188 protein-coding genes, 2 tRNA genes, 3 rRNA genes and 4 pseudogenes (2 of these 197 only partly in view) are annotated in these 230,686 nt (G+C 64.7%); 103 read left to right on the plus strand and 94 right to left on the minus strand.

Annotated features, from left to right (window positions below; translation table 11 throughout):
• A protein-coding gene (locus tag HWQ56_RS15430; RefSeq protein ID WP_176571058.1) for an FdhF/YdeP family oxidoreductase crosses the window boundary here: on the minus strand, nt 1–2,262 show its 5' portion. The gene continues 63 nt to the left of window position 1, outside the view; 2,262 of the gene's 2,325 nt are visible here — the first part of the coding sequence; its start codon is at nt 2,260–2,262; its stop codon lies off the left edge, out of view.
• A 203-nt stretch (nt 2,263–2,465) separates the two neighbouring features.
• Between HWQ56_RS15430 and moaA the strand changes: the two genes are divergently transcribed.
• From moaA to HWQ56_RS15465, 7 genes are all read left to right on the plus strand, one after another.
• Nucleotides 2,466–3,464 (plus strand): GTP 3',8-cyclase MoaA, encoded by a 999-nt coding sequence (moaA, locus tag HWQ56_RS15435; protein ID WP_158159195.1) that lies wholly within the window; start codon nt 2,466–2,468, stop codon nt 3,462–3,464.
• Between the two features lie 86 nt (nt 3,465–3,550).
• Nucleotides 3,551–4,435: a LysR family transcriptional regulator gene (locus tag HWQ56_RS15440; RefSeq protein ID WP_176571059.1), complete on the plus strand. Its 885-nt coding sequence runs from the start codon at nt 3,551–3,553 to the stop codon at nt 4,433–4,435.
• A gap of 281 nt (nt 4,436–4,716) precedes the next feature.
• A complete protein-coding gene (locus HWQ56_RS15445) occupies nt 4,717–5,736 on the plus strand; it encodes a FecCD family ABC transporter permease (protein WP_176571060.1) in 1,020 nt (339 codons plus the stop codon).
• Nucleotides 5,733–6,503 (plus strand): ABC transporter ATP-binding protein, encoded by a 771-nt coding sequence (locus HWQ56_RS15450; protein ID WP_158157814.1) that lies wholly within the window; start codon nt 5,733–5,735, stop codon nt 6,501–6,503. Before HWQ56_RS15445 ends, HWQ56_RS15450 begins: the two co-directional genes overlap by 4 nt.
• A 10-nt stretch (nt 6,504–6,513) precedes the next feature.
• Complete coding sequence (locus tag HWQ56_RS15455) at nt 6,514–8,637, plus strand: TonB-dependent receptor (protein WP_176571061.1); 2,124 nt, start codon at nt 6,514–6,516, stop codon at nt 8,635–8,637.
• Nucleotides 8,634–9,626, plus strand: coding sequence for an ABC transporter substrate-binding protein (locus HWQ56_RS15460; protein ID WP_245217760.1), 993 nt, complete (start codon nt 8,634–8,636; stop codon nt 9,624–9,626). Before HWQ56_RS15455 ends, HWQ56_RS15460 begins: the two co-directional genes overlap by 4 nt.
• A 182-nt stretch (nt 9,627–9,808) precedes the next feature.
• On the plus strand, nt 9,809–14,761 hold the full coding sequence (locus HWQ56_RS15465; protein ID WP_176571062.1) for a dermonecrotic toxin domain-containing protein: 4,953 nt from the start codon (nt 9,809–9,811) through the stop codon (nt 14,759–14,761).
• Between the two features lie 36 nt (nt 14,762–14,797).
• Here HWQ56_RS15465 and HWQ56_RS15470 read toward each other — a convergent pair whose 3' ends face one another.
• The 5 genes from HWQ56_RS15470 to HWQ56_RS15490 all read right to left on the minus strand — a co-directional run bounded on the left by HWQ56_RS15470 (nt 14,798) and on the right by HWQ56_RS15490 (nt 21,501).
• Nucleotides 14,798–17,899 (minus strand): error-prone DNA polymerase, encoded by a 3,102-nt coding sequence (locus HWQ56_RS15470; protein ID WP_199267148.1) that lies wholly within the window; start codon nt 17,897–17,899, stop codon nt 14,798–14,800.
• A complete protein-coding gene (locus HWQ56_RS15475) occupies nt 17,875–19,290 on the minus strand; it encodes a Y-family DNA polymerase (protein ID WP_158157923.1) in 1,416 nt (471 codons plus the stop codon). Before HWQ56_RS15475 ends, HWQ56_RS15470 begins: the two co-directional genes overlap by 25 nt.
• A 7-nt stretch (nt 19,291–19,297) precedes the next feature.
• On the minus strand, nt 19,298–19,909 hold the full coding sequence (imuA, locus tag HWQ56_RS15480) for a translesion DNA synthesis-associated protein ImuA (RefSeq protein ID WP_158157922.1): 612 nt from the start codon (nt 19,907–19,909) through the stop codon (nt 19,298–19,300).
• Nucleotides 19,909–20,523: a transcriptional repressor LexA gene (gene lexA, locus HWQ56_RS15485; RefSeq protein WP_158157921.1), complete on the minus strand. Its 615-nt coding sequence runs from the start codon at nt 20,521–20,523 to the stop codon at nt 19,909–19,911. Before lexA ends, imuA begins: the two co-directional genes overlap by 1 nt.
• A gap of 129 nt (nt 20,524–20,652) precedes the next feature.
• Nucleotides 20,653–21,501, minus strand: a complete 849-nt coding sequence (locus tag HWQ56_RS15490; protein WP_176571063.1) for an aldo/keto reductase family oxidoreductase — start codon at nt 21,499–21,501, stop codon at nt 20,653–20,655.
• Nucleotides 21,502–21,597: 96 nt separating this feature from the next.
• Between HWQ56_RS15490 and HWQ56_RS15495 the strand changes: the two genes are divergently transcribed.
• Both HWQ56_RS15495 and HWQ56_RS15500 read left to right on the plus strand, forming a co-directional pair.
• Entirely contained in the window at nt 21,598–22,500 is a 903-nt protein-coding gene (locus tag HWQ56_RS15495; protein WP_176571064.1) for a LysR family transcriptional regulator, read from the plus strand.
• Nucleotides 22,501–22,727: 227 nt separating this feature from the next.
• Nucleotides 22,728–23,891: pseudogene (locus HWQ56_RS15500) on the plus strand (IS3 family transposase).
• Nucleotides 23,892–23,894: 3 nt separating this feature from the next.
• Here HWQ56_RS15500 and HWQ56_RS15505 read toward each other — a convergent pair.
• The 11 genes from HWQ56_RS15505 to rutR all read right to left on the minus strand — a co-directional run bounded on the left by HWQ56_RS15505 (nt 23,895) and on the right by rutR (nt 41,324).
• The gene (locus HWQ56_RS15505; protein WP_176571065.1) at nt 23,895–24,713 is read right to left on the minus strand and encodes a hypothetical protein; all 819 of its coding nucleotides are present in this window, start codon (nt 24,711–24,713) and stop codon (nt 23,895–23,897) included.
• A gap of 83 nt (nt 24,714–24,796) precedes the next feature.
• Nucleotides 24,797–25,312, minus strand: a complete 516-nt coding sequence (locus HWQ56_RS15510) for a hypothetical protein (RefSeq protein WP_176571066.1) — start codon at nt 25,310–25,312, stop codon at nt 24,797–24,799.
• The gene (locus HWQ56_RS15515; protein ID WP_176571067.1) at nt 25,309–26,181 is read right to left on the minus strand and encodes a hypothetical protein; all 873 of its coding nucleotides are present in this window, start codon (nt 26,179–26,181) and stop codon (nt 25,309–25,311) included. The genes HWQ56_RS15510 and HWQ56_RS15515 overlap by 4 nt, the downstream gene beginning before the upstream one ends.
• An 82-nt stretch (nt 26,182–26,263) precedes the next feature.
• The gene (locus HWQ56_RS15520; RefSeq protein ID WP_176571068.1) at nt 26,264–26,494 is read right to left on the minus strand and encodes a hypothetical protein; all 231 of its coding nucleotides are present in this window, start codon (nt 26,492–26,494) and stop codon (nt 26,264–26,266) included.
• Nucleotides 26,495–26,894: 400 nt separating this feature from the next.
• Nucleotides 26,895–27,137, minus strand: coding sequence for a DUF7660 family protein (locus tag HWQ56_RS29465; RefSeq protein ID WP_425331908.1), 243 nt, complete (start codon nt 27,135–27,137; stop codon nt 26,895–26,897).
• Between the two features lie 516 nt (nt 27,138–27,653).
• The gene (locus HWQ56_RS15525) at nt 27,654–28,082 is read right to left on the minus strand and encodes a hypothetical protein (protein WP_176571069.1); all 429 of its coding nucleotides are present in this window, start codon (nt 28,080–28,082) and stop codon (nt 27,654–27,656) included.
• Nucleotides 28,083–28,861: 779 nt separating this feature from the next.
• Nucleotides 28,862–29,269, minus strand: coding sequence for a hypothetical protein (locus HWQ56_RS15530; protein ID WP_176571070.1), 408 nt, complete (start codon nt 29,267–29,269; stop codon nt 28,862–28,864).
• A gap of 9 nt (nt 29,270–29,278) precedes the next feature.
• A complete protein-coding gene (locus HWQ56_RS15535) occupies nt 29,279–29,557 on the minus strand; it encodes a hypothetical protein (protein WP_176571071.1) in 279 nt (92 codons plus the stop codon).
• A gap of 186 nt (nt 29,558–29,743) precedes the next feature.
• On the minus strand, nt 29,744–30,190 hold the full coding sequence (locus tag HWQ56_RS15540; protein WP_176571072.1) for a hypothetical protein: 447 nt from the start codon (nt 30,188–30,190) through the stop codon (nt 29,744–29,746).
• Nucleotides 30,191–30,200: 10 nt separating this feature from the next.
• Nucleotides 30,201–40,229, minus strand: a complete 10,029-nt coding sequence (locus HWQ56_RS15545) for a hemagglutinin repeat-containing protein (RefSeq protein ID WP_176571073.1) — start codon at nt 40,227–40,229, stop codon at nt 30,201–30,203.
• A 414-nt stretch (nt 40,230–40,643) separates the two neighbouring features.
• Complete coding sequence (rutR, locus tag HWQ56_RS15550; protein ID WP_233270981.1) at nt 40,644–41,324, minus strand: HTH-type transcriptional regulator RutR; 681 nt, start codon at nt 41,322–41,324, stop codon at nt 40,644–40,646.
• 235 nt (nt 41,325–41,559) lie between these two features.
• Between rutR and rutA the strand changes: the two genes are divergently transcribed.
• The 9 genes and pseudogenes from rutA (at nt 41,560) to HWQ56_RS15590 (ending at nt 49,065) form a co-directional block, all read left to right on the plus strand.
• Nucleotides 41,560–42,642, plus strand: a complete 1,083-nt coding sequence (gene rutA / locus HWQ56_RS15555; RefSeq protein ID WP_176571074.1) for a pyrimidine utilization protein A — start codon at nt 41,560–41,562, stop codon at nt 42,640–42,642.
• Entirely contained in the window at nt 42,642–43,376 is a 735-nt protein-coding gene (gene rutB, locus HWQ56_RS15560; protein WP_176571075.1) for a pyrimidine utilization protein B, read from the plus strand. Before rutA ends, rutB begins: the two co-directional genes overlap by 1 nt.
• Nucleotides 43,377–43,388: 12 nt before the next feature.
• Complete coding sequence (gene rutC, locus HWQ56_RS15565) at nt 43,389–43,778, plus strand: pyrimidine utilization protein C (RefSeq protein ID WP_158157898.1); 390 nt, start codon at nt 43,389–43,391, stop codon at nt 43,776–43,778.
• A gap of 7 nt (nt 43,779–43,785) precedes the next feature.
• Entirely contained in the window at nt 43,786–44,565 is a 780-nt protein-coding gene (gene rutD, locus HWQ56_RS15570) for a pyrimidine utilization protein D (protein ID WP_176571076.1), read from the plus strand.
• Between the two features lie 78 nt (nt 44,566–44,643).
• Nucleotides 44,644–45,663: a purine-nucleoside phosphorylase gene (locus HWQ56_RS15575; protein WP_176571077.1), complete on the plus strand. Its 1,020-nt coding sequence runs from the start codon at nt 44,644–44,646 to the stop codon at nt 45,661–45,663.
• 321 nt (nt 45,664–45,984) lie between these two features.
• Nucleotides 45,985–46,140 (plus strand): annotated as a pseudogene (locus HWQ56_RS29470) (cytosine permease); the annotation flags it as partial.
• Nucleotides 46,137–46,259 (plus strand): hypothetical protein, encoded by a 123-nt coding sequence (locus HWQ56_RS29260; RefSeq protein WP_280634410.1) that lies wholly within the window; start codon nt 46,137–46,139, stop codon nt 46,257–46,259. The pseudogene HWQ56_RS29470 and the gene HWQ56_RS29260, both read left to right, overlap by 4 nt.
• Nucleotides 46,256–47,497 (plus strand): cytosine deaminase, encoded by a 1,242-nt coding sequence (codA, locus tag HWQ56_RS15585; protein WP_176571078.1) that lies wholly within the window; start codon nt 46,256–46,258, stop codon nt 47,495–47,497. Before HWQ56_RS29260 ends, codA begins: the two co-directional genes overlap by 4 nt.
• Before the next feature lie 173 nt (nt 47,498–47,670).
• Nucleotides 47,671–49,065, plus strand: coding sequence for an MFS transporter (locus tag HWQ56_RS15590; RefSeq protein ID WP_245217761.1), 1,395 nt, complete (start codon nt 47,671–47,673; stop codon nt 49,063–49,065).
• Nucleotides 49,066–49,080: 15 nt separating this feature from the next.
• Here the strand turns inward: HWQ56_RS15590 and HWQ56_RS15595 are convergent, their stop codons facing one another.
• Together HWQ56_RS15595 and HWQ56_RS15600 are read right to left on the minus strand one after the other, a co-directional pair.
• Nucleotides 49,081–49,668 carry an NUDIX hydrolase gene (locus HWQ56_RS15595; RefSeq protein WP_158157894.1) on the minus strand — a complete coding sequence of 196 codons (588 nt, stop codon included), beginning with the start codon at nt 49,666–49,668 and terminating at the stop codon, nt 49,081–49,083.
• Nucleotides 49,669–49,705: 37 nt separating this feature from the next.
• Nucleotides 49,706–50,086: a MerR family transcriptional regulator gene (locus HWQ56_RS15600; RefSeq protein ID WP_176571079.1), complete on the minus strand. Its 381-nt coding sequence runs from the start codon at nt 50,084–50,086 to the stop codon at nt 49,706–49,708.
• A gap of 72 nt (nt 50,087–50,158) precedes the next feature.
• On the opposite strand from HWQ56_RS15600, the gene HWQ56_RS15605 reads away from it, so the two are divergent.
• On the plus strand, nt 50,159–50,596 hold the full coding sequence (locus HWQ56_RS15605; protein WP_158157892.1) for a hypothetical protein: 438 nt from the start codon (nt 50,159–50,161) through the stop codon (nt 50,594–50,596).
• A gap of 11 nt (nt 50,597–50,607) precedes the next feature.
• On the opposite strand, the gene HWQ56_RS15610 is transcribed toward HWQ56_RS15605, so the two are convergent.
• On the minus strand, nt 50,608–51,552 hold the full coding sequence (locus HWQ56_RS15610) for a LysR family transcriptional regulator (protein ID WP_158157891.1): 945 nt from the start codon (nt 51,550–51,552) through the stop codon (nt 50,608–50,610).
• Nucleotides 51,553–51,726: 174 nt separating this feature from the next.
• Between HWQ56_RS15610 and HWQ56_RS15615 the strand changes: the two genes are divergently transcribed.
• From HWQ56_RS15615 to HWQ56_RS15630, 4 genes are read left to right on the plus strand one after another with little or no spacing between them, the layout of a single operon-like run.
• Nucleotides 51,727–53,244 carry an efflux transporter outer membrane subunit gene (locus tag HWQ56_RS15615; protein ID WP_176571080.1) on the plus strand — a complete coding sequence of 506 codons (1,518 nt, stop codon included), beginning with the start codon at nt 51,727–51,729 and terminating at the stop codon, nt 53,242–53,244.
• Nucleotides 53,241–55,253, plus strand: coding sequence for an FUSC family protein (locus HWQ56_RS15620; RefSeq protein WP_176571081.1), 2,013 nt, complete (start codon nt 53,241–53,243; stop codon nt 55,251–55,253). Before HWQ56_RS15615 ends, HWQ56_RS15620 begins: the two co-directional genes overlap by 4 nt.
• A gap of 13 nt (nt 55,254–55,266) precedes the next feature.
• Nucleotides 55,267–55,467, plus strand: coding sequence for a DUF1656 domain-containing protein (locus tag HWQ56_RS15625; protein WP_158157888.1), 201 nt, complete (start codon nt 55,267–55,269; stop codon nt 55,465–55,467).
• 10 nt (nt 55,468–55,477) lie between these two features.
• Nucleotides 55,478–56,338, plus strand: coding sequence for an efflux RND transporter periplasmic adaptor subunit (locus HWQ56_RS15630; protein ID WP_158157887.1), 861 nt, complete (start codon nt 55,478–55,480; stop codon nt 56,336–56,338).
• A 44-nt stretch (nt 56,339–56,382) separates the two neighbouring features.
• Here the strand turns inward: HWQ56_RS15630 and HWQ56_RS15635 are convergent, their stop codons facing one another.
• The 5 genes from HWQ56_RS15635 to HWQ56_RS15655 all read right to left on the minus strand — a co-directional run bounded on the left by HWQ56_RS15635 (nt 56,383) and on the right by HWQ56_RS15655 (nt 63,281).
• Entirely contained in the window at nt 56,383–57,267 is an 885-nt protein-coding gene (locus HWQ56_RS15635) for a LysR family transcriptional regulator (RefSeq protein ID WP_158157886.1), read from the minus strand.
• A 45-nt stretch (nt 57,268–57,312) separates the two neighbouring features.
• A complete protein-coding gene (locus tag HWQ56_RS15640; RefSeq protein ID WP_158157885.1) occupies nt 57,313–57,549 on the minus strand; it encodes a DUF2790 domain-containing protein in 237 nt (78 codons plus the stop codon).
• A 288-nt stretch (nt 57,550–57,837) separates the two neighbouring features.
• Complete coding sequence (locus tag HWQ56_RS15645; RefSeq protein ID WP_176571082.1) at nt 57,838–60,231, minus strand: glucose/quinate/shikimate family membrane-bound PQQ-dependent dehydrogenase; 2,394 nt, start codon at nt 60,229–60,231, stop codon at nt 57,838–57,840.
• A 716-nt stretch (nt 60,232–60,947) separates the two neighbouring features.
• Nucleotides 60,948–62,084, minus strand: a complete 1,137-nt coding sequence (locus tag HWQ56_RS15650; protein WP_176571083.1) for a glycerate kinase — start codon at nt 62,082–62,084, stop codon at nt 60,948–60,950.
• 93 nt (nt 62,085–62,177) lie between these two features.
• A complete protein-coding gene (locus tag HWQ56_RS15655) occupies nt 62,178–63,281 on the minus strand; it encodes a sugar diacid recognition domain-containing protein (protein ID WP_158158883.1) in 1,104 nt (367 codons plus the stop codon).
• A 154-nt stretch (nt 63,282–63,435) separates the two neighbouring features.
• Between HWQ56_RS15655 and HWQ56_RS15660 the strand changes: the two genes are divergently transcribed.
• Together HWQ56_RS15660 and HWQ56_RS15665 are read left to right on the plus strand one after the other, a co-directional pair.
• Complete coding sequence (locus tag HWQ56_RS15660) at nt 63,436–64,743, plus strand: MFS transporter (protein ID WP_176571084.1); 1,308 nt, start codon at nt 63,436–63,438, stop codon at nt 64,741–64,743.
• A gap of 97 nt (nt 64,744–64,840) precedes the next feature.
• Nucleotides 64,841–65,842, plus strand: coding sequence for an aldo/keto reductase (locus HWQ56_RS15665; RefSeq protein WP_158158887.1), 1,002 nt, complete (start codon nt 64,841–64,843; stop codon nt 65,840–65,842).
• Between the two features lie 48 nt (nt 65,843–65,890).
• Here the strand turns inward: HWQ56_RS15665 and HWQ56_RS15670 are convergent, their stop codons facing one another.
• A complete protein-coding gene (locus HWQ56_RS15670; protein WP_176571085.1) occupies nt 65,891–66,292 on the minus strand; it encodes a hypothetical protein in 402 nt (133 codons plus the stop codon).
• 242 nt (nt 66,293–66,534) lie between these two features.
• Here HWQ56_RS15670 and HWQ56_RS15675 point away from each other — a divergent pair, with 242 nt between their 5' ends.
• A complete protein-coding gene (locus tag HWQ56_RS15675; protein ID WP_245217763.1) occupies nt 66,535–68,688 on the plus strand; it encodes a TonB-dependent siderophore receptor in 2,154 nt (717 codons plus the stop codon).
• Between the two features lie 48 nt (nt 68,689–68,736).
• Here the strand turns inward: HWQ56_RS15675 and HWQ56_RS15680 are convergent, their stop codons facing one another.
• From HWQ56_RS15680 to HWQ56_RS15695, 4 genes are all read right to left on the minus strand, one after another.
• Nucleotides 68,737–69,756, minus strand: coding sequence for a branched-chain amino acid aminotransferase (locus HWQ56_RS15680; protein ID WP_158158892.1), 1,020 nt, complete (start codon nt 69,754–69,756; stop codon nt 68,737–68,739).
• Nucleotides 69,757–69,854: 98 nt separating this feature from the next.
• On the minus strand, nt 69,855–70,610 hold the full coding sequence (locus HWQ56_RS15685) for a class II aldolase/adducin family protein (protein ID WP_176571086.1): 756 nt from the start codon (nt 70,608–70,610) through the stop codon (nt 69,855–69,857).
• 131 nt (nt 70,611–70,741) lie between these two features.
• Nucleotides 70,742–72,061, minus strand: a complete 1,320-nt coding sequence (locus tag HWQ56_RS15690; protein WP_158158896.1) for an LLM class flavin-dependent oxidoreductase — start codon at nt 72,059–72,061, stop codon at nt 70,742–70,744.
• Between the two features lie 18 nt (nt 72,062–72,079).
• Complete coding sequence (locus HWQ56_RS15695) at nt 72,080–73,039, minus strand: ABC transporter substrate-binding protein (protein WP_158158898.1); 960 nt, start codon at nt 73,037–73,039, stop codon at nt 72,080–72,082.
• A gap of 259 nt (nt 73,040–73,298) precedes the next feature.
• Here HWQ56_RS15695 and HWQ56_RS15700 point away from each other — a divergent pair, with 259 nt between their 5' ends.
• Nucleotides 73,299–74,495: a hypothetical protein gene (locus tag HWQ56_RS15700; protein WP_158158900.1), complete on the plus strand. Its 1,197-nt coding sequence runs from the start codon at nt 73,299–73,301 to the stop codon at nt 74,493–74,495.
• Nucleotides 74,496–74,541: 46 nt separating this feature from the next.
• On the plus strand, nt 74,542–75,162 hold the full coding sequence (locus tag HWQ56_RS15705) for a histidine phosphatase family protein (RefSeq protein WP_158158902.1): 621 nt from the start codon (nt 74,542–74,544) through the stop codon (nt 75,160–75,162).
• Nucleotides 75,163–75,647: 485 nt separating this feature from the next.
• Here HWQ56_RS15705 and otnI read toward each other — a convergent pair whose 3' ends face one another.
• The 6 genes from otnI to HWQ56_RS15735 all read right to left on the minus strand — a co-directional run bounded on the left by otnI (nt 75,648) and on the right by HWQ56_RS15735 (nt 81,829).
• A complete protein-coding gene (gene otnI / locus HWQ56_RS15710) occupies nt 75,648–76,439 on the minus strand; it encodes a 2-oxo-tetronate isomerase (protein ID WP_158158244.1) in 792 nt (263 codons plus the stop codon).
• Nucleotides 76,440–76,461: 22 nt separating this feature from the next.
• Nucleotides 76,462–77,919: a GntT/GntP/DsdX family permease gene (locus HWQ56_RS15715; RefSeq protein WP_176571087.1), complete on the minus strand. Its 1,458-nt coding sequence runs from the start codon at nt 77,917–77,919 to the stop codon at nt 76,462–76,464.
• A 90-nt stretch (nt 77,920–78,009) separates the two neighbouring features.
• Nucleotides 78,010–78,648 (minus strand): 3-oxo-tetronate 4-phosphate decarboxylase, encoded by a 639-nt coding sequence (otnC, locus tag HWQ56_RS15720; protein ID WP_158158246.1) that lies wholly within the window; start codon nt 78,646–78,648, stop codon nt 78,010–78,012.
• Nucleotides 78,645–79,937: a 3-oxo-tetronate kinase gene (gene otnK, locus HWQ56_RS15725; RefSeq protein WP_176571088.1), complete on the minus strand. Its 1,293-nt coding sequence runs from the start codon at nt 79,935–79,937 to the stop codon at nt 78,645–78,647. The genes otnC and otnK overlap by 4 nt, the downstream gene beginning before the upstream one ends.
• Before the next feature lie 7 nt (nt 79,938–79,944).
• Nucleotides 79,945–80,850, minus strand: coding sequence for an L-threonate dehydrogenase (gene ltnD, locus HWQ56_RS15730; protein ID WP_176571089.1), 906 nt, complete (start codon nt 80,848–80,850; stop codon nt 79,945–79,947).
• Nucleotides 80,851–81,028: 178 nt separating this feature from the next.
• Nucleotides 81,029–81,829 (minus strand): DeoR/GlpR family DNA-binding transcription regulator, encoded by an 801-nt coding sequence (locus HWQ56_RS15735; RefSeq protein WP_176571090.1) that lies wholly within the window; start codon nt 81,827–81,829, stop codon nt 81,029–81,031.
• 36 nt (nt 81,830–81,865) lie between these two features.
• On the opposite strand from HWQ56_RS15735, the gene HWQ56_RS29265 reads away from it, so the two are divergent.
• Both HWQ56_RS29265 and lpxO read left to right on the plus strand, forming a co-directional pair.
• Nucleotides 81,866–81,997: a hypothetical protein gene (locus tag HWQ56_RS29265; protein ID WP_280634411.1), complete on the plus strand. Its 132-nt coding sequence runs from the start codon at nt 81,866–81,868 to the stop codon at nt 81,995–81,997.
• A 144-nt stretch (nt 81,998–82,141) separates the two neighbouring features.
• Nucleotides 82,142–83,041, plus strand: coding sequence for a lipid A hydroxylase LpxO (gene lpxO / locus HWQ56_RS15740; protein WP_158158250.1), 900 nt, complete (start codon nt 82,142–82,144; stop codon nt 83,039–83,041).
• Between the two features lie 74 nt (nt 83,042–83,115).
• Here lpxO and HWQ56_RS15745 read toward each other — a convergent pair whose 3' ends face one another.
• Nucleotides 83,116–84,333, minus strand: coding sequence for a multidrug effflux MFS transporter (locus tag HWQ56_RS15745; RefSeq protein WP_176571091.1), 1,218 nt, complete (start codon nt 84,331–84,333; stop codon nt 83,116–83,118).
• A 284-nt stretch (nt 84,334–84,617) separates the two neighbouring features.
• On the minus strand, nt 84,618–84,902 hold the full coding sequence (locus tag HWQ56_RS15750; RefSeq protein WP_158159248.1) for a DUF2790 domain-containing protein: 285 nt from the start codon (nt 84,900–84,902) through the stop codon (nt 84,618–84,620).
• A 201-nt stretch (nt 84,903–85,103) separates the two neighbouring features.
• Here HWQ56_RS15750 and HWQ56_RS15755 point away from each other — a divergent pair, with 201 nt between their 5' ends.
• Together HWQ56_RS15755 and HWQ56_RS15760 are read left to right on the plus strand one after the other, a co-directional pair.
• Entirely contained in the window at nt 85,104–85,844 is a 741-nt protein-coding gene (locus HWQ56_RS15755; RefSeq protein ID WP_176571092.1) for a response regulator, read from the plus strand.
• Complete coding sequence (locus tag HWQ56_RS15760; RefSeq protein ID WP_158159246.1) at nt 85,841–87,145, plus strand: ATP-binding protein; 1,305 nt, start codon at nt 85,841–85,843, stop codon at nt 87,143–87,145. Before HWQ56_RS15755 ends, HWQ56_RS15760 begins: the two co-directional genes overlap by 4 nt.
• Nucleotides 87,146–87,157: 12 nt before the next feature.
• Here HWQ56_RS15760 and HWQ56_RS15765 read toward each other — a convergent pair whose 3' ends face one another.
• From HWQ56_RS15765 to HWQ56_RS15780, 4 genes are all read right to left on the minus strand, one after another.
• On the minus strand, nt 87,158–87,682 hold the full coding sequence (locus HWQ56_RS15765; protein WP_209008682.1) for an ankyrin repeat domain-containing protein: 525 nt from the start codon (nt 87,680–87,682) through the stop codon (nt 87,158–87,160).
• A gap of 72 nt (nt 87,683–87,754) precedes the next feature.
• The gene (gene katB / locus HWQ56_RS15770) at nt 87,755–89,269 is read right to left on the minus strand and encodes a catalase KatB (RefSeq protein ID WP_233270977.1); all 1,515 of its coding nucleotides are present in this window, start codon (nt 89,267–89,269) and stop codon (nt 87,755–87,757) included.
• 245 nt (nt 89,270–89,514) lie between these two features.
• Nucleotides 89,515–91,137 carry an alpha,alpha-trehalase TreA gene (gene treA, locus HWQ56_RS15775; protein WP_176571093.1) on the minus strand — a complete coding sequence of 541 codons (1,623 nt, stop codon included), beginning with the start codon at nt 91,135–91,137 and terminating at the stop codon, nt 89,515–89,517.
• A 60-nt stretch (nt 91,138–91,197) separates the two neighbouring features.
• A complete protein-coding gene (locus tag HWQ56_RS15780) occupies nt 91,198–92,730 on the minus strand; it encodes an MFS transporter (RefSeq protein WP_176571094.1) in 1,533 nt (510 codons plus the stop codon).
• A gap of 103 nt (nt 92,731–92,833) precedes the next feature.
• Between HWQ56_RS15780 and HWQ56_RS15785 the strand changes: the two genes are divergently transcribed.
• On the plus strand, nt 92,834–93,727 hold the full coding sequence (locus HWQ56_RS15785; protein WP_176571095.1) for a LysR family transcriptional regulator: 894 nt from the start codon (nt 92,834–92,836) through the stop codon (nt 93,725–93,727).
• Between the two features lie 19 nt (nt 93,728–93,746).
• Here HWQ56_RS15785 and HWQ56_RS15790 read toward each other — a convergent pair whose 3' ends face one another.
• The gene (locus HWQ56_RS15790; protein ID WP_176571096.1) at nt 93,747–93,944 is read right to left on the minus strand and encodes a hypothetical protein; all 198 of its coding nucleotides are present in this window, start codon (nt 93,942–93,944) and stop codon (nt 93,747–93,749) included.
• 75 nt (nt 93,945–94,019) lie between these two features.
• Between HWQ56_RS15790 and HWQ56_RS15795 the strand changes: the two genes are divergently transcribed.
• On the plus strand, nt 94,020–94,574 hold the full coding sequence (locus HWQ56_RS15795; RefSeq protein WP_176571097.1) for a cysteine hydrolase family protein: 555 nt from the start codon (nt 94,020–94,022) through the stop codon (nt 94,572–94,574).
• Nucleotides 94,575–94,690: 116 nt separating this feature from the next.
• On the opposite strand, the gene katG is transcribed toward HWQ56_RS15795, so the two are convergent.
• Complete coding sequence (katG, locus tag HWQ56_RS15800; RefSeq protein ID WP_176571098.1) at nt 94,691–96,943, minus strand: catalase/peroxidase HPI; 2,253 nt, start codon at nt 96,941–96,943, stop codon at nt 94,691–94,693.
• A gap of 589 nt (nt 96,944–97,532) precedes the next feature.
• On the opposite strand from katG, the gene HWQ56_RS15805 reads away from it, so the two are divergent.
• The gene (locus HWQ56_RS15805) at nt 97,533–98,384 is read left to right on the plus strand and encodes a CAP domain-containing protein (protein WP_176571099.1); all 852 of its coding nucleotides are present in this window, start codon (nt 97,533–97,535) and stop codon (nt 98,382–98,384) included.
• Nucleotides 98,385–98,494: 110 nt separating this feature from the next.
• A complete protein-coding gene (locus HWQ56_RS15810) occupies nt 98,495–98,989 on the plus strand; it encodes an MgtC/SapB family protein (protein ID WP_176571100.1) in 495 nt (164 codons plus the stop codon).
• Between the two features lie 19 nt (nt 98,990–99,008).
• Here the strand turns inward: HWQ56_RS15810 and HWQ56_RS15815 are convergent, their stop codons facing one another.
• Nucleotides 99,009–100,139: a Gfo/Idh/MocA family protein gene (locus tag HWQ56_RS15815; protein WP_176571101.1), complete on the minus strand. Its 1,131-nt coding sequence runs from the start codon at nt 100,137–100,139 to the stop codon at nt 99,009–99,011.
• A gap of 411 nt (nt 100,140–100,550) precedes the next feature.
• On the opposite strand from HWQ56_RS15815, the gene HWQ56_RS15820 reads away from it, so the two are divergent.
• From HWQ56_RS15820 to HWQ56_RS15850, 8 genes and pseudogenes are all read left to right on the plus strand, one after another.
• Nucleotides 100,551–102,998 carry a TonB-dependent receptor plug domain-containing protein gene (locus HWQ56_RS15820; protein ID WP_176571102.1) on the plus strand — a complete coding sequence of 816 codons (2,448 nt, stop codon included), beginning with the start codon at nt 100,551–100,553 and terminating at the stop codon, nt 102,996–102,998.
• A 56-nt stretch (nt 102,999–103,054) separates the two neighbouring features.
• Nucleotides 103,055–104,677, plus strand: a complete 1,623-nt coding sequence (locus HWQ56_RS15825) for an ABC transporter substrate-binding protein (protein ID WP_158157566.1) — start codon at nt 103,055–103,057, stop codon at nt 104,675–104,677.
• Nucleotides 104,674–105,624 carry an ABC transporter permease gene (locus HWQ56_RS15830; RefSeq protein ID WP_158157565.1) on the plus strand — a complete coding sequence of 317 codons (951 nt, stop codon included), beginning with the start codon at nt 104,674–104,676 and terminating at the stop codon, nt 105,622–105,624. Before HWQ56_RS15825 ends, HWQ56_RS15830 begins: the two co-directional genes overlap by 4 nt.
• A 1-nt stretch (nt 105,625) precedes the next feature.
• Complete coding sequence (locus tag HWQ56_RS15835) at nt 105,626–106,519, plus strand: ABC transporter permease (RefSeq protein WP_158157564.1); 894 nt, start codon at nt 105,626–105,628, stop codon at nt 106,517–106,519.
• Nucleotides 106,516–107,301: pseudogene (locus tag HWQ56_RS29475) on the plus strand (ABC transporter ATP-binding protein); the annotation flags it as partial. The gene HWQ56_RS15835 and the pseudogene HWQ56_RS29475, both read left to right, overlap by 4 nt.
• 15 nt (nt 107,302–107,316) lie before the next feature.
• A complete protein-coding gene (locus HWQ56_RS29480; RefSeq protein ID WP_425331968.1) occupies nt 107,317–108,129 on the plus strand; it encodes an ABC transporter ATP-binding protein in 813 nt (270 codons plus the stop codon).
• Between the two features lie 529 nt (nt 108,130–108,658).
• Nucleotides 108,659–109,393 (plus strand): ABC transporter permease, encoded by a 735-nt coding sequence (locus tag HWQ56_RS15845; protein ID WP_176571104.1) that lies wholly within the window; start codon nt 108,659–108,661, stop codon nt 109,391–109,393.
• Nucleotides 109,393–110,094 carry an AAA family ATPase gene (locus HWQ56_RS15850; protein WP_176571105.1) on the plus strand — a complete coding sequence of 234 codons (702 nt, stop codon included), beginning with the start codon at nt 109,393–109,395 and terminating at the stop codon, nt 110,092–110,094. Before HWQ56_RS15845 ends, HWQ56_RS15850 begins: the two co-directional genes overlap by 1 nt.
• Before the next feature lie 56 nt (nt 110,095–110,150).
• Here HWQ56_RS15850 and dhbA read toward each other — a convergent pair whose 3' ends face one another.
• The 4 genes from dhbA to HWQ56_RS15870 are packed head-to-tail and all read right to left on the minus strand — an operon-like array spanning nt 110,151 to nt 114,350.
• Nucleotides 110,151–110,906 carry a 2,3-dihydro-2,3-dihydroxybenzoate dehydrogenase gene (gene dhbA, locus HWQ56_RS15855; RefSeq protein ID WP_158157560.1) on the minus strand — a complete coding sequence of 252 codons (756 nt, stop codon included), beginning with the start codon at nt 110,904–110,906 and terminating at the stop codon, nt 110,151–110,153.
• 49 nt (nt 110,907–110,955) lie between these two features.
• Nucleotides 110,956–111,822: an isochorismatase gene (locus HWQ56_RS15860; RefSeq protein ID WP_176571106.1), complete on the minus strand. Its 867-nt coding sequence runs from the start codon at nt 111,820–111,822 to the stop codon at nt 110,956–110,958.
• Nucleotides 111,823–111,831: 9 nt separating this feature from the next.
• Nucleotides 111,832–113,454, minus strand: a complete 1,623-nt coding sequence (locus HWQ56_RS15865) for a (2,3-dihydroxybenzoyl)adenylate synthase (RefSeq protein ID WP_176571107.1) — start codon at nt 113,452–113,454, stop codon at nt 111,832–111,834.
• Entirely contained in the window at nt 113,454–114,350 is an 897-nt protein-coding gene (locus HWQ56_RS15870) for an isochorismate synthase (RefSeq protein WP_245217764.1), read from the minus strand. Before HWQ56_RS15870 ends, HWQ56_RS15865 begins: the two co-directional genes overlap by 1 nt.
• Nucleotides 114,351–114,352: 2 nt before the next feature.
• Here HWQ56_RS15870 and HWQ56_RS29115 point away from each other — a divergent pair, with 2 nt between their 5' ends.
• Together HWQ56_RS29115 and fepB are read left to right on the plus strand one after the other, a co-directional pair.
• Nucleotides 114,353–114,661, plus strand: a complete 309-nt coding sequence (locus tag HWQ56_RS29115; protein WP_245217765.1) for a hypothetical protein — start codon at nt 114,353–114,355, stop codon at nt 114,659–114,661.
• A 359-nt stretch (nt 114,662–115,020) separates the two neighbouring features.
• Nucleotides 115,021–116,025, plus strand: a complete 1,005-nt coding sequence (gene fepB / locus HWQ56_RS15875; protein WP_176571108.1) for a Fe2+-enterobactin ABC transporter substrate-binding protein — start codon at nt 115,021–115,023, stop codon at nt 116,023–116,025.
• On the opposite strand, the gene entS is transcribed toward fepB, so the two are convergent.
• Nucleotides 115,995–117,236, minus strand: coding sequence for an enterobactin transporter EntS (gene entS / locus HWQ56_RS15880; RefSeq protein WP_176571109.1), 1,242 nt, complete (start codon nt 117,234–117,236; stop codon nt 115,995–115,997). The genes fepB and entS overlap by 31 nt on opposite strands.
• Before the next feature lie 164 nt (nt 117,237–117,400).
• Between entS and fepD the strand changes: the two genes are divergently transcribed.
• The 7 genes from fepD to HWQ56_RS15915 all read left to right on the plus strand — a co-directional run bounded on the left by fepD (nt 117,401) and on the right by HWQ56_RS15915 (nt 124,944).
• Nucleotides 117,401–118,387: a Fe(3+)-siderophore ABC transporter permease gene (gene fepD / locus HWQ56_RS15885; protein WP_176571110.1), complete on the plus strand. Its 987-nt coding sequence runs from the start codon at nt 117,401–117,403 to the stop codon at nt 118,385–118,387.
• Entirely contained in the window at nt 118,387–119,382 is a 996-nt protein-coding gene (gene fepG / locus HWQ56_RS15890) for an iron-enterobactin ABC transporter permease (RefSeq protein ID WP_158157553.1), read from the plus strand. The genes fepD and fepG overlap by 1 nt, the downstream gene beginning before the upstream one ends.
• Nucleotides 119,379–120,176 carry an ATP-binding cassette domain-containing protein gene (locus tag HWQ56_RS15895; protein WP_176571111.1) on the plus strand — a complete coding sequence of 266 codons (798 nt, stop codon included), beginning with the start codon at nt 119,379–119,381 and terminating at the stop codon, nt 120,174–120,176. The genes fepG and HWQ56_RS15895 overlap by 4 nt, the downstream gene beginning before the upstream one ends.
• 717 nt (nt 120,177–120,893) lie before the next feature.
• Entirely contained in the window at nt 120,894–121,796 is a 903-nt protein-coding gene (locus tag HWQ56_RS15900) for a sterol desaturase family protein (protein WP_176571112.1), read from the plus strand.
• Between the two features lie 108 nt (nt 121,797–121,904).
• On the plus strand, nt 121,905–122,687 hold the full coding sequence (locus HWQ56_RS15905) for an endonuclease/exonuclease/phosphatase family protein (RefSeq protein WP_176571113.1): 783 nt from the start codon (nt 121,905–121,907) through the stop codon (nt 122,685–122,687).
• Nucleotides 122,684–123,907, plus strand: coding sequence for a cardiolipin synthase ClsB (gene clsB / locus HWQ56_RS15910; protein ID WP_176571114.1), 1,224 nt, complete (start codon nt 122,684–122,686; stop codon nt 123,905–123,907). Before HWQ56_RS15905 ends, clsB begins: the two co-directional genes overlap by 4 nt.
• On the plus strand, nt 123,904–124,944 hold the full coding sequence (locus HWQ56_RS15915) for a lysylphosphatidylglycerol synthase domain-containing protein (protein WP_158159169.1): 1,041 nt from the start codon (nt 123,904–123,906) through the stop codon (nt 124,942–124,944). The genes clsB and HWQ56_RS15915 overlap by 4 nt, the downstream gene beginning before the upstream one ends.
• 23 nt (nt 124,945–124,967) lie before the next feature.
• On the opposite strand, the gene HWQ56_RS15920 is transcribed toward HWQ56_RS15915, so the two are convergent.
• The 4 genes from HWQ56_RS15920 to HWQ56_RS15935 form a co-directional block, all read right to left on the minus strand.
• Nucleotides 124,968–127,013, minus strand: coding sequence for a hybrid sensor histidine kinase/response regulator (locus HWQ56_RS15920; RefSeq protein WP_176571115.1), 2,046 nt, complete (start codon nt 127,011–127,013; stop codon nt 124,968–124,970).
• Nucleotides 127,014–127,090: 77 nt separating this feature from the next.
• Nucleotides 127,091–127,765: a response regulator gene (locus tag HWQ56_RS15925; protein ID WP_176571116.1), complete on the minus strand. Its 675-nt coding sequence runs from the start codon at nt 127,763–127,765 to the stop codon at nt 127,091–127,093.
• Entirely contained in the window at nt 127,765–129,147 is a 1,383-nt protein-coding gene (locus HWQ56_RS15930; protein WP_176571117.1) for an ATP-binding protein, read from the minus strand. The genes HWQ56_RS15925 and HWQ56_RS15930 overlap by 1 nt, the downstream gene beginning before the upstream one ends.
• 166 nt (nt 129,148–129,313) lie before the next feature.
• Entirely contained in the window at nt 129,314–130,366 is a 1,053-nt protein-coding gene (locus HWQ56_RS15935; RefSeq protein ID WP_176571118.1) for an NAD(P)-dependent alcohol dehydrogenase, read from the minus strand.
• A 180-nt stretch (nt 130,367–130,546) separates the two neighbouring features.
• Here HWQ56_RS15935 and HWQ56_RS15940 point away from each other — a divergent pair, with 180 nt between their 5' ends.
• Together HWQ56_RS15940 and HWQ56_RS15945 are read left to right on the plus strand one after the other, a co-directional pair.
• Entirely contained in the window at nt 130,547–131,449 is a 903-nt protein-coding gene (locus tag HWQ56_RS15940) for an AraC family transcriptional regulator (RefSeq protein WP_176571119.1), read from the plus strand.
• 116 nt (nt 131,450–131,565) lie between these two features.
• Nucleotides 131,566–132,345, plus strand: a complete 780-nt coding sequence (locus HWQ56_RS15945) for a CSS-motif domain-containing protein (RefSeq protein ID WP_176571120.1) — start codon at nt 131,566–131,568, stop codon at nt 132,343–132,345.
• A 31-nt stretch (nt 132,346–132,376) separates the two neighbouring features.
• Here the strand turns inward: HWQ56_RS15945 and hppD are convergent, their stop codons facing one another.
• Nucleotides 132,377–133,465, minus strand: a complete 1,089-nt coding sequence (gene hppD, locus HWQ56_RS15950) for a 4-hydroxyphenylpyruvate dioxygenase (protein ID WP_176571121.1) — start codon at nt 133,463–133,465, stop codon at nt 132,377–132,379.
• A 308-nt stretch (nt 133,466–133,773) separates the two neighbouring features.
• On the opposite strand from hppD, the gene HWQ56_RS15955 reads away from it, so the two are divergent.
• From HWQ56_RS15955 to HWQ56_RS15965, 3 genes are all read left to right on the plus strand, one after another.
• On the plus strand, nt 133,774–134,598 hold the full coding sequence (locus HWQ56_RS15955) for an HDOD domain-containing protein (RefSeq protein WP_176571122.1): 825 nt from the start codon (nt 133,774–133,776) through the stop codon (nt 134,596–134,598).
• Between the two features lie 154 nt (nt 134,599–134,752).
• Nucleotides 134,753–135,064, plus strand: a complete 312-nt coding sequence (locus HWQ56_RS15960; RefSeq protein WP_233270970.1) for an RcnB family protein — start codon at nt 134,753–134,755, stop codon at nt 135,062–135,064.
• A 334-nt stretch (nt 135,065–135,398) separates the two neighbouring features.
• On the plus strand, nt 135,399–136,328 hold the full coding sequence (locus HWQ56_RS15965) for an AEC family transporter (protein WP_176571123.1): 930 nt from the start codon (nt 135,399–135,401) through the stop codon (nt 136,326–136,328).
• Nucleotides 136,329–136,335: 7 nt separating this feature from the next.
• On the opposite strand, the gene HWQ56_RS15970 is transcribed toward HWQ56_RS15965, so the two are convergent.
• On the minus strand, nt 136,336–137,193 hold the full coding sequence (locus HWQ56_RS15970) for an SDR family oxidoreductase (protein ID WP_176571124.1): 858 nt from the start codon (nt 137,191–137,193) through the stop codon (nt 136,336–136,338).
• 86 nt (nt 137,194–137,279) lie between these two features.
• Here HWQ56_RS15970 and HWQ56_RS15975 point away from each other — a divergent pair, with 86 nt between their 5' ends.
• Nucleotides 137,280–137,678: a winged helix-turn-helix transcriptional regulator gene (locus HWQ56_RS15975; RefSeq protein ID WP_176571125.1), complete on the plus strand. Its 399-nt coding sequence runs from the start codon at nt 137,280–137,282 to the stop codon at nt 137,676–137,678.
• A gap of 52 nt (nt 137,679–137,730) precedes the next feature.
• Here HWQ56_RS15975 and HWQ56_RS15980 read toward each other — a convergent pair whose 3' ends face one another.
• The 8 genes from HWQ56_RS15980 to HWQ56_RS16015 all read right to left on the minus strand — a co-directional run bounded on the left by HWQ56_RS15980 (nt 137,731) and on the right by HWQ56_RS16015 (nt 146,069).
• On the minus strand, nt 137,731–138,321 hold the full coding sequence (locus tag HWQ56_RS15980; protein WP_176571126.1) for a PqiC family protein: 591 nt from the start codon (nt 138,319–138,321) through the stop codon (nt 137,731–137,733).
• A 5-nt stretch (nt 138,322–138,326) separates the two neighbouring features.
• Entirely contained in the window at nt 138,327–139,994 is a 1,668-nt protein-coding gene (locus tag HWQ56_RS15985; protein WP_158159189.1) for a PqiB family protein, read from the minus strand.
• Complete coding sequence (locus tag HWQ56_RS15990; RefSeq protein WP_176571127.1) at nt 139,987–140,601, minus strand: paraquat-inducible protein A; 615 nt, start codon at nt 140,599–140,601, stop codon at nt 139,987–139,989. The genes HWQ56_RS15985 and HWQ56_RS15990 overlap by 8 nt, the downstream gene beginning before the upstream one ends.
• On the minus strand, nt 140,598–141,206 hold the full coding sequence (locus HWQ56_RS15995) for a paraquat-inducible protein A (RefSeq protein WP_158159191.1): 609 nt from the start codon (nt 141,204–141,206) through the stop codon (nt 140,598–140,600). Before HWQ56_RS15995 ends, HWQ56_RS15990 begins: the two co-directional genes overlap by 4 nt.
• Before the next feature lie 180 nt (nt 141,207–141,386).
• A complete protein-coding gene (araH, locus tag HWQ56_RS16000) occupies nt 141,387–142,352 on the minus strand; it encodes an L-arabinose ABC transporter permease AraH (RefSeq protein WP_176571128.1) in 966 nt (321 codons plus the stop codon).
• Between the two features lie 21 nt (nt 142,353–142,373).
• On the minus strand, nt 142,374–143,903 hold the full coding sequence (araG, locus tag HWQ56_RS16005) for an L-arabinose ABC transporter ATP-binding protein AraG (protein ID WP_176571129.1): 1,530 nt from the start codon (nt 143,901–143,903) through the stop codon (nt 142,374–142,376).
• A gap of 152 nt (nt 143,904–144,055) precedes the next feature.
• Entirely contained in the window at nt 144,056–145,060 is a 1,005-nt protein-coding gene (locus tag HWQ56_RS16010; protein ID WP_158157939.1) for a substrate-binding domain-containing protein, read from the minus strand.
• Between the two features lie 130 nt (nt 145,061–145,190).
• Entirely contained in the window at nt 145,191–146,069 is an 879-nt protein-coding gene (locus tag HWQ56_RS16015) for an SMP-30/gluconolactonase/LRE family protein (RefSeq protein WP_176571130.1), read from the minus strand.
• 204 nt (nt 146,070–146,273) lie between these two features.
• Between HWQ56_RS16015 and HWQ56_RS16020 the strand changes: the two genes are divergently transcribed.
• Nucleotides 146,274–147,422: an aldose epimerase family protein gene (locus HWQ56_RS16020; protein ID WP_176571131.1), complete on the plus strand. Its 1,149-nt coding sequence runs from the start codon at nt 146,274–146,276 to the stop codon at nt 147,420–147,422.
• A gap of 88 nt (nt 147,423–147,510) precedes the next feature.
• Here the strand turns inward: HWQ56_RS16020 and mrdA are convergent, their stop codons facing one another.
• The 7 genes from mrdA to HWQ56_RS16055 all read right to left on the minus strand — a co-directional run bounded on the left by mrdA (nt 147,511) and on the right by HWQ56_RS16055 (nt 154,303).
• The gene (gene mrdA, locus HWQ56_RS16025) at nt 147,511–149,439 is read right to left on the minus strand and encodes a penicillin-binding protein 2 (protein WP_158157936.1); all 1,929 of its coding nucleotides are present in this window, start codon (nt 149,437–149,439) and stop codon (nt 147,511–147,513) included.
• 355 nt (nt 149,440–149,794) lie between these two features.
• Nucleotides 149,795–150,490 carry a GntR family transcriptional regulator gene (locus HWQ56_RS16030; RefSeq protein WP_176571132.1) on the minus strand — a complete coding sequence of 232 codons (696 nt, stop codon included), beginning with the start codon at nt 150,488–150,490 and terminating at the stop codon, nt 149,795–149,797.
• A 42-nt stretch (nt 150,491–150,532) separates the two neighbouring features.
• Complete coding sequence (locus tag HWQ56_RS16035) at nt 150,533–151,606, minus strand: AI-2E family transporter (protein ID WP_158157934.1); 1,074 nt, start codon at nt 151,604–151,606, stop codon at nt 150,533–150,535.
• 72 nt (nt 151,607–151,678) lie between these two features.
• Nucleotides 151,679–153,010, minus strand: coding sequence for an ATP-binding protein (locus tag HWQ56_RS16040; RefSeq protein ID WP_158157933.1), 1,332 nt, complete (start codon nt 153,008–153,010; stop codon nt 151,679–151,681).
• On the minus strand, nt 153,007–153,675 hold the full coding sequence (locus HWQ56_RS16045; RefSeq protein ID WP_158157932.1) for a response regulator transcription factor: 669 nt from the start codon (nt 153,673–153,675) through the stop codon (nt 153,007–153,009). Before HWQ56_RS16045 ends, HWQ56_RS16040 begins: the two co-directional genes overlap by 4 nt.
• Nucleotides 153,675–153,995, minus strand: a complete 321-nt coding sequence (locus HWQ56_RS16050) for a PepSY domain-containing protein (protein ID WP_158157931.1) — start codon at nt 153,993–153,995, stop codon at nt 153,675–153,677. The genes HWQ56_RS16045 and HWQ56_RS16050 overlap by 1 nt, the downstream gene beginning before the upstream one ends.
• Entirely contained in the window at nt 153,995–154,303 is a 309-nt protein-coding gene (locus tag HWQ56_RS16055) for a PepSY domain-containing protein (protein WP_176571133.1), read from the minus strand. Before HWQ56_RS16055 ends, HWQ56_RS16050 begins: the two co-directional genes overlap by 1 nt.
• A 298-nt stretch (nt 154,304–154,601) precedes the next feature.
• Between HWQ56_RS16055 and HWQ56_RS16060 the strand changes: the two genes are divergently transcribed.
• From HWQ56_RS16060 to HWQ56_RS29490, 4 genes and pseudogenes are all read left to right on the plus strand, one after another.
• Entirely contained in the window at nt 154,602–155,681 is a 1,080-nt protein-coding gene (locus HWQ56_RS16060) for a patatin-like phospholipase family protein (RefSeq protein WP_176571134.1), read from the plus strand.
• 50 nt (nt 155,682–155,731) lie between these two features.
• On the plus strand, nt 155,732–156,088 hold the full coding sequence (gene queD, locus HWQ56_RS16065; protein ID WP_158157928.1) for a 6-carboxytetrahydropterin synthase QueD: 357 nt from the start codon (nt 155,732–155,734) through the stop codon (nt 156,086–156,088).
• A gap of 240 nt (nt 156,089–156,328) precedes the next feature.
• Nucleotides 156,329–157,090: pseudogene (locus HWQ56_RS29485) on the plus strand (Tar ligand binding domain-containing protein); the annotation flags it as partial.
• Nucleotides 157,088–157,951, plus strand: coding sequence for a methyl-accepting chemotaxis protein (locus HWQ56_RS29490; RefSeq protein WP_425331969.1), 864 nt, complete (start codon nt 157,088–157,090; stop codon nt 157,949–157,951). The pseudogene HWQ56_RS29485 and the gene HWQ56_RS29490, both read left to right, overlap by 3 nt.
• A gap of 207 nt (nt 157,952–158,158) precedes the next feature.
• Here HWQ56_RS29490 and rrf read toward each other — a convergent pair.
• The 5 genes from rrf to HWQ56_RS16095 all read right to left on the minus strand — a co-directional run bounded on the left by rrf (nt 158,159) and on the right by HWQ56_RS16095 (nt 163,313).
• Nucleotides 158,159–158,274 (minus strand): 5S ribosomal RNA (rrf, locus tag HWQ56_RS16075).
• 140 nt (nt 158,275–158,414) lie between these two features.
• Nucleotides 158,415–161,305: ribosomal RNA gene (locus HWQ56_RS16080) — 23S ribosomal RNA — on the minus strand.
• Nucleotides 161,306–161,529: 224 nt separating this feature from the next.
• Nucleotides 161,530–161,605 (minus strand) — tRNA-Ala (locus HWQ56_RS16085).
• 10 nt (nt 161,606–161,615) lie between these two features.
• Nucleotides 161,616–161,692 (minus strand) — tRNA-Ile (locus tag HWQ56_RS16090).
• An 84-nt stretch (nt 161,693–161,776) separates the two neighbouring features.
• Nucleotides 161,777–163,313 (minus strand): 16S ribosomal RNA (locus HWQ56_RS16095).
• The 16S, 23S and 5S rRNA genes sit together here with 2 tRNA genes alongside, the layout of an rRNA operon.
• Nucleotides 163,314–163,841: 528 nt before the next feature.
• Here HWQ56_RS16095 and rhtA point away from each other — a divergent pair.
• The 4 genes from rhtA to HWQ56_RS16115 all read left to right on the plus strand — a co-directional run bounded on the left by rhtA (nt 163,842) and on the right by HWQ56_RS16115 (nt 166,663).
• Nucleotides 163,842–164,729 carry a threonine/homoserine exporter RhtA gene (rhtA, locus tag HWQ56_RS16100; RefSeq protein WP_158157629.1) on the plus strand — a complete coding sequence of 296 codons (888 nt, stop codon included), beginning with the start codon at nt 163,842–163,844 and terminating at the stop codon, nt 164,727–164,729.
• 179 nt (nt 164,730–164,908) lie between these two features.
• Nucleotides 164,909–165,190 (plus strand): hypothetical protein, encoded by a 282-nt coding sequence (locus HWQ56_RS16105; RefSeq protein WP_158157630.1) that lies wholly within the window; start codon nt 164,909–164,911, stop codon nt 165,188–165,190.
• Nucleotides 165,191–165,297: 107 nt separating this feature from the next.
• Nucleotides 165,298–166,035, plus strand: a complete 738-nt coding sequence (locus HWQ56_RS16110; protein ID WP_176571136.1) for an SDR family oxidoreductase — start codon at nt 165,298–165,300, stop codon at nt 166,033–166,035.
• Between the two features lie 31 nt (nt 166,036–166,066).
• Nucleotides 166,067–166,663, plus strand: a complete 597-nt coding sequence (locus HWQ56_RS16115) for a 2-hydroxychromene-2-carboxylate isomerase (RefSeq protein ID WP_176571137.1) — start codon at nt 166,067–166,069, stop codon at nt 166,661–166,663.
• 38 nt (nt 166,664–166,701) lie between these two features.
• Here HWQ56_RS16115 and HWQ56_RS16120 read toward each other — a convergent pair whose 3' ends face one another.
• Together HWQ56_RS16120 and HWQ56_RS16125 are read right to left on the minus strand one after the other, a co-directional pair.
• Complete coding sequence (locus tag HWQ56_RS16120) at nt 166,702–168,510, minus strand: aminopeptidase P family protein (RefSeq protein ID WP_176571138.1); 1,809 nt, start codon at nt 168,508–168,510, stop codon at nt 166,702–166,704.
• 112 nt (nt 168,511–168,622) lie between these two features.
• Entirely contained in the window at nt 168,623–169,567 is a 945-nt protein-coding gene (locus HWQ56_RS16125) for a LysR family transcriptional regulator (protein WP_176572416.1), read from the minus strand.
• Nucleotides 169,568–169,698: 131 nt separating this feature from the next.
• On the opposite strand from HWQ56_RS16125, the gene HWQ56_RS16130 reads away from it, so the two are divergent.
• The 9 genes from HWQ56_RS16130 (at nt 169,699) to HWQ56_RS16170 (ending at nt 179,242) form a co-directional block, all read left to right on the plus strand.
• The gene (locus HWQ56_RS16130) at nt 169,699–170,997 is read left to right on the plus strand and encodes an MFS transporter (RefSeq protein WP_176571139.1); all 1,299 of its coding nucleotides are present in this window, start codon (nt 169,699–169,701) and stop codon (nt 170,995–170,997) included.
• Nucleotides 170,998–171,022: 25 nt separating this feature from the next.
• Complete coding sequence (gene rhmD, locus HWQ56_RS16135) at nt 171,023–172,219, plus strand: L-rhamnonate dehydratase (RefSeq protein WP_176571140.1); 1,197 nt, start codon at nt 171,023–171,025, stop codon at nt 172,217–172,219.
• Nucleotides 172,216–173,016 carry an HpcH/HpaI aldolase family protein gene (locus tag HWQ56_RS16140; protein ID WP_176571141.1) on the plus strand — a complete coding sequence of 267 codons (801 nt, stop codon included), beginning with the start codon at nt 172,216–172,218 and terminating at the stop codon, nt 173,014–173,016. The genes rhmD and HWQ56_RS16140 overlap by 4 nt, the downstream gene beginning before the upstream one ends.
• A 16-nt stretch (nt 173,017–173,032) precedes the next feature.
• Nucleotides 173,033–174,466 (plus strand): aldehyde dehydrogenase, encoded by a 1,434-nt coding sequence (aldA, locus tag HWQ56_RS16145; protein WP_176571142.1) that lies wholly within the window; start codon nt 173,033–173,035, stop codon nt 174,464–174,466.
• 31 nt (nt 174,467–174,497) lie between these two features.
• A complete protein-coding gene (locus HWQ56_RS16150) occupies nt 174,498–175,349 on the plus strand; it encodes an amidohydrolase family protein (protein ID WP_245217766.1) in 852 nt (283 codons plus the stop codon).
• Between the two features lie 65 nt (nt 175,350–175,414).
• Nucleotides 175,415–176,473, plus strand: coding sequence for an L-rhamnose/proton symporter RhaT (gene rhaT, locus HWQ56_RS16155; protein ID WP_176571144.1), 1,059 nt, complete (start codon nt 175,415–175,417; stop codon nt 176,471–176,473).
• 11 nt (nt 176,474–176,484) lie between these two features.
• A complete protein-coding gene (lra1, locus tag HWQ56_RS16160; protein WP_176571145.1) occupies nt 176,485–177,255 on the plus strand; it encodes an L-rhamnose 1-dehydrogenase Lra1 in 771 nt (256 codons plus the stop codon).
• Between the two features lie 117 nt (nt 177,256–177,372).
• On the plus strand, nt 177,373–178,485 hold the full coding sequence (locus HWQ56_RS16165) for a DUF3182 family protein (protein ID WP_176571146.1): 1,113 nt from the start codon (nt 177,373–177,375) through the stop codon (nt 178,483–178,485).
• Nucleotides 178,472–179,242, plus strand: a complete 771-nt coding sequence (locus HWQ56_RS16170; RefSeq protein WP_158157643.1) for an alpha/beta hydrolase family protein — start codon at nt 178,472–178,474, stop codon at nt 179,240–179,242. The genes HWQ56_RS16165 and HWQ56_RS16170 overlap by 14 nt, the downstream gene beginning before the upstream one ends.
• Nucleotides 179,243–179,245: 3 nt before the next feature.
• On the opposite strand, the gene HWQ56_RS16175 is transcribed toward HWQ56_RS16170, so the two are convergent.
• Nucleotides 179,246–179,494: a hypothetical protein gene (locus HWQ56_RS16175; protein ID WP_158157644.1), complete on the minus strand. Its 249-nt coding sequence runs from the start codon at nt 179,492–179,494 to the stop codon at nt 179,246–179,248.
• Nucleotides 179,495–179,907: 413 nt separating this feature from the next.
• Here HWQ56_RS16175 and msuE point away from each other — a divergent pair, with 413 nt between their 5' ends.
• From msuE to HWQ56_RS16195, 4 genes are read left to right on the plus strand one after another with little or no spacing between them, the layout of a single operon-like run.
• Nucleotides 179,908–180,471 (plus strand): FMN reductase, encoded by a 564-nt coding sequence (gene msuE / locus HWQ56_RS16180; RefSeq protein WP_158158638.1) that lies wholly within the window; start codon nt 179,908–179,910, stop codon nt 180,469–180,471.
• A 9-nt stretch (nt 180,472–180,480) separates the two neighbouring features.
• Nucleotides 180,481–181,629, plus strand: a complete 1,149-nt coding sequence (gene ssuD / locus HWQ56_RS16185) for an FMNH2-dependent alkanesulfonate monooxygenase (protein WP_158158639.1) — start codon at nt 180,481–180,483, stop codon at nt 181,627–181,629.
• Nucleotides 181,626–182,798, plus strand: coding sequence for an acyl-CoA dehydrogenase family protein (locus HWQ56_RS16190; protein WP_158158640.1), 1,173 nt, complete (start codon nt 181,626–181,628; stop codon nt 182,796–182,798). The genes ssuD and HWQ56_RS16190 overlap by 4 nt, the downstream gene beginning before the upstream one ends.
• Nucleotides 182,799–182,807: 9 nt before the next feature.
• A complete protein-coding gene (locus HWQ56_RS16195; RefSeq protein WP_158158641.1) occupies nt 182,808–183,908 on the plus strand; it encodes a sigma-54 interaction domain-containing protein in 1,101 nt (366 codons plus the stop codon).
• A gap of 44 nt (nt 183,909–183,952) precedes the next feature.
• Here the strand turns inward: HWQ56_RS16195 and HWQ56_RS16200 are convergent, their stop codons facing one another.
• The 4 genes from HWQ56_RS16200 to HWQ56_RS16210 form a co-directional block, all read right to left on the minus strand.
• Nucleotides 183,953–184,339, minus strand: coding sequence for a glyoxalase superfamily protein (locus tag HWQ56_RS16200; RefSeq protein WP_158158642.1), 387 nt, complete (start codon nt 184,337–184,339; stop codon nt 183,953–183,955).
• Nucleotides 184,326–184,448, minus strand: a complete 123-nt coding sequence (locus tag HWQ56_RS29270) for a hypothetical protein (RefSeq protein WP_280634412.1) — start codon at nt 184,446–184,448, stop codon at nt 184,326–184,328. The genes HWQ56_RS16200 and HWQ56_RS29270 overlap by 14 nt, the downstream gene beginning before the upstream one ends.
• Nucleotides 184,445–185,323: a pirin family protein gene (locus HWQ56_RS16205; RefSeq protein ID WP_176571147.1), complete on the minus strand. Its 879-nt coding sequence runs from the start codon at nt 185,321–185,323 to the stop codon at nt 184,445–184,447. The genes HWQ56_RS29270 and HWQ56_RS16205 overlap by 4 nt, the downstream gene beginning before the upstream one ends.
• Before the next feature lie 306 nt (nt 185,324–185,629).
• Entirely contained in the window at nt 185,630–188,053 is a 2,424-nt protein-coding gene (locus HWQ56_RS16210) for a glucose/quinate/shikimate family membrane-bound PQQ-dependent dehydrogenase (protein WP_176571148.1), read from the minus strand.
• A gap of 392 nt (nt 188,054–188,445) precedes the next feature.
• On the opposite strand from HWQ56_RS16210, the gene HWQ56_RS29275 reads away from it, so the two are divergent.
• Nucleotides 188,446–188,577: a hypothetical protein gene (locus tag HWQ56_RS29275; protein WP_267903683.1), complete on the plus strand. Its 132-nt coding sequence runs from the start codon at nt 188,446–188,448 to the stop codon at nt 188,575–188,577.
• Between the two features lie 68 nt (nt 188,578–188,645).
• On the opposite strand, the gene HWQ56_RS16215 is transcribed toward HWQ56_RS29275, so the two are convergent.
• The 5 genes from HWQ56_RS16215 to HWQ56_RS16235 all read right to left on the minus strand — a co-directional run bounded on the left by HWQ56_RS16215 (nt 188,646) and on the right by HWQ56_RS16235 (nt 193,737).
• Nucleotides 188,646–188,900 carry a hypothetical protein gene (locus tag HWQ56_RS16215; RefSeq protein ID WP_176571149.1) on the minus strand — a complete coding sequence of 85 codons (255 nt, stop codon included), beginning with the start codon at nt 188,898–188,900 and terminating at the stop codon, nt 188,646–188,648.
• Nucleotides 188,901–189,017: 117 nt separating this feature from the next.
• Nucleotides 189,018–189,968 (minus strand): GlxA family transcriptional regulator, encoded by a 951-nt coding sequence (locus tag HWQ56_RS16220; protein WP_176571150.1) that lies wholly within the window; start codon nt 189,966–189,968, stop codon nt 189,018–189,020.
• Nucleotides 189,969–190,158: 190 nt separating this feature from the next.
• A complete protein-coding gene (ycaC, locus tag HWQ56_RS16225) occupies nt 190,159–190,791 on the minus strand; it encodes an isochorismate family cysteine hydrolase YcaC (RefSeq protein ID WP_158156775.1) in 633 nt (210 codons plus the stop codon).
• A gap of 35 nt (nt 190,792–190,826) precedes the next feature.
• On the minus strand, nt 190,827–192,665 hold the full coding sequence (locus HWQ56_RS16230) for an amidohydrolase (protein WP_158156777.1): 1,839 nt from the start codon (nt 192,663–192,665) through the stop codon (nt 190,827–190,829).
• A 169-nt stretch (nt 192,666–192,834) separates the two neighbouring features.
• On the minus strand, nt 192,835–193,737 hold the full coding sequence (locus HWQ56_RS16235; RefSeq protein ID WP_158156780.1) for a LysR family transcriptional regulator: 903 nt from the start codon (nt 193,735–193,737) through the stop codon (nt 192,835–192,837).
• 130 nt (nt 193,738–193,867) lie between these two features.
• Between HWQ56_RS16235 and HWQ56_RS16240 the strand changes: the two genes are divergently transcribed.
• The 5 genes from HWQ56_RS16240 (at nt 193,868) to HWQ56_RS16260 (ending at nt 199,920) form a co-directional block, all read left to right on the plus strand.
• The gene (locus tag HWQ56_RS16240; protein ID WP_176571151.1) at nt 193,868–195,766 is read left to right on the plus strand and encodes a hypothetical protein; all 1,899 of its coding nucleotides are present in this window, start codon (nt 193,868–193,870) and stop codon (nt 195,764–195,766) included.
• Nucleotides 195,767–196,076: 310 nt separating this feature from the next.
• Nucleotides 196,077–196,763: a 3-oxoacid CoA-transferase subunit A gene (locus HWQ56_RS16245; RefSeq protein WP_158156784.1), complete on the plus strand. Its 687-nt coding sequence runs from the start codon at nt 196,077–196,079 to the stop codon at nt 196,761–196,763.
• Nucleotides 196,764–196,771: 8 nt separating this feature from the next.
• Nucleotides 196,772–197,413 carry a 3-oxoacid CoA-transferase subunit B gene (locus HWQ56_RS16250; protein ID WP_158156786.1) on the plus strand — a complete coding sequence of 214 codons (642 nt, stop codon included), beginning with the start codon at nt 196,772–196,774 and terminating at the stop codon, nt 197,411–197,413.
• Between the two features lie 216 nt (nt 197,414–197,629).
• On the plus strand, nt 197,630–198,502 hold the full coding sequence (locus HWQ56_RS16255) for a glyoxalase (RefSeq protein WP_176571152.1): 873 nt from the start codon (nt 197,630–197,632) through the stop codon (nt 198,500–198,502).
• An 8-nt stretch (nt 198,503–198,510) separates the two neighbouring features.
• Nucleotides 198,511–199,920, plus strand: a complete 1,410-nt coding sequence (locus tag HWQ56_RS16260) for an alginate export family protein (protein WP_158156790.1) — start codon at nt 198,511–198,513, stop codon at nt 199,918–199,920.
• On the opposite strand, the gene HWQ56_RS16265 is transcribed toward HWQ56_RS16260, so the two are convergent.
• Nucleotides 199,910–200,473 carry a helix-turn-helix domain-containing protein gene (locus HWQ56_RS16265; protein ID WP_176571153.1) on the minus strand — a complete coding sequence of 188 codons (564 nt, stop codon included), beginning with the start codon at nt 200,471–200,473 and terminating at the stop codon, nt 199,910–199,912. The genes HWQ56_RS16260 and HWQ56_RS16265 overlap by 11 nt on opposite strands.
• 184 nt (nt 200,474–200,657) lie before the next feature.
• Here HWQ56_RS16265 and HWQ56_RS16270 point away from each other — a divergent pair, with 184 nt between their 5' ends.
• Complete coding sequence (locus HWQ56_RS16270) at nt 200,658–201,479, plus strand: alpha/beta fold hydrolase (protein ID WP_158156794.1); 822 nt, start codon at nt 200,658–200,660, stop codon at nt 201,477–201,479.
• 43 nt (nt 201,480–201,522) lie between these two features.
• On the opposite strand, the gene HWQ56_RS16275 is transcribed toward HWQ56_RS16270, so the two are convergent.
• Together HWQ56_RS16275 and HWQ56_RS16280 are read right to left on the minus strand one after the other, a co-directional pair.
• Nucleotides 201,523–206,994, minus strand: a complete 5,472-nt coding sequence (locus HWQ56_RS16275; RefSeq protein ID WP_176571154.1) for a trifunctional serine/threonine-protein kinase/ATP-binding protein/sensor histidine kinase — start codon at nt 206,992–206,994, stop codon at nt 201,523–201,525.
• Between the two features lie 24 nt (nt 206,995–207,018).
• Nucleotides 207,019–208,092 (minus strand): response regulator, encoded by a 1,074-nt coding sequence (locus tag HWQ56_RS16280; RefSeq protein ID WP_176571155.1) that lies wholly within the window; start codon nt 208,090–208,092, stop codon nt 207,019–207,021.
• A 221-nt stretch (nt 208,093–208,313) separates the two neighbouring features.
• On the opposite strand from HWQ56_RS16280, the gene HWQ56_RS16285 reads away from it, so the two are divergent.
• The 10 genes from HWQ56_RS16285 to HWQ56_RS16330 all read left to right on the plus strand — a co-directional run bounded on the left by HWQ56_RS16285 (nt 208,314) and on the right by HWQ56_RS16330 (nt 221,755).
• Nucleotides 208,314–210,722, plus strand: coding sequence for a DUF3772 domain-containing protein (locus HWQ56_RS16285; RefSeq protein ID WP_176571156.1), 2,409 nt, complete (start codon nt 208,314–208,316; stop codon nt 210,720–210,722).
• A 169-nt stretch (nt 210,723–210,891) separates the two neighbouring features.
• Complete coding sequence (locus HWQ56_RS16290; protein ID WP_176571157.1) at nt 210,892–211,812, plus strand: ABC transporter substrate-binding protein; 921 nt, start codon at nt 210,892–210,894, stop codon at nt 211,810–211,812.
• The gene (locus tag HWQ56_RS16295) at nt 211,809–212,945 is read left to right on the plus strand and encodes a phosphotransferase enzyme family protein (protein ID WP_176571158.1); all 1,137 of its coding nucleotides are present in this window, start codon (nt 211,809–211,811) and stop codon (nt 212,943–212,945) included. Before HWQ56_RS16290 ends, HWQ56_RS16295 begins: the two co-directional genes overlap by 4 nt.
• Nucleotides 212,942–213,811 (plus strand): sulfurtransferase, encoded by an 870-nt coding sequence (locus HWQ56_RS16300; protein WP_176571159.1) that lies wholly within the window; start codon nt 212,942–212,944, stop codon nt 213,809–213,811. Before HWQ56_RS16295 ends, HWQ56_RS16300 begins: the two co-directional genes overlap by 4 nt.
• 103 nt (nt 213,812–213,914) lie before the next feature.
• Nucleotides 213,915–216,065 (plus strand): TonB-dependent siderophore receptor, encoded by a 2,151-nt coding sequence (locus HWQ56_RS16305; protein ID WP_176571160.1) that lies wholly within the window; start codon nt 213,915–213,917, stop codon nt 216,063–216,065.
• 11 nt (nt 216,066–216,076) lie between these two features.
• Entirely contained in the window at nt 216,077–216,667 is a 591-nt protein-coding gene (pnuC, locus tag HWQ56_RS16310; protein WP_158158230.1) for a nicotinamide riboside transporter PnuC, read from the plus strand.
• 1 nt (nt 216,668) lies between these two features.
• Nucleotides 216,669–217,388 (plus strand): GntR family transcriptional regulator, encoded by a 720-nt coding sequence (locus HWQ56_RS16315; RefSeq protein WP_176571161.1) that lies wholly within the window; start codon nt 216,669–216,671, stop codon nt 217,386–217,388.
• Between the two features lie 181 nt (nt 217,389–217,569).
• Nucleotides 217,570–219,654, plus strand: a complete 2,085-nt coding sequence (locus HWQ56_RS16320) for a TonB-dependent siderophore receptor (RefSeq protein ID WP_425331970.1) — start codon at nt 217,570–217,572, stop codon at nt 219,652–219,654.
• A 96-nt stretch (nt 219,655–219,750) separates the two neighbouring features.
• The gene (locus tag HWQ56_RS16325; protein WP_176571163.1) at nt 219,751–220,749 is read left to right on the plus strand and encodes a nucleoside hydrolase; all 999 of its coding nucleotides are present in this window, start codon (nt 219,751–219,753) and stop codon (nt 220,747–220,749) included.
• 262 nt (nt 220,750–221,011) lie between these two features.
• Nucleotides 221,012–221,755 (plus strand): SDR family oxidoreductase, encoded by a 744-nt coding sequence (locus tag HWQ56_RS16330; RefSeq protein WP_176571164.1) that lies wholly within the window; start codon nt 221,012–221,014, stop codon nt 221,753–221,755.
• Nucleotides 221,756–221,779: 24 nt separating this feature from the next.
• Here HWQ56_RS16330 and HWQ56_RS16335 read toward each other — a convergent pair whose 3' ends face one another.
• Nucleotides 221,780–222,283, minus strand: coding sequence for a GNAT family N-acetyltransferase (locus HWQ56_RS16335; protein ID WP_158158225.1), 504 nt, complete (start codon nt 222,281–222,283; stop codon nt 221,780–221,782).
• Between the two features lie 410 nt (nt 222,284–222,693).
• Between HWQ56_RS16335 and HWQ56_RS16340 the strand changes: the two genes are divergently transcribed.
• The gene (locus HWQ56_RS16340) at nt 222,694–222,942 is read left to right on the plus strand and encodes a hypothetical protein (protein WP_176571165.1); all 249 of its coding nucleotides are present in this window, start codon (nt 222,694–222,696) and stop codon (nt 222,940–222,942) included.
• Between the two features lie 193 nt (nt 222,943–223,135).
• Here HWQ56_RS16340 and HWQ56_RS16345 read toward each other — a convergent pair whose 3' ends face one another.
• Nucleotides 223,136–224,530, minus strand: coding sequence for an FAD/NAD(P)-binding protein (locus HWQ56_RS16345; RefSeq protein WP_176571166.1), 1,395 nt, complete (start codon nt 224,528–224,530; stop codon nt 223,136–223,138).
• 59 nt (nt 224,531–224,589) lie between these two features.
• Complete coding sequence (locus tag HWQ56_RS16350) at nt 224,590–225,954, minus strand: LLM class flavin-dependent oxidoreductase (protein WP_158155674.1); 1,365 nt, start codon at nt 225,952–225,954, stop codon at nt 224,590–224,592.
• Nucleotides 225,955–226,272: 318 nt separating this feature from the next.
• Here HWQ56_RS16350 and hflK (HWQ56_RS16355) point away from each other — a divergent pair, with 318 nt between their 5' ends.
• The 4 genes from hflK (HWQ56_RS16355) to HWQ56_RS16370 all read left to right on the plus strand — a co-directional run.
• The gene (hflK, locus tag HWQ56_RS16355; RefSeq protein WP_176572417.1) at nt 226,273–228,207 is read left to right on the plus strand and encodes a protease modulator HflK; all 1,935 of its coding nucleotides are present in this window, start codon (nt 226,273–226,275) and stop codon (nt 228,205–228,207) included.
• A gap of 15 nt (nt 228,208–228,222) precedes the next feature.
• Nucleotides 228,223–229,257 (plus strand): protease modulator HflC, encoded by a 1,035-nt coding sequence (gene hflC, locus HWQ56_RS16360; protein WP_176571167.1) that lies wholly within the window; start codon nt 228,223–228,225, stop codon nt 229,255–229,257.
• Entirely contained in the window at nt 229,254–230,300 is a 1,047-nt protein-coding gene (gene hflK / locus HWQ56_RS16365; protein ID WP_176571168.1) for a protease modulator HflK, read from the plus strand. Before hflC ends, hflK (HWQ56_RS16365) begins: the two co-directional genes overlap by 4 nt.
• Before the next feature lie 68 nt (nt 230,301–230,368).
• Nucleotides 230,369–230,686 carry the 5' end (the start) of a cation-translocating P-type ATPase gene (locus tag HWQ56_RS16370; RefSeq protein ID WP_245217888.1) on the plus strand. It continues 1,554 nt past the right edge of the window, so 318 of the gene's 1,872 nt are visible here — the first part of the coding sequence; its start codon is at nt 230,369–230,371; its stop codon lies beyond the right edge, outside the window.

A 230,686-nucleotide genomic window follows, 5' to 3' on the forward strand; every position in this document is an offset into this window, starting at 1 on the left:
CTTGGAGGTCGGTGTGTAGGTGCGGTCACCGTAGCTTTCCAACGGCACCAACGGGTTGGTTTCCGGATAGTAGGCGGCTGCCTGGCCCTCGGGGATGTCGTAGGCAATCAAGGTGAAACCCTTGACCCGACGCTCGCGGTTGTCGTCCCACAGGGCTACCAGGTCGACCTTGTCACCCGGTTGCATGCCCAGCTTGCGGATATCGGCTTCACTGACGAACACGACGTCACGCATGCCATACACACCGCGGTAGCGGTCGTCCAGGCCGTACAGGGTGGTGTTGTACTGATCGTGGGAACGCATGGTCTGCAAGATCAGGTCCGGCGTGACGTTCATCTTGCGCACCCCGGCGTTCACCAGGTCGTCCGGCAGGATACTGGCGGTGAACTGGGCCTTGCCGCTGGCGGTTTTCCATACGCGCTGGGCAGCACTGTTGCCCAGGTGGAAACCGCCCGGGTGCTGCAGGCGCTCGTTGAAGTTGGCGAAGCCTGGCAGGGTGTCGGCGATCAGGTCGCGGATGCGGCTGTAGTCGCCGACCAACCAATGCCAGTCCACCGGGTGGTTGCCCAGGGTGGCGGCGGCCATGCCGGCGATGATCGCCGGTTCCGAGCGCAGGGCCGGCGAGCGCGGTTTCAGCTGGCCGTGGGAAATGTGCACCATGCTGAAGGTGTCTTCCACGGTGATGCCCTGGGGGCCATTGACCTGCACGTCGATCTCGGTGCGACCCAGGCACGGCAGAATCAGCGCATCACGCCCCGTGACCAGGTGGCTGCGGTTGAGCTTGGTGGCAATATGGACCGTCAGGTCGCATTTGCGCAGCGCCTCGTGGGTGCGCGGGGTATCCGGGGTGGCCTGGGCGAAGTTGCCACCCAGGGCGATGAACACCTTGGCCTCGCCGCGCTCCATGGCGCCGATGGCCTGCACGGCGTTGTGCCCCACTTCACGGGGCACAGTGAACTTGAAGCGTTGCTCGATGGCGTCCAGCAGGGCTTTCGAGGGTTTCTCGTCGATGCCCATGGTGCGGTCGCCTTGCACGTTACTGTGGCCACGTACCGGCGACAGGCCGGCACCTGGGCGGCCGACGTTGCCGCGCAACAGTTGTACGTTGATCACTTCCTGGATGGTCGGCACCGAGTGCTTGTGCTGAGTCAGGCCCATGGCCCAGCACATGATGACCCGTTCGGCCTTGCGGTACATGGCGGCAGCCATCTCGATATCGGCCAGGCTCAGGCCCGACTGCTCGATGATGTGCGGCCACGGCGTAGCGTCGACTTCGGCCAGGTAGGCGTCCATCCCGGTGGTGTGCTCCTGAATGAAAGCGTGGTCGAACACCGCCGGCTCGCCGCTGGCCTGGGCGTCGCGCTCCCATTGCAGCAGAAACTTGGCCATGCCGCGGAACAGCGCCATGTCGCCGCCCAGGGCCGGGCGCAGGTAGGCCGAACTGGTGGGCTTGGAGCCGTTGCCGAGCATTTCCAGCGGGTGCTGCGGGTGCTGGAAACGCTCCAGGCCACGCTCCTTGAGCGGGTTGATGCAGATCACCTGGGCGCCGCGCTCCACCGCTTCGCGCAACGGTTCAAGCATGCGCGGGTGGTTGGTGCCGGGGTTCTGGCCGATCACGAAGATGGCATCGGCGTGCTCCAGGTCGTGGAACACCACGGTCCCCTTGCCCACGCCCAGGGTCTCTTTCATGCTCACGCCACTGGCTTCGTGGCACATGTTCGAGCAGTCAGGGAAATTGTTGGTGCCAAAGGCACGCACGAACAGCTGGTACAGGAACGCGGCTTCGTTGCTGGCCCGGCCCGAGGTGTAGAACTCGGCCTGGTGCGGCGACTCCAGGGCGTTCAAGTGGCGAGCGATCAGCGCGTAGGCCTCTTCCCAGCTGGTTTCCACGTATTTGTCGGTAGCAGCGTCGTAACGCATGGGGTGGGTCAGGCGACCCTGGTACTCCAGCCAGTAATCGGTCTGCGCCGCCAGGGCCGACACCGAATGCTTGGCGAAGAACGCCGGGTTCACCAGGCGGCCAGTGGCTTCCCAGTTCACCGCCTTGGCGCCGTTCTCGCAGAACTTGACCATGCCGTTTTCCGGCGACTCGCCCCACGCGCACCCCGGGCAGTCGAAACCACCGTTCTGGTTGGTCTTGAGCATGGCGCGGATGTTGGTGAGTGCCTTCTTGCTGCCCAGCCAGCTGCGCGTCACCGCCACCAGGGCGCCCCAGCCAGCGGCGGCACCTTTATAGGGTTTATAGCGTTCGACCTGGGACATTGGGGCACTCCGTGAGGCAATGAATTCAGAATGTCAGGCTATGCCCGGGTCGCACAGGTGTCCAATCGCTATTAGTGACCGCATGATCGACGGGCTCTATCACTTGACGATAGACCCCATCGATCATTTATTCGCTCGAAGTAATTAGACCTGGCGCCCGTGGCGTTTTATTCTGGATACATAATTTGCCCAAAGAGGTGTACATGGCTGACCGGATGCTGATCGACGGCTTCGCCCGACGCGTCGACTATGTGCGCCTGTCGGTGACCGACCGCTGCGACTTCCGTTGCGTGTACTGCATGGCCGAGGACATGACGTTCCTGCCGCGCCAGCGCATCCTCAGCCTGGAAGAGATCGCCGAACTGGCTGAGCGCTTCGTTGCCCTGGGCACCCGCAAGATCCGTCTCACCGGTGGCGAGCCGCTGGTGCGGCAGGGCATCGTCGGGCTGTGCGAACGCATCGCTGCCCTGCCCGGCCTGCGTGAACTGTGCATGACCACCAACGGGTCGCAATTGGGCCACCTGGCCCAGCCGCTCAAGGATGCCGGGGTCAACCGCCTGAACATCAGCCTCGACAGCCTGGACCCGGCACGCTTTCGCGAGCTGACCCGCACCGGCGACCTGCACAAGGTCATCGAGGGAATCGATGCAGCCAACGCCGCCGGCTTTACCCACACCAAGCTCAACTGCGTGGTGATGAAGGGCCGCAACGACGACGAGATCAACGACCTGGTGGCGTTCGCCATCCACCGTGGCCTGGACATTTCCTTTATCGAAGAGATGCCGCTGGGGGTGATCAGCGAGCACAGCCGTGCCGGGGCGTTTTTCTCCAGCGCCCAGGTGCGTGAGGTCATCAGCCAGCGCTATACCTTGCTCGACTCCGCCGAATCCACCCAGGGCCCGTCGCGCTACTGGCGCCTGGCGGAAGCCCCGGCCATTCGCATCGGCTTCATCTCGCCCCACAGCCACAACTTCTGCGCCACCTGCAACCGCGTGCGCGTCACTGTCGAGGGCCGGCTGCTGCTGTGCCTGGGCAACGAGCACGCCGTGGACCTCAAGGCCGTGCTGCGTGCCCACCCGGGCCAACCTCAGAAGGTCGAACAGGCCATTGTCGACGCCATGAAGATCAAGCCCTACCGGCACGACTTTCAGCTCAATGATGACGTACAGGTGGTACGCTTCATGAACATGACCGGCGGCTGAACCGGTTGCTCACGGACGGTCCCACAGGGATAACAGCGCCTGGGCCTTAGCCGCCCACCCGCCCGACTGATCACCCGGTAATGCCCTTGGATATCAAACAACTCAAATTCCTCATCGCCCTCGACCAGACTCGCCACTTCGGCCAGGCTGCGGCGCGCTGCAACATCACCCAGCCGACCTTGTCCATGCGCCTGCGCAACCTGGAAGATGAACTCAACATCGTGCTGGTGAACCGTGGCCAGCGCTTCGAAGGCTTCACCCCGGCGGGCGAGCGGGTGCTGGCCTGGGCGCGTACGCTCATCGCCGCCCACGATGGCCTGTATGCCGAAGCAGCCGCGTGCCGTGGCCAACTGATCGGCGACTTGCGCCTGGGCATGGTGCCCCTGAGCAGTTTCAACACCACCCAGTTTATCCAGGCCCTGGCCAAGGACTTTCCGGAGCTGGGGTTCAGTGTGTCGACCATGACCAGCGACGATATTGTCGCCGCCTTGGCCAACAACCAGGTGGACCTGGGCATCTGTTACCTGGACCAGGTCAACGCCAGCCATTTCGAATTTTTCGAACTGTCGTCCACGCGCATCGGCGTGCTCTATGACACGCGCTTCTTCACCTTCGACAACCCGCAGATCAGCTGGGAGGCCGCCGCCGAGCTACCGCTGGGGATGATCCTCAACGGTATGCACTTTCGCAAATCGGTGGACCTGAGCTTTCGCAGCCGCGGGCTGACCCCGCGGCCGGTGCTGGAAAGCGATTCCACCTTTCAGCTGATCCAGGCCGTGCAGGCAGGGTTCTGCTGTGCGGTGATGCCGCTGGAGGGGGGGTTCGAAGGATTGAGCGAGCACATGGGCGTGCTGGAGCTGCCGGATGCCGAGGTGCTGGCGCCGCTGGGGCTGATCATGCGCCGCACGGAACCGCGGTCGGCAGTCGCGGAGAAGTGCTTTGCCCGCGCCCGGCAGTTGTTGAAGGGCTGACGGACGTGGGTGGCTGCCGCATTGTTGCTTGCAACGGAATATATCATTGCGTTCTGTTCGCTGGTTCATGATCTGACCCGCTGATACATTGCCGGCCGTCGAGGTTACCAACTGCTCGACGCCCCGCGTTGGGCCATGCCACCTGCTCCCCCTGGGTGAACATGGCCCTTTTTTGTGACTGAAGCGGGTGGCCTTCCATGAAGATTGCAATGTACGACCTAGTCCATTCCCCCTGACCGCTATATACTTTTTGTTACACCGCCACCACCCGACCCTTCCCGATGCCCCGAGCTACCCCGCTCTACCCTGCGGCTTTCAGCCTGCTTGCCGTGATTGTCGCCAGCCTGGTGGCCTTGACCATCGGCCGTTATCCGGTACCTCTTTCGCAACTGATATCCTTCTTCGGCGCCTGGACCGGGCTTTCATCTTTGCCCGAGGATCAGTACACCCTGCTGCACAGCGTAGTCTTCGACAGCCGCCTGCCACGCGTTGTCGCCGGGGCCCTGGTAGGCGCCGGGCTGTCGGTGTCGGGCGCGGCGTACCAGGCGGTGTTTCGCAACCCGCTGGTGTCGCCGGGGCTGCTGGGGGTGCTGAGCGGTTGTGCTTTCGGTGCCGCCGTGGGCATCGTCGCCGACCTCCATGGCCTGTGGATTCCCCTGCTGGCCTGCGCCACCGGGCTGGTGGCCGTGGCGGTGGGCGTGACCATCGGCAACCTGTTCGGCATGACCTCGATCCTGATGCTGGTATTGGGCGGCATCGTAGCCAACGCCCTGTTCACCTCGCTGCTGTCCATCACCCAGTACGTGGCCGACCCGCAGAGCCAACTGCCCACTATCGTCTATTGGCTGCTGGGCAGCCTCAGCGCCGTGGACCAGCACGCGCTGGCGTTCACCGCGCCGGTGCTGGTGCTGGCCATCGGCGTGCTGTGCCTGCTGGGCAGGGCCATCGACGCCTTGTCATTGAGTGACGATGAAGCCCTGAGCCTGGGCGTACCGGTGCGGGGCATCCGCTATGGGATGATCGTGCTGGCCACGCTGATCAGCGCACTGACGGTCAGCCTGGCCGGCATGGTCGGCTGGGTCGGTCTGCTGGTCCCGCACCTGGCGCGCTTGCTGGTGGGGCCGGGCAATACCCGGCTGCTACCCGTGAGTGCCGGCCTGGGTGCGTGCTTCCTGCTGGCCGCCGACGCCCTGGCGCGCAGCCTGGGCGCCGGGGAGGTCCCCCTGGGGGTCGTCACCGAACTGCTCGGCGCGCTGGCCTTCGTGCTGGTGCTACACCGTGTGCGCCGGGGTTGGCTATGAACCCACCGCTGTTGCAGGCCGAAGGCCTGGGGTACCGCCTGGGCGCACGCACGCTGTTCGAGAACGTCAGCCTGAGCATCGCCCCTGGTGACTGCATCGCGCTGCTGGGCGCCAACGGCGCCGGCAAGAGTACGCTGATGAAAGTGCTGCTGGGGTTGCTCAAGCCTGGCAGCGGCCAAGTACAAATCAACGGTCAGCCCTTGCAGCGCCTGGACCGGCGCAGCATCGCCCGGCAATTGGCCTACGTGCCCCAGAGCCATGTGCCCAGTTTTCCCTACACCGTGGGCCAGATCGTCACCCAGGGCCGCCTGCCCATCACCGGCCTGGGCCGCGCGCCCGCTGCCGCCGATCTCGACGCCGTGGGCCGGGCGCTGCAGGCCATGGGCATCGAACACCTGGCCGCGCGCACCTACACCGAACTGTCGGGCGGCGAACGGCAGTTGGTGCTGATCGCCCGGGCACTGGTGCAGGAAGCGCGGTTGATCCTGTTGGACGAGCCCGTGACCGGCCTGGACTTCGGCCATCAGTTGCGCCTGCTCGAGCGCCTGCAACAGCTGGCCGCCCGCGGCCTGGCCATTCTCACCACCAGCCACCGTCCCGAACAGGCACTGGCCGGCGCCAACCGCGCCTGGGTGCTGCATGAGGGGCGCCTGATCGCCGACGGCCCGCCGCATCAGGTCATCGACGCCGCGCTGATGCAGCGCTTGTACGGCGTGCCCGTGCGCCAGATCGACAGCGACCACCACCGATTTTTCGTTCCCCTGTGAGAGTGACTGCATGAAGCATCTCCCCTATGCCCCGCTGCTGCTGGCGGCCGCTGTCAACCTGGCCCACGCCGCCGACAGCACCCCGATTCAACTGGGCGCGGTCAACGTCACCGGCAGCCAGGAAACCCAGGCCGAAGAGGATGCCCGCGCGGCCCGCGAGAAAAGTGCCAACCTTGGCCCACTGGGTGAACGACGCCTGCTGGACACCCCCTACTCGATCAACGTGGTGCCCCACGACCTGATCCAGGACCAACAGCTCAAAAGCGTCAAGGACATCCTGCGCTACCTGCCCTCGGTGCAGGGCGACGGCGCGCGCCCCCAGAGCCGCGGCCTGCAGGGCAGCGTGGTGCAGAACAGCCGCCTGGACGGCCTCAACGTGGTCTCGACCACCGATTACCCCGCCGAGCAGTTCGACGACGTGCAGGTCCTCAATGGCCTGGCGGGCTCGCTGTACGGCCCGGCGAACCCGGCAGGCACCTTCAACTTCATTTCCAAGCGCCCCACCGACGAGCGCCTGAACCGCGTCACCGTGGGCGTGGGCACAGGCCTGAGCTGGCTGAAAGCCGCTGACCTCAGCGGCCCCTTCGACCCCGACGGCAAGATCAAGTACCGCCTCAACCTGCTCGACGAGCAAGGCCACAGTTACAGCCCCGGCAGCACGTTGCGCCGGCAACTGGTGAGCCTGGCCCTGGACTTCCAGGTCAGCGACGACACGGTGGTGCAGACCCATTTCAGCCACTACAACTACCTGGCCAAGGGCCTGCCGGGCAAGTTCGCCCTGGCCACCAATGCCAGTTTCCCCGGCGCCCTGGACCCAACTCGGCACAACCTGGGGCAGAATTACGCCGGCGACAACGACACCACCGACACCGCCAGCGTGCACATCAAGCATGACTTCAACGGCAACTGGAAACTGGACGTGGGCCTGCTGCGCCAGATCGCCGACCGCGAATCCACTGCCGTCACCAACACCCTGGCCGCCACCAGCGGCACCTATACCAGCACCGTGGCCACCGCCACCGCCAGCCGTTTCACCATCAACAGCTACCTGGCCAACCTCAACGGCACCGAATGGACCGGTTCGGTGCGCCATGACCTGACCCTCGGCTTCAGCGGGTTCGACTGGAAGAACTACAACCCCGTCGACGGCGCCACCCAGACCCTGGGCACTGCCAGCCTCAACGACCCGGTCAATTTCAACGAACCGGACTACCCCGACTTCACCGACCGCTACCACTCGGCCACTGCCACCCAGCGCTCGTTCATCGTCGGCGACACCCTGACCTTCACCCCGCAGTGGAGCCTGATGGTGACGGGCAGCCAAAGCCTGATGTCGGTGCGCAACTACGGCAAGACTGGCGCCACCAGCAGCGGCTCCGACGACCACGGCCTGAGCGGTGCCGGCAGCCTGATGTACAAACCGGTCGACAACCTGACCCTGTACGTCACCTATGCCGACAGCCTGCAGCAGGGTGACACCGCCCCCACTGGCACCACCAACGCCAACACTATCCTGGCCCCGTACCGCAGCCGCCAGTGGGAAATCGGCGGCAAGCTGGCCCTGGAGGGCGTCAACCTGTCCCTAGCGGCCTTCCAGATCAAGCGGCCCTACGCGTTTACCCAGACCAACCTGGACTACGCCGTGGCTGGCGAGCAGCGCAACCGTGGCCTCGAATTCATGGCCGACGGCAAGGTCGGCAGCAACGTCCGCCTGTTCGGCGGCATCACCTGGCTGGACCCCAAGGTGCTCGACACCGGCAGCGCGGCCACCAGCGACACGCGCATCGTGGGCCTGTCGCGCTACACCGCCAGCCTGCTCACCGAATACCAGGTGCCCCAGGTGCCCGGCCTGGCGGTGAACGTCAACGCCCGTTACGTGGGCCCGCGCCCCACTGACAACACCGACAGCCACTGGGTGTCCAGCTACGAAACCTTCGACCTGGGCGCCAGCTTCACCACTCGCCTGATGCAGCGCAACACCGTGTACCGCCTGGAGGTCACCAACCTGACCAACGAACGCTACTGGACCAACATCGTGCCCGGTGGCCTGAACGGCTACAGTGCGGCGGGCAACGCCAGCGCCCAGCTGGGTGCGCCGCGCATGCTGCAGGCGTCGATCCAGGTGGACCTGTGAGGCTGCGCGGCCTGTGGCTGGCCATGGGCCTGGTCAGCGCCACGGCCCTGGCCGGCCAGGTGGTGGATGACAAGGGCCGCACGGTGACGGTGCCTGACCACCCACGGCACATCGCCGACGCCTGGTTCGCCCACCATGCCTTGCTGATGACCCTGGGCGCCGGCGACCGTATCGTCGCCACCGTCAACCATGCCGGGCGCCAGCCCTGGATGTTCGCCGTACAGCCATCGCTCAACCAGGCGCTGACGGTGGACGGTACCGCCTTCAATGTCGAAAGCCTGCTGGCGGCCAAGGTCGACCTGGTCTTTGCCAGCACCGGCGACCGGCACGCGCTGGCCTATGAACAAGCCGGTATCCCGGTGGTGTACATGGGTTTCGATGACCTGCCCGGGCTCAAGCGCTCGCTGCTGACCAGCGCCCAGGCGCTGGGCAGCCCCCAGGCACTGGCACGGGCGCAGGCCTATGACCGCTATTTGGACCAAAAAGTCGAAACCATCACCCAGCGCCTGCGCGCGCTGCCGGCGCAACAGCGCCCGCGCGTGTTGCACATTGCCTCGCTCAAGCCGTTGAAGGTCGATGGTGCCGGCACCCTGATCGATGACTGGATTGGCCTGGCCGGCGGGCGCAATGCCGCCGCGGGCCTGAAGGGCAACCTGCAGGTGGTCAACGCCGAGCAGATCCTGGCCTGGCAACCCGACGTCATCCTGTTGGCCGCCGACGCCGGTTCGCTCGACCAGGTGCCCCTGCTGCGGCAAGTGCCCGCCGTGGTCAACGGGCACGTGCTGCGCAACCCGGCCGGCGTCTTTCCCTGGGACCGTTATGGCACCGAGATCGCCCTGCAATTGCCGTGGGCGGCCAAGGCATTGCACCCCGATTTATTTCAGGATGTGCAGATGGGGCCGCTGACCCAGGCGTTCTACCAACGTTTTTTCGACTACCCGCTCACCGCGGCCCAGGCAACGAGGATCCTGGCAGGCGAAAAGCCCTGATCGCCCCGCGCGGCGGCACATATATGCCGCACCGCCCTGTCAGGCATGGCATCCAATACCGAGGATAAAGCAGCGGCTGGCGCTGCTTCCCCGGCCATGGAGGCCATTGTCATGACTGCAACCCACCGCACCCTTCCCCCGCCCACCTGGACATTGTCGACCCCAGCCTGCTGGAGACCGCCGTGGACAACGGCAACGAGGCGCTCGCAGCCTTGCTTGCCCTGTTCGACGCTGCGCCACGGCCACCGGCCGACGGCTGGGACAGCTACTGGAACCACCGGGCAACCGGTACCCCACTGTCGCGCCGCATGGCTGCCACGCAGCACTACCTGCGCCTGCTGCACGCACATCTGGACTGGGAGTGGGCCCAGACCCGCCTGCCCTCCCAGCCTCTGGCCCAGGCCCGGCAACTACTCGACGGCGACAGCACGGCGCTTACCGTCAATCGCATCGCTGCGGTCGATGCCAATGGCCAGCACCACCCGCTGCACGGCGCGCTGGTCATCAGCCACGACACGGGCGCCACCGGCCCCCTGCTGTTCAACCCCGCCGCGCAACCGGCGTTGGCGTACTTCAGCGATCGCAACGCCCTGGACGCCTGGCTCATGCGCCACGCCCACGACCTGTGGCAGGGGCTCGCGGAAGTGGCCCTGGTCACCTGGATGCCCCAACGTTCCGTGCAGGAAGCCATCAGCGGCACGCTGCCAGCGCTGCAGCCAGCAGCCGATGCCTTGAACGTCACTGCCAGGCTGCGACCGCTGCCGACACCGTCGCACCCACCGGCCGATGACGTGGACCTGCACTGGGCGCCTGGCTTCGGACACTTTCCCGCGCACTTGCCTGCCGCCGAGCGTGAAGCCATGATCCAGTTGCACCTGGACGCCTATGAAACCCTGCTGGGCGAGCACTATATCGGCGACGACAGTGTACCGGCGGCCCGTGCCTTGAAGGCTCACCTGGAGCGCCGCCTCGACGCACAGAACCGTGCCCAGGCAGCGACCGCCTCGTTGCTGAACGTGAAGACACCACACGCCTTGCTGCAACTGGACCAGCAGCTGCACTACCGCACGCTGCAGCAGGCCCACCGGGACGCCTTGCACGCCGAAGGCGATATCCAGCTGGCGCTGGGGCAACTTACCGGCCCGGAACGCCAAGTGCTGAGCGACGCCTTGGCGGGCACCGGCGACGCCTGCGCTACCCTGACGCTGGAGGGGCCGAGCGGCGGCGAAACAGCGTTGCCCGGCGTGGTAGTGATCGCCCCGCCTGCGCCCGCTAGCCTGCTGCTGTACTGGCCAGGCCTGGCTGGAGGGCTGCAGCGCTTCGCCAGCCTGGCCACCCTTGAACAGGCATTGCTGCGCGGCGAGGCACCGGGTACGCGGGTGGCGCTTGCGCCTTTCACCGGTGACCTGGTAGCCCATAGCCTCGACGGCCTTCGCCTGCACATCGCCAAGGGGGCCCAGGCCCTGTTGCAGCGCTACCCGCGTGCCGACGATGCCCAGGCCCAGGAGCTGGGTCACTGGTGCGAAGCCAGCAGCTACCGCCTGCAGGTGCCCCGCCACGATGCCCGCGACAGTGCCAGCGCCTATATTCTCAAGCACCACCGCAGCCGGGCCCTGCGTGGCAGGCTGCCGGGCTGGCTGGACACCCTGCCGGTGGCCGAGCGCAAGCGCTGGCGCGAGCTGATCGAACGCTACCTGGACGCCAGCGAGCGTGCCCAGGCTCTGCACGAACGGGAAGTCCCCGACCGTGACCGGTTCTCCCGGGCCAAGGTGCAGGCCCGGTTGCGTGACGATTTCCAGGTCAGCGGTAGCCTGCAGGTCAGCCTGGACCTGCCCGTGGAGGTCATCCACAGCCGCCGCCCGCTGCCCACCCTGAACAACACGCCCCGTTTCGAGGAGGTGCTGACCCCCAGCGAAGCGCGCATCACCCTCAGCCTGGAAGCCTTGAGCCTGCTGAACATCGACGACCGGGTCGCCGAGCAACTCGATTACCGGCGCGTCACCGTGCAGGGCGGCACCGAAGCCGAGCGCGCTACCGTTACCGCCGGCCTGACCAAGGCCTACCTGACGCGCCTGGTGCGTGAACTCGACCTGGCCAGTGCCTATGCGCAGTGCCTCACCCAGGCGTATGTGGGCAGCCATGACGAACCCGTATTCGAGCGTGAATATCGCCGTGAATGCCTGAGCGAACCCATACGCCTGATGCTGCACTTGCAAAGCCTGATCGCCGCGCGCACCAGCCGCCTGGACAGCACCGGCCAGGCCCTGTTCGAACGCGCCATCGACCTGTGCGCGACGACCCCCGTGCAACTGGTCAGCCTGTACCTGGCGCCCCACGCGGATACCCAACAGCGCAAGGCCGCCGTGGGTGGGGCGGTGTTCATCGTCGACCCCCAGTCCGGCCAGACCCTGCTGTACCTGGCCGACTACCCTCAGCACAAGGCCCTGCGCGCGTTCCCCAGCCTTGAGGCGGCGCGCCAGGCGCTGTTCGCCGGCTTGCTTGACCCACACTTCATCGACTACCTGGCCCAGCGCGTGACCGTCGGGCAGAAGGACGCCCACGTCGCCCGGCTGTTGCGGGCCTACCAGGATGGCGATGACCAGGTGCTGCTCCCATTCAAGCCCGTCACCGACCGGTCCCTGACACACCACCTGCTGCTTCAGCAAATGGCTCATTGGCTGCGCGCCAACCGCGAGACCTCGCGCACCAACCACCAGGTAGAGGTGCAGACTTTCCTGGGCAATATCCACAATGCCTTGCTCTATACCCGCATGGCCTTGGGGATGATGCCGCTGGTAGGCACCCTCATCCAGGGTTACGACAGCCTCAGCGCGGTACGCGGCGCACTGCTGGCCTTTCACCAGGGCAACGATCGAGAAGGCCGCCAGCAGGTGCAGGCGGTGCTCGAAGCACTGATGGACGCACTCATGAGCCTGACCCCCGGCGCCCACGCCACCTTGCCCAAGCCCAGGCCCGGGCAGTTGCTGGCCCACGCGCGGCGCCTGCGCCCTGCGCCCCTGCGCCGGCCCGGCAGCCCAGGCCCGGCACAGCCCAGCCCCTTCGCCGGATACGAATACCAGGGCGAATTGAATTTCGCCGCCACCTTGCCCGGCGGCCACGGCCGCTATCGCCAGCTGTATCGCCTGCCTCAGGGCGACTTCATCCTTCGCGACGGCCAGCCATACCAGGTGCAATGGGATGAGGCCGCCCACACCTGGCGCCTGGCCGGTACCGCCACCCGCACTTACCGCCAGCCCATCACCCTGGATGCCCAGGGCCGTTGGGACAGTCACGGCGCCGTCACTGGCAAGCTGCTGGACGGCGGCCTGGCCGGCGGCTCACCCCGGGACGACGCGCGACGCCTGGCGAACCTGCAGCGTCGCTATGACGAACAGGTTGACCAGGTCAATGCCCTGCCCGGGTTCGACAGCAACGCGGTGACCCAGCATGTAACCACTGAAGAAGGATTCGTCGCCGCGCGGCTTATCCATACCAACCTGATCGCCGGCCATCGCGGCCTGGAGGAGATGTTGCGCCAGATCAAGGGGCTGTGCCGCGACCGCACCCAACGCAGCATGCACAACGACCTGCAGCGCGACGCCAACACCTCGGTCAGCAACTGGCTACAGAACCTGCTGCACCTGGAAAAAGCGCGGCTGGACCGCTTGATCAACGAAGTTCGCGTGGCCGCCGAAACCCTGGTCAACATTCCCGGGCGCAAGGACCTGCTGGTTCGGGTCCGCACGACCCAGCGGCGCATGCTCGAACTGCAGGACAGCATCGCCGGGCACATGGCCGAACTGGCCGACTGGTCCCGTCGCGAGCAGTCCATCGCCACGACCATGATCGGTGAGCATCAGAAAACCCTCGATATCCTCAACCACCCGTTTTATCGCTACCGGCGCATCGACAACCTGCTGGACCTGACCCATGACATCGTCGATGAAAGCGTCGAGGGCTGGGACCACCTGGTGCGCCTGTCGCGGCTGCGCGAACGTTTCCACCGCGCGGTGCGCAACCATGACGACCTGCAGGACTTGCTGTCGCCTGCCAAGCAACGTCAGATCTTCACCACCTGCCTGAACCATGTGGTCGAATACCAGGACTTCATCGCAGCCAGCAGCGTGCTGCATCCCCAGTACTACGACCTGTCGCTGTACCCCCGTGCCATGGCCGCCCTGGACACCATCATCGAAGCGTACCGCGCCGAGCTGGCGCGCCTGGACCGAGTCGCCGACGTGGCACCGCCGCGGCCCAGTCCGAGCAAACCCACCCGGCCCGCGCCGCGGGCACCCGCGCGCCGCGCCTTCGAAACCCCAGACCACCTGCACTATGTCGCCGAAGAAGTGAACGACACTGCGACCTTGTCCCGCTATACGCTGCAGCCCAATGAGCGCCTGTATACCCTGGACGGCGCCAACAACACCAAGGAGCACTGGGCCATCGGCGCCGACGGCCGCGGCCGCCACCTGAACCCGGCTCCCCAGCGTGCGACCCAGGGCCGCGACCTGCAGCGCGAACTGAGCCAGGCCCAGGCCCTGCTGCAAGGCATCGACGGGCAGATCCAGACGGCCGAAGGCTATATCAACTACAGCCCCCGCAACCTGGAACACACCTACCAGGCCCTGGCCCGACGGCTGCGCGACCAGGCTGGCAAGCTCACCGAACTGGCCCCCCAGGAACCTTGCATCGAAGCGCTGACCCGCAAAGCCATCGAGCTCGAGGCGGCCGGGCAACGCCGCCGGCTGCAAACCACCCTGGCGTGGTCAGCCCCTCAAGCCGGTGACCTGGACTACCTGCTGACCCACGGGCGGGTGGACATCGTCGACAACGGCCGCCTGCCCGGCCATGCCGACGCCGTTGATTTCGTCGTCGAATACGAGATCCGCGATCTCGGCCAGCAGCCGCCCAAAGCGTTGTGGTTTGCCCATTTCCACTACCCGCTGGGCGCCACCCGCTTTGAAAGCTACACCGTGGCGCACCTGAAGCTGGCCCGCCAACGTGGCCTTGGGCGGCAGTGGCAGGCCGCCCAAGGCAATGAAGCGCAGATCCACCGGGGCCCCATCGGACGGCTCCAGGCCGAGCAGCACTTCAAACCCTTGTTCAGCAGCGCCGCCCACCCACGGCGACCTTGATGCCCCGCCGCGCCGGGCGCCCTGCCCGGCGCGGCTTCAACGAAAGTCGCGGCTGCGGGTGTCCAGGCCGTCCAGCAGCCCGCTGAGGTCGGTGAGCTTGCCGGCGATCACGTGGCGTACGCCGCTCTCGCACTCCAGCCGGCCGTGCACCTGCATCAGCTGCGAGCCCACCAAGGCCTTGCGCTGGCGCTGGGCCAGGTCGTTCCAGACCACCACGTTGATCATGCCGAACTCGTCTTCCAGGGTGACGAAAATCACCCCGCTGGCGGTCTGCGGGCGCTGACGTCCCGTGACCAGACCGCTGACGCTGACAGGGCGGCCATGCTCGACGTTCATCAAGTCCTGGGAGCTGCGACAGCGCAAACGTGCCAACTGCGGGCGCAGCAAGGTCAGCGGGTGGGGCCCCAGGGTGGTGCCGACCGTGGCGTAGTCAGCTACCAGGTTCTCGCCGACGCTGGGCACCGGCAGCGCCACCGGGGTGTCGCGCCGGTTTGGCAGGTCGGCGAACAACGGCAGTTGCGCCTCGACGCTGGCCACTTCCCAACGCGCACGAAAACGGTCGCCGGCCAGCCCTTGCAGCGCATCGGCATCGGCCAGCAAGGCGCGGGCGCGGTTGTCCAGGCCAGCGCGCAGGCACAGGTCGCTGACATCGCTGAACGGCTGCTGAGCGCGCACCTGCTCAATACGCAGGGCGTCTTCCTGACGAAAACCGCGGATCATCCGCAACCCCAGGCGAATGGCTGGCTGCGCTTCCCCGCTCGGTTCCAGGGTGCAGTCCCAATCGCTGTGGCGCACGTCCACGGCACGGGTCTGCAACTGGTGACGGCGGGCGTCCTGCAACAGCTGGTCGGGGCTGTAGAAGCCCATGGGCCAGCTGTTGATCAGCGCGCAGGTAAAGGCCGCCGGCTCGTGGCACTTGAACCAGCAACTGGCGTAGGTCAACAGTGCGAAGCTGGCTGCGTGGGACTCGGGGAAGCCGTAGCTGCCAAAGCCCTTGATCTGCTCGAAGATCTTCTGCGCGAAAGCCTCGCTGTAACCATTGCGCAGCATGCCCTGGGTCAGGCGCACCTGATGCGGTTCCAAGCCGCCATGGCGCTTCCAGGCGGCCATGGAACGGCGCAACTGGTCGGCCTCGCCGGGGCTGTAGTCGGCGGCGACGATGGCCAGTTCCATCACCTGCTCCTGGAACAGCGGCACGCCCAGGGTCCGCTCGAAGACCTTCTTCAGTGCTTCAGAGGGGTAGTCCACGACCTCCTTGCCGGCGCGTCGGCGCAGGTAGGGATGAACCATGTCGCCCTGGATGGGCCCCGGCCGCACGATGGCCACCTGAATCACCAGGTCGTAGAACGTGCGCGGGCGCAGCCGTGGCAACATGGCCATCTGCGCCCGCGACTCGATCTGGAACACGCCCACGGTGTCGGCCCGGCTGATCATGGCGTAGGTGCGCTCGCACTCGGCCGGGATGCTTGCCAGGGTCAGCTCGCGGCCGCTGTAGCGGTACAGCAATTGGAAACTGCGCCGCAGGGCACTGAGCATGCCCAGGGCCAGCACGTCGACCTTGAGCAGGCCCACCGCGTCCAGGTCGTCCTTGTCCCACTGGATGATGGTGCGGTCGGCCATGGCGGCATTCTCCACCGGCACCAGGGTGTCCAGCGGGTGCTCGCTGATGACGAAGCCGCCCGGGTGCTGGGACAGGTGGCGCGGAAAGCCCATCAGTTCGCTGGTCAATGCCAGCACCCGACGCAACACCGGGCTGGCGGCGTCGAAGCCGGCCTCGTCGAGGCGGTCCACGGGGGGCACGCGGTCGCTGTAGCGGCCCACGCAGTCAGCCAGGGCGTTGACCTGGTCCGGCGGCAGGCCCAGGGCCTTGGCCACGTCGCGAATGGCGCCGGCACCACGGTAGCTGCTGGCCACTGCCGTGAGGGCGGCGCGGCGCCGGCCATAACGGTTGAACACGTACTGCAGTACTTCTTCGCGACGGTCGTGCTCGAAGTCGACGTCAATGTCCGGTGGCTCGTTGCGCTCCTTGGAAATGAAGCGTTCGAACAGCATGTTCATGCGCGCCGGGTCCAGCTCGGTGATGCCCAGGGCAAAACACACCACCGAGTTGGCCGCCGAGCCGCGGCCCTGGCAGAGAATCTGCCGTTCGCGGGCAAAGCGCACGATGTCGTGCACGGTGAGAAAATAACTCTCGTAACCCAGCTCGATGATCAGCGCCAGCTCCTTGTCGATCTGCGCACGAGCCTGGGGCGTCGGCCCCTCGGGCCAGCGCCAGCGCATGCCGCGCTCGGTCAGCTCGCGCAGCCACTGACCGGCGGTATGCCCCTCTGGAACCAGCTCGCGGGGGTACTGGTACTTGAGCTGGCCCAGGTCGAAGGTGCAACGCCGGGCAATATAGACCGTCTCGTCCAACAAGGCCTGGGGATAGAGTTCCGCGAGTGTTTCCAGGGGCCGCAGGTGCCGCTCGCCATTGGCGAACAGGTGCTGCCCGGCCTCGGCCACGGTGCAGTGGTGGCGGATGGCGGTCATGGTGTCCTGCAGCGCCCGGCGCCCGCGGGCGTGCATGTGCACGTCGCCACTGGCCACGGCCGGCAGCTTCAACTGCGCGGCCAGGGCCAGCAGTTCCTGCAGGCGCCGGGCGTCATCGGGGCCGCGGTGCAGTTGCACGCTCAGCCACAGGCGCTCGCCGAACACCCCGCGCAACCAGTGGCCCGGCGCCAGGTCACGGGGGTTGTCGGGCAGCCACAGGGCCAGCAGGCCGTCCAGCGGCACCTGGCCGAAGTCTTCGCGCAGCACCTGGTACTCGCCCTTGGCGGCACGGCGTCGGGCCAGGGTGATCAATTGACAGAGGCTCTGGTAACCGGCCAGGCTTTCCACCAGCAAGACCACCTTGGGGCCGTTGTCGATGCGCATTTCACTGCCCACGATCAGCGGCAGCCCACAGGCCTTGGCGGCCTGCCAGGCGCGCACGATACCGGCCAAGGTGCACTCGTCGGTGATGGCCAGCGCCTGGTAGCCATGGCGCTTGGCACGCTCGCACAGTTCTTGCGCGCTGGAGGCACCGCGCTGGAAACTGAAGTTGGACAGGCAGTGCAGTTCGGCGTAGCCCAGGCTCATGCGAACCAGCCCTGGAGCCATAGGCGGCCCTGCTCGCCCACGGCTTCGTACGCCCAGGCACGTTGGCCGCTGGCAGTCTCCACCAGGTAATAGTCACGGCGCACATCGCCACCGTCCCACCACCCCGACTCGATGCGTTCGGGCCCGGCCAGTACACGAATGTCGCAATCGGTCCAGGCCTGGGGCTCGGCCAGCAACCAGCCGGGGCGTGCCGGGCACTCGCCCACGGCCATCGCCTTGGGCAAGGCCTGGGGCACCCAGGCGCGTTCCGGGCGATGGTCGGCGCGCGCCGCCAGGCCGCTGACGGCGTCATCGCCAAGGCGTGCCCGCAAGCGTTCGCGCACCTGCTCCCAAGCCTGGGACTGCTGCGGGCGGGCGTCGAACAGGGCCTGGTGGCTGGGCACGAAACGCGGCAGGTCACGGGCCACCAGGCGCACGTTACGCACCGGGCGCTTGACCTGCACTGGCTCCAGGCGCCCGCGCGCCAGCTCAAAGAGCATGCCGGGGTCGCGCTCGGCGCCCAGCAGGCCCACCGGCACCAGGGTGTCTTCGCCTTCGGCGTGCTCCAGGTGCAGGGTGAAGCGCTGCACGCCACTGTCGCGACCGCCCAGGTACGCGGCCAGGTCGTTGATCAGGCGGCGCAGGGGGAACAGCAAGGCCTGATGGGACTCCACGTCGAAATTCAGTTCGATGCGCTGCTCGAAAAAGTCCGGCGGGGTATAAAACGCCAGGGCCTGGGGGCGCAGGCCGTCGAGGGTATCCAGGTGCTGCAGGTCGCTGGCGGCAAAGCGCCGGGCCAGGGTATCGCGGGGCAAGGCCCGAACCTGGCCGAAACTGCGCAACCCCATGCGCGCGAACGCCGTGGCGGTGTCCCGGGGCAACCCCAGGCGTTCGATGGGCAAGGGCGCCAGGGCCGCCGGCAAGGCCGTGGTCTCCAGCACCGCCAGGCCGTCATGGACATTGGCCAACATGCGCGCGGCCACGGGGTTGGTGGCCAGGGTAATGCGGTGGCTGAAGCCCAGGGCCTTGAGCTCCTCGCGCAGCCGTGCCTCGAACGTCGGCCAGGGGCCGAACAGGCCCAGGCTCGACTGCACTTCCAGCAACAGGGCACGGGGGTAATGCAGGCTGACCTGGGAGCTGAAACGGTAGGCCCAGGCGGCGAGAAATTGCTGGCACTGATCGATGTCGGCCGGGTCGTGGGCCAGGGTGGCGAACGCTCGGCTCAGGGCATGGGCGGCGGTCAACGTCTGCCCGGGCCGCAGGCCCAACGCCTTGGCCGCCGGGTTGACGGCCTGCAGCACCCGGCGCTGGGCCGGGCCGCTGATCAGGGCCAGGGGCGCGTCGGGGTCTTCACGGCGGCGCCGGGCGCTGTCCAGCGCCAGCTGTGGAAACAGGATACAGGCCCAGAGCATGGCAACCTCAGGCGCTGAACGCCAAAGGCGTGGCCGGCACCAGGCCGCCGCGGCACTTGAGCACACGCAACTGCGCCGGGCGCAGGTCGATGGCAATGCGCAGGGCTGCTGGCGAGGGGTTGCTGGCCGCTTGCCGCGGTCGGCAGGCGAAGGCCAGGGTCTGGCCAGTCTCGGCGGCCACCTGCAAACGTCGCAAGGCGCGGTCATCGGCCTTGTCCGGCCAGCACAGCACCGCGGCGCAGCTGCCCGAGCGCAGGCACTGTTCGGCAGCCCACAAGGCTTCGGTGCCCTGGGCTTGGATGATCGCCAGTTGGCGCAGGTCGACCCCGGCCGCTTCCCAGGCCGCCGGGTACGGAATGAAAGGCGGCGCCACCAGCACGACGCGCTCGCCGGCCTGGCTCAGGCGTGCCAGGGTTGGCCACAGCAGGCGCAATTCGCCGCTGCCGGCGCCGGGCAAGAGAATTTCACTGAGGGCCGAAGGCGGCCAGCCACCGCTGGGCAAGGCCTGGTCCAGGGCGGCATGGCCCGTGGGCTGGGCGGCCGCTGGCCGAACCTGGGCACGGCCCTTCCACACCCGCCGCTCGTCGAGCAGGCCCTCGAGGCTGACCACCGCGCCCATCAGCGACGCACCAGGCCACAGAAAATGCCTTCGATCACCAGTTCCTGCTCGGCGTCGACGACAATGGGTGCATAGTCGGGGTTGCGCGGCATCAGCCTGACGCTGTCGCGGTTCAGCTCCAGGCGCTTGATGGTCACCTCGCCGTCCAGGCGGGCCACCACGATCTGGCCGTTGCGGGCATCGCGCTGGCGCTTCACGCCCACCAGGTCGCCGTCCAGGATACCGTCGCCGATCATCGAGTCACCGGCCACCTGCAGAAGAAAGTCCGGCGTGCGGGCAAACATCCGCGCATCGAACACCAGGTGGTCGTGCACGCCCACGTCCGGGTCGATGGGCCGCCCCGCCGCCACCCGACCCAGCACCGGAATCTCCAGCACTTCGGGGCGGCGCTGATGCCGCGCCAGGCGAATGCCCCGCGCCTGGTTGGGCGTGACGTCGATGAAACCGGCCTCGGTCAAGGCCACGATATGCTTGCGCGCCACACTGCGCGAGGCAAACCCGAAGGCCTCGCTGATTTCCGCCAGGCTCGGCGGCTGGCCGTGATCGGCAATGCGATCGCGGATGAAAGTGAGTATGGCGGCGCGTTTTGGGGATAGAGTAGTCATGGAGTACATTTGTACTCCAGGTGGATTGGCGGCGCAAGGTGAAAGCGGCGAGTGGTCGCGAGGAGCGTGTTTTTTAGGCGTAGGTCATTGATTCAAGAGGCGATTCAGGGTGCATGGCTTCGCCTTTCCCAATCTCCCTCACTCCCCCTCCAGCACCCTCACCACCTGCGCGGACAGCCCCACCTCCGCCGCGGCCAGATTCTCCCGCAAATGCCCCACCGATGAAGTCCCGGGTATCAGCAGAATATTCGCCGAACGTTGCAGCAACCACGCCAGCGCCACCTGCATGGGCGTGGCGCCCAGTTGCCGGGCCACTTCATCCAGCGTCGACGACTGCAACGGCGTGAACCCGCCCAGCGGGAAAAACGGCACATAAGCAATGCCATCCGCCGCCAACGCATCGATCAGCGCATCATCGTCACGGTGCACCAGGTTGTAATGGTTCTGCACGCACACCACCGGCGCTATCGCCCGCGCTTGGGCCACTTGCGTGGCCGACACATTGCTGACGCCCAGGTGGCGGATCAGGCCCTGTTGCTGCAGTTCGGCCAGGACCGTGAACGGCGCCTCGATAGACGCTTGGTCCGGCGCATGCAGCGTGCCCCAAGCCCGCATGTTCACCACTTCCAGTACATCCAGCCCCAGGTGGCGCAGGTTGCTGTGCACCGCGTCGATCAGTTCCTGTCGGCTGTCGGCCCGCAACCAGGCGCCGTCGTCACCACGGCGGGCGCCCACCTTGGTGACAATCACCACGTCCTGGGGGTACGGCGCCAGGGCTTCTCGGATCAACCGATTAGTCACATAAGGGCCATAAAAGTCGCTGGTGTCGATGTGGTCGACGCCTGCCTCAATGGCCGCACGCAACACTGCCAGCGCTCCGGCATGATCCTTCGGCGGCCCGAATACCTGCGGGCCGGCCAGTTGCATGGCGCCATAGCCCAAACGGTTGACGCTGCGGTGGCCCAAAGTGAAACGCAATGTGCTCATGGGTGAATCCTCGGTGGGTACGCCACTGACTATAGGCATTGACCGACTGTGTGAAAATACAGTGGAATCGGCACAGGCCGTACGGATGAGCGCACAATGAACAACGATCTGCAGGACCTGTTTGCCTTCCACGCCGTGGTCCAGGCCGGTGGCTTTCGTGAGGGCGCCCGTGCCAGCGGCAAGTCGGCGTCCAGCCTGAGCGACGCGGTGCGCCGTGCCGAGGCACGCCTTGGGGTGCGGCTGCTGAACCGCACCACCCGCAGCGTCGCCCCCACCGAGGCTGGAGCCCGGCTGCTGGAGCGCCTGGTACCTGCCCTCGCCGAGGTGCAGGCCGCCCTAGACGTGGTCAACGGCTTTCGCGAACGCCCCAGCGGCACCCTCAAGCTCAACGTGCCGCTAAGCGCCGCGCGGCTGGTGCTGCCGGGCATTCTTACGCCATTCCTCAAGGCCTTTCCCGAGATCAAGGTGGAGGTCATTGTCGAAGAAAGCTTCGTCGACATCCTCGCCGCCGGGTGTGACGCAGGCATCCGCTACGACGAGCGCCTGGAGCAGGATATGATTGCCGTGCCCATCGGCCCGCGTCGCCAACGCTTCGCCACCGCAGCGGCCCCGGCCTACCTGGACATCCATGGCCGCCCCACTCACCCACGCGAATTGCTGGACCATGCCTGCTTGCGCGGACAATTCAGCAGCGGCCTGATGCCGGCGTGGGCGTTCGAACGGGACGGCGAAGTGGTGCAGGTCGAGCCCACTGGGCCGTTGAAAGTACGCATCGGCGGCGCCGTCGACTTGGCGGTGGATGCCGCGGTGCAAGGCTTGGGGGTTATCCATCTGTTCGAAGACTGGCTTGAGCCGTACCTGGCCAGCGGCGCGCTGGAGCCCGTACTGGAGCCATGGTGGCAAACGTTCAGCGGGCCGTTTTTGTACTACCCGGGGCGCCGGCATTTGCCGGCGGCGTTGAAGGCATTCGTGGGGTTTGTGAGGGAGGGTTCGGGTTGAGGGGACGGCGGGAGACTCAAGGAATGTCCCCGCACGTCAGCCATTCAAACCGCAAGCAGAGATAAAATCACGTATCGGTATATCAAGAAAGCTGCTCTCTCCAGCGGAAAGAACATCTTGCAATGTGACGATGCCTTTTTCAAAGTCCAAAGAAACCTCAAAGTGTAGTGGTCTAATGAAACCGGACACCCATTTAGGCGAGAATGCTCGCCACAGAGAGGTGTCTGATGACCAAGCAACGTCGTACCTTTACCCCTGAGTTCAAGCGCGAGGCTGCGTGCCTGGTGCTCGATCAAGGCTACAGCCATACCGAGGCAGCCCGTTCGCTTGGGCTGGTTGAGTCGGCCTTGCGTCGCTGGGTGAACCAGCTCCAGCAAGAACGTGGCGGTGTCACCCCGACCAGCAAAGCGTTAACACCTGAGCAGCAAAAAATCCAAGAATTGGAAGCCCGAATCAATCGTCTGGAACGGGAGAAATCGATCCTAAAAAAGGCTACCGCGCTCTTGATGGCCGAGGAGCACGAGCGCTCGCGTTAGTCGATCAGCTTCGCTCCGAGGAGCCGGTTGATCTGTTGTGCTCGGTATTTGAAGTCACCAGATCTTGCTACTACGCATACTGTCGAAAACGCCGATCCCCTGATGCCGAACGGGTGATTTTGCGCAGCCGCGTGAACGAACTGTTTACTCAAAGCCGAAGCGCTGCGGGCAGTAGAAGCATCATGCTGATGATGAAAGAGGACGGCATGCAAAATCGGGCGATTCAAGGTACGTAAGTTGATGCGCGAGATGAACCTGATCAGCAAACAACCGGGCTCCCATGCCTACAAAAAGGCCACCGTGGAGCGACCTGATATACCGAACGTACTTGATCGAGAGTTCAGCGTGGCATCCCCCAACAAGGTCTGGTGCGGTGACATCACGTACGTTTGGGCCGAAGGTCGATGGCACTATCTGGCAGCGGTGATCGATCTGTATGCGCGCCGGGTCGTAGGCTGGGCGTTCTCAGTCAAGCCTGACGCTGACTTGGTGATCAAGGCATTGGATATGGCCTATGAGCAGCGTGGCCGGCCTCAGGATGTGCTATTTCACAGCGATCAGGGCAGCCAATACGGCAGTCGAAGTTTCCGCCAGAGACTATGGCGATACCGCTTCACACAGAGCATGAGTCGGCGCGGCAACTGCCACGACAACGCGCCGATGGAGCGGCTATTTCGTAGCCTGAAAACTGAATGGATACCGACGGTGGGCTACATGAGCGCCGTGTTGGCTAAACAAGATATTGGACGTTTCCTAATGGAGCGGTACAACTGGCGGCGACCACATCAGTTCAACGACGGCTTGGCGCCTGCCGTTGCCGAGGAAAAACTTAACGCAGTGTCCGGGATCAGTTGACCACTACAGTTTGGTTTCAATACCGCGCAAAGAATCACGCCTATTTGATGCCGTATTCGCGCGATCTATGGTCAGAGTGTCAGGCTTACCCGCGTCAATAGCGTCTTCGATGTGTGGTGCTGACTCAGGAAAGCGGCTTTTGCTGACTGTTACAACCTTTCCAACATCACTCCCAGCGGCACCTGCGCCTTTTGCACCTCCACTAACAACATCCGCTCCAACCGCTCTCGGCTCACCCCCCACGTAACGCTGCCAATCCGGATGGTAAGGATCAGCGTTCATCTCGTCCGTAATAGTGGTAAGACTAGTAGCTTTGGGAGCGTCCTCTATCGCTTTTGCGCTACCCAATTCACCTGGAGCCGCGCCCTGCGCAGACGCCTCACCCGCCCGAGCTTCCGCTATCGCCTTTGCACTACCCAACTCAACCTGAGCCGCGCTCTTCGCAGACGCCCCAGCTGCCCGAGCCTCCGCGAGCGCCTGCAAAACAGCCCGCACCCCGCCCTTCGCCGCGCTGGCCCCGGGCACGACCGCCAACAGCACATCCAAGCCTACGGTGCTGGTATCCACCCCACCAATGGCGTAACGCTCCAACGCGTGCCAGTGATCCGCATTCAGGTCCCCGTCGTTGGAGATAGCGCCTATCTCGCGAAGCTTTTTGGTCGCCACCGACTTGCCATACCACTGCACTGTATAACCTGTTAAATCACGGCCTTTGAGAGCTATATTCGATCTAGGCCATCCTTTAAACGTTAAATATCGAACTACCCCCTTAAGCAAGCCAAACCCCAGCCCATCAGTTTCAACTTCGACCTGTTTAAACAATGGAAAAATCCGTAATCATTGAACTGATTGGTCAACCACCACTTACGTTCAGCTCATGAAAAGATGCGGCCCAGCCACCACTCCTACCGAAGAGACCAGTCGTGTATCGACACCAACTTGATGATTTGTTCCGGCGCATCCTCCAAGGAAGCTCTATAGTCACTAACAAAGCTAATCCCCGTCAATATACCCCCATTCTTCCTTATAAGAAAATGATCATCCACATCATTAAATAAAATATCAAATTCCTTTTCTAAGCTTCGAAGATCACTCCCCACACCCACACCATTAAACCTCCCGCAATACCCTTCACCCACGGAAATCCTATAAAGCCTCCCGCTACCCTCAAAGTACAGCGAGACCACCTCATTCATAAACCGATACGATAGCAAAAACTCATTACCAAAACCGATTCTCCTCTGAATACCGACCCAAGACTTATTTTCAAGGAGAACATCACGAACTGGTACATCCGGACCATACCACTCAACCTTCCCCACTTTCTCGCTAACATTGGAAAATGACTCACCTAAAGAGAATCCTGCTGCTGCTATACCTGGTACAAGGTTAGAGTACAGATTAGGGAATAAGTTTTTCATAGATCATCCCCAGCTTTTCCCATTACCACCCTCATACCGCAGGCGATTTCCTTGGGTATCATAATATTTTTGATAATTCGTAATGGTACCCGGACTAAATCACGCGACGGATCGATTACCCGTATCTCAATGTTTTTATTTCCGACCTTCTCAGTACCAACAAGCTTATAGTACGGACTATCACCGTGGGTTCCGCCGCCCGGATGAAACTCTACCTCTTTTATAGTCGGGTGCCCCTCAACGTTAAAGACCTGAGCCCTACCTGAAGTACCTGCTAATGGTGCTTTCGGCGTAAGGCTCGCACCATCAAGCATTAGCGACTGTTTGATATCATCAATCGATTTACCCCACATGCTCGCCGGCGACTCAGCAATATTTCGAGGAATACCTGCTTGGGCTGCCAGATCGTCTCTCAGTCCAACGCGCGCAACGGCCGAAATAGCCGGCACTTCAGCTGAATCAATCGCTTTTGCACCTATCTCTACAACATCCGCTCCAACCGCTCTCGGCTCCCCACCCACGTAACGCTGCCAATCCGGATGGTACGCATCAGCGCTCATCTCGTCCGTTACAGCGGTAAGACTAGTAGCTTTGAGAGCTTCCTCTATCGCGTTTGCGCTACCCAATTCACCCGGAGCCGTGCTCTGCGCAGACGCCTCAGCTGCCCGAGCCTCCGCTACCGCCTTTGCACTACCCAACTCAACCTGAGCCGCGCTCTTCGCAGACGCCCCAACTGCCCGAACCTCCGCGAGCGCCTGCAAAACAGCCCGCACCCTGCCCTTCGCCGCGCTGGCCTCGGGCACGCCCGCCAACAGCACATCCAAGTCTACGGTGGTGGTATCCACCCCACCAGTGGCGTAACGCTCCAACTCGTGCCAGTGACCTGCATTCAGGTCCGCGTCGTTAGAGATAGCGCCTATCTCGCTTTTTCAAGCTGAGCATATTGAAAAACTACGCCTGGCGAATATCAGATAAAAAATCATAAAATTCTTTTTCTGTCATCTCAAACTCTGGCCCTTCGACCATTGCCATTAGTGACAACAACGCACTGCCTACAGCTTTTGTAAGAGAGAGGTTTGGATCTTGGTAAATATCAAGCGCCTCTTTTGATATTTTAAAAATATCAAATCCATCAGCAACTGCTCTTCTAAGTCTGTCAGCCACTATATCTTCCATGCTCATTGCTGCCCCCAACTCTTTAACTCCGCTCCGGTCGGAGGATAGTGCTGAGCATCAACCGGCTGCCCATTAATACTTTTCGGGTGGACACGGATTACTTCTCCTGCATGGTCATAGCTTTCCATCCATTGCCTCGTACTGCCCGTTCTAGGATCAAACTCCGCGGCGAAAGAAGCACCTCGAGTAGGTCCTTTTGTCCTTGCAGGAACCTCTTGTTTGTAGTAATGAATACGGCCATCAGGCAGTGTTCTAGTGACCGTTGCTGTCTCTTGAGCTTTTTGTAGTCCTGATAGTTTCGCTCTCAATGCAGCTTGGGCATTTGTGTGCCTTAGCTACAACTTCTCCCGTTGTAGCAGTAGCGTTTGCATCTCCACTAACAACATCCGCTCCAACCGCTCTCGCCTCACCACCCACTCGAGCGGCGAACGAAGAACCGAGACTGGTTCTGAGTGAAGCCTATGCAGAATAACCACTCATAAATTTTCGACGCACACAATATCTTTGCAAAAATACTCCACCCACGACTAGCAACATCAATATCGCCAGAGTTTATTACATACCTATCCATTGACCTAATCCAGGCTTCCATTGCAGCTAAAAACCTCTTTAAGCCCGCGTTCCCCCAATCATCGAAATTAAGTATCATCTCCTCTCTAAACTCTCCAAAGCGGATGGTAGCTTTTGGCCTGCGACTCCTATTTCTTTTGCACCAACTAAACTCTCACTTCAAGAAGTAAAATCTTACTATCAGAAAATCTAACCATATCATCTACAACTGATAGACACCCACCAGACTCAATCACACTAAGCCCGCAGCTTCCAAAATTCAAATACACTCCAATACAACCTTCTTCGACATCACTAATCCTGTACTCATATACCGACAAAATTTTCAACCCTAGATACCTACCCAACCCACTTAACGACTTAATCGGGTACGCAAAATCGTCATTTATCTCAGACAACTCCAGCAATTCCGGATCCGAATCCAACTTCAAAAACCTTGACACGCCCTCGCTAATTGTTAATGACACCCACCCAGAGTTAGAAACATTAAAAAACAATACCAAAAACTCACAAACCAAATTTCCAGTCATAAAGAATGAGCGAAATCTGACATCATGCAATACCTCATTGATCAGCACAGCTTTTCGCCTCCATATTAAAATTTAGACGACTTCTCTGGAATCAGCGTATCAAACTCGTACTTCCCATCTGGCAATACTCGCAGACTTACGGTGCTATTAGTTTTGATGCTGTACACATGAATGAGGTCATAATTTCCTCGCACAGTTGAGCTGGGGATCAATGGACTCACAGACGTAACGTTCTCTAAGGTTTCTTTAACCGTCGCTTTAGCCAACTCTACACCGGCCCTGCTTGTTTCATAGGGTAGCCGACCCTCACCAATTTTTGTTCCCAGTTTTTTGTTGAGGTTAGACGACTGTGCTGCAAAGAAGTCATCTACCTCTCCAAAACCAGGAACCTTCTGAATCCCTTTTGCACCTCCACTAACAACATCCGCTCCAACCGCTCTCGGCTCACCCCCCACGTAACGCTGCCAATCCGGATGGTAAGGATCAGCGTTCATCTCGTCCGTAATAGTGGTAAGACTAGTAGCTTTGGGAGCTTCCTCTATCGCTTTTGCGCTACCCAATTCACCCTGAGCCGCGCTCTGGGCAGACGCCTCACCCGCCCGAGCCTCCGCTATCGCGTGCTCACTACCCTGCTCACCCCGAGCCGCGCTCTGCGCAGACGCCTCAGCTGCCCGAGCCTCCGCTATCGCGTGCTCACTACCCTGCTCACCCCGAGCCGCGCTCTGCGCAGACGCCTCAGCCGCCCGAGCCTCCGCTATCGCTTGCTCACTACCCTGCTCACCCCGAGCCGCGCCCTGCGCAGACGCCTCACCCGCCCGAGCCTCCGCTACCGCCTTTGCACTACCCAACTCAACCTGAGCCGCGCTCTTCGCAGACGCCCCAGCCGCCCGAGCCTCCGCGAGCGCCTGCAAAACAGCCCGTACCCCGCCCTTCGCCGCGCTGGCCCCGGGCACGACCGCCAACAGCACATCCAAGTCTACGGTGCTGGTATCCACCCCACCAGTGGCGTAACGCTCCAACGCCTGCCATTGATCTGCATTCAGGTCCGCGTCGTTGGAGATAGCGCCTATCTCGCGAAGCTTTTTGGTCGCTACCGACTCGCCATACTGCTCGACCCACTTGTCGGGAACAACCCCTACGCCGCCGGGTGGGTCGTAGGTGGGGTGTTGGCCGAGTTGAGCCGATCATGCTCAGCCTAATCGGCACCCTGGAAAAGGGTGCAGATAGGGTGCAAAAACACCGGCGCGAGGCCGGTGTTGAGGGTGAGCAGTGTTCAAGAAAACTCTATTTTGCAATCTGACAGAGGGATCGAGCGGCCATCGGAAATAACAAATTGATCACCTTCGATTCGGGCCAGCAGCAAACCAAGGCCTTCTGCACCGGCTTCGATATCCTTTCTCCAGCCGTCAAAATCACCGTGATATACGACAGCATGAAAGAGCGGGCCATGTGTCGGAGTGATGCTGCATCCAGCCTCGTTGATCCCACCACTAGCTGCATTCGGCGGTTCAGCAAAACATGTTATATTTTTAAATTGCTTGCGAAATTTATTTTTCCCATCTTCAGAAAAATAAATAGCCTCTCTGGTGGTTGCACCATCCGTTCCAGGAACGACTCTAGCATCAAACCTTTCTAACTTCCCTCCTAAAACCTTTTCCAGTTCTTCTATATGGTTAGTCAAAATATCACCTCAATTTTTTACCGGTGCAATTACAAGCTTTAAGTTCTTCACGCCTGCATCATTAAACACTTGCGAATAGTGACTTGCTAGCTCTTGACTATTCGCATGATAAATAACGCCACCCTCGAAACCGGATGAATATTTCTTCGCCTGGCCCACCATTTTTGTCTGCTTAACAGCCGACCAAGGCTTTGAGCCCACTGGGCTAGTAGGGTTTCGAAGCGAGCTACCCCAGTCTTCTACAAACTTAGCTTCAACAGCCGTCCGCTGCCCATTAACAATAGTCACATTGTCCGCAACACCGTTAACACGCTGCCCATTGATAACAGTTGTATACTGACGTTCCGCACATGGAACACTACCATATAGATCTCGAAGACCACTCTCGCAACTTTGCACTTTATCAATTGCCCGCGTACCACTGACAACCACAGGACTAGTTGTTTCTGAGCAATCCCTGCGCCTTTTGCACCATCAACTTACCCAGGAAATGTGATCCTCATCTAAATAATATAGCCCCTCAAGCCTCCCTGAAATTTCAGGCAGCTCGAGAAGACATTCTGAAACATATGAGAAAGGAAGTCCGCTCCTTAGCTGTTGAGCTCTTGCAGAGTAGTCTGCCCAAGACGGCTCAACTATCCCATTCCAGAATGTAACAAAGGAGCCATCATCAAGTAGAATGACAGGCTTTAAGTACTCAACTTCCCCACCACCATCCCAGTACAGATAGCCTAAGTAACTAGAACCATCGCTCCCAACAAAACTAGCGCGAACGATTACTTGAGCGTCAGTACAAGTTTCCTTATCAAGGAGAGGGCGGACTGTTAGCTCATCTTCCGCAGATTCATCCATAGGAAAGTACCAAACGCCATAGCAAAAAAGATCATTAACACCCAAATCATATATCTGCTTATCATTCACGCTTGCATACCTATTTAATCAAGTGCTTGATCGAGTCAAACAATTCGGGCCGCCCTATATCGTCATAGGCTTTCTGCAACCCCGAGCTTATTTGCCCAGAAGTATACGTAGCCGGCTTACCACCTACCACGGGAGGCAAATACTTACTTATCGCTTTATGCATAGCATCAGGATTCACCTTTCCCGTATGAGAGTACTGGGTAATTAGAGTCGCTGGATGATCCAGCATGTCATTTTTCGTATACCCCAGCATCTTCCCCAAATATTGAGGCAAAGTGTGATGCGCTTGGAACCCTTTGTTTAATCCCTGAAGTTCTCGATAAGTAGGACTAATTACGTCAGGTACAATCTGGCCTGTCGCTTTTGCACTAGCAATCCTTTTCTCAGCCTCAACCAACTCCCGCAGGTTACCACCCGCCTTCGTCTTCAACCCAGCAGCAGTCTCCAAGTACAGCGTACCATCACTCCCCAAGACCTCAACACCACCGGTCTTGGTATTCAGCACCCTGCGATACCCCTCCGGCAGCAACGCCGTAGTAGGGAACCCAGCCCCCACGCCCGTACCTTCGCGATATCCGGCAGGCAGAACCGCCTGCTTGACAACCTGCGCCTCAACCTTGGCAGCAACCTCTGCCAACTTGCCGACTCGGTTCGCCGGAATCGCATCCAGCATCAAGCCGGCTTCATCCTTGGCCTTCACCGCCGCGCTCGCCGCCGCGTCACCCTGAAAGTCGTACAGCGCTTCCAGCACCTTGGTGGTATCGTGCTTCTCCCAATAGCTGTTCCACGCCTGGTCCGTCGATACCGCCGCGACCAGCCCGTTGGCAACGCCCGACGACACACTGCCGACCGTACCGAAAAAGTCGTTCGTCAGGCTGTTGGCCAGCGCCCAGTAGTTACCCGCCGTTTCGGTGATGGCCTCCTTGTAGCCCTGCGTCGTCCCTGTCAGCGAACCCGATACGGCCCTGTACCCATCCGCGGAGTAGTTGAGGTTTTTCTCGTAGAACCGGTAGTCCTCATTGCTGGCTACATCGAAGCCAGGGTTGAGGTACTCCGAATTGATCAGCTTGTCCTGGTATTGGTCGCCATGCAGCAGTTGGTAGGCCTGCACCAGCACAACAATTTCGCCCGGGGTGTACACCTTCTCCGGCGCGGCTGAAGGTAAACCGTTGACCAGCAGCGGGGTGTCGTAGGTGCTGCCCAGTGGCGCCAGGGCGATGCCCAGGTACTTCAGGGTGGTGCTGTCCGGGGCGTCTTCGTGGCGGGCAATCACCGCGTGCCAACCGGCGTCCACGTAGTACGCCAACGCCTTGGCCAAGCGGTCTTCAGCCTCGGCGTCGCTGATGTTGGCTGCCTGGGCCAACGCTGACGCCTGCGCTTTGAGCAGCGCGATTTCCTTGGGGTGCAGTTGGCGGTTGTAGTGATCTACGCTTGCGGCCACCTGGGCCCCGGTGATCTGGCCAGCCGTCGACTGCCCCGTAGCACCCGCGGCGCCAATCCCGACACCGGCGGCGATGACGGAAGCCAGGGAGTTGCGCTGGGTTTCATCGGTGATGCCACTGGCTTTCAGTGCATCGTCCACCAGCGGCATGAGAGTGGCCGACGCTGCGGCGCCTGTCGCACCGGCCAGCGGGTTGCCGCCGGACAGGCCCTGTAGCGCCCCGGCCAAGGTATGCATCAGCGTGCGGGCCGCACCTCCTTCAGACCAGGCGGCGCGGGTAGCGTCATCGATCGCGTAAAGCTCCTGCCGGTTGGCGTAGTCACCAATCGCCTTGTAGGTATCCGCCGCCGTGGTATTGGCCAGGATCCCAACACTCGTGGTGCCGCCGGCCCCGCCCAACGCCCCGGCGATCAGGCCGGTGGCCACGTCCGCCAGCAGCCGCTTGTCGCCGCCCAGCGACCAGTCGCTGGCATCCTTGATGGCGGCATTCGCCGCCGCCACTTCCTCAGGCGTGGAGGCTTTCTTGCTTTGTTCCTGTGCGTCCTTGCGCTTGGCCGCGGCCACGGTCTCGATTGCGCTCTGGCCCAGTTGCACCGTGCTCTGGATCAGGTCGATGCGTTCCTGCATCACCTTCAGGTCGGGGCGGTCCAGTTGTTCGTTGGCGCCTGCGGTGTCGCGGTTCAGGCCGACCAGGTCGTTGGCGCCTTCCGGGTTGCGGACGGTGATGGTGCCTTCGCTGATGGCGCTGCGGGTGTGGCTGGCATCGTTGTCAGTGAGCATCAGCGGCACGCTGCCGCCTACCCCGCCTTCACTGCCGTTGTAGGACAGGCTGATGCCGGCCGCAGAGCTTTTGACGTTGCTCTTGTTCTTGATGTCGCTGACGATCAGCCGGTCGGTGTCCAGGCGGTTCTTGTCCGGCGTGGCGTCGCTGGCGATGACCGCGCCATCCAGGCGGGTGGTGCCGCCGACGTGGATGTCGTAGCCGCCGGTGCCGGCGAACAGGCCGGTCTGATCGGTGACGGCGGCGTAGTCGGACTTGGTGTTGCTGGCCGCCAGGTTGCCGCTGGCAGTGACGGTGGAGCCGTAGCAGAACGGCGGCACGCAGATGCTGCCGCCAAAGCCGCCGCTGGTCTGCTTGTTCTTGCTGTCGGCTTCGTCCTGACGCGAGGCAATGTTGAGGTTGCCGCCGATGTCTGCCTTGACGGTGTCGGCACGCAGTTGGGCGCCGGCCAGGGTGGTGTCCTGGCCGCTCTGCAGGATCAGCGTGGAGGTGTCGACAGTGGTGTTGACTTGGGTCAGCTCACTGCCGGTGCCCAGGCCCTTCGCGGTCTGGGCCCCCAGGTCGAGAGTGAAGCCGTTTTGCGAGCCGATGTTGAAACTGGCGCCGATGGCCAGCTTGTTGTGGCTATCGTGATTGCTCCATTCCTGGGTGTTCTGCGCGCTTTCCAGGTTGATGTTGTTCTTGGCCATCAACAGCGTTTGCTGGGCCTTGAGCTGGCTACCGACGATGTCGATGTCACCGTTGGCGCCCGCCTGGTCGCCGGTGGCGATCACCGACAAGTTGGCGCCAGTAGTCAACGTAGAAGGCTTGGCGGTCTGGCTACTGTAGTCACTGGTGCTTTTACTGTGCGTGGCCGCCACTTCAAGGCCGATCTTGATGAGCGAGCCGCCACTGTTCGCCGGCCGCCCCTCGGACTCGTTTGCAGCTCCGGCGCTGGAGCTGCCGACGGCGTTGTACAGCGACAGTGCAGCCTGCGCCCCCTTGACCGCAGCCAAGCGCTTGTCGTCGGCCTGACGGGCTGCCTGCACGTCATTGCGGATACTTTTGACCGTATCGACGACCGTGCCACCGATCACGCGGCCCACCCCGACACGACTGGACGTGTCGACGCTGCTTTGCCTGGCGGTTTCCATGCCTGCAGCAATGCGCACATCGGCACCCGTCAGCGTCATGTCGCGGGTGCTGACCAGGTTGCTACCGACCACGCTCAGCGCGCGGCCCGCACTCAGGTTGACGTTGCCCGCGCTGGAACCGATGGTGCTGCCGGCCAGGGTGGTTCCACTGGCGTTGCCGATGTGCTTCTGCTGGCCGATGGACAGGTGAAGACTGCCCGCGATGTCGTCGAGCCCACCCATGTTGGCCGTTGCTATACCGGTGAGATCGCGGGTTTTCTCCTTGTGGTATTCGGTGCGCTTAAAGGTGTTTTCGGCGGCGTCGACGCTCAGGTCGCGGCCCGCCAGCACGTTGATGTCATCGGTGCTGACCAACGACGAACCTTGTACCGCTGCATCGCGCCCGGCGCTGATGTTGACGGTGTCGCCGGAGACCAGGCTGCCCACGGCAGTAGTCTGGGCTTCGTTGACCTTGTCCTTGACCTTGCTGGCTTTCAGGCCACCCCAGCTGCTTTTGCTGCTGCTGCTTTCATGGCGCGCGGTGGTGGTGTCCTGACCAGCGACGATGGCGACGTCGTTGACGGCCTGCAAGCGGACTTCGCCGGTGTCGGCCGACACTTCGCTGCCACGAATCAGCAGGTCCTGGCCGGCGACAGCGGTGGTGCCCTTGCCGCTGGTGACCAGGCTGCCGGCGTTGGTGGTGTTGAGCACTTCGTCCAGCTGGCTCTTCTTGCTGGTACGGGTTTTCTTGCTCATGTCGTACAGCGTGCCGGTGCTGTTCTCACCCGCCACCACGCTCAACTGCTGGCCGGCGTACAGGTAGGCCTGGTCACCGGCGCTGATCTTGCTGGCGGCCAGGGTCATGTCGTTGGTGGCCACAGCAACCACGTTGCCGCCTGCACTCAGTTCGCTGGCCTGCTGCTGGGTCTGGTTGTTTTCCCGGGTGACGCGCTTGTGCCCGCTTTTGCTGAAGGTGTGCAGGTCGTTGACGTCAACGGCCGAGTTCAGGTTGATGTCACGACTGGCACTGGCGGTCAGGTCCTTGTCGGCATGTGCCTGCCCCGCCACCGCGTTCAGGTCGCGGCCGGCGTCCAGCGAAAGGTTGCCGCCAGCGGTGACCGTCGACTTCAGGTTGTTCACGACGCTGGTGACACTGGAATCATGCCCCCCATTGTGAAACTCATGCTTCTCGCTGACGTCCTGCACCGCCACCAGGTTGATGTCCCGCGCAGCGTTCAGGTTGGCGTCGCCGCCAGCACTGATCGCCCCATGATTGGTGAGGTCCTGCCCGGCCGTGACGTTTACCGTCTGGCCCGCGGCGATGCGCGCGCCGGCATCGGTGAGGGTGCGCATGCCCGCGCCGTCGTTGACGGCGATGGCGGTGCGATCGTTGACGATGTCGCCCTTGAGGGTTTGCAGGCTGACCTGGCTGGCGCGGATGTCGCCGGCCAGGGCGTTGCGGATGCTGTCCTGGGCCAGCAGGCTGAGGCGCTCGTTGGCCTCGACCACGCCGCCGTTGTACAGGCTGCCGCCGGCGCTGGCGCTGAGGTCTTCGCTGGCGCGCAGGGTGCCGACGTTGACCAGGTCGCTGCCGGCCATGAGGCTCAGGTTGCGGCCCTGGATGAGGCTGCCGCCGTTGAGGTTGCGCTCGTCGGCCTGGGCCAGGTACAGCACCGGCACCAGCACGTTCTGGCCGTCGATGACGCGGTTTTCCAGCCACACGATGTCGTGGGTCAGGGCCGCCACCTGCTGGGCGCTCAGGCCCACGCCGACGCTCAGGTTCAGGGCGTCCTTGCTGGCCAGGGCGTTGTCCATCAGGTAGCGGTACTGGTCGTAGTCGCTGGTCAGGCTGGCGGCCAGGAAGCGCTGGCCGGTCTGGGCCACCACGGCGTCGCTGATCAGGCGGCTTTCGTAGCGCCCGTCGCCCAGGCGGCGGGCGGCTTCGTCGGCGCTGAAGCCCAGCTGGCCGAGCAGGTAGTCCGAGCTCATGAACCGGCTGGGGTCGGTGAGGTTCGGGTTGGTTTCGATCAGGTAGTGGCTTTGCGGGTTCTGGCTGGGGACGAACAGGCCGTATTCGCCCTGGGGCAGGCGGAAGCTGGTGGACGCGGTGGGGTCGACGGCGGCGAAAGGTACGCCCGTGAAGTCCACCGGGATGAAGCTGACGTGCACGGTGCCGTCGGTGTCGATGCGCTCCACACGCTGCACGTCCTTGGCCGCCACCGGGGTGGCGGCGCTGCGCTCGGGGCTGAGTTGCAGCACCACGGCGCCCACCTTCTGGGTGGCCTCGTTGTCCAGGGTGCCGGTCAGTTGCGCCAGGGTCTGCTCCAGCAGGGTGCCGTTCTGCACGCTCTGGGTGACGTTCAGGGTGGCAGTGCCACCGGACTGGATCGTGCTGGTGTAGTTATGGGTGCTGTCAGGTGTCCAGGTGGTGACGTCGCTCTGCTGCTGGAAGCGGCTGTCGCTGGAGCGGGCGATCAGTTCGTTGAAGCGGCTTTCGTCGAAGTGGCCGGCGGCGACCGCGGCGTTGAACGCGGGCACGTCGACGTACTGCATCTGGTCCCAGTAGCCGGTGCTGATGCGCTGGGGCGTGGCGATGACGATCACCTGGCTGCCGCTGCGCGAGGAGGCGCCCTGGTTGAGCAGGGTGTCGGCGTTGAGGGTCAGGTCGCCGTTGGCGGCCAGCAGGCTGTAGCGGTTCTGCACGTCGCTGGCGTTGAGGGTCATGTCGCTGCCGGCGATCAGCCGCGCCATGGGCGAGTCCAGCAGCACGCTTTCTTCAAGCGCCTTGGTGATGGTGATGCTGCCGCGCTTGAACGAGTCGTGGCCGCCGCAGTGCTGGCCACACTTCCATTCCAGGGTGCCGCTGACCACGGCCTGGGCCAGTTCGAACTGGGCCTTGGCGTTTTCGATGCTGACGGCGTTGAGGTCGATGCGCCCCAGGCTTTGCACGCTGCCGGAGAGGTTGCTGAAGGCACTGGCGCGGCCGCCGTCGTAGGCGGCGAAGCTGAGGTTGCCCTGGTTGTAGAGCTCGCCATAGGTGTTGCTGAAACGGTCGGCGCGCAGGGCCAGGTCGCCGCCGGCGAACAGCAGGGTATCGGCGTTGTTGCTGATGGTTTGCCGGGCGCTGAGGCTGACGTGGCCCTGACCGCCCAGGGTGCCGTCGTTGCTGATGCCGGTGGCACTGATGGTCAGGTCGTTGCCGGCGATCAGGCGGCCGGCGTTGGCCAGGTCGCCGGTCAGGGTCAGGGTGGTATTGCCGGCGCTGGTCAGGCGGCCGCCCACCTGGCTGAAGTCGCGGGCGTTGACGCGCAGGTGGCCCTGGCTGGACAGCAGGCCACGGTTGACCTGGTCGCCGGCCGCGAGCAGGGTCATGTCGAGGTCGCTGACCAGTTCGCCCGCGTTGTCCAAACTGCCGACGTTCAGGATGAGGCTGTCGGTGGTGGCCAGGCGGTCACCGGCCAGTACGGCCAGGGCGCCGCCGCTGGTGATGGCGAAGGTCCCGTCGAACTGGGCGCGGCCTACGCTGCTCGCCGTGCCCAGGTGCCAGTCGGAACGGCCGGTGCCGTTGATGCTGCCCGGGCCGCCATCGAGGCTGCCAGCCGTGAGGCTGAAGACGTCACTGTTGAATTTCAGGGTGCCGCTGTTGACCAGCGCGCCACCGATGGTGAACTGGCTGCGGGCGCCGCCCAGGCCACTGATGCGCCCGCTGTTGTCGAGGCTGGCGGCGTTGATGCTCAGGCCGCCAAGGGCCTCGATCAGGCCCTGGTTGCGCAGTTGCCCGCCCAGGTCGATGGCCAGGCTGGCGCCGCTGATTTCGCCGCCGTTGGCATTGTTGAGCTGCTGGCCGTCGAGGCTGAGCTTGCCCTTGGCGAACAGCGTGCCGGCGCGGTTGGTCAATTGCGCGACCTTGAGCTTGAGCGCGCCGACGATGCTGGAGAGCATGCCGGCGCGGCTGTCGTCGGCGCTGTTGTCCAGGTGGCCCGCGGTCACGTCCAGGCTGTCGGCCACCACGCTGCCGCCCTGGTTCTGCAAGGTGCCATCCGCCAGGTCGAGGGTCACGGCGCCGCCCTTGGCGTACAACAGGCCTTGCTGGTTGAGCACGGTTGCGGCAGTGATCTGCAGCCCCTCGGCGCCGGCGGTGATCTGCCCGCCCTGGCTGTTGTCCAGCTGGGTGCCGCTGATGTCGACGCGGTTGCCGCCGAGGCTGCCGTTGCGGTTGTCCAGCTGGGTGAAGCTGGTCAGCAACAGGCGTTGGTTGGCGGCATCGATGGTGCCGGTGGCATTGTTCAGCACGCCGTCGACGGTCAGGCGCACGGTGCCGCCGTTGCCGAGGATGGCGCCCTTGGCGCTGTTGTCCAGGGCATCAGTGGTGAGCGTGACGGCTTGGCCAGTGATGACGCCAGCGCGGTTGTCGAGCGTGGGAGCGCTAATCAGCAAGCTGCCATCGCCCTGGATACGACCACCGCTGTTGTCGAGGCTGGCCAGCGTCAGGGTGGCGCCGCCAATGCCCGTGGCAATGAGGCCGGCGTCACGGTTATCGAGCTTGCCGGCAGCGATATTCAGGGTATCGAACAGCAGGCTGCCACCACGGTTGTCGAGGCGGGCGGCCGGCGCATTGAGCACCAGGGCCTGGCCTTGCAGCTTGCCGCCGCGGTTGTCGACGGTGCTGGCGTGCAGGCTGAACAGGGTCTTGGCCAGGGCGCGGCCGGCCTGGTTGTTGAATTGCCTGGCCAGGCGCAGGTCGATGGCGCCCTGGCCCGCGCTGACCAGGCCATCGGCGCTGTTGTCCAGGCTGCCGGCGGTGACGCTGACGCTGTCCGCGCTCAGGGTGCCGGTGCGGTTATCCACGGCCCCGGCATTGATGCTCAGGGCCTGGCGGGCCTGGGCGCTGCCGTTCTGGTTGTTGAAGTCGCCGGTCAGGGCCAGGGCCAGGTCGCCCTGCGCGGCGCTGATCAGGCCGCCAGCGCTGTTGTCCAGGCTGTCGGCGGTGACGCTGATGGCGTCGCCCAGCAGCGTGCCGGCGCTGTTGCGCTGTTCACCGCCGCTGACGTCCAGGCGCGTCGCGGCCTGTACGGTGCCTTGGCGGTTGTCCAATAAAGCCGTCTTGACCTTGGCGCTGCCGACGCTGGCAGCCAGCACGCCACCGCGGTTATCCAACCGGCGGGCGTCCAGGTCGAGGGTGTCGGCCAGCAGGCTGCCGTCGCGGTTGTCGAAGTTAGCGGCTACTACCTTGAACTGGCCACCCACCACTTCCAGGCGCCCGGCGCGGTTGTCCAGGCTCGCCAGGCTGAGGTCGACATTCTGGCCCGCACCAAAGCGAATCAGGCCTCCCAGGTTGGCAATGGCCGGGGTGTTGAGGTTGAGGCTATTTTCCCCGCGCAGCCGCGCACCGCTGCCGGTGTTGGTGAGCTGGGCGGTGGTCAGGGTGACGTCGCGGCCCTGGATTACGCCGTTGTCGTTACCCAGGGTGTGGGTGGCGGTAGCGGCCAGGGTGCGGCTGGCGATCACGCTGGCGCTGTTGCTGATGTCGGCGGCTTGCAGGGTCACGTCGCCCTGGCTGTTGCGGCTGTTGTCGGCGTTGACGCCGGCTTCGATCACGCCGCGGTTGCTCAGCTGGCCGTCGGCGCTGAGGGTGACGCTGTCGCGGGCGCTGATGCTCTGCGCGTTGGTGAGGTCGGCGCGGCTGCGCAGCTCGGCGCGGGTACCGGCGTAGACCGGGCCCTGGGCGTCGATGCCCGAGGCCTTGGCTACCACGGCACCGTTGGCGCTGACGCTGGCCAGGGTCAGTTTGCCGTTGGCGTCGATCTGCACGTCCCCGGCGCTGGCCGCCAGGTCACCGGCCAGGCGCACGCCCACGCCTTTCTCGGTCCCCACCAGCTTCACCGCGCCCACGTACATGCCGCCCAAAGCGGCGCTATCGATGGCCAGTTCCGGCTTCTGCGAGCCATCGTCGGCGCGGGCCGTGGCCTGCAGGGTGTCGGCGTTGACGTCGTTGCGGCCAGCCACCACGGTGAGGTGCTTGGCGTACAGGCGAGCGTTGATCTGCGCTGTGCGGGTGATCAGTTCGAACTGGTCGATGTTGCCCGCGTCGAGGCCGGCGCCTTCGATGGCGATGTTACCGCCGTCGACCTGGAAGCGGTCCAGCCGGCCGCTGCCGTCGAGCACCGGCTTGCCGGTGGTCAGGGTCGCCCGTGGCGTGTTGATGAAGCCGCAGCCGTTGCAGGTGATGCCGTAGGGGTTGGCGACGATGACCCGGGCGGCCTGCCCCGCCACCTCGGTGTAGCCCTTGAGCTGGCTGCGGTTGTTGCCGGTGACCTCGTTGAGGATGGTGCTGGCGGCCTGGCCGTTGAGGTTGGCGTTCCCCAGCACGATGCCGCCCAGTTGCGTGGCCTGGGTGCGGCCGGTGGCGTTGTTGAGGATGACGCCCTGGCTACCGACGTTGTAGTCCTGGAACTGGTTATGGGACACCCCGCTGGCGTTGGGCGCAGCGATGTTGACCACCGGCACGCCATTGCCCGCCGTCCCCAGCGTGGTACCCGGGCCGCTGACCACGATGCCATCGGCCTGGGCCCACAGCGGCTGCCAGAACATGACGTTGGCCAGCAGGAAGGCCAGGGCGCGCTTGGGCATGCCCCAGAAACGGTCGCGGGGCGCGACAGCGGCCGAGGGCTGGCGGGCCAGGAAGGCAAGGTGACGGGCGTCCATGTCGGGTACTCGTTGCAGCGGGAATTAGAGGTAGAGGTTCAGGCAGAAGCGGTTTGGAAGCGACAGCCAGGGGCGCCATGAGGGGGGGCTGGAAGCAAACATCGATTCGATCCTTGAAGCGTCGGGGGGTGCTGGGGAGCGGCGATACTAGGGGGCCAGGGCGGGATCGTCAAACGCTCGACACAATCAAGACACAATCCGCTTAAACGCAGATAAAACCACAAAAATGCCTAAAAACCTCGGCAAACGTGCCGCCAAATTGATGGATCCAAACTTTGCTAGCGCAAGCTGTACCCCCTACAGATGTAGGGGCTGGCCCCGATGAACGGCAACACTCGTTACAACTTTCCTACAGATTTTGAGCATTGTAGGAAGCGCTTGGCGCGGCGATGCAGGGTTGCGAGCAGGAAGGGACTACGCAGCGGGCCTGGGTCGCAGCCCATTGAGGATCAGCCCCCGGACATTCTCCAGCACCTCCTGGAAAAATACCGGGTCACTCAGGCCCTTGCCCGTCACCGCCGCCACTTGGCTGGCGAAGTCAGCGTAGTGCTGGGTAGTGGCCCAGAGGGAGAAAATCAGGTGGTGGGGTTCGATCGCGGCTAGCTGCCCGGAGTCGATCCAGGCCTGGATCACCTGCACCTTGCTTTCCACCAGATCGCGCAGCGGCTCCTGCAACTCCTTGAGCAGCAACGGCGCACCCTGGACGATCTCCAGGCAGAACAGCCGCGACTCGGCGGGGTGGTCGCGGGACAGTTCCAGCTTGATGCGAATGTAGTCACCGATAGCCTGCAGCGGATCCTGTTCGGCGCTGAAACCACGCAACGGCCGCAACCATACCTCCAGCAATTGGCGCAACACGCTCAGGTACAGCTCGTCCTTGGTGCTGAAGTAATACAACAGGTTGGTCTTGGAGACGTCGGCCAGGCTGGCCACCTGGTCCAGGCTGGTGCCATGCACACCGAAACGCGAGAACAGCTGCAGGGCGGCGTCGAGAATGACCGTGCGCTTGCTCTCCACCAAGCGGTGGCGGCGCTTGAGGGTGGCGGCGCTAGGAGTGCGCCGGGCCTTGGCCGGGGCAGCGGGCTCTTTCTTCACAGGGGCGTCCTTTGACCGGCTGAACAACAGTCGCACTTTACCGCGCGCAACGCCCGTGGCAACCACCCCGCCCCGCCCCAACGCTGTGCGGCGTGCACAAACCAGGTGCTCCAGCACGGACCGTTTGGTCTGGTGCAAAAACCAAGCCGTTGACTGCAAAGAGGAAAATGAAGATGGCCTGGTTAGTGCTAGTGCCCTTGAGCCTTTTTCCCGCCCCGTGCAAGAGGATCGCCCCATGGACGTCGGAATCTTCATTCCCATCGGCAACAACGGCTGGCTGATTTCCACCACTGCGCCCCAGTACAAACCCACCTTCGAGCTGAACAAGACCATTGTGCAGAAAGCCGAGTACTACGGCTTCGATTTCGCCCTGTCGATGATCAAGTTGCGCGGCTTCGGCGGCCAGACCGAGTTCTGGGAACACAACCTGGAGTCCTTCACGCTGATGGCAGGACTGGCCGCGGTGACCTCTCGTATTCAACTGTTCGCCACCGCCGCCACCCTGACCCTGCCCCCGGCCATTGTCGCGCGCATGGCCAGCACCATCGACTCGATCTCCGGCGGGCGCTTTGGTGTCAACCTGGTGACCGGCTGGCAGAAGCCCGAATACGAGCAGATGGGCCTGTGGCCCGGCGACGCGTTCTTCCACACCCGCTACGCCTACCTGGCCGAATACGCCCAGGTACTGCGCGACCTGTGGAATACCGGGCGCAGCGACTTCAAGGGCGACTACTTCACCATGGACGACTGCCGGGTCAGCCCCACGCCGCAGGCCGACATGAAAGTGATCTGCGCCGGCCAGAGCGACGCCGGCATGGCGTTTTCATCACAGTACGCCGACTACAATTTCTGCTTCGGCAAAGGCGTGAACACCCCTACCGCTTTTGCCCCCACCGCTGAACGCCTGATCCAGGCGAACGCGAAAACCGGGCGAGCGGTCACCTCGTGCGTGCTGTTCATGGTCATCGCCGCCGACACGGACGAGCAAGCCCGCGAGCGCTGGGAGCTGTACAAGGCCGGCGCCGACCAGGAAGCCATTGCCTGGCTAGCCGACAAAGGCGCCGCCGACCAGAGCCCCGGCTCGAACATGCGCCAGATGGCCGACCCGACCTCAGCGGTGAACATCAACATGGGCACCCTGGTGGGGTCATGGGCGAGCGTGGCGAACATGCTCGATGAGGTGGCGTCGGTGCCCGGCACCCAGGGAGTGATGCTGACCTTCGATGACTTCGTGCAAGGGGTGGAGGACTTCGGCGAAAAGATTCAGCCGCTGATGACCAGCCGCCAGCACATCAACCTGCTCAAGGAAACCGCCTGATGAACGCCCCTGCCCCTTTCAGCGGCTACGCCCTGCCGGCCGACCCGCTACCTGCCCGTACCTTGCCGGCCCGCCCGGAAGCGTTGAGCCTGAAGGCCAGCGAGACCGCGCTGGTGGTCGTCGACATGCAGAACGCCTACGCCAGCGTGGGAGGTTACCTGGACCTGGCCGGGTTCGATGTGAGCAACACCGGCCCGGTCATCGCCAATATCCGCAAGGCCCTGGTCACGGCGCGCGCCGCCGGCATGCCGGTGGTGTTCTTCCAGAACGGCTGGGACGCCGAGTACATGGAAGCCGGCGGCCCAGGCTCACCCAACTGGCACAAGTCCAACGCCCTGAAAACCATGCGCCAGCGCCCCGAACTGCACGGCACGCTGCTGGCCAAGGGCGGCTGGGACTACCAGCTGGTGGACGAATTGCAACCGCTGCCTGGTGACCTGCTGGTGCCCAAGACCCGCTACAGCGGCTTCTTCAATACCCCCTTCGACAGCCTGATGCGCAGCCGCGGCATTCGCAACCTGGTGTTCACCGGCATCGCCACCAATGTGTGCGTGGAGTCCACCTTGCGCGACGGTTTCTTCCTGGAGTACTTCGGCGTGGTACTGGCCGATGCTACCCATCAGGCCGGCCCGGCCTTCGCCCAGCAGGCGGCATTGTTCAATATCGAGACGTTCTTCGGCTGGGTGTCCAGCGTCGAGGACTTCTGCACCACCTTCGCTACCGCCAGCGCCTGAGAGGAATTGCCCATGAGCAAGAAAGCCATTATTCCCGCCGGCACCGGCACGCCCATCGCACCCTTCGTACCGGGCTCCCTGGCCGATGGCATTTTGTATGTGTCGGGCACCCTACCCTTCGACAGAGATAACAACGTGGTGCATGTGGGCGATGCCGCCGCCCAGACGCGCCATGTGCTGGAGACTATCAAGGGCGTGGTGGAGACTGCCGGTGGCAGCCTCGACGATGTTACTTTCAACATGATCATGCTGCGCGACTGGGCGGACTACGCGGCCATCAACGCGGTGTACGCCGAATACTTCGCCGGTGAGAAACCGGCGCGGTATTGCATCCAGTGCGGGCTGGTGAAACCGGATGCGCTGATCGAGATCGCCAGCATCGCCCATGTCGGCCGAGGATAATCATATTATGTATTACGAATGGCTGGGTCGCAGCGACCCGCAAGCCCCCGTCCTGGTGCTCAGCTCCGGCCTTGGGGGCTCCGCACGCTTCTGGGGCCCGCAGATGACTGAGCTGGGCCAGCGTTTTCGCGTGCTGGTGTACGACCACGCCGGCAGCGGCCGCAGCCCGGCCACGCTGCCCGAGGGCTACAGCATCGCGACCATGGCCGCCGAACTGCTCGCCCTGCTTGACCGGCTGGAAGTGAGCCACTGCCACTTCATGGGCCACGCCCTGGGGGGGCTGGTGGGACTGGAGCTGGGGTTGCAGCGCCCGACGCTGGTGCGCAGCCAGGTACTGGTCAACGCCTGGAGCAGCCCTAACCCGCACAGCGCGCGATGCTTCGCGGTACGCAGGAATTTGCTCAACCACAGTGGCCCGGCAGCCTATGTGCAGGCCCAGGCGCTGTTCCTTTACCCCGCCGACTGGATCGCCGCCAACAGCGCCCAACTGGCCGAGGAGGATGCCCACGCCCTGGCGCATTTCCCGGAGCCGGCCAACCTGCTCAAGCGCATCGCCGCCTTGCAGGCGTTCAACGTCGACGCCCACTTGGCGCAGATCATGACGCCCACCTTGCTGCTGGCCAACCGTGACGACATGCTGGTGCCCTGGCAGCGGTCCCAGGTGCTGGCCGAGGGCTTGCCCAATGGCCGCCTGCACCTGCTCGAGTACGGCGGCCATGCGTCCAGCGTGAGCGACAGCGCCACCTTCAACCGCGTGGTGCTGGATTACCTGACCGCGCAGGCCTGACGCCTGCCCCGTGTCGCGAAACCGACGCGGCGCGTTGCTATAGTCCGGTGCCCCCCTGTGACCTGAGAAGGACCTTCCATGCGCCACTTGCTCGCCCCCCTCGCCGGCCTGGCCGTTGCCGCCGCCAGCTCGGTCGCCCTGGCCGCGCCGCTGCAACCCAAGGTAATGCTGATCACCCTGTTCGCCCCCGAGGCACAGCAGTGGATCGACCACCTGCAACTGACCGAGAAGGTGACGGTACCTGGCCTGTCCGCCGACTACCCCGACGTGCTGTGCAACGCCCAGCAGGTGTGCCTGATGACCACGGGCATGGGCCAGACCAACGCCGCGGCATCGACCCTGGCCCTGGCACTGTCCACCCAGTTCGACCTGCGCCAGACCTGGTTCGTGGTGGCGGGCATCGCCGGCATCAACCCTCACGAGGGCACACTCGGCACGCCAGCGTGGGCCCACTACCTGGTCGAATTTGGCACGCAGTGGGAACTGGATTCGCGGGATGCGCCCAAGGCGTGGCCCACCGGCTACCTGGGCATCAATACCCAGAACCCTGAACAGAAGCCCCCCCTGGACTACAAGACCGAGGTATTTGAACTCAACCCCGCGCTGCAGGCCAAGGCCTACGCGCTGTCACGCAACGTCGCGCTGACTGAAAGCCCGGCATCGTCCGCCTGGCGCCAGCACTACCCCTACCCGCCGGCCAACCAGCCGCCCGTGGTGACCCGCTGCGACACCCTGACTGGCAACACCTGGTACTCCGGCACCCGCCTGAGCGAACGCGCCGAAGCCTGGACCCGACTGCTCACCGACAACAAGGGCACCTACTGCACGACCCAGCAGGAAGACAACTCCACCTATGAAGCGCTGCTGCGCGCCAGCCGCCTGGGCCGGGTCGATATCCAGCGCCTGGCGGTGGTGCGCGCCGGCTCCGACTTCGACCGCCCCTACCCGGGTTACAGCGAGGTCGACAACCTGCTCAAGTACGCCGACCAGGGCGGCTTCGTGCCTGCGCTGGACAACCTCTACCGCGCGGGCAACGCCCTGGTGCAGGACATCATCACCCATTGGTCGCAATGGCAGGCAGGCGTGCCCGGTACCTGACCGCCCCCCCCTGTGGGACCGGGCGAAGCTCGGGAAACGGGTGGCGCGGTGGGCAGGGGTTTACGCGGTGTTGCCTTCCCGAGCTGACGCCCGGTCCCACAGGGGAAACGCGGTGCCTGGGCTGATGCAGTTCATCGCAATGGCCCGCAACTTGCTCCTTCAAGCCTACCCCCCAACCGCGCATGGAGCCAGACAATGAACTCAACCAGCGACTGCCCCCTGACCGACGCCCCCGGCGACGGCCGCAAAGGCTTGCTGTCCCTCACCCCAGTGCTCTTCTGCGTCACCTTCTTCACCGGCGCCATGTTCGCCGGCCGCAAGCTGGCGGGGCTGGCGGCGTATGCAGTGGGCGCGGTGGCGGCCTATAGTTCGCCGTGGGTCGCACCGCTGGTGGGCATCGCCGCCTTCGCCGCCAGTTATTGGATGATGCTGCACCTGAGCGGCCAGCGCCCCCCCCATTTGCAGGAGGAGCTGTGAGCCTGACCATTGAACCGCTCGACGAGCAACTGCTCGATGAGGCCTTTTTCCGCCTGAATGCTTCGGTGGCGCCGCGGGTTTGGCGCATGGCCGAGGCCCCGCTCAAGGAGCGACCATGAACATCATCAACGCCACCCTGCGCAAACGTCAGGGCCTGTTCACCGTGACGTGCGACGGCGCCACCATCGGCGCCATCACCCCCCAGGCCGCCCCGGTCGTCGCCCGCCCGGGTGACATCGACGCCAACGGGCAGTTGCTGATCGCGCCACTGGTAGAGCCCCATATTCACCTGGACGCCACCCTCACCGCGGGCGACCCGGAATGGAACATGAGTGGCACGCTGTTCGAAGGCATCGAGCGCTGGGGCCAACGCAAGGCGACCATTACCCACGAAGACACCAAACAGCGTGCCCACACCACCTTGCGCATGTTGGCCGAGCATGGCATCCAGCACGTGCGCACCCACATCGACGTCACCGACCCGACCCTGGCTGCGCTCAAGGCCATGCTCGAGGTGCGCGACGAGGCCCGCCACCTGGTCGACCTGCAGATCGTCGCCTTCCCGCAGGAGGGTATCGAGTCATTCGACAACGGCCGTGCACTGATGGAACAAGCCATCGACATGGGCGCCGACGTGGTAGGCGGTATCCCGCACTTCGAAAACACCCGGGAACAGGGGGTCAGTTCGATCACGTTCCTGATGGACCTGGCCGAGCGCACAGGCTGCCTGGTGGATGTGCACTGTGACGAGACCGACGACCCCCACTCGCGCTTTCTTGAAGTGCTGGCCGAACAAGCGCGGGTGCGCGGCATGGGCAGCCGCGTGACCGCCAGCCATACCACGGCGATGGGCTCCTACGACAACGCCTATTGCTCCAAGCTGTTCCGGCTGCTGAAGCAATCGGGCATCAATTTCGTCTCCTGCCCCACCGAGAGCATTCACCTGCAGGGCCGCTTCGATACCTTTCCCAAGCGCCGCGGCGTGACGCGCGTGGCCGAGCTGGACCGCGCCGGCCTGAACGTGTGCTTTGGCCAGGACTCGATCAAGGACCCCTGGTACCCGCTGGGCAACGGCAACATCCTGCGCGTGCTGGATGCCGGTTTGCACATCTGCCACATGATGGGCTTCGAAGACCTGGCGCGCAGCCTTGACCTGGTGACTGACAACGGCGCCCGCGCCTTGAACCTGGGCGAGCGTTATGGCGTTGAGGTGGGCCGGCCGGCGAACCTGGTAGTGCTGGATGCCGAAAGTGATTATGAAGCGGTGCGGCGCCAGGCCAAGGCGCGGGTGTCGATCCGCGGGGGGCACGTGCTGATGACGCGGGTGCCGGAGCGGGTAGTTTTCGAAGGGTGTTGAGGGACACCCGATTATCCAGGGGGGCGTAGTGCCTGTGTTGAGGCTTTCTCCAGTTGCCCACGGCCGTGGCAGGATGTTGTTGGCGCCCTTGAGATCGAGCGCCGCCCGCAAAACCCTGTTACAAAGCGCTTGCCACAGGCACACTACCCCCTGGCCACACAAGGAACCCCACAGTGCCCGCCGAACGTACCCCGCCCGCCACCTGGATCGCCCTCCTGGTCGCGGTGACTTTTTTCATGGAAAACCTCGATGCCACGGTGATCAGCACCGCGCTGCCACAGATCGCCGAGCAATTCGGCAAGGCCCCCGTGGACCTGAACATCGGCATCAGCGCCTATTTGCTGGCGGTGGCTATCTTCATTCCGCTGTCAGGCTGGGTCGCTGACCGGTTCGGCACCCGCCGGGTGTTTTCCCTGGCCATCAGCCTGTTCACCCTGGCATCGTTGTGGTGCGGCCTGAGCCAGAGCCTTGAGAGCTTCGTTGCCGCGCGCGTGCTGCAGGGCATTGGCGGCGCCATGATGGTGCCCGTGGGGCGCCTGGCCGTGCTGCGCACCACCGAGAAGAAAGACCTGGTCAAGATGATCGCCGTCATCACCTGGCCAGGTCTGGTGGCGCCTATCCTCGGCCCGCCCTTGGGTGGCCTGATCGTGACCCATGCGTCCTGGCCGTGGATTTTCTACGTCAACCTGCCCCTGGGCTTGATCGCCCTGGCCTGGGCCCTGTGGAGCGTGCCGAAAGGCACTGCTGAAACCGCGCGCCCCTTCGACAGCCTCGGCTTCCTGCTGCTGGCCGGTGCCTGCGCGGCATTGATGCTGGGCCTCGAGTGGCTGGGCAGTGGTGAACACCTGGGCACCGGCGTCGGTTTGCTGGTGGCGGGCGGGGTACTGGCGGCGCTCGCCATTCGCCATTGCCGTCGCCATCCAACGCCCTTGTTGCCGTTGGGTTCGGTGAGCATCGACACTTTCCGCGTCAGCATATTCGGCGGCTCGCTGTTTCGCGTCGCCATCAGCGCCCTGCCGTTCCTGCTGCCGCTGCTGTTCCAGGTAGGCTTCGGGTTTTCCCCGGTATACGCCGGCACCCTGGTGTTGGCCGTGTTCGCCGGCAACCTGGCGATGAAGCCCTTCACCACGGCGATCATGCGCCGCTACGGCTTCCGTCAGGTGCTGCTGGTCAACGGCCTGATCGGCGTGGCCTCGATCGCTGCCTGTGCGCTGTTCAGCGCCGAGACCCCCTGGCCGCTGGCTGCCCTGGTGCTGTTCATCGGCGGCCTGTCGCGCTCCATGCAGTTCACCTGCTACAACTCCATCGGCTTCGCGGACGTACCCAAGGACCGCATGAGCGAAGCCTCGACGCTGTTCAGCATGTTCTTCCAACTGGGCATGGGCGTGGGCGTGGCCGCCGCGGCGCTGCTGCTGCGCCTGTCGATGAGCGTCCAGCACCATGCGGCCCATGCCCAGCCCAGCGATTTTCGCGTGGCGTTCATCGGCATCGCGGTGCTGGGCCTGATGGCGCTGCTGGATGCGGTGAAACTGCCCCGCCAGGCCGGCGCCCAGGTGCTGCAGCGCTGAGGACGCGCTGGCGAATCAGCGACGGCTCGGCATGATGCGCAGTTCCAGGTACTGCAGCAGCATGATGGTCTTGCCGTCGTTGATCTGGCCATTGCTGACCATGGCCAGGGCTTCGTCGAAGCCCAGTTCCAGCACTTCTATGTCCTCCCCTTCGTGTTCCAGGCCGCCGCCTGCATTGACCCGGTCATGCGCCTCGTATTCACCGATGAAGAAGTGAATGCGCTCGGTGACCGCGCCGGGGCTCATGAAGGCGTCGAAGATCTTTTCCACCGCCTTGACCCGGTAGCCCGTCTCCTCCTCGGCTTCCAGGCGGATGCGCTCCTCGGGGCTGGCGTTGTCCAGCAGCCCGGCAGCGGTTTCGATCAGGTAGCCATCGCTGCCGTTGAGAAAGCACGGCAGGCGAAACTGGCGCACCAGCACCACGGTGCGCCTCGCCAGGTTGTACAGCAGGATGGTCGCGCCATTGCCACGGTCGTATACCTCGCGGTGCTGGGTTTGCCAGGTGCCATCGCGCCGCCGCAGGTCGAAGGTGTACTTGGTCAGCAGGTACCAGTTGTCCGAGAGCAGTACCTTGCCCGTGATGCGGAGGGGACTGTCAGCCATGGAGGGTCCTTTGCGGTGAGACATCGAAGGCGCAGGGTCACCCGCGCGTATGGCTGTCGTCAAGGCCCGGCGCCAGGGGGCACACCGCCTGGGCCCGCTCGCTCAACGCCCGGCGCAAGCCCTGCAACTGCGCGATGCGCTCGTCGATGGCGGCCAGCTTCTGCGCGAACACTGCCGCCAGCCGCTCGGCAGGCTCGTTGCTGCTCTGCCACAGCGCGGGGAGGTTCTCCCCCACCTCGGCCAGGCTGAAACCCAGTTGCTGCGCGGTGCGGATGTAATGCACCAATTGCACCGTATCCGGGTGGTAGTGCCGGTAGCCATTGGCTGCCCGGGTGGAACGAATCAACCCGCGCTCTTCATAGAAACGCAACGCGTCACAACTGACGCCCGCCGCCTTGGCCACTTGCCCGATCTTCATGATTTCTCCTTGACCCTGGACCCTGCACCAGGGTTTAGCCTGGCGACTCTATCATTCTGGAGCGTCACGAACATGGATACCCCTCGTTACCTGCGCCTGGTGCGCACCAGCGCCTGGTATGACCTGCTGGCCACCGGCGCCTTCATCACCCCCTGGAGCATGCACTGGGTGGTGAGCCAACTGGGGCAGGTCTCTACCCGGCTGGGCCTGGGTGCGCCCGCGCCGCTGCTTGACCCCGTGCACATGCTGCTCGCCAACCTGCTGGGCAGCGTAGTGGTGGTGTGGGCGCTGTTGCGGCTGTGCCACACCCGCCCGGAACAGGGCGCTTACGATGCCTTGGCGCGAGGCTTGTTCGCGGTGTGGCAGGTCGTCGCGGTGGCGAACGGCGCCAGTGCGCTGGTGCTGGGGTTTACCCTGATGGAAGCGGTATTCGGGGTCGCCCAGGGGTGGCCCTGGGTGGCTGGCAAACTCCTGGGTCGGGCGCCAAAGACGAACGTCTCACCGACCTGACAACGGGTGCTTCAACCCCGCGCCTCCACCTGTTCATTCAAATCACTCTCCTCTTCGGCCAGCGCCTGGGGCAACGAGGCCCGCAGGTGCTCGACCCAGGTGCGGATCTTGGCGTCCAGGTACAGGCGCGAGGGGTAGATGGCGTACAGGTTCAAGCGCTGCAGCCGGTAGCCCGGCAGCACGCGCTTGAGTTCGCCGTTGCGCAGGCCGTCGATGGCCGAGTAGCTGGGCAGCACGCCGATGCCCATGCCGCTGCGAATGGCCACGCGCATGGCATCGATGGCATTGACCTGAAACGGCGAGGCCCGCAGCGCAGCCACCACTGGGCCGTCGGGGCCCTCGAACTGCCAGCGGTTGTCCGGGTAGGCGACACTGCTCATCAGCAGGCATTCGTGGTCTTCCAGCTCTGCCGGGGTCTGCGGCGCGCCGCGACGTTCCAGGTAGCGCGGGGCAGCGCACAGCACGCTGTAGATGGTCCCCAGGCGCTGGGAGATGTAACCGGAGTCGGGTAACTGCGCCGCCAGCACGATGGACACGTCGAAACCCTCCTCGATCAGGTCCGGCACCCGGTTGCTCAGGTGCAAGTCGAAACTGACCTCGGGAAAACGTTCGCGGTAATCGGCCATTGCCTCGATCACGTAGTGCATGCCGATGCCGGCCATGGCGTGCACCTTGAGGCTGCCGGCAGCGTAGTCCTGGGTGGCCTGCGCTTCGGATTCGGCTTCGGCCACCGAAGCCAGGATGCTTTCACAGCGCTGGTAATAGCGCTTGCCCGCCTCGGTCATGGCGATACGGCGGGTGGTACGGTTGAGCAGCCGGGTGCGCAGGTGGGTTTCCAGGTTCGACACGGCCCGGGACAGGTTGGCGGTCGTGGTGTTCATCTGCTCCGCCGCCAGGGTGAAGCTGCCGGTCTGGGCCACGGCCACGAAGGCACGCATGTGTTGAAAAATGTTCATCGTCGCCTCGGCGGACAAGGGTGGCAGCGTGATGCCCTGGCAAGCGCCAGCAGCGCGATTATAAAATTAATTACAACAAACAATCATGTTTTGTTGCGTTTATTGCATCGGTCGGCACCCGGTAAAATCCGCTTTCATCCAGAACCAACGGGCCTACCAGGGGATTGACCAGCGGTGAAACGAATTTTCTCGACCTGTGCGTTACCCCTGGCGGTAGTGACAATCACGTTAACAATCAGCGGTTGCATCAGTACCCATGGGATAGGGCCTGCTAGCCAGCCCATGGCGGCCAACCACCTGCAGACCGATAGCGCCATTGCCCAGGCCAGCCTCGATGCCCAGTGGCCCGCCGAGCGCTGGTGGCAGGCCTATGGTGATGCCCAGTTGAACGCCTGGGTCGAGGATGCCCAGCGCAACAGCCCGACGCTGGCCGAGGCTGCTGCACGGGTACGCCAGGCCAAGGCGATGGCGGGCATCACCGAAGCCAATGAAGCGCCACAGCTCAATGCCAAGGCATCGATCACCCGGCACAAGTGGCCAACCGATAACTACTACGGCCCTGGCGAACTGGCCGACGTCACCAATTTCGACAACAACGCCGCCTTGGGCCTGAGCTACTCACTGGACCTGTGGGGCCGCGAGCAGAGCGCCACCGAGCAGGCCCTGGACGCCGCCCATGCCGCCGCCGCGCAAGGGCGCGCGGCGCAGCTCGAGCTGCAGGGCAACCTGGTGCGCAGCTACATTCAGCTGTCGGAACAGTATGCTCAGCGCGACATCCTGCAGGCACTGCTCAAGCAACAGCAGCAGATCCTGAACCTGGCGCAGAAACGTTTCGACCATGGCATCGGCACCCAACTGGAAGTCAGCCAGGCGCAAACCGCACTCCCGGAGACGCGCCGCCAGATCGACGGCCTGGACGAGGCCATCGCCCTCACCGGCAACCAGCTCGCCGCGCTGGCCGGCAAAGGGCCCGGCGCTGCCCACCGCTTGCAGCGCCCGGCCCTGGCCCTGGCAGCGCCCCTGGCCCTGCCCGCGCGCTTACCTGCGCAATTGCTGGGCCAGCGCCCAGACGTGGTGGCCAGCCGCTGGCGGGTCAACGCTCAGGCCCGAGGGATCGACGTGGCCCGCGCCGGCTTTTACCCCGACGTCGACCTGAGCGCCAGCCTGGGTTTCAGCGGCACCGGCGGCGGCGTGCTGGAATTTCTCACCGCCAACAAGCTCGGCGCCAGCGTAGGCCCAGCCCTGAGCCTGCCCATCTTCGACGGCGGCCGCCTGCGTGCCCAACTGGGCGAAGCCTCGGCCGGCTATGACGTGGCCGTGGCCCAGTACAACCAGACGCTGGTGCAAGCCCTCAAGGACATCAGTGACCAGCTGATTCGCCGTCGCTCCATGGACAGCCAGGCCGCCCTGGCCGACCAGGGCGTGGCCGCCGCCCAGCGCAGCTATGACATCGCCCGGGTAGCGTTCCAGCGTGGTCTGACCGCTTACCTGGATGTGTTGAATGCGCAAACCCAACTGTTCCGTGAACAGCAGGTTCAACAGCAGGTGCAGGCCGCGCGGTTGCAGACCCAAGCGTCCCTGGTGACTGCCCTGGGCGGCGGCGTGCGGGCCGGCAGCGACAGCCCCGACCCGACCCGCGCGCAGCCGGCCAAGCCCGGCCTTGCACTGTTGCGCAAGGGGCAGGCGCTATGAGCCTGGCTACCGAATGGCGCCCGGCCTTGCAGGCCTGGGCGCAACGCGATGGGGTAACCTGGGTTTATCTGGCCAAACTGCTGACGGCGGCTTTCCTCACCTACTGGATAGCGCTGCGACTGGAATTGCCCCAGCCGTCCACGGCCCTGGTCACGGTGTTCATCGTGATGCAGCCGCAAAGCGGCCCGGTGATCGCCAAGAGTGCCTGGCGCCTGTTGGGCACCTTGCTGGGCCTGGTGGTGGTGGTCACCCTGATCGCCCTGTTCGGCCAGCACAGCGATGTGTTTCTCGGCTGCCTGGCGCTGTGGGTAGGGCTGTGTTGCGGCTTGTCGGCGCGCTACCGCAACTTCCAGGCTTATGCCTTCGTGCTGACCGGCTACACCGCCGCGATCGTCGGCGTACCTGCCTTGACGCACCCCGAGGGCGTCTACCTGTCGGCGGTCTGGCGCGCGGTGGAGATCGGCCTGGCGGTAATCTGCAGTGGCGTGGTCTCGGCCGTGATTTTCCCCCAGAGCAGCCGCACCGCCCTGCGCGCGCTGCTGGGCAAACGCCTGGGCAGCTTTGCCGCCTTCGCCGCCGACAGCCTCCAGGGGCGCCTGCCCGAAGGTGCGTTTGCCCAGCACAACCGGCGCCTGGTGGCCGAGGCCGTGGGCCTGGAACACCTGCGCAGCGTGACCGTGTTCGAAGACCCGCTGACCCACCTGCGCAGTGGCCGCCTGAGCCGCCTGAACAGTGAGTTCATGCAGTGCACCACCCGCTTCAACGCGTTGTACCAGCAGCTTGAACGCCTGCGCCATGAAGCGCCCACTGCCTGGCACGACCTGCACCCGGCACTGGCCGGGTTGCTCCGGTTGCTGGAAGACTATCGTGACCAGCCTTTGGACGGCGCCAGCGCTGTGCCGCTAGTGGCGCGCCTGGAGGCGCTGCAGCACATGACGGCCCAGCGCCTGGCGCATTTGCCGGCCACCCTGCACCAGCAAGACCTGGATACTGCCGGCGAGTTGCTCATGGGCCTGCTGCACGAATTGCTCGACTACGCCCGCACCCACGCGTCCCTGGCCAGCCACCGCCACCCCCGCGAGCAATGGGCGGTGGGCTTCACCCCGCGCACCAACCTGTGGGTGTGCGCTGCTTCGGGCCTGCGCGGCTTCATCACGGTGGCGCTGGCGGCCAGCTTCTGGCTGGCCACGGCCTGGCCCAGCGGCGTCAGCCTGGTGATTTCCGCCGCCGCAGGCATCAGCCTCACTGCGTCCACGCCCAACCCCTGGCGCGCCGGCGTGCAGATGGGCATGGGTGTGATGCTCAGCAGCGTGGTGGGGTTTGTCGAATACTTCCTGGTGTACCCGCACATCGATGGCTTCGTGCTGCTGTGCTTCGTGCTCGCCCCGGCACTGCTGCTGGGCGGGTTCCTGACCACGCGCCTGTCGACCATGGGGATCGGCCTGGGCTACCTGATCACGTTCGCCTCCGGTGCGATCCCGGCCAACCTGACGGTCTATAACCCCACCGGTTTCATCAACGACTGTATCGCCAATATCATCGCCTTCGGGGTCTGCGCCATCGCCGGCGCGGTGGTGCTCCCCACCCACGCGCCCTGGGCATGGCGCCACTTGCAACAGGACCTGCGGCGCCAGGTAGGCTTTGCCGCCCACGGTCGCCTCAAACACCTGCGCCAGCGCTTCGAAAGCCGTAACCGCGACGTATTGCAACATGCCACGTCACTGGCCGCGGCGCGCCCGCCCGTGCAAGACAACCTGCTGCAATGGGCCCTCAGCGTTCAGGACGTGGGGCATGCCCTGGTGCGCCTGCGCGAACTGGGACAGGCCCCGGCGGCCGTGGCCGAGGCGCTGACACAGCTGTTCGAACGCCCCGCCGTGGCGCGCCGCCACGAAGCGCTCAAGGCGCTGGACGAGGCACTGGCGCAATCACCCTCGCAACCAGCGGCCGCGTACCTGCACTTCATCCGCAGCGCGCTGCTCAACCCTCGCTCGCCCTTGGCCCAGCTGTGACCCGGAGTCGCCCATGCCCCGCGAACTGATGTTCCTGGAACTCTACCTGCCCACGCTGCTGCTGTTGCTGGCCGTCGGCGCATTGCTGACCTGGTCGCTCGACCGGTTGCTGATCGCGCTGAACCTGTACCGGTTCTTCTGGCACGCCCCACTGGTGCGCCTGAGCCTGTTCATTTGCCTGTTCAGCGCCCTGGCGCTGACCGTTTACCGTTGAGATCGCCCCAATGAAAACATTCTTCAGCGTGGTGGCTACCCTGGTGGTAGTCGCTGCCGCCGCCCTGCTGGGGCACACCGTGTGGGATCATTACATGGCCCAGCCCTGGACCCGCGACGGGCGCGTGCGCGCCGACATCATCAACGTCGCGCCGGACGTCAGCGGCGTGGTGGTGGCCGTGCCGGTGCACGACAACCAGTTGGTGAAAAAAGGCGATGTGCTGATGCGCATCGACCCCGACCATTACCAGGCGGCCGTGGCCCAGGCCAAGGCGCTGGTGGCCTCACGCAAGGCGACCTGGCAGATGCGCGAAGTCAATGCCAAGCGCCGCGCTGACATGGACAGCCTGGTGGTGTCCAGGGAAAGCCGCGAAGACGCCGGCAACACCGCCAACGCTGCCCAGGCCGACTACCAGCAGGCCCAGGCCGAACTGGCTGCCGCCGAGCTGAACCTGAGCCGCACCCAAGTGCTGGCCACCACCGATGGCTACGTCACCAACCTCAATGTGCACCCTGGCGACTACGCCAAGGTGGGCGAGGCGAAAATGGCCGTGGTCGACCGGCATTCCTTCTGGGTGTATGGCTATTTCGAGGAGTCGAAGCTGCCCCGCGTCCATGTGGGTGACCCGGCCCGGCTGGAAATGATGAGTGGTGACGTGCTGCGGGGGCATGTGGAGAGTATTTCGCGCGGCATTTACGACCGGGACAACCCTGAAAGCCGCGAGCTGGTGGCCGACGTCAACCCTACGTTCAACTGGGTGCGGCTGGCCCAGCGGGTGCCCGTGCGCATTCACCTGGATGCGGTACCCCAGGGCACGGTGCTGGCGGCAGGGACCACCTGCACGGTGGTCATCGAGCCCGACCACGCTTGAGCGACCAACGTGGTGCCGGGTTGCCGGGCTTCGCCGAACCCGGTTCAGTCAGCGATCAGTTGCTCGAAGGCTTTCACCGCTTGGGCCACCGCTGGCAGCCGGTCGCGCTCGGCCAGCCAGGTCAGCACCAGGCGCTCTTCGCTGGGTAGGTCTTCGACCCGACGCTGGTGCAGGCCCGACTGCACCGTTTCGCCGGGCCACACCGGTAACAACGCCACCCCTGCCCCCGCCGCCGCCAACGCCAGCGCCGCGGCGATGTCCGAACACTCGAACGCCACCTCGGGCCGCAGCCCCGCCGCGGCGAAGGCCTGCTGCACGCGTTCGTAGAACCCGTGGCCCTGGCGCCGGCGCACCACGATCAGGGGCAAGCGGGCCAGTTCGGCCAGGGTGCATGTGCTGCCCTCGGGCAGCCGACCGGGCAAGGCTTCCACGGCCATCAGCGCCAAGGGTTGCAGGGCAACGGTATGCAAGAGAGGGTTGGTCACCGGCCACTGGCTCACGGCGAAGTCCAGCTGGCGGGCCTGGAGCATGTCCTCCAGGGCAGCGGGCTCAGCGTGGTAGACGGAAAAGAGAATTTGCGGCAGTTGCCGCTTGAGGTCGGCCATGACGCGCGCCACGCAACCGACCCCGGAAGTCACCGTGCCGATGCTGACCTTGCCACTGATGCCCTGGGCCAGTCCGCGCATTTCGGCATCGATTTCATCAGCCAGGCTGAGCAGCTCGCACGCGCGCCGGTACAGGTGCAGCCCCGCGTCGGTGACCAGCAGGCCGCGGCCCTGGCGCTCGAACAGTTGCACGCCGTAGTCGGCTTCCAGGCTCTTGAGGTGCTGGCTCAAAGGGGGCTGGGCGATGTGCAGTGCCTCGGAGGCAGCGGCGATGGATTTACGCTCGACAATGGTCTTGAAGTACAACAATTGGCGCAAATTCATGAAGAGCTCGGTCCAGGGGGTGTGGACCAAGGATAGCGGAACCGCTTAGTTGGAGCAGCCCTTGCCCATCACGCGGTACACCAGCGAATGACGCTGGCCTTGGCTGTCTTCGTAGACCATGGTGACCGGGACCACGGTGCACACGTCGGGGATGTCACCGGCGTCGATGACGCGGGCGATGTCGAGTTTCTGGCCGTAGGCATAGGTCTGGGCAGGCTCGGCGTGGGCGCTGGCGGCCGCGAAACCGAGGGCAAGGGCAGCGAAGGTCAGGGTGAGTCTCATGGCGTAGTCCTGTGGTGATTGAGTACCCACAGGTTAAGGACCTCGCGCGCGCGCAACCATGACCGAATTCGTCAGCACCCATACCGAAAACGTGTTCAACCGGCACCCGCACGGTTGGCTGGCGAATGAGGCGACTGAGTGTGTCAGCCAGTACGAGTTGCCCGCTTCCCGAGCTTCGCCCGGTCCCACAGGGTGACCAAGGCCCTGCAGAGGACCATTGTGGGACCGGACGCACGCTCGGAAAGCGGACAATGCGGTGTGCCTGATGCTGCGCATCAGGCCATCGCGTTACTTGGGCAGCGCGAACGCCATCACGTAGTCACCCTGCTTGGTGCCCAGCGAACCATGACCACCGGCGACCACCAGCACATACTGGCGTCCGTCTTTGCCGGTGTAGGTCATCGGCGTGGTCTGCGCGCCGGCCGGCAGGCGGGCTTCCCACAACTGTTTGCCGTTGCGCACGTCATAGGCACGCAGGTACTGGTCCAGGGTGGCGCTGAGGAAGGCCACGCCGCCCTTGGTCATGAAGGTGCCGCCCAATGCGGGCACGCCCATGGTCAGCGGCAGCGGTACCGGCGAGTTGTCGCGCACGGTGCCGTTCTTGTGCTTCCAGATCACCTGGTGGGTGGTCATGTCCACGGCTGCGACGTAGCCCCAGGCCGGCGCCTGGCACGGCAGGCCCATGGGCGACAGGAAGGCGTTCATGATCACGCCATAGGGCGCGCCCTTGTTGGCCTGGATGCCTTCGGTCTCGCTCTTGCGGGCGGGGCCGCCTTCTACGTCCGAGGCGGGTACCAGCTTGTCGACGAAGGCCATGTAGTTGGGGTTCACGAACATGATCTGGCGTTCTGGGTCGACCGACACACCGCCCCAGTCGAACACCCCGAAGTTACCTGGGTACACCAGCGACCCCTGCAGCGACGGCGGCGTGAACGCGCCGTCGTAGCGCAGTTGCTTGAAGTCGATGCGGCACAGCATCTGGTCGAACGGGGTCACGCCCCACATGTCACGCTCGGTCATCACCGGTGGCATGAAGTTGAGCTGCGACTTGGGCTGGGTAGGCGCCGTGTGGTCGCCGGTGACTGCGCCACCCGGTACGGGGACTTCGTCGATGGGCACGATCGGCTGGCCGTTGGTGCGGTCCAGTACGTAGACGCTGCCCTGCTTGGTGGACGCGATCACCGCCGGCTTGATGCCGTCGGCGGTCTTGATGTCCATCAGGCTGGGCTGGCCGCCCACGTCCATGTCCCACAGGTCATGATGGGTGAACTGGTAGGTCCAGCGCACGTGGCCGGTGGCGATGTCCAGGGCGGTGACGCCAGCGCTGTATTTCTCCGACGCCTCGGTGCGGTTGCCGCCCCACTGGTCGGGCATCTGGTTGCCCATGGGCAGGTACATCAGGCCCAGTTTCTCGTCGAAACTGATCAGCGACCACATGTTCGGCGAGTTGCGGGTGTAGTGCTGGCCCGGGGCGATAGGCGTGGTGTCATCGGGGTTACCGCTGTCCCAGTTCCATACCAGGTGGCCATCGTGCACGTCATAGGCACGCACCACACCCGAGGGTTCGTCAGTGGAGACGTTGTCGGTGACGTGGCCGCCAATGACCACCAGGTCCTTGGTCACGGCCGGTGGCGAGGTCGAGTAGTAGCCGCCGGCGGCGAAAGTCCCGATGTTGGCGCGCAGGTCGATCTGGCCCTTGTCGCCGAAGCCTTCGCAGACCTTGCCGGTGTCGGCGTCGAGGGCGATCAGGCGGGTGTCGGCGGTGGGCAGGAACAGCCGGCGTGGGCAGGCGTTCGCCGCGGCGGCCGGGCTCTGTCCGCTGGCGGCATAGGCCGCGTCATCGTGGTACGACACACCACGGCAGGTCATGTGCGCCCAGCCTTTGAAGTTGGCGGCGTTCTGGGTGCTGATCTGCGGGTCGTAGCGCCAGATTTCCTTGCCGGTGTCCGGGTCCAGGGCGATGACCTTGCTGTGCGGGGTGCACACGTAGAGCATGCCGTTGACCTTCAGCGGGGTGTTCTCCGCGGTAGTCTCGCCCGGGTCGTTAGGGCCGGGGATGTCGCCGGTGCGGTAGGTCCAGGCCGGTTGCAGCTTGTCGGCGTTGGCCGGGGTGATCTGCGCCAGCGGCGAATAGCGATCGCCGAAGGCGGTACGGCCATAGGCCTGCCAGTCGCCCTCGGGCATGGCCGGGGCGCCGCTGGCGGTACCGGCGGTGTCGCGGTCCAGTTGGCCTTGGATTTCACCTGGGTGGGTGAACTGGCTGGCGATGGCGGTGGCGCCTGCCAGGACCACGGCCACGCTCAGGGTGCCGGTGCCCAGGGCATAGGGCACGCCCGCCAGCAGCGGCCTGCGGAACCAGGGCAGTAACAGCACCAGGCCGAGCACGAACCACAAGGCCAGGCGTGGCACCAGTTGCCACCAGTCCAGGCCCACTTCCCACAGCGACCACAGGGTGCTGGCGAACAGCACCAGGGCGTACAGCGGCAACGCGGCGCGCCGGCCCGCCAACAGCAACGCGCCAGTCAGGGCGATGCCGAGGCCACTCAACAGGTAGTACAACGAGCCACCCAATGTGGCCAACTTGATACCGCCGGCCAACAGGGCCAGGCCCATCAGCAGCATCACCACGCCGAGCAGGCTCGGCAGCAGGCGACGCGGCGTGGAAGCACGGTCTGTGCTCATAGTGCGTTTTCTCCAGAATGATGAAAGGCGCGCGACGACCGCCCGGTCTATACCGAGTGCAGCGTTGCGACGGCTTAGGTTTTTTATGGTTCTTCACGAATTGCCAGGAAAGTTGGTGATGCTTACAAAGATCTTTAGTGAACAAACAAAGCGGACTAGGTGATCTCACAGGCATAACTGGCTCGAAACAGATGTGGGAGTGGGGGGGCGCCGAGCCCTTGCCCGGGAAGCGCCGTGCGGACGGCGCTCGATCACAACGGCGACACAACAACGTCGCCTGGAGCTTGGTAGCCCTGCTGCAATCTCGAGCCAGCAACTCCGATGAACAATCCTGTAGCCCCGGCTTGCAACCGCGTCAAGGCAGAAAGACGCATGTCTTGGGATTTCCTGCGCGTTTGAAACCGAGCGCCGCCCGCGCGGCGCTTCCCGGGCAAGGGCTCGGCGCCCCCCACTCCCACATCTGTTTCGGGCCAGTTATGCCTGTGAAATCGCCTAGTCCGCCTTGTTTGTCCACTGCGGATGGGTGGTGGTGCCACAACTTTCTCTACAGCCCGTGAAGAACCTTCTTTATAAGTACGAAGTCAGCGCAAGGTCTGACAGACACGCGACGCAAAAGGTCGATTGAAAGGCGTAACAGCACAGATACGATGTCATACCTGGGCGCGACATTGCATCGCACCAAGGTCTAATACATTTCGTTGACGGGGCTATGCCCTTCAGCAGTGACGCAGCGCCCACAGGCGGGCGATGTCACGGGCACGTTCGCGCAGCAACGGCGCCGCGTTCCGACAGGCATGTTCCAGGGTCATCGGGCCGCTGGCCAGGGCGAAGGCGGCGCTGACGCCGTGGTCGTACATCTGTTCGTAGCCGTCGCCCAGGGTGCCGGCGATGACCACCACTGGCACCTGGGCCGCGCGGGCCACGCGGGCCACGCCAAACGGTGTCTTGCCGCGCAGTGTCTGGGCGTCGAAACGCCCTTCGCCCGTGATCACCAGGTCGGCCCCCGCCACCGCCTCGGCCAGGCCCACCAGTTCAGCCACCACTTCCACGCCAGGGCGGAAGGTGGCGTTCAGGAAGGCCTTGGCGGCGAAGCCCATGCCCCCTGCCGCGCCAGCGCCCGGTGCTTCACGCAGGTCGCGGCCCAGCACCCCGGCGGCGTGATCGGCGAAGCGTCCCAGCGCGGCGTCCAGTTGCCGCACCTGTTCGGGGCTGGCGCCCTTCTGCGGGCCGAATACGTGGGAGGCGCCGTGGGGGCCGCACAAGGGGTTGTCGACATCGGCGGCCACCTCGAAAGTGACCTCGGCCAGGCGCGGGTCCAGGCCTTCGAGGTTGACGCTCTGGACCTGGGCCAGGGCCAACCCGCCCTTGGCCAGGGCCGCGCCGCTGGCGTCGCGCACGTCCAGGCCCAGGGCGCGGAGCATGCCGGTGCCGGCGTCGTTGGTGGCGCTGCCGCCAATGGCCAGGATGACCCGCCGCGCGCCAGCGTCCAGGGCCGCGCGAATCAGTTCGCCGGTGCCGAAGGTGCTGCTGGCGCAGGCGTCCCGCTGGGCCAGGGGCACCAATTGCAAGCCACTGGCTTCAGCCATTTCGATGATGGCCGTGGCGCTGTCGGCCAGCCAGCCCCAGCGTGCCTGCACCGCCGAACCCAGCGGGCCCTCGACGGTTTCCGTACGCAGTTCACCGTCACAGGCCGCCAGAATCGCCTCCATGGTGCCCTCGCCTCCATCGGCCATGGGGCATTGCAGCAACTGGGCCTGGGGCAGCGCCTGGGCCAGGCCTTCAGCGATGGCGACGGCGACGCCGGCGGCGCTGAGGCTATCCTTGAACGAGTCGGGGGCGATGACGATTTTCATGACGGTTACTCCAGTTTCTTGTACGGCCCATGCTGCCAGTTGCCCGGCCGCTCTGCGCCAGGCCCCTGCACAAGGCTGGCGGCGCTTTGTTGTTCATTTCGACAAATCGGCCGGCAGCAGTTGCACCCCCAGGTACAGGGTCAGCATGCCTTCCAGGCGGTTCGGGTCGATGCCGCTCAGTTCAGCGATGCGCTCCATGCGGTAGCGCAGGCTGTTGCGGTGGATACCCAGGGCATCGGCGCAGGCCTGGCTCTGGCCGTCGTGGTCGCACCAGGCACGCAAGGTGGTCAGCAACTGGCCGCCACTGTCCTTGGCCATGACCCGATGCAACGGCCCCAGCCATTCCTCCAGGCTGTCGTCCCCCCGGTGGCGCCAAAGCATGGCCGGCAGGCGCAGGCGCGCCAGGGTCAGGCAGCGCTGGCCGGGCAGAATGTCACGGCCGTAAGCCAGCACGTCGCGCACGCCGCGGTAGCCGCGGCGCAACGTGGCCAAGTCATCGGCCGGCTGCCCCAGCGCCACGCGCTCCACCGCCCAGCCCTGGGCGCCCAGCTTGTCCAGCAGACGCTGCTCATCCACTACGACGCTGGCGGGCCGGCACCACAGCAGCGAACCGGCGGCCGGGCTCAGGCACCAGCTGTCGGGGTAGCGGCCCGCGAGCCAGGCGGCCATGGCATCGCTACCCTGCGCCGCGTGCAGCTCGAACAGCCACGGCGTGCGCGACAGTTGAGGCTTCAGGCCCATTTGCCGGGCCTCGTCGAGCAACCGCGGCGAGTCGTCGCCGTCCAGCAGCAGCGCCAGCAGGTCGTCGCAGCGCTGGCGCCGCCAATGCTGTTCCACCTGCAAGCGGCGCTGGCCCACCAGCATCTCGGCGGTCATGCGCACCAGTTCGCCGAACGTGCGCAACTGCGCCGGGTCGCCGGTCAGGCCCAGCACGCCGATCAGCCGGCCATCGAGCAGCAGCGGGAGGTTTACCCCCGGCTGCACGCCCTTCAGGCACTGCGCGGCCTGGGCGTCGAGTTCCACCACCCGGCCGTTGGCCAATACCAGTTGGGCGCCTTCGTGGCGGGTGTTGATGCGTTCCGGCTCGCCACTGCCCAGAATCAGCCCCTGGCTGTCCATGACGTTGACGTTGCAGGGCAGAATGGCCATCGCGCGGTCGACAATGTCTTGCGCAAGGTCGTGATCGAGTTCAAACATGGTCTGGAGAAATCCTGATAAACGCGTCTGTAGAATTGCACAGCCGGGGCGCTCTATGCCTGTGCAAACACACAAAGACAGTGCCTGCTTCGTCACAGACACTCAAGGGTGGCTCACGATAGCCGCGAATAACATAAAAACAGAGAGAAATTGCATGTCTACCCCAACCGCCCTTGACCATGGCACTTCCAGCGTCAGGGACGCTGTGTACCGGCGCATCACCCTGCGCCTGATCCCCTTCATCTTCGTCTGTTACCTGTTCAACTACCTGGACCGCGTGAACGTCGGGTTCGCCAAGTTGCAGATGCTCGACGCGCTGAAGTTCAGCGAAACCATCTACGGCCTGGGTGCCGGTATTTTCTTCATCGGCTACGTGCTGTGCGGCCTGCCCAGCAACCTGGCGCTGACCCGCTTCGGCCCGCGGCGCTGGATCGCGGTGATGATGCTGGCCTGGGGAGGGTTGTCCACCTGCCTGCTGTTCGTCACCACGCCCATGGAATTCTACGTGCTGCGCCTGCTCACCGGCGCTGCCGAAGCGGGCTTCTTCCCCGGCATCGTGCTGTATCTCTCCCAGTGGTTTCCCAATGCCCGGCGTGGCCGCATCATGGCCTTGTTCATGTCGGCCATTCCCGTGTCCGGCCTGCTGGGCAGCCCGTTCTCCGGCTGGATCCTCAACCACTTCGCCGTGGGCCAGCACGGCCTGGCGGCGTGGCAGTGGATGTTTCTGATCCAGGGCATTCCGACCATGGTGCTGGGCGCGCTGGCCTATTTCCTGCTCAGCGACAGCTTCGCCAAGGCCACCTGGCTGACCAGCGAACAACGCCACGTGGTGGAAAGCGACCTGGCCGAGGACGCCCGCAACAAACCTGCGCAGCAGCGTGACAGCCTGGGCGCGGTGTTCGCCACGCCGCTGATCTGGGTGCTGGGGCTGATCTACTTCTGCATTCAGAGCGGCGTATACGCCATCAATTTCTGGCTGCCGTCGATCATCAAGAACCTGGGCTTCAGCGATGCCCTGGTGATCGGCTGGTTGAGCGCCATTCCTTACCTGCTGGCCGGTGTGTTCATGTTGCTGGTGGGCCGCTCGGCGGACCTGCGCAACGAACGCCGCTGGCACCTGGTGGTGCCGATGCTGATGGGCGCCGCGGGCCTGGTGATCGCCGTGAACTTCGCCGCCACCCCGGCCATCGCCATCGTCGGCCTGAGCATCGCCACCATGGGCGCCCTCACCGGCCTGCCGATGTTCTGGCCCCTGCCCACGGCGCGCCTGAGCGCGGGGGTGGCCGCGGGCGGGCTGGCGATCATCAACTCGGTAGGCCAGATGGCCGGGTTCCTGAGCCCCTACATCGTCGGCTTCATCAAGGACCAGACGGGCTCCACCGACGCGGCACTGTACGCACTGGCAGGGCTCATCGTGGTGGGTAGCGCGGTAGCCTGGAAGGTCGCCGGCAAACGCGCCTGACCTGGCCTGCCCTGGCCCTGATGGCGTAAAGAGCACTGGCGGCGCCGGGGCCACCCGGCGTACCTTTGAGGCTTTCCACCGCAAAGGGATGTCACCGATGATTTACCGTGCATTGGGCCACAGTGGCCTGAAGGTTTCCGCCCTGACCCTGGGCAGCATGATGTTCGGCGAGCAGACGGCCACCGAGGATGCCCTGCGCATCATCGACAAGGCCTGGGACCAGGGGATCAATTTCATCGACACCGCCGACGTCTACAACGGCGGGCGCAGCGAGGAAATCGTCGGCGAAGCCGTGGCCCGTCACCGCCATGACTGGATTGTCGCCACCAAGGTCGGCTTCGGTCCCGCCGACGGCGTGCCCAACCGCAGCGGCCTGAGCCGCAAGCATATCTTCAACGGCGTGGAAGCCAGCCTGACACGCCTGGGCACTGACTACATCGACCTGTACTACCTGCACCGCGATGACCTCACTACGCCGCTGGAGGTGACCGTGAGCGCCATCGGCGACCTGTTGCGCCAGGGCAAGATCCGCCACTGGGGCGTGTCCAACTTCCGCGGCTGGCGCCTGGCCGAAATCGTCAACGTGGCCCAGCGCCTGGGCGTGGACAAGCCGGTGGCCAGCCAGCCGCTGTACAACATCGTCAACCGCCAGGTCGAGACCGAGCAACTGACCGCCGCGGCCTACCACGGCCTGGGTGTGGTGCCCTTCAGCCCCCTGGCCCGCGGCGTGCTCAGCGGCAAGTACACGCCTGGCGCGGCCCCCGACGCCGGCAGCCGCGCGGGGCGCCAGGACAAGCGTATTCTGGAAACCGAGTGGCGCGACGAATCCCTGCACATCGCCCGGCAGATCCAGGCGTACACGGAGGACAAGGGCGTGGGCATCGTCGAGTTCGCCATCGCCTGGGTGCTCAACAACCCCCGCGTCAGCTCGGCCATCGTCGGGCCGCGTACCGAAGCGCAGTGGGACACCTACGGCGGTGCGCTGCAGGTGAGCATCACGGCTGAGGACGAGGCTTTCATCGACAGCCTGGTAGCGCCAGGGCACCCCTCGACACCGGGCTACAATGACCCGGGCCACTTCGTCAGCGGCCGCGCCTGACCCCCGCAGGCGCTGGAAAACCAGCGCCTGCAGCTAGCCAGGGCAGGTTCAGGTCAGGCATACCAGGGGCAGGGCCTGGCGCACGGCTTCCTGTTCCGAAGCCACGGCCAGGTGCGCGATGCCGAAGGCCTTGACCGCCATTTCCCCGCGCGCCCGAGCCTCGGCGCGCTGCTGCTCGTCAGGTTCGATGCTGATCATCGCCTTGCACACCGTGGCCAGCGGAATCTTGTTGTGCTTGAGCCAGACACCGCGCTGACGGCGGTCTTCGGTAGTTTCTTCCTGGCGCAACTGGTCGTAGATCAGCACGAAGGGCCGGCCATTCTCCACCAGCGCAGTGGTTTCCGTTTCCCACTGGCTGGCGTAACCAGGCGTCACCGCCTGTTCACGGAAATAAACCAGCGGAAAGCGGCTGACGTCATGTACGGCGAAGCGGGTCGTGTCGAGTGACATGTGGTTACTCCTTGGCGTGTGTCAACGGCAGGTTAGCCGTGCAACACGGCGCAGCGGAAGTGCAGAAGACGCACTTCATAAGTGCGCGAGGCGGCATTTACCCGAGCGGCGACAGCACTGAGAATGCGTCGCAACATCATCAGGCCATCACTTCGAAACGATGGCTCTGCTGAGCGCGCGCCCCTCGCCGGGCGCCCCGGCGTTCTCCTGCATTCTCCCACTCGCTGCTCAAGGAACCGAAGATGCGCATGTCCGCGCCCTGCCCCCACAGGCTTACCTCGCTGTCCGTTGCCCTGCTCGTCACCCTGGCGGTGCCCCTGCCCGCCAGGGCCGCCACCGCCAGTTCGACCGCGACCACCGTCGACCTGCCCAGCACCACCGTCGACGCCCAGAGCATCGCTGATTCGGCCACCACCGAAGACACCCGCGCCTACACCACCGGCCAGACGGCCGCCGCTACCCGCCTGCCGCTGTCGCTCAAGGAAACGCCACAAAGCGTGACCGTGGTCACCCGCCAGGCGATGGATGACCAGCAACTGGACTCGGTTGACCAGGTGGTGGCCCGCACCACCGGCCTGTCGACCCAGACCTACGACACCGGGCGAGCGTATTTCTATTCCCGCGGGTTTCAGATCGACAGTTTCCAGTTCGACGGCATCCCCACCGCCTTCACCCCCGGCACCAGCTTCCTGGACACCGCGCTGTATGACCGCGTGGAAGTGGTACGCGGCGCCACCGGGCTGCTGACCGGGGCCGGCAACCCATCGGCGTCCATCAACCTGGTGCGCAAGCACCCCACCCCCGACTTCTCCCTCAAGGCCAGCGTCAGCGGCGGTTCGTGGGACAATTACCGCGGCACCGTGGACCTTTCCACCCCGCTGAGCGCCGACGGCCGGGTGCGTGGGCGTTTCGTGGCGGTGGAAGAGATCGGCCACTCCTACCTGGACCGCTACCAGGCGAAAAAACAGGCGTACTACGGGGTGGTGGACGCCGACCTCACCGACGACACCACGCTGAGCGTGGGCTACGAAGACCAGGACAACACCCCCACGGGGGTGACGTGGGGCGGCATGCCGCTGTTCAACAGCGACGGCTCACGCGCGCACTACTCGCGCTCGGCCTCGCTGGCGGCGAAATGGAGCCGCTGGGACACGCGCCAGCAGACGGCCTTCGCCAACCTGGAACACCGCTTCGACAACGGCTGGAACGTACGGCTGGCGCTGGACCACAGCCAGACCACCAATGACGAGCGCCTGCTCTCCACCTTGGGTTATCTGGGCACAGGGCTCTACCCACTGGCCCTTGCCGAGAAGGACACCAACCGGCAGAACAGCGTCGACCTGATGGCGAGCGGCCCCTTCACCCTGCTGGGTCGCGAGCACGAGGCCGTCGTGGGCTACATGGACTCGCGGCGCAAGGAGCATGCCCTGGGCACCGGCTTCGTGTACCCCGGCGGTGTTCTGGAGGCCAACGGCGAATTCCCCATGCCCGACTTCGGCGCCGCCTCCTGGAGCGCGACCGACGCCCTGATCAAGCAGCGCGGGGCCTATGCGGCGTTGCGGCTGTCGGTGACTGACCCGTTGAAAGTGATAATCGGGGGCCGTGTGAGTGAATACGAAATCAGCCAGGACACCGCCGGCACCCTGTTCGACTACAAGACCCGCGGGCGCTTCACCCCCTATGCCGGGGTGATCTACGCCCTGAACGACACCTATTCGGCCTACGCCAGCTACACCGAGATCTTCAACCCGCAAAGCTACAGCGACAGCAGTGGCAAGATCCTGCAGCCGACCACCGGCAAGAACCGCGAGGTGGGCTTGAAGGCCAGTTACCTGGATGGTCGGGTCAATGCCTCGCTGTCGGTGTTCGATGTGCGCCTGGACAACGTCGCGCAGACCGACACCGGCAACTACGTGCCGGTCACCGGCGCGCAAGCCTACTATGCCGCCAATGGCACCAAGTCCCAGGGCTTCGACTTCGACCTGCAGGGTGAACTGGCCCAGGACTGGAACCTGATGTTCGGGTATTCGCACTACACCGCCAGCCAGGGCGATGGTTCACGGCTGAGCAGCGCCTTGCCACGCACCACGGCGAAACTGTTCACCACCTACCGGTTACCCGGGGCGCTGGACCGTTTGACGGTGGGCGGTGGTACGCGCTGGCAGAGCGGCTTCTACGAGGATGCGACCAGCGCATTGGGGACGGTGAAGGTAGAGCAAGGCGCCTACGCCCTGACGTCGTTGATGGCCCGCTACGACCTGACCGACCAGGTGCAACTGGGCTTCAACCTGGACAACCTGTTCGACAAGAAGTACTACAGCATGATCGGCTTCTACAACCAGGCGCTGTACGGCGACCCGCGCAACTTCACGGTGTCGGTGAGCTACAAGCTGTAACGGCCACGGGCGTGCGGGAGCTGGCTGGCCAGCTCCCGCCATCAGGCATCAGGCCTTGACGATCCAGCCCGCCGGGGCTTCGACATCGCCGAACTGGATGCCGGTCAGCTCGTTGTAGAGCTTGACGGTCACCGGGCCGACGCTTTCCAGGCTGTGGAACACGTGCAGCTTGTCGTTGTACTGGATACCGCCGATCGGCGAGATCACCGCGGCAGTGCCGCACGCGCCCGCTTCCTTGAACTGGTCCAGCTGGTCGACGAACACGTCGCCCTCGACCACTTTCAGGCCCAGGCGGCTTTCCGCCAATTCCATCAGCGACAGACGGGTGATGCCCGGCAGTACCGACGGCGATTTGGGCGTGACGAACTCGTTGTGCTCGGTGATGGCGAAGAAGTTGGCCGAACCGACCTCTTCGATCTTGGAGTGGGTGAGCGGGTCCAGGTAGATGCAGTCGGCGAAGTTGTGCTGCTTCGCGTCGGCGCCGGGCAGCAGGCTGGCGGCGTAGTTGCCACCGACCTTGGCTGCACCGGTACCCTGCGGCGCCGCGCGGTCGTAGGTGGAGATGGAGAAGTTGTGCGGCTTGAGGCCACCCTTGAAGTAGGCGCCAACCGGCACCGCGAACACCGAGAAGATGAACTCGGGGGCGGTACGCACGCCGATGTTGTCACCCACGCCGATCACGAACGGGCGCAGGTACAGCGCGCCACCGGTACCGTAGGGCGGAATGAATTTCTCGTTGGCACGAACCACCTGCTTGCAGGCCTCGATGAACATCTCGGTGGGCACGTGGGGCATCAGGAGGCGCGAGCAGCTGCGCTGCATGCGCGCGGCGTTCTGGTCAGGGCGGAACAGGTTGATCGACCCGTCCTTGCAACGGTAGGCCTTCAGGCCCTCGAAGCACTGCTGGCCGTAGTGAATCGCCGTCGAGCCTTCAGCAATGTGCAGGACGTTGTCTTCGGTCAGGGTGCCTTCCTGCCAGGCGCCGTCGCGCCATACCGACAGGAAGCGCAGATCTGTCTTGATGTAATCGAAACCCAGGTTGTCCCAATTTATGCCAGCGCCGCTCATGATGCCCTCTACAGATGATCGCAAGGATGCAATTCGTTGATCAGGCGACAAAGATACGGCGCCAGGGGGCTTGCGGCAAGCGCGGTTTGCCCTGGCTGTCACGAACAGTAGGACGCGCGCTGGCCCTCTATCAACGTCAGGGCAGCCGCCCAGGCCATGTCGATGATCCGCTCGACGCCATCACTGTCGAATTGGGCAGCGGTATGGGCGCAGACATCCGCCGAGGGGTAGACCAGCTTGCCACCCCCGGCCAGGGCCTGGACCTGCGCCTGGCAAGCCCGTTCCAGGAAATGGATCTCGTGGAACGCTTCGGCCACCGTGCCCCCGCCCACCAGCAAGCCGTGGTTGCGCAGGATCATGGCCCGGTGCGGGCCCAGGTCGGCGATCAGCCGCTGGCGTTCGTCCAGCGACAGGGCGATGCCTTCGTAGGTGTGGTACGCCAGCTTGCCGTAGAACTTCAACGCGTGCTGGCTGATGGGCAGCAACCCGTGTTCCTGGGCCGACACCGCGATACCGGCGGCGGTGTGGGTGTGGATCACGCAGGCCAGGTCCGGGCGGGCCATGTGGATGGCTGAATGAATCACGAAGCCTGCGGCGTTCACCGGGATGTGCGCGCACGCGGGGTCCACGGCCTGGCCGTGCTGGTCGATCAGCACCAGGTCGCTGGCGCGCATGTGGTCGAACAGCACGCCGTAGCGGTTGATCAGGAAATGATGCTCGGGGCCCGGCACGCGCAGCGTCAGGTGCGTGTCGATCAGGTCGGTCATGCGAAAATGGGCAATCATGCGGTACAGCGCAGCGAGGTCGCAGCGGGCTTGCCACTCGGTGTCGCTGCAGGTTGCGGGGCGCGTCATGGGCTTTCCTCCTGGCGGGTGCTCTGGGGGCACCTGGCGGCTTGATGATAGCCCGTACACGCTGAAGGGTTTTGCCCATTGACGACAGTGTTGAAGCGATATGCGCCGTGCAACGCCCCCCGTGTGAAGCGTCAGCGCAGGTTGCGAGGAATCGCCAGCCCCAGGTTTTCGCGCAACGTGGTGCCCGGGTATTCGCGGCGGTACACACCTTTTTCCTGCAACAGCGGCACCACCTCCTCGGTGAAGCGGCGGAACTGTGCGGGGTGGCCGATGTAAAGGTTGAAGCCATCCACCGCCCGCGCCTCGAACCATTCGGCCATGGTCGTAGCCACGGTCTCGGCGGTGCCGACGAACGCGCCGGGGCGCAACTGGCGCGACGCCTCCACGGCCTGACGCAAGGTCAGCCTGTCACTGACGGCGCGGTCGGTGATGCGCTTGGCCACGGTAAAGAAGCTGCTGCGCGCATGCTCCAGCGCCTGTGCCGGGAACGGCGCGTCAAGGTCGTACTGGCTGAAGTCATGCCAGCCGAAGGAGCGTCCGAACTCCAGTAGCGCCTGGTCAAAGCTATGGTCGGCCTGGTGGTACTGACGCTCCAGTTCGCGAGCCTGCTCGTCCGTGTCGCCGATAAATACCTCGGCCCCTGGCAATACCAGGACCTGCTCGGGGTCGCGGCCCTGACGCACGGCGCGCGCCTTGATTTCCCGGTAGAACTGCTGGCCCTGCTCCAGGTTCGGCGCGTGGGTGAAGATCACGTCGGCGATGGCCGCGCCCAGTTCCCTGCCCTGCTCCGAATCGCCGGCCTGGAAAATCACCGGCTGGCCCTGGGGCGAGCGCTGCAGGTTCAGCGGGCCCACCACCGAAAAGTGTTCACCCTTGTGGTTCAGCGCATGCAACTTGGCGGGATCGAAATAGCGCCCGGTAGCGCGGTCGCGCACGAAGGCGTCGTCTTCCCAGGACTGCCACAGCCCCTGCACCACCTGCACATGTTCCTTGGCCCGGCCATAACGGGTGTCGTAGTCATAATGTTCGTCGCGGCCGTAATTGCCCGCGGTGCCAGCGTCGCCGCTGGTGACCACGTTCCAGCCGGCGCGGCCCTTGCTGATCAGGTCCAGCGACGCCAGGCGCCGGGCCACGTTGAACGGCTCGTTGTAGGACGTGGTCAGGGTGCCCACCAGGCCGATGTGGCGGGTAGTGACGGCCACGGCCGAGAGCAGCGTCAGCGGCTCCAGGCGGTTGAGGTAATGGGGCGGCGAACCCGGGGTGATGAACTGGCTGTCGACAATGAACAGCAGATCGAACAGTGCCGCTTCGGCCTGCCGAGCGATGTCGATGTACCAGTCGATGTTGACGCTGGCGTCGCTGGGCAATTCGGGGTCCAGCCACAGGTTGTGGCGGCCGGGGCCGCCGACGCCCATGGTCAGGGCGCCCAGTTTCAGTTGGCGTGTGCTCATGGCGACGCTCCTTATCGGTTATGGCGCGGCCTGGGCCGTGGCGGGTTGCTGCACGGCAGCGTTGAAGGATGTGTCGAACAGGCTGGCCGCCGGGTAGGACTTGATCAGCCCCAGGCCGCTGAAGAAATCAATGGTCTTCTGGGCATCGGCGATACTCTGCGGCGTGACCGGCCCCAGGTCAGTCTTGGCTCGGCTGAACCAGGCACGGGCGATTTCACGGTCGGCGCGGGTTCGCTCGGCCCAGGCATCGGCATAGGCGTCATTGTGGGCGGGGTCGGTGACGGTCCATTCGCGGGCCTTTTTCAGGCGCTGGAGAAAGTCGGTGATGGCGGCGCGCTTGTCGTCCAGCGAGTGGTTGCTGGCTACCACGAAACTCTGCGCCGGGATCAGCCCCTGGGCCGAGGCGATCACCCGGCCGCCCTGGCGCTCCTGTTGGGTGACGTAGGGTTCCCAGGTGGCGATCACGTCCACCGAACCGCCGTCCAGGGCATGGGAAGCATCCAGGGCGCTGAGGTAGCGCACGTCCACCGAGTCCCGGGGTACGCCGGCCTTGTCCAGGGCAGTGAACAGCAACTGCTGGCTCCAGGAGCCTTTCCAGATTGCCACACGCTTGCCGCGAATGTCGGCGACGCTCTTGATCGGCGAATGCTTGCCGACCACGATGGCCACGCCGTCGAGGTTTTGCCGGGTGACGGCGATGACCTTGATGGGCGCGCCCAGGGCGCCCAGGAACAGCGGCGGCGCATCGCCCAGCAGGCCCAGGTCGAGGCTGCCGGCGTTCAACGCCTCGGCCACGGGAGAGCCGGCGGTGAACTGCTTCCACTCCAGGGTGTACGGCAGCCCGTCCAGGACCCCGGCGGCCTCCATCACGGCGCGGGTGTTGTAGCTCTGGTCGCCCACTGTCAGCGTCAGCGCCGACGCGCCAAGGCTGAGGGATGCGGCCAAGGTGGCGGCCGCCAGTTGCAGGAATCTACGCACAGCAATCTCCTGATAATCGGTTATATGCAAAGGCTTGCTAAAAACCATGCTGCATAAGCTAACAGCCCCAACTCAACACGTGAAATTCATTTTAGGCATAAGTTAATATGCATTTTCCGCAACTTATAGCGCGCCCGGCGTCCCGCTCCCGAGGGCAGCCCTGCGCTTGCAGGTCAGGTACACTGCACTGATCGCCCGGCACGGGCGGCTCCATCAACGTGCAGCGGCCATGTATGGCCAGGGACTTGCCTGACCCGTTATGCGAATCATCGAGAAGAACGGCGCCCTGGTGCGCACCCTGACCCCGGCCGAACAGGTACTGGTCGAAGGCTTTGTCCTGAACCAGCTCGACGGCCATCGCCTGTTGCAGGCCAACCAGTGGCTGATGAAACTACGCGGCGCCGGCCAGTGGCTGGCCTGCGACTGCCAGCCCGCTGCCCTGCCGGTCATGAACGTGACCCTCAACAGCAGCACCGGCACGCTGTTTCTGAAGAACAACCCGGGTACCGCCGAGCACGCGGCGCACTGCCCATTCATCAAGGATGCGCGCGAGCCTGGCAGTGCCAGCGAGCACGATGAGCCGCCCGCGGCCTGGCTGGCCCCGGATGTGCCCCTCAGGTTGATTGGCGAGTTTCGTTCTTCCGGCAGCGCGCCGGGTACCAGCAACGCCAGCGGCGTGGGCACCCGCAAGGAGCAGCATCGCCTGCTGTCGCTTCTGGTGACGTTCATCGAGGCCTCGGGCCTGAACGTGTACGCCACTGACCTGAAGAAAGACCTGACCCGCCAATTCGCCGAGTTGCGCAGCGTCGCCAGCCGCTACCCGCTGGTGGAGCGCGTACCCGCCAGTCATTACCTGGAAACGCGCATCGACATGAAACACATGATGATGCTCAAGGCACGGCTGAAGGAGTCCACGGCGTTCGGCAGCCAACGGCGCTACGGCCTGCTGCTGGACTGCGTCAACGAAGTGCGCACGCGCAAGGTCTTCAACGGCCGCAGCGACAACGGCTTCGACTTCCAGGGCTACCACTGGCTATGGGGCGGCGAGCGCACCAGCGGCCCATTGCTGGCCCTGGCGCTGTACTCGCCCACCACGGCGGGCAGCCAGTATTACGAGATGATCCACGTGGCCACGGTGCCGGTGCTGTCGCGGGCGCAGCTGTTTCCGGTGTTGCGCGAGGAAGAGCGCGAGCCGCTGAAGATGCTGGTGTCGCTGATCGACTGGATGGCTGGCAAAGGGGTGCGGGTGGTCATGCGCCGGCCGGTGATTGGCGGCGACGTGATGGATGAACTGGTGCTCAGTTCCAACCTGGATCGGGTGCTGTCGGTCTCGCTGATGAAACAGCCCCTGGGGCCGGAGCCCAGCAGCGACACCTTCAAACGCCTGGCCGACTTCAAGAGCCTGGACACCTTCAGCAAGTACGTGGCAGGGTTCTTCATGCGCGCGCGGGATTGAGAAGCCGTACGCCCTGCCCTGCACCCTGAACGCCACGGAGGTTTGCTTGCCTGCCCCTACCCTGCTGTTGATACGCCATGGCGAAACCGCCTGGAATGCCCAACGCCTGCTGCAAGGCCGGCGCGACATCGCACTGAACGATACCGGTCGCGGCCAGGCCGCCGAGTCCGGCCTGTGCCTCAAGGCCCTGCCCCTCGACCTGAGCACCTGGGACTTTGTCGCCAGCCCGCTGGCACGAACCCGCGAGACCATGGAAATCGTGCGCCGAGGCGCCGGCTTGCCAGCGGCCGACTACCGCCTGGACGAACGCCTGGTGGAGATTCATTTCGGTGAATGGGAAGGCTTGAGCTGGGAGCAGATCCGCGAGCAGGCGCCCGGGCACTACGAAGAACGCTGGGCCGACCCGTTGAACTATCCCGCCCCTGGTGGGGAAAATTACCCGATGGTGTTCGACCGGGTCGAGGCGGTGCTGCAAGGCCTGACCGGTGACACCGTGATCGTGGCCCACGCCGGCATTTTGCGCAGCGTGCTGGCGTTGCGCGGCGGCGTAGACCCGGCGCGGATTCCATTGATCGAGATTCCCCAGGACCGGGTGCTGGTGGTGCGTGGCGGTGGGTTCGCGTGGTTGCAGGCCAGCACCGCGTTGCACAACCAGACGGCGACATGACCTTCGCTTCCCACAACCCTGTGGGACCGGGCGAAGCTCGGGAAAAGCGCACCGCGCAGGGTCTGAAGGTTCGCGTCGCCCGCTTCCCGAGCTGGCGCCCGGTCCCACAGGGTTGGGCTGAGGGAGTGGCGTTTTCGCTGTGGGACCGGGCGAAGCTCGGGAAAAGCGCACCGCGCAGGGTCTGAAGAATCGCGTCGCCCGCTTCCCGAGCTGGCGCCCGGTCCCACAGGGTGAGCTGCGGGAATGGAGTTTTTCACTGTGGGACCGGGCGAAGCTCGGGAAAAGCGCACCGCGCAGGGTCTGAAGGTTCGCGTCGCCCGCTTCCCGAGCTGGCGCCCGGTCCCACAGGGTTGGGCTGCGGGAGTAGCGTTTTCGCTGTGGGACCGGGCGAAGCTCGGGAAAAGCGCACCGCGCAGGGCCTGGAGGTTCGCGTCGCCCGCTTCCCGAGCTGCGCCCGGTCCTGCCAAGTTACCTTGTCGCGGACCTTATGGCCGCTGCAACGCGCGCCAGCGACGCAGCCATTCCAGGCCTTCGCTGGTGTCGGCCTTGGGCCGGTATTCGCAGCCTACCCAGCCGTCATAGCCCAGTCCGTCGATCAACTGAAGCAGGTAGGGGAAGTTCACTTCGCCCACGTCAGGCTCGTTGCGGTCCGGTACCCCGGCGATCTGGATATGGCCGATGCCAGCCAGGTCACGGCGCAGCTTGACGGCCAGGTCGCCTTCGACGATCTGGCAGTGGTAGAAATCGAACTGCACCTTGAGGTTCGCCGCGCCCACTTCGCGGCAGATCGCGTGGGCCTGGTCCTGGCGGTTGAGGAAAAAGCCGGGCATATCACGGGTATTGATCGGCTCCAGCAGCACGGTGACCCCGGCCTTGGCCGCCTGGGCGGTGGCGAACGCCAGGTTTTCCAGGTACACCCCGTGGTGGCGGGCGCGGTCGGCTTCCGAAGGCAGCAAGCCAGCCATGACGTGCACCCGCGTGTTGCCCAGCACTGCGGCATAGTCCAGCGCGCGCTCGAAGCCGGCGCGGAACTCGGCCTCGCGGCCAGGCAAGCTGGCAGTGCCGCGCTCACCCTTGGCCCAGTCACCGGGCGGCGCGTTGAACAGCGCCTGTACCAGGCCGTTGTCATCCAGGCGCTGCTTCAGTTCGGCGGCGCTGTAGTCATAGGGGAACAGGTATTCCACGGCCTCGAACCCATCGGCGCTGGCGGCGGCGAAGCGGTCGAGGAAGTCATGTTGCGGGTACAGCATGCTGAGGTTGGCGGCAAAGCGAGGCATGTTAACTCCGGTATTCGACAGGTCAGACAAACGGCCACAGCAGCAGCGTCATGAAAAAGCCCAGGGTGCCCAGCACCGTTACCAGCACGGTCCAGGTGCGCAGGCCGTCGGCCACGTTCAGCCCGGCCAGCTTGGTGAACATCCAGTAGCCGGCGTCGTTGATGTGCGACATCGCCAGGCCGCCACCGCCCATGGCCAGGCACAGCAGGGCCAGATGGTTGGCGCTCAGGTTCAGGGTGGCGATCAACGGGCTGAGAATGCCGGCGGTGGTCACCAGCGCCACCGTGGTAGAGCCTTGCACAGCGCGCAACAGCAGCGTCAGGATGAAGCCCAGGGCCAACACCGGCAAGCCGGTATTGCGCAGCGCTTCGGACACTACCGCACCAATACCGGTGTCCACCAGTACTTTGCCGAATACGCCCCCGGCGCCGGCGATCAAAATCACCATGGCCACGCCTGGCAAGGCCGAGCCGATCACATCCGACACCTGGCTGCGGCTCCAGCCGCGGCGCGAGCCCAGCAACCAGGCACACAGCAGCGTGTCCAGCAGCAGCGCCACCAGGGGCGCGCCGAGCACGGTCATGACACTGCGCAGGCCCGACTCCAGCGGCAACAACGTCGTGGCCAGGGTGCCCATCAGAATCAGCAGAATCGGCAGCAGGATCAGGGCGATGATCAGGCCGAACCCGGGTGCCGGTGCAGCCGGCAGGCGCGCGGCCAGGCTGCTGGCGCTCTCCTCCAGGCCCAGGGTCTTGGCGTGCGCCGCCTCGCTGGTGTGGGTGTAGTCGCCCTTGGCCCAGGCCACCAGGTCGGCGTTGCTGACGTGCGGGCCATACACTTCGGCACGGATGTCATCGGTCATCGGGTACACCCGGCGCGTCATCCGTCCGGCGATGAAATAACCCAGCAGGCACAGCACGCCGACAATGGGCAAGCCAAACATCAGCACCCGGCCCAGGTCGGCCCCCAACTGCGCCGCGGCAGCCACGGCACCGGGGTGCGGGGGCAAAAACGCGTGCACCGACAGCAGCGCCGCGCACATGGGCAGGGCGAAGATCAGCAGCGGTTTGCGCGCCGCCCGGGCGACACCGTACGCCAGCGGCATGAGGATAATGACCCCCACCTCGAAAAACACCGGGATACCCACCATGAAACCCGCCACGGTCAGGGCCAGTGGCGTACGCCGGTTGCCGAACCGGGCAATCAGGGTCTTGGCCAAGGCTTCAGCCCCGCCCGACAGCTCGATGATCCGGCCGATCATGGCGCCTAACGCGATGATGATGGCGATGTGGCCCAAGGTCTTGCCCATGCCGCCTTCGATGGTGGCGACCAGGTCCTGGGCTTTTACCCCGGCAACCAGGGCAACGACGATGCTCACCAGCATCAGCGCCACGAACGGCTGGAACTTGAACTTGAGCACCAGCAGCAACAGCACGGCAATGCCGGCACCCGCGATGGTCATCAGCAACAGAGGGCTCATGGCCGGGCACTCCCATACGAACGGCAGAAGGAATCAGTCATTTTTCCGGTTTCCTGTTGTTATTGTTCGGGCAAGCGGTGGGCCGGCGCGCTACCAGCGCGCACCGAAGGTCACGCGCAATGCTTCAAGGGCCGCTGCGTCCAGTGCGTCGGGTTTGGGTTCGGTCATCAGCCACAGGCGGGCGGTCTCTTCCAGTTCTTCCAGGGCGTAGGCGGCCTTGGCCACCGACGCCTCCCAGATCACCGGCCCCAGGCGCTCGAGCATCACCCCGCGCACGCTGTTGGCCAGCAACGCCACCTGGTCGGCCACCAAGGGCGAGCCCGGCCGTTCGTAGGCGATCAACGGAATGGGCCCCACCTTCATCACTTGATAGGGGGTAATGGGGGGCAAGATACTGTCCGGGCGCCATACACCCGCCAAGGTCAATGCCACCAAATGCGTGGAATGGGTATGCACCACCCCGCCCACGCCCGGGTTGCGGTCGTAGACCTGGCGGTGCAGGGCCAGGGTCTTGGAGGGTTTGTCACCGGACACCCAGTCGCCCGCCAGGTTGACCTTGGCGATACGCGCCGGGTCCAGGCGGCCCAGGCAAGCGTCGGTGGGGGTGATCAGCCAGCCGTCGTCCAGGCGCGCGCTGATGTTGCCGGCGCTGCCCACCGTGTAGCCACGGCCGAACAGCAGCCGGCCGATGTCGCAGATTTCCTCGCGCAGTGCGCTTTCCTGGCTCATGCCGCGCCCCCCGCCAGTTGCTTCAGCGCTTTGGTGAAGAAGTCGCGGCCGCCGAAGTTGCCCGACTTGAGCGCCAGGGCCAGGGGCTCACCCTGGCTGCTGACGGTGGCGGGCACACCGGGGTCGATCTGCGCGCCGATCTGCAGCAGTTGCACGCCCAGGGCCTGGACCACGGCGCCGGAGGTTTCGCCGCCGGCCACCACGAAGCGGCGTACGCCCGCTTGCAGCAGGCCCTTGGCGATGTCACCCAATGCGTTTTCCACCAGGCTGCCGGCGCGCTCCACGCCCAACTGGGCCTGCACGGCCTTGACCTCGTCCGGCGAGCTGGTGGCGTAGATCAACACGGTTTGCCCGGCGTCACGGGCAAAGGCCAGGGCCTGCTCGACCACCGCCTCGCCAGCGGCCAGCGCCAGCGGGTCAATGCGCAAGGCCGGGCGCCCGGCTTCGAGCCAGGCAGCCACCTGGCCGTTAGTGGCCGCCGAGGCACTGCCGGCCAGCACCACGTCGCCGCCGCTGACAGTGGGCAGTTGCGCGGCGTCGCTGTCGCGCAGTTTGCCGGCGCGCCGGAAGTTCTCCGGCAAGCCCAGCGCCAGGCCCGAACCACCGGTCAACAGCGGCAGGTCGGCGCAGGCGGCCCCCAAGGTGTACAGATCAGCGTCCGACACGGCATCGGCGATGGCCATGCCGATACCCTCGGCGCGCAGTTGCGCGATACGCTGGCGCACCGTTTCCACGCCCTGGGCCACGGTGTCATAGCGCAGCAAGCCGACCTTGAGGGCGGTCTGTTCCTGCAGCACGCGCACCAGGTTGGCGTCGCCCATGGGCGTCAGGGGATGGTGCTGCATGCCCGATTCGTTCAGCAACTGGTCCTGGACGAACAGGTGGCCACGGAAAATCGTCCGGCCGTTTTCCGGGAACGCCGGGCAGGCCAGGGTGAAATCGCTGCCCAGTCGCGCCAGCAACGCTTCGCTGACCTGGCCGATATTGCCGGCGGCGGTAGAGTCGAAGGTAGAGCAGTACTTGAAGAAGATCTGCTCGCAGCCCCGCGCGCGCAACCATTCCAGGGCAGCCAGGGACTCTTGCACCGCGTCGGCGACCGGTACGGTGCGGGACTTGAGGGCAATGACGATGGCATCGGCGTCCAGGCCTGCGGCCAGGCGCTCATCGGGAATGCCGATGCTCTGCACCGTGCGCATGCCGCCGCGAACCAGCATGTTGGCCAGATCCGTGGCGCCGGTGAAATCGTCGGCGATGCAGCCCAGCAATGGGCGGTTCGGCGTTTGGCTCATGGTCGGCTTACTCCTGCTCGGGCTTGGCCGTGGGCAGTTCGATGCCCGGGAAGATCTTGATCACGGCCGAGTCGTCCTCGCGGCCGAAGCCGGCGCTGGAAGCCTGCATGAACATCTGGTGGGCAGTGGCCGACAGCGGCAGCGGGAATTTGCTGGCACGGGCGGTATCCAGCACCAGGCCCAGGTCCTTGACGAAGATGTCCACCGCCGACAGGGGCGTGTAGTCGGCCTTGAGAATGTGCGGCACGCGGTTTTCGAACATCCAGGAGTTGCCGGCGCTGTGGGTGATGACTTCGTACAGGGCATCGGCATCGACGCCTTCGCGCAAGCCCAGGGCCATGGCTTCGGCGCTGGCAGCGATGTGCACACCGGCCAGCAGCTGGTTGATGATCTTGACCTTGGAGCCCAGGCCATGGACATCGCCCAGGCGGTAGACCTTGCCCGCCATGCCCGCCAGCACGGCTTCAGCCTTGGCGTAGGACTCGGCGGGGCCAGAGGTCATCATGGTCATTTCGCCCGCGGCGGCCTTGGCCGCGCCACCGGAGATCGGCGCGTCGAGGTACAGCAGGTGCTGGGCGGCCAGGCGCTCGCCCAGTTCCACCGCGAAGGTCGGGGCCACGGTGGCGCAGCCGATCACCAGGCTGCCAGGACGCAGTGCGGCGACCGCGCCGTCATCGCCGAACAGCACGGTTTCGGTCTGCTCGGCGCTCACCACCACCGTGATGATCACGTCACACGCCGCGGCCATCGCCGCCGGGGTGGCGCAGGCAACCCCACCTTCGCTGGCGAATTGTTCGGTGACGGCGGCACGCACGTCACAGGCGTGTACCTTGAAACCGGCACGCAGCAGCGACCGGGCAATGCCCAGCCCCATGGCGCCAAGGCCGATGACACCGACGTTGTTGTTATTCATGGCAGTACTCCTGGGGTGAATGCGATGTCCCGATCATGCGCCGATGATCGGATGTTGTTAAGCGATTTCGCCATTTAACATTTTTTAACACGCACTTTGCAACAGGCACGACGAATCCTGCGCAATACCGCGCACGCGATGTTAAAAAACGTTAAATCCCCCGCGGCGTAGCCATGCTTCAAGCCAGCAGCAGGTCTACCCCCAGTTTGCGCACGCTCTCCACTGCCCCGGGCGCCAGGGCGGCGTCGCTGATGATGGTGTCGAACTGCTCAAGGCCGGCAATCTTGTACATACCGAAGCTGCCGTATTTGGAACTGCTGGCCACCAGTACCGACTGTGCAGCCGAATGGAGGGCGGCCTGTTTCACTTCCACCTTCAAGGCCGACGGTGTGGTCAGGCCACGCTGCAGGTCCCAGGCGCTAGTGGAAATGAAAGCGATGTCGGTGGCCAACTGGCGCAGGGTGGCCGCGGCCAGGCCGCCGACGCAGGAGCGGTTGGGGTGGTCCAGCAGGCCGCCGGTGTGGATCACGTCGATATGACGGGCCGCTTCAAGGGCGTGCACGATACCGAAGTCGTTGGTGACCACGGTCATGCCCGACAAGGCGATGATGTGCGGGACAATTTCCAGGGTGCTGGTACCGGCGTCCAGGTACAGGGTCATGTCCGCCTTGAGCAGGCCTGCAGCCAGGCGCGCCATGCCCTGCTTCTGCGGCAGTTCGAGCACGGCCTTGGACTCATGGCTGGGCTCGCTGTGCACCTGGCTGGCAATGCGTACCCCCCCGGTCACCGAGTAGGCACGGCCTTCCTGTTCGAGCAAGGCGATGTCACGGCGTACGGTCATGTGCGAGCAGTCGAACATCTCCATCAACTGGTGCACGCTGAGCACCTGGTGCTTGCGCAACTGACGCAGCATCAGCTCGCGGCGCTGTTCGGGGATCATCGGCGCGCCGGTGCTGGGCGTGGGGGACTCGGTAGGCATCGCAGCTCCAGGACGGGTACAGGACAGGCTGGCGTCATGATACTGATCCTGCCCGGCGGCTTCGACAAGAATATCGCCCGCCCGGGCAGGCAATGGCTGAGTTTGATTCGATCTTCCCCCCAGGCCGATTGCCCGCGCACTGACATGATCGAAGTCAAGGCAGGATGAATACAGCCCCACGACCTTCGCCTACTACTTCCCCCACCCTATCGATCGGTTATACTGGGCGACGCTTTCCTCGCCCTGATTTCGCCTTTTCCTACTTTATTGTGGCCAGGCTTCCGGTATTCGGTCCCCTCTAAACGATCCGTCATGAAATATATAATCCTTGCCCTGTTCATATGTTCCATTGTCTTCATTCATTTTCGCGGACGTGTGCGCCATAAGTTCACCCGCCAGTTGAGTGACCATTCCAGTTTCCTGGCCCCGATCAACGCGTTCCTCTACGTGTTCTCGCGCCTGCCGGCGCGCCCGTACCTGGATGTACGCGAGTTTCCCGACCTGAGCCCGCTGCAGGCGCATTGGGAGGAAATCCGCGAAGAAGGCGTGCGCCTGATGGAAATGGGCGAGATCAAGAAGTCTGCCGGCCACGACGACGTCGGCTTCAACTCCTTCTTCAAGACTGGCTGGAAGCGCTTCTACCTCAAGTGGTACGGCGACAGTCACCCTTCGGCCAGCGCCCTGTGCCCGCGGACCACCGAGCTGCTGGCCGGCATCGGCTCGGTCAAGGCGGCGATGTTCGCCGCCCTGCCCCCCGGCTCGCGGCTGGTGCGCCACCGCGACCCCTACGCCGGTTCGTACCGTTACCACCTGGGCCTGCAAACCCCCAACGACCCGGGCTGCTACATCAATGTGGACGGTGAAAACTACCACTGGCGCGACGGCGAACCGGTGATGTTCGATGAAACGTACATCCACTACGCCGAAAACACCACCGAGCACAACCGCATCATTTTGTTCTGCGACATCGAGCGGCCGCTTAAATATCGCTGGGCTAGCGCCTTCAATCGCTGGTTCAGCTACAAGGTCATGGCCGCTGCGGCGGCGCCGAACAACGAGGGCGACAAGACCGGGGGTATCAACCGACTGTTCAGCCGCCTCTATACCATTCGCGAACGCGGCAAGGCTTTGAAGAAACGCAACCGCACTCGTTATTACGCCGAACAATGGGCCGTCGTGGCGGTATTTGTCTTGCTCTTCATCTATCTTTAATTGCAACTAACGCAACAGTCTTTTCCCCATGACGGTTTAATAACATCAACGGGAATGACGTGAACTGGCTTTCCTCAAGTTGCAGGCTGAAGTTGGCGGCTGTCGGCACGGCGGGCCGCCATGCCCAGGCAGAAGCCGGTCAGGCCCAGCAACGCCGCGGCACTGAGCACTGCCGCCGCGGCGAACGCCGGGTCTTGGCCAAAGCCCACGGCCCAGGTGCATAGGGCGCCCACGGCCATCTGCCCGAACCCGTACAACCCGGCTGCCGAGCCCACCAGGTGCGCGTCCACGCTCAACGCGCGGCTCAAGGCCGCCGGGCTGGCCAAGCCCGCCCCCAGCGCGAACAGGCTGACCAGGCCGACGATCCAGGCCACCGAGCCCCACCCCGCCGTGACCACGGCCAGCAGGCACAGGGCGCTGAGGATGCTCAGCCAGGCCCCTGCCAACAACAGACGGTCCGCCGACACCGTGCGAATCAACCGCCGCGTCAATGCATTGCCTACCGACATGCCGATGATGAGCATGCCCAGGTATAACCCGACCTCGCTCAAGGGCCGGTGCAGTTCAGTACCGATGATGAAAGGCGCGGCGGCGATGAAGGCGTAGATGGCGGTGGTCATGCAGCCGCCGCCCACGGCGAAGCCCAGGAACACCGGCGAGCGCAGCAACAGCCCATAGTCACGGGCCAGGGCGCGCAGGCTGACCTGGCCGCTGGGGGTGGAGGTCTCCGGCAACAAGCGCCAGGTGCACAGCAGGGTGATCGCGCCCAAACTGGCCAATACCCAGAAGATCGCCCGCCAGCCCAGGTGTTCGCTGATCAGCGAGCCGATCAGGGGCGCAAAGCCGGGGCCCACCATCATCATCAGGTTGAGCAGCGCCAGGTCGCGCACGGCGTCTTCCAGCCCAGCGCGATCGCGAGCGATGGCCCGGCCGAGCGCCAGGCCGGCACAACCGCCCAATGCCTGCACCAGCCGTGCCAGCACCAGGGTATGAACGTCACCGGCAAACGCGGCGCACAACCCCGCCACCGTGTACAACGCCAGGCCCACCAGCAGCAGAGGCCGGCGGCCCAGGCCATCGGAGAGCGGCCCATAGGCCAACTGCCCGAACGCCAGGCCCAGGATGTACACACTGATGGTGCGCTGCATCGCGGCGCTGCCGACCCCCAACGCCTGGGCAGCGGCCGGCAGCGCCGGAACGAACATGTGCATGGCCAAGGTGCCGCTGATGGTGATCAGCACCAACAGCCAGAGGGGTGCACGCGGCTTGGCGGTGGACAACGAAACGGGCATATAGATAGCAGCCTAACAAGTAGGCCTACAACTATAGGGACCCGCCCTCCTCTTTGTCTACGTGTGCGCGTCGCTTGTCCTCGCCGTCGCGCAACAGGTCGTACAGCACGGTAGCCGGGCCCAGTATCGCAATCACGACCAGCGCGATCAGGCCTATAGTCGAATGGTTCATGGTCAATCCCTGCCAGGCTGGGTGATATCGCAAGAATCCTCCCAAGGGCGTTGGCCTGGCAACCGCTTTTACCGAGTCTTTACGCCCATTCGCCGGGTCGTTCAGCTGGGGTTCACTCGCCCAGGTTGCAGACCTCGGCCATGCGGCGGTAATCCAGTACATGCTCCTGGTGCTGCGAATCGAGGTACGTCATGTGCGCACCCACCACTTTGCAGGTCTGGGAAGCGTCGGCGTTGTCGGCCAGTACTTTCTGGATGTCCAGGTGCTGGCCATAGTGGTAGCTGTCATGGATAGTATCGGCCTGGGCGACGACGGCCCCGGTGCTGGCCAGGGCGAAGACGGCGATGGCGCTGATGGTGTTGATGTTCATGGTGATGCCCTCAAGCAATTCAATCATCGAAGTGGCCGCTGCAACTGCGTGGCCGTGACGCTATTGAATGCCGGGCGGGTATCTCCAATGTGTCACCCCGAGGCCTGAAAACGGTGGTTTTGCACCACTGTGTATCTGGGGCGCCGCAGATACACTGCAATACAAAGCGAGACGGGCAAACCTTCACCCGCTGGGTAGAATGCCTGCAACCGCCAGAGAGGAGCTGTCATGGAGCGTGTGGACCATATCCTGATCGTCGACGACGACCGCGAGATCCGTGAATTGGTGGGTAACTACCTGAAAAAGAATGGCCTGCGCACTACGGTGGCCGGTGATGGCCGGCAGATGCGCGCCGCCCTGGACGACACCCCGGTGGACCTGATCGTGCTGGACATCATGATGCCCGGCGACGATGGTCTGTTGCTGTGCCGGGAACTGCGTGCCGGCAAGCACAAGGCCATTCCGGTGCTGATGCTGACTGCCCGCAACGACGAAACCGACCGTATCGTCGGCCTCGAGATGGGCGCCGATGACTACCTGACCAAGCCCTTCGCCGCCCGCGAACTGCTGGCGCGCATCAACGCCGTGCTGCGCCGCACACGCATGCTGCCGCCCAACCTGCAGGTGACCGACAGTGGCCGGCTATTGGCGTTCGGCCAATGGCGGCTGGACACCAGCGCCCGCCACCTGCTGGACGGCCAGGACACCCTGGTGGCGCTGAGCGGTGCCGAATACCGCCTGCTGCGGGTGTTTCTCGACCATCCCCAGCGGGTGCTCAACCGCGACCAGTTGCTGAACCTGACCCAGGGACGCGATGCCGACCTGTTCGACCGTTCCATCGACCTGCTGGTAAGCCGCCTGCGCCAACGCCTGCTGGACGATGCCCGCGAGCCGGCGTACATCAAGACGGTACGCAGCGAAGGCTATGTGTTCTCGATGCCGGTGCAGGTTCTCGGGGCGCCAGCATGAAGACCTGGTTCCCGTGGCCGCGTACCCTGGCGTCGCGGCTGTCGCTGATTTTCCTGGCCGGCCTGGTCCTGGCTTATGGCTTGTCGTTCGGCGCGCAATACTGGGAGCGCTACCTGAGCTCCGAGTCGATGATGCACAAGACCATGGAGCGTGACGTCGCCACGGGCGTGGCCATCCTCGACCACCTGCCCGCCGACCAGCGCGGTGACTGGATTGCGCGCCTGGCGCGCCAGGTATACACGTTCGAGCTGGGCGACGGCGCACCGGGGCAACCGCTGCCCATCGCCGAGTTACCCCATGCGGGCCAGGCGATTCTCACCGGATTGAACAACAGCCACGGCCTGAATTTCACCCACACGGTGGACCCACGCGACCGTTTCCAGGCGCACCTGCGGCTGGACGACGGCACCCCGGTGACCATCGACGTGCACCCCTCCTCCATGCCCATTCCCCAATGGCTGCCCGTGATGTTGCTGATCCAGCTGGCCGTGGTATGGGGCTGCACCTGGGCCGCGGTGCGCATGGCCACCCGGCCCCTGACCCGCCTGGCCAGTGCCGCCGAAGCCCTGGACCCCAACAGCGCCGGCCAACGCCTGGACCTCAGCGGGCCCAGCGAAGTCACCCACGCGGCCTCGGCGTTCAACGCCATGCAGGACCGCATCGCCACCTACCTCAAGGAGCGCATGCAACTGCTGGGCGCCATCAGCCATGACCTGCAGACGCCGCTGACGCGCATGAAACTGCGCGCCGAGTTCATGGACGATGGCGTGGAAAAGGACAAGCTGTGGCATGACCTGAGCGAAATGGAGCACCTGGTGCGCGAAGGCATCGCCTATGCCCGCACCCTGCACGGTGCCACCGAGGCCAGTTGCCGTATCGACCTCGACGCCTTCCTGCAAAGCCTGGTGTTCGACTACCAGGACGTCAACCAGCCCGTCGCCCTGGCGGGCAACAGCCAGGCGCAAATAGACACCCGGCCCCAGGCATTGCGGCGCATTTTGTCGAACCTGGTGGACAATGCGCTGAAATTCGCCGGCGACGTCAGCCTGGGCAGTACCCGTGCCAGCGATGGCAGCGTCACCATCGAAGTGCTGGACCAGGGCCCGGGCATTGCCGAGGATGAACTGCAGGCCGTGTTCAAGCCGTTCTACCGCTTGGAGAACTCGCGCAACCGCTCCACCGGAGGCACCGGGTTGGGGTTGGCGATCGCGCAGCAACTGACCCTGGCCATCGGCGGCCAGCTGACGCTGCGCAACCGTGAAGGCGGCGGGTTGAGCGCGCGTTTGCAATTGCCGGGGTGATCGGCCGAGGCCTCACCGCGAGGGCGTTGGCCGGAACTGCCCTTGTGCCAGGCCTTGAACGTCATTGCCCAGGTCATCCTTGGCGTCCAGGTCGGCGCCCTTGGCCTTCAGCGCTTGCAGGATGTCCTGGCGATGGAACAGCGCCGCGTACATCGCCGCGGTCTGGCCGGCATGGTTGCGCTGGTCGGCGTTGCAGTCGGCGTTGACCAGGCGGTGGGCGATGCTCAGTTCGCCCTTGAAAATCGCTCCCATCAGCGCCGTATTGCCGTGGTTGTCCTGCACACAGGGGTTGGCCCCGGCGTGCAGCAGCTGTTCGACCGCCGCCTGCTGGCCGTGATAGGCGGCCAGGATCAAACCGGTGTAGCCCTTTTCGTCCTGGATATTCAGGTCGTAATGGGCCTCGATGAACGTCGCCAACCGTGGCTGGTCGCCTTCACGGGCGGCGTCGAAAAACAGTTCGCGGAGCTGCGTGCGCGGGTCGGCGCTGGCAGCGCCGGTGTACAGGGCCACCAACAAGCCCAACAGAAATAGTCTCACCTCATGAAGCCTCTCGAATCCAGCGTTACGGCAGGACCGGGCATCGCCCGGCCCTGCCAGGAGCCGCGTCAATCAGTCGGGCAACTGTGCAGCCAGGGCCTTGACGTTCGCCAGGTCACCCTTGGCCACCTTGGTCACCCCGGTGCCGTAGGCCGGATCCGCCTTGTACAGGTACGACAGCATGATCTGCTTGCTCTGGGTGTCGGTGTCAGCCAACGACTCGCCGAAGCTCTGGATCAGGTCCTGCTGCTCTTTCGGGCTGTAGGAACGGTACAACTCGCCGGTCTGCTTGAAGTTCTGTTCGCGCTGGATCTTCGCCTGCTGGGTGCTGCCGCTCAGGGCCAACTGGCTGTAGCGGGCGTCCGGATCCGCGGGGCGCGGGTTCAGGCGGCTGGGCTCGTAGTTCACGCCCGTGGTGGTATGGCCAGTGTTGAGCGCGCCGTCCTGGTTGCCATTGTTCACCGCCACCCGCGGCCGGTTGATCGGCAGGCTCAGGCCGTTGGCCCCCAGGCGGTACATCTGGGTGTCGGCGTAGGAAAACACCCGCCCCTGCAGCAGGCGATCTTCGGACGGTTCGATACCCGGCACCACGTTGGCAGGCGCCATGGCCACCTGTTCGGTTTCCTGGAAGTAGTTGTCGACGTTCTTGTTCAGGGTCATCTGGCCGATCTTCTGCTCCGGCACGTTGGGCCAGATCTTGGTGGCGTCCAGTGGGTCGAAGTCGAACCTGGCCAGTTCTTCAGGCTTGAGCACCTGGATGTACAGGTCCCATTTTGGGAACTCGCCCTTGTTGATGGCACCGACCAGGTCATGGGTGAGGTGCGCATAGTCCCTGGACTGCACCTGGGCGACCTGGGCCGGGTCGAGGTTCTTGATACCTTGCAGGCTTTTCCAGTGGAATTTGACGTAGTGCACTTCGCCCTTGGCGTTCACCAGCTTGTAGGCGTGCACACCGTTGCCGTCCATGAATCGGTAGCTGGCCGGCGTGCCTTCGTTGGAGTACAGCAGGGTCAGCGTGCGGGTCGCTTCCGGCACATGGGAGAAGAAGTCGAAACGGCGCGAATCATCGTCCAGGTTGGTCCGCGGGTCCGGCTTGAACGCGTGGACCATGTCCGGGAACTTGATGGCATCGCGGATGAAGAACGTCGGGAAGTTATTGCCCACCAGGTCCCAGTTGCCGTCGGCGGTGTAGAACTTGGTGGCGAAACCCCGCGGGTCACGCAGGGTTTCGGGCGAATGGTTGCCATGCACCACCGAGGAGAACCGCACGAACACCGGGGTATGCTCGCCCTGGCGGAACACAGTGGCCTTGCTCAGGTCGCTGATGTTGCTGGTGGCCACGAACTCGCCGTGGACCCCGGTGCCGCGGGCATGCACCACGCGCTCAGGGATGCGTTCGCGATCAAAGCGCTGGAGTTTTTGCAGCAGCTGCACGTCTTGCAGCAGGGCCGGGCCGTTGGCGCCAGCAGTCTGGGAGTTCTGGTTGTCGCCCACAGGGGCGCCGTTGTCGCGGGTCAGGGTAGCGGCGAATGCCGAGCTGCAGGCCAGCAGGCCACAGGCGACCAGGCTCAGGGCGTGGCCGGACAAGGTATTGATTTTCAAAGCTAATCCCTCATGGATTTTATGATGTGCTTGCCTTTTCAAGCCTAGAGAGGGTTAACCCTGAATCGTAAATTGAAAGGCCCTATGCCCTCGATTGAAATCTTTTCTGGCGCTTCGTAGCAGCGGTCCTGGCCGCGTCATGAACGCCGCGCGGTATCAGGTATACCGCAGGGAGTCCTGACGCGGCCAGGTCCGCTGCTACGAGGGGCGCAATGTTTAGACCATTACGTCTATTTACCGGCGGTGTAAGGCGTGGAGTATTTCTGCAACAGCTTCAGCGTCACGCCGTTGGTCCAGCCGAACCCGTCCTGCAGTTCGTACTCACCGCCGCCACCGCCCTCGCCCAGGCCCGACAGGTCATATTTCTCCACCAGCTTGTCCTGCACGCTGTAGAGGTTCTGGACCTGATGCAGGAAGCGGGTGCCGATCTGCGCGGCCAGGCCGGTTTCCTGGTAGCGGCTCAAGCCCTGCACGGCCACCCATTGCAGGGGCGCCCAGCCGTTGGGTTCGTCCCATTGCTGGCCGTTGCTGACCTGTGTAGTGGCCAGGCCGCCCGGGCGCAGCAGGCCGTTGCGCACCGCATCGGCGGTCGCCTTGGCATGCGCCTGGGAGGCCACGCCGGTGTACAGCGGGAATACCGCGGCAGCCGTCAGCGCCGGGCGTTGCTGACCTTGCCGCCAGTCGTAGTCCACGTAATAACCGCCAGCGCTGTTCCACAGGTGCGTCTCGATGGCGACCTGACGCTGTTGGGCGCGCTGGTCGAAGTTCTGCGTACAGGCACTGTCGGCCGCGGCCTGGCAGGCCTTGGCGATGGTTTTTTCCAGGTGGTACATCAGGCTGTTGAGGTCCACCGGCACAATCGAGGTGGTGCGAATACTGGTCAGGCTCTTGCTGTCGCCCAGCCAGCGGGAACTGAAGTCCCACCCGCTCTCGGCACCCGCGCGCAGGTCGCGCCACACCTCTTCCTTCGGCCGGGTGGGCACCTGCTCGGCGGTTTTGACGTCTTGCATCCAGGATTCCTGGCGCGGCGAAGCGCTGGCGTCCCAATACCGGTTGAAAAGGCTGCCGTCAGGCAGCTTGACCACATGGCGAATCGCCTGGCCAGCCTTGAGGGCCTGGGCGCCGTCCATCCAGTAGGCGTATTCCTTCTGCAATTGCGGCAGGTAGCGGCTATAGGCCTGGTCACCTTCGATACGCGCCTCCAGGTCCACCATGTAGGCAAAGAACGGTGGCTGCGAACGGCTCAGGTAGTAGGTGCGGTTGCCATTGGGGATGTGACCGTAGGTATCGATCATGTAGGCGAAGTTGTCGACCATCTGGCGAACCTGGGCCTTGTCGCCGCTTTGCTCCAGGCCGAGCATGGTGAAGTACGAGTCCCAGTAGTACATCTCACGGAACCGCCCTCCGGGGACCACATAGGGCTGGGGCAACGGCAGCAGGCTGCTGTACTGGGGGACCTGGCTGTAGCTGCGGCTCAACACCGGCCAGAGCTTGTCGATGTGTTCCTTGATGGGTGCCCCGGGTTTGGGCGCAGGGCTCTCGGCTTCGCCGGATTCGATGAAGTTGGCGGTGACGAACGCCTTGAGGTCAAAGTCCGAGCGCTCGCGTTGGGCCAGGTAATCGGCACGAATACGCGCCGGGTCACGCTTGGGCAAGGCGTCGACGAAGTGTTTCTGGTCGGTGAACACCTGGCCGCGCTGGACGGCTTCGAACAGCTCCGGGTAGGCCTGGTCGGGCGGCAGCGCCTGCAGGCTGGCGGGATCGCCCGCCCCCCACATGGCTGGCGGGTGGCTGGAACACGCCGCTACCAGCAGGGCGGCACAGGTCAGGCTGGTCAAGTGCAAAGGTCGCATGGCGGACTCCTTGTCGGGTCGGTGGCAACATGCAAGTGACCGCCAGCCTTTGCCGCGGGTTCAGTCGAATTCGGCTGCCAGGCCCGTCTGCTGTGCGGTCACCGGCCGTTCCGCGAGGAACAGCAGCACCACCGCTGCCGATGCCAAAGTGATCGCGATGAGGGCCCAGGTGACCTCGGCGAAGGCACTGGCGACAGCAGCGGCCAGCACTTCGCGCGGTGCCGCGCCCAGCAGCGCCCGGGCCTGGGTCATTTCCCCCGCGCCCAGGTATTGCGCGGCCTGCGCGACTTGATCCGCGGGCAAACATGGCAGCGCCAGGCCCAGCTGCCGAGCGATCAGACCACTGCTCAGCGCGGTGACTATCGCCAGGGCAATGCCCTCGCCCGCCACCCGCGTGGTACTGAAAATTCCCGTGGCCATGCCCGCACGCTCTTTGGGCACCACGCTCACCGACAGCCCGTCCATCAGGCCCCAAGGCAGGCCGGTGCCCACCCCGATCACCAGCATCGGTGCTACCCAGGCCAAGGGATGGGCCCCCGCGTCGATGCGCCCCAGCCACCACAAACCAAACGCTGCCACTACCAGGCCCAACGCGCAAATCACCCCGGCGGAGGCAAACCGTACCAGCCAGGCAGCCACGCTGGGCACCACCAGCATGGGCCCGCACAGGGCGAGCATGGCCAGGCCGGCGTCGACTTCACTACGGCCTTCGATGCCGACAAAGCGCAACGGCAGCGCCACCAGCAGCACCACGAAGCAATAGCAGGTGGCGATGGGCAGCAATTGCACGCCCAGGAACCGTGGGTAGCGCAACAGGGACAGGTCCAGCATTGGCCGCGCGGCGCGTTGCTGGCTAACCACGAAACCGGCCAGCAGCAGTGCCGCGGCCAACAGCTTGCCCCAGACGGCAGGGTTGGCCCAGCCATCAACCGGCACTTGCATGATCGCCCAGGTCAGCAGCCCCAGCGCGGCGCTGAACAGCACCGTGGCCACACCATCCACGCGCCCGGCAGCCGGATCGCGGGACTCGCGCAAGTGGCGTACACCCAGCACTAGTGCCAGGGCACCGATCAGTGCTGCAGTGACGAACACCGCGCGCCAGCCCAATTGACTGATCAGCCAACCGGATAAAATCGGGCCCAGGGCCAGCCCGACCCCGAAGCTGCTACCCAGGGCACTGTAGGCGCGGGTGCGGGCGTGACCGTCGAACAGTTCGGCCAGCGACGCCGAGCCACCGGCCAGTGCCGCCGCCGCGGCGACACCCTGCATGGCCCGCAGGGTATCCAGCCATAGCACGCTGGGGGCGATGCCCAGCGCCAGGGAAACGAGTACGTACAGGCCCACGCCCGTGACGAACAGGCGCTTGCGTCCATAGGTATCGGCCAGGGTACCGGCAGCCAGCAGCAGGCTGCCGAACGTCAGCATGAAGGCGTTGGTGATCCAGGCCAGGGCCAGGGGGCTGCCACCCAGGTCACGGCCAATGGCCGGGGTGGCGATGGCGCCAGCGGAAAAGCTCAACGGCAAGATAACGGCGGCCAGGCACACGGCCAGCAAACCGTAACGGGGAGCAGGAGCAGAGGTCATGAGCAACATCCTGTGGCCAGATTCGAGGCCATGAGGATAGGATGTCTCCTATCGCGGAAAAACAGGCCATGAGTCCCCTCTAAGCGGACAAAATGTCCATAAAGGAGTGTGCATGGAAAGCCTTAGCGGCCTGACCGCCTTCGTTCGCGCCGTAGAGCTGGGCAGCTTTGTCGGGGCGGCCCAACGTTTGCGGGTATCGCCCTCGGCCATTGGCAAGAGCGTGGCGCGGCTGGAGGAAAGCCTGGGGGTTCGCCTGCTCAACCGCAGCACCCGGCACCTGAGCCTGACCGAGGCCGGCGAGCTGTTCTATGCACGCGGCCGGCGCGTGGTGCAGGAACTGGAGGAAGCCCAGACCGAGCTGCTGGCCCAGCGCGAGGCTCCCCAGGGCCGGCTGCGCATCAGCTCACCGGCGCTGGGTTACCGCATGCTGGTGCCCATCCTGCCGGAATTCACCCGTCGCTACCCCAGGATCGAACTGGACCTGGACTTCAGTGACCGCATGGTCGACGTGATTGCCGAACGCATGGACGCGGTGATCCGCAGTGGCGATGTCGTCGACTCCCGGCTCAAGGCCCGCACGCTGGGGAGCTTCCGCCTGGTACTGGTAGGTGCACCCGCGTATTTCGCCGAGCATGGGACGCCCGGCACGCCTGAACAACTGCGCAACCATGCGTGCCTGTTCTACCGGTTTCACAGCAGTGGCCAGGTTCAGCCGTGGACGTTCGAGGGGCGCGAAGGGCTGCCGGCGCTGGAACTGCCCGGCACCCTCACCTTCAACAACATCGAAGCCTTGATCGGCGCCGCCATCAGCGGCCTGGGCATTGCCTACCTGCCGGACTTCGCCGTGGGCCAGTACCTGCGCGACGGGCAATTGCAGAGCATCCTCGATGACCGGCTGATGGCAGGTGGGACGTTCTCGCTGCTGTGGCCAGGCAGCCGCCAGCCGCTGCCCAAGCTGCGGGCGTTCGTGGACTTCCTGGCCGAACACCTGGTGCTGGGGCCGTGATGGGCCAGGCGTTGGCGGGTCAATGCTCCGCCGCTACCCGGCAGCCTTTGCGGTGGCGAATTTCTTCATCGGTGGGCCGGGTGCGGTCGAAGTGGAAGGTGCCGTCGGAGTAGATTTCCAGCCAGCCCCATTCACAGGTGGTTTCGTCCTGGCCGGGCTCAGGCGGCTTCGCCCACCAGGGCTCACGGCTGACGAGGGTGCGTGTGGCTGCGGTCATGGTCGGCTCCTGCGGCACGTGCAATCGGTAGACTCTCTGATGATAGACTCCGGCCTTTGGCAGAAGGAGCGTCCCATGTCTACCGGCCATGTCCACCCGGCAGCCTTGCTGATCATCGACATGCAAAATGGCATCAACCATCCACGCCTGGGCCGGCGCAACAACCCTGACGCCGAAACGCACCTGGCTGCCGTACTCGCCCATTGGCGCAACCGGGGCTATCCGGTGGTGCATGTGCGCCATGTGTCCCGGCAACCGGGTTCGGTATTCTGGCCGGGCCAGGCCGGCTGCGAGTTTCAGCCTGCTTTCACACCCCTGCCCGACGAGGCCGTGTTCGAGAAGAACGTGCCCGATGCCTTCGCGGCCAGCGGCCTGGAGCGCTGGCTGCATGCCCGGGGCATCGGCCGCCTGGTGATTGCCGGGGTCGTCACCAATAACTCGGTGGAGTCCACGGCGCGCAGCGCGGGTAACCTCGGTTTTTCCACGCAAGTGGTCGGCGACGCCTGCTACACCTTCGACAAGGTCGACCTCAACGGCCGGCACTGGCCTGCCGAAGCGGTGCACGCCTTATCGCTGAGCAACCTGGCCATGGACTACGCGACCATCATCGAGCACACCGCGCTGCTGTAGCAGCGGACCAAAGGTACATGCGGTGTGCCTGAAGCTGCGCGGTGCCCAGGACGCGGCCGGGTCCGCTGCTACGCGCTGTAGCAGCGGACCTGGCCGCGTCGAAGGGGCGTGCGGTGTCAGGCGAGGTCGAAGCGGTCCAGGTCCATGACTTTGGCCCAGGCAGCAACGAAGTCGGTGACGAACTTCTGTTGGCCATCGGCGCTGCCGTACACTTCCGAGAACGCCCTCAACTGCGCATGGGAACCAAATACCAGGTCTACCCGGGTGCCCGTCCATTTCACCGCCCCGCTCTTGCGGTCCCGTGCCTCGAAGGTGTCGGTGCCACCCCCGGTCGGCTTCCACTCTACCCCCATGTCCAGCAGGTTGACGAAGAAGTCGTTGGTCAAACTGCCTGGGCGGTCGGTGAATACCCCATGCTGGCTCTGCCCGACGTTGGCGCCCAGCACCCGCAAGCCACCCACCAGCACGGTCATTTCCGGCCCGGTGAGGGTCAGCAGTTGCGCCTTGTCCACCAAAAGCGCTTCGGCCGAGACGGTGTACTGGCCCTTGAGGTAATTGCGAAAGCCATCGGCGATGGGCTCCAGAAAACCGAAGGACTCGACGTCGGTCTGCTCCTGAGAGGCGTCGACCCGGCCGGGGGAGAACGGCACGTTGACGGTATGGCCGGCATTCTTGGCGGCCTGCTCGACCCCGGTGTTGCCGGCCAGCACGATCAGATCGGCCAGGGACACCTTGGCGCCCTGCTCGCTCCTGATGTTTTCCAGGGTCTGCAATACCTTGGCCAGCTGCGCCGGCTGGTTGGCTTCCCAGTCTTTCTGCGGGGCCAGGCGCAAGCGCCCGCCGTTGGCACCGCCACGCTTGTCCGAGCCACGGAACGTGGACGCCGCCGCCCACGCAGTGGAAATCAGTTCACCGATGCTCAAGCCCGAGGCCACTATCTTGGCCTTCAAGGCCGCCACGTCCTGGTCACTCAGGGGGGCGTGAACCGCCTGGGGCAGCGGGTCCTGCCAGAGCAGCTCTTCCGTCGGCGTTTCCGGGCCCAGGTAGCGGGCCAGCGGGCCCATGTCACGGTGGGTCAATTTGAACCAGGCACGGGCGAAGGCGTCGGCGAGCTGGTCAGGGTTGGCCAGGAACCGCCGGGCGATGGGTTCGTAGACAGGGTCGAAGCGCAAGGCCAGGTCCGAGGTCAGCATGCTCGGGGCGCGGCGTTTGGTCGGGTCATGGGCGTCGGGAATCTTGCCAGCCCCGGCACCGTTCTTCGGCGTCCATTGGTTGGCGCCCGCCGGGCTCTTGGTCAGTTCCCAGTCGAAGCCGAAGAGGTTTTCCAGGTATTCATTGCTCCATTGGGTAGGCGTGGAAGTCCAGGTCACCTCCAGGCCACTGGTGATGGTGTCGGGGCCCTTGCCGGTGCCAAAACGGTTGCGCCAGCCAAACCCCTGTTCCTCCAGGCCCGCGGCCTCCGGCTCGGCCCCTACATTGTCGGCCGGGCCTGCGCCATGGGTTTTGCCGAACGCGTGGCCACCGGCGATCAGGGCCACGGTTTCCTCATCGTTCATGGCCATGCGGCCGAAGGTTTCGCGGATGTCCAGGCCGGATTTGACGGGGTCGGGGTGGCCATCCGGCCCTTCCGGGTTGACGTAGATCAGGCCCATCTGCACCGCCGCCAAGGGGTTCTCCAGGTGGCGGCCATTGTCGGTGCGGCTGGTCTCGGTGCCGTGCAGGTCGGGCTCGGCCACCAGGGTACCGTCGCCAGGTGGCTGCGCCTTGAGCTGTTCGTTGCCGTAGCGCACGTCGCCGCCCAGCCAGGTTTTTTCCGAGCCCCAGTACACGTCTTCGTCCGGCTCCCATACGTCCGGGCGGCCGCCAGAGTAGCCGAAGGTCTTGAAGCCCATGGATTCCAGGGCGACGTTGCCGGTCAGCACGATAAGGTCGGCCCAGGAAATCTTGCGGCCGTATTTCTGCTTGACCGGCCAGATCAGCCGGCGGGCCTTGTCCAGGCTGACGTTGTCGGGCCAGCTGTTGAGCGGTGCGAAGCGCTGTTGGCCGGCCCCGGCGCCGCCCCGGCCATCGCCGGTGCGGTAGGTGCCGGCGCTGTGCCAGGCCATGCGAATGAACAGCGGGCCGTAGTGGCCGAAGTCGGCGGGCCACCAGTCTTGCGAGTGGGTCATGACGTCCAGCAGGTCTTTTTTCACCGCGGCGAAATCCAGGCTCTTGAATTCCTTGGCGTAGTCGAAGCCCTCGCCCATGGGGTCGGAGCGTTCGGAGTGCTGGTGCAGGATTTTCAGGTTCAGCTGGTTCGGCCACCAGTCACGGTTGGTGGTACCGCCGCCGGCGGCATGGTTGAACGGGCATTTCGATTCGGTTGCCATGATTGTTTACCTTATGGTTGGCTGCGTGCGGCTGCCACGGGCGCTGAAGGCACGAGGCAGCAGGGGCAATTTCAGCAACACAGGGGCGAGGCCCGCGGCGCCTTCAGCGGGTCGGCGAGGCCACGGGGCAATGGCGAATTGCAGCAATCAAGGTGCCTGGACCGCAATCCTCGGCAGGTTGGACAGGCATTGCCATCGTTATTATCTCCTTGTCAGGTTCCCACCTATCGACGCACGATGGCGGTAGAAACAGCCTAGCCGCCTCTTGCGCATAGGGCTAATAGCCGCCGTATTGGGCAGCGATAGAGCGAGACTTTCATCTTCACCAGGGAATTTCTTCGCCCCACTTCATTCAAACTCGAGATAACCGCGCTAAGCGTGCATTCGTGCACGGTTTGCAGATACCCTAGGGTCTGTATGAAATGTATTCCAGCGAAGGTCAGGCAAGGCGAAAACAGGCGAGGAAGCGGAGTTTACGTGTTGTAAATGAGCATTCCGAGCCTGTTTTCAACGCAGCATGGCCGAGTTGGGATGCATTTCGTACAGAGCCTAGCAACGTCCCTCAGTTGTCTGCCCCCTGGAGACCGCCATGCCCGCTTTGCCCCCCGTCCTGCGCCTGGCCGCCTGCTCCCTGGGCCTGACGTTGGCCGCCCATGCCGCCGCCAGTGACGAGTCGCCGTTGATCGACTCGATCAACCAGTTCCGTGGCCAGGTGCAGCGGTGCGACGGCCAGGCGTCCCATGAATTGCCGCCGCTCAACGTCGACCCGCGGCTGGTGCTGCCGGCCAGCGGCAGTGGCGACCTGCGCGACGCCATGGCACGCGCGGGCTACCCGATGGTCAGCGTGCAGGCCATCAGCCTGTCGGGCCCGCGGGATGCCCAGGCGGCCATGGCGGCCGTACAGGAAAGCTTCTGCAAGGTGGTGCTGGACCCGCAGTTCATCGACATCGGCGTCAGCCACCAGGGGCAGGACTGGCGCATCGTGGTGGCGCGGCCGCTGCTGCCCAGCAACCTGGGCAATGCCCAGGCCGAAGGCCAGAAGTTGCTGGCCCAGCTCAATACGGCACGCGCCCAGCCCCACACCTGCGGTGCCCAGGCGTTCAGCCCGGCGCCACCCTTGGCGTGGAATGCCACCTTGGCCCAGGTCGCCCAGGCCCATGCCCAGGACATGGCCAACCGCAATTATTTCGACCATCTGGACCACGACGGCCATACCCCGGGCGACCGCGCCGAACTGGCCGGCTACAACGCCCAGGCGCTGGGCGAGAACATCGCCGCCGGGCAGGACAGCGTGGCCAAGGTCGTGGCCGGCTGGCTGGCCAGCCCCGGGCATTGCGCCAACCTGATGAACCCGCAGTTCCGCGACCTGGGCGCGGCGTATGCCACCGACCCGAAAAGCGATGCGGGTATCTACTGGACCGGCATGTTCGGGGCGCAGTAGTCGCGCAGCATGTTCGCAACCCGTGGGTGACCTGGTCGATTGCACGCGCAACCGGGCACTCCGGTCGCCGCCCACGGTCCATCTTTCATTCCCCTGTAAAGGCCTTGAAGATGAACGCCTGGTGGCAAGAAGCCTGGTCCACGCTCCAAGAAGAATTTGCCGATATCACCGATGCCTCGCAGCTCACGCGGGTGGCCGTCCGGCTTTTGATGGCGGCGATACTGGGTGGGGTGCTGGGGTTCGAGCGCGAGCACAAGGGCAAGGCCGCCGGGGTGCGCACGCACATGCTGGTGTCGCTGGGTGCAGCGCTGTTCATTCTGGTGCCACAGATGGCTGGCGCCGACCCGGCGGCGATCAGTCGAGTGGTGCAGGGGCTGGTGGCCGGTATCGGCTTTCTGGGTGCCGGCACCATTCTCAAAGGCCATGCCGAAGACGTGCACCACGTGAAAGGGCTGACCACCGCGGCAGGGCTGTGGATGACGGCGGCCATCGGCGTGGCCGCCGGCATGGGCCGCGAGGCCACGGCGGTACTGAGTACGGTCCTGGCCTTGCTGGTGCTGGGGGTGATGCCGCTGATCGTCGAGCGGTTCGAGCGTGAAGGTTGAGTGCGTAGCGTGAATGGTACTACCGGCCCTTGGCCTGGACCGTTTCCACCTGCACCCACCGTTCCTCCCGCGCCGCCACCCGGATGGCGGCCGCCAACCGCTCTACCGCCAGGGCCTCGGCGAAGTCCGTGCCGGCCTGCCCCTGGCCCGCCACCGCCATGAGCAGTTCATGCACTTCCAGGGTCTTGAGTTCGTTGTAGCCCAGCTGGTGCCCCGGCGCTGGGCTGAAGGCCGCATAACCGGGCAGCGTCGGGCCGGCCAGGATACGCTCGAAGCCTTCGCGCCCGGCGCGACACAGGCGCAGTTCATTGAGCCGCTCCTGGTCGAACGACAAGGTGCCCAGGGTGCCGCTGATTTCAAAACTCAGGTGGTTCTTGTAGCCGTGCTTGAGCCAACTGCTGCTGAAGGTGCCCCGCGCGCCGTTGGCGAAGCGCAGCAGCGCCTGGGTGTGGTCATCGATGACGATGGCCTTGCGTTCGCTACTGCCCGCAGCGGCTGGCCGCTGGCCATGCACCGTCTGGCTATCGGCGCATACCGCCTGTACATCGCCGATCAGGAAGCGCGCCATGGCCAACAAATGGCTGCCCAGGTCGGCCAGCGCGCCGCCGGCATGGCTGGGCTCACAGCGCCATGACCAGGGCGCTGCAGGGTCGGCCATGAAGTCTTCGCAGAATTCGCCGTCGAAACTGATTATCTGTCCCAGTTCACCCCCGCGAATCATCTGCCGGGCCCGTTCGATGATCGGGTTGTGCTGGTAGTTGTACCCTACTCGCGTGACTACCCCCGCCGCTTGCGCCGCCCGGTGCATGTGCTCGGCCTGCTCCAGGCTCACGGCCAGGGGCTTTTCGCAATACACGGCCTTGCCCGCGGCCAAGGCCGCCATGGCCATGGGAAAATGCAGGTGGTTGGGGGTGGTGATCGCCACCAGGTGCACCGCCGGGTCGTCGATCAGCCGCTGCCAGTCGCTGTGGGCCGTGGTGAAGCCCCAGGCCCGTGCACATTCGGCGCCGCGCTGAGGGTCGGCGTCGGCCAGCGCCGCCAGGCGCAGGTTGACGGGCAGCTCGAACGCCGCGCTGACATTACGAAAGGCCAGGGCGTGGGCACGCCCCATGAAACCTGTGCCGATGAGCCCGATACCCAGTTCACGCATGAGAGTGCCTTTTGAATTGTTGTTTTGATTGCCTTAGTTATGGAATATAAATTCCAACAAGGCAATATCAGAACTAAATTTCTTTTTGGCACCCCGCCTCCGCCCCGCCCGCGACCACGGTCACGCCCCGCTGGCGCAGCCTGGTACAACGCCTCGTCAGCCGAGAAGCCACGTCGAGAGGGTCTGCGCGGGGCTGCAGGAAACAGAACATAACTTGACCGCATAATTAGATTTTTTTTAATGCATATTTTGAATGATATCATTATTCCAAAAAAGACTTTCCAATGCGTTTGTTATGAAAATACTATCAAACCCAGACGCCACCCTTGCCGTCCCAAACGATTGCCTTCAGGAAATGGAACCTGTACCCCCACCACGGGCCAGTGTCAGCTTTAATGGACAACGCCCGACATGCCGTACTCCCCTTTACCCAAGCAACCCAAGACGTTCCCGCTCTGCGCACTGAGCGTTTCCGTATGGCTGGCTACGGCCGCGCCCCTGGCCAATGCCGATACGACGACCGCCGACACGCAACTCAAGACCGTGACGGTGACCACCAGCGCCGAAGCCGCCCGGGCGCAACAGCGCACCCTGGTCGACAGTTCCACGCCTACCGATATCATCAGCAATGATGCACTGGTCAAGACTGGGCGTGCCGAGCTGTCCGAGGCCATCGCCAAGCTGTTGCCGTCCTTTACCTTTGGCAGCAATATCGCCGGTTTCAACTCCACTACCCGGCCGCTGAGCAACCGCGGCATGGGGCCGGAGTACACGCTGGTGCTGGTCAACGGCAAGCGGCGCCACCTGGGTGCGGCCATTCAACAAGGCTCCACCGACAACAGCGGCGCCAATGTCGTCGATATCGACATGATCCCCATCAGCGCCATCGACCACATCGAGGTGCTCAAGGATGCCGCCGCTGCGCGCTATGGCTCCGACGCCGTGGCCGGGGTGGTGAACATCATTCTCAAGTCCCAGGACGCGGGCGGCCATGTGGAAACCAGCTATGGCGAGCTGTTTTCCGGCGAAGGCGCGACCAAGAAGATCGCCGCCGACGAAGGTTTCAAGCTGGGCGACAACGGCGGTTTCCTGCACCTGTCCGCCGACGCCCGCAAACGTGGCTACGCCTCGTGGGACGGCAAGGCCGACAGCACCATCAAGGCTTACAACGACCCGGTGAAGGAAGCCAGCTGGGACCGGGTGGCGATCAAGAACGGCGACCCCGAGCTCAAGGCCTACAACGTGGGCTATAACGCCGAGCTGCCGCTCAATGACGTAACCCTGTACTCCTTCGGCACCTATGGCGAACGCAAGGCGGTGATCCAGAACTACTACCGCTTCCCCAATGGCACGGCTTCGGTACCGGAGATTTTCCCCGACGGTTACTACCCGGTGAACAACCTGCGCGACATCGACTACCAGTTCGTGTTCGGCGGCAAGGGTGACGTGGGCGGCTGGAATTATGACCTGAGCACCAGCTACGGCCGGGATACGCTGAAATACTCCAGCGAGCTCAACCTCAACCCGTCGCTGGGCGTGGACTCGCCCACCAGCTTCAACAACCTGGCCACCTTCCGGTCCGACCAGTGGGTGAACAACCTAGACTTCAGCCGCCGGTTCGAAAACCCCTTCAACCTGGGCGTGCCAGTGACCGTGTCCACCGGTATCGAGCACAAATGGGAGCGCTTCAGCACCTTCGCAGGCTCTGCGGACTCCTACGAAACCGGTACCTACAATGCCGCCAGTGGTGCCCAGGCCTCGGTCATCATCCGCCCCGAAGACGAAGTGGACCTGATCCGCAATACCTACGCCACCTACCTGGACCTGGGCTTTGACCTGACCAGCCGCTGGTACGCCGACGTGGCCGCGCGCCTGGAGCATTTCGACGACTACAACGGCAACAAGCTGGGCCTCAAATTCAACAGCCGCTACAAGCTGACCGACACCGTGGCGGTGCGCGGCACCGTCGGTACCGGCGTGCGCGCCCCGTCGCTGACCCAGACCGGTTACACCACCACCGACAGCCGCGTGAACACCGACGTCAACGGCAACGTGGTGCCCGCCACCACGCGCCTGACGCCGTCGGACAGCAGCCTGGCCCAGGCGCTGGGTGGCAGCGCGCTGAAGCCAGAGAAATCCCAGAACCTGGGGCTGGGCATCACCTGGCAACCGGCGCCGCGCACCAGCGTCACCGCCGATGCCTACCTGGTGGACATCCAGAACCGCATCGCACTCACCAGTGCCATCTATGACCACGGCGACGGCGTGGTCAACAGCATCCTGGCCGCCCAGGGCGTGACCGCCGGCACCTGGGTGGACTATTACACCAATGCCTTCGACACCCGCACCCGCGGCCTGGACGTGGTGGCCGACTACACGACACCGTTCGGCGCGTTCGGCGACGTGCGCTGGAGCGCGGCCTTCAACTACAACAAGACCACCATCACCGATGCCAAGGACACCCCGGCTTCGCTGGCCAATGCCGGCGTGACACTGGTAGGCCGCAACCGCGAAGGCGACCTGACCGACGCGCTGCCCAAGACCAAATGGATCCTGGGGGCCAACTGGAAGGTGGGCAACTGGAACACCAACCTGACCACCACCCGCTACGGCTCGGTGTCGACCCTGGCGGTGAACGAGAGCGGCGACCGCAGCTTCGGCGCCAAGTGGCTCACCGACCTGGACGTCAGCTACACCTTCTTCGACCACCTGACCGTAAGCCTGGGCGGCAGCAACATCTTCGACGTGCGCCCCGACAAGAATGCGGTGTACAGCAGCCTGGGCCTGGCCCCGTACGGTAACCCGCCGTTCTACCCCGGTGGCGGCTCCTGGTACACCAAGCTCGCCTACGACTTCTGACCCAGCGGCCGCATCGCCCCCACCGGCGTGCGGCCTTTTTGCATGAGGAACAGCCCTTGAAGCTACAACGAACCCTGGCCAGCGCGGCCATCCTCCTGGCCCTGGGCCTGGCGGGCTGCTCGCCCTCGCACCCCGACGCTCAGGCCGCCAACACCTTGAAGATCGCTTTCTTCGGCGACAACACGCAACTGGTCAGCCTCGACCCCTTCCAGGTCTACTGGCTGGAGCACCGGGTGGTGTTGCGCAACGTGGTCGAATCCCTCACCGACCAGGACCCGCAGACCGGTCAGATCATCCCTTGGCTGGCCGAGCGCTGGGACGTCAGCGCCGATGCCCGCGAATATACCTTCCACCTGCGCCAAGGCGTGACCTTCAGCAACGGCGAGGCCTTCGACGCCCAGGCCGTGAAAACCGCCTTCGACAGCGACAAGGCCTTCACGGCCGAGGTGCCCAGTGCCTTCGGCGCCACCTACCTGGCCGGCTACGACCACGCGGAAGTGATTGACCCGCATACCATCAAGCTGGTGCTGAGCACGCCCAACGCCGGCTTCCTGCAAGCCACGTCCACCACCAACCTGGCCATCCTGGCGCCGGCATCCTACCGCCACACCGCCAAGGAGCGCTCCCTGGGCGCGATCATCGGCACCGGGCCGTTCGTGCTCGACCATTACACCCCCGAGTCGGGCCTCAAGCTGGTCAAACGCAGCGGTTATGCCTGGGCGTCGGCCAACGTGCTGAACAAGGGCGAGTCCCACGTTGCCGCCGTCGAAGTGACCTACGTACCGGAAGAAAGTGTGCGCAATGGCCAGTTCCTGCAGGGCCAGGTGGACATCCTGTGGCCGCGCAACCCGTTCGCCGACGTCGACCTGAAATTGTTGCAAAGCAAAAAGGCCACCATCCAGAGCCGCTCGCTACCCGGCCCGGCCTGGAACCTGTATCCCAATACCCACGGCGACCGCATCCTCGCCGACGCCGACGTGCGCCTGGCCGTGCAGAAGGCCATCGACCGCAAGACCTACGCCAGCACCGTGTACAGCCCCGAGTTCCCCGTGGTGGATGGCGTCTATGACGTCACCACGCCGTACTTCCGCAGCCAGGGCGCCAAACTGGGCTATGACCCGCAGGGCGCCGCCGCGCTGCTGGACAAGGCCGGCTGGAAACTGGGGGCCGACGGCTACCGGCAGAAGGACGGCAAGCGCCTGAGCCTGTCATACAACGTGCCCACCAAGGAGACGGCGGGCGATGTGTTGATCCAGGACCAACTGCGCAAAGTGGGCATCGACCTGGCATTGAAGGTGCGCACCACCGCCGAATGGTTCACTGCCAACGCCGCGGGCAACTATGACCTGACGTTCTCCTACATGACCCGTGCCGACCCGATCGTACTGCAGACCATCCTCGACCCGCGCAGCGCCATCAGCCCGACCATGGCCACCAATACCTATCCGCCAGCGATCCTCAGCCACGCCGAAGGCCTGTTCGACGTCGGCCTGACCGCGACTGCCGCCGACCAGCGCGCCAAGGCCTACGGTGACCTGCAGGACTTCCTGATCGACCAGAGCGTGGCCATCCCGGTGTTCGAACGCGTGTGGCAGGCCGCCACGGCGCCGCGGGTGCACAACTTCCGCTGGAGCGCCGAAGGCTTCGCCTTCCTCAACGACATCGAGGTCAGCCCATGAGCCGCTACCTGCTGGGCCGCATAGGCCAGGCGCTGCTGGTGTTATGGGGCGCCTTCACCATCACCTACTTCATCCTCTACCTGCTGCCAGGCGACCCGTTGTCGATCATGCTCAACGCCTCGGGCATGGAGATCGACGCCCTGACGCCCGAGCAATTGGCCAAGGCCAAGGTTTACTACGGCCTGGACCAGGGCCTGTTGGTACGCTACGGGCACTTGCTGTGGGGCGTTCTGCACGGTGACCTGGGCCAGTCCCTGACCCTTAACCGGCCGGTGACGGCGATCCTCGCCGAGCGCCTGCCGCAGACCCTGGCCCTGGCCGCCAGCGCCATCGCCCTGTCGCTGGCGGGGGGTGTCGGGCTCGCCTACCTGGCGGCGTACGTTCGCTGGCAGCCGCTGAAGACCGCGCTGTCGCGCCTGCCGGCCCTGGGCTTCTCGGTGCCGGTGTTCTGGATGGGCCTGCTGCTGATCCAGGTGTTCGCCTTCAGCCTGGGCTGGTTCCCATCAACCGGCAGTGTCGGCGTGACGAGCCTGGTGCTGCCGGCGGTGACCCTGGCGATCCCCAGCGCCGCGGTCTATGCCCAGGTACTGCAGCGCGGCTTCCTGGATGTAGCCCGCGAGCCCTACATCCTCACCGCCCAGGCCAAGGGCCTGAGCCGTGGCCAGGTGCAGGCCCGCCACGGCTTTCGCAACGCAGCGCTGCCGCTGTTGACCCTGGTGGGCCTGCAAGTCGGCAACACGGTGTCCGGCGCCGTGCTGGTGGAGACCATCTTTGCCCGCAACGGCGTCGGCCGGCTGGTGCAGGAAGCCGTGCTGCGCCAGGACATTCCCGTGGTGCTGGGGGTGGTCACGGTGTCGGCCGCCGCTTTTGTGCTGGTCAACCTGTTGGTAGACCTGTTGTACCCCATTCTCGACCCGCGCATCAGCCACGCGCCCAAGGTGACCTGACATGACTGCCACCGATACCACCCTTGCCCCCGCTGACCTGCACCGCCCCCACTGGCAACCCCGTGGCCGGTTGCGGCGCACCCTGGACGTGGCGCTGCCCTTGCTGCGCCGCCCCGGGTTCGTGCTGGCCGTTGTGCTGGTGCTCGGCAGCCTGCTGGCGGCCCTGGCACCGTGGCTGTTCACCAGCGTCGACCCGTACGCCACCGTCCCTGTGGCCAAGCTGTTGCCACCGGGCGCTGGACACTGGTTCGGCACCGATGAGCTGGGCCGCGACCTGTACACCCGGGTGCTGTACGGGTCGCGCCTGTCCATCCTCGCCGCGCTGCTGGCGGTGGGCCTGGCGATGGTGTGCGGCCTGGGCCTGGGCGTGGTGGCCGGCTTCATCGGCGGGCGAGTGGACGCCGTGGTGATGCGCCTGATCGACGTGATGCTGGCGCTGCCCGGCCTGCTGCTGGCCCTGGCCATCGTCACCGCCATCGGCTTCGGTACTCTGCCGGTCGCCATCGCGGTGGGGGTGGGCATCATTCCCGGGTTTGCCCGCACCACCCGCGCTGAAGTGCTGCGGGTCAAGACCCTGCCCTATGTGGAAGCTGCCCGCCTGGGCGGCGCCAGCTGGCGCCGTACCCTGCTGCGCCACGTGCTGCCCAACGCCTGGGGGCCGGTGGCGGTATTGGCCACCCTGGACTTCGGCGCCGCCATCCTGGCCACCGCCGGCCTCAGCTTCCTGGGCTTCGGCGCCCAGCCACCCGCCGCGGAATGGGGCACCCTGATCGCCAACGGCCGCCAGTTCCTGATCACCGCCCCCTGGGTGTCGCTGCTCCCCGGCCTGGTGGTCGTACTGGTGGTGTTCAGCCTCAACCACATCGCCCGCACCCTTGAGGAAGTCCAATCATGAGCGCCCTGATCGACGTACGTGACCTGAGCGTGAGCTACCACACTGCTGGCCGCGTCAAGGAAGCCGTTCGGCAGCTGTCCTTCAGCCTGAACCAGGGCGAGACCCTGGCCATCGTCGGCGAGTCGGGCTCCGGCAAGACCACCCTGGCCAGCGCCCTGCTCGGCCTGCTGCCGGCCAGCGCGCGCATCAGCCGCGGCAGCCTGCGGGTAGCCGACACCGACATCAGCCACGCCAGTGAACGGGTCAAGCGCCAACTGCGCGGCCGAGTCATCGGCCTGGTGCCCCAGGACCCCATGGTCAGCCTCAACCCGACCCTGACCATCGGCCGGCAGATCGGTGAAAGCCTGATCCTGGCCCACGGCCGGCGGTACCCGGCGCTGGACGCCGACGTGCTCGACCTGTTGACCCAGGTCGGCCTGGACACCCCTGCCCTGCGCGCTCGCCAGTACCCCCATGAGCTGTCCGGTGGCATGCGTCAGCGGGTGCTGATCGCCATTGCCCTGGCCGGCAACCCCAAGGTAATCATCGCCGACGAACCCACCAGCGCCTTGGACGTGACCGTGCAGCGGCGCATCCTCGACCACCTGGAACAGCTGGTGCAGGCCCGGGGTATTTCACTGATCATCATTACCCACGACCTGGGCGTGGCCGCGGACCGCGCCGACCGCGTGCTGGTGATGAAAGACGGCCACCTGGTGGAGCAGGGTCCGGCGCGCCAGGTGCTCGGCGCCCCCAGCCAGGCCTACACCCGCGCACTGCTGGCAGCGGCCCCGGCCTTTGGCCAGGGCCAAGGCCCCGTGCCCCTGCCCTCTGGCGCCTCGCGGCCCTTGCTGAGCCTGGAAAACATCGGCAAGCGCTACCCCCTGCCTGCCCGCGGCGGCCACGTGCAGAGTTTCCGGGCACTGCAGGGCCTGAGCCTGAACGTGCACCCGGGGCAAACCGTGGCCATCGTCGGCGAGTCCGGCTCGGGCAAGAGCACCAGCCTGCGCATCGCCCTGGGCCTGGAAACCGCCAGCGAAGGCAAGGTGCGCTTCGACGGCCAGGACCTCACCCAGCTCACCTGGCAGCAATTTCGCCCCCTGCGTCAACGCATGCAACTGGTGCAGCAAAACCCGTTCGCGTCACTCAACCCGCGCTTCACCATTTTCGAAAGCGTGGTGGAACCCCTGGTGTCCTTCGGCCTGCTCAAGGGCGAACCCTTGCGCCAGGCGGCGCGGCAACTGATGGACCAGGTGCAACTGCCGGCCAGTTACCTGGACTGCCTGCCTCGCGAACTGTCCGGCGGCCAGCGCCAGCGCGTGGCCATTGCACGGGCCCTGGCGTTGAAACCGGACCTGTTGTTGCTGGACGAACCGGTGTCGGCGCTGGACGTATCGGTGCAGGCGCAGATCCTGGACCTGCTGCGCGGTTTGCAGGCTGATTTGGGCGTGGCGTATGTGCTGGTGTCCCACGACCTGGCGGTGGTCGCCAGCCTCGCCCATGAAGTGGTGGTGCTGCGGCGTGGCGAGGTGGTGGAGCAAGGGCCGGCGAGCCGGGTGCTGGGACGGCCGGCGGATCAGTATACGCGCGAGTTGCTGGAGGCGATCCCGGGGCGCGGGGTGTTGGTTTAGAAGACTCCGTGGGGAGGTCCGCCTCCCCTACAACCGGTCGAGAATCAATAAATGCCACTGTTTCCAAAAACGCGACCGCTCGTCAAAAAACAAAATGAAACATATCGACCCTATGCGACTGTTCATCTACCAACTAAGGAAATTTCCTACTTTATTATCAGAGCCCTCCTAAAGCTTTTTTACGATAAGACGGAAAAGCCTGCCACTAGTATTAAATTTCATATTTGACCTACGCGCACCTCGGAGTTGCCCGTAAGACGGGTACTACAATACGGTGATTCACCTCATTGAACCAATAGCCCCGCCCCCTCACCGCAGTTGACTTGCCCTACATTCGAAACTAAAGATATGCACCTAAGCGCTGGGGAGTAGGCTTAGTTCACTGGCCCCTCTTTGTGTTCAATTCAATACCCTCATCTGCTCCGCTTTATTTGCTTATTGCAAATCTGTGGCAGCGCCACAACTCCCCCTGGAATCCGTAAAAGCCAAAGATGAACCCCGACCGTTTGAAAACAATGGTGCCCTTTCCATGACCCCATCCCTACCACGACGCGTTGCATCCCTTACTTTGATTTTCGCCCTGGAGCAAATAAGAGAGCCCCTTTCACTCATATGGACCATCATTTCACCCGCGGCGCTTTTCTACCTTCTGTCCTATAACCGTCATTCCGCAGCACTGCTTGACTACACCGTGGCGACCGCCTGGTTCTACGCCTACATCGCCTCAAGCGTGGCCTTTTTCGGCTTCTGCTTCTACTTGATCGGCCGGAGGGAAAGTGGTTTCGTGCGGTCATTCATGCACACCCGCACCGCGAAAGCCGTGTTCCTTGCCAGCCATTTCATCAGCTACTCCCTCGTGTCGCTGTTGTACGCCTGCGCTTTCTATCTGATCACCAAGCCTGCATTCGGCCCCTATGACCTTCAAGAGGCGGTTTCCCTCACCCTTCGCTTTTACGTGTGCTTCCTGGGTTTCTGCACTCCGGCTTTGCTGCTTGCCAATGCCCGCTTGAAATTCCAGACCGCCAACACCTTGATTTCCGTGCTGCTGTTCTGCGGGATCATGACGGCACTGATGGGCACGCAAGCCGGGAGCCCGACCGTGCAGTGGTTCACCGCGCTGAATCCGTTTGTGGTGGCCAAACGGGTGATGGAAGCTTCCCAGGTTCCATTCGTGGCCCTGGGCTGCAGTGCGGCGCTGCTACTGGGGGCGGCGCTGGTCACGATAAAAACCTTCCGGACCAACCCCGTATGGAGCCGCTATTGATGATCAGCGCCAGGGACATCAGCCTTCGTTTCGCCCACAAGATCATTTTCGATCGCGCGAACATCGATATTGGTCGGCAACAGATAACCGGCATTATCGGGCCGAATGGCGCGGGGAAAACCACGTTCTTCGACCTGCTCTGCGCCATTCGCCAGCCGGACTCCGGTACGCTCGACGTCAACTGCGCGGCGCGCTCCTATCTGTCGCAGACATTGGGCATGCCAGCGAACCTGACGATGCGCGAGGTTTATGAGCTGGTGGCTGTGCTGTCCTGCAACCGTGCGGTTTCCATGCGCGACACGCTGGCGAAGTTCGAGCGCTGGGACCCGTTCCTTGCCGGCAAGTATGCCGCCACCTTGAAGAAACGCCCGGCCTACTGCAGCTACGGGGAGATCAGGTTCTTCTTCACGTTGTCGCTGCTGTCGCTACCCAACGAGTTGATTATCCTGGATGAGCCCACGGCAGGCGTGGACCCTGAGTCGAGGCATTACATCTGGTCGATGCTGCGCAAGGCAAGGGACGAGGGCGCGACGATTGTGGTGTCTTCCCACCACATCCATGAAATCACCGAACACTGCGATGTGTTCCATCTGATTCATCGGCGCAGGTTCCTGAAATTCAGCAGCGGGCAGGCGTTTCTCGACCATTTTGCTGAAGCCACCCTGGATGAAGCGTTCATCCAGGGTGCGCGAAGCGGGTAACGGTTGCAGCGGGCCCGGGGGAACGGCCGGGTCCGCTGCAGGGAGGGGTGACGAACTCAGGCGGCCAGGGTGGCGCCGCCGTCGACTACCAGGTCTTGCAGGGTGACATGGCTGGCCAGGTCCGAGGCCAGGAACAGCACCACGTTGGCGATTTCATCCGGCGTAGCGATCTTGCGCAGCGGGATGCCGAGCTTGTAGTGCTCCGGCAAGCCGGCGACCAGGCGGTCGAAACCCTGGGGGCCGCCGACCATGTCGCGCAGCATCGGGGTGTCCGTGGAACCCGGGGACACCAGGTTGCAGCGCACGCCATAGGCGGACAGCTCCAGGCCGATGCAATTGTTCAACGACACCATGGCCGCCTTGGACGCGCAATACGCCGCCATCTGCATGCGCGGCACGTGGGCGGCGTTGGAGGCGATGCTGACCACCGCCCCCTTGCCCTGGGCCTTGAACACCGGCACCAGTTGGCGGAACAGGTAGAACGGGCCCGATACGTTGACGTCGAAGCACGCTTGCCAGTCGGCGACCGACAGTTCGTCACTGTTGCCTAGGCGCAGCACGCCCGCGCCATTGACCAGCACGTCGATACGCGGGTGCTGGCCGAGGATTTCCTGGCAGACCTGCTCGACGGCGTTGGCGTCGGTAACGTCCAGTTGCACAGTCTTGAACGGGTACTCGGCTTCATTGAAGGCACGGTCGAACCCGAGCACTTCGGCACCCGCGGCCTGGAAGCGCAAAGCCACCTGCAAACCGATACCTTGCCCGGCACCGGTGACCCACACGCATTTGTTGCTGAAATCCAGCGTATTCATGAATAAAACTCGCCAAAGGCCGCCCTGCCCGGGCGGCTGAAAAAAGGGATCAGCGCTTGCTCGACAGCACGGCCAGCCAGCCAGCCAACGTTGGCTTGGCGGCCAGATCGGCGAAGCTGACGTCCAGGCCCTCACGCTGCCAGTTGCCGATCAGGGTCATGACCTGCACCGAGTCCAGGCCGAAATCCATCAGGTTGTCGTCCGGCTCAGGCTCGCCATCGTCGGCGTCCAGGAACGGCTGGACCTGGGCCAGCAGCCATGGCAGGTCCAACGGCGCTTTGGCAGAAGCGCCGATGATGGCCTGGTTGGCGATCACGTAGCCGCTGCGGGTGGCCACGTAGCGCAGGGCCATGCGGTGCTCTTCTTCGGAGAAGTCGGCCAAGGCGTCGCCAACGAAGAAGGGCTGAATGTCGCGCATGAAGGCTTCGGTGGCGCTGACCATGCAGCCGATATGGGCGTACACGCCGCACACGATCAGTTGGTCACGGCCGCCTTCCTTGATCATCTGCTCCAAAGGCGAACGGATGAAAGCGCTATAGCGCCATTTCACCAGCACGGTGTCCTGAGGCTCAGGGCGTAGCGGCGCCACCACTTGCTGCACCTGGCGGCTGGCGCTGGTCAGGCCCGGGCCCCACATGTCGTTGAGCAGGGCGCGGTCCTCGGGGCTCTGCTCCGACGGCTGGGCGGTGTACACCACCGGCACGCCGTGGGCATGGCACCAGGCACGCAACGCAACGATGTTGTCCACCAGTTGTTTGACCAGCGGGCTGCCTTCACCGTAGAAATCCAGGAAGTATTCCTGCATGTCGTGAATCAGCAGCACGGCGCGGGATGGGTCCAGGCGCCAGGACACCTTGTTGGCCGGGAAGCTGTCCGGGGTGGGCATGGGGTAGCTGGCGAGTTTCGGGATAGCCATGGAAAAGCCTTATGCGTGGGTGAAGGCAGTGCGCAGGGTGTCGCGCAGTTGCTTTTTGTTGATCTTGCCCACGGCCGTCAGCGGTAGCTCGGCCATGAACTGGAAGCGGTCGGGCAGCTTGTAGTCAGCCACGCCCTGGGCGCGCAGGTACTTGCGCAGGTCCGAGGGTTTCAGGGCTGCGTCGCTGGCGACCACACAGGCGCAGCTTTTCTCGCCCATCAATTCGTCAGGGATGGCCACCAGCGCCACGTGAGTGACGGCCGGGTGGTGCAGCAGCAGGTTCTCGACCTCTTCGGCGGCGATCTTTTCACCGCCGCGGTTGATCACGTCTTTGACCCGGCCCACCACTTTCAGGTAACCGTCGGCGTCCTGCTGAACCACGTCACCGGAGTAGTAGAACCCTTCGGCATCGAACACCTGGGCGTTCTGCTCGGGGGCCAGGTAGTAACCGCGGAACGTGTACGGGCCACGGGTAGCCAGCATGCCCGGTTCGCCCAGGGGCACCGCGCGGCCCTCTTCGTCCAGCACGCGAACTTCGTCGTCGGCGCTCATCGGGCAACCCTGGGTGGTGAACACCCGCTCGCTGTCGTCATCCAGGCGGGTGTAGTTGACCAGCCCCTCGGCCATGCCGAACACCTGTTGCAGGCGGCAGCCCAGTTCCTCGGGCACCCGGCGCGCCAAGGCCTCGGAGAAATTGGCACCGCCCACCTGCAGCACCTTGAGGCTGGCCAGGCGCTGGCGATGTTCAGGCGCGGCGCGCAGCCACAGGGCCACCGCCGGCGGCACCAGCGGCACCCAGTCGATGGCGTGGCGTTCGATCAGGGCGAAGCAGCTCAACGGCTCGGGGTCGGCGGCCATCACCACGCAGCCACCGGCGATGAACACACCCAGGGCACCGGGCGAGCTCATGGTGTAGTTGTGCGGCGCCGGCAACGCGCACAAAAAGCGCGTGGCCGGGGACAGGCCGCACAGTTCAACACTGCGGCGCAGGCTGTAGTAGTAATCGTTGTGGGTACGCGGAATCAATTTCGGCGTGCCGGTGCTGCCACCGGACAGCTGGAAGAACGCAACCTCGGCGCCCGCCGTCGGCGTGGTCTCGAAGGGCTCGTCGCGCGGTTGCAGACACGCCTGCAGGCTCAGCACGTTGGCCCCCGCCTCCCCCTCCAGCACCACGGTGGACAAGGCGGGGGCCACGTCGCGCAGTTCGGCCAGGAAGTGGTCGTTGGCGAATAGGCCATGGCGGCGGGAGGCGATCAGCAAGCGTGGCTGGATCTGCCGGGCATAGGCCAGCATCTCCTGGCGTTGGTGGCTGAACAGTGCGTTGACCGGGACCACGCCCAGTTTCAACAGGGCAAAGAAACTGACGTAGAACTCGGCGCTGTTGGGCAACTGCACCAACGCCGTGTCGTGGCGGCGCAGCCCAGCGGCCTGCAGGTGCGCGGCCAGGTGGTTGGACTGGCGGTCCAGTTCGGCGTAGCTCAGGGTACGTTCGCCACAGATGATCGCCGGGGCCTCGGGGCGGGCAACCACCTGCTGAGCGAGGATGTCAGTCATCGGCCGGTCGAGCCAGTAGCCCTGCGCGCGATAATGGGCGGCCAAGTCATCGGGCCAGGCAGTGAAAGCGATACTCATCAGGCACCTACCTTTGCGTCCAGGCCACAGGCGGCCAGCATGGTGCCGAGCTTGGCCTGGGTTTCCTTCCATTCCGATTCGGGGCACGAGGCCTCGACGATCCCGGCGCCGGCGAACAGGCGCAGACGGTCTTCGTGCACGGTGCCGCAACGGATGGTGACCACCCATTCGCCGTTGCCGTGGCTGTCGCACCAACCCACCATGCCGGCGAACAGGCCGCGGTCGGCGGGTTCGCAGAGGTCGATGAGTTTGCGCGCCAGTTGGGTCGGGGCACCGCACACTGCCGGCGTGGGGTGGATCTGGCAAGCCAGTTGCAGCACCGACGTCTCAGGGTCGCGCAGGGTGCCTTCCAGGGCGGTGGACAGGTGCCACATGGCGGCGGTGCTGAGCAGTGACGGGCCCGCTGGCACGTGCAGCTCGCGGCACACCGGTTCCAGCACGTGGCGGATGTCGTCGATCACCAGGCGGTGTTCGTACTGGTCTTTCTCGGACACGAGCAGGGCTTCGCCCACTTCCCGGTCTTCCACGGCGTCGGTACGGCGCTTGGCCGAGCCGGCCAAGGGGTTGGTGAACACCTGGTCGCCCTGTTTGCGCACCAACAGCTCGGGGCTGACCCCGATCAACTCACCGCCATCGGCCAGGGGCACGCGGAAGTGGTAGCCGGAACGGTTCTGCGCTGCCAGGTTGGCGAGGATCTGCTCGATGTCCGCAGCGTCGGCCAACTGCACTTCCAACTGCCGCGACAGCACAGCCTTGCGAATGCTGCTGGTGCGGAAATTGGCGATGGCCTGGGTGACGGCGGCCTTGAACCCGGCCTCATCGGGGATGCTGCGCTGGCCCCGCACCTGGGGCGGCTGTGGGGCTGGGCAGCCTGGGGCAGGACCGTGTCGCTCCATTCATGGTCGCGGGGCACATACAGGCACGAAGGCTGCCGGGTGTCGAACGGAATGGCACCCATCACGATGGGGTTGTCGATACCAGCCCGGCGCGCTTGCTCGAAGGCGGCGCCCACTTCGGCCAGGAACGTACTGGAACTGACGCCACCGTTACCGGCGGGGGTGGTGATGCGGCTGAAAATACCGCGGGCGCGCAGGGTGCGCTGGCCGCTGCGGAAAAGGAATTGAGCCGACTCGGCGCCGGTTTCAGCCGTGCGGTATCGCTCGTGTTCCTTTTGGTGTGTCGTCATGACGTCGCCTCATGTGAATGAATGAGAATTGCTATCAATTATGTTCAGGTTATGGATAGCGATTCCACTTGTCAACGAGGCCCTAATAGCAGGCAAAAGGCCACTCTGCGGCGCTTCAACGCCGGTACAGTCACTATCAATGTGCCACAGGGCAGCGGCGGGCCCCTTCACCACGGGGCGCGGCGCGGGAACAGCGCACCGGGAGGCGTCGACCAATACGCCGTGCTCGCCTTCGGAACCTCGCAGCGTTTCATGCGGCCATGCAGGGCTCAATGTAAATATGTATCATTAATGTTACCGGCTCGCACACACTTCTGCTTGCAGACGTACAGCCCATTGATAAAAATGGGAATTATTCTCTCTCAGGGACGTTACCTGCCATGACCCTCCGCCTGCCCTTTCCTTCCCTGCGCGCCACTTTGTGCGTGCTGGCCGCCTGCCTCCCCCTGTTGGCCCAGGCTGATGCTGGTTGGCCACGCACCGTCAGCGGTGAACACGGTAGCGCGGTGCTGGACCACGCCCCCAAGCGCATCGTCTCCACCAGCGTGACCCTCACCGGTGCGCTGCTGGCCATCGATGCACCGGTGGTCGCCAGCGGCGCCACTGTCCCCAACAACCGCGTCGCCGACGACCAGGGCTATTTGCGCCAATGGGGTGCTATCGCCAAGGCGCGGCAGGTGCAGCGCCTGTACATCGGTGAAGCCAATGCCGAGTCGGTGGCCATGGCCGCGCCCGACCTGATCCTGGTCAGCGCCACCGGCGGCGACTCGGCCATGGCGCTGTACGACCAGCTCTCGGCCATCGCCCCGACCCTGGTGGTCAACTACGACGACAAGAGCTGGCAACAGGTCGAACAACTGCTGGGCCAGGCCACCGGCCACGAAGCCCAGGCCGACGCCTTGGTCAAGGCCTTCACCGAACGCCAGGCCCAGGTGCGGAAGAGCCTGACCCTGCCGCCGCAACCGGTGTCGGCGTTCGTCTACAACCCGGCGGCACGCCAGGCCAATGTCTGGACCCGTGATTCGTCCCAGGGCCAGTTGCTGGAACAATTGGGCTTCCAACTGGCCAGCCCTTCGCCGGCCGTGGCCAGCAGCCAGACCATGGGCAAGCGCAAGGACATCATCCAGGCGGGCGGCGAGCACATGGCCGATGCCCTGACGGGCCAGACGTTCCTGATGTTCGCCGCCGAACCGGCCGACACCCAGGCTGTGCTGGGCAACACCTTGCTGGCCCACCTGCCGGCAGTGGGCAGCCAACGTGTGTATGCGCTGGGCGCCGACACCTTCCGCCTGGACTACTACAGCGCCAGCCACCTGCTGGACCGCCTGCAGGCACAGTTCGGAAAGGCCGGCACTCAGGCGCCGGCGGCCACCGCGTCGAACTGAACGTGACGCAGCTGGCGCATGGTCAGCGCCAGCACCAACCCCACCGCGACGGCCGCCAGGCCAAAGGCCATGGCGGCGGGTGCCGGCAACAACCATGAACCCAGGCCACCCAGCAAGGCAGCCCCCAGGGCGTCGCCGCTGACGTTCTGCGCGGTCCACAGGCCATTGACTCGCCCCAGCAAGTGGTCGGGGGTCTGGGCCTGGATCAGGGCGTACTGCAACAGCGCGTTTATCGCACTCAAGTAGCCGAAGCCAGCCAGGCACAGCAGCGCCAGCCAGAACGCCGGCATCACGCTGAACAGGGCGATGGCGGCGAAGGCCACCACGGCGCTGGCGATCATCCGCCGCCCAGGCCTCGGCGTGGCAGCCAGGCGCCCGCTGGTGATGGCGCCGATGGCCGCGCCCAGGGGCGTGGCGGCGTACATGAAGCCCAGTTGCGTGGCACTCAGGTGCCAATCGTTGCCCAGCGCCGGGTACAGCACGCGCACTGCGCTGGCCAGGGTGAGCAAACCGCCAATCAAGGCCACGGTGCCGACCACGCGGTTCTGGAACAGAAAGCCGACACCGGTTGCCAGCGCCCGTAGCGGATGCTCGCGGGGCACCGGCGGCGGTGGCAGGCTGGGCAAGCGCAACAACAGCAGCACGGTGACCAGCGTGCCCAGGGCGGCCAGGCCGTAATTCCAGGCCACGCCACCGAAGGCGATCAGCAGCCCGCCCAGCAACGGCGACAGGATCGACCCCAGGCGCACGGTGAGCATACTGATGGCGCCCGCTTGCACCATGTGCTCGCGGCCCACCAGGGCGGGCGTGGCGGCCAGCAGCGCGGTGACGCCGATGGCGCCGAAGAAACCGTCCCACAACGCCAGGCCATAGATGGCCAGCAACGACGGCTGCGGCATCAGGGCGTTGAGGCATAACCCGACAAAGGCAATGCCGCAGGTGGAACGCGCCAGCAGGATCAGCCGACGGCGCTCATGCCGGTCGGCCAGCACGCCGCCCAGCATCAGCCCGACGAACATGCCGGTGCCGGCCAAGGTCACCGCCAGCCCGACCTGGATCGGCGAATGGGTCAGGGCCTGGATCTGCACCGGCATGGCGATGGCCAGCAGGCCCAGGGAGATCAGCGAGATCAGCCGCGCGAGGAACACCGCGCGAAACGCAGGGTGGCTTTTGAGCAGGCTGAGGTTGATGAAAATGGATGGTCGAGCCATGGGTCCCTCGTGGCAGTGGGCGAAGCGCCACGATAGGCAAGCTACCTATCAGGCGGCCCGCATGATAGCATTCGCTAATCGAGTGCATAAAAGAATGCTTCGTATTTGTATCGTTACATAGCCAGGCGAGAAATGATGTTCGCACCCCCCCGGCGCTGCCAGCCATGAGCTTCCCGTTGCGGTTGATGATCACCGCCCTGGCCTTGTTGGCCGCCATTCTCGCCAGCCTGCAGGTGGGCGCCCATTTCGCCCCGCTGTCCCAGGTGCTGGATGCCCTGAGCGGCCAGTGCACCAGCGCCGATTGCACCATCATCACCGACGCGCGCCTGCCGCGCACACTGGCCGGCCTGTTGGCCGGCACGGCACTGGGGGTGGCCGGGGCACTGATGCAGACCCTCACCCGCAACCCGCTGGCCGACCCCGGTATCCTGGGCATCAATGCCGGCGCCAGCTTCGCCCTGGTGGTGGGCATGAGCTGGCTGGGGGTCAACGGCCCTGACCAATACGTGGTGTGCGCGGTGGTCGGCGCCCTGCTGGCGAACCTGCTGGTCACCCTCAGCGGCTTCACCGGCGGCGGGCGCATCAGCCCCATGCGCCTGACCCTGATGGGCGTGGCCCTGACCGCGGTACTGGAAGGCATCAGTTCGGGCATCACCCTGCTCAACCCGCTGGTGTTCGACCAGGTGCGTTACTGGCAGGCCGGGTCGCTGGATGTCCGCAACCTGGAACTGATCAAGGCTGCCGCCTGGCCTATCAGCCTGGGGGTGGTGTTGGCCCTGGCCCTGAACCGCTCGCTGGACAGCCTGGGCATGGGCCTGGACATGGCCGCCGCCCTGGGCACCCGGGTACTGCGCACGCAGCTGCTTGGCTTGCTCGCCATCACCTTGCTGTGCGGCTCGGCCACCGCCGCGGTCGGCCCCATTGCCTTCGTTGGCCTGATGATGCCCCATCTGGCCCGCTGGCTGGCCGGCCCCGGCCATGGGCGTCAATTGCCGTTCGTTCTGTTGCTGACCCCGGCCCTTCTGTTGTTCGCCGATAGCCTGGGGCGCGTGATCGCGGTCAGCGAAATGCGTGTGTCGGTGATGACCGCCTTCATCGGCGCGCCGGTGCTGATTCTCCTGGCACGGCGCCAGCGCCTGGGAGGCCAGTGATGACCGCCCAGCACGGGCACCGCCCGGTCCTGACTGCCGTTGTGCTCGCCGTACTGTGCCTGGCCCTGGGTACCTGGGCGCTGGCCAGCGGCAGCCTCACCCTGAGCCTGGGCCAGGTCATGGAGGCGCTGCGCGGCGCAGGTCCCCATGGCACGCAGCTGGTCGTGCTGCAATGGCGCCTGCCGCGGGTGGCCACCGCACTGGTGCTGGGCGCGGCGCTGGGGGTCAGCGGGGCGGTGTTCCAGTCACTGATGCGCAACCCGCTGGGCAGCCCGGACATCATGGGCTTCAACACCGGTGCCTACAGTGGCGTGCTGGTGGCGCTGGTGCTGTTTCACGGGGACACCCTGGGCACCGCCTCGGCGGCCCTGCTCGGCGGCCTGGTCACGGCGCTGGTGGTCTACCGTCTGGCCTGGTGCAACGGCATCAGCACCCTGCGCCTGATCATCGTCGCGCTGGGCGTGCGTGCCTTGCTGGTGTCCTTCAATACCTGGGTACTGGTCAATGGCTCGCTGGAGGCGACGTTATCGGCCGGGCTGTGGAATGCCGGCACCCTCAATGGCATGACCTGGGCCAAGGCCGTGCCCGCGCTGCTGTGCATTGCCGTGGCGCTGGTGGCCAGCCTGGCCTTGAGCTTGCGCCTGCGCTTGCTGGAGATGGGCGACGACACGGCCAGCGCCCTGGGCGTACCCGTGGAGCGCTCGCGGCTGCTGTTGCTGATGCTGGGCGTGGTGCTCACCGCTGCCGCCACCGCCATTGCCGGGCCCATCAGCTTCGTGGCCCTGGCCGCGCCGCAGATCGCCCGGCGCCTGAGCCCCAGCCAGCGTTTGGCGCTGCCCATGGCGGCGCTGACGGGCGCCCTGCTGCTGATGGCTGCCGACCTGGCCGCCCAGCGGCTGTTCCTGCCCTATCAACTGCACGTCGGGCTGATCACCGTCAGCCTGGGCGGGCTTTACCTGATTGGCCTTCTGATTCGGGAAACACGCAAGCGATGAGCGCCCTGCCTGAACCTTCGCGCCTGTGGGCCGAGCAATTGACCCTGGGCTACGACGACAAGATCGTCGCCCGCGACCTGTCGGTGCACATTCCCGACGGTGAGCTGACGGTGATCATCGGCCCCAATGCCTGCGGCAAATCGACCTTGCTGCGCACCCTCAGCCGGCTGTTGCAGCCCAGCGCCGGCCAGGTATGGCTGGACGGACAGGCCATCAGCCGCTACCCCACCAAGGAAGTGGCCCGGCGCCTGAGCCTGTTGCCGCAGAGCTCCACGGCGCCGGCCGACATTCTGGTGCGTGACCTGGTGGCGCGGGGGCGCTACCCCCACCAGGGCCTGTTCAGCCGCTGGCACGCCGATGACGAACGCGCCGTGCAGCACGCCATGACGGCCACCGGCGTCGCGCAACTGGCCGACAAACCCGTGGACACCCTGTCCGGCGGCCAGCGCCAGCGCGTATGGATCGCCATGGTGCTGGCACAGGAAACCCCGCTGGTGTTGATGGACGAGCCCACCACCTGGCTGGACATCGCCCACCAGATCGACTTGCTGGAACTGATGCGCGAGCTCAACCGCGACCGTGGCCACACCCTGGTGGTGGTATTGCATGACCTCAACCATGCCTGCCGCTACGCCACGCACCTGATCGCCATGCGCGACGGCCAGGTACTGGCCAGCGGCGCACCGAAGGACATCGTCACCCCGGAACTGATCCAGGCGGTGTACGGCTTGGCGTGCGTGATCATCGACGACCCGGTGGCCGGAACGCCGATGATCGTGCCAGTGGGGCGGTGACACAGGGCGGACCAGGCAATGCCACCACCATCACTGGCCTGAAACAGATGTTTCGGGCCAGTGATGGCGGGGCCATTACCTGCTCGTCGCCACGGTAAAAAAAGGTTCTTCACGGATTGCCGGGAAGGTTGTGGCACCACCACAGATCTGTAGTGAGCACACAGAGCGGACCAGGTAATGCCCCAGGCATAACTGGCCCGAAACAAATGTGGGAATGGGGGGGCGCCGAGCCCTTGCCCGGGAAGCGCCGCGCGGGCGGCGCTCGATCTTAGCAGCGACACTCCAACATCGCCTGGCACTTGGAGGCCCTGATGCAATCCCCAGTCAGGAGCTTCGATGAACATTTTGTCGGCCTGCCTTGCAATTGCATCAAGGCCATCAGATACATGCCTTGGTATTCTATGCGCCCTCGAAACCGAGCGCCGCCCGCGCGGCGCTTCCCGGGCAAGGGCTCGGCGCCCCCCCATTCCCACATTTGTTTCGGGCCAGTTACGCCTGTGAGATCACCTGGTCTGCCTTGGTTGTTCACTGCAGATCTGTGGTCGCGCCACCCACGTTCCCGGCAATCCGTGAAGAATCAAAAAAAACCCCTTTTCTTGAGAAATTTCCTACAGCTACCCCTACCCCCGCTCCGCCACGCTCCCGAACTTGCGCCGTTCGTTCAAGCCCGACAGGCCCTCATTCCTCGACCCTGTCCGTTTCCCAAGGAGTTGCCCCATGCGCACGTTCTTTGCCTGGCTGTACGCCCCGTTGTTCTTCTTCGGTTTCCTCGCTGCCGGTATCTGGTTGGTGGCTGACGGTCTGCCGGTGCCGCTGTTGCTGGTGCTGCTGGCCTTTGCCGTCATGGTTTCCACCCTCGCCGAACGCTACCTGCCCTACCGCACGACCTGGAACACCAGCCACCAGGACGAACCCCGCGACCTGGCGCATGCGCTGGTCAACGAGGGCATCAACGGCCTGGGGGTGATCACCATCCCGCTGCTGGCCTGGCTGCTGCCCAACCCCGGGTTGTGGCCGAGCGACTGGCCATTGTGGCTGCAACTGGCGGTGGCGCTGCCCATCGCCGACCTCGGCATTACCCTGGTGCACTACGCCAGCCATCGCTCGCCGCTGTTGTGGCGCCTGCACAGCGTGCACCACAGCGTGAAACGCATGTATGGCTTCAACGGCCTGATGAAGCACCCGCTGCACCAAACCCTGGAAGCACTGGGCGGCGTGGTGCCGCTATTGCTGCTGGGGCTTTCGCCGTCGCTGGCGGCGCTGCTGGGGTTCGCGGTGGGTATTCAACTGCTGCTGCAGCACAGCAATGTCGATATGCGTATCGGCAGCTTTCGTCATGTGTTTGCGTGGGCGCCGGTGCATCGCCTGCACCACCTGAAATACGGACGCGTGGGCGACGTGAACTTCGCATTGTTCTTCAGCTTCTGGGACCGATTGCTGGGCACTGCCCTGTATTTGCCGAGCTACCGCCTGGGCGATGATGTGGGTATCGGCGACCGGCCGGATTACCCCGTGGGGTACGTGGCGCAGTGCCTGGAGCCGTTCAAGGCCCAGGCGAAAAGCACGCCCGCGACCGCCCCCCACGAGCTGACCCTGGCATTGGAGAAACACCGTGCGTAGGGAATGAGTCCATCGCCTGGGCCAACCACTGACCAGACGCCTGCCGCGAACTTCCTGGACGCCCCCGAGTCGGTATTGATAGCCCTTTGCGTCCAGGACTTCACCCTTATGTCCACCGCTCACCCACACCCGCAACCCGAACAGGCCGCGGCCGTACGCACCCTGCGTATCCTGACGGTCAACACCCACAAGGGCTTCAGCCCGCTGAACCGCACGTTCGTGCTCCCCGAGCTGCGCGACGCCGTGCGGGCGGTATCGGCCGACGTGGTGTTTCTCCAGGAAGTGCTGGGCATGCACCGCCTGCACGGCCAACGCTTCGCCAACTGGTCCGACGTGCCGCAGTATGAGTTCCTCGCCGACAGCATGTGGCCTGTGTTCGCCTACGGGCGCAACGCGGTGTATCCGGAAGGTGAACACGGTAACGCGTTGCTGTCGAAATTCCCCATCCTGCGCCACGACAACCTCGATGTCAGCGTCAGCGGCACGGAACAGCGCGGGTTGCTGCATTCGGTGCTGCAAGTGCCCGGCCACCGCGAGGTGCATACCATTTGCGTGCACCTGGGCCTGGGCGAACGCCAGCGCCAGCAACAGTTGCAGCTGCTGTGCGGCTTGCTGGACAGCCTGCCCATCGATGCGCCGGTGATCGTCGCCGGTGACTTCAACGACTGGCGCAAGCGCGCCGACGAGGTATTGGCGGCCTGCAACATGAGGGAAGTGTTCGCCCAGGCCTACGGGGCCGTAGCCCGTACCTTTCCCGCGCGCTTGCCGCTGTTGTGCCTGGACCGGGTGTACCTGCGCAATGCCACCGCCGTCACCCCCAAGGTGCTGGCGCGCAAGCCCTGGTCGCACCTGTCCGACCATGTGCCGCTGGCGGTGGAGGTGCGGTTATGAGCGAGGTATGGCGCAACGATAATGCCGTGCAGTTGCTGATCAACGGCGAAGCATTTTTCGACAGTGTGTTCCAGGCCATCGAAGCAGCCCGTGAAGAGGTGCTGATCGAAACCTTCATCCTCTTCGAAGACCAGGTCGGCCGGCGACTGCAACAGGCCCTGATCGGTGCCGCCCAGCGGGGCGTGCGGGTCGAGGTACTGGTCGATGGCTACGGTACCGCCGACCTGGGCGCGCAGTTTCTGCGCGAGCTGGGAGAAGCCGGGGTGCATTTGCAAGCGTTCGACCCGCGCCCGCGGCTGCTGGGCATGCGCACCAACCTGTTTCGCCGCCTGCACCGCAAGATCGTGGTGGTGGACGGCGAAACCGGGTTTATCGGCGGCATCAACTACAGCGCCGATCACTTGCTGACGTCCGGCCCCATGGCCAAGCAGGACTACGCTGTCAAACTGCAAGGCCCCATCGTCGCCGACCTGCACCAGGCCACGCTGACCCTGCTCGACGACACCAGCCGCGTGCGCCGGCAAACCCGACCGTGGCTGACCCCGCGCCAGCCGCTGGACGCCGATAGCCGAGGGGCACGCCTGTGCCTGCTGATACGGGACAACCAGGCCCACCGCGATGACATCGAGCGCCAGTACCTGCACGCGATTCGACAGGCCAACCAGCGCATCATCATCGCCAATGCCTATTTCTTTCCCGGCTACCGCCTGCTGCGCGAGTTGCGCGATGCTGCCCGCCGTGGAGTCGCCGTGACCCTGATTCTGCAGGGTATGCCCGACATGCCCCTGGTGCGCCTGTGCTCGCGCTTGCTGTACAACTACCTGTTGCGCGACGGCGTGCAGATTCGCGAATACACCCAACGCCCCCTGCATGGCAAAGTCGCGGTGGTGGATGAGCGGTGGAGCACCGTGGGTTCCAGCAACCTGGACCCCCTCAGCCTGTCGCTGAACCTGGAAGCCAACGTGGTGATCGACGACCGCGACTTCAACCAGCGCCTGCATGACCACCTGGCCGAACTGGCCCAGGGGCACTGCAAGGCCGTGACCCTGCAGCGCGTGTTGCGTGGCTACTGGTGGCGGGCGCCGTTGATCTTTCTCAGTTTCCACTTTCTGCGCCATTTTCCGGCGATGGTCGGCATGTTCCCCGCCCACTCGCCCAAACTCGCGCCCTTGGGCCCCGTGGTGCCGGAGCCGGCGGAGTCGGCCCAGGAGGGTCTATGAGCCGCCACCCTACCCTCTGGAAATGGCTGCGCCGGGGTTTCAACGCCCTGTTTCTGGTGCTGGTGCCCGTGCTGTTGGTGATGCTGCTGCGCAACCTCGATTGGCAGGAAGTGCTGCATACCCTGCGTGCCTACTCCTGGCCGTTGCTACTGGGCGGCGCAGGTATCGCGGCGCTCAGTTACCTGGTGTTTGCCAGTTATGACCTGCTGTCGCGCCGCTACACCGGCCACCACGTGCCGGTCGGTCAGGTACTGACCCTGGCCGTGACCTGTTATGCCTTCAACCTCAACCTCAGCTCATGGGTCGGCGGCATCGCCCTGCGCTACCGGCTCTACGGCAAGATGGGCCTGGACGTACCCACGGTCACCAAGATCCTCAGCCTCGGGTTGGTGACCAATTGGCTGGGTTACCTGTTGGTCGGCGGCGCGCTGTTTGCCGCGGGGCTGCCGGACTTGCCCGACAGCGTCAAGATGGGCCAGGGCGGGCTGCGCCTGATCGGGGTGGCCATGCTGGTGGCCGGGGTGGCCTACCTGCTGGCCTGCGCGTTCGCCACGCGCCGCACCTGGCATGTGCGCCAGCAGAGCATCACCTTGCCGGGCATCCGCCTGGCCTTGGCGCAGGCGGTGCTGAGCGCCGTGAACTGGTCACTCATGGCAGCGCTGATCTTCATCCTGCTGCCCGCCAAGGTGGGCTACCCCACGGTGCTGGCGGTCTTGCTGATCAGCAGCATTGCCGGGGTGATCACCCATATTCCCGCCGGGCTGGGTGTGCTGGAGACGGTGTTCATGACGCTGCTGCAGGGCCAATACAGCAAGGGCACGCTGATCGCCGCGCTGCTGGCCTACCGGGTGCTGTATTTCCTGCTGCCATTGCTGATAGCGTGCGGCTTGTACCTGTACCTGGAAAAACGCACCGCGAACGTGGACGCCACCCCCCGCCAAGAACCGCCAGCAGACGCACCGCCCAGCGGTGCAGCAGCGGCCATGGGGCCGCATCGAGGACGCCACGGCCTGGCCGATGCCCCCCATGACGCCTGATGCCCACTGCGCCCCTGCTCGGGTCACTCGTCCAGCAGGCTGCGCACTTTCTCCGTCAGCGTCTGCAAGGTAAACGGCTTGACCAGCAGGCGCATGCCCGGCTCCAGCTGCGAGCGCTTGACCAGCACCTGCTCGGCATAGCCGGTGATGAACAGCACCTTGAGGCCTGGGCGTATGCGCGCGGCGGCGTCTGCCACTTGCCGCCCGTTCAGGCCACCGGGCAGGCCGACGTCGGTAATCAGCAGGTCGACTTCACCGGTCATCTGCAACAGCGCCAGGCCTGCCACACCGTCACCGGCTTGATGCACCTGATAGCCCATCTCCTCCAGCTGCTCGGCGACCAGCGTGCGCAAGGTCACTTCGTCATCGATCAGCACCACGCTTTCCCCCAGCCGGGCCGGGCGGGCCACCAGGTCGGCCGGGGCAGCGTCCGGCGCCTGCACAGGGCCCAGGTGACGCGGCAGGTAAAGACGCACGGCAGTGCCCTGCCCCGGCGACGATTCGATGCGTACCCGCCCGCCCGACTGCCGGGCGAACCCGTAGACCATCGACAGCCCCAGGCCCGTGCCCTGGCCGATCGGCTTGGTGGTGAAAAAGGGGTCGAAGGCCCGCGCGATCACTTCCGGGCTCATGCCGGTTCCGGTGTCGACCACGCTCAGGCACAGGTACTGGCCCGGTGGCAGGTCATCGTCAGCCAGCGCCGGCGCCGGTTGCTGATGATGGTGCACCTGCAAGGCCAGGTGGCCGCCATCCGGCATGGCGTCGCGGGCGTTGATGCACAGGTTGAGCAGCGTGCTTTCCAGTTGGTTGGCATCCACCAGCACGGTCCACACGGCGGCCTGGGGCTGCCAGTCCAGCGCCACGGTGGGGCCCAGGGTCTGGCGGATCAGGTCGCGCAGGTCATCCACCAGTTGCACCACGTCGGTGGGGCGCGGGTCGAGGGTCTGGCGCCGGGCGAAGGCCAGCAGGCGGTGGGTCAGTGTCGCCGCGCGGTTGGCGGCGCCGTGGGCAGCGTCCAGGTAGCGGTCCAGCTCATTGAAGCGTTGCTGGGCCACGCGCCGGCGCAGCAGTTCCAGGCTGCCGGTGATGCCTGTCAGCAGGTTATTGAAATCATGCGCCAGGCCGCCGGTCAGTTGCCCCACCGCTTCCATCTTCTGGCTGTGGCGCAGCAGGTCCTCGGCCTGGCGCAGGGCTTCGGCGCGCTCACGCTCCTGGGTGACGTCACGGCCCACGGCATTGAAGAAACCGTCGCCAGGCACCGCAGCCCAGTTGATCCAGCGGTACTCACCCCGGCTGTCGCGCAGCCGGCAATTCATGTCCTGGACCGCTTCGCCGTCAGCCAGCCGCGCCGCCGCGGCCAGCACCGTGGCACGATCATCGACGTGTACCAGCCCCAACACGCTATTGCCACGCAAACACCCAGGCTGCCAGCCGAGCACGTGCTCCCAGGCAGGGTTGATGGCGACAATCTTCAGGTCCGGCTCGGCGACCAGGATAATGTCCGATGACAATTCCCAAAGGCGATTGCGGTCTGCGGTACGCTCGGCCACCTGGCGCTCGAAACTGGCGGCCAACTCATCGGTCTGCCGCTGGGTGAGGACGCTGCGGGTGGTTTCCACCACCGTGTCGAGAAACCCCACCACCTGGCCGTGCTCATTGCGCACCGGGCTATAGGAAAACGTGAACCAGGCCTGCTCCGGGTAGCCGTTGCGCTGGAGGGTGAGCGGGAAGTCTTCGATGAAGGTCGACTCCCCCGCCAGCGCCCGCGCGGCGATCGGACCGATGGTCGGCCAGGCGTCACTCCAGATGTCACCGAACGAACGGCCCAGGGCGTTGGACTTGCTGCCCAGGATGGGTACGAAGGCGTCGTTGTAGAGGGTAACCATGCCCGGGCCCCACACCAGGCAGCTGGGGAAGGCATTGGCCAATACCATCTGCACCGCCACGCGCAATGCCTGCGACCAATGCTCCATGGGGCCAAGCGCCGTGGCAGCCCAGTCGAACCGCCGCACCTGTTCGCTCATGGCGCCCCGGTCGGGGAGAAAAGCGTATTCCGGCACTTCCTGCATGTGCTCACTCTTGAATTCATTCGCGACGCAGGATAGCCCTTCGCTGCCGTGCTGCGCCAGCGCTGGCGGTCAGTGGGCTACCATTCCAGCTTGTAGCCCACGCCGTAGATGGACTGGATGGGGTCCTGGCCCGGGGCCGCCTGTTCGAGCTTGCGGCGCAGGTTCTTGACGTGGCTGTCCACCGTCCGGTCGGTGACCACCCGGTGGTCGCTGTACAGGCGGTCGATCAACTGGTCCCGGGAAAAGACCCGGCCAGGGTGTTCGTTCAGGGTCTTGAGCAGGCGAAATTCAACGGGCGTAAGGTCCAGCTCCACCTGGTTGAAGCGTGCTTTCCAGGTGGTTTCGTCCAGCTGCAGGCCGGCTTCCCCCGCCGAGCGTGGCCGACGGCGCAGAATGGCACGGGCGCGGGCCACCACTTCCCGGGGGCTGAAGGGCTTGCAGATGTAATCGTCGGCGCCCAGGTCCAGGCCCAGCAGGCGGTCGATTTCTTCGACCCGGGCGGTGATCATCATCACCGGCACGTCGCTGAAGGTGCGCAGTTCGCGGCAGATCTCCAGGCCGTCGCGGCCCGGCAGCATCAGGTCCAGCAGGATCAGGTCAGGCATGGCAGCACGCACCGTCGGCAGCACCGCCAGGCCGTCGGCCAGGCATTGCACCTCATGCCCTGCTGCGCACAGATAGTCGCGCAGCAGCGCCGCCAGCTTGGGTTCGTCCTCGACCACCAGGATGCGGGCCGGTCTGTCTTCAGTCATCACGCATTCTCCAACGGCAAGTCAATGGCCAGCCACAGGCCGCCCAGGGGTGAGGCCTTGGCCTGGAGCGTACCCCCGTGGGCCTCGACGATGGCGTGGCTGATGGCCAGGCCCAGGCCCGCACCGCCACTGGCACGGTTGCGCGACGCCTCGCCACGGAAGAAACGCTCGAACAACCGGGGCAGGAATTCGGCGCTGACGCCGGGGGCGGTGTCCATGAAGTCCAGGTGCACACGGGTGCCGTCGCTCAGCGCACTGATCCGCAACTGGCCGCCCCCGTGGGTGTAGCGCAGGCTGTTTTCCAGCAGGTTGTTGAACAGTTGCTGCAAGCGGCCCTGGTCGGCGAATACCCGGATCGGCCCGCGATGGGCCTGCAGTTCCAGGCGCAGGTCGTGGCTGGCGAAGCGTTCACGGAACATGGCCACTGCCTGGCTGAGGACGTCGACCACGTCCACCGACTCCTTGCGGTACGACAGTGCGCCGACATCGGCCAGCGATAACTCGTACAGGTCGTTGATCAACGTACCGAGCATGCCGACCTCGCCCAGCAAGGATTGCAGCGAATCGGCGTCCAGCTTGCGCACGCCGTCTTCCAGCGCTTCGAGCTCGCCGCGCAGCACCGACAACGGCGTGCGCAACTCGTGGGACACATCGGCCATGAACTCGCGACGCATGCGCTCGTTGCGCTCCAGGGTCCAGGCCAATTGGTTGAAGTCTCGGGCCAGTTGCCCCACTTCGTCGTCACTGCTCACCGCCACGCGCTCGCTATAGGTGCCAGCGGCCAAGCGGTGGGTGGCCGCCGCCACATCCCGCACCGGCCCCAGGAGCCGGCGCGAGACCCACCAGACAATCAACGCGGCCAGGGCCAGGGCCACGAGCGCGACGATCAGGCCCGACACCAGCTGGCCGCGAATGAACCGCTCGCCGCCGGTTTCGGTCACGCTCTGCAGTGGGGTGGTGGCCAACCAGCCAACCGTACGGCCCTCCACCACGATGGGCAGGCGCAACGCGTCTTCGCTGACATCGGTGTAACCCATGACGGGTTGGTAATCGGCATCCAGCAGGCTGATGCGAAACACCGCACCGGTGAGGTCGGACACCGGGGTGACCCGTACTTCGTCGTCCACGGTCACCGCGTCGGGGCGGATCAACTGGAACCAGGCATGCGGGTCATGGCGCACGAACTCCCAACTGCGGTGCTCGCGGTAGGCGGCCACGAAGCGCGGCTGCACGTCGCGGGTGCGCTGTTCGGCCAGTTCGTTGATGTAGCCGAGAAAGCCACGGGTGAAACTCAGGCCATTGGCGAAGGCCGTGGCCAGCATCACCAGGATCAAGGTGCTCATCAGGGCCAGGAACAGCTTGGTCGACAGACGGGTTTTCATGGGGGGGCGGTACGCGTGGCGCTAAAGGGTGTATTAACGCGCCGGGCGGGAGGGGGTGCAAGCGATGGAGGGGAAAATTCAAGATTGCTGCACATTTGGGCCGGACATCGAACACCTGTGGGCGCTGCTCGCCCCACACGCGTGATGTACCGACCCAAGCGCCGGATCAGGCCTTGAGCGACGCCATGTCGATCACGAAGCGGTACTTCACATCGCCGACGATCATGCGTTCATACGCAGCGTTGATGTTCTGGATGTCGAGCATCTCGATATCGCACGAAATGCCATGCTCGGCGCAGAAGTCCAGCACTTCCTGGGTTTCGGCGATGCCGCCGATCAGCGAGCCGGCCAGTACGCGGCGCTGCAGCACCAGGTTGGCGGCGTGCACCGGCGGGGCGATCGGTTCGATCAGGCCGACCAGGATGTGCACGCCGTCGAAGGTCAGGGTCTGCAGGTAGGGGTTGAGGTCGTGCTGCACCGGGATGGTGTCCAGCAGGAAATCGAAGTGCCCCGCCGCCGCGGCCATCTGCTCGGCGTCGGTGGAGACGATGACGTGGTCGGCGCCCTGTTTGCGCGCTTCGCCGGCCTTGGCGGCCGAGCGGGTGAACACGGTGACTTCGGCGCCCATGGCCTTCGCCAGCTTGATGCCCATGTGGCCCAGGCCACCCATGCCCAGGATGCCGACCTTGTGGCCAGGGCCGACGCCGTGGTGCTTGAGTGGCGAGTAGGTAGTGATACCGGCACACAGGATGGGCGCGGCAGCGGCCAGGTCCATACCTTCCGGAATACGCACCACGAACTCTTCGCGGACCACGATATGGTCGGAATAGCCGCCCATGGTGTTGGTGCCGTCAAGGCGGTCAGGGGTGGCGTAGGTCATGGTCGGACCTTCCTGGCAGTACTGCTCCAGGTCCTTGCGGCATGCCGCGCACTGTTGGCACGAGTCGACCATGCAGCCTACGCCCACCAGGTCACCGACCTTGTAGTTGCGTACGGCGGGGCCAACGGCGGTGACCTTGCCGACGATCTCGTGGCCAGGCATCAGCGGGTACACGGCGATGCCCCACTCGTTGCGGGCCTGGTGGATGTCGGAGTGGCACACGCCGCAGTACAGGATGTCGATGCTGACGTCGTTGGCGCGCGGGTCGCGGCGCTCGAAGGCCAGGGGGGCCAGGGGCGAAGTGGGGGTCAGTGCGGCGTAACCCAGAGCTTTGGACATGCGGTACCTCATTGGTTGAAACCGGGCCGTGGCCCTTAAAGCGGCGGCATTCTCCGGGTTTAGTGCCGTGGCGGCCATGGGAGATCCTGCGCGATGCATGCCTATTCCTCCGATGGCTGCCAATGCCGGGCAGAAATTTGCGATCATGGCCACCTGATCGCCTGCCGCACGGAATTTTTCATGTCCCCCACTTGCCACCTGGACGCCAACGCCCGTCTGGTGTCCCTGCTCGAACCCCTGGCCCAGAGCGATGGCTTCCTGCCCACCGCCATCGACGGCCTGCGCGTGGTCAGCGCCCACGGCAACTCTGCCCGCTGCCCGCAGATCTACGACCCCAGCCTGATGATCATCGCCCAGGGCAGCAAGATCGCCTACCTGGGCGACCGCGAGCTGGAGTACGGCGCCGGGCATTACCTGGTCCAGGCGCTACCGGTGCCGTTTCAATACGAGACCTTTGCCACCGAGCAGCAGCCGTTGCTGGGAGTGAGCATTCCCATCGACCGCCTGGTGCTGGGTGAGCTGGTGTTGGCCATGGGGCCCGGTGACCATCAGCCGCAGACCCCGGCCTCCATGGCCAGCGCCGCGCTGGATGAAGACATGCGCTGCTCCGTGGAGCGCCTGCTGGAGTGCCTGTACGACCCGCAAGCGTGCCGCATCCTCGGCCCTTCGCGCTTGCGCGAGGTGCTGTTCGCCGCCTTGCGCGGCCCCCAGGGCAATGTCCTGCGGGCGCTGGTGGAACAGCAGGGGCAATTCGCTCGCATTGCCGGCGCGCTGACCTGGCTGCACAGCCACTACGCCCAGCCCTTGCAGGTCGACGAATTGGCGCGCCGTGCGAACATGAGCGCGTCGACCTTTCATGAGCACTTCAAACGCGCGACCCTGGCATCGCCGATCCAGTACCTGAAACAGCTGCGGCTGATCAAGGCCCAGTCCATGCTGGTGGCCGAAGGGCTGAGCGTGAGCCAGGTGGCCCACCGGGTGGGTTACCAGAGCAGCTCGCAGTTCAGCCGCGAGTACAAACGCTATTTCGCCCGTAGCCCGGCCCAGGAACGCCTGCCCCGTGAAGCGGTGATGGTGTCGTAGCCGTCTGCGCAGGCACGCCGCCCTATCGCACGCGGCATGAAGAAAAGGCCTACAAAAACGAGGCTGAGGCAACCCTATAGTGAGGCTCCGGATCACAGGCTCACAAGGACGTGCACATGCCTCACATCTCATTCTCCGCCGATGGCTTGCGAGCCGTCTTGGCCGCCACCCTCATCGGCCTGCTACCCGTGGCCAGCGGCCTGCTGGTATTGCACTGGCAGGTCGAACGCAACCTGCGCGACGAAGTCCGGCACACCACCGCCGAGGCCATACGCCAGCTTGACGTCATCATTGCCCAGGCCGCCCAAAGCGCCGAGCGACTGCTCCCCCTGGCAGGCGAGCCGTGCGAAAGCGTGCTGCACCAGGTCCGTCAGGAGGTCACTATCGAACCCTTCGTGCGCTCGGCCAATCTGGTGCGCGACCACCAGGGCTATTGCAGTTCGTTTTATGGCGCCTATCAGCGGCCCGTCAGCCAGCAGGAATATTTCAACGGCCGCCTGCTGTTGCGCGCCAGCAACCCGGTGACACCGGATGAAGCCTCGTTGGTGTACCGCCTCTACAACCACCCGCACGGGGTGCGTACGGTCATCGACGGCCGCACGCTGGCCAGTGCCTTGCGCATGATCGAAGGACACGCGGTGCTGGTGCTGCAAGTGGGCGAGGCCTTCCTGTGGAGCGACAGCAGCGTTCGCGGGGGCGATATCCCTGACCACCCGGAGCACCATACCCTGCTGACATCCAAGGAGTTCGGCTACCAGGTGCATGGCGGTTTCGCGCCAGGCTACGGTTGGGGTTACCTCAAGCGCCAGGCGTTCGCCACGCTCGGTGGTCTGCTGCTGCTGGGGATAGCCACAGGCGGCGTCTGCCATTGGCTGTACCGACGCCGCCAGGGTTGAGCCCGCGGCCCGAAGGCGCGCGGGCGAGGGGCTACACAGGGCTGGCGTCGGGGTTCAGTACCCCACGCTGCACCTGGTCACGCTCGATCGATTCGAACAATGCCTTGAAGTTGCCTTCACCAAAACCGTCATCGCCTTTGCGCTGGATGAACTCGAAGAACACCGGCCCCATGAGCGTCTGGGAAAAGATCTGCAGCAACAGCCGTGGGTCCCCGGCCTGGGTCGAGCCGTCGAGCAGGATGCCACGGGCACGCAGTTCCTCCACCGGCTCGCCGTGGCCTGGCACCCGCCCTTCCAGCATCTGGTAGTAGGTGTCGGGCGGCGCGGTCATGAAGCGCATGCCGATGGCCTTGAGCGCGTCCCAGGTCTTGACCAGGTCGTCGGTGAGGAACGCCACGTGCTGGATGCCCTCCCCGTTGAACTGCATCAGGAACTCCTCGATCTGCCCCGCGCCCTTGGAGGACTCCTCGTTGAGCGGGATGCGGATCATGCCGTCCGGCGCGGTCATGGCCTTGGAGGTCAGCCCGGTGTACTCACCCTTGATGTCGAAGTAGCGAATTTCACGGAAGTTGAACAGTTTCTCGTAGAAACCGGCCCAGTAGGCCATGCGCCCGCGATAGACGTTGTGGGTCAGGTGGTCGATGATCTTCAACCCTGCGCCCACCGGGTTGCGGTCTACACCGGGCAACCAGTTGAAGTCGATGTCGTAGATCGAGCTGCCCTCACCGAAGCGATCGATGAGGTACAGCGGCGCACCGCCAATACCCTTGATGGCCGGCAGGTTGAGCTCCATGGGGCCGGTGGGGATTTCCACCGGCTGGGCGCCGCGTTCCAGCGCCAGGGCATAGGCCTTGTGGGCATTGGCCACGCGAAACGCCATCCCGCACACCGAAGGCCCGTGTTCGGCGGCGAAATACGACGCCAGGCTGTGGGGCTCATTGTTGAGGATCAGGTTGATGCCGCCCTGGCGGTACAGGTGCACGTCCTTGGAGCGGTGCTCGGCGACCTTGGTGAAACCCATGATCTGGAAAATCGGTTCCAGGGTATTGGGCGTGGGAGAGGCGAACTCGATGAACTCGAAGCCCATGAGGCCCATGGGGTTGTCGAAGATGTCAGCCATGATTGGCTCCTTGGCGATGCGTGAATGAAACGAAGGTGTCGTTCGGTCAGGCGCATGCCAAAGGCGGCGCGCAGGGTATGCCGCGCACGCTGCGGGCGAGAAAATCGCCCATGATCAGTTTGAACCCGAGTCGCTTCATGTGGACCCTTTCCCCGCCGGATTATTCTTGTATGCGTAAATTGATTCTACAACGCGTAATTGCATTTGTCCTCCCCTGCTTCGCGCGCGCAGTGCGTCGGGAATTGCCAGGCAAAGCCGCCAATCTTGCCTATGGTTGAAGCTGACGCGTCCACAACAGGTGCACTGCCATGGAAATCGAAACGCTTTTTGCCGACCTGCACAGCCTCCCTAGCATCCCCAAGGTAGCCCAGGACCTGATTCAACAGTTCGACAGCCCCTCCACCAGCCTGGAAGCCGTGGCTCGCAACATCGAAAAAGACCCGGTGATCGCGGCCAAGATCCTGCGCTTGGCCAACTCTGCGCGCTTTCGCGGTGCCCGGGAGTCGGCGAGCATCGAGGACGCCGCGCTGCGCCTGGGCTTCAACACCCTGCGCACGTTGGTGCTGGCCTCTGCCGTGACGGGTGCCTTCAAGGCCAGCGCCAATTTCGACCTCAAGGGTTTCTGGCTCAAGAGCTTCCAGGTCGCCGGCATCTGCCGGCTGCTGGCCAAGCAGGCGGGCGCCGATACCGAGACCGCGTTCACCTGCGGGGTCATGCACAACATCGGCGAACTGCTGATCCAGACCGGCGCGCCCATGGTCGCGGCGCAGATCAACCACGCCCACAAGGCCGGCAATGCCGGTCGCGCGGCCAGTGAAACCTTGCACTTGGGGTTTGGCTACCCCGAAGTGGGGGCGGAGCTGGCCCGGCGGTGGCAGCTGCCGAAGTCGATCCAGGACGCCATTGCCTACCAGGCGCGGCCGGTGCAGGCCCCGCCCCCCGGCGAACTGCCCCGCCTGGTGGCCCAGGCGATCGCCATCTCCGACGCCCTGCAAGCCAGCGCTGGCAACACCGAGGCCGCGCTGGAGGCCGTCAGCGGGCCCTTGCTGGAAGGCGTCAACCTCGAAGCCCTGTTCACTGCCCTGCCTGCGGTACTGGAAGCGGACAAGGCCTTCGCCGAGCTGTTGACCTGACGCCGGCGGTCCCCGTGGGACCGGACGAAGCGCGGAAAGCGGTCGAGCGTGCATCCGGTCCTGCCGTGGCGAACCGTACTGACTATTCAAGACGGAATGTTTTGCGCAACAGGCAGTCAGAGATCCTGTAGACCTCAATCACCGGGAGTACAGGATGAAGATCACGACATGGACCGCCATGGCGGTCATTGCGGCCAGCCTGAGTGGCGTGGCTGGGATGGTCCAGGCGGCCGAGCAGGCCGAGCCGACGGTGCAGATCCCCGGCACCGACTCGGGCCAGTTCAAGGAAGGCGACAAGATCCCTGACCATTACCGCCGTCCCAACGAAGAGGTCAAGGACTGGCAGCGCCACGGCCTGAGCGCCCCTGAGGAAGGCAAGAGCCATTGGATTCTCGTCAACCACCGCTATGTGCTGGTGCAGTTGAGCAACAGCGTCATCGAGAAGATCGTCCCCGCGAAGAAATGACCGGCACAGCCGGTTCACGGCCGCGCTGCCGTTGACCGGCACTTTTCCCCAGGTAACAAAAAACCCGCCGAGGCGGGTTTTCTTCAAGACCATCCAACTCCTTGTCGGCGACCCTCCGGGCCAATGGTCGATCGTCCTTGATCCCACAGCACTCCTGTGCAGCAGTTGATGGATCCAATTGTAGGGATACCCTATCAGTGGGTATAGAGGAAATCTCCGTCAGTGCGCGTAAGCATTTACTTACATGGCGGGGATGGGTGAATAAGGTTGGACGCTAACGATTCACTTCCTTAACCTTGCCGACCTGTCCGACGCACAAGGTTCAAGCCGCCCCATGTCTTCCGTGTTCAACGTGCTACTGCCCATCTTCGCCTTGATCCTGGTGGGGTTCGTCTGCCGCCGCAGCAACCGGCTGGGGCCCACTGCAGCGTCTGAGATCAACCGCATGGTGGTCTGGCTGTGCCTGCCCGCATTGCTGTTCACCTCCACGGCCACCGCCACCTGGGAGCAGATCTGGCACCCTGGGTTCGTCGCCACCTTCACGCTCGGCACCCTGGCCATGTTCGCCCTGACCCTGGCCCTGCGCTGGAAGAAAGCCGGGCACTTCGCCGACGCCAGCATTGATGCACTGAGTGCCTCGTATGCCAACACCGGTTATATAGGTATCCCGCTGTGCGTCATGGTGCTGGGCAATGGCGGCCTGGAGCCAGCGTTGATCGCTTCGCTGCTGGTGGTGTGCGTGCTGTTCGGGCTGGCCCTGGTGTGCATTGAAGTGGGCTTGCAGAGTGAGGCCCGGGTGCACCGCATCGTGTTCAAAGTGCTGGTGGCATTGGCAAAAAACCCGTTGGTGATTTCACCGATTCTGGGCGCCTGCTGGGCCATGACCGGCACCCCCTTGCCCGCCCCCGCCGGCAAGTTCCTCAGCCTGCTGGGGGCGGCCACCACGCCGTGCGCGCTGATCTCCTTGGGCCTGTTTCTGGCACAGAAACAACAAGGCCCCCGTGAGGGGACCTCGCTGCTGGTGCTGATCAAACTGGTGGCCCACCCGGTGCTGACCTGGCTCCTGGCCTACAAGGTATTTGACCTGCCACCGCTGTGGGCGCATTCGGCGCTGCTGCTCAGCGCCCTGCCGACCGGTACCGGGCCGTTCATGCTGGCCGAGTACTACAAGCGCGAAGCCTCGGTGGTCTCCAGCACTATCCTGGTCTCCACCCTGGGGTCACTGGTGACCCTGTCGGTGTGCCTGTATGTGATCAACAGCTAAGCCCCATTCACGCGCGCAGGGCCAGCGCCACCGACTCGGCCACTGGCGTGGTGGCGCGGCCAATCAATTTGCTCAACACCTTGCTGTCATCGAACAGGGCGCCCTTGGCGGCCGCGGCGTCGGAGTTGGCCAGCAGTTCGGCCACCGGCTCCGGCAGGCCTGCCTGGATCAACGCAGCCTTGTACTCGGCTTCCGACAGGTTGTGGTAGGGCACGGGCTTGTCCGCCTGACGGGACACTTCGGCCGCCAGCTCGGTAAGGGTATAGCTGCTGTCGCCGGCCAATTCGTAGGTCTTGCCCTCATGACCTTCGCCAGCGAGCACAACGGCGGCGGCCTCAGCGTAGTCAGCACGGGCGGCGGACGAGATCCGCCCTTCCCCGGCGCTGCCCAGCAAGGCGTCGTGGGCGACCGCCGCCGGTACACCGGCTGCATGGTTTTCGTTGTACCAACCGTTGCGCAGTAGCACGTGAGGGAGCCCGCTGGCTGCCAGCGCCTGCTCGGTCTGCTCGTGCTCGGCCGCCAGGCCCAGGGCCGAGCCGGTGGCGTGCAGCACGCTGGTGTAGGCCAGCCATCGCACGCCCGCCTGCTTCGCGGCGTCGATCACGGCCTGGTGCTGAGCGGCGCGCTGGCCCAGTTCGTTGGACGAGATTAGCAGCAGTTTGCTGACCCCTTCCAGGCCAATGACCATGGCTTCAGGTTGGGTGTAGTCAAAGTCGCGCACTTGCACGCCATCCTGCTCAAGGTCAGCGGCTTTTTCCGGGCGACGTGCCAGGGCAATGATCTGGTCAGCCTTCACCCCTTTCTCGAGCAAGGCAGCGATCACCAGACGACCCAACTGACCTGTAGCACCTGTGACTGCAATCATGATGTTTTTCCTTGATGGGATGGAAGAGCCACCACCTTATAGCCTAAACTAACTAAAAGTAAGTACGCACAAAAAGGTAAGTATTCATGACCGTTCCAGACGATTCGTTCCAGGCCCAGGCGCGCCGCGGCGAGTTGATGCACGCCGACTGCCCTTCCAGGGAAGTACTCAAGCATGTCACCAGCCGCTGGGGCGTGCTGGTGCTGGTGATTCTGTCGGGCGGGATGCACCGCTTCAGTGACTTGCGGCGCAAGATCGGCGGCGTCAGCGAGAAGATGCTCGCGCAGACGCTGCAGGGGCTTGAAGGGGATGGGTTGGTGCTGCGCACTTCCTTGCCGGTGGTGCCACCCCATGTGGAGTACCGCCTGACGCCCTGGGGGGAGGAAGCGGCGGCGCTGGTGGGCGGGCTGGCAGACTGGATCGAGCGGACGCTGCCACAGATCATGGCCTACCGCGAGGCCAATGCCGAGGCCCTGGCAGACTGACCCGGGAATGGAAGGATTGCACACCCCCCTGAGGGGGGGTGTTGCATCGCGGTCAGAGGGCTGGGCAGGCCCAGCTGTTGGCAGCACGCGCAATCTGCGTGGCCAGTTGCCCGATGGCTTTCTGGTGCGCCAGCACCAGTTCATCCATGCTCACCCCCGAGGCTTCGCGGATCACGCTGCCACAGGTCAGGCTGCGACGCTTCTGACCGTCGCTGCGCTGGCTCAGGCTCCATACCACGTCGATCAAGGCGTACTGGCCTGGCAGGGAATCGAAGCGACGCACGTCGGTCTGCAGCGACACCACTGGCGTGTCAGCGGCCTTGGGCAGCCCGGCCAGATCGCGGGTACCCAGTTTCTGTTCCAACTGCCCGGCCAGGGCGTCGTGGAATTCGTCAGCCAACGGCGCGCCCCAGCGTTCGGTTTCGAGAATGGCCAGACCACCACCACTCTGGCGTACCACCAGCTGCGGCTGGTCGACCTGCACCGGCATGCGCACGCTCAGCATTTCGAACTGAAAGCCTGGCGCGGCGACGGGCGCGGCGTGTTGTGGCGCCGTGGGCACCAGGGTGTAGTAATGGGTTGGCGCCGAGCTGCAGGCCGCCAGGCCCAGGGTGGCCAGCAGGGCCAGGGAACGTAGTGTCATGGCGGTCATTCCTGATCAGTTTCACGAGATGTCGACGACGTCGGCTGGTAGGCGTCCGGCTTGCCGTCCTTGAGGCGGCCACGGATCAGCGCTTCCGGGTGGCGGCCGAGGAAATCGGTGAGCACGCGCACCGAGCGCGCCGTGCGCTGCACTTCATCCAGGGCCTGGCCCAGTTGCTGGCGCTGTGGCGAGTCTTCGGCGAAGCTGTCGCCGGCGTTGGCCAGGGTCTTCTTGGTCTGCGCCAGGGTGTCACGCATTTCCGGCAGCACCTGGCCGTTGACGTTTTCCAGGGTCTTGTTCAACTGGCCCAGGCTGCCATTGAGGTTGTCGGCGATCTGGTCGATAGGGATCTTGCTGAGCTTGTCGACGAACGCCTGCATCTGCTCCTGCAGCTTGTCCAGGCTGCCGGGCACCGTGGGGATCATCATGGGCCGCGCATTCTGGTCGAACGCCACGGCCTTGGCGTTGGCCACGAAGTTCATGGAAATGTACAACTGCCCGGTCAGCAGGTTGGCGCTGCGGGCCTGGGCACGCAAGCCATGGCGCACGAACTGGCCCATCAGCTGCGCGCCCTTGGCATCGTCTTCGCCGCCCATCTGCGCCAGCAGCTTGTCATGGGCCTTGCCCAGGCGGTTGGGGTAGATCACTGCGCCGATCACCGTGGGGAAGGTCTCGCTCTTGGCGTCGTAGTCCAGGTCGACCGAGACCACCTTGCCCACGTTCACGCCCAGGAATTCCACCGGGGCATTGACTGCCAGGCCGCGCAAGGACTGGTCGAAACGCATCTGCACATAACGCGCCTCGCCGTCGGGCGGCGCCAGCGCGGTTTCCTGGTCGTCGAACAGGGTGAACTGGGCGTTCTCGTCCGCCAATGCCTTGTCGGCACTGTAGTTGGGCTCGATGAACGCGATGCCGCCCGACAGGATCGAGGCCACCGACTGGGTGTTCACCTTCAGGCCATTGGCGCCCAGGCTTACGTCCACGCCACTGGCGTTCCAGAACCGGCTGTCCTTTTTCACGTATTGATCGTTGGGGGCATTGATGAACACGTCGACGTCCACGCCCTTGCCATCATCGGCCAGCTTGTAGGACACCACCTGCCCGACCTGGATACGGCGGTAATAGACGGCCGAGCCAATATCCAGCGAGCCCAGGTCGGCGGTGTGCAGGGTAAAGCGCTTGCCCTTCTGGCCATAGGTGATGGCCGGCGGGTTTTCCAGGCCGACGAAGTTCTTCTCGGTGTCCTTGTTCTCCCCCGGGTCTGCGCCGATGAAAGCACCGGACAGCAAGGTATCGACCCCGGACACGCCGCCGGCGCCGATGCGCGGGCGCACTACCCAGAAACGCGCGTCACGGGCGGTGAAGGCCTTGGCCGACTGGTCCAGTTCGATGGTGGCGTCGATGTGGCCACGGTCTTCGCTGAGGGCGATGGCCGTGACCTTGCCGATGACCACGTTCTTGTACTTGACCTGGGTCTTGTTGGCTTCCAGGCCCTCGGCGGTCAGGAAGCTGACCACGATCTGCGGGCCCGCCGAAAGGGCCTTGTGCACCACCATCGACAGGCCGATCAGGGCGGCCACGATCGGCACCAGCCAGACCAGCGAGACGTTGAAACGTCGGCGCCGGATCTCGGGGCTCGAAGGCGTGAGGGTGGAACTCGGGTGTTCAGGCATCTTCAACCTCTGCATCCCAGATAAGCCGGGGATCAAAACTCATGGCAGCCAACATCGTCAGTACCACAACCAAACCAAAAAACAGGATACCCAGGCGCGGCTCGATGCTGCTCAGCGAGCGGAATTGCACCAGGGCCGCCACCAGCGCCACCACCAGCACGTCGAGCATGGACCAGTAGCCGATGATCTCGATCAGCCGGTACAGCTTGGAGCGCTCGCGCATGGCCCACTGGCTGCGCCGCTGGCAAGTGATGAGCAAGGTGCCCAGCACGGCGAACTTCAGGCACGGCACCGCGACGCTGGCGATGAAAATCAGCAGGGCGATATCCCAGGAGCCGCTGCTCCAGAACTCCATGACGCCGCTCATGATGGTGTTTTCGCTGCCGCTGCCGAACATGTCGGTGTACATCACCGGTAGCAGATTAGCGGGTATGTAGAAAATCAGGCTGGCAATCAGAAAAGCCCAGGTGCGCCCCAGGCTTTCCGGCTTGCGGCGGTGCACCACCGAATCGCAGCGCGGGCAATAATGGCTGCCCAGCGCACAGGCCTGGCCGCAGGTGTGACACAGCACCAGGTCCAGGTCACGGGCATACGGGGGCAGGCTCATGGGATCACGCCCTCCAGGTCATGCCAGAGGTGGCGGATGCCCTTGCCGGAAATGAGGATGATCAGCACCGTGAGCATGGCCAGGGCCCAGAGCCCGAGGCCAGGGTGCACGTCGAGCATGCCGCCCAGCTTGACGATGGCCACCAGGATGCCCAGCAGGCACACCTCCAGCATGCTCCAGGGGCGCAGATGCTCCAGGGCGCGCATGCACGCCTTGAAGCCGGGCGCGGCGGTACCGGCGGCGGCGAAGCTGAGCACCCAGCACAGCAGGATGATCTGCAGCATGGGCGCGAGGATGATGGTCAACCCGGCCACGGCTGCGATGACGCTGATACGGCCCTGGGCCAAGGCCTCGACCGACTGCCACAGGGTGGCTTCGTTGCTCAGGCCCTGCAGGCTGATGGAGATGACGGGGAACGCGTTGGCGAAACAGAAGACGATGGCCGCGCAGATCGACAACGCCAACAACTGCTGGGTACTCAGGTGCCCGCCGCGGCCAATCACGGCCCCGCAGCGCAGGCAAAAAGCTTTCTGCCCACGCACCAGCGGCGTGGGCTGGTAGACGGAGTCGCAATGCTCGCAGATGATCAGGTCGGGAGTGTCCATGTGGCTCGTTGCAGCGAATAGGAGCGGCATTTTCCTTTGAATGGCAGCGCCGCGTCTAGTTCAGCTTAGGATACACAGGTAAGGGGCTGTGAACAGCAGGGCAAAAGGTGCCGGGTGTCCCGCTGCACCGCGGCGCGCCTGGCGGCCCTCGATCGAAGGCGCCAGGCGCTGTGCGCCCTGCTAGCGCTGCTTGAGCCGGTCGATGATCACCGCGATCAGCAGGATGGTGCCGCGGATGACGTACTGGTAGAACGTGTCGATGTTTTTCAGGTTCATGGCGTTCTCGATGATCGCCAGGATCAGCACGCCCGCGATCACATGGCGGATCATGCCGATACCACCGCTCAATGACACCCCACCCAATACGCAGGCGGAAATCACCGTCAACTCGAAACCCTGGCCGACCATGGGCTGCCCGGAGGTCATGCGCGAGGCCAGGACCACGCCGGCCAGCGCGCCGACCAGGCCATGCACGGCGAAGATGATGATCTTGGTGCGGTCTACGTGGACGCCCGCCAGGCGCGCCGCCTCCTGGTTACCGCCGATGGCCATGGTGTTGCGCCCGTAGGTGGTGTAGTTGAGCAGCCAGCCAAAGAAAATGAAACAGAAGAGCGTGATCAGGATCGGTACCGGCACGCCCATCACCTGGCCGTTGCCGAACACGTAGAAACCTTCGTTCATCACCCCCACGGCCTTGCCGTTGGAGAAAATGTAGGCCAGGCCACGCACGATCTGCATGGTGGCCAAGGTCGCGATCAAGGCGTTGATACGCAGCTTGGCGATGACAATGCCATTGATCAGGCCGACGATCAGGCCCATGCCCAGGGCCGCCGACACGCCAAGGAACACGCTGTTGGTATCGCGCATGACCACGGCGGCGATCACCCCGGCGCAGGCGATGACCGAACCGACCGAGAGGTCGAAATGCCCCGACGCCAGGCAGTAGAGCATGGTGCAGGCCGCGATGCCGGTGGTGGAGATCGCCAGGCCCAACCCGCGCATGTTCATGGGCGACAGGAAGTTGTCGATTACCAGCGTGCACAGCAGGAAGATGCCCAGGGCCGCCAACAGCATGGCCCATTCATCGAGAAAACGCCGCATGTTCAATCCTTGCCGCGGGGCGCGCAGGGTCGTGGGAGTGGTCATAAGCACCTCGTTTATTATTGTTCAGCCACGGCTGCGTGGCAGTGCCAATTGCAACAGGCGCGATTCGTCGGCCTGGTCTCGGGTCAGCTCACCGGTGAGCGCGCCTTCGCTCATCACCAGGATGCGGTCGCTGATGCCCATTACTTCCATCAGGTCACTGGACACCACGATCACGGCAATGCCCTGGGCGGCCAGGTTATGGATGATCTGGTAGATCTCCGATTTGGCGCCGATGTCGATGCCACGGGTAGGCTCGTCCAGCAGCAAGACTTTCATGGGCATCGATAGCCAGCGGCCGAGAATGGCCTTCTGCTGGTTGCCGCCGGACAGGAACATGATCTGCTGGCCAGGGCTGGGCGTCTTGACGTTCATGGCGCTGATCTGCTGGCGCGCGTTTTCCCGCTCCCAACGCCCCTGCAACAGGCAGCCCAGATGAGCATGGCGGCTGCGGGCACCGATGTTGATGTTTTCGGCAACGCTGGACAGCGGCACGATGCCCTCTTTCTTGCGGTCTTCGGGGCACAGCAGGATGCCAGCGTCGATGGCCTGGCGCGGGTTCTTCAGGTGCAAGGGCTGGCCTTGCAGCTCGACGCTGCCGGCAGTGTGACGGGCCAGGCCGGACAACAACCGCAGCAGTTCGGTGCGCCCCGCGCCGACCAGGCCGAAGAAGCCCAGCACTTCACCCTTGTTGACGCTGAAACTGACGGGCTCCTGCAGGCCCGGCCCCAACAGCCCCTGGACCCGCAATGCCACGCCATGCTGAGGGCGCGGCCGGTAGTCGTAGATATCCTGGATGTCGCGGCCGACCATGCAGGTCACCAACTGGTCATGGGTCAACTGCGCCATGTCCTCGAAGGTGCGCACGAAGCGGCCATCCTTGAACACGGTGACGGCGTCGCAGATGCGGAAAATCTCTTCCATGCGGTGCGACACGTACAGGACCACCCTGCCCTCGTCCCGCAGCCGGGTGATGATGGTCATCAGCCGGTCGATCTCGCGCGCAGACAGGCTGCTGGTGGGCTCGTCGAAGGCGATGACGTGGGCGTTGCGTGACATTGCCTTGGCGATTTCCACCAGCTGCCGCTGGCCCAGCGACAGTTCGCCCAGGCGGGTGGTGGGGTCGATTTCGTCGGCCAGGCCCTGCAGCAGTTCGCGGGCACGGCGCACCATGGCGCTACGGTTGACCAGGCCGAACCGCGCCGGCATGTGGCCCAGCAGCAGGTTCTCGGCCACAGTCATTTCCGGAACCAGGTGCAGTTCCTGGTGAATGACTGCCACGCCACCGGCGATGCTGTCGGCGGCGGACTTGAAGGCCATGGGTTGCTCGCCGATCAGCACCTGACCGGTGGTGGGCTGGTAGGCGCCACCGAGGATTTTCAACAGCGTCGACTTGCCCGCGCCGTTCTCGCCCATCAGCGCCAGCACCCGCCCGGGCTGGGCGGTAAAGCTGATATCGGACAGCGCGCGCACGCCGGGGAAATGCTTGCCGATGGCGTCGAAACGCAGGCTGCCGGAGGCGGTGTGTTGTTGTGTTGCCGGGGATGCATGCATGAAAAGTAACCTTCACTGGAACGACGAACCCTGTAGGACCGGGCGAAGCTCGGGGAGCAGACCGCCGCGGTATGCCCGGAAGCGCGAGGCGCCTGCTCGCCGAGCTTCGCCCGGCCCTGCAGAGGCCCCGCACCCATCCCGTCAGCCAGGTATCACTTCCACAGGCCGATCTTGGTCAGCACGTCCTGGAAGTTGGCCCGGGTGATCAGGGTCACGTCGTCCATGGCGGTGTACTTGGGCGGCTCCTTGCCGGTGGTGACCCACTCGTACATCTGCGAGGCCGTGTTGTAGCCTTCCTTGTCCGGGCTAGGCAGCATCGAGCCGAAGAAGCCGCTTTTCGGTTTTTTCAGCTCATCGATGGCGTCGGTGCCATTGATGCCGATGCCGATCACCTGGTCAGGGTCGAACCCGTTGGAGGCGGTAGCGCGCACGCCGCCCAGCACGGTGTTGTCGTTCATGCCACCAATGATCAGGTTCTTCGCCCCCCGCGGCAGCTTGGGCAACGCCGATGAAACGGCGTCGATGCCACCGGGAACGTCGAGGGTTTTCTGCGCGGTTTCCAAGATATGGTCGGCGGGCAGGCCGGCTTTTTTCAGCGCGTCGATCGAACCGTCGGTGCGCTTTTTGCCGGTGTCCAGTTCCTTGTAGGTGCTGATGATCGCGTAGGTCTCTTTCCAGTCCCAATTGCGTTTCTTGGCCTCGTCGGCCATGGCCGCGCCCTGCTTCTGGCCGACCTCGAACGCGGCCATGCCCAGGTACGGCACGTCTTCCATGAACTTGCCGTCGCCGTCCACGAACCGGTCATCCACCGCCATGACTTTCAAGTCATTGGCTTTGGCCTTGGCGACAATGGCCTGACCCAGGCCGACGTCCGGCGGGCAGATGACGAAGCCCTTGGCGCCGTTGGCGGCCAGGCTGTCGATGGCCGACAGGGTTTTCTCGCCATCGGGCACGGCGATCTTGATCAGTTCAAAGCCCTTGTCCTTGGCGGCTTTTTCAGCGAAGGCCCATTCGGTTTGGAACCACGGCTCCTCGGCCTGCTTGACCAGAAAGCCGATCTTGACCGGATCGGCAGCGAACGCCGACGACCCCAGGCCCAGCACGGCGGCGGAAACGGCGGCACAGCACAGGGAACGCATCCCATGGCGACTCAACATAGCTAACTCCTTGTTCTTATTTGAAATAGCTACAGCGAACAGCGGTTTGAAGGGGGCACCCGCGAAGGCGCGATTTACAGTCTTAGCATGTAATACGGGGGGCCTATGTAACGTAGTGTCACCTCAACCATCAGCCGCCGTAGCGGTGGCAGATCTGGCCTTGCACGCCCACATCGGCCCAGAGCACCGCGCCATCCAGTTCGCGCTGGCTACCTGCCTGGCGCGAACTGGTCACGTATAACCGGGTCAGGTCAGAGCCACCGAACACGCAACTGGTGGGGTGTTCCACAGGCAATTCGACGATACGGTCCACGCTGCCGTCAGGCGCAAAGCGCAGCAGGCAGTGGCCACCCCAGCGCGCATTCCAGACGTAGCCATCGGCGTCCATGGCCGACCCGTCCGGCGCACCCCGGGGGTGTTGCGCCGCCCAGGCCTGGCGCGGGCCCGGCAGTCCATCGGCGCCCAGGGGGTAACGGTAGATCACTCCGTCGAGGGTATCGGCACTCAACAGCGCAGTGCCATCGGCGGTCCACAGCAGCGTGTTGACGATGCCCTGCTCGCTCAGTAACGCCTTGACATCACGCTGATGGTCAATACGAAACAACCCACCGCTGCGGCGTTCAAGCGGCAGGTCGCCGCCCTCGGCATCCAGGTTGTTCTGCATGCTACCCAACCACAGCCGGCCCTGGGGGTCGCACCGCGCTTCATTGGCACGGTTGCCCGGCACCGGGTCGGGTTGGCATAACAGGGTCAGCTCCGGCGCGTGGCCGGGAGAGGTCAGGTCCAGACGGTGGACGCCACTGGCCAGGGTCACCAGCGCATCACCCCACTGGGTGGGAATGAACGCCGAAACCGGCTCGCTCAATTGCCAGGTGTGCAATTCGCCGCCCAGTACGCGGCACGCCTTGAAGCCAGCGATGTCGACCCAGTAGAGGGCCTGGGTGGGGGCGTCCCAGAACGCGCCTTCGGCGAGTCGGTAACGCACGGGGGAAAGTGCCTGCCACTTCATGTCACGCCCTTCGATTGTTTTTATTGTTGGTGCTGACGCTTGGATGCTGCGTTTCGCTTACTAAATAGTATTACCATTTATTTTTCAAGTGCTGTTTTTTCGACTATAAAAGCTCTCGTACGCGAAAAAACAGGTAAATAGTCTGACCAATAGACCGGAAATTTCCGAAAGCATCCGCCAAAACAACAAAAAGGAAGGCTTACCATGCACACTCCCCTCCCCCTTGCCAGCCTTGGACTCTCCATCATGATGGCGACCCTCAGCGCCCAGGCCGCCGGCCTGACCAGCGAACGCAGCAGCTTCGGCAGCTTGCCCGATGGCACCGCCATCGAAAAGTACACCCTGCGCAATAGCCATGGCATGCAGGCCACCATCATTACCTACGGCGGCATCCTGCAGTCGCTGCTGGTGCCCGACAAGCACGGCAAGGCGGCCGACGTGGTGCTGGGCTTCGATGACCTCAAAGGCTACCAGGCCAACCCCACGGTCTATTTCGGCGCCACGATCGGCCGTTATGGCAACCGTCTGGCCGAGGGGCGCTTCAGCCTGGATGGCAAGGCATTTCAGATCCCCACCAACGACGGGCCCAATGCCTTGCACGGCGGCACCCAGGGTTTCGATAAACACGTGTGGAAAGCGCAGCCAGCCAAGACCGGTGACAGCGTCGGCGTGACCCTGACCTATGTGTCGGCCGACGGCGAGATGGGCTTCCCGGGTACGTTGAATACGCAAGTGACCTACAGCCTCAACGACAAGAACGAGCTGCGCATCGACTACCACGCCACCACCGACAAGCCGACGGTGCTCAACCTCACCAACCATAGCTATTTCAACCTGGCCGGGGCTGGCGAAGGCGACATCCTCCAGCAAGTGGCCACGGTGCACGGTGCCCATTACACGCCGGTGACCGCCAAGCTGATCCCCACCGGGGAGCTGGCGCCCGTGGCCGGTACCCCCATGGACTTCCTCAAGCCCACGGCGTTCGGCGCGCATATCAAGGATGACCACCCGCAACTGAAGTTCGCCGAACCCAAGCAAGGTGGCTTCGACTTCAACTGGGTACTGGATACCAAAGGCGATGTGAAGAAACTCGCGACCCAGGTCGCCGACCCCGCTTCAGGCCGGGTACTGGAGTTCTACACCACCGAGCCGGGCGTGCAGTTGTACACGGCGAACTTCCTGGATGGCAGCATCCACGGCAAGGGCGGCAAGGTGTACCCGCACTGGGGCGCGTTCACGCTGGAGGCCCAGCATTATCCTGACTCGCCGAACCAGGCGGCCTTCCCCACTACACGGCTGGATCCGGGCAAGGCTTACACCCAGACCACCGTGTTCAAGTTCAGCGCCAAGTAGCAGGTTGCAGGCGCATGCGGCGGGCCTGATGGTGCGCGGTGTGGGTGACGCGGCCAGGTCCGCTGCTACGCGGGCACTGTGACGCGGCCTATACCGGCGTGTGCTTGGGATGCGCCGGCGCCGCGGCCACAGGGTCAGCCTTGGTCGGCGGCGTCGGGTTGGCGTATTCCGGCTTGAGGTGGCCGTTCTGGTCCAGCAGCCAGGCGTCCATGATCTGCCGCACCACAGGCCCCGCGACACGACCACCCGCCTCGCCGTTCTCGATCATCACCGAAACCACGATCTTGGGATGTTCGGCCGGCGCAAAGCCGACGAACAAAGCATTGTCACGGTTGCGCTCCAGGGTCTTGAGACGGTTGTAACGCTCACCCTGCTTGATCGCCACCACCTGCGCCGTGCCACTCTTGCCAGCGATGCGGTACTGGGCACCCTGGGCCGCCGCGCGGGCGATACCGCGCGGGTCGTGCATGACCAACTGCATACCGTGGTTGACCTGCTCCCAGTACTGATTGTTGCGCAGCACGATGTTGGGCATCGGGTTTTCGTCCACCGGCGCCACCCCGCCCACGGTGTCGGCCAAGTGCGGCCGGCGCCATACGCCCTTGGCGGCGATCAAGCTGGTAGCCTGGGCCAGTTGCAGCGGGGTGACCTGCATGTAGCCCTGGCCGATACCCAGAATCAAGGTTTCACCCGGGAACCAGGCCTGGCGGCGAGTGGCCCGCTTCCAGGCCGGGGACGGCATCAGGCCAGGGGCTTCTTCGTACATGTCCATGGACACTTTCTGGCCCAGGCCGAACTTGGTCAGGTAGTCATGCAGGCGGTCGACGCCCAGCTTGTGGGCCAGGTCGTAGAAGTAGGTGTCGTTGGAGCGCATGATCGCCGCGTCCATGTCTACCCAGCCGTCACCGCTGTGGTTCCAGTTGCGGTATTTGTGGTCGTAGTTGGGCAGCTCGTAGTAACCGGGGTCGAATACCCGCGACTGGGCCGTGGTGGCACCGCTGTCCAGGCCGGCGATGGCCACTTCCGGCTTGATGGTGGAACCCGGCGCATACAGGCCACGCAGAGCCCGGTTGAACAGCGGCCGATCGATGGAGTCGCGCAGCGCCGCGTATTGCTTGAAGCTGATGCCGGTCACGAACAGGTTGGGGTCGAAAGCCGGCTTGCTGACCATCGCCAGCACCTCGCCGGTGTCGGGGTCGATGCACACCACCGAGCCCCGGCGATCGCCCAGGGCATCCTCGGCGGCTTGCTGAAGGTGCGAATCAAGGCTCAGTACGATGTTCTTGCCCGGTACCGGGTCAGTGTGCCGCAGCACGCGCATCACCCGGCCCTGGGCGTTGGTCTCCACTTCCTCGTACCCGACGTGGCCATGCAGTTCGGCTTCGTAGAACCGCTCGATACCGGTCTTGCCCACCGACTGGGTGCCACGGTATTCGGTCTGGTCAAGGGTCTTGGACTCTTTCTCGTTGATCCGCCCCACGTAGCCCACCGAGTGCGCGAAATGCGCGCCCATGGGGTACTCGCGCACGAACTGCGCCTCGACGTCGATGCCCGGCAGCAAGTACTGGTTCACGGCGATCTTGGCGATCTGTTCTTCGGTCAGTTCGTACATCAACGTCACCGGCTCGAACGGGTGGCGCACGCGCTTGAGTTCCTTGTCGAACTGTTTGCGATCATCGTCGGTGAGGCTGAGGATCTGGACCACCTCGTCCAGCACTTTCCGGTAGTCCCCTGCCCGCTCGCGGGTCAGGGTCATGTTGAAACTGGGGCGGTTGGTGGCCAGGACAACGCCGTTGCGGTCGTAGATGATTCCGCGCTCCGGCGGGATCGGCAACACGTGGACGCGGTTGTTCTCGGAAATGGTGGAGTGGTAGGCGAACTCGATGACCTGGAGGAAATACAGGCGCCCTACCAGGGCTAGACTCAGGGCCAGCACGAAGACCGCACACGCGATGAGGCGCCGGTTGACCAGGCGCTTCTCGTTTTCGTGGTCTTTCAAGGGAATGGGTTGTGGCATTGAACCGCTCTGACGACAAAAAAATGAAAAAAACAGCAGTCCCCGAACACCTGGGCACGCCTGCCAAAAAGGCAAACGCCGGTTTCAGGGGGTGAAACGCCCTCCGGGCGCGTAGGAAAAAGAGACAAATACCGTAGGCAGCACGCACGGCGTGCGCGATGTTAACGAATGCAGCCCATGGGCCTCAAGGCTGACGTCCCTTGGGGCGACGTATCGCCCGGCGGGGGAACGCATTATGCAGGGTTTGCTGGATCCCTTTAAGTGACATTTCTCGGTGGCCGGCCGCAGGGTGCGGCGGCGCTCAATGGGGTGAACCCGATACTGCGCGGTGCGGGTGACGCGGCCAGGTCCGCTGCTACCGGGGCCGGGTGCGTTCGCTGGCCTGGGTGAACATCCTGGCATAGCGCAGGGTGGCATTGGCGTGCTCGCTCATCAGGGCCTCGGCGCGAGTGGCTTCGCGGTTGGCCAGGGCATCGACGATGGCATGGTGCTGCATGTGCGAGAAGTTGAAGCGCCGGTACTCCCCGGCCAGGTCGTGGGAGTCGGCCATCAGCGCCGCCACCGAGGCAAACGGCAAATGAGCGAGACGAGCCAGCGCCTGGGCGATGGCCGGGTTGCCGCTGGCCGCGACGATGACCCGGTGAAAGCGCAGGTTCAGCTCGTCGTAGGCTTGCAGGTCTTCATCGGTCAGGTGGCCCTTGGTGAACAGGGCGTCGCCCCGGGCCAGGCAGTCTTCCAGTACCTCCAGGTCCACGGCGGACAAGCCGCGCTCGGCGGCCTGGCGCGCGGCAAGCCCCTCGAGCACACCACGCACCTGCACCGCGCCGGCGACGTCTTCGGCGCTGACCTGGCGAACCTGGTAGCCGCGGCCACCGTGCTGCACCAGCAGGCCTTCCTGTTCCAGGGTACGAAACGCCAGGCGCACGGGAGTGCGCGATACCTCCAGTTGCTGGGCGACCGTCACTTCAAAGACGCGCTCGCCTGCGGCCAGTTCCCCGGCCGCGATCATCTTGCGCAGTGCGATCAACACCCGTTGTTCAGGTTTATTCATGTCACGTCGTCCACCCTCAGTGCGGGTGCATGATAAACCAGATCAGGCCAGGTCTTGGGGAAGCTTCACCTGTTGCTTGGTCGCCGCGAATATCGACCAGCTGGACATGAACAGGGCGGCGATCAGCGGGCCGATCACGAAGCCATTGAGACCGAACACCGCCAGCCCACCCAGGGTCGAGACCAGAATCAGGTAGTCGGGCATGCGCGTGTCCTTGCCCACCACGATAGGGCGCAGCACGTTGTCGACCATGCCGATCACCAGCAAACCGTAGCCGGCCAGCAACGCCCCCTGCCAGATTTGCCCGTTGAGCAGGAAGAAGGCTGCAACCGGTGCCCACACCGCCCCCGCGCCCACCGCCGGCAGCAATGACATGAAGGCCATGACCACGGCCCACAGCAACGCACTGGGGATATCCAGGAACCAGAAGATCAGGCCCCCGAGAATGCCCTGCACCACCGCCATCAACAGGTTGCCCTTGACCGTGGCGCGCACCACGCGGTTGAACTTCAATTGCAGCCGACGCTTCTGGTGTTCGGCCAGCGGTACCGCTGTGCGGATGCGACGCACCAGTTCCGGGCCGTCGCGCAGAAAGAAAAACAGCAGGTAGAGCATGATGCCGAAGCTGATGAGGAAGTCGAACGTACCCTGGCCAAAGCTGAAGGCCTGGCTGGCGAAGTATTGGCTGCCCTGCAACGCCCACTTGCTGATCTTGTCGCGCAAACCTTCCATGTTGCCCATGCCCATGCGGTCGGCCAGGTGCTGCAGGGAGTCGGGCAGCGCATGCTTGAACTGGGTGATGTAGCCGGCGATGTCCAATTGCCCGCTTTCGATGTTGTGGTACAGCGAAGTCCCCTCTTGCACCAGCAGCGCGCTGACGATGATCACCGGCAGAATGGCGATGACCAGGCAGATGATCAGCGTGGCCAGGGCGCCGAGGTTGCGCCTGCGGTTGAATTTGAGGGTCAGGCGCCGTTGCAGCGGCGCAAAGACGATACCGAGGATAACCGCCCAGAAGATGGCCCCGTAGAAAGGCAACATGATCCAGATGAACGCCAGGGTTACCAGGGTGAGCAGCACCATCAGGGCTTTGTGTTGCAGAAGAGTTTCGTTCATGTCCGGTCCATGTCAGTCAACGCGGTGCGACGGTGGCCGCACACGCGTTAGGCAACGGATCGGCACAGGAGTTTAGCGGTTGATCTCCACGGCGCGCGCTGGCAGGCCGATACGTACCCGCAGGCCGCCCTGGGGGCTGGCGAGCAGCTCCAGCGTCCCACCCCAGGCGTCGACGATGTCGCGCACGATCCCCAACCCCAGGCCATGGCCACTGACCTGTTCATCCAGGCGCGCGCCCCGGTCGAGCACGGCCTCGCGCCGGGCCTCGGGGATGCCGGGGCCATCGTCGTCCACCTCGATCAGGTAGCCCAGGTCGCGGCGGGTCAGCGTCAGGCGGACTTCGCTGTCAGCCCACTTGCAGGCGTTGTCCAGGAGGTTGCCCAGCACTTCCAGCAGGTCTTCGCGGTCCCACGGCAGTTTCAGGCCTGGCGGCTGGTGGCTGCTGATATTCAACCCTTGGCCATGGATCATGCGCAGCGTGGCCAACAGCCCCGGCAGCTCCTGGGCACAGTCGAACAGCTCGCCTGGCAAGGCATCCCCTGCCAGCCGCGCGCGGTTGAGCTCGCGGCTCAAGCGCTGCTCGATCTGTTCCAGCTGCTCGCGCAAGGCATTGGCCAAGGCCGGCTGGCCCGCCAGGCGCTCACCGGCCACCAGGCTGAACAGCACCGCCATCGGGGTTTTCAGTGCATGCCCCAGGTTGCCCAGGGCATGGCGAGAGCGCCGCAGGCTGTCTTCGGTATGGGCCAGCAGGTGATTCACCTGGGCCACCAGCGGCTCGAGTTCCACGGGCACCTGGGTGTCGAGCTGGGAGCGCTGGCCCTGTTGCAACTGGGCGATCTGCTCACGGGCACGCTCCAGCGGCCGCAGGGCCCGCTTGACCGTCAGCCGCTGCAGCACCAGGATCACTATCAGCGCCGCCAGGCCAATGCCCAGGCCGATGCGCTGCAGGCGCTGGAAACTGTCGCGCACCGGGGTGTAGTCCTGGGCCACACTGATGGACAGTGCCTGCCCCAGGCGCTTGTAGTCAGCGCGCAGCACCAGCAGCCACTGACCTTCCGGGCCCAGGGTCAGGTCCGAATGCAGGCCAGCGGCATCAGGCTGGGGGAATTCCTGGTCCCATAGCGAGCGCGAGCGCCAATGACCCTCGGCGAAATCGATACGGAAATAGTGCCCGGAAAACGGTCGTTCGTAGGCCGGGGATATGCGCCGGTCATCCAACTGCAGCCCGTTGGGGCCACGCGCCAAAGCCACCAGCAGGTTTTCACTTTCGTTGCGCAGCCCCGCTTCCAGGTAACGCTGCAGGCCCACTTCGAACAACCACAGGCTCAGTTGCGCCACCGCGATGCCGACCACCACCAGCACGCTGATCAGCCCGACGCTCAAACGCCCCTGGATCGACCTCAACCGGCACCCGCCCCGAACAGGTAGCCCTGGCCTCGCCGTGTTTCGATGACAGCGCGCCCCAGCTTGCGGCGCAGGTGGTTGACGTGGACTTCCAGGACATTGGAGTCGCGCTCGGTTTCACCGTCATAGAGGTGCTCGGCCAAATGGCCTTTGGAGAGAATTTGCCCCGGGTGCAGCATGAAGTAGCGCAACAGGCGAAACTCCGCGGCCGTCAGCTGCACATCGGTATCGGCCTGGCGCACGCACTGGCGGCTTTCGTCCAGGTGCAGCCCCGCCGCCTGCAACGTCGGCTGGTTGGCTACCCCGCGCGCGCGGCGCAGCAGGCCCTGCACGCGCAAGTACAGTTCCTCGGGGTGGAAGGGTTTGCTCAGGTAATCGTCGGCACCCGCCTTGAGCCCGACGATGCGCTCGGCCCAGGAGCCGCGCGCGGTCAGTACCAGCACCGGCACGGCGACGCCGCCGGCACGCCACTGGGCCAGTACGTCGAGCCCAGGCAGGCCGGGCAAGCCCAGGTCGAGAATGATCAGGTCGTAAGGTTCCACCGAGCCCTGGTACGCCGCGTCGCGGCCATCGGCCAGCCAGTCGACGGCATAGCCCTGGGCCTTGAGCCCTGCGGCCAGTTCATCGGCCAAGGGCACATTGTCTTCAACCAGCAGCAAACGCATCAGTCGTCTTCCTTGTCCTTGAGCAGGCGCCCCGTGGCGGCTTCCAGCTTGATCTCGCGAACCACGCCATCGGCGGTCAGCAACTCTACTTCATAGGTATAGACGCCGTCGTCCTCTTCGAGCTCAGCTTCCAGCAGCTTGGCGCCCGGGTAGCGGCCCATCGCGTTCTGCAACAGTTGTTCAAGCGGCAGGATGACCCCAGCCTGGCGCAGCAGCAAGGCTTCGTCCTGCCCCAGGTCATGGGCGCCGGCCCGCCCGCCTGCAAGGCAACAGCAGGCGGCCAGGGCCAGCAGCGGGCCCCGCCGGTGGGTGGTGTTCATCAGGTGTCCTGGTGGTCCTTGAGAATCTCGCCAGTGACAGCATCGAGTTCCAGGTCCCACTCGACACCCTTGGCGTCGCGCAGCTCTACCTGGTACAGGTACTTGCCATAGGACTCCTCGAGCTCGGTTTCCTTGACCGTGGTGCCCGGGTGACGAGCGATGGCGGCGGCGTTGAGTTTCTCGAACGACTGGATGGTGCCGGCGTCGCGCAGGCGCAACGCTTCGTCGGGCCCCAGGTCGCGAGCCTGGACAGCAGTGGCGCCCAGGGCCAGGGTGACGGTGGTGATCAAGGCAGTCAAATGCTTCATGGGTAGCTCCGTGGTTCAATCAGTGTGTTTACGGAGCCAAGGCTAACCGGACCAACTTAATTGAAGCTGAAAGTGAAAGGCCACCACCCTAATGGATAGCCGCAAGCGGTGCAGCCAGACATGGACCAAAGTCTTGTAGGAAATGGCCGACGCACGCCATGAAATGGGCATATGCCTGGCGGCTGCTGCTCCGGTTTCCAGCGGGGTGCGCGCGGGGCCCAAGGTAGCGCGTGCAAGCGCCCCGTGCAAAGCCTGCGCGAAATGCAGTAAATTCACCTGCCCCGCCTGAGATCCTTCCATGAGCGCCATCCACGTCAAATCCCCGTCCCTGACCTTGAAGGCCGGCCACCAGGCCTTGGCGCGCATCCGTGAACGCGGCCTGCAACCCGGCGACGTTGGCACCCTGCCCGGTGCCGCGGGCGGCCCCAAGGCGCTCGGCATCCAAGGGCTGGACCTGGCGCTGTTCGGCGAGTGGTTGCCACGGGCCGAGCGTGAACGCTCACTGATCGGCGCATCGATAGGCTCCTGGCGTTTCGCCAGTGCGTGCCTGCCCGACCCGGTGCAGGGGCTGCAGCTGCTCGGCCGCTTGTATAACGAACAACGCTTCGCCAAGGGCGTGACCATGGCCGACGTCAGCCAGAGCTGCCACCGCATGCTCGACCAGTTGCTGGCCGGCCAGGACGCACGGGTATTGGACAATGCGCACTACCGCCTGAACATCATGGTAGTGCGCAGCCACGGCCGCCTGGCCGAGGACCACCGCGGCCACCTGGGCCTGGGGCTGGGGTCGGTGATCGCCGACAACCTGCGCGGCCGCTCGCGCCTGGCCCGGCATTTCGAACGGGTCATCCTCCACGACAAACGCCTGGCCCCGCCCTTGAACGGGCTGACCGACTTCCCTTCGCGCTACCTGCCACTGGACCTGGGCAACCTGCGCCAGGCGCTGCTGGCTTCGGGCTCCATCCCCATGGTCATGGAGGGCGTACGCGACATTCCCGGTGCGGGCGCCGGCACGTTCCGTGATGGGGGGCTGCTGGATTACCACCTGGATCTGCCTTATAGCGGTGAGGACATCGTGTTGTATCCGCACTTCACCGACAAGGTCATCCCCGGCTGGTTCGACAAGGCGCTGCCGTGGCGCCGCGGTGATGCCCAACGCTTGCGCAACGTGCTCTTGCTCGCCCCCTCCCCCGACTACCTGGCGCGGTTGCCCTATGGGAAATTACCCGACCGCAGTGATTTCAAGCGGTTCATGGGGCAGGACAAGGCGCGCCAGGACTATTGGCGCACGGCGATGAGTGAAAGCCAGCGGCTGGGCGACGAGTTTCTCGAGCTGGTTGAAGGGGGACGCCTGGGGGATGCGCTGCAAGCGCTGTGAGTTACTGGTAGACTAGGCGATTGCATTGGCTTTTTCGGGTTCATGACACCGTGGAAATCTTCAAAGAGTTTACCTTCGAATCGGCTCACCGCCTGCCGCACGTTCCCGAAGGGCACAAATGCGGCCGCCTGCACGGCCATTCCTTCAAAGTCGCGTTGCACCTGACGGGTCCGGTCGATCCGCACACGGGGTGGATCCGCGACTTTTCCGAGATCAAGGCGATCTTCAAGCCCCTGTACGAACAGCTGGACCACAATTACCTGAACGACATTCCCGGGCTGGAGAACCCTACCAGCGAAGTACTGGCCAAATGGATTTGGGCACAAGTGAAGCCCCTGCTGCCCGAGCTGTCGAAAGTGCGCATCCATGAGACCTGCACCAGCGGTTGCGAATACTACGGCGACTGATGCAGACGCCCTGGCGCAAAAACCACCTGCCGGGTGGTTTTTTTTCGCCTTGGCTGCGACAGCTTGTCGCATTTTTGCTCGGTAATCGCCCGAATTCCGATTTTCGCCCTCAAGGCTAGCACTATGCCAGCGATATAGAGGAAGCGGATCACTCTGATAACAACAACCCAGATGCACCTCCTGCGCTTCAGTCAGGGGTGAAGAGTCCGCGTCCTCTTTCGATCCCTGGAGTTGATCGTCATGTTTCGTCACCTCAGCATCCGAACAGGCATGTGCGCCATCCTCGTGCTATTTGTCACTGCCCTGCTCTTTTCCACCTTGAGCGCTTGGCACAGCGCCGAACAAAGCGACACGCAGGTACAGGAGTTACACCGTACCGCCCTGGCGGCCGACCGCTTGAACAACGCCCTGCTCATGGCCATCCGTACCAGTGCCAACGTCTCGTCGGCGTTTCTGGAAAACCTGGGCGGCCAGCATGATGCGTCCGCAGCGCGCCTGACGCGGTCCGAGGAGATCTGGCGTTCTTCCGCGCAACTGGTGGACCAATTCGGGCAATCGCTGGAGCCCCAGAACACCCCACTGGGGGTGCAACTGGAGCAGTCTTTCGTCGAGTACGGCAAGGCGATCGAGGCCCAGCGCGCAGCCACCCGCGCCAATGACCTGGCCGCTTATTTCACCGCGAACCAGTTGGCGTCCACCGCCATGGGCAAGCTGCAGGACCAGCGCAATACGCTGATGCAGGCGCTCAACGACCGCAGCACCACCTTAATGGCCCTGACCGACAGCCGCTTGAAAGAGGCCACGGGCACAGCCATCCTGCTGTTGGTCATCACGGTGCTACTGGCGGTCTGCTGCTGGAGCTTCATTCTGGTACGCGTGCTGCGCCCGCTGGGCCTTGCCGGGCAACACTTCAAGCGCATCGCCGCCGGTGATCTGCGCGAGCCGATCGAGGTCCATAGCCGCAATGAAATCGGCGAGCTGTTTGCCGAGCTCGGTCGCATGCAGGACAGCCAACGCCAGACCATTTCCCATATCAGTGCCTCGGCCCAGCAGTTGGCTGCGGCGGCGCAGCAGCTCAATGCCGTCACCGATGCGTCCAGCCGGGGCGTACAGCAGCAGGACCAGGAGTTGGAACAAGCCGCCACGGCGGTCACGGAGATGACCACGGCGGTTGAGGAGGTCGCGCGTAATGCAGTGTCCACCTCCGAAGCGGCAGAAGCGTCCAACGCCCTGTCCCGGCAAAGTCGCCAGCAGGTACAAGACACCATAGAGGGCACCCATGCCATGGCTGCCGACATCCAGGGCAGCGCGGAATTGATCCAGACCCTGGCCGGTGAAACACGCGAGATCGGCAAGGTGCTGGATGTGATTCGCGCAGTGTCGGAACAGACCAACCTGCTCGCACTCAATGCCGCGATCGAAGCGGCGCGCGCAGGCGAAGCGGGACGGGGTTTCGCCGTGGTCGCCGACGAGGTGCGCACCCTTGCCCACCGGACGCAGGAGTCTACCCGGGAGATCGAGCAAATGATCGTGCGGTTGCAGACAGGCACCGAGGCGGCGGTGAATTCGATGCGCTCAAGCACCGAGAAAGCCCAGCAAAACCTGACGTTGACCCAAGCCTGTGGCGATGTGCTGGAGCAGATCTACAGTGCCATTGGCGAAATCAACGAGCGCAACCTGGTCATTGCCAGCGCGGCGCAGGAACAGTCCCACGTGGCACGGGAGGTGGACCACAACCTGCTGAATATCCGCAACTTGTCGATTCAGTCATCCGAGGGGGCTACCCAGACCAGTGCGGCGAGCCGGGAAATGACGGCATTGGCCAATGAGCTGACGGGGTTGGTCGCGCGGTTCAGGGCCTGAGTTGGAGGTCGCGAAACCACCCTTCGGGGTGGTTTTTTGTGCCTGTGACACCCGTGTATTGCAGCAGTGCGTGGCGGGGGGTGGATGCTGGGTGCCTGATGGGGTGCGGTGTTTGTGACGCGGCCAGGTCCGCTGCTACCGACATAGGCGGGCGCTATAAAGACAAAACCCCCAGCTGCGTTCGCAACTGGGGGTTTCGGAATTTAATCTTGACGATGACCTACTCTCACATGGGGAAACCCCACACTACCATCGGCGATGCATCGTTTCACTGCTGAGTTCGGGATGGGATCAGGTGGTTCCAATGCTCTATGGTCGTCAAGAAATTCTGTAGCCAGGATGCCCTTTCAGGCATTCCAGCGAATCGGGTATGTGACAGTATTTGTGAACTGCAAACTTTCGGTGCATGTCATCTTCACAACACCGCAATCTGGTCGTTCGACGCAAATTGCTTGGGTGTTATATGGTCAAGCCTCACGGGCAATTAGTATTGGTTAGCTCAACGCCTCACAGCGCTTACACACCCAACCTATCAACGTCGTAGTCTTCGACGGCCCTTTAGGGAACTCAAGGTTCCAGTGAGATCTCATCTTGAGGCAAGTTTCCCGCTTAGATGCTTTCAGCGGTTATCTTTTCCGAACATAGCTACCCGGCAATGCCACTGGCGTGACAACCGGAACACCAGAGGTTCGTCCACTCCGGTCCTCTCGTACTAGGAGCAGCCCCTCTCAAATCTCAAACGTCCACGGCAGATAGGGACCGAACTGTCTCACGACGTTCTAAACCCAGCTCGCGTACCACTTTAAATGGCGAACAGCCATACCCTTGGGACCGGCTTCAGCCCCAGGATGTGATGAGCCGACATCGAGGTGCCAAACACCGCCGTCGATATGAACTCTTGGGCGGTATCAGCCTGTTATCCCCGGAGTACCTTTTATCCGTTGAGCGATGGCCCTTCCATACAGAACCACCGGATCACTAAGACCTACTTTCGTACCTGCTCGACGTGTCTGTCTCGCAGTCAAGCGCGCTTTTGCCTTTATACTCTACGACCGATTTCCGACCGGTCTGAGCGCACCTTCGTACTCCTCCGTTACTCTTTAGGAGGAGACCGCCCCAGTCAAACTACCCACCATACACTGTCCTCGATCCGGATGACGGACCTGAGTTAGAACCTCAAAGTTGCCAGGGTGGTATTTCAAGGATGGCTCCACGCGAACTGGCGTCCACGCTTCAAAGCCTCCCACCTATCCTACACAAGCAAATTCAAAGTCCAGTGCAAAGCTATAGTAAAGGTTCACGGGGTCTTTCCGTCTAGCCGCGGATACACTGCATCTTCACAGCGATTTCAATTTCACTGAGTCTCGGGTGGAGACAGCGCCGCCATCGTTACGCCATTCGTGCAGGTCGGAACTTACCCGACAAGGAATTTCGCTACCTTAGGACCGTTATAGTTACGGCCGCCGTTTACCGGGGCTTCGATCAAGAGCTTCGCGTTAGCTAACCCCATCAATTAACCTTCCGGCACCGGGCAGGCGTCACACCCTATACGTCCACTTTCGTGTTTGCAGAGTGCTGTGTTTTTAATAAACAGTCGCAGCGGCCTGGTATCTTCGACCGGCATGGGCTTACGGAGCAAGTCCTTCACCCTCACCGGCGCACCTTCTCCCGAAGTTACGGTGCCATTTTGCCTAGTTCCTTCACCCGAGTTCTCTCAAGCGCCTTGGTATTCTCTACCCAACCACCTGTGTCGGTTTGGGGTACGGTTCCTGGTTACCTGAAGCTTAGAAGCTTTTCTTGGAAGCATGGCATCAACCACTTCGTCGTCTAAAGACAACTCGTCATCAGCTCTCGGCCTTAAGATCCCGGATTTACCTAAGATCTCAGCCTACCACCTTAAACTTGGACAACCAACGCCAAGCTGGCCTAGCCTTCTCCGTCCCTCCATCGCAATAACCAGAAGTACAGGAATATTAACCTGTTTTCCATCGACTACGCTTTTCAGCCTCGCCTTAGGGACCGACTAACCCTGCGTCGATTAACGTTGCGCAGGAAACCTTGGTCTTTCGGCGTGGGTGTTTTTCACACCCATTGTCGTTACTCATGTCAGCATTCGCACTTCTGATACCTCCAGCAAGCTTCTCAACTCACCTTCACAGGCTTACAGAACGCTCCTCTACCGCATCACCCTAAGGTGATACCCGTAGCTTCGGTGCATGGTTTGAGCCCCGTTACATCTTCCGCGCAGGCCGACTCGACTAGTGAGCTATTACGCTTTCTTTAAAGGGTGGCTGCTTCTAAGCCAACCTCCTAGCTGTCTAAGCCTTCCCACATCGTTTCCCACTTAACCATGACTTTGGGACCTTAGCTGACGGTCTGGGTTGTTTCCCTTTTCACGACGGACGTTAGCACCCGCCGTGTGTCTCCCATGCTCGGCACTTGTAGGTATTCGGAGTTTGCATCGGTTTGGTAAGTCGGGATGACCCCTAGCCGAAACAGTGCTCTACCCCCTACAGTGATACATGAGGCGCTACCTAAATAGCTTTCGAGGAGAACCAGCTATCTCCGAGCTTGATTAGCCTTTCACTCCGATCCACAGGTCATCCGCTAACTTTTCAACGGTAGTCGGTTCGGTCCTCCAGTTAGTGTTACCCAACCTTCAACCTGCCCATGGATAGATCGCCCGGTTTCGGGTCTATACCCAGCGACTAAACGCGCTATTAACACTCGCTTTCGCTACGCCTCCCCTATTCGGTTAAGCTCGCCACTGAATATAAGTCGCTGACCCATTATACAAAAGGTACGCAGTCACAGAACGAAGTCTGCTCCCACTGCTTGTACGCATACGGTTTCAGGATCTATTTCACTCCCCTCTCCGGGGTTCTTTTCGCCTTTCCCTCACGGTACTAGTTCACTATCGGTCAGTCAGTAGTATTTAGCCTTGGAGGATGGCCCCCCATATTCAGACAAAGTTTCTCGTGCTCCGTCCTACTCGATTTCATTGACAAGAGATTTTCGCGTACAGGGCTATCACCCACTATGGCCGCACTTTCCAGAGCGTTCCGCTAATCTCAAATCAACTTAAGGGCTGGTCCCCGTTCGCTCGCCACTACTAAGGGAATCTCGGTTGATTTCTTTTCCTCAGGGTACTTAGATGTTTCAGTTCCCCTGGTTCGCCTCTCAAGCCTATGTATTCAGCTTGAGATAACCATCTTATGATGGCTGGGTTCCCCCATTCAGACATCTCCGGATCACAGTCTGTTTGCCGACTCCCCGAAGCTTTTCGCAGGCTACCACGTCTTTCATCGCCTCTGACTGCCAAGGCATCCACCGTATGCGCTTCTTCACTTGACCATATAACCCCAAGCAATCTGGTTATACTGTGAAGACGACATTCGCCGAAAATTTGCAATTTGAATCACAAATTTTACCTTAGCCTGATCCGTTACCAGTGAAAGTAACGTTCAGTCTATCTTTCTATCACATACCCAAATTTTTAAAGAACGATTCTGATAAAGTTCAGAAATCAATATTCGATACGAATACTCATTTCTAAGCTTTGACAAGGTAACAAAGGATGGTGGAGCCAAGCGGGATCGAACCGCTGACCTCCTGCGTGCAAGGCAGGCGCTCTCCCAGCTGAGCTATGGCCCCAACAAGAAACTGGTGGGTCTGGGCAGATTCGAACTGCCGACCTCACCCTTATCAGGGGTGCGCTCTAACCAACTGAGCTACAGACCCAGTTAAGAGCTGTTACCGATATCGTCTTCTTCAATGAATCAAGCAATTCGTGTGGGAGCTCATGATACAGCTGATGTCGTCGATTAAGGAGGTGATCCAGCCGCAGGTTCCCCTACGGCTACCTTGTTACGACTTCACCCCAGTCATGAATCACACCGTGGTAACCGTCCTCCCGAAGGTTAGACTAGCTACTTCTGGTGCAACCCACTCCCATGGTGTGACGGGCGGTGTGTACAAGGCCCGGGAACGTATTCACCGCGACATTCTGATTCGCGATTACTAGCGATTCCGACTTCACGCAGTCGAGTTGCAGACTGCGATCCGGACTACGATCGGTTTTGTGAGATTAGCTCCACCTCGCGGCTTGGCAACCCTCTGTACCGACCATTGTAGCACGTGTGTAGCCCAGGCCGTAAGGGCCATGATGACTTGACGTCATCCCCACCTTCCTCCGGTTTGTCACCGGCAGTCTCCTTAGAGTGCCCACCATAACGTGCTGGTAACTAAGGACAAGGGTTGCGCTCGTTACGGGACTTAACCCAACATCTCACGACACGAGCTGACGACAGCCATGCAGCACCTGTCTCAATGTTCCCGAAGGCACCAATCCATCTCTGGAAAGTTCATTGGATGTCAAGGCCTGGTAAGGTTCTTCGCGTTGCTTCGAATTAAACCACATGCTCCACCGCTTGTGCGGGCCCCCGTCAATTCATTTGAGTTTTAACCTTGCGGCCGTACTCCCCAGGCGGTCAACTTAATGCGTTAGCTGCGCCACTAAAGTCTCAAGGACCCCAACGGCTAGTTGACATCGTTTACGGCGTGGACTACCAGGGTATCTAATCCTGTTTGCTCCCCACGCTTTCGCACCTCAGTGTCAGTATCAGTCCAGGTAGTCGCCTTCGCCACTGGTGTTCCTTCCTATATCTACGCATTTCACCGCTACACAGGAAATTCCACTACCCTCTACCATACTCTAGCTTGCCAGTTTCGGATGCAGTTCCCAGGTTGAGCCCGGGGATTTCACATCCGACTTAACAAACCACCTACGCGCGCTTTACGCCCAGTAATTCCGATTAACGCTTGCACCCTCTGTATTACCGCGGCTGCTGGCACAGAGTTAGCCGGTGCTTATTCTGTCGGTAACGTCAAAATTGCAGAGTATTAATCTACAACCCTTCCTCCCAACTTAAAGTGCTTTACAATCCGAAGACCTTCTTCACACACGCGGCATGGCTGGATCAGGCTTTCGCCCATTGTCCAATATTCCCCACTGCTGCCTCCCGTAGGAGTCTGGACCGTGTCTCAGTTCCAGTGTGACTGATCATCCTCTCAGACCAGTTACGGATCGTCGCCTTGGTGAGCCATTACCTCACCAACTAGCTAATCCGACCTAGGCTCATCTGATAGCGCAAGGCCCGAAGGTCCCCTGCTTTCTCCCGTAGGACGTATGCGGTATTAGCGTTCCTTTCGAAACGTTGTCCCCCACTACCAGGCAGATTCCTAGGCATTACTCACCCGTCCGCCGCTGAATCAGAGAGCAAGCTCTCTTCATCCGCTCGACTTGCATGTGTTAGGCCTGCCGCCAGCGTTCAATCTGAGCCATGATCAAACTCTTCAGTTCAATACTGCAATCGGGTTTTGAGAAAACCCTATAAACTTGGCTCAGCAATCGTTGGTTAAACCATGATTTCTCGTGGAGCAACTTATGATGCTGATAATCTTTTTGACTATCAGTCTGAGTCACAAGCACCCACACGAATTGCTTGATTCAGTTGTTAAAGAGCGGTTGGTTGATTCTTTCGTCTCAACCGAGGCGCGCATTCTACGCTTTCCTCAGAGTCTGTCAAGCGTTTATTTTGAAGTTTTTCAGAGAATCTCTAACAACTTCAACCACTTGACTCGCTTCGATCTCTCGTTAGCGGGAGGCGAATTATAGAGAGTTCTGTCGGACCGTCAAGCATTGATTTTGGTAATTTGCCTTTTAAGTCAAACGCTTCCCGCTTGCCACCTCATGAATACCCTGGACGCCTGCCTGGAGGCCTTCACGCCACCCCGGCATGCCCCTGCGCACTATATTGCCCAACCCCCCACAATTGCGCATCATGTCCCCCCTTGCCCCACTTCTATATATAGAAGGACCTGCCCCGCAATGACCACCTCCCGCCGCAGCCTGGCCGCCACGCTGTTTCCCGTCGGCCTGTTGATGATCGCCATGGCCTCCATACAGTCCGGCGCTTCGTTGGCCAAAACCCTGTTTCCCGTGATCGGCGCCCAGGGCACCACGACCCTGCGCCTGGTGTTCGCTGCGGTGATCATGGTGCTGCTGTTGCGCCCGTGGCGGGCCAGGCTCACCGCTCGCTCCCTGCTCACCGTGGTGATCTACGGCATCGCCCTGGGCGGGATGAACTTTCTTTTCTACATGGCGTTGCGCTCCGTCCCGCTGGGCATCGCCGTCGCCCTGGAGTTCACCGGGCCGCTGGCGGTGGCCCTGTATGCGTCACGAAAGCCACTGGATTTCCTCTGGATAGCCCTCGCGGTGATGGGGTTGGTGCTGCTGGTGCCCACCGGCGACACACAGGCCGGGCTGGACCCTGTCGGGGTAGCGTATGCGCTGGGGGCCGGCGCCTGCTGGGCGCTGTACATTCTGTTCGGCCAGAAGGCCGGTGCCGACAACGGCATACAGGGTGCCGCGCTGGGGGTAGTGGTAGCGGCAGTGGTCATTGCCCCCATCGGGATCGTTCATGCCGGTAGCGCCCTGCTCTCCCCCGCCCTGCTCCCCGTGGCGCTGGGCGTGGCGGTGTTATCCACGGCACTGCCTTACAGCCTGGAGATGGTTGCCCTGACGCGCCTTCCCGCGCGTACCTTTGGCACCCTCATGAGCATCGAGCCCGCGTTCGGCGCATTGTCGGGGCTGTTGTTTCTGCATGAAGTGTTGTCGTTCACCCAATGGCTGGCCATTGCCTCGATCATCGCAGCCTCCATCGGCGCCACGCTGACCATGAGCCGGGAGCCGCACCCCACCCCGGTGGCGGATTGAACCGAAACTATTACAGAAAATTCCACATTGGCAATTGCGGCAAAGCGCCAGCCTGTTTAGGCTGTAACCCTTCGTGAAACTTGAAGTTTTCGACCGTGACAGGATGTCTCAAACGGATCAGGTGATATGCCGTTAATCAGACTCGGGCGTTAGATCCGGGCATGCCAGTAAGGACATCAATGAAACATTTGCTGATCATGGCAGCGATTCTGGCCATTGCCGGTTGCGCTGCCACTTCACACACGTCGGTCAAGCATGGCAGGAAAGGGTTGCACATCAACTGCTCGGGCCTGTCGTCCAATTGGGACCAGTGCTACCAGGCGGCGACTGACTCTTGCGGGACCAAAGGCTACAAGGTATTGGCCAAGTCCGGGGATGCGGTGGAAGACCCCGGCGACTACCCGTTCGGGCTCAACCCCGCCGGCTACACCAGCCGCAGCATGATCGTCATCTGCAAGTAGCCCTGCGAAAAAGCGTAAACACCCTCCAGAAAGGGTCGGCCATTGGTTGCCGCCCCGCCGAAACATGACCTATGGTTCGTTCCATCGACAATCGAAGGAACCGCATCATGGCGCTCGCTCCTGATAATAAAGTCGTGCTGGTCATCGGTGCAGGCGACGCCACCGGGGGTGCCATTGCCCGCCGCTTCGCCCGCGAAGGCTTCACCGCTTGTGTCGTGAGGCGCAGCGCGGAAAAGCTGCAGCCGCTGGTAGACCGCATTCACGCCGACGGCGGCCAGGCATTCGGCTTTGCCTGCGATGCACGCAAGGAAGATGAAGTGATCGCGCTGGTGGAGCGCATAGAACGGGACATCGGCCCCATCGAAGCCTACGTATTCAATATCGGCGCCAACGTGCCGTGTAGCATCCTGGACGAGACCGCACGCAAATACTTCAAGATCTGGGAGATGGCCTGTTTCTCGGGCTTCCTCACGGCCCGGGAAGTGGCCCGCCGCATGGTCGGGCGCCAGCGAGGCACGCTGCTGTTCACCGGCGCCACGGCAGGCACGCGGGGCGCCTCGGGGTTCGCCGCGTTTGCCGGCGCCAAACACGCGCTGCGCGCCCTGGCGCAGAGCATGGCCCGTGAACTGGGGCCGCTGAACCTGCATGTGGCCCATGTGGTCGTCGACGGCGCCATCGACACGGAGTTCATCCGTACTCAATTTCCCGAGAAGTATGCGGAAAAAGACCGCGACGGGTTGCTGGACCCCGACCATATCGCCGACAGCTACTGGTTTCTGCATACCCAGCCCAGGGACGCCTGGACCTTCGAGCTGGACCTGCGCCCCTGGGCCGAACGCTGGTAACCCCTCCCTTGAGCCACTGCGAGCCACCGCCATGAGCAAGACCGTTGAGTTCTATTTCGACCTGGGCAGCCCCGCCAGTTACCTGGCCTGGACGCAGTTGCCGCTGATCTGCGCCGATACCGGCGGCCAGCTGGTGTACCGCCCCATGCTGTTGGGCGGGGTGTTCAAGGCCACGGGTAACGCTTCGCCGGCCAGCATCCCGGCCAAGGGCCGCTACATGACCCAGGACTTGCAGCGCTTTGCCGCGCGCTACCAGGTGCCATTGCGCTTCAGCGCGCACTTCCCCATCAACACGCTGCCCCTGATGCGCATGGTAACGGGCGTCCAGATGCGCGACCCGGAACGCTTCCTGACGCTGCTCGATTGCCTGTTCTCGGCGTTATGGGTCAGAGGGCTGAACCTGGGCGACCCCGCAGTGGTGCAGGAAACCGTGGAAGCCGAAGGCTTCGACGCCCAGGCCCTGCAAGCGCTGGTACTGGACGAGACGGTCAAGCAGCAACTGAAGGAAAACACTGAACAGGCCCTGCAACGCGGAGTGTTCGGCGCGCCGAGCCTGTTTGTGGATGACGTGCTGTATTTCGGCCAGGACCGCCTGGACTTTGTGCGTGAGGCGTTATCGCGGGCTTGAGTCGAACGCACAAGCCCGCGTCACGAACGCTGCAGGGATCAGACTGGCGCGGTGCGCACCTGCAGCCACTCCAGCGCGGCGCCCTGAACCAGGGGCCCCACCCGCGACAGCACTTCACGGTGATAACCATTGAGCCAACCACGCTCTTCGGCCGTCAGCTGCTCCACCAGCAGGCATCGGGTATCGATCGGGCACAACGTCAGGGTTTCGAAGCTGAGAAACTCACCGAACTCGCTGCTGCCGGCTTCACGGTTCATCGCCAGGTTCTCGATGCGCACGCCCCACTGCCCCGGCCGATAGGTACCCGGCTCGATGGAGGTGATCATGCCCGCCTGCATGGCCGTTTGCGGGCCCGGCGTGGCCTGGTAGGCGATCACTTGCGGGCCTTCGTGCACGTTCATGAAGTAACCGACGCCATGGCCAGTACCGTGGCCGTAATCAACGTTGTCGGCCCAGATCGGCGCTCGAGCGATGGCGTCCAGCAATGGAGAGAGAATACCCTTCGGAAAGCGGGCGCGGGACAGGGCGATGACACCCTTGAGCACCCGTGTGCAATCCGCCTTCTGCGCCTCGCTGGGGTTACCCACCGGCACCATGCGGGTAATGTCGGTGGTGCCGCCCAGGTACTGTCCCCCGGAGTCGATCAACAGCAGGCCATCCCCTTCGATACGCGCATGGGACTCTTCGGTCGCACGGTAATGAGGCATGGCGCCATTGGCGTTGAACGCGGCGATGGTGGCGAAACTGAGGGACACGTAGTTGGGCCGACGGGCGCGGGCCGCGGTGAGGTGCGTGTCAACGTCCACCTCGGTGACCACCTGGCCCGCCAGCGCCGGCTCCAGCCAGGCGAAGAACTCGCACAATGCCGCGCCGTCCTGCTCCATGGCCTGGCGAATGTGCACGGCGTCCGCCTCGCTCTTGCGCGACTTGGCGAAGGTGCTCGGGGCAATACCCTCGACCAGGGTGACGGCAGGGTCCAGGTGATCCAGCAGGCCGCAGGTGACTTTCAACGGGTCTACCAACAGCCGCGCAGCAGCCGGCACGTCGGCCAGCGCTGCACCCACCTGGTGATAATCGCGCAGGGTCACGCCCTCGGCACCCAGGGTGGCCGCCAGCTCGGTATCGACCTTGCCCGGGGCCACGAACAGCAGCGCCTGGTCCTGGCTGACCAGGGCAAACGACAGAAACACCGGGTTGTACGAGACGTCACTGCCACGCAGGTTGAACAGCCAGGCAATATCATCGACCGTGGCGATGAAATGCCAGTCGGCGCCGCGCTCACGCAAGGCGGCGCGCACACCGGCGAGCTTCTCGGCGCGGCTGACGGTCGCGTACGGCGGCAGGTGGGCGTAGACCGGTGCATCGGGCAATGCCGGGCGGTCATTCCACACCTCGGCCAGCAGGTCGACGTCAGTGCGCAGGCGAGCGCCGCGGCCATGCAGTTTTTCGTCCAGCGTACGCCGCGAAGCCAGGGCCATCACCGCGCCGTCCACGGCCACCGTGCCATTGTCGGGTGTGTGCTCGGCCAGCCACTCCAGTGGCCCCGGCTTGCCCGGGCCAAGCTTGACCAGCTCGATACCGCTGCCGGCCAGTTCCTTCTCGGCCTGTTCCCAGTAACGGCTGTCGGCCCACAGGCCAGCGAAGGCCTGGGTAACCACCAGGGTGCCCACCGAGCCATGGAAGCCCGACAGCCATTGCCGCCCCTGCCAGTAGCCAGGCAGGTATTCCGACAGGTGCGGGTCGGCGGAGGGGACCAGCAGCGCATCGACGCCTTCACGGGCCATGACGGCGCGCACCTGGGCCAGGCGGGCGGGCACCTCGTTGGGGGTTGAAGACTGCGTGCTCATGCTCACTCCTGCTACCACGGTATGGGTTCGTTATAGGCTTGGGATAATGCAGCAGCGTCGGCTGGCGGGCAACCGTGGCACTGTTCGTCCGTGTTTCCCACCCACCGCGGCCTTACTGCCCTTGCGCCGCCCTGGTCCGCAGCAACTCGATGAACGCCCCCAGTTCGCGGCTGACCGGCTCGCCCTTGCGCAACAGAATCCCGAACGGCGCCATGCGCTCGCCGAGTTCGATCGGCAGCGCCGTGACCAGGCCCATGCGCAAGTAATCGCGCAGGGCGGTCTCCGACAACACCATGATGGCCTCCGTGAGCTGGATCAACTGCTGCATCGAATACACCGAACTGCATTCGATGATGTCCGCCGGCGCCACCAGGCCTTCGCGCTGCAAGGCCTGCTCCAGGGCAATACGCGCCGGGCTGGTGTCAGGTTGCAGTATCCAGGGCCAGTCGTTCACCAGTTCCGCCAGTTTCAACGTCGCGCGTTGCAACAGCGGGTGCTGGCTGTGCACCACCAGCAACAGGCGCTCATTGCCCAACGGCTCGAAATCATAGTGCTGGCTGTCGATGCTGGCGTTGCGGCGGGCGATGGCCAGGTCGATGCGCCCCTGAGCCAGCAGTTGGATCACCTGGTCACTGGTGTCGCCCATGATGCGTATGCGCAATTGCGGGTGGCGGCGCTTGATTTCGGCAATGGAGTCCATGACCAGCCCGGGCGCCGCGCCCATCAGGGTGCCGATAGCCAAGTACCCGAAACCGCCCTGCTGGCGGGCCGCCAGGTCCTCGGCGCAGCGATCCAGGCCACTCAGGGCGCTTTCGGCGAAGCGGATCAGTTCGCCCCCCAGTGCGGTGGGACGCATGCCCCGGGGCAGGCGCTCGAACAGTTCGCAGCCGAACATGTCTTCGATCTCGTGCAGCATGCGTGTGGCCGCAGGCTGCGACATGGCCAGCGTCTGCGAAGCGCGGTGCAGGTTTTCGCTGCTGCCCAGGGCCACCAGCATGTGCAAGTGCTTGTAGCGCAGGCGGTTGAACAGGCTGCGGGAGACGGCGGCGGGCTGCATGGGAAAACTCCGGCGCACCGATACCCTGAGGGTATCGGACATGAGAAAAATTCGATTTGTAGCGCATAGCGCAGCCGCCGTACAGTCCTGCCACACACCACGCAGTCAAATAATTCCAAAAGGATACTGCCGTGAAGACTTTACCCGCGTCCCTGCTGGCCAAGGTGTCCTGGCGCCTGCTGCCCTTCCTGTTGCTGATGTACATCATGGCTTTCCTCGACCGCGCCAATGTCGGCTTCGCCCGCCAGGCGTTCCAGGCCGACACCGGCCTGAGCGACACCGCGTTCGCCTTTGGTGCAGGGGTGTTCTTCGCCGGCTATGCCTTGCTGGAGGTGCCTAGCAACCTCATCCTGCACAGAGTGGGCGCGCGCCTGTGGATGTGCCGCATCATGGTCAGCTGGGGGTTGATCAGTGCGGCCATGGTGCTGGCCCACTCCGAGACCAGCTTCTACCTGCTGCGCTTCCTGCTGGGCGTAGCCGAAGCCGGGTTCTTCCCAGGCGTCATCCTCTACCTCACCTACTGGTTCCCGGGCGCCGCGCGCGGCAAGGCCATGGGCTTCTTCTATTTTGGCGCGCCGCTGGCGTTCATCGTTGGCAGCCCGCTGTCGGGCCTGCTGCTGGAACTGGACGGCGTGGCCGGGGCGCACGGCTGGCAGTGGCTGTTCGTGGTCGAGGGGCTGATGGCTACCGCAGTCGGCGTGTGGGCCTATTTTTACCTGGACAACCGCCCTGCCGATGCCACCTGGTTGAGCCTTGAAGAGCGCCAACGGCTGCAAGGCGTGATTGACCAGGAAGACGCCGCCAAGCCGGGCCACGGCAGCGTGCTGAAGACCTTGTGCCAACCCGCGGTGCTGTACCTGTGCGTGATCTACCTGCTCATCCAGGCCAGCGTCTATGGCGTGGTGTTCTACCTGCCCACCCAGGTGGCCGGGCTGCTGGGCAGCAAGGTCGGCCTGCTGGTAGGGCTGGTGTCCGCCCTGCCCTGGCTGTGCGCCTTGCTGGCCGCCTGGTGGGTGCCGGCCCAGGCAGACAGGCGTGGCGACCACCGCCGCGTTGCCTGCCTGACGCTGTTGGTGGCGGCCGCCGGTATCGCCGGCTCGGTGAGTGTCACCAGCCCGGTGTGGGGCATGGTTGCCCTGTGCTTCGCGGCGGCGGGTTTCATCGCCGTGCAACCGGTGTTCTGGACCTTTCCCTCACGCACCTTGGCCGGCAGCGCCGCGGCCGGTGCCATCGCCCTGGTCAATGCCTTCGGCGCCCTGGGCGGGTTCATTGCCCCGGTGCTGAAAAACTGGGCCGAGATGCACTTCGCCTCCCCCGCCGCCGGCCTCTATGTGCTGGCGGCCACCACTGTCATCGCCGCGGCCCTGGTGCTGGGCATTGCCCTCAAACCCCGGGCCAGGCCGCAACCGCGCCCCGGCTATCAACACTGATTCGACTACCTGCAAGGAGCTGTCCATGAGCATTCCAACCATCAAACACGTGCGCGCCTTCACCCTGCGCGGCGGCGGCGCCGACTACCACGACCAGGGCGACGGCCACTGGATCGACGACCACATCGCCACGCCCATGAGCAAATACCCCCAGTACCGCCAGAGCCGCCGCAGCTTTGGCATCAACGTGCTGGGCACCCTGGTGGTGGAAATCGAGGCCAGCGACGGCACCGTCGGTTTTGCCGTGACCACGGGCGGCGAACCGGCCGCCTACATCGTTGAACACCACCTGGCACGCTTCCTGGAAGGCGCCCGGGTCACCGACCTTGAGCTGATATGGGACCAGATGTACCAGTCCACCTTGTACTACGGCCGCAAGGGCCTGGTCATCAACACCCTTTCCGGGGTCGACCTCGCCCTGTGGGACCTGCTCGGCAAGATCCGCCAGGAGCCGGTGCATCAGTTGCTGGGCGGGGCCGTGCGTGACGAACTGCAGTTCTATGCCACGGGCGCGCGGCCAGACCTGGCCCAGAAGATGGGCTTCATCGGTGGCAAGATGGCCCTGCACCACGGTCCCGCGGAAGGCGAGGAAGGCCTGCGCAAGAACCTGGAGGAACTGGCCACCATGCGTGAACGGGTGGGCAAGGACTTCTGGCTGATGCTCGACTGCTGGATGAGCCTGGACCTCAACTATGCCACCCGCCTGGCCCAGGGCGCTGCCGAGTTCGGTCTGAAATGGATCGAGGAAGCCCTGCCACCTGATGACTACTGGGGCTACGCAGCTTTGCGCAAGGCCGTGCCCAGCGGCATGCTGGTGACCACCGGTGAACACGAAGCCACCCGCTGGGGCTTTCGCATGCTGCTGGAAATGGGCTGCTGCGACATCATCCAGCCAGACGTGGGCTGGTGCGGCGGCCTCACGGAGCTGGTAAAAATCAGCGCCCTGGCCGATGCCCACAACACCCTGGTGGTGCCCCATGGTTCCTCGGTGTACAGCTACCACTTCGTCGCTACCCGCCACAACAGCCCCTTCGCCGAGTTTCTGATGATGGCGCCCAAGGCCGATGAAGTGGTGCCGATGTTCCACCCACAGTTGTTGGGCGAACCGGTGCCTGAGAACGGCCGCATGCGCATTTCGCGCCTGGACCAGCCCGGCTTTGGCGTGACCCTCAACCCGGAATGCCCACTGCACCGCCCCTATGACCGAGGAGCCCGCCCATGAAACTACCCATCAACCCGTTCAAGGCGCAGCTGGCCAAGCGTGAACCCCAGTACGGCATCTGGGCCGGCTTCGCCACCGGCAACGCCGCCGAACTGGTGGCCACGTTCGGTTATGACTGGATGCTGATCGACGGCGAGCACGCGCCCAACACCGTACCCAGTATCCAGGCGCAGTTGCAGGCCGTCGCCCCTTATGGCTGCGCGCCCGTGGTACGCCCCGTGACCGGCGACGCCAACCTGATCAAGCAGTTGCTGGACATCGGCGCCCAGACCCTGATGGTGCCCATGGTCGACACCGCCGAGCAGGCCCAGGCCCTGGTGCGCGCCATGCGCTACCCACCCCACGGCATCCGTGGCGTGGGCGGCGGCCTGACCCGCGCGACACGCTGGGACGGGGTGCCCGATTACCTGCACACCGCCCATGAGCAGGTGTGCCTGATCGTGCAGGTGGAATCGCGCCTGGGCGTGGACAACGTCGAAGCCATCGCCGCAGTGGAAGGGGTGGATGCGATATTCATCGGCCCGGCGGACTTGTCCACGGGGCTGGGGCACGCGGGCAACCCGTCACACCCCGAAGTACAGGAAAAAATCCGCCATGCCATCGACGCCACCCTGGCCGCCGGCAAGGTCTGCGGCATCCTGGCACCGCGCGAAGAGGACGCGCGCCGCTACCTGAGCTGGGGTTGCCAGTTCGTCGCCGTGGGTATCGATATCAGCCTGCTGCGCCAGGCGGCGCTGGACAACCTGGCGCGCTACCGCGACACCCCCGATACCCCCGCGCCGTCACGCACGTACTGAATTCAGGGAGCCTGCCATGTCATCCGTACCGGTTTACCAGAACTACATCAACGGCCACTTCACCGCCAGCGCCGAGCACCTGGAGGTGTTCAACCCGGCCACCGGTGCCCTGCTGTCGCGGGTACCGGCGGCCAGCCCCGACGAGGTCGACCGCGCCCTGGCGGCCGCGCGCCAGGCGCAGCGGGACTGGGCGCGCAAGCCGGCCATCGAACGCGCGGGACACCTGCGCCGCATCGCCGCGAAACTGCGCGAGCACGCCCCCGCCCTGGCCCGCACCATCACCCTTGAGCAAGGCAAGATCGGCGCCCTGGCCGAGGTAGAGGTGAACTTCACCGCCGATTACCTTGACTACATGGCCGAGTGGGCCCGACGCATCGAAGGCGAAATCATCAGCAGCGACCGCCCCGGCGAAAACATCTTCCTGTTGCGCAAGCCGCTGGGCGTGGTGGGCGGTATCCTGCCGTGGAATTTCCCGTTTTTCCTCATCGCCCGCAAGATGGCCCCGGCACTGCTCACCGGCAACACCATCGTCATCAAGCCCAGCGAGGAAACCCCGAACAACTGCTTCGAATTCGCCCAGCTGGTGGCCGAGACGGACCTGCCCGCCGGGGTGTTCAATGTGGTCTGCGGTGACGGCCGCGTGGGCGCCGCCCTGAGTGCCCATGCCAAGGTCGACATGATCAGCTTCACCGGCAGCGTCGACACGGGCGCACGCATCATGGCCGCGGCCGCGCCGAACCTGACCAAGCTCAACCTGGAACTGGGCGGCAAGGCCCCGGCCATCGTGCTGGCCGACGCCGACCTTGAACTGGCAGTGAAAGCCATTCGCGACTCGCGCATCATCAATACCGGCCAGGTGTGCAACTGCGCCGAGCGGGTGTACGTGGAGCGCAAGGTGGCCGATCAATTCATCGAGCGTATTGGCGCCGCCATGGCTGCCACGCGGTACGGCGACCCGGTGGCCGACGCCAGCGTGGAAATGGGCCCGTTGATCAACCGCCAGGGGCTGGACAGCGTCGACGCCAAGGTGCGCCGAGCCCTGGCCGACGGCGCCCAGTTGATCACCGGCGGCCACCTCGCCGACCGGCCCGCAGGCTTCCACTACCAGCCCACTGTGCTGGCGGGCTGCAGCGCCGACATGGAGATCATGCGCAAGGAAATCTTCGGCCCGGTACTGCCGATCCAGGTGGTCGACGGCCTGGACGAAGCCATCGCCCTGGCCAACGACTGCGAATACGGCCTGACGTCTTCGCTGTACACCCGTGACCTGAACAAGGCCATGCAGGCCATGCGCGAAATCGACTTTGGCGAAACCTACATCAACCGCGAGAACTTCGAGGCCATGCAAGGCTTCCACGCCGGGGTGCGCAAGTCGGGCGTGGGGGGTGCCGATGGCAAACATGGGCTGTATGAATACACCCATACTCATGTGGTGTACCTCCAAGCCTGACATGGAAAAACCCTTTGAAAGGACGCTGATCTTGATCTACACCGGCCCTCTGTTCGACAGCCATCTGCACCTCTACGACCCGACCCGTGCCGAAGGCATTCCCTGGCCACAGCCGGGGGACGCCGTCTACGGCCCACGCCTGCCTGCCGATTACTGGGCGCAGGCCGAACCTTGCGGGGTCATCGGCGCCATGGTGGTGGAAGCCAGCCCGCGTCGCGAAGACAACGACTGGGTACTGTGCACCCTTGACCAGGACCCACGCCTGGTGGGCTACATCGGCAACCTCGATCCGCTCGCGGCAACCTTTGGCGCTGACCTGGAGCGCCTCGCCGCCGATGTGCGCTTTCGCGGTATTCGCTACGGCAACCTGTGGGGCCGCGACCTGCTCGCGGACCAGCAGCAAACCGGCTTCATCGACAGCCTGGCCCACGTGGCCGAGCGCGGCCTGGTGCTGGACAGCGCCAACCCCGATGCCCGCTTGATCCAGGCCCTGCTGGCACTCAGCGATCGCCTTCCCCACTTGCGCATCGTCGTCGACCACCTGCCCAACGCCCCAGACCTGGCCTTCACCGCCGAGTTGCAGGAACTGGCCAGCCGCCCGCAGGTGATGGCCAAGCTTGCGGAAATTCCGCAGGTAGGCGACCACGGCTTGATCCGCGACGCGGCTTTCTACCTCGATGTACTGGGCCGTCTGTTGGAACTGTTCGGCGAAGACCGCTGCTTCTTCGGCAGCGACTGGCCCAACAGTGACCACCTCGCCAACTTCACCACCACCCTGGACCTGGTCAAGGCATGCATGGCGACACAACCCGCACATACCCAGGAAAAATTCTTCCTGCATAACGCCCCACGCATCTACGGGCTGCCGGGGGCCTTTCGATGAAGACCCGCGCGGCCTGACGGCCACTGCTGCACCCATTGCGACAATAACAACAAGGGAATCATGCTTTGGACATCATCATCCTCGGGGTGCTGCTGCACTTCATCGGTGGCTTCGCCTCCGGCAGTTTCTACATCCCCTACAAGAAAGTCCGCGGCTGGGCCTGGGAAAGCTACTGGATCACCGGCGGCCTGGTGTCCTGGCTGATCGTGCCCCTGATCGCCGCGCAACTGACCGTGCCCGGCTGGGCCGACATCCTGCGCCAGGCCGCCCCGTCCACACTGGCCTGGACGTACCTGTTCGGCGTGCTGTGGGGCATCGGCGGCCTGACATTCGGCCTGACCATGCGCTACCTGGGGCTGTCCCTGGGCATGTCGCTGATCATGGGCCTGACCTCGGCCCTGGGCGCGCTGATGCCGCCGCTGTACCGCGACCTGTTCACCGATGACAGCACCGGCACCCTCAGCGCCATGTGCACCAACCTGGGCGGGCAGTGCGTGCTGATCGGCGTGGCGGTCTCGCTGGTCGGCATCGCGTTGTGCGGACGTGCCGGGTTCATCAAGGAGCGCGAAGTGCCCGACAGCACCAAATTCCAGAGCGTCAGCGAATTCGCCCTGGGCAAGGGCCTGCTGGTAGCGGTGATCAGCGGCGTGCTCAGCGCCAGCTTCAGCTATGGCATCACCGCCGGCCGGCCGCTGGCAGCGGCGGCCGTGGAGCACGGTGCCAACAGCCTGTTCCAGAACAACGTGACCTTCATGGTGATCATGTGGGGCGGCCTGACCACCAACGGCCTGTGGTGCCTGTGGTTGAACTGGCGCAACAAGACCTTCCACAACTACCGTGACCGCAGCACCCCGCTGCTGGCCAACTACCTGCTGGTGGCGTGCGCGGGCACCCTGTGGTTCCTGCAGTTCTTTTTCTACGGCATGGGCGAAAGCCGCCTGCACAACGACGCCAGCAGTTGGGTGCTGCACATGTCATTCATCATTATCGTGTCCAACGCCTGGGGCCTGTACTTCAAGGAGTGGCAAGGCACCAGCAAGGCGACCAAGGGCCTGTTGCTGGCAGGGATCCTGGTGATCCTGGCGGCCATTACCCTGGTGGGCTACGGCAATTACCTAAGCTGAGGAGAAATGAAATGCTGCTCAAAGACAAGACAGTCATCATCACGGGTGCTTCCCGCGGCATCGGCCGCGCCGTGGCCCGCGAATGTGCCCGCCAAGGGGGCCGCGTAGTCATCGGCCATAGCGGCAGTGCCCAGGGCAACCAGGCCGCCGCCGCGTTGATCGAGGACATCCGCGGGTTCGGTGGCCACGCCATCGACGTGCCTGGCGATGCCGCCGACCCCGACACCGGTGGCAAACTGGTGGCCGGCGCGCTGGAAGCGTTCGGCAGTGTCGACGTGTTCGTCAACAATGCCGGCATCTGCCCGTTCCATTCGTTCCTGGACATGCCCCGCGAGACGTACCTGAAGACCGTCAACACCAACCTCAACGGCGCCTATTTCGCCGTACAGGCCGCTGCCAACCAGATGAAAGACCAGGGCCGTGGCGGCGCGATCATCGCCATCAGTTCCATCAGCGCGCTGGTGGGTGGCGGGATGCAAACCCATTACACGCCCACCAAGGCGGGCCTGCATTCTCTGATGCAATCCTGCGCCATCGCGCTGGGGCCGTACGGTATCCGCTGCAACTCGGTGCTGCCGGGCACCATCGCCACCGACATCAACAAGGACGACCTGGCCGACCCGGAAAAACTGGCCTACATGACCCAGCGCACGCCGCTGGGGCGGCTGGGCGAACCGGATGACATCGCCGGCCCGGTGGTGTTCCTGGCCTCGGACATGGCGCGGTACGTGACGGGCGCCTCGTTGCTGGTCGATGGTGGCCTGTACGTCAACCTGCAGTAGACCTGCCGCGGCCTGGCCCGACACTCGATCGGCGCACGGCATAAAAATCCCGAATCTTCTGCACGAAAGGGGGTCGATTTCATAAGGCTGTTCAACCCCGCGCCACGGGAGGCGCCCATGCCACACTCGCCCAGCAAGTCCGGTGTTGTCCTGTTGCCTGGTACCACGCCTACCCCCGAGCATGAGCGGGTGGTCCAGCAAGCCCTGGCGGTGCGCATTGCCGCCTTGCTGGGCACGCGCTTCGTCCAGGACGACGAACGCCACGCCACGGCGGGACAGGCGCTCTATTACCTGCCCGCGACTACCCTGATCGACCCCGCCGCTTGCGGCCAGCGCTATGGCATCCAGTCCATCGACGATTTTTTCGGTGGGTTGGTGAGCCAGCCATTCATGGCCACCAAAGCCATCTCGCACCCTCGCGTCCCGGGCGGAAGTTGTCCCGCGGGCTGGTCCGACGCCTTTGCTGAACAGGCGGGTGACGCATTGCTCGATGGCTACACCGTGTTCAGCCTGGCCGATGCCCGCCAAGCCGCGGCCTTGCTGCTGAAGGACGCGCCCTTGCGGCTCAAGCCCGTGCGCGCCACCGCCGGGCGCGGCCAGACCATCATCCGCGACAGCCAGGAGCTGGAGTTGGTGCTCGCGCATCTGGACGAGGACGAGATCAAGGTGTGGGGCTTGGTGCTGGAACAGAACCTGACCGAGGTGCGCACCTACAGCGTCGGCCAGGTACAGATCGCGGGCCTGGTGGCCTCCTACCACGGCACCCAGCAATTGACCGAGGACCACCGAGGGGAACTGGTATACGGCGGTTCGCAACTGGTGGTGGTGCGCGGTGGCTACGACCGGCTGCTGGCCCTTGAGCTGGACGATGACACCCGCCTTGCCGTGACCCAGGCTCGCCGCTATGAGCAGGCAGCCTGGGCCGCCCTTCCCGGCTTCATCGCCTCGCGGCGCAACTACGACGTGGCCCGCGGCCTTGATCATCAGGGCCAGGTGCGTAGCGGCGTGCTGGAGCAGTCCTGGCGCGTCGGTGGCGCCAGCAGCGCCGAAGTACTCGCCCTGCAGGCCTTCGCCGCCGACCCGGCGCTGGATTGCGTGCAAGCCTCGACCCACGAAGTTTTCGATAACAGCCCCATTCCCGCTGACGCCACCCTGTTTTACCAGGGCGACGACAGTGAACTGGGGCGCCTGAGCAAATATGCAAGGATCTGCGACTATGAGCATCCGTAGCGAGGCCATCGACATCCTGGTAGGCGGCGAAACCATCGCCGGAACATTGCTAACCCCCGGTAGCCGAGTGCCCGGCATTCTTTTCGTCCACGGCTGGGGAGGCAGCCAGCAGCGCGACCTGGCGCGGGCCAAGAACATCACGGGGCTGGGGTGCGTGTGCATGACCTTCGACCTGCGCGGCCATGAAAAAACCGAAAGCCAGCGCCAGAGCGTCACCCGTGAGCAGAACCTCGACGACCTGCTCGCCGCCTATGACCTGCTGGCCCGGCACCCTGCGGTAGACCCTGCAGCCATCACCGTGATCGGCAGCAGCTACGGCGGTTACCTGGCCGCCATTCTCACCCGCCTGCGCCCGGTACGTTGGCTGGCCCTGCGGGTGCCGGCGCTGTACTGGGACAATGAATGGAACGTGCCGAAATTCGCCCTGGACCGGGCGGGCTTGCAACAGTACCGTCGCGAGCACCTGGGGCCCGCGGACAACCGCGCCCTGGCGGCGTGTGCGGAATTCGAAGGGGATGTGCTACTGGTGGAGTCGGAACAGGACGACTATGTGCCCCATACCACCTTGATGAGTTACCGCTCGGCGTTCGTCAACGCCCATTCCATGACTCACCGCATCGTCGACGGTGCCGACCATGCGCTGTCCACCGATGCCAATCAGAAAGCCTACAGTGCGATCCTGACCCAGTGGGTCAGCGAGATGGTGATTCGCGAACGGCTGGACAACTACCCGCACCATTCACCACGCTATTCCTGACCTTCAGGCGCCCTCGCCGGGTGCCTTGATACCGCTGGCCTGCTGGCCGACGACTTCGCGAACCTGGGCGCGCTCGATACGGGCGTGTTCGCGCTGGTATTCGTCAAACGACAGACCGCGGCGGCTGAGGGCTTCGAGGGCCAGTTCATGCTGTTCTTCAGCACTGTAGGGGCGGTCTTCGGGGTGGCTGGTGGCACAGCCGGCGAGTGTTGCGGTGGCGATCAACAGCGCCAGGGCGATTGCTTTGTTCATCAGGGGCCTCCTGCACCGTGGGTGCTCTGGGGAGTGATTCGATGAATAAAGGTTAAGGGGTGGAGGGGGCATGCAATAAATCATCCCTCTTGATAGTGGGTATCGGTAGGACGGATCACACAAGGTGTATCGCTGACCCTTCAGACGCAGCATTTCATAAATGATCTAATGGCATGTATTTTTGTTCTTTTACGACATAAGCCCGATTCTCTATAACAGACACAGCCGCGCCGCCCACTGTTGCCCAGGACACTGTTGCTACAGCAACAGCCATTCCACAGACCCTGGCCACAGCGACAGCTGCCGCCCTCAATCATCAGGCTGAAAGCTCGGTACGGCGGGGCTTCCAGGGATTGGTACGGTGCTTGCTCAGGACCCTCCACTGTCCATCGAGCCACTGTTGAGGATTTGCCATGTCTCGCCCGCTGAACGTTGTCGCTGTCTCCGGGGGCACTTACCGCCCTTCCCGCACCCTGGTGCTGACCCAGGCTATCCTGGCGGAGCTGGGCGCGTTGCTGCCCATCACCCCCCAGGTCATCGAACTGACCGACATTGCCCGCCCGCTGGGCGCATCGCTGTCGCGGCAGGAAGCCAGCCCCGAGGTCGAAGCCAGCCTCAAGGCCATTGAAAACGCCGACCTGCTGATCGTGGCCGCCCCGGTCTACCGCGGTTCCTACCCTGGCCTGCTCAAGCACCTGTTCGACCTGGTAGACCTCAATGCCCTGATCGACACGCCCGTGCTGCTGGCTGCCACCGGGGGCAGCGAGCGCCATGCCCTGGTGCTGGACCACCAGTTGCGCCCGCTGTTCAGCTTTTTCCAGGCCCTGACCCTGCCCATCGGCGTGTACGCCACCGAGGCGGATTTCGCCCACTACCAGATCACCAGCGAGCTGCTGCACGCGCGCATTCGCCTGGCGGCCGAGCGCGCTGCGCCGCTGTTCGGCGCCCTGGCCACCCACCTGCGCAAGATCGCCTGAGGAGTTCACATGGACGTTTTCTGGTTTCTGCCCACCCACGGTGACGGGCATTTCCTGGGCACCGCCCAGGGCGCCCGCCCGGTCACCCTCAACTACCTGAAGCAGGTGGCCCAGGCGGCCGACGACCTGGGCTACCACGGCGTGCTGATCCCTACCGGGCGCTCGTGCGAGGACTCCTGGGTGATCGCCTCGGCGCTGGTGCCATTGACCGAGCGCCTGCGCTACCTGGTCGCGATTCGCCCAGGCATCATCTCGCCCACGGTGTCGGCGCGCATGGCCGCCACCCTCGACCGGCTGTCCAATGGCCGCCTGCTGATCAACGTGGTCACCGGCGGCGATCCCGATGAAAACCGCGGCGACGGCAGCTTCCTCAGCCACGCCGAACGCTACGAAGTCACCGACGAATTCCTGCACATCTGGCGCCGCGTGTTGCAAGGGGAAGCCGTGGACTTCGAAGGCAAGCACCTGCACGTGCAGAACGCCAAGGCCCTGTACCCACCGGTACAGAAGCCCTACCCACCGCTGTATTTCGGCGGTTCCTCCGAGGCCGCCCACGCCCTGGCCGCCGAGCAGGTGGACGTGTACCTGACCTGGGGCGAACCGCCTGCCGCCGTCGCCGCCAAGCTGGCCGACATTCGCGAACGCGCCGCGCGCCATGGCCGCCAGGTGCGCTTCGGCATCCGCCTGCATGTGATCGTGCGCCCTACCAGCGAAGAGGCCTGGGAGGCGGCGAACCGACTGATCGAACACATCAGCGACGACACCATCGCCGCCGCCCAGCAGTCCTTTGCCCGCTTCGATTCCGAAGGGCAGCGGCGCATGGCCGCCCTGCACGGTGGGCGCCGCGACCAGCTGGAAATCGCTCCCAACCTGTGGGCCGGCGTCGGCCTGGTGCGCGGCGGCGCCGGCACCGCGCTGGTGGGCAACCCCACCGAGGTGGCGGCGCGCATCAAGGAATATGCGGACCTGGGCATCGAGAGTTTCATTTTCTCCGGGTACCCGCACCTGGAAGAAGCCTACCGCTTCGCCGAGCTGGTGTTCCCGCTGTTGCCGGAGCCCTACGCCAGCCTCGCGGGGCGCGGCATCACCAACCTGACCGGGCCGTTCGGCGAAATGATCGCCAATGACGTGCTGCCCAGCACCAAGGCGGCCTCATGAGCCCATCGTCTTCAGCGCTGGACATTGCCCGCGCCCTGGCCGCCGATTTCGCCGAAACCGCCGTAGAGCGTGACCAGCGCGGCGGCACGCCGAAGGCCGAGCGCGACGCCCTGCGCCGCAGCGGCCTGTTGGCCCTGAGCATCCCCAAGGCATTCGGCGGCCATGGGGGCACCTGGCAGGACACCCTGGGGGTAGTGCGCGAACTGGCGCGGGTCGACAGCTCCATCGCCCACGTGTTCGGCTTTCACCACTTGATGCTGGCCACCGTGCGCCTGTTCGCCAAGCCCGAACAATGGCAGCCGTGGTTCGAGCAGACCGCACGCCAGCAATGGTTCTGGGGCAATGCCCTCAACCCCTTGGACACCCGCACCGTGACCCGCCACTTCAACGGCTGGTGCGAATTTTCCGGCAAGAAAAGCTTCTGTTCCGGCGCCGCCGACTCGCAGATGCTGATCGCCTCGGCGGTGGATGAAAACGCGGGCGGCAAGCTGCTGATCGCCGCCATCCCCACCAACCGCAGTGGCATCACCCTGCACGATGACTGGGACAACTTCGGCCAGCGCCAGACCGACAGCGGCAGCGCCAGCTTCGAGCGGGTGCGCGTGGAGCAATCGGAATTGCTCCTCGACCCCGGCCCCTTGAGCACGCCCTTCGCCTGCCTGCGGCCACTGATCGCCCAGCTGACGTTCACTCACATGTTCCTGGGCCTGACCGAAGGCGCGCTGGAGGAAGCACGCCACTACACCCTTCATGAGACGCGCCCCTGGTTCAAGTCCGGCAGCCAGGAGGCCCGCCTGGACCCGTACGTGCTGGCCCACTATGGCGAATTCTGGGTCGCCCTGGAGTCGGTGCGCCTGCTGGTGGAACGTGCCACCCGCCTGCTCGACGAAGCCTGGGCCCGGGGCCCGGCGCTGACCGCCGAGGAGCGCGGGCAGGTGGCCGTGGCCATCGCCACCGCCAAGGTCGCTGCCAGCCGCCATGGCCTGGAGATATGCAGCCGTTTGTTCGAGGCCACGGGCGCGCGCGCCACCCACGCCTCGCTGCGCCTGGACCGCTACTGGCGCAACCTGCGCACCCAGAGCCTGCACGACCCTATCGATTACAAGCTTCATGAACTCGGCGACTGGGCGTTGAACCAGACGCTGCCGATTCCCACTTTCTACTCCTAGAGACCGCCCATGCAGCTACTGACCTTGCCGCCCTCGCCCGCCCTTGCCACCTCGATCCGCGCCACCGCCCAGGTGTTCGAAGACCCCAAGTCCAAGGCGCTGCTGGCCCACCTGGAACAGATAGCCCCCAGCGAAGCCAGCGTGTTGATCATCGGTGAAACCGGCACCGGCAAGGAACTGGTCGCCCGCCACATCCACAACCTCAGCGGGCGCCGCAACCGCCCGTTCGTGGCGGTCAACTGCGGGGCGTTCTCCGAGTCGCTGGTGGAAGCCGAGCTGTTCGGCCATGAAAAGGGCGCCTTCACGGGCGCCCTCAGCGCCAAGGCCGGCTGGTTCGAGGAAGCCAACGGCGGCACGTTGTTCCTGGACGAGATTGGCGACCTGCCCATGGCCATTCAGGTCAAGCTGCTGCGGGTGTTGCAGGAACGGGAAGTGGTGCGCCTGGGGTCACGCAAGTCCATCCCCATCGACGTGCGGGTGCTGGCCGCCACCAACGTGCAACTGGAGCGGGCCATCAACGCCGGGCATTTTCGCGAAGACCTGTACTACCGGCTGGACGTGGTCAGCCTCGACCTGAGCCCGCTGCGCGACCGGCCCGGCGATATCCTGCCGCTGACCCGGCACTTCATCGACGCCTACAGTCAGCGCCTGGGCTACGGCGCCGTGACCCTGAGCGCGGCGGCGGAGCACAAACTGCGCAGCTACCAGTGGCCGGGCAACATCCGCGAACTGGAAAACGTCATCCACCACACGTTGCTGATCTGCCGTAACGGCGTGATCGAACCCGAAGACCTGCGTCTGTCGCACATGCGCATCGAACGGGCCGACGATAACCCGGCCACCGACGATTCGGCCGAAGCGCTGCTGGAACGCGCCTTCCAGAAACTCTTCGGCGAACAGGCCGGCGCCCTGCACGAAAAGGTCGAGGACGCACTGCTGCGCGCGGCCTACAAGTTCAGCCACTACAACCAGGTGCACACCGCCAACCTGCTGGGGTTGACCCGCAACGTCACCCGCACGCGGTTGATCAAGATCGGCGAACTGGCGGTGAACAAGCGCCGGCCCGGGGAAACCATCCAGCAGGACCGGGTGCTGCAGCTGTCGATCTGAGCGGCCCGCGCCGCGCCAGTCACACTGCTGCAATAACCCTGTACCTAGAGCGCGTTGGGCTCGCACAGCCGCAGGCGGTTGCCGAACGGGTCGGTCAGGGTCATCTGCCGCCCCCAGTCCAGGGCTTCGATGCCGGGCTTGAGGTAGCGGTACGAGTGGGCCTGCAACTCCCGGTGCAACGCCTCGACCCCGCTCATGGTCACGAATACAGTGGCACCCGGGCTGGCATCGCCATGGTGTTCACTCAAGTGCAAGGTCAGCCCGGCACGGGAAACCTGCAGGTACAGGGGAAAGTCGTCGCCGAAGCGGTGCTCCCAGTCGACCTGGAAGCCAAGAAAGTCCAGGTAGAACTCCCGCGCCTTGGCCACATCGAAAATGCGCAGCACCGGCGCGGTCTGGGTGAAGCTGACAACGGTTTCAGCAGGGTTCATGCACGGATCCTTGTGGTGGGTTGAGGGCGTTCAGGTAGGCGCAGAACATGTCTGCCATGGCCTCGGCGTGGTCATGGACCTCGGCGGCCGCGCCGTCGGGAAACGTCAAGCGCCGACTTCCAGCAACTTGCCATCGCCATTGAACTTGCCGGCCTGGTAATCGCGAATGGCCTGCTCGATTTCCCCACGCGTGTTCATCACGAACGGCCCGTGGGCGACGACCGGCTCATCAATGGGGTCGGCATGGCCGAACAGCAGCACGGCGTCGCTGCTGGCGCCGATCGCCAGGGTGTCGCCGTCATCGTTCACGGTCACCAGGTGCCACGGCTTGACCGCCGTGCCGCCGACGCTGACCTGGCCGCTGACCACGTAGAGGAACACACTGCGGCCCCTGGGCGCGGGCAATGACACCTGCGCGCCGGCCTGCAGGGTGACGGTGCTCATGAACACGCCAGTGAGCGAATGAATCGGCCCCGCACTGCCCTGGAACTCACCCGCGATCAGGTTGAGCAGCGCCTTGCCCTCGGCCAGGGGAATGGCCGGGATGCCATCGGCCTGCACGCCGCTGTAGCGCGGCGCGGTCATTTTCAAGCGCGATGGCAGGTTGACCCACAGTTGCAGAATCTCCAGCGGGCCGCCGCGCTGCTTGAAGCTCGGTGGCGACACCTCGGCGTGGATCAGGCCTGAACCGGCGGTCATCCACTGCACGCCACCGGCCTCGATCACACTTTCGTGGCCGCCGGTGTCGTAATGGGCCAGGTTGCCGGTGAGGATGAAGGTCACCGTCTCGAAGCCGCGGTGCGGGTGCGGGCCGAACGGCAGGCCATGGTTGTTCGGCGCGTACACCTGCGGGCCGTGGTGGTTGAGGAACAGGAACGGGTCGACCTGCTCCAGGCCTGGGCCTGGCACGGGGCGACGGGTCACCAGGTCGGCGATGTCATCACGGTAGGCCGGGTAGGTCGCGGCGACGGTGCGGCTGCTCATGGGTGTGCCTCGGGCATGCAAAAAAAAGGAAATGGTACCCGCTGTGACCGCCAGTGTCTTCGCCCCCTGGTGGGACAGTGCGTCCCATTGCATGCGCGCAGCGGACAATAAAAAGGTGCTTCGCGGATTACTGGGAAATTATCGCGCCACTGCAGATCTATAGTGAGCAAACAGAGCGGACCAGGTGATCTCACTGGCATAACTGGGCGGAAATGGATGTGGGACCGGGCTTGCCCGGGACTTCGAAGACCCATAAAAAAACCCGCTGCCACCCAGAGGGCGACAGCGGGTTTTCAGGCGAGCGTCTTACTTGCTGTCAGGCAGCGCGTAAGCGATCACGTAGTCGCCACGGTCAGGCGACTGGCGAGCACCGCCAGCGGTGATGACCACGTACTGCTTGCCGGTCTTCGGCGAGACGAAGGTCATCGGGCCACCCTGGCTGCCGACGGGCAGACGGGCTTTCCAGGCTTCTTCGCCAGTTGCCGAGTTGTAGGCGCGCAGGTAGTAGTCCTGCGTACCGGCGATGAACACCAGGCCGCCTTGGGTGGACAAGGTACCGCCCAGGGTCGGCATGCCGATCGGCATCGACAGACCCATCTTGATACCCATTGGACCGGTGTCCTTCACGGTACCGACCGGCACCTGCCAGGCGATCTTCTGGGTCTTCATGTCGATGGCCGTCAGCGTACCGAACGGTGGCGCCTGGCAAGGAATGCCGGCTACCGACAGGAAGCGGTTCTTGTTCACGGCGTATGGGGTGCCCTTGAGCGGTACAGCACCCATGCCGGTGTTCAGGGCTTCACCGCCCGACGAGGCTTTGGCATCTTTCTGCTGCGGCACCATCTGGCTCCACAGGCCCAGACGCATGTCGTTGACGAAGATGAAACCATGGACCGGGTCGGTCGACAGGCTGCCCCAGTTCATGCCGCCCAGGGAACCTGGGAAGCTCAGGGAAATGTCGGTACCTGGCGCGGTGTACAGGCCGTCGTAGCGCATTTTCTTGAACTGGATACGGCACAGCATCTGGTCGAACGGCGTGGCACCCCACATGTCCGATTCAGTCAGGGTCTGCGCGCCGATCTGCGGCATGCCGACCGATTTCGGCTGAGTCGGGGAGTACGGTTCGTTCGGGATGTCGGACTTCTTGACCGGTACTTCTTCAACCTTGGTCAGCGGCTGGCCAGTGTGGCGGTCCAGCACGTAGATCTGGCCGGCCTTGGTGCCGATCACCATGGCCGGAACCTTGGTGCCGTCAGGCTTGGCGAAGTCAGTCAGGGTTGGCTGCATCGGCAGGTCGAAGTCCCACAGGTCGTTGTGGACGGTCTGGTAGACCCACTTCTCTTCACCGGTGGTAGCGTTCAAGGCCAGTACCGAGGCACCGTACTTGTGGTTCAGGGCGGTGCGCTCTACACCGTAGATGTCGGTGGACGAGCTGCCCATCGGCAGGAACACGGTGTTCATGCTTGGGTCGTAGGACATCGGCGCCCAACTGTTCGGCGTACTGCGCACATAGGTGCTGCCGTCGGCAGGGGCTTTCTTGTCTTCAGGGTTGCCCGGGTCGAAGGCCCAGCGCATGGCGCCGGTCACCACGTCGAAACCACGGATCACGCCGCCCGGCATGTCGGTCTGGACGTTGTCGGCCACGCGGCCGCCGACCACTACGGTGGTACCGGCCATCAGCGGTGCCGAGGACAGTTGGTAGTAGGAGTCAGGTACGTTGCCCAGGCCGGCTTTCAGGTCGATCTGACCGTTGTTGCCGAAGTCCTTGCAGTATTCGCCAGTGTCGGCGTCAACGGCAATCAGGCGCGCGTCGATGGTGTTGGTCAGCAGGCGACGCTGGCACATGGCGCCAGGGGCGACCGAGACCGCGGCGGCCGGGGTGCTGCCGTCGGTAGGTGCGGCGACCGGCGTGGTGGCGTCGAAGTACGCCAGGCCACGGCAACGCTGCCAGACCTTGCTCTGGGCGTGCACGTCACGCTTCCACAGCTCTTTGCCGGTGTCGGCGTCCAGGGCGATGATGTTGTTGTGCGGGGTGCAGATGAACACCTTGTCGCCAACCTGCAGCGGGGTGTCTTGGTCTTCCGCGCCGTTGCCGTCGCTGATGGCCACATCACCGGTGTGGTAGGTCCAGGCCGGGGTCAGCTTGGAAACGTTGCCACGGTTGATCTGGTCCAGGGCGGCGAAGCGGCTGCCCCCTTCGTCGTTACCGTAGTGTTTCCAGTCTTTCTGGGCGTGGGCAGGGTCGACCTTGGTCAGGCCCGGGCCGTCGCCAGTCGGGGAAACGGTGTCATGCGGGATGAACATGCCATAGGCGCCACCGGCCACGGCAATCGCCAGCAGCACGGCCAGGGCGTAACCGCCGTTGCCAGGCACCAGGCCATTGGCCTTGCGCAGGGTCGGGTAGACCAGCGCCACCACCAGGCTCAGCACGCCCAGGGCGAACAGGCGCGAAACCTGCGGCCAGAAGACCAGGCCAGCATCGGCCACGGACCAGATCACCGACAGAATCATGACCAAGGCGAACAGCCAGGCACCGGCCAGACGTTGTTTGAACAGCAGTACGGAGGAAACCAGCATGCCCAGGCCAGCCAGTACGAAGTACCAGCTGCCGCCCAGGGACGCCAGGTAACCACCTAGGCCGGTGTACAGCAAGGCAAAAACCAGCGTGCCGAGGCCGGCCAGCCACATGGGCCAACGGGCGACGGACGCCGAATGTGTGTTGTTAGTCATATTGTGCATGATCCTACTGACGCATGAACGTTGTGGGGAAGTTTTCAGAATAGTAAAGGTCACGGCTTTCGTTGCCGTTTATCACCCCTCTTATCGACGAAGGCGCGCAACGCCGCAGGCCACTCGCCGACAAGAAGACACGCCAGGATGTCGGGCAGACCCCCTGAACGCAATTAACTAATCAGTTAGTTACTAGATGTAATCATACCAAAAAATGCCGCCCCTGCGACAAGTTGTCATTCGAATGCGCAAGAAACACTGTTGCCAAGGCGGTAACAATAGAGGCACGTGAGTGACGTGCTGGAACCGTCTGAAACATCATGAAACGATGAACTGATTGGCCTATTGCCAGCTGGCCGGTTCAATGGGGTCTTTTTCCCAGGGAGATCCTCATGCCAACCAGCCAACTCATTCTGCTCGTGCTCATCGGTGTTGTAGCCATGGCCTGGGGCGCTCACCTGGACCTGAAAAACCGCCGCAAGGAGAAGGCCGAGCGCCAGGCCGCCGAACGGCGCGAAGCGTGAGGCCGTGACCGGTAACCCTTAGTCGCACTCGCCTGGAGCCGGGTACTGGCGTGCCCGACACGATACGTTCAATGACCCGGCAAACGCCCCAGCAGCGCTGCCAGTTCTCGCCAGGGGTACTCGTCGCGCCGGGCACAACAGCCTGGGCGATGCACGAAAGCCGCGCACGGCTGCGTGGCCGACTGGTACGCCTGGCACTGGGTGCACACCACCTGGCCGCCTTGCACGGCCCAGCGAAAGGTCCAGCTGGCCAGGCGGTCGCCAGGGCTCATGCTGTTGCGCAGCGCATGCGCGATTTCTTCCATTACCCCCATGTCGCTCATGGTTCGCCCTGCCTGTCAGATGTCCTACCTCACCTATCTTGACAAACATTTGTATCCGGCGGAGCACAATGCGGGGCCCGGAACGGCCAAGGGAGTGTCCAATCCGGCCATGGCGGCCTAATTGAATTGTTCGCGGTACTGCGCCGGCGTCCGCCCCAGCCGCTCACTGAACAGCAGGCGCATATGCCGCACACTGCCAAACCCGCTTTTGAAGGCGACCGTCTTGAGCGGTAGCTCGGTGCTTTCCAGCAGGTGGCGGGCGCGATCGATACGGGCGTTCTGAATGAACGCCATGGGGGTCATCTGTACGTCGCGGGTGAATACCCGGCTCAGGTGGCGGGGGCTCATGGCGGCCACCTCGGCCAGCCGTTCGATGGTCAACGGCTGCTCCAGGTTCTCCAGGACAAAATGCTGCACACGCGTGACCGGCGAATCCTGGGCCGCCACTTCCGCCACCAGCGGGCTGAACTGGGCCTGGTCGCCCTGGCGCCGCATGATCACCAGCAGCACCTTGGCCACGTCCAATGCCACTTTGCGGCCATGGTCCTGGGCCACCACCGACAACGCCAGGTCGATGCCTGCGGTGACACCGCCCGAGGAAATCAGCTTGCGGTCGTGAATGTAGATATCTTCGGTTCCCACCAGCGCCTTGGGGAACGCCTTGGTCAACCGTTCGGTGTAATGCCAGTGAGTGGTGACACGGTGGTCGTCCAGCAGGCCGGCATGGCCGAGGATGAACGCACCCGTGCAGATCGAGCCGTAGTGTTGCACCCGCTGGGCCGCGGCCTGCAACCACGTCACCAGGGCGGCATGCTGCTGGTTGTAGGCGCCGGGGCCACCGGGTACCAGCAGCAAGTCGATGGCGCCGCTGGCGTCTTCAATGCCGTGGTCGGCCAGCACCGTGATACCGCTGGAGGCGCGCACGCTGCGCTGGGGGCTGGCGTACGTGGAAATCTGGTAATGCTGGCAGGGCGCCAGGTAGCGGTTGGCGATGGAAAACACTTCCACAGGGCCGGCCATGTCCAGCAGGAGAAAATCGGGGTACAGCATGATCGCAACGTGTTTCATGTCCAGGGCCTTGCCGGGTTTCCTGCTGGCGACAGTACCCTGTCCGGCAGGAATGGCAAGCGTTTGCATCGCATGCGCCGCCTGTGGGACCGGGCGACGCTCGGGAAAAGAACACCGCGCACCTTGGCAATGACGCGGCGATCGTTTCCCGAACTTCGCCCGGTCCCACAGGCGCTAAGCAGCCCGGGAATCAGTGGCTATTGGTCAACGCCACGTAGCTGTTCATCAGGTTGCGGTAGTTGGGCAGGCGCTGGGACAGCAGGTTGCCCAGGCCTTCGATGTCGTTGCGCCAGTCGCGGTGCAGTTCGCAGGCCACGGCGAACCAGTTCATCAGCTGGGCGCCGGCGGCGGTCATGCGCGCCCAGGCCGCTTGTTGCACGGTCTCGTTGAAGGTCCCCGAGGCATCGGTGACCACGAACACGTCAAAGCCTTCGGCCAGCGCCGACAAGGTCGGGAATGCCACGCACACGTCGGTCACCACACCGGCGATGATCAGTTGCTTGCGGCCGGTGGCCTTGATCGCCTGGACGAAGTCGGCGTTGTCCCAGGCATTGATCTGGCCGGGACGTGGAATGTACGGCGCGTCGGGGAACATTTCCTTGAGTTCTGGCACCAGCGGGCCGTTGGGGCCTTTCTCGAAGCTGGTGGTGAGAATGGTCGGCAGGTTGAAGAACTTGGCGCAATCGGCCAGGGCCAGCACGTTGTTCTTGAACTCGTTGGGCGAGAAATCCTGTACCAGCGAGATCAGGCCGGTCTGGTGGTCAACCAGCAGTACCACGGCGTCGTCTTTGTTCAAGCGGTTGTAGACGGGTGCGTTGCTCATTGCGGACTCCTGCGATCGAATGGGACTTGGGTGGGTTAAAACGAGAAGCACGAACAGCCGAACGCTCCCCAGAAACCCTGGAAGTCGCTGACCGGCGCGCTGCTGTGGCGCGCCCGTTCATGGCTGTGGGAATGCACGGCACACGGGCCGCTGCAGTGGTGAACCTGTTGCGCCAGGGGCGCCTGGGGCCGCCAATGGCCCGGCACCTTGGCCACCGGCGACCATTCCGGTACCACCGGCAGGCTGGGCGGCGCCAGGTCGGAAAACTCGGCGGCGGCGTGCACCACCTGGCCGCCGACCACGGTCAACACCGACTCCAGCCACTTGATGGCTTCTTCCTCGACGCTGAAGTAGTCCGCCGAAAGCGCCACCACATCCGCCAGTTGGCCGATCTTGATCTGGCCCTTGTTGCCCTGCTCCGACGAGAACCAGGCGCTGCCGTGGGTGAACAGTTCCAGGGCGACGTCCCGCGACAGGCCCTCGGGGTGCAAGGCCAGGCCGCCAACGGTGCGGCCGCTGACCATCCAGTACAACGAGGTCCATGGATTGTAGCTGGACACCCGCGTGGCGTCGGTGCCGGCGCCCACCGGTACGCCCTCGGCCAACATGCGCTTGATCGGCGGGGTGGCCTCGGCGGCCTTGGCGCCGTATCGGTCGACAAAGTATTCACCCTGGAAGGCCATGCGATCCTGCACCGCGATACCGCCATTCAGGGCGCGCACCCGCTCGATGTTCTGCGGGCTGATGGTCTCGGCGTGGTCGAAAAACCACGGCAGGTTGTTGAACGGAATGTCACGGTTGACCTTCTCGAACACATCGAGCATGCGCGAGATGGACTCGTCGTAGGTGGCATGCAGGCGGAACGGCCAACGCTGCTCTACCAGGTGGCGCACCACCGGTTCCAGTTCCTGTTCCATGGTCTGCGGCAGGTCGGGGCGCGGTTCCAGAAAGTCTTCGAAATCGGCGGCAGAGAACACCAGCATTTCGCCGGCGCCATTGTGGCGCAGGTAATCGTCACCCTGGTGCAGGGTGACGCTGGAGGTCCAGTGCTTGAAGTCGGCCAATTCTTCCTTGGGCTTCTGGGTGAACAGGTTATAGGCGATACGCACGGTCAACTGCTGCTTGGCCGCCAGCTCGTTGATCACTTCATAGTCGTCGGGATAGTTCTGAAAGCCGCCGCCAGCATCGATGACGCTGGTCAGGCCCAGGCGGTTGAGTTCACGCATGAACTGCCGGGTCGAGTTGACCTGGTATTCCAGCGGCAACTTGGGCCCCTTGGCCAGGGTGGCATAGAGGATCATGGCGTTGGGCCGGGCGATCAGCATGCCGGTGGGATCGCCATTGGCATCGCGCTGAATCTCGCCACCGGGCGGGTTCGGCGTGTCGCGGGTATACCCCACCACCCGCAGCGCCGCGCGGTTGAGCAAGGCGCGGTCGTACAGGTGCAGCACGAACACCGGCGTGTCGGGCGCCGCCTGGTTCAGTTCCTGCAGGGTGGGCATGCGCTTTTCGGCGAACTGGAATTCGTTCCAGCCGCCCACCACGCGCACCCACTGGGGCGACGGCGTGCGGTCGGCCTGGTCTTTGAGCATGCGCAAGGCGTCGGCCACCGACGGCACGCCTTCCCAGCGCAGCTCCAGGTTGTAGTTCAGGCCACCGCGGATCAAGTGCAGGTGCGAGTCATTGAGGCCCGGAATCAGGGTCCGGCCCTTGAGGTCTATCAGCCGCGTGGCGTCGCCGCGAAAGGCCATGGCCTGGGCATCGCTGCCCACGGCCACGAAGCGACCGTCACGAATGGCCACGGCGCTGGCGGTGGGGTTCTGGCGGTCGACGGTGTGGAACTTGCCATTGAAGAGGATCAGTTCGGCGTTCATTGCGGCTCCTGGTTGGGTGGGCGGCAGATGGTGGGAAACGATCATGCCCGGAAGGCGGGCCGGAGGATTGGATGGACGTGCTGTGTTTGGGATGGGTGTGCGGTGGGTTGCGGGATGGGTTGCACGGCGCGCCAGAAGCCCCAGGCCAGGCCCCTCAAGCGCAATGCTCCTACCCTCCCATCGCCCGGCTGATATGCGCCCGCAACCACCGTTCCGCCGGGTCATTGTCATGCACCCCGCTCCAGACCATCGACAGCTCCGCCGGCACGATGGGGAATGGCGGCTCATCGGCACGCAATGCGCCGTCCTCGATCAATGCGCAGGCGGCATAGTCCGGTACGGTGGCGATCAGGTCGCTGCCCTTGAGCAGCGCTCGCAGGCCATGGAACTGCGGCACCCCCAGTACCACCCGGCGGGTGCGACCGACCTTGGCCAGGTCCAGGTCGATGTTGCCGCTCAGGTCGCCGGAAAACGACACCATGGCGTGGGGCCTGTCACAATAGTCATCCAGGGTCAGGGCACCGGGTTCACGGTCGCCGCGCAGTACCTTGCAGCCAATGTCGCGCAGTTTGCGCCGCTTGGCGTTGGCCGGCAGGTCGGTGGTGTAGCTGACCCCCACGGAAATTTCGCCACTGGCCAGCATGGCCGGCAGCAACAGGTAATTGGCGCGGCGCACCACGATGATGACACCCGGGGCCTCCTGGCGCAGTTGCGCCAGCAGCGGTGGGAACAGGCCGAATTCGGCGTCATCCGACAGGCCGATACGGAACGTGGCGCAGCTGGTGCCGGGGTCGAAGTCCTTGGCCCGGCTGACCGCGCCGGAAATGGTGTCCAGCGCCGGGCGCAGTTCTTCCAGGATCGCCAGCGCGCGCAGCGTCGGTTCCATGGTGCGGCCATTGCGGATCAGCAGCGGGTCGTCGAACAGATCGCGCAGGCGGCCCAGGGCCGCGCTGACGGCGGGCTGGCCGATGAAGTGTTTTTCGGCCACCCGGGTCAGGTTGCGTTCGAACATCAGCGCTTCGAAGAGCACCAGCAGGTTCATGTCGACATGGCGCAAGTCGTTGCGGTTCATCGGGCGGGCTCCTTCGGCTCGGGTAGCGGCGGGCTCATAGTGAAGCACAGCAACGCGAAACAATTTAGCACCCGCGTGCTTTTTCCCAGTGTGCGATCATTGCCCACCGAATACGGCCCGACCCTGCCCCATGACCCGACCCCACTGGTACCTGCCCCTGGCTGATGAGTTCTGCGAACACCTGGCAGATGGCTCCCCGCTCGAGCCCGCCAGCCTGCCCGCACACGCCACGGCTGCCCTGCTCTTCGTGCTGCAACTGCCCAAGCTCGCCGTGCGCAAACCCCTGGAGATGCAGCGCCAGTTCGCCAACCTGCTGAACTTCCCGGCCCAGACGCTGAGCGCGACGCTGGTCAAGGCGTTCGACCCCACGGCACTGGCCGCCGGGCTGGCCCAGGCCAAGGCGCTGAACATCGGTTTGCTGGACAGCGCCACCGTCGCGTTGCGGCCGTTCCTGCACGCCGATGGCCGTTGGGACTTCGGTTTTCCCGAGCGCCACTGGCAGGCCGGCGGTGCCCTGCAGCACGACCACCAGCGCCCCGGCGGCCTGGTGATTCGCCTCAGCGACCACCAGTTGCGCCTGGTGCAGACCATCCGCGAAAACCGTGAGGACTCCATCGAGGCTCAGGCCCATGCCGGTACCGGCAAGACCTTCGTGCTGGGCGAGGTGCTGGCGTTGATGCCCCAGGGCAAATGCCTGTTTCTGGCCGACACCGAACTGAAACTGGAAACCATCCGCGCGCGTTTCGGCAACCGGGTATGGACGTCTACCTTCAAGCAACTGGCCGAGCGTTTCCTGGCCGGCGGCGACAAACACCTTCAGGCGCAACTCAACGCCGCCGCGGCGCGCTCGGTGTCCTATGCGGCCATTGCCGAGCTGGCAGGGCTGGGTGACATCGGCAATCGCAAACCCCCTCAGGTAGCGGCCCTGTGCTGGCGGGTGGTGGCGAAATTCTGCGCCAGCAACGACCGCCAGATCACCACCCGGCACATTCCCCAGGACCAGCTCCCCTGGCTGAGTGCTGCCCACCAGCAGTTGCTGGCCCTGGCCGCCCAGCAACTGTGGTTCAGGATGACCCGCCCCGACCCCGAGCAACAGCCGCTACCCGTGCGTGGCTACCACCGGGTCAAGCAGATGGTGCTCGCCGGGCACCGCCTCTCCGAGCAGATCAAGACCGTGATCATCGACGAGGGCCATGACCTCACCGCGCCCATGGTCGAATTCCTCGACCAGTCACCCCAAACGGTCATCACCCTGGGGGACCGCTTCCAGAACCTGCAGGGCTGGTCGGTTTCCCACGCCGCCACCATCCGCCACAGTGAAATGTCGCTGTCGCTGCGGTGCGGGCCGCAGTTGATGGATTACGTCAACCCGCTGATCGCCGCTTTTCCCGGCGCCAGCGCCCTGCCCTTCGTCGCGGACAAAGCCCGGGAAACCGTGGTGCGCCACTACCCGCCCCAGCAGTTCCCGGACCAGCCGGCGGTGATGCTGGTGGCGGATGAATGGGGGCTGTTCGACTGGCTGGTGCGCAGCCGCGAGACCGACCAGGGGGCAGCGGTGATCGATTGGAACGGCGAATTCGAGTCGTTCCTGGACGGCTGCCTGGGGCTGTACAAAGGCGACCAGCCACCGCGCCACGGGGCCATCGCCCGCTACCGGACCTGGGAGCAGCTGCGCGCGGTGATGGGCTGGAACGAGGCCTTCGTGCGGGTGGAACAGTGGCTGGAACGCGTGGGCACACGCATTGGCGTGTCGGGCCTGTACCAGGGCGCTACCCTGGCGGAGTTCGCCGGGGGCGCCCCAGGCCGGCCACTGCTGGCCACGGTGTTCACGGCCAAGAACTTCGAGCTGTCGAGCCTGGCCATTTCCGAAGACCTGTACTACTTTTCGGACCTGCGTGGCGCTACGGCCTTGTCGCGCAAACTGGCGTTGCTGTACACGGCCATCACCCGCGCCAGCGGCCAGGTGTATGTTCCCGACACCCACCAGGAACGCCTGGACACCCTGCTGGCCGCCAGCCGCGCAACCTGAGTGCAACGGACCGGGCCGCGCCTGTAGCCCAGTCCCATGCGGCGCCGACGAGGCCGGGTCCACTGCCAAGCGACCCGGCGACCTCCAGATATCGCACAACCGTCCGGTAATCGCACCAATTCACCATTTGCCACTCTCCCCCGCGCCCGATTTGCGGCAGGCTATAGCCAGGACGACAAATACCTTTCACAAGGTGGCTGGCGTCACCGCCAACCCGGGTTGGCTACGCTAATAACAAGCAAGCAAACGTGGCCACCGCATGGCCCGTGCCTTGATTCACTCACACTCCAGGAAAAACCAGGAGCTCGCTTTGATCAATAAAACATTTGAGTCCATCGCTGCCGCGGTGGAAGGGATTGCCGACGGCTCTACCATCATGGTGGGTGGTTTCGGCACGGCCGGCATGCCTTCGGAGCTGGTGGACGGCGTGATCGCCTCCGGCGCACGCGAGCTGACCATCATCAGCAACAACGCCGGCAACGGCGACGTGGGCCTGGCCGCGCTGCTCAAGGCCGGCAGCGTGCGCAAAGTGATCTGTTCCTTCCCGCGCCAGTCCGACTCTTATGTATTCGACGAGCTGTACCGCGCTGGCAAGGTAGAGCTGGAAGTAGTGCCCCAAGGCAACCTGGCCGAGCGCATCCGCGCCGCCGGTTCGGGCATCGGCGCGTTCTTCTCGCCCACCGGTTTCGGCACCCTGCTGGCCGAAGGCAAGGAAACCCGTGTGATCGACGGCCGCAACTACGTGCTGGAAATGCCGCTGCACGCCGACATCGCGCTGATCAAGGCCTACAAGGGCGACCGCTGGGGCAACCTGGTGTACCGCAAGGCCGCGCGCAACTTCGGCCCGATCATGGCCATGGCCGCCAAGACCGCCATCGCGCAAGTGAACGAGATCGTCGAGCTGGGCGAACTGGACCCTGAGCACATCATCACCCCGGGCATCTTTGTCCAGCGCGTGGTTGCCGTGCCGACCTACCCTTCCGCCAAAGCTGTTTGAGGCCCGCCATGACTGCCATGAAAAAACTCTCGCGTAACGAAATGGCCCAACGCGTGGCCGAAGACATTGCCGAAGGCTCCTACGTCAACCTGGGCATCGGCGTGCCGACCCTGGTGGCCAACTACCTGGGCGACAAGGAAGTGTTCCTGCACTCCGAGAACGGCGTGCTGGGCATGGGCCCGAGCCCGGCCGAGGGCGAAGAAGACGACGACCTGATCAACGCCGGCAAGCAGCACGTGACCCTGCTGACCGGTGGCGCGTTTTTCCACCACGCCGACTCGTTTTCGATGATGCGCGGCGGCCACATCGACATCGCCGTGCTGGGTGCCTTCCAGGTGTCGGTCAAGGGCGACCTGGCCAACTGGCACACCGGTGCCGAAGGCTCGATCCCGGCCGTGGGCGGCGCCATGGACCTGGCCACTGGCGCGCGCCAGGTGTTCGTGATGATGGACCACCTGACCAAGACCGGCGAAAGCAAGCTGGTGCCCGAGTGCACCTACCCGCTGACCGGCATTGCCTGCGTGAGCCGCATCTACACCGACCTGGCCATTCTGGACGTCACAAGCGACGGCCTGAAGGTGCGTGAAATCGTTGCAGACATTACCTTCGAAGCCTTGCAGGAACTGAGCGGCGTGCCGTTGATCCGCTGACACCCCCTTCCTGTGGGACCGGGCGCAAGCTCGGGAAGCAGGCAACGCGGGCATTCTGACGCCTCGCGGTGCGTGCTTCCCGAGCTTCGCCCGATCCCACAAGATAGGTGTATGTGTGTCGGCGCGGTGTCTTCGACACAAAAGCACAGCCATGCAATTATTCATCTGCCCTTGACCTCACCCTGACGCTGTCCGTTTCCCGTCATGGAGAGTGTCATGCGTCACACCCTGTTGATCTTGTCCCTGGCCACGCCTTTGTCGGCCCTGGCCGCCACCGGTCCCGCGGTAGGCCCGCAGTACGACACCAGCCACGTCTACGTGGCCCCCGCCGATGTCGACCCGTTCGTGCACAGCTTCCTCGCCACCTTCGGTGGCACCAGCACCGCCCAGGTCGTCGCCGACGTCACCCCGACGCCCAGCAGCACCACCTCGCAACTGCTGCAGACGCCCTCCGGGACCCTTTCCCTGTTCGGCTTCAAGACCCCCATTCCCTACCCGTTCGGCGCTGAGCGCAATGGCTACCTGGTCAAGGACATGGACCAGGCGATCGAGCAGGCGCGCAAGGCCGGTGCCGACGTGATCGTTGCCCCCTTCCCCGACCCCATCGGCCGCGACGCGGTGGTGCAATGGCCGGGTGGCGTCAATATGCAGCTGTATTGGCACACCACCGCGCCCCACTACACCGCCTTCGAACGCGTGCCGGAAAACCGCGTTTATGTCTCGGCCGATCGGGCGCCCGCGTTCATCAAGGCCTTCACCACCTTCTCCCACGGCACGGTGCTCAGCGACGACAAGCACGCCCCAGGCGTGGAAATCGGCCGCGACACCGGTACCTACGAACGGGTGCGCATCCGCTCGGACTTCGGCCGCATGACCGTGCTGGTCACCGACGGCCACCTGCCGTTCCCCTATGGCCGGGACACCACCGGCTACGAAGTCGCCGACCTCGATGCCACCCTGAACAAAGCCACCGGCAGCGGCGCCACCGTCCTGGTCACGCCCGTCGCCAGCGACGGGCGCAAGGCGGCCATGGTGCAGTTCCCGGGCGGCTACGTGGCTGAAATCCACCAGACCCTGGCCAAGCAGTGAGGCGCGGCATGCCAGGCGCAACCCGCTGGCCCCCGGCGCGCCTGGCGGGCCTGTCACTGGGGTTGCTGTGGCCCCTGCTCGGCGCGCCCGCCCACGCCGAGGGCGACGACAGCCGCCCGCCGATCAAGGCCAACCGCTGGCAGGAAGATTGGTCGGGGCTGGCCTCCCCCGCCCTGCGCACCGAACCGCTGGACGACCTCAAGTACATCCCGCTAGGCGCCGATGGCGCCTGGTTGTCCCTGGGCGCCACCCTGCGCGAACGCCTGGAGATGAATAACGCCAGTGGCTTCGGCACCCGGGGCGTGGCCCGGGACAACTACTTGCTGCAGCGCCTGCAGGTGCATGCCGACCTGCACGTCAACGAGCACTGGCGGCTGTTTACCCAGCTCGAAGACGTGCGCGCCTACGACAAGGCCACCGTCGGTGGCGCCGACCAGAACCGCGTGGACCTGCGCCTGGCGTTCCTGGAGTACATCAATGCGTTCGACAGCGGCACCCTCAAGACCCGGGCCGGACGCCAGGACTTCGCCTTCGACTTGCAGCGTTTCGTCTCTTCGCGCGACGGGCCCAACGTGCGCCAGTCGTTCGATGCCCTGTGGGCCGACTGGGAGACCGCGCGATGGCGCTTCATCGGCATCGCCAGCCACCCGGTGCAATACCGCGACGACCACGAATTCGATGACACCTCCAGCAACGCCGTGCGCTTCGACATGCTGCGGGTGGAGCGCCAGGTCGGCGACCAGCAGGAACTGTCAGCCTATTTCGCCCTGTACCAACGCGACCAGGCCCAGTACCTGGACGCGGCCGGTGGCGAAGACCGCGATATCCTCGATGCTCGCTACGCAGGCTCCGCCGCCCAGGTCGACTGGGATCTGGAGGGCATGCTCCAGGGCGGTTCGGTCGGCGGCAAGGACATTCGCGCCTGGGCCGCCGGCAGCCGCGTGGGCTACACCTTCGCCGCCACCGCCTGGACTCCGCGCGTGGGCCTGCAAGTGGACGCCGCCTCCGGCGACCGCCGTGCCGGCGATGGCCGCGTGGGCACCTTCAACCCGCTATTCCCTAACGGTTACTACTTCACCCTGGCCGGTTACACCGGCTACAGCAACCTGATCCACGTCAAGCCATCGATCACGGTCAAACCGATGGCGGGGTTGAGCGTGCAGACGGCCATCGGCCTGTTGTGGCGCCAGACCACCGAGGACGCGGTGTATACCCAACCCAACAGTGCCGTGGCCAATACCGCTGGCACTGGCCAGCGCTGGACCGGGGCCTACGCCCAGGTGCGCACTGACTATGCCTTCACCGCCAACCTCAGTGGTGCTGTGGAAGCCGTGCACTACGACGTCGGGCAGACCCTGCGCGACGCCGGCGGGCACGACAGTGATTATCTGGGGGTGGAAATGAAGTTCAGTTGGTAAGCGTCGCACCTGGCGCCGGGGTATTACCCTGGGGGTTAATACCCCGGCGCCAGGCGAACGGCGTGGTGCCCAGGCAACGGGTGAACACCCGGGTGAAATGCGACTGGTCGGCAAAGCCGCAGTCCAGCCCCACGCGGGCGATGGACAACGCGCGGTCGGCGAGCAAGGTCTTGGCCCGCTCGATGCGCGCCTGCAATAGCCAATCCCGGGGCGCCTGGCCGGTGGCCTTCTTGAAGGCCCGGGAAAAATGGCTGCGCGACAGCGAACAGGCCCGCGCCACGTCGGCGATCGACAGGTCGCCGCTCAGCTGTTCCAGCATCATGTGCTTGGCCCGCCGCTCTTGCCAGGGTGACAGGGCAATGCGCGCCGGCGCCGGCTCGGCCGCCGCCTCGGCGTAATGCACCAGCAGGTGCGTGCACAGCGCGCTGGACTGCTGGTACAACGCCCGCGGCTGAGCGCCGTCGGTCTCGGCCAGCGTGGCGGCCAGGGTCAGCAGCAAATCCAGGGTCACCGGGTCCAGGGGGCCGGTGGCGGCTTGGGTACAGGCATTCATGGGGTCGCTCCTTGTACGGTCTGAACTTCCCCAGCAGTGTCCGCCGCCAGGCCCTCAAGTGTCCTTGCCAGCCCCTTAAACGTTCTGAAGGCCCGCGCTTCAGAACGTTTAAGGCCGCGCCAAGGCTTTATCCGCCGGCCAGGGTTAGCGTGGTGGCTTCCCCTCAACGCTACAGGAGTCGACCATGGCCTACCTCACCACCCGAGACGGCACCGAAATCTATTACAAAGACTGGGGCAGCGGGCAACCGGTGGTGCTCAGCCACGGCTGGCCCCTGAACGCCGACATGTGGGACTACCAGATGAACTTCCTGGCCGCCAACGGCTTCCGGGTGATCGCCCATGACCGTCGCGGCTTTGGCCGTTCCAGCCAACCGTGGACGGGCTACGACTACGACACCTTTGCCGACGACCTGGAGCAGTTGCTCAGCCACCTGGACGTCAGCAATGCCGTGCTGGTGGGTTTCTCGATGGGCGGCGGCGAAGTCGCTCGCTACCTGGGCCGCCACGGCAGCCAGCGCATCGCCAAGGCCGTGCTGGTCAGCGCCGTGACGCCGCTGATGATTCGCCGTGACGATCACCCCGAAGGCATGGACCCGTCGATTTTCGACGGCATCCGCGCTGGCCTGCTCGATGACCGCGCCGGCTTCCTCGACGCCTTCGGCCCGGTGTTCACCGGTAGCGACAAACCCGGCAGCAACGTCGGCAAGCCGATGCTGGAGTGGACCCAGTTCCTGGCCCTGCAAGCGGGTTTCAAGGGCACCCTGGATTGCGTGAAAGCGTTCTCGGAAACCGACTTCCGTGCGGACCTGCGCAGCATCGACATCCCCACCCTGGTCATTCATGGTGACGGCGACGCGGTCGTCAGCTTCGAGGTGACCGGCAAGGCCGCAGCCGAACAGGTGCGAGGGGCGACGTTGAAGGTCTACCCAGGCGCTCCGCACGCGGTGTACTTCACCCACAAGGACCAGTTGAACCAGGACCTGCTGGCCTTCGCCCGCAGCTGACCTGGGGCTCGGTGAGACGCGCGCTGGCGTGTACGACGGGCCGTTACGGCTGTCGGCACGGCAGCGTGAACACGAACACCGTCTGCCCCGCCCGCCCGCGACACTGGTTCAGGGTGCCCTCCTGGGCGTCCAGGATTGACCGACAGATCGCCAGGCCCATGCCCATCCCGGTGGGTTTGGTGGTGAAAAAGGCACTGAAGATACTGTCCTCATGCTCGGCCTTGATGCCAGGGCCGCCGTCCTCGACCGTGACCACCACCTGGTCGCCGCCCTCCACGCTGGACGTCACCCGCAGCCAACGCTCGGCGGCGGGCAGAACGGCCATGGCGTCCAGTGCGTTGATGACCAGGTTGTACAGTACCTGCTGCAACTGCACCGCATCGACCTGCACCTGCACCCTGCCCGCCTGCAGGTTGGCACGCACGCCCACGTGCTGCTGGTCGAGCTCTACCGCACACAGGCGCAGCACTTCGCTGACCAGCGCGTCCATGGCCTGCCAGCGGCGCTCGGCCGGTTGCTGCCGGGCCAGGGCTTGCAAGGCGCGAATGATGGCGGCGGCGCGCTTGCCATCGCGAGCGATGTCGCGCAACCCGGCCAACGCTTCGTCGACCTGCGGCTGCTGGCGCTGCAACCACCGCACACTGGCGCTGGCGTTGGTGACGATGGAGGCCAACGGCTGGTTGATCTCATGGGCAATGGACGCCGCCAGCTCGCCCATCACCGTGCTATGGCGTACCCGCGCCAGCTCGGCGCGTGCACTGCGCAGCGCCGCCTCGGTGGCGCGCCGCTCGCTCACGTCCGACGTCACGCCCATGAACACACCGTCTTCGGCGGGCTCGCCGTGGGCTTCCAGGTAGCGTACCCGGTCGTCCACCAGGATGCGGAACGCCATGCGAAACGCCAGCCGGGTCTGCCGCGCCCGCTGCAATTGCGCCGTGAAGCCCGGGGCGTCCTCGGGGTGCACCCGGCGCAGCAATTGCGCGGCCGTGGGCGCCGTGGCGCGCACTGGCAAGCCCCACACCGCGTAGAGCTCGTCAGTCCAGTACGCCAGGTCGGTGGTGACGTCCCATCGAAACGAACCCGAGCGGATGATCCTCTGGCCGATGGCCAACAGCCCTTCGCTGGTGCGCAGCTGGGCCTCGGTTTCACGCCGTCGGGCGTTCTCTTCCAGCACCTGGGCGTAGAGCCGCGCGGTCTCCAGGGAGATGGCGGCCTGCGCCGCCAGTACTTCGATCATCACCACCCGTTCCTGGGTGAACACCCCGCGTGCCAGCGGGTTCTCCAGGTACAGCAGGCCCAGCACCTCGCCTTGCTTGAGCAGCGGCAGGCACAACACCGAACCTGGCACCTGGCCGTTGAAGTGCGGATCGTCGGCGAAACCGCTGTCGCCCTCGGCCTGGCCCAGGGCCACCGGACACCCCGTGCGCATCACCGTGTACAGCATCGACAGCGGCACGGCCTGGGGGCGCTGCGCGGGGCTGTACACCGTGACCCGTGCGCCGGCTTCCACGGTTTCGGCGCTGGCCACGCTCATCAGCGTGCCGGCCTCCACCAGCAGCAGCGCCCCGCTGCGGGCACCGGCGTGCACCAGGGTATTGGCCATCAGGGTTTCCACCAGCCGCTCAAAGACAATCTCGCGGGATAGCGCCTGGGACGCCTTGGTCACGGACACCAGGTCCAGGTACTGTTGGCCGTGCAGCATGTCGATGGAAGCGCGGGCGTCCAGGGGTTTGCCATTGAGGTACAGGTGGCTGGCCTCCAGCGCCGCCACGTTGCTGTGCGCGCCCCACCGCTGCCAGGCCTCCCGGGCGCTGAACCGGTGGCTGCGCGCGGCGCTGCTCAGCCCCAATGCCTGGTGGCAGTGGGCGGCGCACTCATGGGCCAGGGCCTGCACCGGGGCACAGCCGACCGTCGCCGCCTGTTCGATGGCCTGTTCCAGCAGCCGCAAGGCTTTGAGCCACTCGCCGCCCAGGCGCGCCACCTCGGCCTCTACCAGCCATTGACGGTGCTGGAACGAGGCCGGATTGAGCGCAGCCCACTGGCGCAGGCGCAACAGGTAGGGCTGCACCCGGGCCACCTCGCCAAGGGCGGCATGGTTAAGCGCCGAGTAGAACGCCAGGTCCATCAGGTGCACGTGGGCGGCCATGCATGCCTTGAGCTGCTCGGCGCGCCCCAACGCGTGCCGGGCATCTTCGTGGCGGCCCTGGCTGAACGCCAGCTTGCCGCGGTACAGCCAGAAGAAGAACGCCACCGGCAGCATCGCGCTGCCCTCCACCGCCGTCTGCCAGCTGTGCAGGGGATCGTTCGAGGGTGCCAGCAGCGGGTCACGCAGGGCTTGTACGTAAGTCTGCTGGATCTGCAGCAACAGTTGGCTGTCGGCGAACTGCGAAGAAGCAGCCAGGGCCAGTGCGCTGTCAAGCCGCTGTTCGACCTGCTCCAGGCTCGCGCCCATGACCAGCAGCGTGCAGACCAGGTGGTGGCACGCGTAGCAACTGAGTGCCACCCGGCCTTCCCGCCGCCCGGCCAGAAAAGCCTGCTCGCCGCATTCCAGGGAAAACCCCAGCGAACGGGTCCACACGCTGATGCGGCCCAGGGCCAATTGCGTCGATGCCTGGGTGTGCGGCTCGCCCACCACCGGTTCCAGGCGCACCGCCAGGTCGCCGTAGCGCAGCCCCTGCTCACAGGATTGCGGGTTGTCGGCCAGCAGCACGCCATACCAGGCCAGGCCGTGGACCGCGGCGGGGCTGACGCCGTGGCGCCAGGTCATGTCGAGCATGCGCTCAAGCAATTGCGTTGCCAATGGCCGGTCCACCAGGATCGCCGGGATGATCATCGCCGCCATCAGATCCAGGGCGGCGGCGATGAACGAATTGTCCAATCGGCGCATGTGCAACAAGGCGCTCAGCGCAGGTTGCTCAACTGCCGGGCAGGTGCTGGCGGCCTGCGGGGCGAAGGTCAGGCCGAACATCGCCAACCCTGCGCGGCCCGCCTGGAGCGCCGCGACGTAGCCATCGGCCAGGGTCAAGGCTTCCACCTTGAGCACATGCAGGGCCGAGACCTGGGTCAGGGACTGGACACGCTGCAGCATGCGCTCGATGCAGGCGTGGGCCGCGCTGTAGTCGGCGCTGTGCATCAGGCACTGCGCATAGAGCAGGTCCACCGCATAAGCCTGAGCCGGCGCCTGGGTCCAGGACTGGCGCCCGGCCAGTTCCCGGGCCAGGCGCAGGTATTGCAGGGCGAAAGGCAAGGTGGCGGCCTCGCGCGCGCGGCGTGCCGCTTCCAGCAGTGCCTCGATGAAGGCGCTCACGTCCTGTTCACGCAGCCGCTCATGGGCACTCTGCTGGATATGCAAGGCGATGCGAAACAACTCGGTGCGCGGGCTGGCATCGTTCATGCCCTGAATCAGCAGGCGCGCCAGGCGCGTATGCAGCACCGGCCGGTAGCCTTCGGCAATGGCGTGGTAAGCCGTTTCCCGCACCCGCTCATGGCTGAAACACCAGCCATCGCCCTCGGCCAGCAGTAAACCGCCCTGCACCGCCGGTTGCAGTCCCTGGCTCACCCGCAGCAGGCCAATGCGGCTCAGGCGCGCCAGCTCATCGTGGCCCGCGCGGTTGCCCAGCAAGGCCAGCAGGCCCAGCAACCAGCGAGTGCGCCGGGGCAGGCGCCCCAGGCGCGCCACCAGCAGGTCGACGACGTTGTCCGCCAGCGGCGAGCCCAGCAGCGCCTGCTGGTCCCAGGCCCAGCCCAGCGCCCCGGGCTGGGGCACCAGGCGTTTTTCTTCCAGCAGGGTACGGACCAGTTGCTGGATGAACAGCGGATTACCGCCGCTCTTGTCCTGCACGATCACCGCCAGGGGCAGCAGGGCGTCACCTTCGCTGCCCAGCAGGCCGTTGACCATGGCCAGCACGGCGGTGCGGTCCAGCGGGGCCAGGTTCAGTTGCGTGCAGTGGCGGCCCTGGGCCCGGGCGGCCTGGGCCAGCGCGGTGTCGCCCGGTACCGGCTCACGCCCGGCCAGTACCAGCACCACGTGAGGCAGCGGGGCGTGAACCAGGCTGTGCAACAAGGTGAAGGTGTCCGGGTCCAGCCACTGCACGTCATCGAAAAACAGCAGCAACGGCGTACCCGGTGTACCGAACGCGGCGATCAAGCCCCGCAGCACCCCTTGCAGGCGCAAACCCGCATCCGGGCGCGCCGGTTCCGGAACGGGCGGCAGGGGGCCGGTCACCAGGCTCAACTCCGGCACCAGCGCCAGCACCAGCCCCGCATCGGGCCCCAATGCCGTCAATAACCGGTTGCGCCACAGCGCAAGCCCTTCCGGATGCTCGCCCAGCACGCGCATCACCAGCGCCCGCAGCGCCGTACTCAGGGCCCCGAACGGCGTGATCTGGCCTGGGTGGTCCACACGTGCCACGGCAAACACAATGCTGCCGTTGACCAGGTCCTGGTGCAGTTGGCGCACCAGGGCGGTCTTGCCACTGCCCAGGGCACCGCCGAGCCAGAGAATTTCCGCTTCGCCCGTCACCGCGCAACGCAGCACCCGGTCGTGCAGGACCGCGGACTCGCGCTCACGGCCGGGCAACCGCTGCCAACGGGGGGCGCCCAAGGCGGCCCGGGCGCCCGGCTCAAAGGGCTGGATGGCCTGAAACTCGCCCCATTGCACCAGGCACAGGCGCAGGTCGGCGCACAGCTCGTCGGCGCTGGCATAACGTTCGACCGGCTGCTTGGCCAATAGCTTGAGCACCACCGCCGCCAACGGCGCCGGGACCGAGGGGCGCAACTCGCGCAGGGCCGGCGGCTGCAAGGCCAGGTGCTGGTGCAGCCACTCCACCGGGTCGTTGCCCTCGAAGGGTACCCGGCCGCTGAGCATTTCGTAGAAGCTCACGCCCAGGGCGTACAGGTCACTGCGCTCATCCACGTCGGTGCCCACTCGCCCGCCCTGCTCGGGCGACATATAAGCAAAACTGCCGCAAATCGCCCGGGGCGCCGGCTGCGCGGCATCACGCCGGCACGCCAGGGAAAATGCCAGGAGGCGCACGGTGCCGTCAGCGCTTTCCACCAGGTTGCACGGTTTGATGTCACGGTGCAGCAAGCCTGCCCGGTGCAACTGCCCCACGGCGCTGGCCGCCCCCAGGGCCAGGCGCAGGAACCGGGTGATCGACAGCCCTGGGCCCACCACTTCATGCAGGCCATGCCCCTGGTTTTCGTCCAGTACCAGCAGCGGCCCGTCGACCGCACTGATCAGCGCCACCGGCATCACCGCCCAGGCCGGGTCCAGCTGCTGGCGCAGGTCATATTCCTGGTGCAGGCGGCGAAAACCGCCCTGGGAAGGCAGGGCCGCCGGGCGGGCGATCAACCAGTCGCGGGCGGAAATCGGCGAGCGCACGCGGTAGCGCGCCACTTCACCGTCCACCAACAACAGGCGCCAGGTGAGGTGCCTTAACCACTGTTCGTCGAATGCCCCGAGTTGCTGCCGGTAGGCCGCCAGTTCACCGGGCAGCGGCTGGCGCCCGCTCACCGGCACGCGCCCGGGCGCAGCGGCTCAGTCGGGCCGGGCACTGACCGCCTCCGGGCCCACGCCGATCTGCTCGCACTGGCGCACCAGGTCGATCAAGGTGGCGGCCTTCATCTTGGCCATCACATGCTTCTTGTGCACCTTGGCCGTGACCTCTTGCGTGCCCAGCGCCTGGGCCACCTGCTTGTTGACCTTGCCCTCCAGCAGCAGCGCCAGTACCTGGCGTTCCCGGGGCGTCAGGCTCTGGTAGCGGCTGCGCACTTCCCGGGCCTGGGCCTGCGCGGCATAGCGCTGGCGGGCCCAGGCCAGGGCCTTGTCGATGGCCGCCAGCAACTCGCCTTCGTCGAAGGGCTTGGTGAGGAACTCCTGGGCACCGGCCTTGATTGCCTTGACCGACATGGGAATGGTGCCGTAGCCGGTCATGAAGATGATCGGTACCTCGCAGCCGCGGCGCTTCAGTTCGTTCTGCAGGTCGAAACCGGTGCCGGCCTGCAGGTTGACGTCCAGCACCAGGCACGCCAGCCGTTGGGCAAAGGGCTCGGCGAGGAAGGCGTCGGCGCTGGCGAACGTCTGCACCGCGATGTCCGCTGAGCGCAACAACCGCGCCAAGGCATCGCGCACGGATGCTTCGTCGTCCACCACATACACGATCGGCGCCAGGTTGCCCGGTGCGCTCTGCACGGTGGTGGGCAGGCTGCTGGCCGCGGGCGTGGCGTCGGCCAGCAGGTCATTGAAGCCCAGCCGTTCGAGCAGGGCCAGCAGCAGGCTGTCACGCCCGCCTCTTTCGGCGGGCGCCGCCTCGTCGGGTTCCTGGCCGTCCATGACCAACCGGTAACCGCGCCCGGGCACGGTACGAATGCATGCCGAGGCGCTGCCCAGGGCCTTGCGCAGCGCGGAAATATGCACCTGCAGGTTGTTTTCCTCGACCACGGCAGCCGGCCACACGTGGGCCAGCAACTGGTCCTTGCTGACCAGTTCGCCTCGGGCCTGCAGCAGCCTTTCAAGGATATCGAACGCACGGCTGCCCACCTTGACCGGCGTGCCATTGTCGTGAATCTCCCGCCGCGCCAGCGAAATGGTGACGTTTGCGATACGGATCATGGGGTTGCCATCAGGCCGTGCATGCGGCGGTATCCCTTGGGGGTTGAGAGGTCAGGAGAAGGATAGAGGGTGGGGGGGTGGGTGGCAATTATCCGGGCGGATAGGGTGGGGGGCATGAGCCCCGCGGTCGAGGCGCATCCCCGTCCAGCCCTTCATCCCCCCCACCCCGCCGCCACAAGGCATAATACGCGCCTTCGATTCCCGCAAAATGAGGACCCCGCATGCAGCCCGCCATGCGTAACCGCTGGTATTCAGGGTTTTTGACCCTGCTACTGCTGTGCTTCACCGTGCCAGCCTTCGCACAGCCCACCGCGCCCCAGGCCTCTGCGCCCGGCAGCCTGCCCGTGCTCGCCGACGGCGCCAGCCTGGATGAGTTGAACGACCAGCTCGACCTGATCCGCCAGCGCGTCACCGGCAGCGCCAACGATGATGTGCTGTCCACCCTGCGCCAGGCGGCGCTGCAGGTGCAGAAGCAAGCCGACGACCTGGCCACCGCGCGCGGCGTCAGCATCGAGCACCTGAATGACCAGTTGAAGGTCATCGGCCCGCCACAGCCGGACGAGGCCGCCAGCCTGAGCGCGCAACGCCAGACCCTGACCAGCCAGAGCAACGCCCTGGCCGCGGACGAGCGCCAGCTCACGACCCTGAGCCAGTCGGCGCGCGACCTGGCCACGCAGATCGTCAACCTGCGCCGCAGCCAGTTCAACTCCCAGATCAGCGCCCGCTCCACCAGCCCGCTCAGCCCCAGTTTCTGGTCGAGCCTGATCCGCCCCACCGACGACGACCTGCGCCGCCTGACCAGCCTGGGCCAAGACGTGGAAAACGCCAGTGAAGCGGTACTGGCCCCCGGCGCACGGGGTTACTTCATTGGCGCGCTGGTGCTGGCGGTGGTGATCTGGGTGGGCGGTCGACGCTTGCTGGAACGCCTGCTGGCCTGGTCCATGATCCGTTTCCTGCCCGAGGGCCGCCTGCGTCGCAGCGCCCTGGCCCTGGCCGTGGGGCTGGCGACCTTGCTGACTATCAGTGGCGCCACCACGGTGCTGCGCTGGGGGGTAACCTACAACACCGAGCTGAGCGCCAATGTGCTCAACCTGATCGACCAGCTCACCACGCTGGTGATCTTCTGCGCCTTTATCGTCGGCCTGGGCCGCGCGTTGCTGATGCTGCGCCGCCCTTCCTGGCGCCTGGCGGAAATTCCCGACGAGATCGCCACCGCCCTGGGCCCCTTCCCGAAGATATTGGCCTTGGCGCTGATGATCATCGGCACTCAGGAACGCATCAACAGCGTCATTGCCAGCAGCCTGGCGCTGACCGTGGCGGTGAACGGCCTGACGGCGCTGGCCGTTTGCGTCATCTCCCTGTGGGCACTGGTGCGCTACCACCGCACCCGCCATCAGTTCGAGCTGGAACGCCTGACGGGCGTCGCCGCCCTGGTGCCCTTCGTGCTGGGCATGTGGATTCTGGTGATTCTGCTGTCGCTGATCAGCGGCTACCTGACCCTGGCCTACTTCCTCACGGTTAAACTGCTATGGATGAGCGTGGTGGCGACCACCGCCTACCTGCTCACCGCCTGCTTCGGTGACCTGTGCGAAACCTTGCTGTCGCCCAAGGAACCGGGTGGCCGGGCCCTGGCCTCGGCCTTGAGCCTGTCGCCCCGCCACCAGGCCCAGGCAGCCACCCTGCTGGCCGGCGTGGGTCGCACCCTGTTGTTGTTCACCGCGCTGCTGATCGCGTTCATGCCCTCGGGCTCCAGCCCCAGTGAGATCCTCCAGGGCCTGACCCTGCTGGACCTGGGCAACAAGCCCCTGGGCGGGCTCAAGGTCGTGCCTGGCGATATCCTGCTGGCGATCGGTTTCCTGATCGGCGGCCTGTTCGGCATTCGCGTGCTCAAGGGCTGGCTCAGCGAGCGCCTGCTGCCGGAGACCAATATGGACGCCGGCATGCGCGCCTCGCTGGTGACCCTGGTCGGGTACCTGGGCTATGTGCTGCTGGCGATCGTGGTCATGTCGACCTTGAGCATCAGCCTCACCAACCTGACCTGGGTGGTCAGCGCCCTGTCGGTGGGGATCGGTTTCGGCCTGCAAGCCATCGTGCAGAACTTCATCTCCGGCCTGATCCTGTTGACCGAGCGGCCGGTGAAGGTCGGAGACTGGGTCAGCCTGGCCGGTGTGGAAGGCGACATCCGCCGCATCAACGTACGCGCCACCGAGATCCAGATGTCCGACCGTTCCACGGTGATCGTGCCGAACTCGCAATTCATCACCCAGAACGTGCGCAACGTGACCATGGGCAATGCGCTGGGCGTGGTCGGCGTGAGCCTGACCCTGCCGCTGGACACCGACGTGCTGAAGATCCGCGAGCTGTTGCTCACCGCCTTCGCCGAACACGAGGCGATACTGGACACCCCGGCACCGTCCGTGTCGTTCAAGGATCTGACCGCCAACGGCCTGATCATCAGCGCCAGCGGCTACGTCAACAGCCCGCGTTCGGTGTCCGGCGCGCGCAGTGACCTGCTGTTCACCATCCTGGGGCGGTTGCGCGAGATGGGCGTAGCGCTGTCGGCGCCACAGAGCATGATGTTGATCAGTCAGGGTCAGGGCGCAGGGGCGGTGATACCGGATCCGGTCTGAAGTGAAAAGCTCGGCGGACCATCAAGGCCGCGGGCGGCCGGGGGCCTGTATGGCAGGCACCTGGCCGCCCCGATCCAATCCAGTCTAAGCATAGACCCATTCACTATTTGGTATATACCAAACTAATGCCCTATAAAGAGCCACCCTCTCACGGACAAGGCTCTGCCCCATGCAACAACTGCGCATCATGCTCGAATACTTCCACCCCTGGCCCAACTCCGCGGGTTTCTACCTGGCCCGCGAGCGCGGCTGGTACGCCGACGCGGGCCTGGAGGTGGAGTTGTGCGTGCCCGACCCGGAGAGAGGGGACAGCCTAGAGCATATGCTCACCGGCGCCGTGGACCTGGCGGTGTTCCCCAGTAATCGCCTGCTGGTGCGCCGTGACCTGGGCCAGCCGCTCAAGGGCGTGGCCGCGATCAACCATGACGGCCTGGAAGCCTTCCAGACCCTGCGCGAATTCGACATCCAGCGCCCCCGCGACCTGATGGGCAAACGCCTGGCCATGAACCCTACCCCGCGCGGGCTGGCCATGGTTCGCGATCTGGTGCGCAAGGACGGCGGCGACCCGGACGCCGTGATCATCGTCGACGCCGGTGCCCGCGAACTGCGCCCCGAAGAACTGGAAGCGGGTCATGCCGACGTCAGCTTTGGCGGTTACTGGGCCTGGGAAGCGCTGATGGACAGCCCCGTGGACACGGCCCGGCGGGTGGTACACCGCGTCAGCCAGTGGGGCGCGCCGGCGTACCACAGCTATTTGCTCGGCGCGCGGGAAAACTGGATAGCCACCCACACCGACGCCTTGCGCGCCTTTCTCGCCGCCACGGTGCGCGGTTTTGAGTGCGTCGCTGCACACCCGCAGCAGGCCCGCGCCGCGTACGAGCGTGTCATTCCCTATTTCCCTGGCGCGCTGATCGAGCGTTCATTGCAGCACATCGCCCCGACCTGGCTGCACCAGGGCCGGTTCGGCCAGCAGCGCCAGGCCTTGCTGGAACCCTACGCCCACTGGCTGCACGCCCACGGTATCCTGCGCTCCGCCGATGCCTGGCGCGCGGCCACCACCAACCAGTATTTGCCCGGAGAGGCGCCATGACCCACCCGTTGCACAGCCACGGCCTGGCCGGCGAGGACGTCGCGCCCGTGTGGGCGCCGCTGGCCGAAACGGAACTGCGCCCGCTGCTGGCACGCTACCCGCAACTGGGTGCCCTGCACAGCATCGACTGGCATAGCCCGCGGCCGTTTTCCGCCGCAGCGCTAGTGAGCACAGAAACCGGCCAGTGGTTCGTCAAACGCCATGCCCAGGCCGTGCGCAGCGCCGCCTGGCTGGAAGAAGAGCACGGCTTCATCGGCCACCTGCGAGCCAACGGCGTACCCGCCCCCAAGGTCCAGCTCGACGGCGAAGGCCGCAGCGCCATTGCCGTCGGCGCCTGGACCTATGAAGTCCACGCCCGCTCCCCGGGCGCCGACCTGTATCGCGACGCCCAGTCCTGGTCACCGTTTCACAGCCATGCCCACGCCCACGCGGCCGGCCGCGCCCTGGCCGAACTGCACCGGGCCGCCGAGGGCTATCACGCCCCGGCACGCCAGGCCACGGTGCTGAGCAGCCGCTGCCATGCGTTCGTCCAGCCCCAACCGCTGCCGACCTTGACCCGCCAGGTGCACAACAGCCCTGCCCTGAACCGCTACCTGGCTGACCGCGACTGGCGCGCCGACCTGCAGCGCGTGCTGTTGCCTTCGCACCAGGCACTGGTGCCCCACCTGGCACGGCAAACGCCGCTGTGGACGCATAACGACTGGCACGCCTCCAACTTGCTGTGGGCCGATGACCAGGTCAGCAGCGTGCTGGACTTTGGCCTGTGCGACCGCACCTTCGCCTTGTTCGACCTGGCCACCGCCCTGGAGCGCAACGCTATCCCCTGGCTGGAACTGGACCAGGGCGGCGCGGCCCCGGCTGACCTGGGCACCGTGGATGCGCTATTGGCCGGCTACGCCAGTATCAAATCCCTGGTGGCCGCTGATATCGAGGCATTGGCAGCCTGGCTGCCGGTGGTGCACGCCGATTTCGCCATCTCCGAGACCGAGTACTTCGCCGGCGTGCTCGACGACCACGCCAGTGCCGACATCGCCTGGGATGGCTACCTGCTGCGGCATGCCGACTGGTTCGCCGGCCCGGAAGGGCAGCGCCTGATCGAGCACCTGCACCAGCGCACGCGAGACAGGTCATGACCGCCCTGCTGGTAAACGTCGCCTGGCTCGCGGCCAACCTCCACGCGCCCCATCTGGTGTTGCTGGACGCCACCGTCGACCTGCGCGCGCCGCGGTTCGATGGCGACTACCAAGCCTTCAGCGGCGAGCCCGGCTGGCGCGCCGAGCACCTGCCCGGTGCCCGCCACGCCGACCTGCTGATGCAGCTGCACGCCCCCCAGGCCCCCTACAGCTTCGCCATGCCGGCCACCGCACAGCTTGCCCTCGGCTTGCAGGGGCTGGGCGTCGACGACCGCAGCCACATCGTCATCTACGACCGTGCCGACGGCTTCTGGGCCGCCCGCCTGTGGTGGATGCTGCGCAGCGTCGGCGTGCCCGCGGCCATTCTCGACGGCGGCCTGCAGGCCTGGCGCAACGCCGGGCAGCCGATCGAAACCGGCCCCGTGAACCATGCCCCGGCCACGGCCGCGCCGACCTTGTGCGTTCAGCCAGGCCACTGGGCCAGCCTGGAACAGGTGCGCGCCGTCAGCGAAGGGCGAACGCCGGGCCATCTGATCTGCGCGCTGTCGCCCGCGGTGTTCGACGGTAGCGCCACGACCCGGTACAGCCGCCGCGGGCACATCCCCAACAGCCTCAACCGCCCCGCGCGACACCTGTTCGATGACCAAGGCCGCTACCACCCGCCCCAGGTGCTGGCCGAACGTCTGGGCGTGGCGCAGTTGCCACAGCCCATCGTGCTCTATTGCGGCGGCGGCATTTCCGCCGCCGCCAGCGCCTTTGCCCTGACATTGCTGGGCCGTCACGACGTGACCCTGTACGATGGCTCGCTGCAGCAATGGAGCGCCGCCCCCGCTTTGCCAATGACCACCGGAGCAGCTCCGGCCTGACCCTTCGCGGAACAGGCGCTGACCCTGGCGCGGCCCCCTGCGGGCCGCGCCCGGTCGCCTGCACCAGAAGAAAAAAATCATTGTGTTCGCAAGGAGCTGCCCCATGTTTCGCCCCCTTCCCTTCCCGGCGCGCCTGCTGGTGTCGAGCATTGCGCTCGCCTCCCCCTGGGCGGTCGCGGAAGAGCCCGTGACCCTGGGCGCCGTCACCGTCGTCGGTGACAGTCCCGAGGGTTACCGGGCTACCCACGCGTCGGTCACCGGCGTCGACGACGCCCCCTTGCTCGATACCCCGGCGGCGGTGTCAGTGTTCAACACCCAATTGCTGCAAGATCAGCAGGTGCGCCTGCTCAGCGAAGTGCTGCGCAACGATGCCGCGGTGGGCGACAGCTACGCCCCCATCGGCTACTACGAAAATTTCGTGGTTCGCGGCTTCTCGCTGAATGCCGCCAGCAGCTACAAGATCAACGGCCGCACCATCACCGGCGAACAGAACGTGGCGCTGGAGAACAAGGAGCAGGTGGAAGTGCTGAAGGGCCTGGCGGGCTTGCAGAGCGGCGTCAGCGAGCCGGGCGGCGTGGTCAACTATGAAACCAAGCGCCCTGCCAACGTGCGCTCGGTGACCCTGTCCACCGACGAGCAGGGTGGCCGTTACCTGGCCACCGACCTGGGCACCTTTTTCGGCAGCGAGCAGCAGTTCGGCATCCGTACCAACCTGGCCCATGAAGACATCCGCTCCTACGTCGACCACGCCGACGGCCAGCGCGACTTCGCCTCGGTGGCCTTCGACTGGAACATCGACCCGCGTTCCAGCCTGCAACTGGACGTGGAATACCAGCACCGCGAACAACGCTCGGTGCCCGGCTACCAGTTGCTCGGCGGCACGCAGCTCCCGCATCACGCCGACCCCCACGACCTGCTGGGGTACCAGAGCTGGTCGGACCCGGTGGGCATGACCTCGCTGAACATGGAAGGCCGGTACCAATATCGCCTCACCGATGACTGGAGCGCGCAACTGAGCCTGTCCCGCAGCCGGGTGATCATCGACGACAACAGCGCCTTCCCGTATGGCTGCTACTACGGCGCCGACTGCACCGCGACCACCAGCCAGTTCAGCAGCACCGGCGACTACGATATCTATGATTTCCGCAGCCCCGACGACACCCGCCGCAACGACGAGGCCCAGGCCTCGCTCAGCGGCGAGTTCAACACCTTTGGCTTGCGCAACGAACTGGACCTGGGCGTCAGCGCCTTCCGCCGCACGGTAGACCAGCGCGATGCCGTCAACGAATACGTGGGCAGCGGCAATATCGACGCTACCCCACAGGCATGGGCGCCCTACCCCGGGGACGCTGGCCACACCTACCGGCACCTGGACAGCCGCCAGTACGGGCTGTTCATCAACGACCGCCTGCACCTGGACGAACACTGGCAACTGGTGGTGGGCGGCCGCGAAGTGCGCCTGGACGAAAAGGCCTTCGATGCCGACGGCGACACCACCCGCCACACTCGGATGTGGGAGTTTCTGCCCAACCTGGCGGTGATCTACAAGCCCACCGACAACCTGTCGCTGTACGCCCGCTACAGCAAGGGCCTGTCCCTGGGCAGCGAGGCGTCGTGGTTCGCCAGCAACGCGGGTGAAACCCTGGCGCCGACGATCTCCCGGCAACTGGAAGTAGGCATCAAGCAGGACTGGCAACGCCTGAGCCTGGGCGCGGCGCTGTTCCAGATCAGCCAGGGCTACCAGTATTCCCGGCCCAACGACGACGGCACCTTCACCTACGTGCAGCAAGGCAAGCAGAAAAACGTCGGCCTGGAATTGACCGCCAGCGGCCGTGCCACCGACCGCTTGCAACTCAACGCCAGCGTTGCCGCTACCCGGGCCCGGGTAGAGGGCAGCGGTACGGACAGTTACGAAGGCCACCAGGCCATCAACGTGCCGGCCCTGCGCGCCAGCTTCTACGGTGATTACAGCGTGCCTGGCATCGACGGCCTGGCCGTGCTGGGCGGCGTGCAGTACAGCGGCAAGAAGTACGCCAACCGCGAAGGTACGGTGCAGGTGGGTGACTACGCGGTGTTCAACGCCGGCAGCCGCTACACCACGCGCATCGAAGGCTATGAAACCGTGTTTCGCCTGAGCGTCGACAACCTGTTCGACAAGCGCTATTGGCGCGACGTGGGCGAATACGCCGGCGACGACTACCTGTTCCTCGGCGCACCGCGCACCGCGCGGCTGTCGGCCACGATCAACTTCTAAGGAAACCCATCATGTCGAACCTGGAAATACTCGCGGTGCTGGTCAATGTGCTGGGCGTCTGGCTCACGGCGCGGCGTACCCCTTGGTGCTGGCCGGTCAGTGTGGTGGCCGTGCTGTTGTACGTGTGGATCTTCTATGACGTGAAGCTGTATTCGGACATGCTCCTGCAAGTGCTGTTCGTCTTCCTGCAAGGCTACGGCTGGTGGCGCTGGCGCACCGGGCGCATGGCCCAGGGCAAGGTCCGGGTCGAGGCACTGCCGTTGAACGTGGCCATCATCAGCCTGCTGGCTGGCGCCGTGTTGTCACTGCTGCTGGGCGCCGCCATGGCCCACTTCACCGACGCTGCGGCGCCCTGGCTGGACGCCACCCTGACCGGCTACAGCCTGGTGGCCAGCTACTGGTCAGCGCGTAAATTCATCGCCAACTGGTGGCTGTGGATCGTGCTCGACGCGGTGTACACAGGCTTGTACTACTACAAGGACCTGACCCTGACGGCGGTCTTGTACGCCGGTTTCATCGTGCTGGCGATCTATGGCTTGCGCGCCTGGCAACGTGACCTGGCGCAGCAGCCGGCCGGCGGCGCCCTCGAGCCGGCCCGCTGACATGAGCATCAAGCCTGCGCAGTCCCAGTACCTGCGAATCAGCGAGCAGTTGGCGGGCGACGTCGCCCGCGGCCAGTGGCTCGACGGCGCCCGCTTGCCCACCGAGCGCGAATTGGCCGAGCAATTCGGCTGCACCCGCGTCACCCTGCGACAGGCGTTGCAGCGCCTGGAGGCCCAGGGCGTGCTGTACCGCGGGCACCGTCGCGGCTGGTTCGTCTCGCCGGCGCCTATCCAGTATGACCCGACGCGGGTCAGTGGCTTCATGGAATACGTCAGCGCCCAGGGCCGCGAACCCCGCACCGAATGCCTGCTGGCCGAGCGCCGCCAGGCCGGCGCGTGGCTGGCCCAACGCATGAACCTGGCGCCCAGTGATGGGGTGTTCCACCTGGAGCGGCGGCGCTGGGTCGACGGCCGCGCGGTGTTGCTGGAAACCAACGTCCTGGCCGAAGCCTGGTGCCCGGGCCTGCTGGAGCATCGCCTGGACGGCTCGTTGACCCACCTGCTGCGCGAACAGTACGGGCGCCAGCAGGCCCGGAGCCAGATCAGCCTCAAGCCATGCCTGCTCGACGAAGGGCAAAGCGCACTGCTGGAAATCGCCAGCGGCGCCAGCGGCTTGTACCTGCAGCGAACGTGTTTCGATGATCAGGGCCGCACGGTTGAGTTCGACCAGGAATACTGGCGGCCGGACTCGGTGGAGGTGCTGCTGAATATAGACCGCTGAGTCGCTGAGGGCGCTTGCGCGCCTTCATGCCGAAAAAACTGGCGCCCCTCGTCTGCTCTGTTCGGTAGATAGATAGGCAGCTAATATACTTGAGAATGATTCTCAAACTATAATTGTTACCATTCATGTCTATTAACGAGTTCTCCCTTTGCGTGTCGCTCATTCGTTCGCTTCTCCCTTTCTGCTCACTGTCCTGGCCAGCGTCTTGGCCGGCCTGCCCAACCTGGCCGCGGCCGAGCAGGTGCTGCCAGCCACCCAAGTGGGCGCCGATGCCCTGACCACCGACGACAGTTACACCGCGCCTACCGTCAGCACCGCCAGCAAGGGCGACGTGCCAGTGAAGGAAGAAGCGCAGACTGTCAACGTGGTCACCCACCAGACCCTCACCGACTACAACGCGCGCTCGCTGGATGACGCCATCAAGTTCATCAGCGGTGCCAGCCAGGGCAACACCCTGGGCAATACCAAGGACTCGGTGGTCAAGCGCGGGTTTGGCAGCAATGACGACGGCTCCATTCTGCGCGACGGCGTACGTTCGATTCTGTCGCACAATTTCACCGCCACCGCCGACCATGTCGAGGCCCTCAAGGGCCCGGCGTCGCTGCTGTACGGCGCCATGGACCCAGGCGGCCTGATCAATGTGGTCAGCAAGCAGCCGCAGTACGTGCAAAGCACCACCTTAAGCGGCTCAGCGGCCAGTGAAGGCGGCGGCACCCTGGGCGTCGACACCACCGGGCCCATCGGCGATACCGGCCTGGCGTACCGCCTGGTGGCCGAACGGCAACACGAGGATTACTGGCGCAATTACGGCATCGACCAGCACACCCTGGTGGCCCCCTCCCTGAGCTGGACGGGTGAGCGCGCCAGCCTGACCCTGGCCTACGAGTACAACGACTACAGCGACCCGTTCGACCGCGGCACGGTGTTCGTCGACGGTCATCCGGCCCACGTTTCCTATGACAAACGCCTGGACGAAAGCTGGGCCAAGACCGTCGGCATCAGCCAGACCGCCAGCGCTCGCTTTGAATACCAACTCAGTGATGATTGGAAAACCCGCATCACCTATGGCTGGAACGACGACCGCTACAGCCTGGCCATTGCCCAGCCCACCAAACTGTCGAGCAGCGGCGTGCTGACCCGCCAGGCCAATGGTGGCCACTATGACTACGAAACCCGCTACGCCAGCTGGGATTTCATTGGCACCCCGCAGCTGTTCGGCCAGGAGCACGACCTGCTGATCGGCGCCGACCAGGAAGCCGACGACCGCTACCGCGGCAAGACATACCGCAACACCGCCCAGGCCGGTTTCAACATCTATTCGCCCACCTATGGCAGCCTGGCCGAACCCAGCGTGGTCAGCCAGACCACCAGCGACCTGAGCAACCAGCTCAACTCCACCTCGCTGTACATCAAGGACAACTGGCACTTGGACGACCGCTGGATCCTGGTGCTGGGCGGCCGTTATCAGCACTACGACCAATACATCGCCCAGGGCCTGGGCGCCAGCCGCTCGGTCAGCCTGGACAGCAACGGCGACGCCTTCGTGCCCCTGGCCGGGCTGGTGTTCAAGGTCAACGATGACCTGTCGCTGTACGGCAACTACAGCCGCTCCTTCGTGCCCAACACCACGGTGGATGACAGCGGCAAAACCTTCGATCCCGAGCAAGGCCGCAGTTATGAAGTGGGTGCCAAGTACGACATCGCCCCTGGCCTGAACCTGAACCTGGCGGTGTACGACATCGTCAAGAAGAACGTGGTGACCACCTCCACCGTCAACGGCGAAAGCGTCAGTGAAGCGGCCGGCAAGGTAGGCTCGCGGGGGGTGGAACTGGACGTCACCGGGCGGATCGCCGAGCGCTGGGACATGGTGGGCACCTACGCCTACGACCACACGGAAATCCTCGACGACCCCACCGACAAGGGCAACCGCCTGAGCCAGGCACCGAAACAGACCGCCAGCCTGTACCTCACCCATCACCTGCAGGTACCGGCGCAATGGGGTGACTGGCATGCGGGGGCCGGTGCGCGCTATGTCGGTGACCGTGCCGGCGACAACGACAACAGCTTCTACCTGGCCAGCTACACGGTAGCCGATGCATTCCTGCGCTGGGAGGTCCCGGTCGCGGGTTACAAGACGCGCTTGCAATTGAACGTCGACAACCTGTTCAACAAAGAGTACTACCCGTCGAGCACCGGCTCAGGGCAGTTGCAGGTCAATGTCGGTGAGCCGCGCACCGCGCGCCTGAGCGCCAGCGTCAGTTTCTAAGGCCGCGGCGATGCCCGGGTGAATTGACAGCCGTGGGCAACGCTTGCATGCTCGCGGCTGTCGCGGGCATTGCCCGGCTTATGGAAAGGAACTCCAATGAAGCGCAACGTCATCATCGATTCGGACATGGGCTGGGACGATGTGCTGTCCATCGCCTACCTCATGAAAGACCCCACCGTCCAGATCATCGGCCTGACCGTCACCGGTTGCGGTGAAACGGACCTTGGCTGGGGCGTGATCATCGCCCAGCACCTGCTGGGCATCGGCCAGCACCTGGACACGCCGGTCGCGCGGGGCACCGACGTGCCGCTGAAGCTGGACAATGTCTTCCCCCAGCCGTTCAAGAATGACATGAACGACATCATGGGCCTGCTGGGCACCCTCAACCCGGAGCGGCTGCCGCCCCTGTCGACAAAGCCCGCGTGGGAATTGCTGCACGACACCCTCAAGGCCACCACGCAGCCCGTCACCCTTCTGTCGCTGGGCGGCTTCACCAACCTGGCCAAGCTGCTGGCCCTCAAGCCCGCGGCCAGCGACCTGGCGAAAATAGAGCGGGTCGTCGCCATGGCCGGCGCCGTGTACGTGGACGGCAACGTCGCTGCCCTCAACGGCGCCATGAAGGCATGGGACCAGGGCAGCCGCTACAGCAGCAACTACCACGCCGAGTGGAACGTGTTCGTCGACCCCGAGGCCGCCGATATCGTCTTCAAGTCCGCGCTGCCCCTGACCCTGGTCCCTCTGGACGCCTGCAACCAGGTGATCCTCGACCCCAGCTACATCGACACCATCACCGCCACCGACCCGGTGGCCAACCTGGTGCGCAACGTGTTCAAGAAGAAGACCGGCGATAATGCCGAAGGCAACCTGCCGGTGCCGATCTTCGACCCCCTGGCGACGATGCTGATGGCCGGTGGCCTGACAGCGAACAAGGTCGACCGCCAGTTCCTGTCGGTCGTCACCGGGCAGACCGAAGAGGACAACCACTGCGGCCAGTTGCAGGTACAGACCACGGGCTCGCGCCAGATCGACATCGTGCTGGGCGTGTCCCAGACCCTGTTCGCGCGCCAGTACGCCAAGGTCATCAACGGCCAGTAGCGCCGCCTGAAGCACGTAGCAGCGGACCTGGCCGCGTCACCAACGCCGCGCAGCATCCGGTACACCGCCGTGACCGCCCGCGGCCGAATACACTCATGAGCCCGGCTCATAAGGACAAGCGCCACTGACCGGCTAATCACCCCGCGTCGCAGCCCCTATCATAACCAGCCATGGTCACAGGTCAGGAGGCCCTACCGTGCTGGCCCATTTCCTCGCCGGGCGCCCGTCGCCCCGCGCCATCCCCATCAGGAGCATCCCTGCCATGAGCGAACACATCCACGGCAAAGTCATTGTCATCACCGGCGCCAGCAGCGGCCTGGGTGAAGCCACAGCACGCCTGCTGGCCAGCCAGGGCGCCCACGTGGTGCTCGGTGCCCGGCGCCTGACGCGCATCCAGGCCCTGGCCGACGAACTGAGCGCCAGCGGTGCCAAGGCCCTGGCCGTGCAGACCGACGTCACCGACAGCGCCCAGGTCAAGCACCTGGTCGATACCGCGGTGCAGGCCTACGGGCGCATTGACGTGATGCTCAACAACGCCGGCCTCATGCCTCACTCGCCGCTGGAGCGGCTGAAAGTCGAAGACTGGGACCGCATGATCGACGTCAACATCAAGGGTGTGCTCTACGGCATCGCCGCCGCCCTGCCGCACATGCAGCAGCAGAAAAGCGGCCAGTTCATCAATGTCTCGTCGGTGGCCGGCCACAAGGTACGCCCCGGCAGCGCCGTGTATGCTGCCACCAAGCACGCGGTGCGCGCCCTGTCCGAGGGCCTGCGCCAAGAGGTGAAGGCGTGGAACATCCGCACCACCATCATCTCCCCCGGCGCCGTGGCCACCGAGTTGCCCGACAGCATCACCGAACCCGACATCGCCGAGGCGGTACGCAAGCTATACGAGATAGCCCTGCCAGCGGACGCCTTTGCGCGGACCGTGGCGTTTGCCATCGGCCAGCCGGACGACATGGACATCAACGAGATTCTGTTCCGGCCGACGCGTCAGGAGGTGTGAACCTGACCACGGCGGCCATGCCCGTCAGTGGGTGACGCGCGTCACCAGGAAATTGGTCAACTGCGGCTCGTCGTCCAACTCGATGGCGCGGGCCGGGCGTGGCAGATCGCTGAGCACAGCGCCCCAGAACGCCTCGGCGGCGTCGTCCTGGCGGTAGTAACGCACCAGCCAGTTTTCATGCCCCCCGGTGAGCACTTGGGTCACCAGGGCCTTGCCGATGCCTTTGCGGCGGTATTTCTTGAGAATGAACAGGTCAGCCAGCTCCAGCGCATCGATGCCTGGCAGCTCGCTGCGCTCTACCAGCAGGAAACCGGCGACGTAGCCGTTGACCAGCAGCAGGTTGGCGCTCCAGTCCTGATCGTGCCAGTAGCGCAGCAGGTGCTCGTCATGGATGTAGTAACGGCCATCCAGGTCTACGTCTTCCTCTTCCCAGTCGGAAGACTCATAGGCGTAGAACTGGTAGAGATTGCGAATCAGCGGCGCCTGGTCCAGCTCGGTGGGTAGCAGTTCAATGGTCAGGTCGGTCATGGCCGGGCCTCGCAGGCAGCGGGGCGATGGCGGGTGGGACGGTGAATCGGCGACATGGTATTCCCGGTAGAAATGAAAGCGGCACGGCCCCGGACGGGCAGGCGTTGTGTGCAGGGCGCTATTGTTGTCAAAAACCGGGGGGAAGGCTATCGGGAAATGCCTGGAAAGGTATCGGCGGTGCTTTTTTTTGGTTCTTCACGGATTGCCGAGAAAGTGGGTGGTGCTTACGAAGATCTTTAGTGGACAAACAAGGCGGGGCAGGTCGTCTCACAGACATAACTGGCCCGAAACGGATGTGGGACCGGGCTTGCCCGGGAAGCGCCGTGCGGACGGCGCTCGCTCTCAGCAGCGACACAACAACATCGCCTGGCGCCTGGAAGCCCTGATGCGATCTCCAACCAGGAGCCCCGATGAACATTCTGTCGGCACGGCTTAAGATCGCACCAGGACCACCAGGTGCATGTCCTGGTTTTTCCAGCGCCCTTGAAATCGAGCGCCGCCCGCGCGGCGCTTCCCAGGCAAGCCTGGTCCCACATCTGTTTCGGGCCAGTTATGCCTGGCACATCACCTGGTCCGCTCTGTTTGCTCACTGTGGATCTGCGGTGGTGCGCCAACTTTTCCGGGATTCCGTGAAGAACCTTTTTCCCCGCCTTGGTTGAAAAACCACCCAGGGCTTCGCCAGGCTCAGTTTCGCGGGCAACTCCGAAGGCTTACCCTGGCGTTCAACCAGGCAGCACCAGCGCCTGGCCGGCCGTCAGCGGTTGGGCGGTCAACGCCTGCTGCAGTCGCCTGGCGTGGACGCGGCAGTGGCGCAGGGTAGGCGCCACCGGGAACACAGCCTGGCGGCCGCGGCTATCCCCGCGCGCCGGCCAAGGTCAGCGCCAGGGCCTTGGCTTGCGCGGCCACGTCGGTGACGGCGGTACTTTCCCACCACAGGCCGCGCAGGGGTGGGCCCATGGCGAACAGTCGTGGCGACGCCCGCCCTTCGCGATTCTCCACGGCGCCGTTGGCAGCCGCCGCGATGCCCAGCGCCAGCGGCCCCGGCCGGATCAGGCCGCGGGCCAGCAGTTGCCTGGGCAACGGCCGGTCAACCCGGCGCCAGTCATATTCGATGCCGGTAGAATTGATCAGGGCAACGCCCGTGTCGACTCGCTCCCGCGCCTGGCCACGGTCACGCACCCGAATACCCACCTGGCCGTTCTCGGCAGGCGCCATGCCCAGCAGGGACGCGGCGGCAATGGTCACCCGGCCCTCGGCCAGCAAGCGCTGCAACAGCGCATCACTGGGCGGCGGCGAGCGGTGGTGGTGGCTTTCCCACCAGGGGCGGGCATGGCGCACGAACTGGCGCTTTTCACGCTCGCTGGCCTGGCTCCACAAGCGCCCGATGTGGGCCCGCACGGTGTCCAGCGGTGCCTGCCAGTCGATGCCCGCCGCCATGGCCTGACGACACTGGCCGCGCAATGCCCGCCATACCTGCAAGGGGCTGCGAAGGGACAGGTCGGCCGCCAGGAAGTCCGGCCATGTCGGTGGCTGACGGCGCACATGGGGCAAAAGCCCATGGCGCGAGTACACCTGGATGGGGCCGCGATGGCCCGCCTGGTCCAGCGACACCACGGCATCGACCATGGTCAGCCCGGACCCGATGATCAGCACCCTTCCCTGGGGGTCCAGCCCGCGCATGGCCTGCACGTCCCATGGGTCGACTGCCGCCGCGTTGAGGCCGCTGGACTGGCGCTGGCGGGTGCGCGCCGCCGGGAACATGCCAGTGGCCAGCACCGCCTGGCTGCCCCGTACCTGGCTGCCATCGGCCAGGCTCAGGCGCACGCCAGTGGCATCGACCTGCAGGTCCACCACTTCGACGCGCACGTGCTCCACCGTAGCGCCATGGGCCTGGCCGACCTGCCGAGCTTCGGCCAGCCGCTGCTGCACATAGACGCCGAACAGGCCCCGGGGCGGGAACAGTTCGGCCACCGGTACCGGCTGGGCATCGGACTCTGGCCAGCCACCGGCGGCGATATGGGCCGTGAGCCATTGGGTCAGGTCATCGGGGTTGTCCGGGTCCACACTCATGCGCGCGGCATTGCCGTTGAGGGTGTGGCCCAGCTCGGTGGCACTGTACGCCTCGCCGCGGCCCAGTTCGGCGCGGGTTTCGAACACGCGGACGCGACGCTGGCCGGGTAGGCGCAGCAGTTGCGCGGCCAGCAGGGTGCCGGACAGGCCGCCGCCGATGATCAGGATGTCATTCATGGGTACTCACTGTTGTCAGTGGGGTTGCCGGGTAGAGCATAAACGGGTTTCACCTCGGTTCAACCGCGCCGGTAGCGGGCGCCCGGGTGGTTGGCCCCCAGGCGCGGCCCTGCGCCGAAAAGCTTCTCACGCAGGGTGCCGGAGCGGTACTGGGTCTTGTATACGCCGCGCTTCTGCAGCTCCGGCACCAGGTGGTCGACCACATCGCTGAAGGTCTCGTGGGTCACCGCGTAGGCCAGGTTGAAGCCGTCCACATCAGTCTCGTCCATCCACTCCTGAAGGAGGTCGGCCACGGTCTGCGGGCCACCGACGAACAACGGCCCGAAACCGCCGATGCCGACCCAGTCGGCCAGGGAGTTGGGGGTCCAGACGGTGTCCGGGTCGGCGGTGGAAAAGGCTTCCACGGCGGACTGGATGGCATTGGTCTTGACGTGACGCAGGGCTTCGTTGGGCTGGAACTGACTGAAGTCGATGCCCGTCCAACCACTGATCAATGCCATGGCGCCTTCGTAGCTGACCCAGGACTTGTATTCTTCGAACTTGGCCCGCGCCTTGGCGTCGGTTTCATCAACGATGACCGTCTGCAGGTTGAAGATGAGTATGCTGCGCGGGTCGCGCCCGGCCTCCGCGGCGCGACGGCGGATATCGGCCACGGTCTTTTTCAACAGGACCTTGGACGGCGCGGCGACGAACACGCACTCGGCATGCTCGGCGGCGAACTGCTTGCCACGGCTGGACGCCCCTGCCTGGTACAGCAACGGCGTGCGCTGGGGCGACGGCTCGCACAAGTGAATGCCAGGCACCTGGAAGTGTTTGCCGGCATGCTCGATGGGGTGAATCTTGCTGGGGTCACTGAAGATTCGCCGCGCCCGGTCGCGCACCACCGCCCCGTCTTCCCAGCTGCCTTCCCACAGCTTGTAGCAGACCTCCAGGTATTCCTCGGCAAAGTCATAGCGTGCGTCGTGCTCGGTCTGCGCGGCCTGGCCAATGTTCTTGGCGCCGCTCTCCAGGTACGAGGTAACGATGTTCCACCCCGCGCGACCCTGGGTCAGGTGGTCGAGGGTGGACAGCCGCCGGGCGAAGGGATACGGGTGCTCGAACGACAGCGACGCGGTGAGGCCGAAGCCCAGGTGTTCGGTGACCAGGGCCATGGGCGGAATCAGCTGCAATGGGTCGTTGACCGGTACCTGGGTGGCCTGGCGGATGGCCGCGTCGCCGTTGCCCTGGTAGACATCGTAGATACCCAGCACGTCAGCGATGAACAGGCCATCGAACTTGCCGCGCTCGAGGATCTTCGCCAGGTCGGTCCAATAGGCAAGGTCCTTGTATTCCCAGGAACGATCCCGCGGGTGCGCCCACAGGCCCGGGGACTGATGGCCCACGCAGTTCATGTCGAAAGCGTTGAGGCGGATTTCACGCGACATGGCAAAAACTCCAATCTGAACAAAGATTCATGCATCTGATGGGCATGACGTTGCACAGTGCGTGCCGCCTTGGCTGCGGCCGCGATCGCGGGGCCGACGCGGACCGCGGCGATGGGTTGGCGGTACTGTCGGCCAGCAAACTGTTGCCCGGCTGTTGCCTTGGCAACACCTCTGGCCTGGGGCTGGCGACGAAAATTTCACGGCCAGTGTTATACAGTTACTTTTTACACGTAGACTGCTCGGTCGCCTCTTGATCCTGCCGGACATGAGGAAGGGAGCGCGACGAGCCCAATTATTCAAAGAGTCAGAATGCGTCTTATGAGAGTGGATCTGGATTACCCGGCCGGCGACCTGCACGCCCTGCCGCGGTTCGTGCGGGCCGGCTGGCAGGCGCGGCGCCTGCTGGCGGTGATGCTGGGCCTGGCAGGCGTCTTGGGCCTGGCCTTGCTCGGCGGCATATTCGTCGAACTGTTCACCCGCGACACCCTGTGGCTGCCCTTGCTGTGCCTGGTCAGCGCCGCCAGCCTGACCCTGCTCGGCGCCGTGCAGTGGGCCTGGCGCATCGCCCGCTGGCGCGAGGCCGCGCTCAAGGGCGAGCCCCTGGGCGGGCTGCCGGTGGAATGGGTGCAGGACGACCCCCAGAGCGGCTATGACCGCCTGCTCAACCGCCTATCCGACACCGCCCTGGTGTGGGTCGAGCGCCTGGGCGTCGGGGCCCTGTGGCTGATGGCCGCCAGCGGCGTCGCCCTGCTGCTGGTGCGCTACGGCTGGAACCTGGCGCTGGTGCCCCACGCCCTGGGCCAGACTGCCTACGTGCTGGCTGGCCTAGCGTTGGTGCTGGCCTTCGGGCTGTTGGTGCTGGAGCGCCACCTGAGCGCCACCGATGCCGTGGAGTGGCCCGAGGCGTCGGGCTTGGCGCTGCAACTGCGCATTACCCTGGCCAGCCTGCTGCTGGCCGCCGTGTGCCTGTTTTTCGCCAGTTCCGAGGCCGTATGGCCCTTGCGCCTGGCGGTTCTGGCCGGGCTGCTGCCGGCGCTGGCCGCGCTGGAACTGCTGGTGCGCGCGCTGCTGTCGGTGTTCAACCCGCAGCGCCCTGCCCTTGAGCCGCACATCGTCGCCGACAGCCTGGTGGCCGGCTTGCTGCACTGGCCGCCGCGCCCGCTGGGCCGGTTGCAGGATGAAATGCAGCAGCGTTTCGGCATCGACCTGCGGCAGATCTGGGCGCTGGGCTTCATGCGCCGTGCCAGCCTGCCAGTCCTGAGCCTGATCGCGGTGGTCGGCTGGCTACTCAGCGGCGTCACCCAGGTCCCCATGAACGGCCGCGGCGTCTACGAGCAGTTCGGCAAGCCCGTGACCGTGTATGGCCCCGGCCTGCACGTGGGCCTGCCATGGCCGTTCGGGCAGGTACGCGACGTCGAGAACGGGGTGATCCACGAGCTGGCCACCAGTGCCGAAGGCAGCAGCGATGAACCGGCCGTGAGCGCTGACGGCCCGGCTCCGGTGAGCGCCAACCGCCTGTGGGATGCATCGCACCGCGCCGAGAAATCCCAGGTCATCGCCAGCCAAGCCGGCGACCAGCAGAGCTTCCAGGTGGTGAACATGGACGTGCGGTTCGTGTACCGCATCGGCCTCAGCGACCAGGCTGCCCTGGCGGCCACCTACAACAGCGCCGACGTGCCGGCACTGATCCGCAGCACCGCCAGCCGGGTGCTGGTGCACCAGTTGGCCGGTCGCGAGCTGGATGACATGCTCGGCGAAACCCGTGCGCAGCTGGGCGAGGACATTGGCAAGCAGGTGCAAGCTGACCTTGACCGCCTCAACAGCGGCGTGGAGCTGCTGGCCACGGTGGTCGAGGCCATCCACCCACCGGCCGGCGCCGCCGATGCCTACCACGGCGTGCAGGCCGCGCAGATCAGCGCCCAGGCCTTGATTGCCCGCGAGCGCGGCAACGCCAGTGTCACCGGCAACCAGGCGCGCACCGACGCCAGCCTGGCCACCGATAATGCCCAGGCCGGCAGCGCCGAGACCCTGGGCACGGCCAAGGCCGCCGACCTGCGCTTCGGTGCCGAACTGCAGGCCTGGCACAGCGCCGGCCAGGCGTTCATCGACGAGCAGTATTTCAGCCAGTTGGCCAAGGGCCTGGTCAATGCCAAGGCGTTGATCCTGGACCACCGCATCGCCCGGGACCAGCCGCCGACCCTGGACCTGAGAACCTTCGCCGCCCCGGTTGACCCCGCCCAGCCCCGCCCTTGATGGCCCGCAGGAGTATTGATTTTGAGTTCATCGCATAACCACGTGGGCCACGATCACGCCCACCACGATCATCACGGCCATGACCACGGGCATGACCACGAGGCGGCCCCCTCGCGGCCGTGGAAGCGCATCGGCATCGCCGCGGTCCTGGTACTGTTTGCAACCGCCACCGCCTGCCTGGTGCAGGTACGCAGTGGCGAGGCCACGGTCATCACCCGCTTCGGCAACCCGGCGCGGGTGCTGCTGCAACCGGGCCTGGCCTGGCGGCTGCCCATCCCCTTCGAGTCGGCGGTGCCCGTAGACCTGCGCCTGCGCACCACCTCCAGTGGCCTGCAGGACGTGGGTACCCGCGACGGCCTGCGCATCATTGTCCAGGCCTACGTGGCCTGGCAGGTGCAGGGCGACAACGCCAACGTGCAGCGCTTCATGCGCGCGGTGCAGAACCAGCCCGACGAAGCCGCGCGGCAGATCCGTACCTTCCTCGGTTCGGCCCTGGAAACCTCGGCCAGCGGCTTCGACCTGTCGAGCCTGGTGAACACGGACGCTGACAAAGTGCAGATCGCCGACTTCGAAGACCACGTGCGCCAGCAGATCGCCAAGCAGTTGCTCGACACCTATGGCGTACGCGTGCTGCAGGTGGGCATCGAACGGCTGACGTTGCCGGCCGTGACCCTCAACGCCACCGTGGAGCGCATGCGTGCCGAACGCGAGACCATCGCCACCGAGCGCACCGCCGAAGGCAAGCGCCAAGCCGCTGAAATCCGCTCCGCCGCCGAGCGTGACGCGCGCATCCTGCAGGCCGACGCCACCGTCAAGGCCGCCGACGTCGAGGCCCAATCCCGGGTCGAGGCAGCGCAGATCTACGGCAAGGCCTATGCCGGCTCGCCGGAGCTGTACAACCTGCTGCGCTCCCTGGACACCCTGGGCACCATCGTCAATTCCGGCACGCGCCTGGTCTTGCGCACTGACGCGGCGCCGTTCCGCGCCCTGGTGGACGGCCCGCCGCAATTGCCTGCACCAGCTGGCGCGAGCGCCGGAGCCAAGCCATGAGGGGGGCCGCACCCGCCGCCCGCCCGCCCAGCCCCTGGATGCAGGCCGGGCGCCTGACCTTCCTGGCGCTGTACGGCATCACCCTGCTGGCGGCGTTCGGCTGGGCGGTGTCGAACATTCGCCAGGTGGGCCCGGAAAGCCGTGCCGTGGTGCTGCGCATGGGCGCCCTGGAACGTATCCACGGCGCCGGCCTGTTGCTGGCCTGGCCACGGCCGTTCGAGCAGGTGGTGATGCTGCCCTCCGCCGACCGGGTGATCGAACAGCGGGTGGAAACCCTGCTGCGCGAGAACCAGACCCGTGGCATCGACGCCAACACCTCGCCCAACAGCGATGCCGTGGCAGGCGCGGGGTACCTGCTGACCGGTGACGCCGGTGTGGTGCAACTGGACGTGCGAGTCTTCTACAAGGTCATCGACCCGTACCCGTATGTGCTGCAGAGCGCGACCATGACCGCCGCTCTGGACCGAGTGGTCGCCCGCAGCGCCGTGGCCGTTTCGGCCTCCCGCGACCTGGACACCATCCTGGTGGCGCGCCCGGAACTGGTGGGCAGTGACAGCCAGGCCGCCGAGCGCCGCGAGCGCTTGCGCGGCGACCTGATGCAAGGCATCAACCAGAGCCTGGCGGCCTTGCAGGCCCAGGGCGCCGGGCTGGGCGTGCACGTGGAACGGGTGGACCTGCAATCGAGCCTGCCTGACGGCGCGGTGAACGCCTTCAATGCCGTGCTCACCGCCAGCCAGAAGGCCGAGCAGAACATCGCCTCGGCGCGCAATGATGCAGCCAAGGTCAACCAGGCCGCTACCCAGGAGGCCGACCGCACCCTGCAGGTGGCCCACGCCCAGGCCAGCGAGCGCCTGGCCAAGGCCCAGGCCGACACCGCGACCATCACCAGCCTGGCCCAGACCCAGCGCGAGCGTGGCGACCCCGGCCTGCTGCAGCGCCTGTACCGCGAACGCATCCCGACCATTCTGCAAAAGGCCGGCAACGTGACCACGGTCGACCCCCACGACGATGCCCGTCTGATTCTGCAAGGCAGCCAACCATGAGTGCGCACTCCCATCACCACCACGGCCATGCCCACCACGGGCATTCCCACGGCCACCTCACCGGCGGCATGCTCAGCCGCGATGAACGCCGCAGCGCCGCCCGCCAACTGACCCTGGCCATGGTTGCCCTGGGCCTGCTGGCCTTGGGCCTGGCCTGGCACTGGTTCGACCCGGCCCAGGACGGCGTGGCGCAGATTCTCTTCGGCGTGGCCTCCCTGCTGGTGGCCATTCCCGTGCTGCGCTCGGCCTGGTTCAGCATCCGCTACCCCAGCCTGCACGGCCTCACCGACCAGTTGGTGGCCATCGCCCTGCTGGGCGCCTGGGCCACGGGTGACCTGTTGACTGCGGCGCTGTTGCCCATCCTGATGATCTTCGGCCATGTGCTG

The sequence above is a fragment of the Pseudomonas eucalypticola genome (assembly GCF_013374995.1).
Taxonomy (GTDB): domain Bacteria; phylum Pseudomonadota; class Gammaproteobacteria; order Pseudomonadales; family Pseudomonadaceae; genus Aquipseudomonas; species Aquipseudomonas eucalypticola.

Coding starts and splice junctions, on each gene's coding strand:
- moaA (WP_158159195.1), top strand. CDS start 2,466: ATGGCTGACCGGATGCTGATCGACGGCTTCGCCCGACGCGTCGACTAT.
- HWQ56_RS15445 (WP_176571060.1), top strand. CDS start 4,717: ATGCCCCGAGCTACCCCGCTCTACCCTGCGGCTTTCAGCCTGCTTGCC.
- HWQ56_RS15450 (WP_158157814.1), top strand. CDS start 5,733: ATGAACCCACCGCTGTTGCAGGCCGAAGGCCTGGGGTACCGCCTGGGC.
- HWQ56_RS15455 (WP_176571061.1), top strand. CDS start 6,514: ATGAAGCATCTCCCCTATGCCCCGCTGCTGCTGGCGGCCGCTGTCAAC.
- HWQ56_RS15470 (WP_199267148.1), bottom strand. CDS start 17,899: ATGGCTCCAGGGCTGGTTCGCATGAGCCTGGGCTACGCCGAACTGCAC.
- HWQ56_RS15475 (WP_158157923.1), bottom strand. CDS start 19,290: ATGCTCTGGGCCTGTATCCTGTTTCCACAGCTGGCGCTGGACAGCGCC.
- imuA (WP_158157922.1), bottom strand. CDS start 19,909: ATGGGCGCGGTGGTCAGCCTCGAGGGCCTGCTCGACGAGCGGCGGGTG.
- lexA (WP_158157921.1), bottom strand. CDS start 20,523: ATGTACTCCATGACTACTCTATCCCCAAAACGCGCCGCCATACTCACT.
- HWQ56_RS15490 (WP_176571063.1), bottom strand. CDS start 21,501: ATGAGCACATTGCGTTTCACTTTGGGCCACCGCAGCGTCAACCGTTTG.
- HWQ56_RS15495 (WP_176571064.1), top strand. CDS start 21,598: ATGAACAACGATCTGCAGGACCTGTTTGCCTTCCACGCCGTGGTCCAG.
- HWQ56_RS15510 (WP_176571066.1), bottom strand. CDS start 25,312: ATGAAAAACTTATTCCCTAATCTGTACTCTAACCTTGTACCAGGTATA.
- HWQ56_RS15520 (WP_176571068.1), bottom strand. CDS start 26,494: ATGAGCATGGAAGATATAGTGGCTGACAGACTTAGAAGAGCAGTTGCT.
- HWQ56_RS29465 (WP_425331908.1), bottom strand. CDS start 27,137: ATGATACTTAATTTCGATGATTGGGGGAACGCGGGCTTAAAGAGGTTT.
- HWQ56_RS15525 (WP_176571069.1), bottom strand. CDS start 28,082: ATGAACGCTGATCCTTACCATCCGGATTGGCAGCGTTACGTGGGGGGT.
- HWQ56_RS15545 (WP_176571073.1), bottom strand. CDS start 40,229: ATGGACGCCCGTCACCTTGCCTTCCTGGCCCGCCAGCCCTCGGCCGCT.
- rutA (WP_176571074.1), top strand. CDS start 41,560: ATGGACGTCGGAATCTTCATTCCCATCGGCAACAACGGCTGGCTGATT.
- rutB (WP_176571075.1), top strand. CDS start 42,642: ATGAACGCCCCTGCCCCTTTCAGCGGCTACGCCCTGCCGGCCGACCCG.
- rutC (WP_158157898.1), top strand. CDS start 43,389: ATGAGCAAGAAAGCCATTATTCCCGCCGGCACCGGCACGCCCATCGCA.
- rutD (WP_176571076.1), top strand. CDS start 43,786: ATGTATTACGAATGGCTGGGTCGCAGCGACCCGCAAGCCCCCGTCCTG.
- HWQ56_RS15575 (WP_176571077.1), top strand. CDS start 44,644: ATGCGCCACTTGCTCGCCCCCCTCGCCGGCCTGGCCGTTGCCGCCGCC.
- codA (WP_176571078.1), top strand. CDS start 46,256: ATGAACATCATCAACGCCACCCTGCGCAAACGTCAGGGCCTGTTCACC.
- HWQ56_RS15595 (WP_158157894.1), bottom strand. CDS start 49,668: ATGGCTGACAGTCCCCTCCGCATCACGGGCAAGGTACTGCTCTCGGAC.
- HWQ56_RS15600 (WP_176571079.1), bottom strand. CDS start 50,086: ATGAAGATCGGGCAAGTGGCCAAGGCGGCGGGCGTCAGTTGTGACGCG.
- HWQ56_RS15605 (WP_158157892.1), top strand. CDS start 50,159: ATGGATACCCCTCGTTACCTGCGCCTGGTGCGCACCAGCGCCTGGTAT.
- HWQ56_RS15610 (WP_158157891.1), bottom strand. CDS start 51,552: ATGAACATTTTTCAACACATGCGTGCCTTCGTGGCCGTGGCCCAGACC.
- HWQ56_RS15620 (WP_176571081.1), top strand. CDS start 53,241: ATGAGCCTGGCTACCGAATGGCGCCCGGCCTTGCAGGCCTGGGCGCAA.
- HWQ56_RS15625 (WP_158157888.1), top strand. CDS start 55,267: ATGCCCCGCGAACTGATGTTCCTGGAACTCTACCTGCCCACGCTGCTG.
- HWQ56_RS15630 (WP_158157887.1), top strand. CDS start 55,478: ATGAAAACATTCTTCAGCGTGGTGGCTACCCTGGTGGTAGTCGCTGCC.
- HWQ56_RS15635 (WP_158157886.1), bottom strand. CDS start 57,267: ATGAATTTGCGCCAATTGTTGTACTTCAAGACCATTGTCGAGCGTAAA.
- HWQ56_RS15640 (WP_158157885.1), bottom strand. CDS start 57,549: ATGAGACTCACCCTGACCTTCGCTGCCCTTGCCCTCGGTTTCGCGGCC.
- HWQ56_RS15645 (WP_176571082.1), bottom strand. CDS start 60,231: ATGAGCACAGACCGTGCTTCCACGCCGCGTCGCCTGCTGCCGAGCCTG.
- HWQ56_RS15650 (WP_176571083.1), bottom strand. CDS start 62,084: ATGAAAATCGTCATCGCCCCCGACTCGTTCAAGGATAGCCTCAGCGCC.
- HWQ56_RS15655 (WP_158158883.1), bottom strand. CDS start 63,281: ATGTTTGAACTCGATCACGACCTTGCGCAAGACATTGTCGACCGCGCG.
- HWQ56_RS15660 (WP_176571084.1), top strand. CDS start 63,436: ATGTCTACCCCAACCGCCCTTGACCATGGCACTTCCAGCGTCAGGGAC.
- HWQ56_RS15665 (WP_158158887.1), top strand. CDS start 64,841: ATGATTTACCGTGCATTGGGCCACAGTGGCCTGAAGGTTTCCGCCCTG.
- HWQ56_RS15670 (WP_176571085.1), bottom strand. CDS start 66,292: ATGTCACTCGACACGACCCGCTTCGCCGTACATGACGTCAGCCGCTTT.
- HWQ56_RS15675 (WP_245217763.1), top strand. CDS start 66,535: ATGCGCATGTCCGCGCCCTGCCCCCACAGGCTTACCTCGCTGTCCGTT.
- HWQ56_RS15680 (WP_158158892.1), bottom strand. CDS start 69,756: ATGAGCGGCGCTGGCATAAATTGGGACAACCTGGGTTTCGATTACATC.
- HWQ56_RS15685 (WP_176571086.1), bottom strand. CDS start 70,610: ATGACGCGCCCCGCAACCTGCAGCGACACCGAGTGGCAAGCCCGCTGC.
- HWQ56_RS15690 (WP_158158896.1), bottom strand. CDS start 72,061: ATGAGCACACGCCAACTGAAACTGGGCGCCCTGACCATGGGCGTCGGC.
- HWQ56_RS15700 (WP_158158900.1), top strand. CDS start 73,299: ATGCGAATCATCGAGAAGAACGGCGCCCTGGTGCGCACCCTGACCCCG.
- otnI (WP_158158244.1), bottom strand. CDS start 76,439: ATGCCTCGCTTTGCCGCCAACCTCAGCATGCTGTACCCGCAACATGAC.
- HWQ56_RS15715 (WP_176571087.1), bottom strand. CDS start 77,919: ATGAGCCCTCTGTTGCTGATGACCATCGCGGGTGCCGGCATTGCCGTG.
- otnC (WP_158158246.1), bottom strand. CDS start 78,648: ATGAGCCAGGAAAGCGCACTGCGCGAGGAAATCTGCGACATCGGCCGG.
- otnK (WP_176571088.1), bottom strand. CDS start 79,937: ATGAGCCAAACGCCGAACCGCCCATTGCTGGGCTGCATCGCCGACGAT.
- ltnD (WP_176571089.1), bottom strand. CDS start 80,850: ATGAATAACAACAACGTCGGTGTCATCGGCCTTGGCGCCATGGGGCTG.
- HWQ56_RS15735 (WP_176571090.1), bottom strand. CDS start 81,829: ATGCCTACCGAGTCCCCCACGCCCAGCACCGGCGCGCCGATGATCCCC.
- HWQ56_RS29265 (WP_280634411.1), top strand. CDS start 81,866: ATGATACTGATCCTGCCCGGCGGCTTCGACAAGAATATCGCCCGCCCG.
- lpxO (WP_158158250.1), top strand. CDS start 82,142: ATGAAATATATAATCCTTGCCCTGTTCATATGTTCCATTGTCTTCATT.
- HWQ56_RS15745 (WP_176571091.1), bottom strand. CDS start 84,333: ATGCCCGTTTCGTTGTCCACCGCCAAGCCGCGTGCACCCCTCTGGCTG.
- HWQ56_RS15750 (WP_158159248.1), bottom strand. CDS start 84,902: ATGATTGAATTGCTTGAGGGCATCACCATGAACATCAACACCATCAGC.
- HWQ56_RS15755 (WP_176571092.1), top strand. CDS start 85,104: ATGGAGCGTGTGGACCATATCCTGATCGTCGACGACGACCGCGAGATC.
- HWQ56_RS15760 (WP_158159246.1), top strand. CDS start 85,841: ATGAAGACCTGGTTCCCGTGGCCGCGTACCCTGGCGTCGCGGCTGTCG.
- treA (WP_176571093.1), bottom strand. CDS start 91,137: ATGCGACCTTTGCACTTGACCAGCCTGACCTGTGCCGCCCTGCTGGTA.
- HWQ56_RS15780 (WP_176571094.1), bottom strand. CDS start 92,730: ATGTTGCTCATGACCTCTGCTCCTGCTCCCCGTTACGGTTTGCTGGCC.
- HWQ56_RS15785 (WP_176571095.1), top strand. CDS start 92,834: ATGGAAAGCCTTAGCGGCCTGACCGCCTTCGTTCGCGCCGTAGAGCTG.
- HWQ56_RS15790 (WP_176571096.1), bottom strand. CDS start 93,944: ATGACCGCAGCCACACGCACCCTCGTCAGCCGTGAGCCCTGGTGGGCG.
- HWQ56_RS15795 (WP_176571097.1), top strand. CDS start 94,020: ATGTCTACCGGCCATGTCCACCCGGCAGCCTTGCTGATCATCGACATG.
- katG (WP_176571098.1), bottom strand. CDS start 96,943: ATGGCAACCGAATCGAAATGCCCGTTCAACCATGCCGCCGGCGGCGGT.
- HWQ56_RS15805 (WP_176571099.1), top strand. CDS start 97,533: ATGCCCGCTTTGCCCCCCGTCCTGCGCCTGGCCGCCTGCTCCCTGGGC.
- HWQ56_RS15810 (WP_176571100.1), top strand. CDS start 98,495: ATGAACGCCTGGTGGCAAGAAGCCTGGTCCACGCTCCAAGAAGAATTT.
- HWQ56_RS15815 (WP_176571101.1), bottom strand. CDS start 100,139: ATGCGTGAACTGGGTATCGGGCTCATCGGCACAGGTTTCATGGGGCGT.
- HWQ56_RS15820 (WP_176571102.1), top strand. CDS start 100,551: ATGCCGTACTCCCCTTTACCCAAGCAACCCAAGACGTTCCCGCTCTGC.
- HWQ56_RS15830 (WP_158157565.1), top strand. CDS start 104,674: ATGAGCCGCTACCTGCTGGGCCGCATAGGCCAGGCGCTGCTGGTGTTA.
- HWQ56_RS15835 (WP_158157564.1), top strand. CDS start 105,626: ATGACTGCCACCGATACCACCCTTGCCCCCGCTGACCTGCACCGCCCC.
- HWQ56_RS15845 (WP_176571104.1), top strand. CDS start 108,659: ATGACCCCATCCCTACCACGACGCGTTGCATCCCTTACTTTGATTTTC.
- HWQ56_RS15850 (WP_176571105.1), top strand. CDS start 109,393: ATGATCAGCGCCAGGGACATCAGCCTTCGTTTCGCCCACAAGATCATT.
- dhbA (WP_158157560.1), bottom strand. CDS start 110,906: ATGAATACGCTGGATTTCAGCAACAAATGCGTGTGGGTCACCGGTGCC.
- HWQ56_RS15860 (WP_176571106.1), bottom strand. CDS start 111,822: ATGGCTATCCCGAAACTCGCCAGCTACCCCATGCCCACCCCGGACAGC.
- HWQ56_RS15865 (WP_176571107.1), bottom strand. CDS start 113,454: ATGAGTATCGCTTTCACTGCCTGGCCCGATGACTTGGCCGCCCATTAT.
- HWQ56_RS15870 (WP_245217764.1), bottom strand. CDS start 114,350: ATGGAGCGACACGGTCCTGCCCCAGGCTGCCCAGCCCCACAGCCGCCC.
- HWQ56_RS29115 (WP_245217765.1), top strand. CDS start 114,353: ATGGTCGCGGGGCACATACAGGCACGAAGGCTGCCGGGTGTCGAACGG.
- fepB (WP_176571108.1), top strand. CDS start 115,021: ATGACCCTCCGCCTGCCCTTTCCTTCCCTGCGCGCCACTTTGTGCGTG.
- entS (WP_176571109.1), bottom strand. CDS start 117,236: ATGGCTCGACCATCCATTTTCATCAACCTCAGCCTGCTCAAAAGCCAC.
- fepD (WP_176571110.1), top strand. CDS start 117,401: ATGAGCTTCCCGTTGCGGTTGATGATCACCGCCCTGGCCTTGTTGGCC.
- fepG (WP_158157553.1), top strand. CDS start 118,387: ATGACCGCCCAGCACGGGCACCGCCCGGTCCTGACTGCCGTTGTGCTC.
- HWQ56_RS15895 (WP_176571111.1), top strand. CDS start 119,379: ATGAGCGCCCTGCCTGAACCTTCGCGCCTGTGGGCCGAGCAATTGACC.
- HWQ56_RS15900 (WP_176571112.1), top strand. CDS start 120,894: ATGCGCACGTTCTTTGCCTGGCTGTACGCCCCGTTGTTCTTCTTCGGT.
- HWQ56_RS15905 (WP_176571113.1), top strand. CDS start 121,905: ATGTCCACCGCTCACCCACACCCGCAACCCGAACAGGCCGCGGCCGTA.
- clsB (WP_176571114.1), top strand. CDS start 122,684: ATGAGCGAGGTATGGCGCAACGATAATGCCGTGCAGTTGCTGATCAAC.
- HWQ56_RS15915 (WP_158159169.1), top strand. CDS start 123,904: ATGAGCCGCCACCCTACCCTCTGGAAATGGCTGCGCCGGGGTTTCAAC.
- HWQ56_RS15920 (WP_176571115.1), bottom strand. CDS start 127,013: ATGCAGGAAGTGCCGGAATACGCTTTTCTCCCCGACCGGGGCGCCATG.
- HWQ56_RS15925 (WP_176571116.1), bottom strand. CDS start 127,765: ATGACTGAAGACAGACCGGCCCGCATCCTGGTGGTCGAGGACGAACCC.
- HWQ56_RS15930 (WP_176571117.1), bottom strand. CDS start 129,147: ATGAAAACCCGTCTGTCGACCAAGCTGTTCCTGGCCCTGATGAGCACC.
- HWQ56_RS15935 (WP_176571118.1), bottom strand. CDS start 130,366: ATGTCCAAAGCTCTGGGTTACGCCGCACTGACCCCCACTTCGCCCCTG.
- HWQ56_RS15940 (WP_176571119.1), top strand. CDS start 130,547: ATGTCCCCCACTTGCCACCTGGACGCCAACGCCCGTCTGGTGTCCCTG.
- HWQ56_RS15945 (WP_176571120.1), top strand. CDS start 131,566: ATGCCTCACATCTCATTCTCCGCCGATGGCTTGCGAGCCGTCTTGGCC.
- hppD (WP_176571121.1), bottom strand. CDS start 133,465: ATGGCTGACATCTTCGACAACCCCATGGGCCTCATGGGCTTCGAGTTC.
- HWQ56_RS15955 (WP_176571122.1), top strand. CDS start 133,774: ATGGAAATCGAAACGCTTTTTGCCGACCTGCACAGCCTCCCTAGCATC.
- HWQ56_RS15960 (WP_233270970.1), top strand. CDS start 134,753: ATGAAGATCACGACATGGACCGCCATGGCGGTCATTGCGGCCAGCCTG.
- HWQ56_RS15965 (WP_176571123.1), top strand. CDS start 135,399: ATGTCTTCCGTGTTCAACGTGCTACTGCCCATCTTCGCCTTGATCCTG.
- HWQ56_RS15970 (WP_176571124.1), bottom strand. CDS start 137,193: ATGATTGCAGTCACAGGTGCTACAGGTCAGTTGGGTCGTCTGGTGATC.
- HWQ56_RS15975 (WP_176571125.1), top strand. CDS start 137,280: ATGACCGTTCCAGACGATTCGTTCCAGGCCCAGGCGCGCCGCGGCGAG.
- HWQ56_RS15980 (WP_176571126.1), bottom strand. CDS start 138,321: ATGACACTACGTTCCCTGGCCCTGCTGGCCACCCTGGGCCTGGCGGCC.
- HWQ56_RS15985 (WP_158159189.1), bottom strand. CDS start 139,994: ATGCCTGAACACCCGAGTTCCACCCTCACGCCTTCGAGCCCCGAGATC.
- HWQ56_RS15990 (WP_176571127.1), bottom strand. CDS start 140,601: ATGAGCCTGCCCCCGTATGCCCGTGACCTGGACCTGGTGCTGTGTCAC.
- HWQ56_RS15995 (WP_158159191.1), bottom strand. CDS start 141,206: ATGGACACTCCCGACCTGATCATCTGCGAGCATTGCGACTCCGTCTAC.
- araH (WP_176571128.1), bottom strand. CDS start 142,352: ATGACCACTCCCACGACCCTGCGCGCCCCGCGGCAAGGATTGAACATG.
- araG (WP_176571129.1), bottom strand. CDS start 143,903: ATGCATGCATCCCCGGCAACACAACAACACACCGCCTCCGGCAGCCTG.
- HWQ56_RS16010 (WP_158157939.1), bottom strand. CDS start 145,060: ATGTTGAGTCGCCATGGGATGCGTTCCCTGTGCTGTGCCGCCGTTTCC.
- HWQ56_RS16015 (WP_176571130.1), bottom strand. CDS start 146,069: ATGAAGTGGCAGGCACTTTCCCCCGTGCGTTACCGACTCGCCGAAGGC.
- HWQ56_RS16020 (WP_176571131.1), top strand. CDS start 146,274: ATGCACACTCCCCTCCCCCTTGCCAGCCTTGGACTCTCCATCATGATG.
- mrdA (WP_158157936.1), bottom strand. CDS start 149,439: ATGCCACAACCCATTCCCTTGAAAGACCACGAAAACGAGAAGCGCCTG.
- HWQ56_RS16030 (WP_176571132.1), bottom strand. CDS start 150,490: ATGAATAAACCTGAACAACGGGTGTTGATCGCACTGCGCAAGATGATC.
- HWQ56_RS16035 (WP_158157934.1), bottom strand. CDS start 151,606: ATGAACGAAACTCTTCTGCAACACAAAGCCCTGATGGTGCTGCTCACC.
- HWQ56_RS16045 (WP_158157932.1), bottom strand. CDS start 153,675: ATGCGTTTGCTGCTGGTTGAAGACAATGTGCCCTTGGCCGATGAACTG.
- HWQ56_RS16050 (WP_158157931.1), bottom strand. CDS start 153,995: ATGAACACCACCCACCGGCGGGGCCCGCTGCTGGCCCTGGCCGCCTGC.
- HWQ56_RS16055 (WP_176571133.1), bottom strand. CDS start 154,303: ATGAAGCATTTGACTGCCTTGATCACCACCGTCACCCTGGCCCTGGGC.
- HWQ56_RS16060 (WP_176571134.1), top strand. CDS start 154,602: ATGAGCGCCATCCACGTCAAATCCCCGTCCCTGACCTTGAAGGCCGGC.
- HWQ56_RS29490 (WP_425331969.1), top strand. CDS start 157,088: ATGCAGGACAGCCAACGCCAGACCATTTCCCATATCAGTGCCTCGGCC.
- rhtA (WP_158157629.1), top strand. CDS start 163,842: ATGACCACCTCCCGCCGCAGCCTGGCCGCCACGCTGTTTCCCGTCGGC.
- HWQ56_RS16105 (WP_158157630.1), top strand. CDS start 164,909: ATGAAACATTTGCTGATCATGGCAGCGATTCTGGCCATTGCCGGTTGC.
- HWQ56_RS16110 (WP_176571136.1), top strand. CDS start 165,298: ATGGCGCTCGCTCCTGATAATAAAGTCGTGCTGGTCATCGGTGCAGGC.
- HWQ56_RS16115 (WP_176571137.1), top strand. CDS start 166,067: ATGAGCAAGACCGTTGAGTTCTATTTCGACCTGGGCAGCCCCGCCAGT.
- HWQ56_RS16120 (WP_176571138.1), bottom strand. CDS start 168,510: ATGAGCACGCAGTCTTCAACCCCCAACGAGGTGCCCGCCCGCCTGGCC.
- HWQ56_RS16125 (WP_176572416.1), bottom strand. CDS start 169,567: ATGCAGCCCGCCGCCGTCTCCCGCAGCCTGTTCAACCGCCTGCGCTAC.
- rhmD (WP_176571140.1), top strand. CDS start 171,023: ATGAGCATTCCAACCATCAAACACGTGCGCGCCTTCACCCTGCGCGGC.
- HWQ56_RS16140 (WP_176571141.1), top strand. CDS start 172,216: ATGAAACTACCCATCAACCCGTTCAAGGCGCAGCTGGCCAAGCGTGAA.
- aldA (WP_176571142.1), top strand. CDS start 173,033: ATGTCATCCGTACCGGTTTACCAGAACTACATCAACGGCCACTTCACC.
- lra1 (WP_176571145.1), top strand. CDS start 176,485: ATGCTGCTCAAAGACAAGACAGTCATCATCACGGGTGCTTCCCGCGGC.
- HWQ56_RS16165 (WP_176571146.1), top strand. CDS start 177,373: ATGCCACACTCGCCCAGCAAGTCCGGTGTTGTCCTGTTGCCTGGTACC.
- HWQ56_RS16170 (WP_158157643.1), top strand. CDS start 178,472: ATGAGCATCCGTAGCGAGGCCATCGACATCCTGGTAGGCGGCGAAACC.
- HWQ56_RS16175 (WP_158157644.1), bottom strand. CDS start 179,494: ATGAACAAAGCAATCGCCCTGGCGCTGTTGATCGCCACCGCAACACTC.
- msuE (WP_158158638.1), top strand. CDS start 179,908: ATGTCTCGCCCGCTGAACGTTGTCGCTGTCTCCGGGGGCACTTACCGC.
- ssuD (WP_158158639.1), top strand. CDS start 180,481: ATGGACGTTTTCTGGTTTCTGCCCACCCACGGTGACGGGCATTTCCTG.
- HWQ56_RS16190 (WP_158158640.1), top strand. CDS start 181,626: ATGAGCCCATCGTCTTCAGCGCTGGACATTGCCCGCGCCCTGGCCGCC.
- HWQ56_RS16195 (WP_158158641.1), top strand. CDS start 182,808: ATGCAGCTACTGACCTTGCCGCCCTCGCCCGCCCTTGCCACCTCGATC.
- HWQ56_RS16200 (WP_158158642.1), bottom strand. CDS start 184,339: ATGAACCCTGCTGAAACCGTTGTCAGCTTCACCCAGACCGCGCCGGTG.
- HWQ56_RS16205 (WP_176571147.1), bottom strand. CDS start 185,323: ATGAGCAGCCGCACCGTCGCCGCGACCTACCCGGCCTACCGTGATGAC.
- HWQ56_RS16210 (WP_176571148.1), bottom strand. CDS start 188,053: ATGACTAACAACACACATTCGGCGTCCGTCGCCCGTTGGCCCATGTGG.
- HWQ56_RS29275 (WP_267903683.1), top strand. CDS start 188,446: ATGCCAACCAGCCAACTCATTCTGCTCGTGCTCATCGGTGTTGTAGCC.
- HWQ56_RS16215 (WP_176571149.1), bottom strand. CDS start 188,900: ATGAGCGACATGGGGGTAATGGAAGAAATCGCGCATGCGCTGCGCAAC.
- HWQ56_RS16220 (WP_176571150.1), bottom strand. CDS start 189,968: ATGAAACACGTTGCGATCATGCTGTACCCCGATTTTCTCCTGCTGGAC.
- ycaC (WP_158156775.1), bottom strand. CDS start 190,791: ATGAGCAACGCACCCGTCTACAACCGCTTGAACAAAGACGACGCCGTG.
- HWQ56_RS16230 (WP_158156777.1), bottom strand. CDS start 192,665: ATGAACGCCGAACTGATCCTCTTCAATGGCAAGTTCCACACCGTCGAC.
- HWQ56_RS16235 (WP_158156780.1), bottom strand. CDS start 193,737: ATGAACCGCAACGACTTGCGCCATGTCGACATGAACCTGCTGGTGCTC.
- HWQ56_RS16240 (WP_176571151.1), top strand. CDS start 193,868: ATGACCCGACCCCACTGGTACCTGCCCCTGGCTGATGAGTTCTGCGAA.
- HWQ56_RS16250 (WP_158156786.1), top strand. CDS start 196,772: ATGACTGCCATGAAAAAACTCTCGCGTAACGAAATGGCCCAACGCGTG.
- HWQ56_RS16255 (WP_176571152.1), top strand. CDS start 197,630: ATGCGTCACACCCTGTTGATCTTGTCCCTGGCCACGCCTTTGTCGGCC.
- HWQ56_RS16260 (WP_158156790.1), top strand. CDS start 198,511: ATGCCAGGCGCAACCCGCTGGCCCCCGGCGCGCCTGGCGGGCCTGTCA.
- HWQ56_RS16265 (WP_176571153.1), bottom strand. CDS start 200,473: ATGAATGCCTGTACCCAAGCCGCCACCGGCCCCCTGGACCCGGTGACC.
- HWQ56_RS16270 (WP_158156794.1), top strand. CDS start 200,658: ATGGCCTACCTCACCACCCGAGACGGCACCGAAATCTATTACAAAGAC.
- HWQ56_RS16280 (WP_176571155.1), bottom strand. CDS start 208,092: ATGATCCGTATCGCAAACGTCACCATTTCGCTGGCGCGGCGGGAGATT.
- HWQ56_RS16285 (WP_176571156.1), top strand. CDS start 208,314: ATGCAGCCCGCCATGCGTAACCGCTGGTATTCAGGGTTTTTGACCCTG.
- HWQ56_RS16290 (WP_176571157.1), top strand. CDS start 210,892: ATGCAACAACTGCGCATCATGCTCGAATACTTCCACCCCTGGCCCAAC.
- HWQ56_RS16295 (WP_176571158.1), top strand. CDS start 211,809: ATGACCCACCCGTTGCACAGCCACGGCCTGGCCGGCGAGGACGTCGCG.
- HWQ56_RS16300 (WP_176571159.1), top strand. CDS start 212,942: ATGACCGCCCTGCTGGTAAACGTCGCCTGGCTCGCGGCCAACCTCCAC.
- HWQ56_RS16305 (WP_176571160.1), top strand. CDS start 213,915: ATGTTTCGCCCCCTTCCCTTCCCGGCGCGCCTGCTGGTGTCGAGCATT.
- pnuC (WP_158158230.1), top strand. CDS start 216,077: ATGTCGAACCTGGAAATACTCGCGGTGCTGGTCAATGTGCTGGGCGTC.
- HWQ56_RS16315 (WP_176571161.1), top strand. CDS start 216,669: ATGAGCATCAAGCCTGCGCAGTCCCAGTACCTGCGAATCAGCGAGCAG.
- HWQ56_RS16325 (WP_176571163.1), top strand. CDS start 219,751: ATGAAGCGCAACGTCATCATCGATTCGGACATGGGCTGGGACGATGTG.
- HWQ56_RS16330 (WP_176571164.1), top strand. CDS start 221,012: ATGAGCGAACACATCCACGGCAAAGTCATTGTCATCACCGGCGCCAGC.
- HWQ56_RS16335 (WP_158158225.1), bottom strand. CDS start 222,283: ATGACCGACCTGACCATTGAACTGCTACCCACCGAGCTGGACCAGGCG.
- HWQ56_RS16340 (WP_176571165.1), top strand. CDS start 222,694: ATGAACATTCTGTCGGCACGGCTTAAGATCGCACCAGGACCACCAGGT.
- HWQ56_RS16345 (WP_176571166.1), bottom strand. CDS start 224,530: ATGAATGACATCCTGATCATCGGCGGCGGCCTGTCCGGCACCCTGCTG.
- HWQ56_RS16350 (WP_158155674.1), bottom strand. CDS start 225,954: ATGTCGCGTGAAATCCGCCTCAACGCTTTCGACATGAACTGCGTGGGC.
- hflK (WP_176572417.1), top strand. CDS start 226,273: ATGAGAGTGGATCTGGATTACCCGGCCGGCGACCTGCACGCCCTGCCG.
- hflK (WP_176571168.1), top strand. CDS start 229,254: ATGAGGGGGGCCGCACCCGCCGCCCGCCCGCCCAGCCCCTGGATGCAG.